The organism is Granulicella tundricola MP5ACTX9 (assembly GCF_000178975.2).
GTDB lineage: Bacteria > Acidobacteriota > Terriglobia > Terriglobales > Acidobacteriaceae > Edaphobacter > Edaphobacter tundricola.
This window is the reverse complement of sequence record NC_015064.1, coordinates 1718565-1949250: the sequence shown is the minus strand read 5'-3', so window position 1 is coordinate 1949250 and position 230686 is coordinate 1718565. Positions and strand designations below refer to the sequence as shown.

The following is a 230686-nucleotide window of genomic DNA, read 5'->3' as shown; positions in this document are numbered from 1 at the left end:
TCAAGCGCCAGCAGAAGATCTTCTTCCAGATCTCCTGCGCTGGCCATGAAGCTCTACTGGTAGCTGCAGGAATGGCGCTAAAGCCTTCATATGATTGGTTTTTCCCGTACTACCGCGACCGCGCAATCTGCCTCGCACTAGGCAACACAGCAGAAGAACAGCTCCTCCAGGCCGTAGGAGCCGCCGCCGACCCCGCCAGCGGTGGCCGCCAGATGCCCTCGCATTGGTCCAGCAGCAAACTGAACATCGTAACTCCTTCATCCTCAACAGCAACCCAGTGCCTCCACGCCATCGGCTGCGCTGAAGCCGGCCGTTATTTCTCCCAGCATCCCGAGTCCGCCGCCAAGGTCGACGGCGACTACCGCGAGTTCAAGAACGTAAAATTCCACGGCGACGAAGTCGTCTACGTCTCCATCGGCGAAGGCTCCACCAGCCAGGGCGAGTTCTGGGAGTCGCTTAACACCGCCTCCAACGGCAAGCTCCCCGTCGTCTATGTTGTTGAAGACAATGGCTATGCCATCTCCACGCCGGTCGAGGCCAACACCCCCGGCGGCAACATCTCGCGCCTGATCGCCAACTTCCCCAACTTCCACTTCGCGGAGATCGACGGCACCGACCCCATCGCCTGCTACAACGCAATGACTGAGGCAGTCGCCTACTGCCGCGCCGGCCACGGCCCTGCGCTGGTCCACGGCCACGTCGTCCGCCCGTACTCCCACTCCCTCAGTGACGACGAGCGCCTCTACCGTTCCCAGGCTGAACTCCAGGCAGACGCCCTGCGCGACCCCATCTCCCGCATGCAGGTCTGGCTCATGCGCGAAGGCATCCTCGACGCCGACGGCATCAACGCCCTCGAGCGCAAGGTCGATCTCGAAGTCCAGCAGGCCGCCGACGTCGCAGTCGCCGCCGCCCTCCCCACCGTCGACTCGATCCTCAAACACCAGTACTCCGAAGACCTGAGCTGCACGGACGCCCGCTTCGCCACCGAGCCCGCGCCCAGTGACGACCCCACCGAGCGCACCATGGCCGACCTCATCAACACCTGCCTCCGCGACGAGATGCGCCGCGATCAGCGCATCGTGGTCTTTGGCGAGGACGTAGCCGACGCCACCCGCGCCGAAGCCCTCCTCGATCCCAAGGTCAAGGGCAAGGGCGGCGTCTTCAAGCTCACCGCCGGCCTCCAGGTCGAGTTCGGCTCGGACCGCGTCTGGAACTCCCCGCTCGCTGAGGCCAATATCGTTGGCCGAGCCATCGGAATGGCCGTCCGCGGCATGAAGCCAGTCGTCGAAATCCAGTTCTTCGACTACATCTGGCCCGCCATGCATCAGATGCGCAATGAACTCGCGCTCATCCGCTGGCGCTCCAACGGCGATTTCTCCTGCCCGCTCGTCATGCGCGTGCCCATCGGCGGCTACCTCACCGGCGGATCCATCTACCATTCGCAATCCGGTGAAAGCATCTTCACCCACACGCCCGGCGTGAGGATCGTCATGCCGTCCAACGCCCTCGACGCCATCGGCCTCCTCCGCACCGCTATCCGCTGCGATGACCCCGTGCTCTTTCTCGAACACAAGCGCCTTTACCGCGAGACCTTCGGGCGGGCCATGTACCCGGGGCCGGAGTTTGCGATTCCCTTCGGCAAAGCCAAAATCGTCCGACCCGGTAAGGATCTGACCGTCATCACCTACGGTGCGGTCATCCCCCGAGCCTTGCAGGCGGCCGTCAAGCTGCATCGTGAGACCGGAATCGACGTCGAACTGATCGACCTCCGCTCGCTCGCCCCCTACGATTGGGAAGCCATCGCCAAGTCCGTCAGGAAGACCAGCAAGGTCATCGTCGCGCACGAGGACATGAAGAGCTGGGGCTACGGCGCGGAGATAGCCGCACGCATCGGGGAAGAACTCTTTGACGACCTCGACGCCCCGGTGCGCCGCGTCGCGGCCATGGATACCTTCGTGGCCTACCAGCCCATTCTTGAGGATGCGATCCTGCCGCAACCTGAGGATCTATATCGGGCCATGGCGGATATGGCGGCTTACTAGCCGCCCCGACTCCCCCTTGAGAAGGCAAGGCCCGCCTGGCTCATTCCTGCCTGGGTCATTCCCGTATGGTTTTTTCGATAGACGCTGACAATTTAATCCCACCCCCACGCCGCCCCGGTGTTATCGTCATCCTGAAATCCAAAGCCAGCCAGCCTGACCACTCACCAGCAGGGGGACACGATGGGAATCTTTGCACCGATCGGGGAGTCGCTTCTCCACGTCGATAAGTCGCTCAATCTCGCCACCTTCAACGGCGGTATCCTCGCCCATGCCGGCACCTATGTCCTCATGACCGCCCCCAGAAGCTCGGACGGCCAATACCACTATCCCGCCACCGGTACCGCAGGCCTCGTCAACGTGCCCATTGAAACCGGCCTCGAACTCTCCCAGCCCATCCTCCCCTCAAGCGGTGGGATAGCCGGAATCTTCGCGCCTCGCCCCAAGACCCCCGATGGCAAAGACATCTATATCGTCGGCGTCTTCTTCACACCCCCGATCTCGAAACCACCGAGCCAACCTACCCACCACTAGACGGCCGTTCCCATTTCGGGAACTCAAAGTCGAAAATCTTCACCGTCCCGCCCCCAAACACCCTCAAAAACACCAGCAAATCCGCGTGTCAAGCCCCCAGGCTCTCCAAACTCCCCGCAAACCTAACATTCCAAGCTACTTAGCCCCAAAAAATAACTGGGGTATTCACCCACCCGGATCCGGTACAATTTAACTACACTCAAAGAAACCAAAATCACCCGACTCATCACACCTAACCCCTGTGAAGAGAGGACTTTACAGGCACCATCCCCTGTAGACAGCGACCTCCCGCACCAAGTCCAGACCTAACTTCAATCGAATGAAGACTTTGGATACTTTGACCGGGGGGTGGGGGGCACCCCTAAAGCAGCGAAAGCAGATCCGCAGGCTCCGGACGAACCCGTGGATCGGCATGAGCCTCCGCGAACCGCACCAGCCCATCCTGACCGATCAGGTAGAGCGCCGGCAGCGGCAGCCGCCACGACTCCTCGCTGGCCGTGTCGTAGTTCAGCCCCGCATTCGCAAAAGGAATATTCACCAAAATAGACCGGTAGTAGTTCCGTGCCGGAACCGGAACGGTATAAGCAATCCCGAACCGCTCCGCCACCTCGCACCCGGGATCAGCCAGCACCGGAAAACTAAGTCCATGCTGCTGCACAGCAAAGTCGTTCTGCCGCTTCGTCTGCGGCGAGACAGCCACCAGGATCGCCCCACGATCCCGAACCTCAGGATAGAGTTCCCGCCAGGTCTCCAACTCCGTCACACAGTAAGGGTCCCACCGCCCCCGGAAGAACTTCAAAACCACCGGCCCCAGGGCCAACAGATCCTCAGACTTGACGAGCTTCCCAGTACTGGCATCCGTCAACGCGAACGAGGGAGCCACCGCCCCCACCTCCAGGATCGAATCCTCAATCCCAGTCGCAAAAAGCTCCGCAGCCGCCTGCTCCGACACGGCCAGCCGGTCCGCCTGCACCAGCTGCCGTGTCCGAGCCGTAATTACATCGAGTTGATCCTGAAGAGACATCACTCCCTCCATCCTACTTGTTCGCCCGATACCTCTCAATCAGGCTCGTCGTAGAAGAGTCATGCCCCTTCGGCCCATCCGCACCCTCAATCTCCCCCAGGATGCGAGTCGCCAGCACCTTACCCAGCTCCACCCCCCACTGATCAAACGAATCAATCCCCCACACAACACCCTGCGTAAACACAGCATGCTCATAAAGCGCGACGAGCTTACCCAGAACAGCAGGCGTAAGCTGATCCGCCAGGATCGTGTTGGAAGGCCGATTCCCCTCGAACACCTTGTGCGGCACCAGCTCAGCAGCAACACCTTCAGCCTTCACCTGCTCCGCAGTCTTGCCGAACGCCAGCGCCTCAGCCTGCGCGAACACGTTCGCCATCAGCATGTCATGGTGCCGTCCCAGCGGATTGAGCCCCTTGTAGAACCCGATGAAGTCACACGGAATCAACCGTGTCCCCTGGTGGATCAGCTGGTAGAACGAGTGCTGCCCATTCGTCCCCGGCTCTCCCCAGTAGATAGGCCCCGTCTCCGTCTCCACATGCTCGCCACTCAGCGTGACATGCTTTCCGTTCGACTCCATCGTCAACTGCTGCAGATAAGCCGGAAACCGCTTCAGATACTGCTCATACGGCAGAACCGCCATCGTCTGCGCGTCGAAGAAGTCCGTATACCAGACCGTCAGGAGCCCCATCAGCACCGGCAGATTCTTCTCCAGCGGTGTTGTCCGGAAGTGGACGTCCATGTCATGGAACCCACCCAGCATAGCCATGAAGTTATCCGGCCCAATCGCAATCATCGTCGAGAGTCCAATCGCCGAATCCATTGAGTACCGTCCACCCACCCAGTCCCAGAACCCAAACATATTCGCCGTGTCGATGCCGAACTTCCCAACCTCTTTCGCATTGGTCGAAATCGCGACGAAGTGCTTCGCCACAGCCGAATCATCCTTCAAAGAATCGAGTGCCCAGTCCCGAGCCGAATGAGCGTTCGTCATCGTCTCCAGCGTCGTAAACGTCTTCGATGCCACCAGGAACAACGTCTCGTCAGCCTCGAGATCCTGTACAGCCTCAGCAAAATCCGTGCCATCTACGTTCGAGACAAAACGGAACGTCAGATCTCGTTGGCTGTAATGTTTGAGCGCCTCGTAGGCCATCACCGGCCCAAGATCAGACCCACCGATCCCAATGTTCACAATGTTCTTGATCTTCTTACCGGTATGTCCCTTCCACTCGCCGCTGCGGATCTTATCCGCAAATCCCGACATCTTCTCCAGCACCTCATGCACCGCTGGAACGACATCCTCACCATCCACCACAATCGACTCGCTCTTCGGCGCACGCAGCGCAACATGCAGCACAGCCCGATTCTCCGTGATGTTGATCTTCTCGCCCGTGAACATGGCCTCGGTCCGCGCCTTCAGCCCGGACTCCTCCGCAAGCTGCACCAGCAGCTTCAGCGTCTCGTCATTCACGCGGTTCTTCGAGTAATCCAGAAAGATTCCACCGGCCTCAGCCGTATACCGCTCCCCGCGTGAGCCATCTTCCGCGAATAGCTCGCTCATGTGCTTCTTGCCAATCTCCGCATGATGCTTCTTCAACGCCTGCCAGGCCGAACGCTGTCCCAACGGTGACACGTCTGTCTTGATCGCCATTCCTAAATCTCCTTTTTCGAACTCTTCAGAACTAACACTCTAGTTGATTCGGATGCCGATTACATGACTCCCACATTTCATCTCTAACCCCGCCATTCGCCATCGCATGTTGCAACGCACATGTCCGTGCGTTTATCGTAGTAATAGTCCGTCTATCGCACACGGCCATTGGTGGCCGCGTAACCGACGGAGGAGGATTGAACCAATGCCACTCTCGTCCCGCCTTGCACCACCCCCCGCTCTCGGAAAAGATGCCCCCGCCGCCCCTCCCGCAGCGCCCCGCCCCACCCCAGCCTCCAGCCTGGACATCTACCAGGGCGATCCAAACTTCATGACCTCGCTCGCACGCGGTCTCATCGTCATCCAGGCCTTCACCCAGCAGAGCCCCCAGATGACCATCTCGCAGCTCTCGGTCAAAACCGGCCTCTCTCGCGCCGCCGTCCGTCGCTGCCTCTACACCCTCACCAAGCTCGGTTTCGCGGGCGCAGAAGACGGCCAGCGCTACTCCCTCCGTCCGCGCATGCTCTCGCTCTCCCATACCTACACCACCTCATCCACCCTCTCCACCTCCGCCCAGCCTGTCTTAGAGCGCATGTCTTCCACCTTCCGCGAGTCCTTCTCAGTTGCCACGCTCGACGGTGACGACATCGTCTACATTGCCCGCACCCAGGTCGCCAGCCGAGTCATGGCCGTAGACCTACACATCGGATCCCGCCTCCCTGCCTACTGCACCTCCATGGGCCGCGTCCTGCTGGCGTATCTCCCCCCGGACCAGCTTGAGCAATACCTCGCCCGCGTCGATCTCATCCCCCACACCACCCGCACCATCACCACCGTCGACAAGCTCCGTCTCGCTCTCCGCAGCGTCCGCCGCCTCGGCTACGCTCTCGTCGACCAGGAGCTCGAAGTAGGCCTCCGTTCCCTCGCGGTCCCCGTTTACGCCCCCAATGGCCGAGTCGTCGCTACCGTCAATCTCTCCGGCAACGCCCCCCGCCTCCCCGTCTTTGACATGCAGACCCACTTCCTCACGCCCCTTCGCAACGCGGCCACTGAAATAGGTTCCTTCCTGAGATAAGCCTCAGCGTTCCACAGGGCAGGTAACCCAATTTCATCTCTCATCCGTCCATAGATGGTGTAACGTTCTCAGCAACGATGCTCCACGCAAATGCTTGGATACAATAAACTTTTGACTCGGCAGCCTCTGGCCGCGTTCCACTTGGTAAGCAATTGCTAACCTGATTCCTTCATGAGTTCATCCATCGACCCGAGCACCTTTCCCAACGCGACTACCGCCGCCGATTCGATCACTGCAACCTCGTCCCCCAGGCGTCTTCTTCACTATTGCCTTACCGTAGTCCTCATTCCCATCCTTGCCATTCCGGCATTCATCCAGCTTGGCCGCTCCAACTTCTTCCTCCACCATGGAGCCAGTGTCTGGGTCCGCTCCAACGACGCCATCTTCGACATCCATGACCGTGACTGTGACGTCCTCGTCTACGGCGACTCCACAGCCATGACCGGCATCGATCCTGAGGTCGTCGAAAACCACACGGGCTTCCGCACCTGCAACATCGCCGTCACAAACGCCGTCCTCGCCGTCACCAATAACCTGACGCTCAATCACTATCTCGCCCAGAACGGCAAACCCCGCGTCCTCCTCGTGCAACTCTCCCCGGACGACTTCCAGTCCGAGAATCACGCTTGGCACCAGACCATCTACGCGGAAGGCCTGCTCGAGCTCCTCCGCCACGGGACCCCTCAGCAGGCCCGCGACGTCCTCCTCTCGCACCCGCAGGAATCCATCGCCTTCGCTGGGTACGCCATAGGCTTCACCGCCTGGTACGCCATCAAGGACGCATGGTTCCACACCACACATCTCCGTCCTGATGAGGATTCAGTCACCGTTCGCAACGGCTTCTTCACCCCGCCCAGCCCAGCCCGTAAGAGCTGCGAACCCGCGATGTCCCTTATCTCCAACGATCCAGCCCAGGCCGCCTTCTCCCGCAACCTCGTCGCCGACTACCGCGAAGGCTACGCCCGCAACGCTGGTGTAGTCCTTGTCAACGTAGCCCCAATTCCTTCTTGCGATGAAAACCTAGCCGCCTACTCCGCCCAGCTCGATGGTGTCACCAGCAACTCGCTCCTGCCGCTCCCCATAGGCCTCTTCAATGATGGCCGCCACTACACCGCCCGTGGTTCAGAGGTCGTCTCCACCCTTATCGCCGGGGAACTCAACACGGTAGCCAACCGCAATCCATCCATTGACGATCGCGTTCCGCCCACGCATATGGTCGCCTTCCTCCGCCGAGTCCACCTCCGTCTACACCGCACTCCCCGCAAGTCAACCCCGAAGTTCAGTTCCCCCGGTTACGACGTCCTCATCTTCCCCCCGGACGTAGCCCCCTTTGAAATCACCCCAACCCTCCCCTCTGAAGACGGAACACTCTCCATCCCAGGCCTGATCTAACCCCGCGCCATCGTCCCATCCCACCCGACCCACCTCCACAGAGAGCACCCGGGCCTCTCCCACAAGACCAGCACATGCTCTTCAACTCACTCAAATTCATCTTCGTCTTTCTGCCGATCACCATGCTCGGCTTCCATCTCCTCGGACGATACGGCCGACGCCCCGTCATCGCGTGGCTCGCCCTTGCCTCGGTCGTCTTCTACGCCGCCTGGAACCCCATCTTCGTTCTCTTCCTTCTCGGCTCCATCCTCATCAACTATCTCGCCGCTCGCATCATCTCCGCGGCACCGGAGGATTCCACCCGCCGCAAGCAGTTACTCGCCGCCGGCATAAGCCTCAACCTTCTCGCCCTCTTCTACTTCAAGTACCTCTATAAATCCGTTCTTCTCCTCAACACGTTCCACCTCACCCACATCGCTCCCCACCCCATCCTTCTGCCTCTTGGAATCTCATTCTTCACCTTCACCCAGATCTCCTACCTCGTCGATCTCGCCCAGGGCCAGGCCGAGCGCCAGGACTTCCTCTCTTATCTCCTTTTCGTCACTTTCTTCCCTCATCTCATCGCCGGCCCAATTCTTCACCACAAGGAGATGATGCCGCAGTTCGGCAAGATCCTCCCGGAAGACCAGGCAGCGAACTTGGATGAAGCTCTCACCCCCGTCCCCCCATCCCGCCAATTCTCCCTCAAAGCAGCCGACGTCTCCCTCGGCCTTACCTGGTTTCTCATGGGACTGGCAAAAAAGGTCCTCATCGCAGACCAGCTCTCCCCCACCGCCGACCTCGCCTTCTCCCACTTCGGCTCCCTCACCGCCACCTCCGCATGGACCGGCCTCATCGTCTACTCCATGCAGCTTTACTTCGATTTCTCCGGCTACTCCGACATGGCCCTGGGCCTCGCCCGCATCTTCTCCATCCGCTTCCCCCTCAACTTCGACTCCCCCTACAAAGCCACCAGCGTCACCGAGTACTGGCAGCGCTGGCATATGACCCTCACCCGCTACATTACCCTCTACCTCTACAACCCGCTTCTCCTTGGCGTGCAGCGCCGTCGTTCCGCCACTGGCAAGAAGATCTCCCGCAAGGCCCTCACCACACCAGCCGGTTTCACCTCGATGGTCGCCTACCCCACCCTCGTCACCATGCTCCTTACCGGCCTCTGGCACGGGGCCGGTCTGCAGTTCGTCATCTTCGGCCTCATCCACGGCATCTACCTCATCGCCAACCAGGCCTGGCGACACTTCCGCCAGCGCATCCACAACGCTCCCGCCCCACCCGAGCCCAAAAGCATACAACGTCTCGCCATGATGATCGGCGTCTATCTCCAGGTAGCCTTCGCCCTCATCTTCTTCCGGTCGGAGTCCATGCACGCAGCCATCACCTTCCTGCACGATCTAGCCGGAGCCCACGGCACAGGCTCCCTCGGCAGTCTGCTTGAAGGCACTCTCGCCTTTGCCCTCTTCCCCGTCGTCTGGTTCATGCCCAACACCCAGCAGATACTAGGCCAGGAGTCCTCAGCCCCCAGCCTCGGAACCACACCAACCATCCTCCGGGACCCCGCCCCGCGCTTCTTCCCCACCCTCCGCTGGTCTCCCACCATCCCTTGGGCCGTCGTCATGGCAATCCTCTTCTTCGCCGTCCTCGTAGTCCTGAACCCGAAGGCCACCTTCCTCTACTTCCAGTTCTGATTTGTTTGTCATTCTCAACGGGAATCTGATGTTGCTGTTCGGATTAGAGGGGCGCTTCGACACGTGATCGAGGACCTACAAACAGCCGGGCTTTCCTCCACGAACACTATCCCATCCCAGCCAGGGGCTGGAATTTCTCCCGCATCCCCTCCGCTGCCTCCGCCACGCCAGAACGCTGCACGCACCAATACAAACCCCATCGGCCGGGGAATCACGAACCAGCGATTGATAGCCTCGTGATTTTGAGGCCATCGCTTGTCCGGAAGTGGACACTGCTGTTCAGCCCCGAACAGCCGCACGTATCGGTTATCGGTGAATTGCTGGTGTTTTGTTCGATTGTGGTTTGGCCGCCTGCGTGCATCCTTGCTCTACGATGGATATCTCACGACCAGACCTGAAACGCCAGAAACGTCGCCGTAACTTTCTCTACGCCGCCTCTTTTATCGCGGTGATCGCCGTTGTTGGTTTCCTGATCCTTCGATTGAAGCCTGCGATTCCGACGGTCGACGGTCCGGTATGGACTGATGTGGTCAAGCGCGGGGCCTTGCTCCGACAGGTGCGCGGACCCGGCACGCTGGTTCCCCGTGAGGACCGCATCCGGTTGATCCCGGCCGAGACTGAGGCGACGGTGATCCGCATCCGAGTACTGCCGGGCGCAAAGGTCGAACCGGACACGATCCTGATGGACCTGGTGGACCCGGAGGTGCAGCAGGAGATGCTGGATGCCGGACTGCAACTGAAGGCAGCTGAGGCGGACCTGTTGAACGTAAAGGCTCGGCTGCGCAGCGATCTGATGACGCAGCAGGCAGGTGCGGCGACGGTCTCCGCGGATCAGAAGCAGGCAGCGCTGCAATCGCAGACGGACAAGAGTCTCTATGACCTGGGCGTGATCAGTGGATTGACATACTCGGCCTCCAAGGGCAAGGCAGATGAGCTGAGTCAACGCAACGATATCGAGCATCAACGCTACGACCTGAACGAAAAAGCGATTGCGACGCAGGTGGCAGTGCAGCAGACCAAGGTGGCGCAGGCGCAGGCCATGCTGGGGCTGCGGCAGAAGCAGCAGGCTGCGCTGAGCGTACGTGCGGGCATTGCCGGCGTTCTGGTCGATCTTCCACATCAGGTAGGAGAGCATGTGGCGATTGGGACGACGCTTGCGAAGGTCGTGCAGCCAGACCAGTTGAAGGCTTCCCTGAAGATTCCGGAGACACAGGCGCGGGATATCCAGATCGGTCAGCCATCCGAGATCGATACGCATAACGGCGTGATCCTGGGCAAGGTGATGCGAATTGATCCGGCGGTACAGAACGGAACGGTCACCGTTGACGTAGAACTGGCTGGCGCTCTGCCGCAGGGCGCCCGGCCTGACCTGTCCGTGGACGGAACGATCGACCTGGACCGGTTGAGCGATGTGCTCTATATCGGACGGCCGGCTGTGGGCAATGAGAACTCGACGATCTCCCTGTTCCGTGTCGATGCGGACGGAAAGACGGCGACGCGGGTCTCGGTGAAGGTAGGCCGGGCTTCCGTGAACAGCATGGAGGTGTTGTCCGGGCTGAATGCGGGCGACTCCGTCATCCTCTCCGACATGTCCAAGTGGGACTCAACCGACCGCGTAAGACTTCAGTAGTCAAAAGGCAAGCAAAAGGAGCTTTATCCGTGTCTGAATCTCTGATCAATATCAATGGCTTGACGAAGGTCTTCTACACCGACGAGATTGAGACCCATGCGCTCTCCGGCATTCATCTTGGCATCGCTCGAGGCGAATATGTGGCGATGTCCGGGCCGTCCGGCTGCGGCAAGTCCACACTCCTTTCCATCCTCGGTCTGCTCGATACCCCAACCGGCGGTGAGTACACGCTGAACGGCAAGCAGGTGGCGAACCTGAGCTTTGCCGAGCGGTCGCGGATTCGCAACCAGGAGATCGGCTTCATCTTTCAGAGCTTCAACCTGATCGGCGACCTAACGGTATTCGAAAACGTCGAGCTGCCGCTAACCTACCGCGCAGGCATGGCCGGCTCCGAGCGTAAGGATCGTGTCTCCAAGGCGCTGGAGCGTGTGGGCATGGCGCACCGGATGCGGCATTATCCGGCGCAGCTCTCCGGTGGACAGCAGCAGCGTGTAGCCGTGGCGCGTGCGCTGGCGGGCTCACCCTCCATCCTGCTGGCCGACGAGCCGACCGGAAACCTGGATAGTAAGAACGGTGAGGCCGTGATGACGCTGCTGGCGGAGCTTCACGCGGAAGGCTCAACCATCTGCATGGTGACGCACGATAACCGGTTTGCGGCTCATGCGCAGCGGCAGATTCACCTCTTCGACGGCAAGGTTGTGGCAGAGGGTGAGTTGGCTCACCTGCTCGCCGATCCGATTCAGAATCCCTCCACGATCAGCCGCGTTACAGGAGCGTAGTCATGCTGCCCTTTGCCTCCGATCTTCGATTTGCCATCCGTCAACTGCGTCGTTCCCCGGGCTTCTCCCTGCTTGCGATCGTCACGATGGCGCTGGCAATCGGAGTTTCGACGGCAGTGTTCAGCGTGCTGGATGCGATGGTGGTGCGTCCCCTGCCGTACAAGAATCCGGACTCGATTGTGGTGCTGCGGACCTGGTCACCGCAGGGCTATGGACAGCCGGCCTCATGGCTGCAGTACCTGGACTGGAGACGTGAGAACAAGACCCTCAGCGCGCTGGCCGGGTATGGCATGGATTCCATCAACATGGAGTCCGGGCAGAGTGCGACGCCAGTGCGTGCCGTGTCTGGGACGGATAACTTCTTCGACGTCTTTGGCGTTCAGCCAATGCTGGGACGGACGTTCCGCACGGGCGAGGATAAGGCAGGACACAACGATGTTGTGGTGCTGTCGTACGAGCTCTGGAAACAGACGTTTGGAGCGGACAGAAACATCGTGGGGTCAAAGATCCGGCTGGATGGCACGCCAACCGAGGTGATCGGGGTGATGCCGGCAGGCTTCCGTTATCCCCTTTCCGTGAGCAACGCGCTATATCGTCCGTTTCATCTTCCGGCCACGCGGATTGCGACACGCGGACAACACTTTCTGCCGACGATCGGCCGCCTGAAGGATGGCGTGACGATGTCGCAGGCGGAAGCCGATATGGGCCAGGTATTTCAGAACCTGGGCAGGCTTTATCCGGATGAGGCCGGACGCCGGGTCCATCTGCTCTCCGAGTCCGAAGCCAGCTTGGGCAAGACGGGCGGCCCTCTGCGCGTGCTGGTGCTTTCCGTGTTCGGCGTGCTGATCATTGGGTGCGTGAACATTGCGGGTCTGCTGCTGGTCCGGGGCGTGAGGCGGCAGCGTGAGTTCGCGTTACGGTCTGCAATTGGGGCTGGACGCGGGCGCATCGTGCGGCAGTTACTGACTGAGTCCGCGGTGCTTTCGTTGGCCGGTGCCGCGGGCGGCGTGTTGCTGGCCGCAGGGATGCTGCAGGTGATGCGTCAGCTTCTGATCAGTTCCCTCTCTCGTGGTGCGGATGTGGAGTTGAACCTGCCCGTGCTGGCGGCAGCGGTGGTGATAGCACTTGTGACAGGGCTGACAGCGGGAACGCTTCCGGCGCTGCAGTTCTCACGCCTGGCACCTGCGATGGCGCTGCGCTCAGGCGGGGCTGCAGGGTCGAGCCTGGGGCAGAATCGTCTGAGGTTCACATTGATCGCGGTGCAGATAGCCATTGCGATGGGTCTGCTGGTCTGCTCCGGGCTGCTGCTGCGGAACCTGCATGACATGCGTTCGACGTCACTGGGCTTCTCCCCGGACAAGCTGCTCACCGAAGAGGTGACCCTGACGGCCGCAAACTACGTTGGCCGCGATATGGTGACGAGCTTCTACAACCCTCTGCTGGAGCGGGTGAGAGCGCTGCCGGGCGTGGCGGGCGCAGGCATGATCAACCTCCTGCCGATCCAGGAATCCGGCTCCAACGGAGACATGCACATCGTGGGCAAGCCACCACTGGCTCCGAACCAGGAGATGCTGGCAGAGATCCGGAGTATCTCGCCGGGCGCGCTGGAGGCGATCGGCGCGCACCTGATCAAGGGCCGCACAATCAGCGGATCGGTCGATCACGCGGGTGCGCCGATCAACGTGACGGTCAACGAAGCCTTTGTCCACAAGTTCTTTTCACCCGGCGAAGAGGCTGTAGGGCGGCAGATCGATTGGGGAAACGACAAGATCACGATCGTTGGAGTGATGTCGAATCTGCGCCAAGACCTTGGACAGCCTTCAATGGCGGAGATGGATCTTCCCGCCGCACAGATTCCCGCGGAGTACGCGTCAAGCGAGCTTCTCCACATGACGCTGGTGGTGCAGGTTGCAAACGGCGACCCCGCCTCAGTCTCAAACGCACTCCGCGAGGCGATGCACCAGATCGATCCTTCAGTACCTTTCCGAGCGCCGTTGACGATGAACCAGGTTGTGGCTGAGACCCTGACATTCGAGCGGCTGGAGTCATGGTTGTTCGGAATCTTCGCCGTGCTGGCCCTGACGCTTTCACTAGTCGGAATCTACGGCATGGTTCATCACGAGGTCGAACTTCAGACGCGCGACATCGGCATCCGCATGGCGTTGGGCTCATCGAGAACGCGGGTCGTACGCCAGATCCTGACGCGGGTCACGCTGCTGCTGACGGCGGGACTTGGCTGTGGATGGCTACTGACGCTTGCGATGCAGCGGACAATCAGTTCCGTCGTGGAGCTGCATGCGACGCAAAACGCTAGCCTGTTGGGCGGTCTCACCCTTGTGCTTGCTTTCTTCGGCGTTGCGGCAGGTCTTCTGCCGGCTCGGCGCGCCGCCTCCATCTCTCCCACCGAAGCGCTTCGCGCTGAGTAGACAGCTTTCCAGAGGAATCATATGCAGACTGCTCTACAAGACCTACGTTTTGCATTTCGGCAGCTTCGCCGCACCCCCGGCTTCGCCATCACGGCGATTCTTACGCTGGCCCTTGGGATTGGCGCGAACACGGCTATCTTTTCCTTGCTGGATCAGGCGCTGCTGCGGTCTCTGCCGGTGAGCGACGCGGGAAAACTGGTTGTGCTTCAAGGCACGAAAAGTCCCTGGAACGGCGGCACCAGTGACTCGGGCGGTGATACTGACGCTTATTTTTCCTATCCCATGTACAAGGACCTGAGAGACCAGAACCAGGTTTTCTCCGGCTTGATCGGGACGTCTCCGGCAAATGCTGCTTTCCGGCACGATAACGATACGCACTCCATCGATGCGGAGATGGTGACGGGAAATTATTTCACCGTGCTGGGCGTTCAACCCTTCCTGGGACGGATGTTTACGCAGACCGATGATGGAGCCGTGAATGCGAATCCGCTGGTGGTGGTGAGCTACGACTTCTGGCGAAATCAATTGGCTTCGGACACCCACATCATCGGGTCTTCTGTGTCTCTGAACGACCATCCTTTTCAGGTCATCGGGGTGGCGGCTCCGAGCTTTCACAGTGCGGTATGGGGACAGACTCCCGCGGTCTTTGTGCCCATGGCGATGATCGGCCAGATGACAACCCATTCCGGTGGTCTGGACGACCACAAGTACCGCTGGATGAACATCCTGGGCCGGATGAAGCCAGGATTTTCGGCAGCACAGGCAGCGTCCGGCGTGGCTCCTTTGTGGCACTCGCTACGAGCAGAGGAGTTGAAGAATCTGGGTACGGTGACGCCGCGCTTCATCGCGGGATTCCTGACCAAGAGCCGGCTGCTGGTGTTGCCGGGAGCACGGGGTTTTTCCTACAAGCGTCCTAATCTGGAGACGCCGTTTCTGGCCGTAATGGCGATGGCCGTGTTGGTGCTACTGATCTCCGCAGTCAACGTGGCTAGCCTTTTGCTGGTGCGGTCCGCGAGCCGCATCAAAGAGTTTTCTCTGCGGGCCGCGCTGGGTGCACGGATCGGCCGCATCGTGACACAACTGCTGATGGAAGGGCTGCTCATCGGAATTGGTGGCGGTGCAATCGGTCTGCTGCTTGCGCCGATCGCTTTGCGTGTGCTGGTGAACCAGTTGGCTGACCCCGACTCCGGGACCCCGTTCTCCGCAGGCATCGATGGTCGAGTGCTGCTGTTCAACTTCGGTGTGGCAGTTCTGGTCTCCCTGATCTTCTCGCTGGCTCCGGCTCTGCAGCTACGGCATCTGAATTTGACGTCCACTCTGCGCGAGTCCAGTTCGACCGGCTCCGGTTCCCTGCTGAGCCTGCGGCGTCTGGTGGTATGCCTGCAGATTGGTCTGAGCGTTATTCTGCTGGTGGCCTCTGGGCTGTTTCTTCGCACGATGCAGAGTCTGCGTTCCGTGGAAGTGGGCTTCAATACGGCACATCTCTTCACATTTGAGACCAATTTGTCCCAGGCTGGATACGCCGCGGAGGCCAGGCCGGCACTCAATCAGCGCATCATGGCCTCCCTGCAAGCGATCCCTGGAGTTACGGGAGTTGCCGCGACTGATGATCCGGAGCTGACGGGCAATCACAATATGAACAGCGCCGGGGTGGCGGGCTATCAGCCACCGCCGGATGACTCGTTCAGCATCGAAGATCCTACGATCAGCGCCGATTACCTGAACGTCATGCAAGTTCCCCTGCTTGCGGGCCGGATCTTCAACGAACAGGATACTGTGGATCATCCCAAGGTGGCGGTGGTGAATCAAGCCTTCGCCAAGCATTTCTGTGGGTCGGTCGAGGCCTGCGTCGGACGCCAGATGGCGATGACCGATGGCTTCGGAAGTACACCCAAGATGGACACAACGATCGTAGGTGTGGTTCGCGACGCAAAACATGGCGGCATGCGCGAGGATGTGACCGCCACCTGCTACCGCCCGCTGCATCAATCCCCCAGGTCCGCCGATCTGTACTTCTATCTGCGATACAACGGCAGTTCCTCGGACGTCCTGTCCGCTGTCAGGAGCACGATGCGTCAGATCGATCCGGGGCTGGCGTTGAGCAGCGTGCGAACGATGGACGAACAGATCGATCAGAACCTCTCGAACGAACGTATGATCGCGCTCCTGGCGACCTCCTTCGGCTGCCTGGCTACACTGCTGGCGGGAGTGGGTCTCTACGGCGTGCTTGCCTACTCTACGGCGCAGCGGACGCGTGAGATCGGCATCCGCATGGCGCTGGGTTCTACGCGGCTTGCAGTCTCCCGCTTGGTACTGACGGATGTTCTGAAGCTGGCGGCTTTGGGCGTGGTGGTGGCGATTCCGGTTGCCATGGCGTTGAGCAGCCTGATCCGCACGCAGCTCTATGGCGTCTCCCCCGCTGATCCTTTGATCCTCGGCACGGTTGTCGGGCTCATCGCGCTGGTGGCCTTGCTCGCTGCGACGATTCCCGCACGGCGCGCGGCTTCGATTGAACCAACTTCAGCGCTTCGCACCGAGTAAGGAGACCCATGATCCAACTGAGTCATCTCGACCGCACGTACAAAGCCGGGCACAGTGAGCTGTTCGTGCTGCGCAACATCAATCTGACGATTGAGCTCGGCGAGTTCGTCACGATCATGGGGCCATCCGGCGCGGGCAAATCCACGCTGCTGAACGTGCTCGCCATGCTGGACGATCAGTGGCGCGGAGAGTTTCTGTTTGAGGACGCGGCGGTGCATACAATGAACCGCAAACAGCGTGCGGAGCTTGCGCGGCGGCGCATCGGTATGGTCTTCCAGAGCTATCACCTGCTGGAAGATCTCACAGTGGCGGAGAACATTGATCTTCCGCTGTCGTACAAGGACATGCATCGCGCCGAGCGGCAAGCGTTGGTGGCGGATACGCTGGACCGCTTCAGCATCGTAGGCAAGAAGGATCTCTATCCATCGCAGCTATCCGGCGGCCAGCAACAGCTTGTGGGCATTGCGCGTGCGGTGATCCACAAGCCGGCGTTGCTGGTAGCGGATGAGCCCACAGGCAATCTCCACTCCGCGCAGGCCGCGGAGATCATGGATCTGTTCAAGCAGTTGAACCGGGAGGGTACGACGGTGATCCAGGTCACACATTCCGACCTCAATGCCACGTATGGATCACGCACTCTCGAGCTTCGCGATGGATGGCTGACTCGCGATACCGCACACCCCGATCTGCAGCGCAGCCAGAATGGAACCCAGGCCCGATGAACTTTGAACGCACGTCTTCCTCGCTTCTTTTGAGCGCACTCTTGCTCACCCAGACCTCTGCCCTTGTGGCCCAGCAGGCGGCGCAGGTCTTGCCTGCCGCTCCGACGGTGTCGCTGGATATTCCTCACTCGCATAATCCCATCGAGACGTATCGCGCCGCGCATGTGCCTGCACCGGATCTGGCGAACTCCGCGCGCATCGATACGCTGGTTCACGATGGCGTGCTGGAGTTATCCCTGCGCGATGCGATTGCGCTGGCGCTCGAGAACAATCTTGATCTTGCGATTGCACGCTACAACATCCCCATCGCCAAGGCCGACGTACTGCGCACCAAGGCCGGCGGAACGTTCCTCGGAGTCAATACGGGTGTGGTGCAGAATACGCCCGGCGGAGGCTTCGGCGGCTTCGGATCAGGCTCCAACGGCGCAGGCGCTGGAGGAACCTCAGGCGGCGCGGGCGGCGCGGGTGCGGGCGCTTCCGGATTGGTGCAATCCACGCTGGGTACAGGCTCGTTGGTGTCTTCCTATGACCCCAACGTCTCCGGCACCATCAGCTATCAGAACAGCACGACGCCGCTTTCCAGCGAGGTCATCTACGGTGTGCCCACGCTGCACCAGGGCGACTTCTCCGGCACCGTCAACTACACGCAGGCGTTTGCAACCGGCACCAGCATCGCCGTTGGATTCAACTCAGATCGCTTGACCTCAAACAGTCCGTTCACCTCGCTTACGCCTGAGCTCGATGGCTCATTCCAGGCACTAGTCCGGCAGCATCTTCTGTCGGGCTTTGGGCTCGGACCCAACCTGCGCTACCTTCGCATCGCGCGAAACAACCAGAAGATCTCCGATCAGGCTTTCGAGTTGCAGGTAGTCTCCACCGTCACGCAGATCGCGAACATCTACTGGGACCTGGTAGCCGCATATGAAGACGAGCAGGTGAAGTCGCATTCGCTGGACTTTGCCAGGCAGACGCTCGACAAAGGCCACAAACAGCTTGACCTGCAGGCCATCCCTGCGCTCGATGTGCTGAAGGATGAGGCTGAAGTCGCCAACCGCGAACAGGATCTGACGATCGCGCGCTCGCAACTACAGTTTCAATCGCTGCTGATCAAGAATGCGCTGACAAAAAACCTGGACGACCCGATTCTGGAGGCGATGCCGGTCCGACCCACCGATCTTGCCACCGTAGACCTGAAGGCCGCACCTGCACCCGCCGCTGCGACGGACGACCTGGTAGAGCAGGCACTCAACCGCCGCATTGAGATCAACGAATCGAACATCGATCTGCAGAACCGCAAGATCAGCCGCGACGCGCTGCGCAACTCGCTGCTGCCGCAGGTGGACCTGGTGGGATACTACGGCGGCACAGGACTGGGCGGTGTCGATAATCCCTTGACTAACACGCCATCTACCGCGCCCGGCGGCTACGGTGGCACCTTTAAGAACACGTTCAACAACTCTGCGCCGAACTACTACGTCGGGGTCAATGTGAACGTGCCGATACGCAACCGTGTGGCCAAGTCAGACCAGGTCCGGTCTGAACTTGAGTCTCGCCAGGCCGAGGTGCGCCTACAGCAGCAGCGCAAGCAGATCCGCATTGAGGTCCGCAACGCACAGTACTCGCTGGATCAAAGTCTTGCGCGTGTCACCTCTGCGATGAAGGCTCGCGATCTTTCCGAGCGGCTGTTTACCATCTCCGGCAAGGAGCAGGAACTCGGCGCAGGCTCCGCATTGCAGACGCTTGCGGCACGCCGTGACCTGGCGACGGCCGAGTCCGCACTGGTGGCGGCGCTCACCGCATACCAGAAGGCCAAGGTAGAGTTGGATCGTGCGACGGGGCAGACGCTCACGGCGAACACGATTTCGATAGAATCAGCAAGGAGCGGCACGCAACCTGCCTCAACCACCACGAAACCCTGATTGTGACCATACCCTCAAAGCCCAACCCGCGCTGCCGTCTTCTGATCGCCGACGACCAGCCTCACATCCTCGACGCGCTCGACCTGCTGCTGCGCCCCGAGGGCTATGAGTTGGTCACCGCGCAGACGCCGGCAGAGGCCTTGCTGCGCCTCGCTGAGTCTGAGTTCGATGGTCTGCTGATCGACTTGAACTACACGCGCGATACGACCTCCGGACAGGAAGGGCTGGACCTGATCGCCGCCATCCGGCAGAGCGAGGCGCACCTGCCGGTGATCGTCATGACCGCCTGGGCCAACGTCGATCTGGCAGTGGAAGCGATGCGCCGCGGCGCGAGCGACTTCGTGCAAAAGCCGTGGGATAACCAGCGCCTGCTGAGCGTCGTCCGCACTCAGACTGAGTTCTTTCAGCTGCAACGCCGTGCCCAGAGGCTTGAAGCGGAGAACAGCCTGCTGCGCGCGGAGGGCGCGCCCAACTTCATCGCCACCGCGGCCGCCATGCACCCAGTGGTCGAGTTGATGGCTCGTATCGGCCCCTCGGACGCAAACGTTCTGATTACCGGCGAGCATGGCACAGGCAAAGAGGTGGTGGCGCAGACGCTGCATCGCCTGTCCCATCGTGCCAGCCAATCCCTGATCGCAGTCAACACCGGTGCGCTCTCCGATGGCACCTTCGAGTCCGAGCTATTCGGACACGTCAAAGGCGCATTCACGGACGCGCGCGCCGACCGCATCGGCCGCTTTGAACTGGCGTCCGGCGGCACATTATTTCTGGATGAGATTGCCAACATCCCTACCCGCCAGCAGGCCAAGCTGCTGCGCGTGCTGGAGACCGGCGAGCTGGAGCGCGTGGGCTCCTCCACGACGCGCAAGGTGGACGTACGCATGCTCTCCGCCACCAACGCCGACCTGCATGCGGCCGCAATCGACGGCTCGTTCCGCGAAGACCTGCTCTTTCGCCTGAACACCGTCGAGATTCGTCTGCCTTCGTTGCGGGAGCGCCGTGAGGATATCCCGTTGCTTGCCGCACACTTTCTCAACCGCTATGCCGCGCGCTATCGACGCCAACTCTCCGGCTTTGAGCCCGCCGCGTTGAACGTCATGCTGAACTATGGCTGGCCGGGCAACGTGCGTGAGTTGGATCACATGATGGAGCGTGCCGTCCTCATGGCGCGGGGGACGCAGCTCAGCGTATCGGATCTCGGCATTCAGGCTCATGCGGTGCGCTCTTCCCTGCAGACCCTGGACGATCTAAGCCTGGAGACGGTGGAAGCCCTGCTGATCCGCAAGGCGCTCACCCGCACCAACGGCAACGTCAGCCACGCCGCGGAGGCGCTGGGCCTCAGCCGCGGAGCGCTCTATCGCCGCATGGAAAAGTACAATCTATAGCCGTGCCCACGCCCGAGCCAATCCGACTTCCACTGGCCAGTAACAGTCCGCGATTTCCGTTTGAGCGCAGGCTTCGCCTCTGGTTAGGCGGTCTCGCCCTGCCCATGCTGGCCTTTGCCGGTCTCTGGACGTACACCCTGGACCCGTCTCCGGTCATGGTTGGCGTGGTCGTTCTCACACTGGGTACGGTCTGGGGTCTGGCCATCTCCGTCTTCTTCAACCAGCTGGTGCGGCCCTTGCAAACACTCGCGAACGTCGTCTCCGCTCTCCGCGAGGACGACTACAGCTTCCGCGCTCGCGGTGCCCTGCGCAACGACGCCCTCGGCGACCTGGCGCTCGAGATCAACGCACTGGCCGCCACCTTGCAGCAGCAGCGTTCCGCGGCGCTCGATGCCCTCACCCTGGTCGAACGCGTCCTCTCTTCCATGCAGTCGCCAGTGCTCGCCTTCGACGAAGCAGGCACCTTGAAGCTGCTCAATGCCGCAGCTCGCAGCGCGTTTGCGATCACGGAGCGGAACCCCATCGGACGAACCGCCCTCGAACTCAACCTGGAGTCGCTGCTCGATATCCCCGACCAGGGCCTTTACCCACCCGCCGATCCATCCGGCAACATCAACTTCGTCCAGGGCGCCGTTCGCTGGTCGGTTCGGCGTGCGGTCTTCCGCCTTCATGGCCTCCCCAATACTCTCTTTGTACTCTCGGATGTTGGCGCGGTGTTGCGTGAGGAAGAGCGCACAGCATGGCAGCGGCTCATCCGCGTGTTGAGCCATGAAATCAACAACTCACTGACCCCCATCCAGTCGATCGCAGGCAGCCTGAGGCATCGCATGATGCGATCCGATGCCGCTGCCGTCGACCCCGCCGACCTCCTGCGCGGCCTGGGCGTGATTGAAGACCGCTCCGCATCATTGAACCGGTTCCTCCAGGCGTATCAACGTCTCACCCGCCTGCCCGCGCCTACGCTGCAGAGAGCAGATCTCGCGCAACTCATCGTCCAGGTTGTACATCTGGAGACCAGGCTCAAGCCGCACGTTGAACCCGGTCCCGCAGTTCATCTGTTGTGCGACCCCGATCAGATCCAGCAGGCCCTCATCAACCTCCTGCAGAACGCCGCCGACGCAGCCCTCAGCCAGGACTCGGCTGCACGTCCTGACGCGTCCCCCGCAGTGCAGATCACCTGGACTGTCCACCAGGAGCAGCTCTCCATCTTCATTGAAGACAACGGCCCCGGCATCACCAATCCCGGCAACCTCTTTGTGCCCTTCTACACCACCAAGGCCAAAGGCACGGGCATCGGCCTGGTTCTAGCACAGCAGATCGCCACCGCTCATCACGGCTCCGTGACCTTGCACTCCGCGCGCAGCGGGACCGGCTGCGTGGCGCAGTTGAACCTTCCCCTCTGATACAAGCTCCTTGGTAGACTGGCAGCATCATGATGAACTCTTCCCGGGCTCACCGCGGCCTTCGTCTTCAGCTCCTGACCTGCACCTCGACTGCAATCCTCAGCCTGGTTCCGATATGGGCGCAGAGCCTGCCCGGCAACCTTCCGTCCCCTGCATTCGTGCAGGGCTTCGACAAGCTCTATAAGACCCGGGGCTTCCGTGCCCGTACGCCAGCAGAGAGTCGTTGGCTGGATGGCGGAGAACGATACACGGTGCTTGAGACTCCAGCCCCGGACGCCAAATCGCTTGAGCTGGTCGCCTATGAGACCGCCACCGGCAAACGCAGCGTGCTCGTCACAGAGAAGCAACTCACGCCAGAGGGGGCCACCGCGCCGATTCAGGTAGAGGACTACGCCTGGTCCGCGGACAAGCAGTCGCTTCTCTTCTTCACGAACTCCAAAAAGGTCTGGCGGCAGAACACGCGCGGCGACTACTGGGTCCTCAACCTGCAGGGCAGCAAGCTGACCAAACTTGGCGGCACCGCCGCGCCCAGTACGCTCATGTTCACGCAGTTCTCACCGGACGCCCGCTCCGTGGGTTACGTCCGTGAGAACAACATCTACGTCCAGGACCTTGCAACTGGAACCATCCGCCAGCTCACCACCGATGGATCAGCCGACATCATCAACGGCACATCAGACTGGGTGAACGAAGAAGAACTCGATATCCGCGAGGCCTTCCGCTGGAGCCCGGACTCGCGCTCCATCGCATACTGGCAGTTCGATCAATCCGGCGTGAGTGACTACACACTCATCAACGACACGGCCGCCAACTATCCGCAGCTCTTCCACTACAAGTATCCGCTGGTCGGTACGACGAACGCCTCCGTGCGTGCGGGCGTAGTCTCTGTGGACGGCGGAGCCACACACTGGATGAAGCTGCCCGGAGACTACCGCAACCACTACATCCCACGGCTGGACTGGGCCGACAACTCGCAGCAAGTCGCCGTCGAGTACCTCAATCGTCAGCAGAACGACGACCTCATCTTCCTGGCCGACGCCGCAACCGGCGAAGCGAAGCCCCTCTTCGAAGATAAGGACGACGCATACCTGGACGTCGACATGTCCGCCAAGATCATGAGCCACTTCGTCTGGCTGCCCGCCTCACACGCAAACACAAAGGAAAAGCCGGACCTCTTATGGCTCAGTGAGCGCGATGGCTGGCGGCACGCCTACCGTGTCTCCCGCCAGACCGGAAAGCTGGAGCTCCTGACGAACTTTCCCGCCGACGTCATCGAGCCCGTCTCGGTCGATGAGCAGCACGGCTTCTTCTACTTCACTGCCTCACCCTCAGATCCCATCCGTGCGTATCTGTACCGCTCCCGTCTGGACGGCAAGGGAGTCCCGGAGCGCGTAACCCCAGCAGCGGACGCAGGCACCAATCATTACGACATCTCGGAGAATGGCACTTACGCCATCCACATGCGGCAGAGCTCCACGGTAGCTCCGCGCTTTGACCTGGTGCGCCTGCCGGAACATATGGTGGTTCGCACGCTGGAAGAGAACGCGGATCTCGCCGCCAAGGTCAAGGACACTATGTCCGCGCCAAAAGAGTTCTCAGAGACAGATATCGGCGGTGGCGTCACGCTCAGCACCTACATGATCAAGCCGCTCAACTTCGATCCGTCAAAGAAGTATCCGGTACTGGTCCAGATCTACGGCGAGCCCGCCGGCACCACCGTGGACGATACCTGGGATCAGTTCAGCGCGCTCTTCCTGCAGCTCATCGCACGCGATGGCTACATCGTCCTCAGCTTTGACAACCAGGGCACACCCGCACCCCGCGGACGTGCATGGCGCAAGGCTGGTTACGGAGCCATCGGTGTGCTCTCCACGCAGCAGCAGGCAGACGCTATCCGTTCGTTTGCCAAGACGCACCCGTTCGTCGATACCTCCCGCATGGCCATGTGGGGCTGGAGCGGCGGCGGCACCAACACGCTCAACATGATGTTCCGCAACCCCGGCCTGTACAGCACCGGCATCTCCGTCGCCCCGGTCCCGGACCAGACCCGCTACGACACCATCTACCAGGAGCGCTACATGGGCCTTCCAACCGAGAACGCCAAGGGTTACCATGACGGCTCCGCCATCAACTTCGCCCAGGGCCTCACCGGCAACCTCCTGCTGGTCCATGGATCGGGCGATGACAACGTCCACTTCCAGGGGTCGGAGCTGCTCGTCAACAAGCTGATCCAGCTCGGCAAAAACTTTGACTTCATGGACTATCCCAACCGCACCCACGCCATCAATGAGGGTCAGGGCACCACGGTCCACGTCTACCGCCTCATCGCCCGATACCTCGAAGAGCACGTCCCCGCTGGAGCCCGCCCGCAGCAGCCCTGATCCCTCACCGCGTCAGTCTTGACTGCCGCCGGCCCGCAGAACAGCCTTCACCTTTCAGGTGTAGGCTATCTCTGAAGATTGGCCGGCGGCTGCAAGCAACGGGCATCAGGCAAAGGGAAGAACGACACCACATGGCACAGTACGTACTTTCGCTCGACCAGGGAACGACCAGCTCCCGCGCAATGCTCTTCGATCACGATGGCAAGATCGCAGGCATGGCCCAGCATGAGTTTGCACAGCACTTCCCCAAAACGGGCTGGGTCGAGCACGACCCCATGGACATCCTGACGACGCAATTGAGTGCCGCAGTAGAGGTCCTGGCACGCGCCCACGTCCGTCCCCGTGACGTCGTCGCCCTGGGCATCGCAAACCAGCGCGAGACCACCATCGTCTGGGAGCGGGAGAGCGGCAAGCCCGTCTATAACGCCATCGTCTGGCAGGACCGCAGGACAGCGGACTTCTGCGCGAAGCTCCATGACGAAGGTCATGAAGAGACCTTCCGCAACAAGACCGGCCTGCTCATCGACCCCTACTTCTCCAGCACCAAGATCTCCTGGATCTTGGACAACGTAGACGGTGCACGCGCGCTCGCAGAACAGGGCAAGCTCGCCTTCGGAACCGTGGATAGCTGGCTCATCTGGAACCTCACCAGCGGCAAGCGCCACATCACGGACCGCACCAACGCCTCGCGCACGCTGCTCTACAACATCGTCGAAGATAGATGGGATGCGGACCTGCTGAAGCTGCTCCGCGTCCCTGAGAGCATGATGCCGGAGGTCGTCTGGTCCAGTGAGAAAGTGGGTCGCGTCACCACCACCCTCGGTCTGGGCGACGTAGAGATCGCAGGCATCGCAGGCGATCAGCAATCAGCCCTCTTCGGTCAGCTCTGCGTGAATCCCGGCGACGCCAAGAACACCTACGGCACCGGTTGCTTCCTGCTCCAGAACATCGGTGACACCTTCACCCTCTCCAAAGAGCGGCTGATCACGACGCTCACCTGCACCACGAACAAGAAACTCCAGTACGCGCTTGAAGGCAGCGTCTTTGTTGGCGGAGCGGTCGTGCAATGGCTGCGTGACAAGATGGAGTTCTTTGAGAAGTCGCCTGACGTGGAGAAGATCGCCGCCTCCGTTGACAGCTCCAACAACGTCGTCCTCGTCCCCGCCTTCACCGGCCTCGGCGCACCGCATTGGGACCCCTACGCGGGCGGAATGATCATCGGTCTGCAACGCAGCACGGAGATCGGCCACATCGCGCGTGCGGCGCTTGAGAGCATCGCCTTCCAGGTCACGGATGTCCTCCACGCCATGCAGGCCGATACCAGCGTCGGCCTCACGACCATGCGTGCGGATGGAGGCGCAGCCGCCAACGACATGCTCATGCAATTTCAATCTGACCTCCTCGGTATCCCGGTCGAGCGGCCCGCCATCCTTGAGACCACCGCGCAGGGTGCCGCTTATCTCGCCGGCCTCGCCACCGGCTTCTGGAACGATGTAGAAGAGATCGCAAAGACACGCCCCGAAGGGCAGCTCTTCATCCCCCGGATGGACCCCGCTATAGCCAGGAAGCGTTACCTCAAATGGCAGGATGCCGTGAACCGTTCGAAGGGCTGGAACAAGGAGACCGCATGAACCGCGAAGAGATGATCGAACGCGTCAAGGCCCGCACCACCCCATGGGACATCGTCATCATCGGCGGCGGAGCAGTCGGCGCAGGCGTGGCAGTGGATGCCGCGTCGCGTGGCCTGGACGTGCTGCTCGTGGAGCGTGAAGACTTCGGCAAAGGCACCTCCAGCCGCGCGACAAAGCTGGTCCACGGCGGCGTCCGTTACCTCGAACAAGGCAACGTCTCGCTGGTCATGGAAGCCCTCAAGGAACGCGGTCTGCTCCTGCAGAACGCTCCCCATCTCGTTCACGATCTCCCCTTCGTCGTGCCCAACTACTCCTGGTGGGAGGCACCGTTCTACGGCATCGGCATGAAGATCTACGATCTCCTCGCCGGCAAGTACGGCTTCGGCAAATCGCGCGTCCTCTCGCTCGCCGAAACCCTCGAACGCCTCCCCACCATCCAGCAGGAAGGCCTGCGCGGCGGCGTCCTTTATCACGATGGCCAGTTCGACGACACCCGTCTCCTCACCCACCTCATCGTCACCGCCGTCGATCACGGCGCCACAGTCCTCAACTACGCATCCGCAGTCGAGATGCTCAAAGACTCCCAGGACTTCCTCAACGCGGTCATCATCGAAGATCGCGAATCCGGCAATCGCCACACCGTGGGCGCAAAGGTCGTCGTCAACGCCACCGGCATCTTCACGGACGATACCCGCCGCCTCGCCAACCTCGTCGCGGAGCCCATGGTCAGCCCCAGCCAGGGCATCCACCTCGTCTTCGATCGTTCCTTCCTCGCCGGCGACAGCGCCATCATGGTCCCCCACACCAGCGATGGCCGCGTCCTCTTCGCCATCCCGTGGCACGACCGCACCCTCGTCGGTACCACGGACACCCCCATCGATAAGCCTTCCTACGAGCCACACGCTCTCGAAGAAGAGATCGCCTTCGTACTCGATACAGCCGCCCAATATCTCAGCCGCCCGCCCACGCGCGAGGATGTTCTCAGCATCTACGTCGGCATCCGTCCCCTCGTCAAAGCCGCCGGCTCGGACAACAGCAAGACCTCCGCCCTCTCCCGCGATCACACCATCCAGATCGACGCCTCAGGCCTCATCACCATCGTCGGCGGCAAATGGACCACCTACCGCCACATGGCAGAGGACTGCGTCAACCACGCCATCACCCTGGGCGATCTCCCGGACACCCCCTGCGTCACCTTCAACCTGCACATCCACGGCTATGACCAGAACGCCAGCCGCCTCGGCTCCCTGGCCGTTTACGGCACAGACGCAGCCGCCATCCAGCAACTCATCGCCGCACAGCCGGAACTCGGTCAGCTTCTCCACCCGGACCTGCCTTACATCGCCGCGGAGATCGTCTGGGCTGCACGCCATGAGATGTCGCGTTCGCTTGACGACGCCCTAGCCCGCCGCACCCGCGCACTTCTGCTCAACGCCCGCGCCACCATCGCCATCGCCCCCAAAGTCGCACACCTTCTCGCCATCGAACTGAAGCGAGACGCCACATGGGAGCAAGCCCAGGTCGAGACTTTCACGAAACTAGCAACTCAGTACGTCCTTCAGCCCGCATCAGCAGCGACGGTGCAGCCATGATCCGCGGCCCCCTGCTCGGCGAGTTCATGGGCACCTTCATCATGATGCTGCTCGGCGATGGCGTCGTAGCCGGCGTCCTGCTCAAACGCACCAAAGCCGAAGGCTCCGGCTGGATGGCCATCACCACCGCCTGGGGCTTCGCAGTGCTGTGCGGCATCTTCACCGCAAACCTCTTCGGCAGTCCGGACGCGCACCTCAACCCGGCCATCACGTTGGCCTTAGCCGTCCAGACCGGAAGCTTCGCCAGGTTCCTCCCGTACCTCCTGGCGCAGGTCTCTGGGGCCTTCGTCGCAGCAGTCGTTGTGTGGCTCTTCTACCTCCCACACTGGAAGATCACAGAGGATCAGTCCGCGAAGCTCGGTGTCTTCTGCACCGCACCGGCCATCCGTTCGTATGGCTCCAACCTCTTCAGCGAAATCGTAGCCACCTTCGTCCTGGTCTTGGTCGTCGGCTCCATCAGCTCAAAGCTGGTCCTCAGCACCGGGGCAGCAGCCGGTCTCAGCCCATTCCTGGTCGGCTGCCTCGTCTGGGCTTTGGGCCTGTCGCTGGGCGCAACCACCGGCTACGCCATCAACCCCGCCCGCGACTTCGGCCCACGCCTCGCACACGCTGTCCTCCCCATAGCTGGCAAGGGCCACTCAGACTGGGCCTACTCCTGGGTCCCCGTCCTCGGCCCACTCCTTGGCGCGAGCCTCGCCGGCGGAGTCCTGCGTCTGATCGGCGCCTGACGAGACAGGGTCTAGCCCTTATCAACTACAGCTCAATCCGAGCCCCAAGCGCAACAAGTTGCTGACGGTTTTTCCGCAACCTCGTTTCAGCGGATTGCATGTCCGACAGAATCCGTTCACGACGTGTTGCCGCGTGAAAGTCATGCAACTCAATCGTCCGCAGCAGCTCCGTTTCGCGCTGCTGCAGTGCCTCCAGCGCCCTTTCATCATCAAGGATGAGCTGACGCAGCACCCGGACTTCACTCGATTCATTCATCTCAAATCCTTCAAGCAGTTCGCGGGGGCCGCCTTAGCAGCAGCGCAGCCCCGGGTCACAAACGTCCACTCACCTCTACGCGTTGGGCAAGGCATACGGCTGCGGCTTGCGAGTCTCAGTCGTCCACCGGAACGTGGTGTACTCCTCGAGATCAGACTCCCCGCCAATCCTCGTCGGATTGCCGGACTGATGCGTACCGCCAAACGGCGCACGAGCATCCTCCATCACCGTCTGATCGTTGACATGAACCATCCCCGCGTCGATTCGAGCACCAACCGCCCTGGCATGATCAAGCTCGCCAAACACTGCAGACGAAAGACCGTAGCCGGTCCCATTCGCGATCGCCAGCGCCTCATCCTCAGACTTGTACGAGACGATCGTCGCCACCGGCCCAAAGATTTCTTCCTTGAACGCAGCGCTATCCTTCGGCACATACTTCAGCACGGTCGGGCGAAAGTAGAGTCCATCACGCGTTCCGCCTTCGATCAATTCAGCGCCCGCGGCAACGGTCTCCTTCACAATTCGTTCAACGTTAGCCGCCTGCTTCTCATTGATCAGCGGCCCCAGTGCAACCTGCTCCTTCCAAGGATCGCCAACCTTCAACTCCCGTCCAAGTTCAGCGACGCGCTCCGCGTAGCGATCCACCAGCGACTCATGCACCAGGTGCAGTCCAATCGTCATACAGATCTGTCCCTGATGAAGGAACGTGCCGAAGGCTCCAGCCCGCGCCGCAAGTTCAAGATCCGCATCCGCAAGCACGATGAACGGATTCTTCCCTCCCAGTTCCAGCGAGACCCGTTTCAGCGCCGCACCGGCCGCCGCGCCAATCTTCTTGCCAACGCTCGTCGACCCCGTGAACGCGACCATCTTCACATGATCGTTCTCCGTAAGGACCGACCCCGCAGGGCCTTCGCCGGGCAGCACGTACAGCACGCCTTCAGGCAGACCCGCCTCTTCAAAGAGACGGGCAATCAGAATGCCGCCACTCACAGCCGTATTCAGGCTTGGCTTCAGCACCACGGTGTTCCCGGTCGCCAACGCCGCCGACACGCTCCGCAATCCAAGAATCAGCGGAAAGTTGAACGGCCCAATCACTCCCACAACCCCCAGCGGAACACGGTCGTAGTAGCTGATCATGTGCTCGTCCTCTGAGACGATCGTCCGCGTCGGCTTACGTCCGTAAGCGGCGGAGTTCTCAAAGTGCGCAACCGTCAATTGAACCTCAAACCCCGCCTTGAACTTCGTCGATCCCGACTCTCGCACCAGCCAGTAAACCGCCTCGTCTGTATGCTCGGCCAGAAGCTGCCCCGCACGCTTCACAATCGCCGCACGCTTCTCCGCTGGGGTAGCCGCCCAACCCGCAGCCGCTGCCGCCGCCGCATCACACGCCCGATGAACATCCTCCGCGCTCGCCACGCCGACCTTCGCCAGCACCTCACCGGTCGCCTTATCCGTCACTTCAGCCAAACCGCCGCTCCCGGTAATCCAGCCGCCAGAGAGCATCTTCCCATCCCATACAGCGGTATCCATCAAAACAGTCTTCTCTAAAAGTGCAGACATAATATTTCTCCTTTACAGTCCCATATCGTAGAGTGGGTCTCTTCCTCTGAAACGATGAAAACGCCTCGTAATAACTGCAGCTTCTACTGCCATCCGCCGCTGCATTAGCTCGCCCCGCCAACTGCGCGGTTTCAGTGGCCCTCAATATATAGATTCTTGAGACAGCAACTTTCCAATACTGTTTGCAGGAGGTTTTCATAGTTTTATGTGATGGCAGCACAAAGACCGCAACCCAAAGCCTTGCCAGACGCTATCAACCATGCGGCTCTTGATGCGTTTTACCCGAACACTGCAACCTCCCGCACCAAATCAGAGAAGGCGAGCCAAAGACGTAACCGCGCAAGTACACTCAGGAGCAGAACCCACACAGCGCTGGCAGACGCCCACCATTCGAATGCTCAAACACCATCAAGAGCCGACAACCCGGAGTTCACAGACCTAATGAGCGGACTCCACGAACTGACCTACTGGGGACTCCTCTTCGCAGTCTTCGCCCGCCAGCTCTGCCTACCCATTCCAGCGCCCCTCTTCCTCATGACCGCCGGTGCGCTGGCCGCCCACGGGCGTCTGCATCTGAGCCTCGTGCTGCTCGTCAGCGTTCTCGGCTGTCTCGCCGGCGATGGAGTCTGGTTCTGGTGCGGAAGACGTTGGGGACACCGCGTCACGAAGCTCGTCTGCCGCCTCACCAGTGACCCCGCCGGCTCCTCGCTCAGAGCCAGAAAGCTCTTTGAACGATGGGGATTCGGCTTGATCGTCGCCGCCAAATTCGTGCCCGGACTTGACGGAGTTACCCCTCCCCTGGCCGCGGCGGAAGGCACCTCCGTCAAGCAGTTCATGCTCGCCGACGCTCTCGGTGCCCTTCTCTGGTCGCTCTTCTACACCGTCCTCGGATACCTCTTCGCAGACGAGCTCCAACGAGCGGCACATCTCGCTCGCGGCTTCGGATCAATCCTCCTCGTCGTCCTCGGCGTCCCTCTCTTCGTCTAGATCGTCTGGAGAGCCTGGACCATCATCTCCATGATTCGAGAGCTCAGATTCCGCAGGATCACACCGGAACTCCTTCACCAGAAAATTCAACGCGGAGAGAAGGTAGCGGTGATCGACCTCCTGGGCTTTGAGGGGCACGACGGAGCCGAGTTAGGAATACCGGGCTCCGTCCGCATAAGCGCTGCAAGGCTCAAGAACGGGCCGTTACTTGCTGTTCCCAAAGACGTCGAAATCGTTCTCTATTGCAGCTCCCATCAACAGATCCTGAGCGCCCGCGTAGCCCTGGGGCTCAAGCGCCGCGGAGTCCGCGCGGTGTCAGTCCTTGAAGGCGGCCTGGACGCCTGGCGTCACCTCGGCTTCGAACTCTCGAACGACTTCGGCGTCCCCGAAGACATCGCCGCACGTCTCGGCATCGAGTTCCTGACAAAGCGTGTTTAAAACTCCTCGTACTCAGCCGGATCCTGATTCGCAAGCCTGCCATTCGGCCGATTCAGCGAGCCAATCTGATCCATCGCCGTTACATCCAGCTCGAAATCGAAGAGGCTAAGGTTCTCCCTCTGTCGTTCATCGCTGCTTGCCTTCGGAATCGGAATCACGCCAAGCTGATGATGCCACCGCAGGACGATCTGACCGGGAGATCGCTTGAGCTTAGCCGCGATCTTTGTCACCACTTCGTTCTTGAGCAGATCGTTCGCACGTCCCAGCGGGCTCCAGGCCTCCGTCGCGATGCCATGCGCTCGATCGTAAGCAACCTGTGTTGGCTGCGAGAAGTAAGGGTGCATCTCAATCTGGTTGACGCTGGGCAGCACATGCGTCTCCTGTTCAAGACGGTCGAGGTGCTCCGGCAGAAAGTTGCAGACGCCCACAGACCGCACCAGACCACGCTTCTTGACCTCGAGGAGCGCTTGCCACGCTTCCACATACAGGCCTTGCTTCGGATTGGGCCAATGAATGAGGTAGAGATCGAAGTACTCAAGCTGAGCCCGGAAGAGAGACTCTTCTACCGTACGTAGCGCTTCCCTATACTTCTGGTGCCGGCCCGGGAGCTTTGAAGTCACTCTAAGCTCGGAACGTGGAATACCGGCCTGGCGTATCGCCTCTCCAACAGCCCCCTCATTCTCATAATTGAAAGCAGAATCGAGCAGTCGATAGCCGTTGCGGATCGCGCCGACCATCGTCTTCACGCCCTCGTTGCCATTGAGTTGATAGGTGCCAAATCCCACCTCGGGTAACGTAAGCGCATCATTCAAAGTGCGCTCTGGAACGATAAGAGTATCCATCTAATCTCCTCAATTCTGTGGCATCAAGCCGTGAACCACGCGGCTTCTCAATGTCCGGGGAGGCTGATCCTCCCCTCGCCTTTTGATTCGCAAGAGAGCGGTCGGGATCGATACAATTCGTGTGTGGTTTACATTGAAAACTTTGATGGTCGCTTCCGTTCGTAGGAGCTGCGTGGGCGATGCGCGCCTCCGCTCCTGGAGCGATCGCACCGGCCGCTGGAACAGCTTATCTCCGGCATAGCGTCCCTTAAGTTAAGGCACAGCACCGGAAGGCTCAGTCGACTCCGGACCCGGATCGGCAAAAGTCCTTACCACACCCACAGGTCTTCAATGGACGGCGCCCCGGTCTTACCGTCGATAACATTGACCTTGATCACCATCTCAAGATTACCGCTGCTGAGTTTCTTGCCGATTCGCTTGCTCACCTGCTCCATATAGAGCGGACTCGTGGCGAACTGGGCAGCGCCCTCCGTTCCGTTTCTGCCAAGTCCCGCGAGTAAGAAGACGACATTTCCCGTTCGGGCATCGCGGAATCGTGCAATGAGCGCATAGTCGTCGGTGCTCGCGTACGGCTGGGACTTATCGCGGGTCCACTGGCGGCCGGGATGATCACGATCGACAATCCCTTCAAACGGCTCTGGCGGAAGCTGGAAGCGAAGTGTCTCCACCAGTCGCATCGTCCAGGGGTTGTTGTAGCCGCCCAGCAGAATCACCGGACGTTCCCTGAGATCACCCAGCGGCGTAGGCGCGGAGGCTTGAATCTGGTACCTGGTATTGAGCCGTTCCAGCAGACCGCCAACCCGTGCAATCGCGGAGGCCAGTTGCATCGACACAAAGGGATACTGAATGTCTTTGCCTGCGGTCATCGTGCCGGAGAAGTGATTTCCGTCAAAGACATTCCCGCCGACACAGAGCAGCGCAGTGCTCGGCTCCTGCCGGACTGGCCCCCAGAACTGATCGACAGCATTGGACGAGACGGGCCCGAACTTCCAGAGAGATGCAACGCCCAGTGAGGCGAGCAGCACGAAGATCACGATCAGCCAAAGCATCCGTGGCGAGCCGTGAGACGGCGAGATTGTAACGACGTCTGATTGCACCGTCGCGACCGTGGCCACAGCCGGCGAATTTTGCTCATCGATGAGGAGCAAACCGGTTCGACCTGGGTCAGTCTCCGGCTCGTGCTCTTTGAGGAACTCAGGAACATAACTTCCAACCGGAAGCGAGATGTGGATCCCGTGAGTGGAATCATGCTGATGGTAATAGAGTGAAAGCCGTTTGCGAACCTCACCTGCCGTATAGCGGACGACGGTATCGGCGTTGGTGTCATAGTCAACCGACCGCTGGAAGACCTCGATGCCGAGGGTGCGCTCCTTGAGCAGATGAGCCCTGCCCTCCAGCGCCCGTTCGACGATATAGCGCAGCAGCGCTGGATAGCGCTTGCTGTTTGAGAAATGAGGGCTCGCCAGGATGCAATCCAGCTCAAGGATGATTGCTCTACGGTCATGCTGTGTTTCCGGGCTCCAGGCCTCTAAGATCGTCTTCATCACACTCTTCTGAGTCGTTCGCGATGATACTGATAAGGAACGGCGCGAGCAAGGGACGTTTGTCACAAGTGAGAGGCCGCTGCTAAACTGCTGAAAGCAAATAGCTTTCCGCGACGCCCCAGAACAAACCGTAAGTCACTTGCTAATAAGCACCCTCAGCGTCGAGTGTTGGCAGGCTCGTAAGACGCGACCGATTCGAAGGCCAGAATTCAAGACCAGAGAGATCCGTCCAGCCCTTCCGGCTCGAGCGCCACACTCTTTGGAGGCAGCACCCGTGAAAGTAGATCAAGTCGTCCGCCGTCCGTTTCACCCAGCCAAGCGGGTGATGAGGGCATCACTCGCAGGAACCGCCCTCGCCCTCGCAGCATGCTCGACCCTGCCAGGTTCTTTTTCAAATGGGGGATCGGCCTATGCGCAGAACACCAATGCCACCATCCGCGGCCAGGTGCTCGATCCCTCAGGAGCGCTCGTTCCCAGCGCGACGATCCTCATCGTCAACCAGGACACCGGCGTCACAGTCTTCTCCGGCCAGAGTGACTCGTCGGGAACCTTCGTCGCGCCCCAGGTCATCCCAGGACCCTATCGCATCACGGTCAGCGCCCCGGGGCTCAAGCAGTCGGTCACGGAGAACCTCATCGCCACCGTGGCCCAGGTCACCTCAGTCAATGTCAACCTTGAGCTCGGCCAGACCACCGAGACCGTCACCGTTCAGTCCAAGGGACAGGAACTGGATCGCAGCACCTCTGACATCTCCACGCTGATCTCTCCCGCTGAAGTCCAGAACATTCCTCTTCAGGGCCGAGCCGTCGAAAATCTCCTCGCCTTTATCCCCGGCGTGGCCCACGGCGGCGCGGGCGACACCCCCAACACCTCACAGCTCTCCATCAACGGAAGCCGGACGCTGAATACTGAGGTTCTGCTCAACGGTGTCTCCACCATCATCGCCTCCACCGGATCGCCGCTCTCCCTGCCTTCTTCGGATGGGGTTGACTCCTTCCGCGCCATTACCACCAACGCTCCGGCCGAGTACGGTCGCACCTCTGGCGCCGTCATCTCCGTCAACACCATCTCCGGCACCAACACCTATCATGGCAATCTCTACTTCCTTGCCAAGAACGAGGCGTTTGACGCCAACACCTACTTCCACAAAGAGACCATCAATGCCACGACCGGCGCGATAACCCCCCGCAGCCGAGATCGCTTCTTCCAGGCCGGCGGCTCTTTCGGTGGTCCTGTCCGTATCCCGCATCTTTATAACGGTCGCGATAAAACCTTCTTCTTCGTCAACTTTGACCGCACGATTCAGCCCAGCTCAACGCTGGTAACGGCCACCGTCCCCACCGCAGCACAGCGCACCGGCAATCTCTCCAACGCACTCGCCACGACGGACGCCAACGGCAACAAGCGCACCCCGCAGACTATCTATCAGCCCAACGGCACTGCCTCCCTGCCCTTCACCAACGGTCAGGTCACCGGAATCGATCCAGCGGCCGCCAAGATTCTCGCTCTGCTTCCACTGCCAAACACCATCGGCACGTATGACCCAGCCAACAATCGCTACACCAGCAACTGGACTTCCCTCCAGAACCTCACCCAGCACACCAACAAGATCGTTGTCCGCGTCGATGAGGCCGTTACCCCGAAGGACCGTCTCAGCTTCAACGTCTATCGCTACACGACCCAGCAACCCCAGCAGGTCACCTACAACAGCAAGCTGCTGAACACCACCTGGGACTGCACCTGTAACAACGCCTGGCTGCCCTCGGTCGACTACACCCGCACCTTCACCCCCACCCTGGTGATGGACCTCAACATGGGCTTCTTCCGTAATGTGGTTCTGCGCAACCCTCCAGGAACCGGCCTTGGAGCGGCTTCGCTGCTCGGCATTGCTTCCCTGCCACTCGATCAGACCCCGGAACTCACCAATCCCGGCATCAGCAACATCGGCGCAGACACCAACACCAACCAGATCAACATCACCAACACCTTCACCCCCTTCGGCACGGTCACCAAGACGTTCGGACCTCACACGTTCCGGATCGGCGGCTCGCTCCGGAAGAACGAGTTCAACTCCTACAATCCCGCTTCGAGCCCGGAAGGCTCCATTGCGTTTGACGGTTCCATCACCAATCACGGCGCATCCGGCAACGCCAACACCGGCATCGCGGACTTCCTGCTCGGCAAAATCAAGACAGGAAGCTATGAGCAGCCTCAACCGGAGACCGGCCGTCGCAACTATAACTACGGACTCTTCTTCCAGGATGACTGGCGCGTAACCACCAGGCTCACGCTCAACCTCGGTATCCGCTATGAGTACGAGTCTCCGCTCGTGATCGCCAACAATATCTATAGCCGCATCGATCCCGCGACGGGAACCCTGCTCGTAGCTGGCCAGAACGCCTCCCGTTCTCTCAACATCGGCACACCGAAGGCAGATCTCTCCCCACGCATCGGCCTCGCCTATAGCCTTGATTCAAAGACCGTCATTCGCGCCGCCTTTGGAACCTTTTACAGCACAATCTTCCAGAACCTGGGTGGCCAGCTTGCTTATCCGGGTTTCGACAATACCATCAGCTACAACAACCTTGGAACCGCAGTCGCTCAGCCCTTCTCGCTCTCGCAGGGGCTTCCGCTCGCAGCGCCGGCTAACCTCTCAAACCCCGGGCTCGCACTCGCAAACGCCTCCGCCGCGAATCCTTACACGGTCGCAATCTCCTTCAACAACCAGCAGCACATGTCACTGGTCCAGCAATGGAACCTGGGATTCCAGCGCCAGCTTCCGCTCGCTCTGACCCTGGAGGTCAACTACGTTGGCAACCATGGACTTCACCTGCCGTACGTGGCTGGCGAGAATCAGGTTCCGCTCGCAGCGGTCCCGGCCGTAACCCTGGCCAACACCAGTCTTGCAACGCAGAATTCACTGCAGTTCCCGCAGTTCAAATCCTTCAGCACCACCAATAACATCGGCGGCTCTAACTACAACGCACTCCAGATCACCGTTCACCGCGAATTCAACAAGCGCCTCGCCGTGATCTCCAACTACAGCTACGCTAAAGCGGAAGATGATGCGAGCAGCATCTACAACTTCTCCGCGCCAAACGGCACGGCCAACTCTCAATACCCCGTGGACAATGGTGCCCGCATCAAGGACTTCACCGTAAGCAATATCGACGTGAAGCATATCTTGAACATCGGTGTGATCTACACGACGCCGGGTCCGTGGTGGCTGCGTAACTTCCATATCTCACCTGTCTTTTTCGGCCATACCGGCCTTCCCATCAACATCACTCAAAGCAACGAAATTCCCGGAGCGTCGCAGCGTCCAAATGGCAATCCGCAACTGCTGAAACTAGCTAACCCTGTTGCCAATGGCGCTGCGTTGCAATACTTCGATTCCGCAACCGACCCGAACTTCCCTCTCACCGCCTCCGGACCGGTCTACAACACGATCAACGGGGTTCGCACCCAGATCGTCGCCACCGGCTTCGGCAACGTAGGCCGCGACTCGAATCGTGCGCCAGGTGAAGTTGATTTCGACGCCTCGATCTCAAAGGATTTCAAGCTCTACAAGAGACTTGGCTTTCAGTTCCGCGTCGACGCCTTCAACGTCATCAATCACACCAACTTCGGCGCACCTAGCGGATCTCTCTCCGTAACAGAGGTGGGAACTGCGCCCACCTTCGCAACCTCATCCGGCTTCGGCAAGATCACCAGCACACAACCCAACCGCACGCTGCAACTCTCGTCCCGTCTGTACTTCTAAACTGCATAGCAATCGTCCAGAGCAAGTGAGCGACTCACGTATAAGTGAGCCGCTCACTTGCTTCAGGAACAAACGCCGAAGGGGTTCAAAACTGTGGGCCACGAAACCCCACAGCTTGAAGAATCACACAGGTGAACTAGTCGTGGCGATAGAACGGGATGTCGAGCGTCCTCAAGTAGGAATGCATGCCCGCATCCTGAATCGGCATGAAGTAGGCGTCAGCACCGGACTCATTGATGAGTTCATGCCAGTAGCCTGCAGCGAACCGCACCCATACTGGCGACACTCACGACATCCGTTTCAGGTATGAAGTTGGGACGCTCCGAGCGTGTTCTAGCGTAAAAACTGCAGATTTAGCTTAACTGTCCCATCCCAGCCGAACTCACGTATGCGGAGGCAAATCTTTGGGCAGATCTGGTGAAGCCTCTTCACCCTCATCGGCTGCCAGGCGGGTGGCTTCAGCTTGGACAGTGCGGCAGCGTCAAAGGTGGACTCGTGTTGTTGGAGATCCGGTGGCTTCCAATGACTGATAAAGGTTTGTCATTGGCCATCGCTTACCTCAAGGGGAGTAAGACGGTGACGATGAGCGGGTGGATAACTCTATAGCTGCTCTGTATGCAGCCTGACGATGGAACATGCTACAATGCCGCTGCAGCGGCACCACGACCACAATCAGAATGCGGTGATCGCAATATCATTGCCTGTCGGGCTAGACGACAAAGGCGACCTCAAGGGTCGCCGTAAGTCATTGATTTTGGTAGCGTTATCGAGGCTCGAACTCGAACTCTTCGCCTTGAGAGGGCGACGTGTTAACCAGTTACACCATAACGCCATATTGGTCTTGCGATGTCCCAGTAGGAAACCAAAGCCTCAACCACTGCAACTTCTCAAGTATAACAAACCTCGCCCAACCTGCCAACCCCACAAAAGACGATCCAATAAATCGTTCAAATACAACGACTTGCAATTATTTTTCCAAAATACACCAGCAAAATCACGTGTCAAGCCCCTGAAACTCGAAAAAATCGCGCAAGTCCATTAGATACAACACTTAGCGACGAAAAATAAATGGCGTATTCACCCCCGCCAACTTGGTAAAATAGAGGTATTAGGAAAAGCTCAGGACGAACCATAGTCGTGAGTCCTATAAAGTCTTCTAAATGAATGCTTTGCGGGGCATTCTTAATGAAATCAAGACTTTACGGCCATCGAAATCGGATGTCCAGACCTAAGTCCTTTCCCATGAAGACTTTACATGCTTTCATGGGGAGGGGGGGTACTAGATTCCGAGCTTCTTGACCTCGTCGTTATAGTACTTCCGGTAAAGAATGTCCCACTCCTGCGAGCCTTCGACGATGATCTTCCGCTGCGACGCAATCTTCAACCGCGCCCCGGCGTCCAGCTTCATCTCATCCGCCAGCAGCTTCGTCAGGATCTTCCGAGCCTCCTGCCGGATCGTATTCCGATCCTCCAGGAAGTCGCACTCCGGAATCCCAGCCAGTGAGTCGGCAACCGTATGCGCCAGCTTGTTCAGTTTATCGGCCGTAATTCTCATAGCACCGCCTTGTACTTGCGGGCCAGTTCGTTCTTGACCTTCTTGAACATCTCCGGATAACTTGCGCCAGTCTTCCGCATGTCCTCCTGAAAAGCTTCGAGGATCACCCGAACCTCATCATTGATGCGGTCTTCGAGCGCAAGCTCTTCAATCATGCTGTTCGTCACGCGCTCATTGAGAACGCCAACCTTATCAGAATGAATCATCTTCTCGGAGACGAGATGTTTCACCGTCTGGCGAGCCAGGTAACCGACATAGTCCTTGGAAAAAATCATGGGCTTAGACCCAAAGTATAGCACTCCAAAAAGAGGTAAACCCTTTGCACCCAAACCCCCACAATCTGAGACAATCAGACACGATGCCACTTGATAACCTCGTTTCCCTCAAAGATGATATGGTCGCCTTCATCGCCGGTCACGGCATGCGGCGGCTCCCCGGATACATCACAGAAGAAGTCCCCACCGTACTCTTCGAAGAAGAAAATCCAGACGGCTGGAAGGACTTCGTCGAGCACGCCAAGGCAGCCGGCTCCCCCTTCGTGACCATGAGCGAGGTCACCCTCGAAAAGTCAGACGTCGCCATCCTCCTTGAGCAGCTCAAGGAGCACATCTTCCCCATCTCCAAGTCCCGCGGTGAAGATGAAGAGGCAGACCTCGACGACGCCGAGGCCCTCATCAAGCACGTAGGCAAAACCGGCTACCTCCAGCTCGGCTTCGCCCACCAGGGCGTCATGTTCCTCTTTGAGACCAGCACCGAGTGGTACGACCGTTTCCAGGACCTCATGGAAGCCGCCACCGACCTAGGCGGCATGGTCGTAGACGACCAGGAAGACTAACTTGCCCGCACCAAAACGCTGGGTCGTGACGCCCCCCGTCTCAGCCGCAACAGCCGCTTTACGCTCCCAACTCGACTGCCCCGAGCCAATCGCATCACTCCTGGCCAGCAGAGGCATCACCGACCCAAAACCATTCCTGGACCCGTCCCTGGACGATCTCCTCGACCCCCTGACGCTCCTCGGCATGACCGCCGCCGTAGCCCGCATAGAACAAGCCGTCCGCCAGGGCGAAAAGATCCTCATCTACGGCGACTACGACGTAGACGGCACAGTAGCCACCGTCCTCCTCAAAACCGCGATAGAACGTACCGCCGCACCCGGCAAGCCCGCACAAGTCACCTATCACGTCCCTCACCGCATCCGCGAAGGCTACGGCATGCAGACCAACGTCCTCGGCCTCGCCGCCAACTCCGGCATCACCCTGGTCATCTCGGTCGACACCGGCATCCGAGCCTTCGCCGCCGCCGCCGAAGCCCGCGCCCTCGGCCTGGACCTCATCGTCACCGACCACCACCTCCCTGACGGAGCCGCCGGCATCCCCGACGCCCTCGCCGTCATCAACCCCGCCCAACCCGGGTGCCCCTACCTCAACAAAAATCTCTGCGGAGCAGCAGTAGCCTTCAAGCTCGCGCAAGCCCTCCTGCAGAACGCCGCCCAAACCCCAGACCAGCAACTCCGCCTGAAGCAGACCATCATCCCATCCTTCCTCAAGCTGGTCGCCATCGCCACCATCGCGGACTCGGTCTCGCTCACCGGCGAGAATCGCGCCATCGCCTGGCTCGGCCTCCGCGAGCTCGCCAACCCCATCCAGCCCGGCCTCCGAGCCCTCATGCAAGTCGCCAAGCTCCCCCTCGACCGCCCCCCCACCGCCACAGAAGTAGGCTTCCGCCTGGCACCAAGAATTAACGCCGCCGGCCGCATGGACGTAGCCAGCGACGTAGTCGAGCTCTTCCTCACCCGCGACTCCCACATCGCCCGAGAACTCGCGCAGAAGTTAGACGACCTCAACCAGGACCGCCGAGCCACAGAAGCCGCCGCCCTCGAAGCCATAGAGATGCAGCTCCTCACCATGACCAGCCCCGAAGGCCTCTACGCCCCGGAGGTCATCGTCCTCAGCCATCCCGAGTGGCACCGCGGCGTCCTCGGCATCCTCGCCTCCCGCGTCGTCGACCGCACCGGTCGCCCTGCCCTCGTCATGACCGAGTCCGATGGCGACGCCCACGGCTCCGGCCGTTCCATCGCCGGCTTCCACCTCCTCGACGCCCTCACCGCCATACACGACATAGACGCCACCCTCTTCACCCGCTTCGGAGGCCACGCCCACGCTGTAGGCTTCTCCCTCCCCACCACCCGGCTCCCCCTCCTCCGCGATCGAATCAAGCTCCACTCCACATCCCTGTTAATTCAGGAGATGCTCATCCCGGAGATCGTCTGTGATCTAGAGTTGATGCAAGCCGATCTCACGCCCGATCTCTGCCAATGGATTGACCGCTGCGCCCCCTTCGGCAACGCCGCCCCGGAACCTGTCTTCCTCACCCGCAACCTCATCCTCTCCGCTCCCATCCGCATCATCAAGGAGCGCCACATCTGCATCCCGCTCGTCTCGGCTACAGGCAATTCCCTCAGTGCCATGGGCTGGAGCCGTTCCAGCACCCCTGACTGGCCCACCCGCTGCGCCGCATTCGATCTCCGCCCCGGCTCCGCCATAGACGCCGTCTTCCGTCTCCGAGAGAACAAGCACCCCCAGTATGGCGGTGTTGAACTCGAGCTCATCGACCTCGCTCCAGCCCAGTCCCCACTCAATTCACCCACATACAAATAAGTCGCGTCGTCTGGCACCTTCGGCAACTCTTATATACTGACCTCTCTAGACAATGGCTAACTCAGGGCAAACTCGTTCCACGACTATTCTTCTTTGGATCGGTGGCCTCGTCGGAGCCATCCTGATCATCTTTGGCATCCGCGCCCTCACCCGCGAGAAGATTCCGGTGCGCGTCACCACCGCCTCTCTCCAGCCGCTGATCAGCACCGTTCCCACCACCGGCAAGGTCGAGCCCATCCATGAGTACCAGGCCCACGCACCCGGCCCCGGCGTCATCCAGAAGATCTACGTTGAGGTCAACCAGCACATCAAGGCCGGCACCCTCCTCATGCGCATGAACGACGCCGATGCCATCGCCCGCCTCGCCAGTGCCCAGTCCACCCTCTCCGGTGCCCAGCTTAACCAGCAGGTCATCGGCTCCGGCGGCACCCTGGAAGAGCGCACCCACTTTAACCAGGACATAGCCGCAGCTCAGACTGAGCAGCGCAACGCCCAGAACGATCTCGCCACGGAGCAGAAGCTGCAGCAGCAGGGCGCAGCCTCCGCCGGCGAGGTCCTTCGCGCCCAGCAGCGCCTCCAGACCGCCAACACCGCCCTCGCCAATGCCCAGTCCCACACAGCCAGCCGATTTGACTCAGGCGATCAGCGTGGTGCCGCAGCCCGTCTCAACGATGCAAAGAACAATCTCACCGCAGCCCAGGCAGGAGTCGCCGCCGTAGACATCCGCTCGCCCATCGACGGCACCGTCTACTCCATTCCCTTCTCCGCTTACGACTTTGTACCCTCCGGCGCGGACGATCTCCTCGACGTAGCCGACCTTACCAAGCTTCAGGTTCGCGCTTACTTTGACGAGCCCGTCATCGGCCAGCTTGCCCAGGGACAGCCCGTCAAGATCGTCTGGGATGCACGGCCCAACGTCGCCTGGCACGGTCACATCCTGCGTGCTCCCACTACCGTCAGCAGCTACGGCACCCGCAGCGTGGGTGAGGCCATCATCACCGTGGACGACGCCAAGGGCGACCTGCTCCCGAACGTCAACGTGACCGTCACCGTGACCGTCTCTGAGCTTCCCGACGCCCTCAGCATCCCCCGGGAAGCCCTCCACACAGAAGGTGCCAACAACTACGTCTATCGCATCGTCAACGGCCATCTCACTCAGACGCCCGTCAAAGTCGGTGCCGTCAATCTGACGCGTGTTCAGATCACCAGCGGGCTCGACAAGAATGAAACGGTCGTACTCGGCCCTGTCATGAGTAGCCAGGAACTGGTCGATGGCCTTCAGGTGATTCAGGTCAAATGAGGGCGACCCGCACACTCTCACAGCGCAACCGCCCGGGAACGAAGCCAACCAGCCCGGCCCGTTTGACCTGCCTTCTCATCGCCGGTCTTTCGGTCCCCGCCTTCCATCAGGCTGAAGCTCAGCTCTCCCTCTCCACGGCCGTCGATCTCGCCTTGACGAATAACCCCCGCGTCAAGGCAGCCGAGTCCGATTCCGCCAAGGCCGCAGCCGCGCTCGCGGCCACGCATGATATCTACGTGCCATCCCTCAACGCCGGCGCAGGCTTGGGCGAGTCCTACGGCTACAGCCCCAATCCTCCCACGCTCTTCACCTTCAGCGCGCAGTCGCTCGTCTATAACGCAGCGCAGTTCTCCTACATTCGCTCCGCTCATTCCGGGCTGGAGGCGTCCAATCTCGCTCTCCAGGATGTTCGTGAGGCCGTCGCGGAAGACGCCGCGCTGACCTTCGTCGCACTCGATCACGATCAGCAGCGTGAAGCCGTCCTCCGCCAGCAGGCCGAGTACTCCATGAAGCTCGTCAGCATCGTCCTTGCCCGCGTCGACGCAGGCAAGGACACCGCCATCGACCTGACCCAGGCCAGGCTCACCGGCGCCCAGTTCCGCCTCGCCCTGCACCGCGCCCAGGACGATACGGAGAATGATCGCACCCATCTCCAGCGCATCATGGGCGTACCCGTGACCACCGTCACCGCAGAGGGCGGCTTCCCCACCACTCCCTTGCCCACGGATTCCAACTCGCTCCCCGGTGGAGCTCCCAACGCAGGCGTTGCCGCGGCTTTCTTCACCGCCCGCGCCAAGCAGCAGCAGGCTTTTGGCGATGCTCGCTTCCTCTACCGACCCCAGTTCTCCCTCATCGTCGAGTACAACCGCTACGCCACCTTCACCAACTCGTTTCAACAACTGCAAAGCAACAATAAGAATGCCATCAACGCCAATGAGGAAGTCATCGGCGTTCAGATAACCCTTCCCCTTTTCGACCGCTACAGAAAAGACAAAGCTCGTGAGAGCGCAGCCGATGCGCGGCACTCCCTGCACGAAGCCGAAAACGCCCAGATCACCGTCCTCGACGCCCAGACCAAGCTCAACCACACCATCTTGGAGCTTCAGGATCGAGCCGAAGTCGCCAGCCTTGAGCAGCAGCTTGCCCAGCAACAGCTTGATGTCCTGCAGCTTCAACTCAACTCCACCACCCCGGGCGCAGCCCCACAGATGACCCCCAAGGACGAGCAGAACTCGCGCATCTCGGAGCGGGAGAAGTATCTCGGGGTCATCGATACATCCTTCCAGCTTCACCAGGCTGAAATCTCGCTTATGCGTCAGACCGGACGACTGGAACAATGGCTCCGCCGGTCCTCGCTCACCACAAGCCCTGCCCCTTCGTCTCCTCTACAGCCCAATCCGTAGACAGTTTCGTCGCATTCCTTCCGCGGGCGAGTATCTGCCCGGATAACCGCATGCCCGGCAATCCCGCCGCCTAAAATGTTACTGAATGGTAAGATTGAACAAACCGATGAACAAGCCTCTGAAGACCCTGCTCCTCAATCCGCCGTCCTTTGAGAACTTTGACGGAGGCGCCAGCTCACGTTGGCCCGCCGTTCGTGAGATCGAGTCCTACTGGTACCCCGTCTGGCTCGCCTATCCCGCAGGCCTCCTCGAAGGTTCCCGCCTCCTCGACGCTCCGCCGCACCACGTCAGCGCCGACGAGACCATTGAGATCGCCAAGAGCTACGAGTTCCTCGTCCTGTTCACCTCAACGGTAGGCTGGGCCGGCGATCACGCCCTCGCTCAGGCCATCAAGAAGGCGAACCCCACCATCAAGATCGCCTTCGTAGGCCCACCCGTCACCACGGACCCCTACCGCGCACTGAACGAGTGCTCCGCCATCGACTTCGTCTGCCGCCGCGAGTTCGACTTTACCGTAGTCGAGTTCGCCAACCACAAGCCGATCAATGAAATCCTCGGCCTCACCTACCGCAATCCGGAAGGCGGCTTCTTCGATAACCCGGACCGCCCGCAGGTAGAAAAGCTCGATAAGCCCGACATGCCCTGGGCCACCGAGATCTACGCCCGCGACATGGACGTCACCAAGTACAACGTCCCGTTCCTGCTCCACCCCTACGTCTCGCTCTACAGCACCCGCGGCTGCCCGGCCCAATGCACCTTCTGCCTCTGGCCCCAGACCCTCTCCGGCCACGCCTGGCGCAAGCGCTCCACGGACGACGTAGCCGCTGAAATGGCCAACGCCAAGAAGCTCTTCCCCCACGTCAAAGAGTTCTTCTTCGACGACGACACCTTCAATATCCAGAAAGAGCGCACCATTGAGCTCTGCGCCAAGCTCAAGCCGCTCAACATCACCTGGTCCTGCACCTCGCGCGTCACCACCCATCGCGAGACCCTCAAGGCCATGAAGGAAGCCGGCTGCCGCCTCCTTATCGTAGGCTTCGAGTCCGGCGACCCTCAGATCCTCAAGAACATCAAAAAGGGTGCCACCGTCGAGCGCGCACGCGAGTTCGTCAAGGACTGCCACGACCTCGGCCTCATCATCCACGCCGACTTCATCCTCGGCCTCCCCGGTGAGACCAAGCAGTCCATTCGCAACACCATCGACTTCGCCAAATCCCTCGACTGCGAGACCATCCAGGTCTCCATCGCCCACGCTTATCCGGGCACGGAGTTCTATGAGTTCGCCGAAAAGAACGGCTTCATCACCAATCACAAGATGGACGACGATGCCGGCCACCAGATGGCACACATCGAGTACCCCGGCCTCCCCGTCGAGTACGTCATGGAGATGGTCCACAAGTTCTACGACGAATACTACTTCCGCCCCAAGGCAGCCTTCCGCGTCGTATGGAAGGCCATCGTCAACCGCGACGTGCCCCGTCTCTACGTCGAAGCCAAGTCCTTCATGAAGCTTCGTTCGCAGCGCAACAAGGCCTCGCGCAAGATGAAGGAAGAGAACGCACTCAAGGCCCAGGAATCAGTCAGCATGAACGCATAAGCTGGCTCCCTGCACCACCAAACGGCCAGCACGCATCCAACGTGCTGGCCGTTTACTTTCACCTAAACCTTTTCATCAACGCAAATGTCATTCTGCGCGAAGCGGAGAATCTCCGTAGTTGCCTTTGCTGTTGTTTGTTTTACGCCGTCATCCTGACCCTGCAAGGGGAAGGACCCCCGTATTTGTACTTGCCGTTGCCTCCAAATTCCATGACCCACAGACTCACATCCCAGCAATACCTCACCCTCCTCGCGGTCGTCCTCACCGCCTCCTTCGGTGACGCCCTACTCTCAAGAGGCATGGCCCAAATCGGCCAGGTTGATCTCCACCATCTCCCACTCCTCTTCCACGCCCTCGCGAACCTCAACGTCATCGCCGGAATCTTCCTCCTCATCGGCTTCTTCGCCTCGTACATGACCGCCCTCTCCTGGGCCGACCTCACCTTCGTCATGCCCGCCACCGCCTTCGGCAACGTCGTCATCGCCCTCATTAGCCGCTTCATCCTGCACGAGCATCTTTCGCTCTCACGCTGGGTCGGCATCCTTCTCCTCACCTCTGCCGTAGGTTTCGTCGCCAACCGCCCCGCCCGCACCGACCTCGCCACCGCCCCCGGGGTCGCCCTCTAGTGCACCACGCCACCTCACCCCTCATCACCTGGACCTGCATCGCCTTCGTCGCAGCCCTCGCCATTGCCGGCGAGGTCCTCATCGCAGCAGCCATGCGCAACATCGGCGACCTCGACCTCATCCGCGCCCACTCCGGCATCCCCGGAGCCGCACGCAAGGTCCTCGCCAACCCCACCTTCCTCGCCGGCGCATTCTGCATGGCGCTCAACTTCTTCGCCATGCTTTACACCCTCTCCAAGGTCGATCTCTCGCTAGCCGCCCCCGGCATAGCCAGCTTCAACTACGTAGGCAACGCCATAGCCGCCCGCCTCTTCCTTAAGGAAGACGTAGACCGCCGCCGCTGGCTCGCCGTCCTCTTCGTAGCCGTAGGCGTCTACCTCCTCGCCCGCTAACGATATTCGTTTTTTTGTCATTCCGCAGCGAAGCGAAGGAACCTGCAGTTGTCTTGCCCAGCCCCGGCAACAACCGGGTGCCCCATGTCTCGATTCTGAGACATGGGTTCTACACCTCTCCTGGACAACGTGTGCCCCATCCTCATCGCAGCCTTACCGCGATTAGGTTGGGCCTCGTTTGCGGAAGCAAACGACGTTCTTGCCTTTTGCAAAACTATTCAGCTCTCCCTAAACAAACCCCAAATTAGCCGTAGAGAACGACCCAATATTCGGAAAGATCGAGCTCATCTGAGCATTACTAACCCCAAACCAGCTAGCCAGCGTAGCCGCATACTGCACACTAGCCGTAGTCGGAACCCATCGCCCATTCGACCCCGAATCATCCGGCCCCGCAAGCGCAAGCGTCGGGAAAGTCCCATACATCTTGCCGCCCTTCACCGCCCCACCCAGCACCATATGGTGCGCTCCCCACGCATGATCGGACCCCGTATTCGAGTTCGGCTGGAACGTCCGGCTGAAGTCCGACATCGTAAACGTCGTCACATTATTAGCCACATTCAGCTCCTGCGTAGCCGCATAGAACGCAGCCAGCGCCGGACTGATCTGCGCCAGCAGGTTCCCCTGCAGCGTGATCTGATCCGAGTGCGTATCGAAGTTCCCCACACCCGCAAAGAAGATCTGCCTCGAGACCCCCAGCGAAGCCTGCACCTGGATGATCTGTGCAATCTGCTTCAACTGGGCCGCCAGTCCATTGTTCGCCGGAAACACCGTCTTCAGCGCATTCACGGACTGCACCGCATCGGACAGCGTCTTCGCATAGGTATAAGCGTTTGACGTAATCGAGTTATCCGCCTGCACCAAGCTCAACCCAGAGCTGAAACTCACCAGCTGCTGCGCCGTCATCTGCTGCGCCGCACACTCCGTCGTCCCCTCGGAGCAGCTCGCACCACCCAGGTTCCCCGGGCTCACCGACACCGGCGTACTATTCGCCCCATTGCAGAACAGCGTATCCCCCGCGACGGACGTAATCATCGGAATCTTCCCATTCGGGTTGTACTGCGTCGAGATCGTATCCGCGATCCGCCCCGCCCACCCGGAAGGTGTAGCCCCGGACTGCGCCGCATTCTGCCACTCCAACTGCTGATCAGTATGCGAAAAAAGATTCGTCGGCACAGTAGCACCAGCCGCCAGATACTCCGCCCGAGTCGTCGGCTGAATCAGCGTCCCCACGTTCGTCACCAGCGCCGCATTGTTGGAGTTGAACAGCGTCTGGATATCCGGCAGATTCGGATTCAGCGCATACAAACCATTCGATCCCAGCGGAAGCAGCCCCGACTGCGCCAGAGCCAGCGGCCCACGCACCGTCGCATAGTTCGCATAGCCCTTCGTATCGTTCGGAATCAGCAGATTATTCGCGTCATTCCCGCCGTATAGAAACACGCAAACCAGCGCCTTATAGTCGGTCGCACTCTGCGCCAGCGAGTTCAGCATCCCAAAAGGCCTCAACCCCGCCGCATTTCCCGCCGCCGCCAGTGATGCGTACTTGATAAAACTCCGCCGATTCGTAGCCATAACACTCTCCCTGAAACCCCGCCGTTACCTTGAAACTCGTCGTTACCCTAAAGCCCGTCGTTACCCCGAAAGCCCGTCATTCTGAGCGAAGCTCAGAACCTCTGTATTGGTCCTTGCCGTTGCCTGTCCTCGCCGTTGCCTGTCCTTGCTCTTGCTGCCTCACCACTGCTCCATACTGCCTTTACACTGCCCCACCACTGCCCTAATGCATCACCTTGTACCCCGAACTGGTAATCACCAGATAAGTCGCCACTCTTACCCGCTGCGGAATATTCGTCAACGTCATCACATGGTTCACAATCGCCGTCCGCATATTGGTCGGCATCTGCCCATGCATGAAGATCGTCCCCAGAGCGTCTACAAGATTGCCGCTATCGGTCGCCGCATTCCCCGTCTTCGAAGCCATGATCCCCAGCGCACTCGTCGCGCTCAGATCCACCGTGAAGCCGCTGATCCCGTTGTAGACCAGGCTGTTCGCCAGCGTCAGCCTCAACACCGCGCTCGCCGTATTCTCCAAAGAGAACTCCGGCGCATTCACCGTCGTCCCCGGAATCACATAGCTCGGCGGAAAGAAGTTGAACACACTCCCCGCCGCATACGGCTTCTCGCTCAGGTTCCCCGAGTAGTTGCTCAGCGTCGCATAGTACCCATTCGGGTCCGTGTTCGAGTACCCCAGCCCACGCATCACATTCGCCAGATAGAGCACCGGCTCCCTCAGATGCCCGCCCTCGGCAGCCGTATTCGTATCCCCTGCACGAGCCTCCGGGTCCATCAAAATCGCATAAACCACAGCCTTCAAATCCCCGCGAACCCCGCTCCCGTTATCCGCGAACACCGTCGCGACCCGCTTCACATAAGCCCCGCTCGGATTGCTTGCCACCAGATGCTGAATCAACTGCTTGCACACAAACGGACCGACGTTCTTATGTGCAAATAGATTCGCCAACGCTCCATCCAGGTCCTGCTCGGCCGTCTGGTTCGCAGGCAGAGTCGTCCCATTCAGCAGCACCTTCGCCGTCACGTCATGCGCGCTCTCCACCGCCGCCATCGGCATATCGAAGTTCGCCGTCCCATTCGGATACTTTGTCGGCGAGCCACCCGTTGCAGTCGCATACGTCCATCCCGTATAAGCCCGCGCAAACGCCTGCACCTGCGCCTGCGTATACGCCGGAATCATGTTGCCGGAGCCATCCAGTGTCGCCGTCCCATCCTCATTCAGTTCGTTGATCCCGATCGTGAACAACTGCATGTTCTCGCGCGAGTAGTTCTCATTCGCAATCTGCCCATTGCCCGGCTTATAGCTGTTCAGCATGTTCAGGTACGCGCCCATCCCGGTCGAAAGAGTGACATCCTTCATCACGGTCGAGAAGTTCCCAAACGCATCCTTCGTCAGCAGGTTTTGATACGGCGTGATCGTGTACCCATTCACGGAGTTGGAAGAGATCACAAACATCTCCGCCAGCGCGAACGCCACACGCTCCCGCAACTGATCCTGCCCCGTCAACGCCGCCTGCCACCACTCGCTCTGCGCACAGTTTGCCGGAACGTTCGTGCAGGTCGCCGGCTGCGGATTTGGTACATCCGCCAGCACCGTCGCCGGAGTCGCAAACTGCTCCGTCAGATACCCATCCAGCCCCACCGTCTGCACATGCTGGATATCCGCCAGCGTCGGCCCAAACGTAGCCTGATCCAGCAGCCGAGACGCAGCCGCCACCGGCACCTTCACCACTGAGATCGCCACTTGGGATACGGTAGAAGCCGCCGCCCCCGGATCGGGATTCCAGACGTCCACAGCCAAACTCGCCGCTGTCGTAGCCGCCACACTCGCCTGCAGCTCCGTGCTGGACACCGCCGTAGTCGTCACAGAAGCTCCACCCACCTGGATCTGCGCCCCACTCACAAACGATGTACCCTTCACATCGATCATCACCGTAGAAGCGGTCCCCGTCTGCGTAGCCGCCGCCGCCGTCACCACCGGCACCGGATTCCACACAGCCTCACTCAAAGTCCCAACCGCGGAAGCCGAAGCCGCACTCACCGCACTGATCGTCACCGTATTCGGACTCGGCAGCGTCGCCGGAGCCGTATAAGTCCCCGTCGACGTGATCATTCCATTCGCGCTCGACCCACCCGTCGTCCCATTGACCTGCCAGGTCACCGACAAATTGTTCGTATTCGCCACCGTAGCCGCGAACTGCGTCGTCCCGCCCAGCCGAGTACTCGCCCCGCCCGTCACCGCAACCGTCGGCGATAAGACCGGCCCACCACCAGTCGACCCACTATTGCCGCTCCCACTGCATCCCCCCAGCAGCATCGCCGAGCCCAAACCCATCGCACCGATCCTCAAACTCCGCCGACCATCGATCATGCGTATCCTCCGCCAGACCCCGGCTTCCCCCGCGCACACCAATCCCGCAGGCGATATCGAACCGATTGAGCCAGACTATACTCCCCCTCAAACGCAACAATCCCCAACAAGTTGCATCTTCCTGAAACTTTATTTCAAGCACTTCGTCTAATGCCATTGCCTGTCACCACACGCAATCACACCATCACCTAACGCATCCGCCGTCGCCTACCGCCCGCGCTCCCGTACACCTCCCTCCCGCACCCCACAAACGCGCCGTCATTCTGCGCGGAGCGCAGAACCTCCGTAGTTGTTTTAATAGCGCCGACACCCTCGCCCATCCCCAGGCCTTGGCTTTCGCTGTAGCTTTGGCTCTTGCTCTAGCAAACCCCAACCTTATCCCGCTCGTATCCGTCTTTTCCCCGTTACGCCTTGCTCTACCCCGCCTCTACCCCCACGACAAAGCCGGTCGGCTAGTACTCAAACACTCATCAACCCACCCAAATCCAAAAATCAGCCTTGATCGCTTTTATCAATCCTTATCAACTCAATCTGTTCGCCAAGGATGAGCGAGACCAGCAGACGCAATCCTGTTTTGATCCGTCTTTCCCCCTTTATCCGTGGTAAGCCCTTCGCCTACGCCCGAGACAAAGCCGGCCGGCTAGTACTAAGCCACTTCATCAACCCACCCGCAGCCAACTCCGGCGACATATACCGCAGCAACTCCCCCCGCAGAGCCCCCGCAGCCAGCCTTCCACTCCGCACCGCCCCTTCCATCGTCGAAGGCCACTCCGTCCGCGTCCAATCCCCCGCCAGATAAAGCCCCGGCCATTCCGTCCTCTGCTCCGGCCGAAATTTATCCAACCCCGGAGTAACAGAAAACGTAGCCCGAGCCTCCTTCAGCACCCCACTCTTCAGCAGCCTAGCCCCCCGCACAGCAGGAAAGAAAATCTCCAACTCCCGCAGCGCGCTCGAGAGGATCTCCTCCCGCCCCATCCCCAGCTCCGCCCATGAAGCACTGATCGTCAACTCCAGATAGCACCCCTCCGTCCACCCGCGTATCCGCGACTTCGCAAACACCCACTGAATCCGAGTATCCAGCAGCACCGCATGATCCAGCCCCGTCACATCCCGGTCATACCAAAGATGAACAGTCGTAATCGGAGCCGAAACAAACGGCCCATCCGCCATCCCCGGCACCAGCTTCCGAGCCTCCTTAAAATTCGTCGCCACCACCACCGCATAGGCCTCGACCTCGACCTCCCCACCCTTTACCACCCACCCACCGTCAACTTGCAAAAGCTCCTCCACCGAGGCCTTCACAAACTCCACTCCCAACTCCTCAGCCTTCCTCCTGATCGGCGCAAGAAACTCCGTCAGCGGCACCTTCGGAATCCCCAGCCGTCCCCCCTCCGCCGACTTCAAAAAAGTCTCATGAAACACCTTCCCCGCATACTTCGTCGAGCACTGCTCAAACCCATCATTCAGCGCCCCCACCACCACCGGCTCCCAAAAATGCCGCTTAGCCCGCTCCGTCTGGCCGGTCCTCACCAGCCACGTAGCAAAGCTCTCCTCATCCCCCTCCGGATACCCCCGCAGAAACTCCATCAGCCCCCGCGCGATCCCCACCTTATCCTTCACCCCCAACATAGGAGCCCGCAAAAAACTCAAAGTCTGGTGGCTCGGCGCAGGCAAAATCCCCGGCTTCATTACACTCTTGTTCCCATTCGTCTCCAGAAAAGTAAGCTCGTCATACCACCGAATCAGCTCTCCGGACCCGCACCAGTCACAAAGATCCACCAGATTCGTACAGCACCCCAGCAGCACATGCTGCGAGTCCAGCACCTCCCCCAGCGCCGGATGCTCATACGAATAAACCCGTCCCCCAACCTCCGGCCGCCGCTCGATCACCGCAACCGAAGCCCCATCCTCAGCCAGAGCCGTAGCCGCCGCCAACCCCGCCAGCCCCGCCCCAACCACCACCACATCAGGCTTCATATCCGGTTCCGAGCAGCCATCCCCGCCCCCCGCACCAGAGCCATCATCTTCTCCCCCGTAGGCACGCTCACCCGCTTGGAAAACACATCCCCATGCCGCGCATCGATCTTCTGCAGCAGCCGGCTATAGATCTCCACCAGCACCCAAAGCGCAGCCCGGCTGTCCTTATCGATCAGCGGCAGCAACTCTCTCGCCGAAGCATAGTACTCCCACGCCTGCACCGAAAGCGCCGAGATCATAGCCCGGTCATTCGGCCTCATCTCCCTCCCCCCAGCCAGCGCGACCACATCCCCATTGCTCACCTGGAACTCGCCCAGCAGCGACTGCGGCAGATACACCCGCCCCCGTTCCACATCCTCCTTCACATCCCTAAGGATGTTCGTCAACTGAAACGCCACCCCGGTCCGCTCCGCCAGCAACTCCGCACGAGCATCGCGATACCCAAAGATCTTGATACAAACCAGCCCCACCACCGAAGCCACCAGATAGCAGTACCGGTAAAGATCCTCAAACGTCTCGTACCCTTCGAGCCCATCCCCCAGCTTCACCGCTCCACCCGCGGCCCCCTGCCCTTCTTCGAGATCCATACTGGTCCCCCGCACCAGGTCCTCCAGCAGCTCATCCCCAATCCCAAACCGCCGCTGCGCATCCCCCAGCGCCACAAACACCGGATCGTCACCAGCCCCCGTCTCCCGCACCAGCCGCCAGGCCGCCAGCCACTCCGCCATCACCACCCGCCGCTGCGCCACCGGCATCGTCTCATCGTCAGCGATATCATCCGCCCGCCGCATAAACGCATACACCGCGCACATCGCATCGCTCTTCGCCTTCGGCAGCACGCGGAACGACCAGTAAAAGTTCTTCGCTTCCCGCTTCGCCACGCCCCGGCAAAACGCATAAGCCTCAGCTACATTTGCAGCGATCATCCGCGCGTCCCCGCCCCAAACACCGCACCCGCCAGCTTCCCGGCCAGCGCCCCACCCAGCAGCTTCATCTTCGTCATCTTGCTCACAGAAGGCCGAGCCCGCAGCACGTCATACCCCTGCGCCACGATCCCCCCCAGCGCAGCCTCGCCGCCCTTTACAAACAGCTTCAGCGTCACACCAAGCTCACGATCCACCGTCCCACTCACCGCTCCACCCTGCTTCAGCATCTCTCCCGCATACCCCGCCAGATAAGTCATCATCGCCGCAAACTCCGGCGTAAACCGCCGCTCCGCGATCAGGCAATCCACCACCCCAAACCGCTGCATCTCTGCGATCGGCAGATACCTCCGCCCGCGCTCCCAATCCTCCACCACATCCTGCCAGAAATTGATCAGTTGCAGCGCCGTACAAACCTTGTCTGACAGCAGCGCCCGTTCCTCATCGTGATAGCCCGAAACCCAAAGCACCAGCCGCCCCACCGGATTCGCGCTCAGCTTCGAGTAGCCCAGCAGCCCTTCCATCGACTCATAATGCGTCATCAACTGATCCTGCAGAAACGCATGGATCAGATCCGCAAACAACTGCTTCGGCACCTGCGTCTCATCGATCGTCTTCCGCAGCGCCACGAACACCGGATGCACGCTCCGCTCCGGAGCCTCATAGCACTCATCCAGCATCTGCTCCCAAGTCGTCAACAGCCGCGTTGCCGTGTCCTTATCCGCAACCTCATCCCCCAGGTCATCGGCCGTCCGGCTGAACGCATAGATGCTCTCAAAGTATGGCCTGATCCGCTTCGGCAGAAACCACGTAGCCACATGAAAGTTCTCATAATGACTCGTAGCCAGATGCCTGCACCAGGCCTGCGCCTCTTCAAGCGTTGGCCGCACCGCAGGCATCGCATACTCCGCAGGAGCCCCCGTCAGATCGAACACCGTCGCCTCCATCAAGCAGCCTCCCCACGCGACACCGGATACACCGCAGTCTTGATATCCATCCCCACCCCACCCCGCACCATCATCCGTTCGAACACCGCCGGAACCTCACCCAGCCCCACCGCCCCCGTAATGTACTCCGCGCACTTGAACCGCCCGCTTGAAACCAGCTCGAACGCCGTCCTGCAAGTCGCCGGCGTATGGTGAAAACTAGCCTTCAGCGTGATATCCCCATAGTGCAGCCGGTTTGTGTCGAGCGCCACCACCGTCCCCGTAGGCGGCCCGCCAAAGAAGTTCACCACCCCACCCTTCCTCACCATCTCGACAGCCCACTCCCACGTCTCCGGCACGGCCACGGCCTCAATCACGATATCCGCCCCACGCCCCGCAGGCGTCAGTGCCCGCACCGCCTCCACCACATCCACCGCCTCATCGATCCGTACCACCTGCCGAGCACCAAACAACTTCGCCGCCTCCACCTGGTCCTCGCGCTTCACCACCGCAATCACGTCCACCCCGGCAAGCTCCGCCGCATGCATGAACATCAGCCCAATCGGCCCTGCCCCAATCACCACCATGCTGTCGCCCGCCCGAGCCCCACTCTCCTCCAGCCCCCGAACCACGCAAGCCAGCGGCTCCGTCAACGCTGCATAGTCCAGCCTCACACCCTCCGGCACCCGCAGCGTATTCTTCTCCACAATCCGAGCCGGAATCCGTATGTACTCCGCGTAAGCCCCGTTGTTGAACAGCAGGTCCTCACAAAGATTCTGCTGCCCCTTCAAACAAAAAAAACACTCATCGCACGGAGCCGAGTTCATCGGCACCACCCGCTCCCCCACCTCAAACCACTGCACCCCGTCCCCAATCTCCGTCACCACCCCGGCAACCTCGTGCCCAAACAGCATCGGAGGAGTCCCCATCGCCGCATGATAGCCCCGCTTGTAGACCTTCAGGTCCGTCCCACACGTCAGCGCCGCACCCACCCGCACCACAATCTCGCCCGGCCCAGCCACCGGCACCGCAACCTCTTCCAGCCGCAAATCTTCCTTGCCGTAAAGCACGGCCGCCTTCATCATCTGACTCATCTCTTCTATCTTCTCATTTCCTTTTCGCCCGACACACAGCGACGCTTTGAAAGGGCGGGACTTTAGTCCCGCCGCATCGACCCACCACAAAATCCGGCTTTAGCCGCTGAGGGAGTTCCGCCTCTTGGACTTCCCGCCATTCCTGCTCTGAACGGACCTCATCTCAAGACACGCTTTGAAAGGGCGGGACTTTAGTCCCGCCGCATCCGCCCCACCACAAATCCGGCTTTAGCCGCTGAGGGAGTTCAGCCCAAACCCTCCCCGAGCCAAACCCAGCCGTTTCTGCATCTGATAAAGTGAGCCTACCTACAGATGCCCTTTGGATCACCAGAAAGCTTCCTCAAAGACAAGGTCACCGCCATCCAGGACTACTCCCTCCTGGCCGGCCGCGGTGTCGCCAACCTCTTCTCCCCACCCGTCTACTGGGACGACATATTCACCCAGATGGACTCCATCGGCGTCGGCTCCCTGCCCATCGTCGTCCTCACCGGATTCTTCACCGGCTGCGTCCTCGCCCTGCAGTCCGCCACCGCGCTCAAGCAGTTCGGCTCCATCTCCCTCACCGGCTCCCTCGTCGCCCTCTCCATGGTCAAGGAGCTAGGCCCCGTCTTGACCGGTCTCATGGTCTCCGGCCGCAACGCCTCCGGCATGGCCTCAGAGCTAGGCTCCATGATGGTCACAGAGCAGATCGACGCCATGCGCGCCCTCGGCACAGACCCCATCCGCAAGCTCGTCACCCCTCGCATCATCGCCACCGTCGTCATGCTCTTCTTCCTGACGATCCTCTCGGACGCCGTAGGCATCGCCGGCGGGGCACTCGTCTCCGTCACCATCCTCGGCCTCAACCTAAGCTCGTATCTCCACACCTCCTACCAGTCCCTCCTCTATGGAGACGTAGTCCAGGGCCTCACCAAACCCCTCTTCTCCGCCTTCATCATCGCCACCGTAGGCTGCTTCTTCGGCCTCAAAACCAAGGGCGGAACCCAGGGCGTAGGCAAAGCCACCACCCAAGCCGTCGTCTATTCCTCCGTCTTCATCATCGTCGTAGACTTCCTCGTCAGCCGCCTTATGATCGGCCTCTTCGGTAGGTAGTTTTATTTTTCATCCCCGAAGCGTATCTGCTTCTGTCGTTGCCGTTGCCGTTCGGATTAGAGGGGGGCTTTAGCCCCCCGTCAAGCGCTTCAAATAAGAAGGGGCTTTAGCCCCGGGCTCTCCCTAAACCATGCCCCCAACTCTCCCCAACCCGGCCCCCGAAAACGCCCCCGACACCACCCCCATCGTCGCCTTCCACGACGTCTCCATCGCCTTCGACTCCGACCGCCCCATCCTCAACAAGATCTCCTTCGAGGTCGCCCGCGGCCAGACCCTCATCATCCTCGGCCCCGCAGGCTGCGGAAAGTCCGTCCTCGTGAAGCTCGTCGACGGCCTCATGAAGCCCGACTCAGGCTCCATTAAGGTCTTCGGCGAAGAACTCACCACCATGCGCGAGCGCGACGTCTACACCCTCCGCAAGCGCATCGGCATGGTCTTCCAGGAGTCCGCCCTCTTCGACTCCATGAACGTGGAAGACAACGTAGCCTACCGTTTCAACGAAGCCGGCATGGACCCCTCAGAGTCCCACAAGAAGGTGGAAGAGGTCCTCAACTTCGTAGAGCTCCCCAAGGCCATCTCCAAGTTCCCCTCCGAGCTCTCCGGGGGCATGCGCCGCCGCGTCTCCATCGCCCGCGCCATCATCACCAACCCCGACCTCATCCTCTACGACTCCCCCACCGGCGGACTAGACCCCATCACCAGCACCACCATCGTCGAGCTCGTCATCAAGCAGCGCGACGTCTCCCACACCACCTCCCTCCTCATCACCCACCGCCTCCAGGACGCCTTCACCCTCGCCACCCATCGCTGGAACGTGAACGACAACAAGATGGAACCCATCCCCAGGAACGAGATGGACAACGGCATCGACGACAGCACCCAGTTCCTCGTCCTCAACGAGGGCACCGTCGTCTACCACGGCAACACCCAAGGCCTCGTCCACTCCGAAGACCCCTGGCTCAAGGACTACCTCTCCTAAGGAAGAAAACCGGGTGCCCCATGTCGCGCCTCAGAGACATGGGTTCCACAACCTCCCCATACCTCAAGCTTGGTAAAATAGAGGGGTAGAGCAAATCTCAGGACGAACCACCGTCGTGAGCGCCGATTGCTTCGACTGAAAACTCAAACTGTTCAACGTAGCCGTTGCCTGTTCTAAGCTCGCAGCTGGAAGCTCATAGCTGACAGCTGGAAGAAAGCCGCATCTCTACGATCGACCGCAGCCTCAAAAGAAAGTCCGAACCTAACTCCTTTCCCTTGAAGACTTTGAATCAAAACAGGGGAAGGGGCGTACCCGGCTACCGTTTCCCCTTCACCCACTCCGAGTAAGGAATCCTCGGTTGATGCAGAAACGAGCCCTCGGTCCGAACATACGACCCCAGCCCGTTCATCCGTCCAATCGCATGCAACTCCTCAGCCTTGATGTAGGGGCCAGCCGGATCGACAAACTGATCCTCCACATACATCGCCACCACCCGGCCAAGAATGATCCGCGACCGCCCAATCTGAAGCGTCGTATGCTCCACGCACTCCAGCGCCGCATGAGCCGACTTGATGCGCGGCACACTCACCACGGAGGACTCCGCCGTCTCCAGCCCCGCCATCTCGATCTCGCTCACCTCCGCGGGAAAGTCCGTGGCACAGATGTTCATCTGCCGGAGCAGGTCCTCGGTGGTCACATTCACCACGAACTCCCCCGTCCGCCGGATATTCCGAGCCGTATCCTTAGGCGCCGGGTCCCCCGCCGGCCGGTCCGCCACGCCTAAAGCCACAATCGGCGGATCGATCGAAAGGTAGTTGTAAGCACTGAACGGCGCAGCATTGATGCCGCCATCCTCATTCCGGCTCGTCACCAGCGCGATAGGCCGGGGTGCCACCAGCCCGATCAGCAGGTTATAAATCTTCTTCTTGTCCGTAGTCGCAACATCGAAAACCATTCCTTAACCCTACAGCAGCACCTTCTCGATTGCCGCCAGCACCGTCGGCCATGCCTTACTCTCCGGATCGCACACGTCGAAGTGGTCCGCCCCCGGAATCATCTGCACCGCAACCGCCTCACCCATCTTCCGCCCCCGCTCCGCCCACCGCACCGGCAACTGCGGCGGAATCTGGTCGTCCTCGGTCCCCTGCAACAGCATCTGGGGCACGTTCAGCGGCAGCAGGTCCCCCGGGTTCCCAGCCCGGTACCGCTCCGGCACCTCCCCCTGCCCCCCACCCATAAACGAAATCACCTCATCCTTGTCATGAGCAAAGGTGAACCACCCCGCCAGATCGATGGTCATCCGCAGATCCACTGCCCCCGCCAGCCCCACCACACCCTTCATCCCCAAACCCCGCCCCGCCACCGGACTCCCCACCGGCACATGCGGCCGGCCGGCCAGCCAGTAGGCCAGGTGCCCCCCTGCCGAGTGCCCCGCCACCACCACCCGCCCAAGGTCCAGCGGATAGGTCATCGCAAGTTCAGTCAGATGATCGAAGCCGAGGGCTACGTCCTGGAATGTGCCGGGCCACCCCCCGCCCACATCCCCAACTCGCCGGTACTCCAGAGACCAGGTGGCGATGCCACGGGACTTGAGGGCGGCACAGAGGTGCCCCCCGTACTCCAGGTCATACGCCGCCTTCCACCAGCCGCCGTGGAGGAAGACCACTACTGGGGCAGGGTGTGTGGTGGGGAGGCGGAGGTCGCCGAACTGGAGGGGGTGGGGGCCGTAGGGGATGCGGTGGTCGGCTGGCGGAGGTTTGCGGTCCAGCAGCGAGATGGGCACGTTACGGTTTTTTGGGGTCGGGGGGGAGGGTGATGATGACCTCGCCGGGGCGGGTGTAGTGGAGCTCCTCCCGGGCCTGGTGCTCGATGGCGTTGGGGTCGGACTGGAGACGGTCTACGTGGCCCTGGAGGCGGTCGTTGTCGCGGTTGAGGTCGTTGAGCTGGCGGTCCAGGGAGATGGTCTCCTGACGCTTCTGCTCATAGACCGTCAGGCCGTTGTGGCCGAAGACGACGTGGTAGCCGACGGCTACGGCGAGACCGGCCGCAGCAAACGTGGCAACGCGGCGGCGCTGATTGAACAGGCTGGTGGCGAGTGAGCCGATGCCTTTGCCGCGAGCTTTTTTGAAGAGTGCCATCTCAAGACTTAGTAAAGCGGGTGGAGGTGGCGTCGTCAAGTGGTGATGGTGCGATGTACCAACTTGCATATCCCCTGAACAGGGCAGGGCAGGGCAAAGTAAAGCGGCGTCCAGAGCTGGGCTCGTGGACGCCGTATGGCACAGATATTTGGTGGACGCGGTAGGAATCGAACCTACAACCAGTCGATTAAGAGTCGAATGCTCTGCCAGTTGAGCTACGCGTCCGGTGAGAATGGGTTGTTATGTTCCCACAAGGTGAACTGCAAACTCGTCTCACGAAGCACGGTTCCGCTCAACCATCACTCAGTAAGAATAGCACGAATCAGCCGATAAAATCGACCTTCGATTCGATTGGAATGATGCCGCGTTCGTAGCCCATGCCAAGGATGCGGCGGATGGCCTCGCGGCCGTCCTCCCCCATGTCGATGGTGCGGTCGTTGACATACATTCCGACGTAGCGGCTGGCGAGATTGGGATCGAGATCGCGCGCGAACTGCATGGCGTAGCTCAAGGCTGCCTCACGGTTATCGAGGGCGTGCTGAATCGAATCGCGCACCGCGTGAGCCGTTGACAGCATGACCTCCGGGCCGAGCGAGCGGCGGATTGCGTTGCCGCCCAGGGGCAGGGGGAGACCGGTCAGGTCGCGCCACCACTGGCCGAGGTCGAGGATCTTGACCAGGCCGTCGTGGGCGTAGGTGAGTTGGCCCTCGTGGATGAGGAGGCCGGCGTCGTACTCGCCTGCTACGACTGCTGGGATGATCTTGTCGAAGTCGACTACGGCTGTTTCGATCTCAGGGCAGAAGAGCTTGAGGGTCAGAAACGCGCTGGTGAGGGTGCCGGGGATCGCGATCCGCAGCTTCTTCACCTGATCAATCGTGTATTTCTTTGTGGACACCAGCATGGGGCCATAGCCTTCGCCGAAGCTGGAGCCGGTCGCCATCAATGCGTAGTTCTCCTGCATGTACGGGTAGGCGTGAAAGCTGATGGCGGTGACGTCGTAGATCGCTTCCTTGATGGCCTTGTGGTTCAGGGTCTCGATATCGGTGAGGTTGTGGGTGAACTTGAAGCCGGGGACCCGCACCTTCTGGGTGGCGAGGCCGTAGAACATGAAGGCATCGTCGGAGTCGGGGCTATGGGCAACGTGGATCTCTTGAATCGTGGGAAGAGCAACAGACATGGAGAAACAATCCTTCTTGTACTTGGTTAAGCCTTGCGCCAGCGTGCGATGGCGCTATAGATTCCAGCGGCTGCGGCGACCTTGATCACCTCACCGGGCAGAAAGGGAGCGGCACCCAGCTTGAATGCCATTGCAGCGTTGAGATGCAGGAGCGAAGCGAGCCAGGAGACGCCGCAGGCGATCACGAGTGCGGTCCCAGCGACGCTGCCAACAATTCCGGCCACATACTTTGAGCCGCGCAGGCTGATGGCCTTGGCGAGATAACCTGCCACTGCCGCGGCGACGGGGTAGGCGAAGAGGTAGCCTGCGTTGGGACCCATGAGATGCGCCATGCCGGCCGGTCCGCCGGGGTTGAAGACGGGCATGCCCATCGCTCCCTCGCAGAGGTAGAGGACCATTGCGGCGAAGGCGGTGGAGGGTCCGAGGCAGAGGCCGACGAGGATGACGGCCATGTTGCCCAAGGTCAGGGGTACAGGTGTGAACCAGAGGGGCACGGAGACATGTGCGCAGATGGCGACGAAGACCGATCCGGCTACGGCAAGGATGGCCTTATCGACCAGGGTTGCGTTACGTGGAACGAAGCTGACCGGAGCGGCGGCCTGGATCGGATGAGCAGTCTGCATGACAGGTCCTTTCAAGTGTGAGCGGTGAAGCAGTCAGGCGCTACGCCGGACGGGTGGTACGTGATTCGTGGCCGACTTTGTGGCCGGGGTGGAGATCGATCTGATCTCCTCGGGCAGAGCCGGGTCGCTCTCGATGGGGGCAGTCCGGCGTACATGCCGGGTCATGGCATAGACGGCCCATAGCAAGGCAAGAAACGAGACGACCGAGAGTGCGAAGAGTATTTTCATCCTGCGTGGGAACAGCAGTCTAAGGATAGCAAGGGCGGCAGCGTTTGTCCGCTACGCTTGTGGTGGCCCCTGGCCAAGCTTGAGGGTTCGGCTGCCGCAGCGGCGTCCTTCAGTGTGGATGTGGCGGCATTGATAGCGTGCGGGTTCTTCGATTGCCTGAGTTTGTGTGGTCATTCGCTGTGGCTCCCCACCCCGGTGAAAGTATGTAAAGTCTTGTGAACAGACGGGTTAGGTCTGGACATGGCTTTCTTCCAGCCGCTGGCTATGAGCTTTCAGCTGCCATCTCAAAACAGGCAACGGCGTACGTTGATCAGTTTGAATCTCGAGTTTCAGTTGTGAGTGAAGGCGAAGACGGGCTCACGACGGTGGTTCGTCCTGAGATTTTGTCTACTCTGTTAAGAGTACCAACGTGGCGAGGGTAAATACGCCATTTATTTTTGGCTTGTAAGTGGCTTGGGATGAGTTAGTTATGTAGTTTTTTGGGCGCCAGGGGGCTTGACACGCGGATTTACGGGTGTTTTTCGTAAAAATAGTTGTAAGTTGTTGTGAGGAATACGGTTAGGCAATCAGGGTTGGAGGACGGGTTTGGGCGTGGGAGTGGGGCGGGCCTTCTTCTGGGCGGCCTTGTTGCGGAGGGCGGCGTAGTTGACTGAGGGCCAGTGGCGGAGGGGGAGCCATTTGGAGAACTTGAGCTCTGCGTTGACGAACTGGCCGCAGAGCGCACAGGGGTGCTCCTTCCATTGGGCTCGGTCGGCGTTGTCGTGGAGGAGTTGCTGAATCTCCGGGCTGAACTCACCGGGACATTGTTTGACTGGTGCAGGCATGAATCATCCTTGAGGCCTTCACTTCTCTCCCCTTCTCGTAAGGGGGGTGATCCGACCGTATTCTCTTTCCATCTTATGATGCACAGAAAGAGGGGCACGGTGGGTTGCGTGGAGGACAAAGGGGCGAATCAGGCTTCCCTGGAAACCCACGTCCCGGAATCGGAACATGGGGCACCCGGATTTGTGGAAGGATCAGGTGGTGGAGTTGGGGATAAGGCGGGCTACGGTGAGGTCTCCGGCGATCTGGAGGAAGATGTCGGAGAGTTCGACCATGACCTGGGCGGCGGTACAGACGCTGCCGGAGCCGGATTGCTTGAAGTCCGAGAAGAAGTAGTAGGAAGCAGAGGCCATCTGAGCCATCTCATTGCAGGGGAGGACATTGGGGTAGAGGCCTGGGATCTTTCCTTGTCCGCTCTGGTCTGAGGCGCAGCCTGCGGATGGGGAGCCGTAGGCAACGGTGTAGACACGAGTTCCCTGGGATGTTGCGAAGTTTGCGGCGGTTATGGCCTGGCCACACTCTCCGTTCCAGGAGGGGTAGAGGCCGCTGGATGTGCCTGCCAATGTTGAAGCACCTGGGGTAGCCGATACAGAGGCAGTGGTGCTCATGACGGGGTAGCCATTGTTGGTCTGAGGCGCGGTGGCGTTTCCATCTCCAATGATGATCATGACGTTCTGGGAGTCCGGGAATAAGGTTTGCTCGTGAATCAGCGAGGACTGAGCGGCGTAGATGGTGGATGGGTAGTAGGTTCCATATTGCCCGGAGGTGGCCTGAAAGTTGGATTGAGAGGCCGATGTCGCGGGGTAGATTCCCGTGCATCCGGAGAAGCCCCCGACGGCTTTCGTGAGATTGGAGGCCTGGTTCAAGCTTGTGGAAGTATCGCCGACGCGGTAGTCGCTTTGAAAGTCGAGAACCCGGTAGGTTGAACTGCTTGGGGCGTAGGTGCCGGCACCGGGGATGGGGAAGGTGTAGACGGTGTTGGCTGGGGTGTTGCTGGAGCAGTCATAGTCCGAGCTGACAGTGGAGGTGACCATCTGGGGGAAGGTGAAGATGCCGACGCGGACGACGGAGTTGGTGGCCTGGCCGCTGGTGACGGAGCAGGTGGTGACGCTGGTTCCGCAGGGATCGAGCTGATTGAGGAGGATCTGGACGCCCTGGAGGGTGCAGAGCATCTGGCTGTTTCCGCAGTCGGAGTCATACGAGATTTCAGAGTAGGTGGTATCGAGGACGAGAGCGACGTTGTACGGGCGGGAGGAGGCACCGCCTTTTGCCGCGGTGGAGGTAGCGCTGATGGTCATGCTGGAGCGACCGATGATGCGTGCGAAGTAGAGCGGGACGACGGCCTGCTGCATGACCTGGATGGAGTTATAGGAAAGCGGGCCGACGCACGAGATGCCCTGGGTCTGCATGGTGGAGAGGCACTTGAGGATGGGGTAGCCGGAGACCATGGTGATGTTGGTCATGTTCTTGTAGACATTGGCTGCGCCGGTCGTGGAGCTGTAGGCCGTGGCCTTGGCATAGACGGCGGCGGCAGTCGTGGCGGTGGGGATGATCTCAGCACCGGCAAGGGCGGCGGCGTCGGAGGAGGCCTGGAGCTCACGCTGGCAGAGATAGATGTGTCCTACGTCCACGACAAGGCCGATCATGGCGGTGATGACGAACATCATGAGACCGGCGATGGGGAGGACCTGTCCGCGCTGGTCGCGGAGGAAGAGGCAGAAGAGCTTGTTGAGGCGATTCATTGGATCTGCTCCAGCTCCTGGTCGCTGAGGTTAAAGCCGGGTGAGATGACGTCGCCGACGAGGGCGAGCTTGGCGGGGTAGGTGACGAGGACGATGGCTTCACTGCCGAGGACCATGTTGTTTACGCCGGCGGGGCAGGAGGTGGTCGAGAGGTATTGCGTGCCGTTGAGGCTGAAGGAGAAGGTGAGATTGCTGTGGGTGAGGGTGGGGGCGGAGTTATAGAAGGTGCTGATGAAGAGGGCGCAGGGGTCAGTAGTCTGGCCTCGGCTGATCATCATCTGGCGTGCGGAGAACTGGGTGGCTTCCGTGAGGGTGATGAAGTTGAAGAGAACGATGCCGAGGTAGAGAACGCCGGTGACGACGAGCATGAACATGGGGAGGGTAAGTGCGAACTCGACGAGGGAGGAACCGTCTTCTGCGGTGAAGGCACGCGCGGAGTGTGGGGTGTTCGAAATGGGTGCTCCGTGATCTGGGGCGCGATGGTGGTTCGGGGTCATGCTTCTGTAACCTCAACGGCTGGATGCGTCCGGAGCTTTAGCATGTGGGAGACGCGGAGTGGCTAAAGGGTTCCGGGAGTGGGCCGATGTTCCAAAGGGTACTCGTCTGGTGGGGGAGCAGATATTCCCCAAAGGTGGAGTACGAGGGGACTTTGGTTGGGAGATGACAGGGGTACGACGAAAGTGCAATGGGCGGGGTGGGGTGGGGTGCGTAGGCTGGGGTACGGAGTTCGACTATGGAGCAGAAGACAGCGGCGGGGAAGCGGAAGGCAGTGGCGGGACGAGTTACGGGTGAGGATGGGCAGGCGGCGCTGGAGCTCGCGCTGGTGCTGCCGATGCTGCTGCTGCTGGTGACCGGGATGTGTACGTACGGGCTCTCGCTGCGGAGCTACATGGTGCTGACGGATGCGACGAACGAGGCGGCTCGGCAGCTGGCGGTGAGCCGGGGGCAGACGGTGGATCCGTGCTGGACAGCTGCGTACTCGATCATCAACGCGGCGCCGAGTCTGAATACGAACTACATGACGCTGACGATTTCGTTGAATGGGAATACGTATACGGGGCCGAACTGCTCGAGTGCGAGTACGTACTCCGGGGCTGCGGGCAACCTGACGATCAATACGCCGGCCGTGGTGACGCTGAATTATTCGCTTTGCAGCTTTGCGATGTTTGGAAGGCCGACTACGGCTTGTACGCTGACGGCTACTACGACCGAGCTGGTCCAGTAAAACCGAAAGCGAATCACGGAGGCACGGAGAAAAAGAGAGAACACAGAGGGGTTCTGTGTTCTCTCTTTTTGCTGCTTCTGTGTGATTTGCTTGGGGTTATTCGCTGTAGTTGAGGGATTCGATTCCGAGGAATTCGGCGGACTGGCCCAGCTGCTCTTCGATGCGGAGGAGCTGGTTGTATTTGGCGATGCGGTCTGTGCGGGAGGCGCTGCCGGTTTTGATCTGGCCGGCTCCGGTGCCTACGGCGAGGTCCGCGATGAAGGTATCTTCGGTCTCGCCGGAGCGGTGGCTGATGATCGAGGTGAAGCCGAAGCGGCGGCCGAGCTCGATGGCGTCCAGGGTTTCAGAGATGGTGCCGATCTGGTTGACCTTGATGAGGATGGAGTTGCCGCACTTCTGCTCGATACCCTGGCGGAGACGCTGGGTGTTGGTGACGAAGAGGTCGTCGCCTACGAGCTGGATGTTTCCGCCGATCTGCTCGGTGAGGTACTGCCAGCCGGTCCAGTCGTCTTCTGCGAGGCCGTCTTCGATGCTGACGATGGGGTATTGGCGAGCCCAGTCGATCCAGAAGTCTGCCATCTGGTGGGAGTCACGCTCTGACTTGTCTGACTTCTTGAAGACGTACTTCCCTGTCTCCTTGTTGTAGAACTCTGAGCTTGCGGGATCGAGGGCGATGGCGATGTCTTCGCCTGGCGTAAGGCCTAGTTTTTCGATCGCTTCCAGGATGAGCTCGATGGCTTCTGCGTTGGACTTGAGGTTGGGGGCGAAGCCTCCCTCATCGCCTACGGCGGTGCTGTAGCCCTTCTTCTTGAGAACGGACTTGAGGGTGTGGAAGACCTCGGTGCCCTGGCGGAGGGCGTCCGAGAAGGTCTCTGCGCCTACGGGCATGATCATGAACTCCTGGAAGTCCACGTTGGAGTCTGCGTGGGAGCCGCCGTTGAGGATGTTCATCATGGGCGTGGGGAGGAGGCAGGCGTTGACGCCGCCGAGGTAGCGGTAGAGCGGGAGCTTGAGGGCTGCGGAGGAGGCTCGGCAGGCGGCCATGGAGACGGCGAGGATGGCGTTGGCGCCGAGGCGGGATTTGTTTTCCGTGCCGTCGATGGCGATCATGGTGGCATCGAGGAGGCGCTGGTTGGTAGCGTCCATGCCGATGAGCTCGGGCGAGAGGATGGACTCTACGTTATCAACGGCGGAGAGGACGCCTTTGCCGAGGTAGTGGGATTCGTCGCCGTCACGGAGCTCTACGGCCTCATGCTCACCGGTGGAGGCACCGGAGGGGACGGCGGCGCGGCCCATGGCACCGCCGGAGAGGAGGACGTCAGCTTCTACAGTGGGGTTTCCGCGGGAGTCGAGGATTTCGCGGGCGGTGATGGAGACGATGTCGGTCATGTTTTCCTTTGAGTCTGAATAGGTGGATGCCGCGACGATGCGGTGGCGGAGACGGTCGTTGAGCTTTGGGCGACGGTCGACCGGGATGGGTGCGGAGCCTGGTGTGGCTCCGGCGATGGTGTTGACTAGCTCTATGGGCGGCGGTTTCACTTGGGCGATTCTAGCAAAGTGAGATTGTGAACGGATGAAAGGAAAGGCGTAACGCGGATAGGAGAGAGGAAGACGGATCAGAACGGATGAGTGGGTGGTGTTGGCTTGGGGGATTCCTTGTAGGGGATTTGGGTGGCTATGGGGCAACTTGGGCTCTAGGCTGGCGAGTAGTGGTTCGTGAGTTTTCCGGGCCGTGGAGATCATGATGAAGACGACTGGGTTGGGTTTGGCGGCGGTGCTGGTGTGTGCGGCGGCTCCATTGTTTGGGCAGATGCAGGGTGTGAGCAAGCCGGAGCAGGTTCCGGTGACGACGAGCTCTGAAGGGATCTCGCAGCCGGTGGTGTATGAGGGTGGGGCGCTGCCTTCCGTGGTGATGACGCCTGCGAAGGCTCCCACTGAGCCAATGCTCAAGGTTCGGACGGAGCCTGCGCTCGAAGCGAGGGCTGAACTGAAGGCCGATGAGCACACGAATGTGACCGAGAAGGACGATGCGGTGGCGATCCGGGCGATGGATCGCCGGCCTTTGACGGGTGCGCTGCCTGATCCGGATGCGGGGATCGTAACGCGGGTGGAGGGTCCATCCAACCAGCTTCCGCTGGGAACGCTGTTCAAGGTTCGGATGCATGAGGGATTGACGACGACGGGGACGATTGCCGGGCAGGAGTTCCATGCGGATCTGCTGGAGCCGGTGGAGCGGGATGGGCGGGTGCTGATTCCGGCTGGCTCGATTATGTTTGGACGGGTGACGGATGTGCATGGAGGGCGGCGGATCTCGGGTTCGGCTTCGATCCATCTGCAGCCGCTGAGCGTGACGCTGCCGGATGGAACGAAGTACATGATCAAGGGACAGGTGATCGACACGTCTCTTTATAACGAGACGAAGGTTGATCATGAAGGCACGATCCTGCGCAAGGATCATGTGGGTAAGACGTTGACTGCCATGTCTCTGACGACGGGTGCCGGTGCCGCTGCGGGTGCGGTGTTTGGCGGCGGGGTTGGTGCGCTGGTTGGGGCTGGGATTGGGGCTGGCGTGAGTACGGCCTGGTGGTTGAAGCAGGATCGGCAGACGGAGCTGCCGGTGGATACGAAGATTACGTTTGCGCTGACGACTCCGCTGACTGTGGGTGGGGTTTAAGGACAAAGATTACGGGAATAAAAAGGGATAAAAGCGATCAAGACTGATTTTGATTTGTGGAGGGCTCCTCTTTCGGTGGGAGCCCTTTTGTTTGTGGGGATTGTTTTGTTAGAGGCTGATTGTTTTGGAGCTGTTTGGTGGTCTGATTTTTAGTCGCGGAGTTGGGCCAGGAGGCGGCGCCAGTTTTTCTGGTTTTTGCGGAAGGACTTTTTCAGGTCTTCGAGGATTCTTTCGAAGTCTCCGTGGCCGCCTAGTTTGCGCCAGGCGGGGTTGATGGAGAACCAGGGGTAGTTCTCGTTACCGAGATAGATGGCGCGGCGGAGCCAGTGGAGGGCTTCGGACTCGTCGCCTTCAAGGGCGAAGTAGGTTGCGAGGCGGTAGGCCATCTCGGAGTCGGCTTCCGCGGCGCTCAGGGTCTCGTCGACGATGAAGGTGGCGGCTTTTTCGCGGTCGCCCAACTGCACGTAGCAAAGGGCGATGGTGGGGTAGACGATGCGGAGGGACTTCTCTTCGCTGGTCACCTTTTCGAGGGTCTCGATGGCCTTGGCCAGGTCTCCGGTGCGCATCTGCTGGTAGCCGAGGGAGATGCGGAGGAGAGGCTGCTTGGGTTCGAGGGTTAGGCCTTTTTCCAACTCGTCGGCGGCTAGTTCGAGTTGATTTTGATATTGGAAGACTCGGGCGCGGTTGTTGTAGATGAGGGCGGCGTTCGAGGGGTTGAGGCGGAGGGCAGTGTTGAACTGCTCGAGGGCTTCTTCGTACATGCCGTCGATGCGTAGGGTCTGGCCGGCTACGAGGTGGACGTTCCAGTCGTTGCCGGCGGACTGGAGGAGGTTCTCGATGCCGTGACGGGCGGATTCCTTTTCGCCTCGGCTGAGGAGCATGTAGACGCGGTAGAGGTTGGACTCGACCGAGCCGGGGTCAAGCTGGAGGGCTTTATCGAAGGCGCGGCGAGCTTCCAGGACATGCATCTGGCCGCCGAGGCCGTGGGAGGCGTACTGGAGGTGCGTGATGCCGAGGCCGGACCAGCCGGGGGCAAAGTCGACGTCCTGGGTGGTGACGGACTCGAAGAGCTCGCGGGCGCGGTCCAGGTCTTCCCTGCTGCCGGTGCGGGACATGAAGGAGCTGAGGACGGCTCGGGCCTGGAGGTAGTCCTCCGAGTTGTCCTGGGAGAGGGATGAGGGCTGGGCGGCGTGATGGCTGGTGGTGAGGCCGCCGATGCCCTGGAGGGTGGAGAAGACTTCGTTGGAGATCTCGGTCTGGACGGCGACGAGGTCAAAGCTGGCGACGCTGATGCTGCCGCCGGTGCGGACGGATTGGCCGTTGACGTCGAGGAGCTGCCAGTTGAGGTCGAAGCCCTGGTCCGAGCGGAGGAAGTTGCCGGCGAGGACGTAGTGGACGAGGAGCTTGCGGCCTATCGCCAAGGGATCAAGCTGATGCGTTGGGATGGTTGCTAGTGAAGACGAGGGGCGGACGATGAGGGAAGGCATGCGCGCGAGGCGGGCGGCGAGGGCGTCGGCCAGGGCGTACCCGTAGAGGGGCGAAGGCTGGGACTCGTTCTGCTTGCTGGAGGTGCCGAAGTTGATGAAGGGCAGGACGACGAGGGTGTTTTGCTTCGCGGTGGTGGCGGTGGGGCCGGACTCGCGGAAACGCTCCGCCAGCATGGAGAGGATGCCGGTGGTGCGCTTTTCTTCTTCCGGGGTTTCAACCGCCGGGGGGCGTTGGGAGGGGAGGAGGGTGACGGATTCGCCGGGGGGACCTACGGTATCGAGCTGGTGGGCCATCATGATGGTCTTGAGGGCTTCTCGGAGGTCCGCTGCGGAGGCGAAACGGGCGCTGGGCTGCTTTTCCAGGCAGCGGAGGATGACGGACTGGAGCTCGATGGGGATGTTGCGGTTGATCTCGCGCGGGGGGGTAGGGTCTGCGAACTGGATGGCGCGGATGGACTGGAACTCCGGTGCGTCCGGGCGATGGAAGGGGTGGCGGCCGGTGACGAGCTCGTACAGGATGAGGCCGAGGGCGAAGAGGTCCGACTGGACGGAGGACTGGCCGGTGACGAACTGCTCCGGCGCCATGTACGCGATGGTGCCGCCGCGTGCGGTGTAAGTGGCTCCGGGGGGTGGGACGGGGCGACGGCCGGCGGTGCCGGAGTTACCGCTGGGATCGAACTCGGTCTCGTCGAGATTGAGGCGGCGGGCGAGGCCGAAGTCGAGGATCTTGATGAGGCCGCCTTCGGTCAGCATGACGTTGGCGGGCTTGAGGTCGCGATGGAAGATGCCGAGGGAGTGCGCGGCGGCTAGACCGTCCGCAATCTGAATGCCGGCGGAGAGGACGAGCTGGAGGTTGGCGGGGCCGGCGGCTATGAGCTTGTCGAGCGCCTGGCCGGGGATGTACTGCATGACGATGTAGGCTTCGGCACCGTCGCCGGACTCTGCGGGGACTTCGCCGACCTCATAGATGGCGCAGACGTTGGGGTGATCGATGGCGGAGGCCAGGCGTGCCTCACGGAGCTGGGTGGTGCGAACCTGCTCGGCGGTGAGCGCGCCGCGCTTGAGGAGCTTGAGGACGACGGGGCGCTGGAGCAGCGTGTCGGTGGCGAGGAAGACGACTCCGGAGCCGCCTGCTCCGATCTTGCGGACGAACTCGTAATGGCTGATGATGCGGCGCTTCATAGTCCATTATCGCAAGGGTTGGGTTGTGGAACGATTAACGGTGTTTCTTGGTCATGTGACGGGGCCGTTTTGGGACTCGCTAGGTGGCTTCAATATCGAGCGAAAATTGCTGGTTGCTGCGGATACCGGCAGCGTCCAGGAGCGAACGCATGGACTGGGCGGTGCGGCCCTGGGGTCCAAGGACGCGGGCGAGATCGTCGGCGGCGACCTGGAGGAGGAAAGTGATGCCCTCTGCGCGACGCATGATGCTGACGCGGACGTCATCCTTGCGCTCCGCGAGAGAGCGGGCGATGGTGCTGACGAGAATCTCCATGTGCCAGAGGAGCGTGGGGGTGGCGGGTGGGAGGATGGGCGCGGGGGCGGATTGGGGGGCGTCTGATGTGGATTCGGCAGGCGGGCAGGCGAGGTCGGCGATGCGGTTAACCTCGCGCTCTGCGACGACGAGGAAGCGCTGGACCTCCGTGAGGTCGTCGGTGGAGCGGGCGAGGCGGAGGATCGTGGCGATGGAGGCCAGGGGGGCTTCGATTTTGGGGGCGAGGGCGACTTTGGGTGGTTGCGCGGCGGCCGTCATGCGCGTCTCGGCCAGGGCGGCCTCTGCGATCTTGCGGCGGGTGATATCGATGCTGATGCCGGAGAAGCGGGTGGGAGAGCCGTCCTCTGCATAGAAACAGCGGCCCTTGGCCTGGACCCAGCGGACGGAGCCGTCGGGCGGGAGAAGACGGTAGTCCGCGAGGACCTCGGTAAAGTTCTGGATGGCATACCAGAGGGCGTCGTCGAGCGGCACGCGGTCGTCCGGGTGGACCTTTTCGAAGTATTCGGTTCTGGGGATGCCGAGCCTGGCGCGCTGGGGATCCTGGCCGTAAAAGAGAGCGAAGTCCTGCTCCGCGTGGATGATGTCCGAGGGAATGTGCCAGTCCCAGATGCCGATGCAATCGCTGGCGGAGAGCGCGAGGCGGAGGCGCTCGTCACTTTGGACGAGTGCGTTGAACGATGCGACGGTGGCGGTGGTGTCGCGTGCGGTGTTGAAGATTCCAGCGACGGTCTGCTGATGGTGGATGGGGGCGATCGCGTAGGACCAGAAGACGTCGCGGAGGGTTCCGTCGCGATCGACGGGAATGAGGAGGTCATTACCGGAGATAGACTCGCCTGTCCGGCGGACGCTGCTGTACAGCGATTCGATCTGGGGCCAGAGGGGTTTCCAGACGATGGGGGCAGATTGGCCGAGGTAGGTGTGGCCTTCAGGTCCGAGGAGCTCTGCGTACGCGTCGTTGAAGACCATGTGCATCTCCGGACCCCAGTGGACGACTGCCGGAATGGGGAAGGACAGGGCGAGATTGACGTGGGCGAGGAGGGGCTCAGGCCATTGCTCGATGCGGCCGAGGGGCGTGGCGGACCAGTTCCAGGTGCGGACGGCGTCGGCCATGCGGCCGCGTGCCATGATCAGCGCCTGGACTGCCGGGGAAGCGGATTGCGAATGCGTCGGGACCGCGAAGGCTGATTGAGGTGTCATTTGTTTTCATGCTGCTCGGAACGGGGAGAGGAGTTCAAGCGAATTTCAATGAAAGGTGACACCTGATATCTCAGATTCCCATTTCGGGATTTGAATTTCTCAGTATGTGCTTAAGAAGACACTCGATTTTCGCCGGTCGGTGGTTTATTCCACGATGCCGCGGCCACGGCTGCGAAGGTTAGTGGCGGGGTTTGGTGGTGGCGTCGCGCTCCCAGGGGCGAGGGGTGACGGGGTCGTCCTGCCACTTCTGGCGGCGGCCGACGAGGAACATGACGAGGCCGAAGACAGCCATCAGGGCTCCCCAGGTGAGGTTCAGATTGACGCCCATGGATGGCGCATAGAGGGCTGCGTCGTGACGGGTGACGAAGCCGTAGAGGGCCATGATTCCGCCGGTGATGAGGAAGATGAGGCCGAGAGGGATGCGGATGTCGAGACCCATGTGAGGCTCCAGTGTGAGGCAGCATAGCGCTGTCAAAAGCAGTGAAAGGCGTTGGTAGTATGGTGCCATGCCGGTGGTGTTCCGAGAGCGTGGGTTTACGTTTTTCTTCTATTCCAATAAAGGGAATCCTCCTTAACCGGTGCATATTCATATTCGGCAGGGTGAGAACGAAGCGAAGTTCTGGCTGCGTCCAAACGTTTTGCTGGCCTACAATGACGGGTTATGACGCACGGACGCAGCGGGAGTTGATGGAACTTCTGCTTTGGCGGCGCGAGTTGATCGAGAGGGCATGGAGTGAATTCTTTAGTTAAGGCAATGCTGGTTCGTTTCGATGCCGACAGTATGTGGATTGAGCTAAGCGACGGACGAACCTTGGGCGTGCCGCTAGCTTGGTTTCCTCGTTTGCTGCAGGCTACTCCGGAGCAGCGGGAGGGTGTAGCAATCAGCAGCCGGGGTCTCCATTGGGAGGGCCTGGATGAAGATATTTCTATTGCCGGGCTGCTGGCTGGGTATAGGGACCAGACAGCCGTGGCTTAGTCAGACTGTAAAGGTCAGGCGAAGATGAGGTTGAGGACGACCAGCATGGCGAGCACGGCGGCGCCGAGGGTGGCGGGCTTCTGGTACCAGGTGAGGTGGGTCTCGATGGGCTTGGGTGTGAGGGAGTAGACGAGGCCTACGAGTTCGGCCTCGCGGCGTGGCTCGGTGATCAGCGAGACGGCTGCGGTGACGATGAGATTGACCGAGAAGGCGAAGATGGCGGTCCAGAAGTTTTGCGCCATGTCCGACGGGTAGGTATGGACCAGGTGCAGCCAGGCCCCGTGGATCCCGGGGGTGGCGTCGGCTGGGAGGGTGAGGCCGTGATGTAAAAGCGCCGCGCCCGTTCCCGCTAATAGCCCGGTGAAGGCGGCGTGGCCGGTGGTTCGTTTCCAGAACATGCCGAGTAAGAACGTGGCGAAGAGGGGCGCGTTGACCAACGAGAAGATCAGCTGGAGGGCGTCCATGATGTTGTTGAAGCTGGTGGCGAGGTAGGCTGCTCCGATGGAGAGCAGCACGCCCCCGATGGTGGCCATGCGGCCCATCCAGAGATAGTGCTCGTCCGTGCCGCGCTTGTTGATGTAGGCCTGGTAGATGTCGTAGGTCCAGACGGTGTTGAAGGCGGTGACGTTGCCGGCCATGCCGGACATGAAGCTTGCCAACAACGCCGTCAGGCCCAGGCCGAGGATGCCTGTGGGGAAGAAGCGCAGCAGCATGACGGGGATGGCGAGATCGTAGTTGTAGACGGGAGTTCCATCGGCGGAGAGCATGGGCTGGCCGGTGACGGGGTTCAGCTTTTCCGGGATGATGCCGTGGGGATGGGCCTCGTCGAGCGGCAGGGATGAGTGGTGAGTGGTGGGTGATTGGTAAGACGGGGCCGGAGTAGAGGCCATGTGGCTGGTGACCGTTACGGCGATGAGGCCGGGGAGGATGACCAGGAAGGGGAAGAACATCTTGGGGATGGCGGCGATGAGGGGGACGCGGCGAGCAGAGACCTCTGAGTCGGCGGCCATGGCGCGCTGGATGACGAGGAAGTCTGTACACCAGTAGCCGAAGGAGAGGACGAAGCCGAGGCCCATGGCTAATCCAACCCATTCGACTCCAAGACTATTTGTAGACGCGTGCGCCATGCCGCGCCAGGAGTGCGTCATGGTGGCGGGGAGAGTCTGCTTGATTCCCTGCCAGCCGCCTACGTTGCGTAGGCCGATCCAGACGAGGGGCGCGAAGCCCGCGACGATGAGGAAGAACTGCAGGACCTCGTTATAAATGGCGCTGGTGAGGCCGCCGAGGAAGATGTAGCCGAGGACGATGAGGCCCGAGAGGATGACGGAGACGTGGAAGATGTACTGGTCCGGGATGATGCCATGGAAGAGGCCGAGGGTCTGGATGAGCAGGGCCATGGCATACATGCTGATGCCGGACGAGATGACGGTCATGAAGGCGAAGGAGATGGCGTTGAGGGCACGGGTCTTCTCGTCGAAGCGCATGCGGAGGTACTCCGGCACGCTGCGGGCCTTTGAGCCGTAGTAGAACGGCATCATGAAGATGCCGACGAAGACCATGGCCGGGATCGCGCCGATCCAGTAGAAGTGGCTGGTGATGATGCCGTACTTGGCACCGGAGGCACCCATGCCGATGACCTCCTGGGCTCCGAGGTTGGCGGAGATGAAGGCGAGTCCGCAGACCCAGGCGGGGATTGCTCGGCCGGCGAGGAAGAAGTCGTTTGAGGTGCGCATGTAGCGCTTGAGGGCGAAGCCGATGCCGAGGACGAAGCTGAAGTAGACGAGCATGATGAGCCAGTCGACTGGGGAAAGATGGGCTGCCTGGGGGATCATGAGGTCCTTGGTTGCTTTGCGCGTTGTAAGCGGATGCCGCTAGGATTGAGGTGAAGCGATTTTCCTGTGAGTTTCTGAGAGAACTTTACCGGTTTTGGGAAGTTTGGTCCATGAAGCGGAAGAAATTACATTTTTGGGCAGGCAACCAGATGACCGGACGCGGTTAACCGGCATCTACAGAGGTTAGACCACACAAAGAACGCCTGAGCCACCGTGTGCGACTGGCAGGAGAAGTAACGGCATGGATTTGAACGGAACAGAACGGGTTGAAGAGGCAAAGGCAGACGAGACGGCTATTTTGCTGATCGACGACAATGCAGTGCAGGCAGCGACCCGGCAGACGATCCTGAAGCGTGCCGGATATTTTGTGATTGCGGCGTTGAATCCGGTGAGAGCGCTGGAGCAGTTCCAGGCCAATGACTTCCCTGCCGAGATTAAACTGGTGATTACGGATCACCTGATGCCGGGGATGACGGGATCAGAGTTTGTGGGGGAGTTGCGCAAGAGCCATCCGGTTTTGCCGGTGCTGGTGATCAGCGGGCTTGAAGAGGCGGAAGAACAGTACGTGGGGATGAATGTCATGTTCCGCCGGAAGCCTCTGCTGCCGGATCACCTGTTGGCGAGCGTTCACTCGCTCGTGCGGGTTTAATCCATTCGATTGAGGCTGGCGTCATCCTTTAGGTTAGCGGCGTTCGGTAAACGGCGATTGGATGGCCTGTATGGGGGATTGCTGCGAGAATAGAGGTTGAGGTTTTCCCGCTCCGATGACCCCGCACCCTATGCCCGAGTTCGGCAGCTTCTGTTTGTTGCTGGCGCTGATGCTTTGTATCTATACGTTTGTCGCAGGCGCGATTGCGCTGTGGCGGTCTCGTGCGCAGGCGACTGGAAGCGCAGGTCTGGCAGTGAGCAGCAAGCTGCAGGAGACCTCGCGGCGGGCTGGGATTTCGAGTTTTGTGGCAGTGGGATGCGCGGCGTTCGCGCTGATCTGGGCGGCGTTTACGAACGACTACTCGGTCAGCTATGTCATGCACCATACGAACCGGGAGCTGAGTTCGGTTTACAAGTTTTCAGCGCTTTGGAGTGGGCAGGAAGGCTCCCTGCTGCTTTGGACAATGCTGCTGGCGAGCTATGGGTTTGTGCTGCGGGTGCGGCATAAGGTCGACGTTCGGCTGAGCGCTTTTGCGAGTGTGATTCTGGCTGCGGTGCAGGTGTTCTTTCTGACGCTGCTGAACTTTGCGGCACCACCGTTTGCGATCGAGCCGGGGCCCTTGGCTCTGGATGGGTTTGGGCTGAATCCGCTGCTGCAGTATCCGGAGATGGTGATCCATCCTCCGATGCTTTACCTCGGCTATGTGGGTTTCACGGTCCCTTTCGCCTTTGCGCTGGGTGCGCTGATGATGCGGTATCCGGGTGAGAAGTGGATTCACATCACGCGCCGGTGGACGATGGTGACGTGGATGTTCCTGACCTGCGGGATCTTCCTGGGGGCGCACTGGGCTTATAGCGTGCTGGGTTGGGGCGGGTACTGGGGTTGGGACCCGGTTGAGAACGCTTCGTTGATGCCCTGGCTTACGGGCACTGCTTTCCTCCATTCCGTGATGATGCAGGAGAAGCGCGGCATGATGAAGAGCTGGAACGTGTGGCTGATCTTCAGCACCTTCCTGCTTACGCTGCTGGGGACCCTGCTGACTCGTGCGGGGCTGGTGAGCAGTGTTCATGCCTTTGCGCAGAGCTCGATTGGGTACTGGTTTACGAGCTTCATGGCGATCGTGCTGGCGGTGTGCCTGTTCACGTACTTTATGCAGCGGGATCATCTGAAGAGCGAGAATCGGCTGGAATCGCTGGTGAGCCGGGAGTCGAGCTTTCTGTTCAACAACATGATTCTGCTGGTGGCTTGCCTGACGGTGCTGGTGGGAACGCTGTTCCCGGTGCTGAGCGAGTATGTGGAAGGCACGAAGACCACGATGGGCGCGCCGTACTACAACCGGGTCAACATTCCGATTGGGCTGTTTCTGCTGCTGCTGACCGGGATTGGGCCGTTGCTGGCCTGGCGTTCGACTTCGCTGCGTTCGATCCGGCGGAACTTTATCCTGCCGGGGATTGCGTTTGGCGTGAGCCTGGTGGGGCTGATGATCGGCGGGATCAGACCGTGGTCGGCGGGGGATGACTGGCAGGCGCAGACGTTCAGCCTGCTGGCGTTCTCGCTGGCGGCAGGGGTTGTGACGGCGATTCTGTCTGAGTTCCTGCGCGGTGCGAATGTGGTCCGGGTGCAGAACGGAACGAACCTGGTGATGGCTGCGGCGACGCTGATGCGGCGGAATACGCGTCGGTATGGCGGGTATCTGGTTCACTTCGGGATCGTGGTGATGTTCATCGGGATTGCGGGTGGGGCGTTCAACCAGTCGCGTGAGAAGGAGATGGGGTTTGGGGACTCGGTCTCGATTGGGCCTTACAAGCTGACGTGCCAGAGCTACACGCAGGACTCGAATGCGAACTACGACACGGATTTTGCGCTGCTGGATGTGACGCGGGGCGGGAAGGCTGTGACGCAGCTTGCGCCGGAGCTGAGGTTCTATCATGCAAGCCAGACGACCTCGACCGTGGTGGCGCTGCACTCGACTGCGATCTCTGACCTGTATGTCATCTTCATGGGGCGGAATCCGGATACCAGCCGTCCAATCATCAAGGTGTTTCTGAACCCCTTGATTGCGTGGATCTGGATTGGAGTGCTGATCGTGGTGGCTGGAACTTTGTTTGCGCTGGCGCCTAGCGCTGTGGCTCGGCGACGTGAGACGGCGACGGCTGCGGTGCCGGTTGGGGCGGAGGTGGCTCGTGTTTGAAGTGCAACGACAACCGCAACGGACTATGGGGATAAAAAAGGATAAGAACGATCAAGGCGGATCTAAGGCGACTGCTTTTTCTTGTTTTTCACGGCGGGTTTGGTCTGGGGCTTTGGTTTGCTTGCTGGCGGTGGTGATGTTGGGGGCTGCGCCTTCGAGTGATCCTTCGGCTCGGTTTGGGCGGATTGGGCACAACATGATGTGCGTGTGCGGGTGTGGGCAGGTGCTGCTTGAGTGCAACCATGTTGGGTGCCCGGACTCTTCGCGGATGATTGGAGAGTTGCGGGATCAGTTGGCAGGGCCGAATGGGACGGGCGCGGACTCGCTGGTGCTGAACTGGTTTGTGGGGAAGTATGGGGCGACCGTGCTGGCTGCTCCGATTCGTGGTGGATTCGATAATGTCGCTTGGGCGATTCCGGTCGCTATGTTTTTGATTGCGACTGTGGGTACTGGATTTCTGGTGAGGGCCTGGTCGCAGAAGCGGAGTGGGGTTGTAATGGCGGGTGGCGGCGCTTCTCTGCCGGTGGATGATGCGCTGCGCGAACGGATACGGCGGGAGACGGAGTTCTGATGAGTTTGATTGCTGGAGTGGTGCTGTCGCTGATGTGCTTTGCGTTTATCTTCTGGCCGGAGCGGAATCCGTTTGTACAGGCGGATAAGACTCGGGTGGATTATCTGAGGGAGCGCAGGGATGCGATCTACGAAAACCTGCGCGACCTGAACTTCGAGTACCTGGCTGGGAAGTATCCGGAGGACGACTACGCGGAGCAGCGGGCGGGTCTTGAGGATGAGGCGGCTAAGGTGATTGGGGAGATGGAAGGGCTCGAGGCGCGCGGGATGCGGCGGGGCCGGTAAACGGTCAGCAGTTCTCTGTGGTCAGTGCTCAGTAAGTGCTTGCTCGCGGTAGACTTGATGGGTGAGTCTTCGATCGAATTTCCTGCGTAAATTGGCGTTTTGTGGCGTTGCCTTGGCGATGCTGGGTGGTGTGGCGTTTGCGGCTCCGGTGACGGGTGTGGTGACGAACCGGACTACGGGTAAGCCGTCAGGCGGCGACGACGTGGTGCTGCTGCGGCTGGCGCAGGGGATGCAGGAGCTGGCTCGGGCCAAGACCGACAGCAAGGGACGGTTCTCGATCGAGGTGCCGAACGACGGGCTGCACCTGCTGCGCGTGACGCATGACAAGGCGAACTACTTCAAGCCGATTCAGCCGGGGACGCAGTCGGTTGAGATGGATGTCTATACGGCGGCGGCGCAGGTGGATGGCGTGACGCTGGATGCGGACGTGATGCGGCTGCAGACGGATGCGAGCGGCGGCGGGCTGAAGGTTGTCGAACACTTTTTTGTGAAGAACGAGTCGTCGCCGGCGAAGACGCTGATGAGCGAGCATCCGTTTGAGCTGTATCTGCCGGCGGGTGCGACGGTGGAAGGCGCGGCGGCGAAGGCTCCGGGTGGCATGGCGGTGCAGAGCCCGCTGGTGCCGGAGGGAGAGCCGAACAAGTACACGATGATCTTCCCGATCAGGCCGGGGGAGAGCGAGTTCCAGGTCTCGTACAAGATTGCGTATAAGGACAGCTTCACGTTCAAGCCGAGGCCGGTGATGGCGACGGATACGATCGCGATCATGATGCCGAAGAGCATGACGTTTACGGCCGGCAAGGGCACACCTTACAGCGCGGTGACGGAGGAGTTGGGGGCACAGACGTATGTGGCCCGGAACGCGCAGCCATCGCAGCCGCTGGACTTTACGGTGAGCGGCATCGGCGAACTGCCAAGGGATACGGCGGCTGGCGCTGCGGGTGGTCCAACTGCTGGTGGGCCGGGAGCCTCCGATGCGGGCGCGGCTGGACCGGGTGGCGATCCTCAGACTCCGGGCGAGGCGAGCCAGCAGATGCGTGGGGATACGAAGCCGGGTAAGGGTATCGGGAATCCGCTGGATTCTGATGGCAACCTGGAGCCTTGGGCCAAGTACAAGTGGTGGATTATTGGCGGGCTGGCGCTGGTGTTTGCGGCGGGTGCGGGGATCATGCTGCGGACCCCCACTGCTCCGGTGGTTGCCGGGGCTGGCTATGTGCCGGCGGGGCCGGGTGGGTTGCTGCAGGTGCTGCGGGATGAGATGTTTGCTGTGGAGACAGACCGTCTTGAGGGCCGGCTGAGTGAGGCTCAGTATGGGGAGCTGAAGGCTGCGCTGGATGTGGTGCTGAAGCGGGCGCTGGCTCGGAGTGGCAAGGCTGCGGAGACGGTGCAGGTGGTCCCGGAGTGATGAACCAGGCGCTGCGGCTGGGACAACTCATCGCAATGGTGATCTGGGTGGGCGGACTGATCTTCTTTGCGTTCGTGCTGGCCCCGACGGCGTTCTCCGTGTTGCCTACAGTATCGCTGGCGGGATCGATCGTAGGGGCAGCGCTGCGGGAACTGCATGTGCTGGGGCTGATCTGCGGTGCGCTGTTCCTGGCTGTGACCGGGGTCATGTTCTCGCAGGCACCGATGAAGGTGCGTGGGCGCTACGAGATGGAGTTTCTGCTGGCCGGGGTGATGGTGCTGGCTACCGCTTACCTGCAGTGGAATGTTCTGCCTGCAATGGAGGTGGATCGTGGGCGCGCGAACGGGGATATCAGCTCCGTCAGCGTGGATCATCCGGCGCGCGTGCACTTTGACCGGCTGCATAAGCGGTCGGAGCGGGTGGAGGGTTTCGTGCTGCTGTGCGGGCTGGGCGTGGTGTTTCTGATGTCGCGTGAGCTGGGCGGGACGGAGAACAAGGCCGCGTAACTCAGCTTCTCTTATTGCAGATTGAGCGTGACCGTGGCGGTGTGCTGGAGGGTGGCTCCGGTGACGGCCGTGGCTGTGCCGGTGACGGTGATCGTGTAGGTCCGGGTGGGGACTGAGGTTGCGGCGGAAAGGTTGGTTCGGTCTCCGCAGGCTGTGGTGGTGGCGAGGAGCAGGGTGGCTAGGATCGCTGGGATGAGCGTATGGATGCGGCGTCTGCGCAGCAACAGGAGTGGCATGGCAATCGCTAAAAGTACGACGGTCCTGGGTGGGAAGAGTGGGGTGAGGTGCGCGAGCTTGGGCGTCTGGATGGTGAGGATGAAGGCGTTGATGGAGCCGCCGGGAGGCAGATAAGCCGGGTTGAAGCTTGCGGTGGCGCCGGTGGGGAGACCGGAGGCGGAGAGTTGGATGGGGCTCGACAGAGTGCCGTTGACGGGTGTGGTGGCGAAGGAGAAGGCGGCGGCGGTGCCAGAGGGGACGGTGAGGGTGGTCTGACCGGTGGCGGCGAGGGTGAAGTCGGCTACGGCGGTGGGGGCGATGGTGATGACGGTGGGGGTGGAGGTGGCGGGGAGGAAGTCTGGGTTGCCGGGGTAGGTGGCGGTGAGGGTGTGGCCGCCGGCGGTGAGGGATGGGGTGAGGGTGGCGTCGCCTGTGGGGGTGAGGGTGGCGGTGGCGATGGGGGTTTGGCCGTCGAGGAGTGAGACTGTTCCTGTCGGGGTGCCGGTGGTTGTGGTGGCGGCGTGGATGGCGAAGGATGTGGCGGTGGGTGAGGTAAGGGTGAGGGTGGCGGGGGCCTTGGTGATGGTGACGGCGGCGGGTGCGGTGGCGAGGGTGTAGTTCCCTGCTCCGCTGCCGGTGAGAGTAGCCGTGATGGGATAGGCCGAGGGGTTTGAGATGGGTGTGGCTTGGGTCGAATAGGTGATGGTGACTTTGTTGGCGTCTTGAGGCAAGACGCCGGTGTAAGTGCCGGTGAGGGTTGGGATGGGTTGGCCGTAGAGGAGGTTGATGGGGATTGGGGTGGCGATGAGCTGGGCGGGTGCGATGGTGAGGGCGAGGGTCGTGGATTGGGCTGCGGCGTGGGTGGTGTCGCCGGAGTAGGTGGCGTCGATGTGGTGGGTGCCGGTGTTGAAGGCGGCGGTGCTCATGGTGGCGGAGTTGGCGCTGAGCGGGACGGTGGAGAGGGTTTGGGGGAGTGAGCCCGAGGTCTCGAAGAAGGTGATGGGGCCGGTGGCGGGGCTTGCGGCCAGGGTGGCGAGGACGGAGCCGGTGCCATAGGCCATGGTGGATGGGGCGGTGAGGAGGAGGGTGCTGGACTGGGTGAGGCCCAGGCCGGCGATGGTATGGATGACGGCAGCGGTATCGATTTGGCGGATGCGCTGGTTGGCGGTATCGGTGAGGGTGGGGAGGGTGGCGGGCGAGAGAGCGATGGCGCGGGGGGTGTCGAGTGAGGCGGTGGTAGCGGGGGTGGAGTCGCCCGCGTAGGTCTGGGTGCCGTCGCCGGCAAGGGTGGTGATGAGGCCGGTGACGGCATCGATGCGGCGGATGCGGTGGTTGGCGGAGTCTGCGATGAGGAGGTTGCCGGAGGGGTCGAGGGTGATGCCTCGGGGGAGGTACAGGGTGGCGGATGTGGCGGCTATGTTGTCCGAGGTGAATGCGGGGGTGCCGTTGCCGGCTATGGTGGTGATGATGTGGGTGACGGCGTCGATGCGGCGGATGCGGTGGTTGTGGGTGTCGGCCAGGTAGAGGTTGTTGGAGGCGTCGAGGGCGAGGCCGGTGGGGGTGTCGATCTGGGCGGCGAGGGCTGGGCCTGCGTCGCCGGAGAAGCCCTGGGTGCCGGTTCCGGCGAGGGTGGTGATGAGGTGCGTGGTGGCGTCGACGCGGCGGATGATGTGGTTTCTGGTGTCTGCGATGTAGAGGTTCTGGGAGGAGTCAAGGGCTATGGCGGTGGGGGTGTCGAGTTGGGCTTTGGTGGCGAGGGTGCCGTCCGGGCTGCGGCCGGGGGTGCCGGTGCCGGCGACGGTGGTGATGATCTGGGTTGCGGCGTCGATTCGGCGGATAGCGTGGTTGTGAGTGTCGGCCAGGTAGAGATCGCCTGTGGGGGTGATTGCGAGGGCGGTGGGGGAGTCGAGTAAGGCCTGGGTGGGGAGGGTGCCGTCGCCTGCGTAGCCCTGGGTTCCGGTTCCGGCGACTATGGTCAGGGCTCCCGAAGGCGAGACGCGCAGGATGAGGTGGGCGGCGGTTTCGGCGAGGTAGAGATTGCCCTGCGCGTCATAGACGAGGCCGGAGGGCAAGAGGATGGGGACGGTGGTGGCTTGGGTCGTTTGTGCCTGCGACGGGAGCAGCAGAACGACGAGCGCCATGAGGAGGCACAGGCTTCGGCGCGTTGGGTGAGTGGTGCTCGGAGTCCCCATGGGCGGTTGCACTTGGTTGCGGTGAACCGATTATAGGGGTGAGGGGCAGGTGCGTCGCGCCATAATCGCCGTTGAAGACCTCAAAGGCGATCATGGCGCTTCACTTCAGACGAACTACCGGTGGTAATAACCGGTGTCATAGCCGTGCAGGTAGGAGTTGCGGAAGGCGTTCTGGTAAGGGCCGAAGGGTCCGAGGCCGGGGTCGTAGCCGGGGGTCTCGTGGTAGGCGCGGGTGCGGCGGGGCTCAAAGCGATAGCCGCTGCCGGAGTCTCGCGCACCGTCCTGTGCGCCCATCTGGAAGCCATTGCGACCGGCGAGATCGAAGAGCGCATTGCTGGGGGCGTAGGCCGGAGGCGGTGCGTAGTAGGCGTGGTCGTGACAGCCGGCGACGAGAAGAAGCGACGCAAAGGCGGGGAGGAGCAGGAGACGTTTCATGTTGAGCCCTTTCTCTGGACTGCGCTGCGGTTGCGGCAGGCAGCTTCGGTAGATTGAACGCAGGTTATGCGTAGAGGTTGCGGAGCTTTTTTGTGCGTGCTGGCGTATGAGCGGCATAACTGCTTTATGGTGGTTGCTGGCGACGGACCTCCAGAAGCGTGATTTGGGCGTCTTACGGAAGGTGAGTCGATAAAATTTCAGGAGAACGTGATGACGAAGAGTGTCTGGATGCATGGAAGTGTGGGGCTGAAGTTTGCTGCAGTATGTCTGCTGAGCGGGACGATGATGATGGAGGTGGGCTGCACGAAGAAGGCTCCGGCACCGGTGGGGATCCGGAACCTGGATGGGTCGATTACGAATCCTGACGGCTCGATTACCTACCCTGCGGGCGTGACGCCTCCGGCTTCCAGCGGTGTGGCTCCGGCTCCAAACCAGGCCGTGACCGTGCCGCCTGGGACGGTGCCGACTCCCGCACCCGCTCCCGCTTCTCAACAGCCTGCGCCTGCAGCGATGACGCCTGGCCCCGCCATGACGGCTGGCCCTGCGATGGCGATGACTCCTGAGGCTCCTCCGCCTCCAGTGCGGTTGACGGTTCCTGCGGGAACGCCCGTTACGGTTCGGCTCAACGGCGGGCTGGCGGCGAGCCGGAACGAGGTTGGGGACCGTTGGAACGGCGTGCTGGAGAGGCCGCTGGTGTATCACGGGCAGACGGTGTTTGCTTCCGGAACGCCCGTTTCGGGTGAGGTGGTTGCGGCCAAAGGTAAGGGCCGGTTCAAGGGTGCGGGCGATCTTGGAATCGAACTCACAGCCATCGGGCGCGATCACGTCTCGTCCAGCGAGTACGAGAAGGTGAGCCCGGGACGCGGGAAGCGGACAGCTGGCTTTATCGGCGGCGGCGGAGGACTTGGCGCGATCATCGGCGGCCTGGCAGGCGGTGGCAAGGGCGCGTTGATCGGCGGCCTGGCGGGTGCGGGCGCAGGTACGGCGGCTGGCGCTTATACGGGCAATCGCGATGTGGTGATTGCTTCGGAGTCGGTCATTACCTTCCGGCTGCGGAGTTCGCTGACTCGGTAGAGGAAGATCAAGACAGGATTTGGCGGCTGCGGGCTCGATGGATTGAGCTTGCAGCCGTTTTATCTGTGTAGGGCGGTACACTTAGCAGATGCGGTTTACACCTGAATTTATGTTGTCGGCGACGAACGAGGCGCACTTCCCTGTTGAGGCGAAGACATATAACGCGCCTGAGATCGCTTTTCTGGGCCGGTCCAATGTGGGCAAGAGCTCGCTGATCAATGCGCTGCTGGGGTCCAAGCAGGCTCATACCTCCTCCACGCCGGGACGGACGCGGGCGATCAACTTCTTTGCGCTGCATGAGGGGTCGGGCGATAAGAAGAAGATTCGCCCAAGCATGATCTTTGCCGATCTGCCGGGGTATGGGTATGCCAAGATCTCGCGGTCGATCTCCGCGGAGTGGCCTTCGTTTATCGAGCCCTATCTGGCTGAGCGGGAGACGCTGGCGCTGGCGGTTTGCCTGGTGGATACGAATATTCCTCCGCAGCCGAACGACTCGCAGTTGATCGAGTTCTTCAAGGCGATGCTGAAGCCTTACCTGGTGGTGGGGACCAAGTCGGATAGGATTTCTGGGAATGTGCTGGCGAAGTCGCTGGCTGCGCTGAAGAAGGCGCATGGAGTGAGCGAGATTCTGCCGGTTTCGACGAAGACCGAGGCCGGGACGAAAGAGCTTTGGAGCCGGTTGCAGAGTGTAATGGAGTAGGCCGAGTTCAGTGCAAACACAAAGGCCCGAGGATGTTCCCTCGGGCCTTTCTGTTTTGAGCAGCGAGGATTAGTCGCCGTAGTAGTCGAGGCCGAGGTGGGTGATGAGGTCCTGGCCCATGATGTGGCGGAGGGTGTTCTTCAGCTTCATGGACTGGATGAAGAGATCGTGCTCCGGGTAGACGCCGGGGGCGGTGTCAGGGTCCTTGAAGTAGAAGCTGAGCCACTCCTGGATGCCGATTCCCTTCAGCTTCTCCGAGCGGGCGGCGAGGTCCATGAAGAGGACCAGGTCGAGCGCCAGCGGAGCGGCAAGGATGGAGTCGCGGCAGAGGAAGTCAACCTTGATCTGCATCGGGTAGCCGAGCCAACCGAAGATATCGATGTTATCCCAACCCTCTTTATTATCACCACGGGGCGGGTAATAGTTGATGCGAACCTTGTGGTAAAGATCCTTGTACAGGTCAGGGTGAAGCTCAGGCTGGAAGATGTGTTCCAATACGCCGAGCTTCGAGACTTCCTTGGTCTTGAAGGATTCGGGATCGTCGAGGACTTCGCCGTCGCGGTTGCCGAGGATGTTCGTCGAATACCAGCCCGCTACGCCGAGCATGCGGGTCTTGAAGGCAGGCGCGAGAACCGTCTTGATGAAGGTCTGGCCGGTCTTGAAGTCCTTGCCGCAGATGGGTGCGTTCATCTTCTTCGAGAGCTCCTGCAGGGCAGGAATGTCGACGGTGAGGTTGGGTGCGCCGTTGGCGAAGGGAATGCCTTCCTTGAGGGCGGCCCAGGCGTACATCATCGAGGGGGAGATGCCGGGGTCGTTGTCGACGAGACCCTTCTCGAAGGCTTCGAGGGTCTGGTGGACGGCGGTCTGCTCGAGATAGATCTCGGTGGAGCCGCACCAGATCATGATCTGGCGATCGGTCTTGGTCTTGAACTCGGCGATGTCGTTGCGGATCTGGTTGGCGAGATCGCACTTGTTCTTGCCGACTTTGATCTTCTGGCCCGTGAGGCGCTTGACGTAGTGCTGGTCGAAGACGGCGGGCATGGGCTCGATGGACTCGAGGAAGGGACGGATCTCTTCAAGCTGGTCGCGGTCGAGCACCTGTGCGGTCTTGGCTGCGTCGTAGAGGTTGCCGCCGAAGATATCCCAGCCGGTGAAGACCAGGTCTTCCAGCGGGCAGAGGCCGGCAAAGTCCTTGATGAGCGGGGAGTTGTTGTCCGTGCGCTTGCCGAGGCGGATGGTTCCCATCTGCGTCAGGGAGCCGATGGGCTTGGCGAGACCGCGGCGGATGGCTTCGACGCCTGCGATGAGGGTGGTGGCGACGGCTCCCATGCCGGGAATCATGACGCCAAGTTTTCCAGTGTGAGGCTTGATGCTGGCCGCTTCAGTGTTCGCGGCGGGGGTGTTAGACATGCGGGCAAGACCCTTCTTCCAATGCGATTTTCCGGTTGATGCGGAACGGTTAAGTATCGCTTATTGGGGATGGTGGGTGCAAACATGGTGTGGTAATTGTGCGGGTATCGAAAAGTACGCTGGTTACGCGGTGCGGATGCGGTTCTTCCAGTGGGAGGCGACGAACCAGATGATTCCGACCAGCAGGAAGGCTTCCACGCCCAGATGAAAGCGGTGGAAGGCCGATTTGAAGGCCGGATTGGTCTCAAACTGCCGGCCCAGCTTCATCCCGATGTACGCCAGCGCGTAGCACCAGGGCCACGAGCCGATGAAGGTATAGAGGTGGAAGCGGAACTGGTTCATCTTCGCCACGCCCGCGGGGAAGGCGATGAACGTGCGAACGATGGGGAGCATCCGTCCGATCAATACGGCCATAGAGCCGAAACGCACGAAGAAGCCGTCGACGAGGTCCAGGTCATGATGGCTGAGCAGGACGTAGCTGCCGTATTTTTCGACCATCGGGCGTCCGCCTTTGGCACCGGCCCAGTATGCGGGAATCGAGCCTAGGTTGGAGGCGAAGGAGGCCAGCGTCGCCAGGATGATGAGGTCCATCTGAGAGTGGGCCAGGGCGTACCCGGCGAAGGGCATGATGACCTCAGACGGGATGGGAACGCAGGCCGATTGGAGAGCCATGAGCAGGACTACGCTGGCGTAGCCGCCGGCGGCGATGGCGGCAATCAGGAGGGCAATGATTTTTTCAGACATGCTGGTGCAGTATAGCTGCTGCGATAGCGTCGAATGATTGTTAGGCTATTGAAAAGACGATATCGAGGATACAGAGGATACAGCGGTTATGGCAGATTTCATCCCTCCCAAGAATGAAGTACCGGAGCGCAGAGTGACAGAGAAAGCAATTGCATCGGCGTCGGGCGAGCGCCCGGCTTATCGGCCTGAAGGTGCGGGTGTTGAGCCGGTGGCTCGTCCGGCCAGTCCGTATGGCGCGCACAAGGAAGGGCCTCCTGCCAAGCGGCAGATCGTCTGCTTCAGCTTCTACAAAGTTCAACCGAAGTGGCGTCGGCTCCCGGCCCATGAAAAGCAGGCGCATAAGGATGCGTTTGTTGAAGTGCTCAACCGGTGGAACAAGCCGGGTGAGTTTCTTTCGCTGACCTACTCCACCGTGGGCACACGGGGCGATGTGGATATGTGCGTTTGGTCCATCGGCTATGCGATCGATGAGCTGAACCAGATGCGCAGTGAGCTGATGAGCACGCCGCTGGGCGGGTATCTCGACTCTCCGCATAACTTCCTGGCGATGACGAAGCGGTCGCAGTACCAGATCGATCGTCCGGACGAGAGTGAAGGCGAAGGCCGCGGCGCGATCCGGCCCGGCGGGCAGAAGTACATTTTCATCTATCCGTTCTGGAAGACACGTCCGTGGTATCTGCTGAGCGCGACGGAGCGGAAGCGGTTGATGGATGAGCATATCCGCATCGGCCTGATGTATCCGCGCGTGAAGCTGAATACGACGTACTCGTTCGGGATCGACGACCAGGAGTTTGTGGTAGCGTTCGAGACCAACTTCCCGGAGGACTTTCTTGACCTTGTGCAGCAGCTTCGGGAGACTGAGATCTCGCTCTACACGCTGGAGGACACGCCGATCTTCAGCTGCGTGAGATTGCAGCCGATGGAGATGCTCAACCGCCTTGGGTAAGGAAGACTTACCACGGATCAAAAGGTAAAGACGGATAACGGCAGGATAGTGCGAATGCCTTCAGTAAAGAAGACTGTTGCTAAAAAGTCGGCGGCTAAGGGGCTGGTTCCACCTCAGAGGTTGAGTGGGGCCAGCCGTAAGGCTGCGATTGAAGGTGTGCCAGCGGAGAAGGCGCACGAGATTGCGAGCTCTGAGCCGGTGTTTCCAAAGTTGAAGAATGGCCGGACGGCCAAGCCGCTGGCTCAGGATCGGGTGGCGGCGATTCTAGATGGGCTGCGGAAGACGTATCCGGGGGTGGTTTGTGCGTTGACGCATCGGAATGCGTTTGAGCTGACCATTGCAACGATCCTTTCCGCGCAGACGACCGATGTTGGTGTGAATAAGGCCACACCGGAGCTGTTCAAGATGTATCCGACGCCGAAGAAGCTGGCTGAGGCACCAACCTTGGAAGTCGAACGGCTGATCAAGACGACGGGGTTCTATCGAGCCAAGGCTAAGAACATCCAGGGGGCGGCGAGGGTGCTGGTGGAGCGCTTTGGCGGCGAGGTGCCGAAGACGATTGCGGAGATGATCGAGCTGCCGGGGGTCGCGCGGAAGACGGCGAATGTGGTGCTGGGAAGCTGGTATGGGATCGCGTCAGGCGTAGTGGTGGATACGCATGTGCTGCGGCTCTCTCGGCGGCTGGAGCTGACCAAGAACGACGATCCGGTCAAGGTGGAACAGGATCTGATCAAGGTGATTCCGCAGGATCGGTGGATCCAGTTCAGCCATGAGTTGATTCATCATGGGCGGCAGGTTTGTATCGCGCGTAAGCCTCGGTGTGTGGATTGTTCGCTGGAGCGGGTTTGCAACTCGACGGATAAGACCTGGTCTTCTCACTGAGTCCAGAGCAAGGCGTAACGCGGATAAAGAGGATAACGACGGATAAGAGCTGCTTCTTTTTGCTAGTTGATGAAAAGCTGGGTCAGGGCTTCTACCAGGGATGGGATGGTGGAGTCTTTGGCTTCTATCGTGGGGGTCAAATTCAGGTCTCGCATGGCTTGCGAGGTGATCGGACCTATCGAGGCGAGGGTGGTGCCGTGCGGGATCAGCAGGGCTGCGGATTCCATGAGGGTGGCGAGGTTGCGGGCGGTGCTGGCGCTGGTGAAGGTGATGGCGTCCAGGGGTTCTGCTTGATTGCTGAAGGCGTACTTCAGGGCTTCGATGGAGGCCGGCGGGACGATGGTGCGGTAGGCTTCGGCGATGGTGAGGTGGGCTCCAGCGGCCATGAGGGTCTGGGTAAGATGGTCGCGAGCTTCGGCTGCTCGAACTAAGATCATGCGGGCGTTGGGGGCATGGGGGAGCAGCGCTTCGGCGAAGGACTCGGCTACGTACCGCGCGGGAATGAGGTCTACTGCCTGGGCTAGACCGGTTCCCTGCACTGCTCGTGCGGTGGCGGGGCCGATGGCGGCGATGCGGCGAGCCTGGGCCGGGAGGTTCAGGGTGCGGGCGCGCTGGACGTAAGCCTCTACCGCATTGGCGCTGGTGAAGAGGAGCCAGTCGTAGGTCTGGATGGTTTGGATGGCTTGATCGAGGGGCTGCCAGAAGGTTGGCGGGGCCAACTCGATGGTGGGGATGAGGATGGGGATAGCGCCTCGTTCGGCGAGGAGGGTGGCAAGCGTAGAGGCCTGGCCGGCTGCGCGAGTAATGAGGATGCGGCGGTCTTGAAGAGGTGCGGGCACGAAGTCGATTCTAGTTGGGGATCAAGTAAGTGTTGTGCTTTCAGGGATAGACCGTCAGGAAGCAGGTGACCCCTCCTGCAGTCGCACGTTGCGTTGAGCAAAGGTTTCGGCGGGATCAGCCTTGGGACCGGGCCGACAATGTCGCTTGCAGCACATTACAATGTTCACAGCTGAACTTGATCCGGAAGCTCAGGTCATGGAGACGGCGAGACCGAACTTTTGACTCCCGGCCTGTTGGCTGAAGAGCTGAAATCAGGTCCATCGGTGTGTAAAAGCATGACTTATGCCTGGCGAGGGGGAGACCCTTCGGTAAGCGCTTTGAACGATACACGCTGAAAGTGTGAGCTCACTTGAACGACAGGCAATTTGAAAACCTCCCGTACCTCGTCGTCAGCGCGACTCTCATCGCAACCCTCCTGATCTTGCAGAGGCGACTTCCTCGACTCGCGATCAATAGCTGGATCTTCGCTCTTGGCTTCACTGTCATCTCAGAGATCTCCGGGTACTTCATTGAGATTTCGGCTGGCTGGCATATCGCGATGCATACCGTCAGGCTGTGCTCCGATCTCCTGGCCGGGGTTGCGTTTCTTTTTTTCACCGGGCGCAAGCTCTCTGCGACATCCGACCATGACTTCAAGCTTCTCTGGAATGCGGTTCCTTTTTTTGCTCTCGAACTGATCTTTGGGCTGGAGGTCTTTACGCCCTGGCCCTATGTCCTCTGCGCCGCCGCAGGAGCAGTCATCAGCGTGGCTGTTGCCGTTTTACGGAAGCGAAGCTCGATCATCCCGGTGGCACAGGTCATTTTATGGTTCGCCATTGCAACCTTCGCCGTCCTCGGCAACTATCGTGCTTCAGCCTACTGGGGACTTGGCGGCGTCTTTGCGGCGGCCGGTCTTCATCTCTGGTATCGGCTTCCTCGCAACACCATCGGACGCGTGGCCCTCGTCCTGAGCCTTTTTGTCTGGTCTGCTTCCTTTTTCACACATTCCTATGTTTTCCCCCACCCTAAATTACGGATGATGGCGGAGAACATCTGGAGCATTCAGAAGTTCATTGTGAGCGTCAGCATGCTGCTTATTCTGCTGGAAAGTGAAGCCAGAGAAAATGAAGCGCTGGCCATGAGAGATCAACTGACAGGCCTTGCGAACCGGCGCTTGATGGAGCTAAGACTGACATCGGCGATCTCAACTGGACATACCTCCATCCTGCTGTTGGATCTCAACGGATTTAAACAGATCAATGACACCCACGGACATCTCGCCGGGGATGAACTGCTGCAGCAGATCGCGGAGAGGCTCACTCAATGTGTGACCGAAGAAGAGACGCTTGCGCGGTTAGGTGGCGATGAGTTCCTGATTATCTCTAACCGTGACATCCTTACCCTCAACGGCTCAGTCCAGGAGGCTCTTTCCAAGCCTATTCTCCTGGGCCGGAACCTCACCATCGTGGTGAATGCGAGCATTGGCACCGCCATCTTCCCACTCGATGCCCAGGGGTCATCCGGCGCTGAAGCCATCACAAATCTGCTGCGCGTCGCAGACAATCAGCTCTATGCGCGAAAGCAAGCGCACACCGTTGAGGAAGCCACGGTCACCAATCCAAGAAGGCTCTACCGGCAAGGTCTCTAGAGCGACGCGGTCCTCGACAAGAGGTCATTGAGTAGGCGCGAAGGGCGACTGCGACGGCTTCGGATGAGCCAGTCGCGAGTTGAGACCATCCGACATGGATTGCAAATTCCTGCTTGACATCCGCGATAAATCCACTACCCTTTGGTTGTGGATCAATTGGGCACAGCATTTGCGGCTTTGTCAGACCCGACCCGCCGGGCCATGATCGAACGGCTCTCACAGGGGCCTGCCTCGGTGCATGGGTTGACGGAGCCGTTTGCACTGTCGCAGCAGATGATTTCAAAACATATCGCCTACCTGGTTCGCGCGCGGCTCGTCGTCAAGACGAAGCGTGGGCGGGAGAGTGTGTGCACGCTTCGGCCGGAGGCGATCAAGACGGTCAGCGAGTGGGCGATGAACTATCGCCGATTCTGGGAAGAGAGTTTCGACAAGTTGGATGTGGTTCTCAATCAAATGAAGAAAGAGGAGGCAGGACATGACACAAAAGACAGGAAGTGAAGTAGAGCGGATGACGGTGACACGGATCTTTGACGCGCCACGCGAGCTGGTTTGGAAAGCCTGGACCGACCCGAAGTACGTGATGCAGTGGTGGGGACCGAAGGAGTTTACCTGCCCGGTCTGCAAAATGGATTTTCGCGTGGGCGGGAAGTTTCTCTACGGCATGAAGTCGCCGGATGGGCAGACGTTCTGGAATGCAGGGGAATACCACGAGATTATTCCGTTCGAGAAAATTGCTTCGTCCATGTACTTTGCCGACTCCGAGGGCAACAAGGTCGAGGCCGCGGACTTGGGGATCGAGCATGAGGCCATCGAAGGTGCGTACGACGTGACCCTCTTTGAGGATCTTGGCGATGGGCGGACGAAGCTGACCTTCATCGGCAATGAGCCCGCGGAGAGCGCAAAGGATAGCGGTCAACTCGAGGGCTGGAACCAGATCCTCGATAAGGTGGCTGAGATCGTTGCGGAGTTGGTGGACGCGAAGTAACAGCCTGATGTGATGTTCGCTGTATGAGCCAGGGGTGGCCTGTCGGATGGGCGGCCCTTGGCTCACCTTTTTGCTCGACGCGGGACGATAGGCGCAGGAGCCTGCATCCTGTAACCTTGAGGGGAGGGTCTTTAGAATGAACAAGTTTTCCGCTCTCCTCCTCGCAACACCCCTGCTCCTCAGCGGCTACGCTGCAGCCTCTGAGCCCGGCAGCTTCAACAAGACACTGACGGTCTCCGGCCCCGTAAAGCTCGACGTCAAGAGCGGCCCCGGAGGAATCAAGATCTCCGTCGGCTCGTCCGATACCGTGGTCGTCCATGCCGTCATCCGCTCTGTCCTCGGACGCTTCGATCCCGGCCTTGCCGACGCCAACATCCGCGCCCTCGAACAGAATCCGCCCATCGAGCAGCACGGCAACGACATCCGCATCGGCTACGTCGCAGACCAGGCCATCCTCAAGGGCGTCACCGTCACCTACGACATCGAGACCCCCCGCCAAACGCAGGTCAACGCCTCAGCCGACGCAGGCGGTATCCGCATCGACGGCGTGCAGGGCCCGGTCGAAACCACCAACGACGCCGGCCACACAGAAGTCTCTGGCATCCAGGCCGCCCTGAAGATGACCGCACGCGCCGGCGGTCTCGTCGTCCAGGATGCGGGCAACGATGTCTCCATTACCAACCAGTCAGGCGGCATTCTCATGCACGGCGTCCACGGCAGCGTCACCGCCGAGACCACCAACGGACGCATCGAAATCAGCGACGTCACAGGCGACGTACACTCAGCCACCCGCTCCGCCAGCATCCGCCTCGACGGCATCAAGGGCGGGGTCAACGCGCGCAATCTCTCAGGCAGCATTGAGTCCTTCCAGTCCGGCAGCTCCGTCAACGCCGAGACCTCCTCCGGCTCCATCCGCATCTCCCAGTCGCAGCCCGCGCCCATCCGTGCCCTCTCCAGCTCCGGCGCCATCCACGTCGAGCTCGCCAGCGGCGGCGGCTATGACCTGGACGCTCAGTCGATCAAAGGAAAGATCTCCGGCAAAGCAACAGAAGCCTTCGCAAAGACCAAAGATCAGAAAGACCAGCGCAGCTTCAAGGGCAGGATCGGTTCCGGCGGTCCACTCGTCGATCTCGATACAAAGTCATCGAAGATCGAAATCGACTGAGGCAGGAAGTGGGCTAAGCTGGATCGAACACGGCATGGGCAGTGCGCCATCCAGGCAAGAGGCCGGAGAATAGAGTTCGATGACAATCCTTTCAAGAATCAGAGACTGGAAGGATCAAGGCAACATCTCGCCTGATCAGGAAGCTCTCCTGACGAACCTCGCCCTTGAACAGCCCTTCTCCCTCTCGCTTGAACTCAACGTCCTCCTCTACGCCGGCGTCCTCGCCTTCGTCGCCGGCCTCGGCTGGACGATCTCCACGTGGTCCCAGCAGCTTGGCACGCTCGCCATCCTCACCGCTCTCACTCTCATCCTTGCTGCATCCCTCTGGTTCTGCTTCGCCCGAGTCCCCACCTGGTCGCCCGCAGAGACCTCCGCCTCCAGCCCGTTTGTCGATTACGTCCTCTACCTCGCCTGCCTCGTCTGGTCCCTGGAACTCGCATACGTCGAGCAGCGTTTCCATCTCCTCTCCGGACAATGGGACTTGTATCTTCTCCTCACCGCCGCCCTCTTCTTCGCTCTTGCCTACCGTTTCGACAACCGCTTCGTCCTCTCGCTGGCCTTGTCCGGATTCGCCGGATGGTTCGGGCTCGCCCTCTCCCACGGACCATTAGAAGACTTGGAAGGACGCCTCCGTCCCTACGCCCTCCTCTACTGCCTTATCGTCGGCGCAGGCACAGTTCTGCTTCAGCACTTCAAGCTCAAACCGCACTTCTTCGGAACCTATCTCAACCTCGTAGCCAACGTACTCTTCTGGACCACACTCTCCGGAGTCTTCGAGCACGAAAACTACGGGCTGTGGGTGATCGGTCTGCTTGCCACCTGCGGCGCATCCCTCGCATGGGGACTGAACCGCCGCCAATTCGTCTTCGTCGCGTACGCCGCCGTCTACGGCTACATCGGCATCAGTTCGCTCATCATCCGCAACTCCAACGACGCCATCTTCATCCTCGGATACTTCGTCGTCACCGCAATCGCAATGCTCGTTATGCTGGTCAAGATCTCACAACACTTCTGGAGGACTACATGAGAATCTACTCAGCAGCCAGCCAGGAAAACCTCCGCACCCGCGACCTCCTTAAAGAATGGGTCGCCGAAGGCCTCCTCACCCACGACCAGCGCGAACTCTTCAATCAGGATCTCGTCCCTGACCTCAGCACCACCAATCTCTTCCTGAGAATAGTCCTCTTCTTCTTCACCCTGATCGGCATCGCTGCCATCGCCGGGCTATTCGACGTCGCCTTCCTCTCGCACGCCTCCGGACAACTCGCCGGTGTCATCTTCCTCTTCTTCGCCAGCGCCTGCTATGCCGCAGCCGAGACCGCCGTCTCCCAGGCCCGCTTCTACCGCCACGGCATCGAGGAGGCACTCGCCGTCTCGTCCATCTATCTCCTCTTTCTGGGATTGGACCTGGCCCTCAATCCACGTTCAGTCAAGTCGCACCCCTTCGAGTTCCTCATCCCCGCCACCTGCGCCATCCTCGCCCTCTGGATCTGGCACCGCTTCAATCTCTGGTATACCTTCCCCGCCGCGATGATTCTCGTCTCACTCCTACCCGCCTATTGGACCTCCTCCTCCATCGCGCGACCCGTCATCACGGCCGTCTTTTACATCGGCGCTCTCATCGCCGTTGCAGTCATCCGCCGCCGCCACCGCCTGAGCTATCTCAACTCCACCTATTCCCTCGCCGAAGCCTTCCTCTGGCTCGGCATTTACATCGCCCTCAATCTCCAGCTTTCGGCAACGAACCTGCTCATGCCCTGGTCCCGCATGCCCACTCGCCTTACCCAAGAACCCGCGAGCTCCTTCTACTGGATCACCTGGGTCCTCATCTGGTGCCTGCCGCCCATCATCCTCGCGCGCGGCATCCGCCAGAAAGATCGCTTCGTCATGGAGGCCGGCGCCCTCACCCTCCTCCTAACCTTCATCACCAACAAGCCATACCTCGGCTGGACCCGCCACACCTGGGACCCCATGTTGCTCGGTATCGTCCTTACCGCCGCCTCCTACTACCTGCGCCGCTGGCTTGCGCAAGGCCCCGATGGAATCCGTCACGGCTTCACCGCCTCCAACCTCTCAGCCCGGGACAAGCGCCATATCAACACCGGCTCCGCCTTGTTAGGCTTCGTCACCCCCCAGTCCCTCACCCCCGCCCCGCAACATCACAACCCTGATCTGAAGTCGGGCGACGGAGCCTCCGGCGGCGCAGGAGCCAGCCGCGAGTTTTAACCCATAACCCCAATCGTCCTCAACCAGACCTCTACCAACTCCGGCCAATGCGTGATCGGCAGCTTCGTCCGCCGCAGCCCAAACGCATGCCCACCCTGCGCATACAGGTGCATCTCCACCGGAACCCCGGCCTTCATCAACGCAATATAGTAAGTCAGCGACTGCTTCACCCCATCCACATGGTCATCCTCCGCCTGCACCAGAAACGTGGGCGGCGTCTTTGCCGTAACCGGAACCTCCGGGTTCAGCTCGAACTCCCTCGTCGTATGCTCCGTCATGTGCCCCGGATAAACCGCCACCGCAAAGTCCGGGCGGCAGCTCAGCTTGTCGGCCGCATCCACCGGCGCATACGCCCGCCTCTCAAAGTGCGTGCTGATATTGGCGACCATATGTCCACCCGCCGAAAACCCCATCACCCCAACCTTGTGCGGATCGATATGCCACTCGGCGGCATGAAGCCGCACCAACCCCATCGTCCTCTGTGCATCCTGCAAAGCCGTCTGCGCCTTCGGACGAATATTGCAATGGCAATCGTTGTGATACGCCGGCCCGGAGTCCGGAACCCTGTACTTCAACACCACGCACGTGATCCCACGCGAGGTCAGCCAGTCACAGACCTCCGTCCCCTCCAGGTCGATCGCCAGGACCGAATACCCGCCGCCCGGAAACACCACCACCGCCGCTCCCGTATTCCCGCTCTTCGGCGAGTACACCGTCATCGTCGGCCGCGAAACCTGCTCCACCGAAAGCCACTGCCGCCCCGCCACCTGATCCTTGGGATCACTGGCAGTCTTCAGAACCTCAGCCCCCGTCTCCGCCCGGGCGTCCGGCACCGCCCCCGGCCAGATCGCCATCTGCACATGCCCCGCCAAAGGCTGCCACACACCCTGCGCCGCCCCCGGCATCCCACCCCAGGCCGCCACCCAGATCACCAGCACAACCAGCCTCTTCCACATCGCACACCCCATTCTCAAGCTCTACCAACCTGAGCCGAGTCTGGGATCATCCCCCGTGGATTACTGCGCCCCCCACCCCGCGAACCCACTCGATTAACCGGTGCTAGGGCCTGGCCGCCAGAGCGAAAAACTTTGTGGTGTAAACGTGGTGAGTATGTGGTGATTTGTGGTGCGTTACGGCTTAAAAACGATCTTCATCGAACCAGGCTCAGGATTCGACGCAAGCCGCACCGCCTCCGCGCAATCCTCCAGCCCAAACCGGTGCGAGATCAGCTTCGTCAGATCCAGAGACCCATCCCTAAACCCTTGAAAAACAAGCTCAACGCCCTCATCCTGGATCGCCACGCTGGCCGAATAGGACCCCATCAGCGTCTTCTCATCCATGCAAACCGCCGTAGGATCATAGGCCGCAGTCCCATGTTGCGTGCTTGCAAACAGCATCACCCGACCACCCGCCCGAACTGCATCCATCGCCTGTGTTATCAACGAGTCAGCCCCCACAGCTACAAGCACTACATCCACACCTCTACTTGAAGTCGCTTTTTTCGCCTCCGCAACCACATCTCCCCGCGCATCGATCGGTCGATCCAGCCCAAATCCCGCCGCCACCTTGTGCCTCTCAGCATACAAATCCGAAGTCAAAACCGTAGCCCCGGTCCGCTTCGCCAGCGCCGCCAGGATCACCCCGATCGACCCCTGCCCAATCACCAGCACCGTGTCGTCCGCCTCTAAGTTCAACATTCTAATAGCCTTATAGCAGGTGTTCACCGGCTCGATAAACGCCGCCTGCTCAAACGGAATGTCATCCGGCACCTTCACCAGCCCCTTAGCCACAATCCAATCCATCACCCGGATATACTCCGCGAACCCCCCACCCGCAGCCTCAAAACCCGCCGTAGTCCCCACCTTCTTATAGGTCTCACACTGCGCAAAAGTCTGCTTTTTACAGTAAAAACAAACCCCACAAGGAATATGATGAAACGCCATCACCCGTTCCCCGATGCTAAACCCTTTGACATCAACACCAATCGCCGCAATCGTACCCGCCATCTCATGCCCGAACACCCGCGGAGCCGCATGAGACCCGGTATGAATCTTCTTCAGATCCGTCCCACACACCCCACACGTATCGATCCGGACCAGCACCTCCCCGGCCCCAATCTCGGGCACAGGAATCTCCTCGCAAACCACCATATCCACATCCCGATAAACCGCTGCCTTCATCATCCCAGCCATACAAACCCTTTCTTTACAACTGTTTAAGCGCCTCAGTCAACCCAAGCAAAGCCAACTGACTCCCGGAGCCAAGCTTCATCGCATGACGCCAGCTAGCCGGCCGAACAGCCGTATGCAGCGCAAAAGCCCCTGTTCGAAAATGCCCATGAACCGTAGCAAACCGGCTCAGCGAGCTCAACTCAAAATCATGCGCATCGGAAACCGCCTTGATCGCCCGAAACGGCAGCCCATGCATCACCGCCATCCGAGCCACGGTCGCCGCCTCCATATCCACCAAACCCGCCCCATACGTTGCAAACAAACGCTCTTTCTCCCTCACCCCAGCAATCGCATGGCTCGTCACCAGCACCCCACAATCCCCCCCGCACTCCGTCTCAAACCTCTCTCCGGACGCGGAATCCACCACCGTCCGAGCCTCCATCACCCGCCCCACCGCCAGCCCCGGATCGCACCCCCCCGCCAGTCCAGCGCTCACCAGCACAGAAATCTCCCCAGCCCCAAGCGCCGCCTGCACCGCCATTCCCGCCCGCACCGCGCCCATGCCAGCGCAAACCACCACCGCCCCCGGCAGCCGATACACATACACTCCCGCCCGCTTCTGCGCCGGATCAGGCTGCACCCCCCGCACAAACGCCCTCACCTCCCGGGGCAAAGCTGCAATAATCGCTGGAATTCCCACTAAACCGCACGCCCCACGTCTGCCTTCAGCGCCGGCGCATACCCATTCGCCAGAAACCATTCCACCGCCGCCCGCATCGCCCCATACACCGGCACCACCTTGAATCCAAGCTCACGCTCCGCCTTGGCCGAGCTCGCAAACATCATCTTCTTTCCCATCCGCACCGCCTCAACCGTAGCTCTGGGCTCCTTCCCAAGCAGGCGCCCCGTAAAGTTCTCGTCGAAGAACGCAAACGCCATCGCCACCGCATGAGGCACCTTGATCGTCGGCGAAGGCAGCCCCGTAATCGTAGAAAGCCGATCCAGAATCTGCTTCAGCGTCAGGTTCTCCCCACCCAGGATGTACCTCTCCCCCGGCGTCCCCCGCTCCAGTGCCACCACATGCATCCGAGCCACCTCACCCACATCCACCAGGTTCAGCCCCGTATCTACATAAGCCGGAAACTTGCGGTTCAGAAAGTCCACCAGAATCCCGCCCGTAGGCGTAGGCTTCCGATCCCCCGGCCCAATCGGCGTCGTCGGATTCAGAATCATCACATGCTGCCCCGCCTTCGCCGCCGCAATCGCCTCCAGCTCCGCCAGGTATTTGGACCGCTTGTAAACCCCAATCATCGCCTCAACGGACACCGGCGTAGCCTCATCCACAATCGTCCCATCGGTCAGAAAGCCCATCGTCGCAACGGAGGAGGTATAAACCACCTTCGGCACCCCCACCTCGCGAGCCACCCTTAGCAGCTCCCGCGTCCCCCCCACATTCGCCGCCATCATCTCTTCAGGATCACGCACCCAAAGCCGATAATCCGCCGCCACATGCACCAGCGCATCGCACCCCGTCAGCGCAACTCGCAGCCCCTCAACCTGCCGCAGATCCCCAACCACGGTCTCCGCCTCAAGCCCTTCAATCCCGGCCAGATTGCTGGATGAGCGAGTCAGCAGACGCAGAGAAGCACCCTGCGCCGCATACGCCCGCGCGACATGAGCCCCCACAAACCCCGTCGCACCAGTGATAAAAACCTTCATCGACACTAAGCCTTTACCCGCTAGGCCCTAGTCCCTAGGCCCTAGTCCCTGCTTCAATCCAGCTTCTCCGGCTCAATCTGGATATTCTTCTCGCCCGCAGCCTTCTTCTCCCAGTACTTCTTCACCCAGGCCTCAAAGGTCTTGCCCGCAGCCGGATCGCGATCGGAGAACTTCAACGCAGCAATATCGACATACGCCACATTGACCTTCGTCTTATCGCTCACCGGAATAATCCGCGCAAACGAATCAGACAGCGAGTTCCCCGTCCGCCGATCAAACAGATAACCCTCAACCACCGAGCCATCCTTCTTCGTCACCGTGACGTTGCCACGGTAGTCGAACGCCTTCTCCAGCGCCTCGCGAACCTCGGTATCGGACGCAAGCTCCGGAACCCAGCCTTCGAGCTGCTCCCGCTCACGCCCCGCCGCATGATCCAAATCGTCTGGCGACAGATGCGCCAACTGCTCAATCTTCGCTGCTTCCTGCTGATCCGTTGCCATATAGAACTAGTCTCCTGAAACGCTCTGCAGCTCGGAAGCCTGTGCTGCAGTCTGTGCCGAGCCAATCTGTACCAGCGGACCATGCTGCGCCGGCTTCCAGTCATTCAGAATCCGTGAAGCGCCGTCATCCTTATAGCTGGAGAACATCGCCTTCGCCGTCTGCAGCAGACCCTTGATCGATCCGAACGTGTAGTTCACACCGCTCGCCTCATAGCCCGAATGCACCATGCAGTTCGCGCAGCGCGGATTCCCGGACTCGGTCCCGTAGTTCTCCCACTCCACCGTCTCCATCAGCTCCTTGAAGCTGTCGGCGTAGCCATCCTGCAGCAGATAGCAAGGCTTCTGCCAGCCGAAGATCGAGAACGTCGGCATTCCCCACGGCGTGCAGGTCAGATCCTTCTTGCCCATCAGAAACTCCATGAACATGGGCGAGGCATTGAAGCGCCAGCTCTTCTTCCGGTTGGAAAGAATCGCACGGAACATCTTGCGAGACTTCGCACGCCCCAGGAAGTGATTCTGATCCGGAGCCTTGTCATACGTGTACCCGGGCGAGACCATCATGCTCTCCACGCCCGCAACCATCAACTCGTCAAAGTGAGCCCGCACGCTGTTCGGGTCCGCGCCGTCGAACAGCGTCGTATTCGTCGTAACGCGGAACCCCGCCTCAACCGCCACCCGAACACCTTCCATCGCGATATCGTATCCACCCTCACGGCAGACCGAGAAGTCATGATGCTCGCGCTGTCCATCCATATGCACCGAGAAGGAAAGATACTTGCTCGGCTTGAACAGGTGCAGCTTCTCCTTCAGCAGAAGCGCATTCGTGCACATGTAGACATACTTCTTCCGAGCCACCAGCCCGGCCACAATCTCCGGCATCTGCGGATGCAGCAACGGCTCGCCGCCCGGAATCGCCACCATCGGCGTACCGCACTCGTCCACCGCGCGGAAGCAGTCTTCCGGGCTAAGCTCAGCCTTCAGAATATGCGCCGGATACTGGATCTTGCCGCAGCCCGCACACGCCAGGTTGCAGCGAAACAGCGGCTCCAGCATCAGCACCAGCGGATACTTCTTGCGGCCGGCAAACTTCTGCTTCAACACATACGTCGCGACGGTCCAAGCCTGCGAGATAGGAACTGCCATACTGAACTCTCCTTCAAAACTCTTACTGCCACGCCAACTAGGCCGCGGCTGATTCCCGTTCCATCGCCTGCTTGTACGTCGTCAACGCAAGCAGAGGAAAATACTGCTTATACAGGTGATAACCCAGATAAAACACTGTAGGGAACCCTGTCCCCGTGTAATGGCTCTCGCCGTTACGGCCCGCAGCCAACTCATCCCAGCTACCGTCTTCGTGCTGCCGATCGATCAACCAACGCACACCCTTAGCCACCGAATCCGACCGCGTATCGTTCGCCGCGAGGAGCCCTAACAAAGCCCATGCCGTCTGCGAAGGCGTCGAAGGCCCGGTGCCCTTCAAACTCGGATTGTCATACGTCCCGCACGTCTCGCCCCAGCCGCCGTCGGAGTTCTGCACCATCCTGATCCACTCCGCAGCCTGCTGCACCGCAGGCTCATACGGGTCGTACTCCATCGACTGCAGACCGCGCAGCACCAGGAACGTTCCATACAGATAGTTCACACCCCAGCGGCCAAACCAGCATCCGTCCGGCTCCTGCTCTCGCAGAATGAACTGAACCGCCTTCTCAATCCGCGGATCTCGCCGCGTATATCCGTAGCCGGCCAGCATCTCCAGGATGCGCCCCGTGATATCCACGCTCGGCGGATCGATCATCGCATTGTGATCCGCAAACGGAATCGACTCGAAGATCTTCTTCGTGTTGTCCTTGTCGAACGACGCCCATCCGCCGTTCTTGCACTGCATCGCAAACACCCATTCGATCGCACGCTGCGCCGTCTCATGCTGATAACGCTCACGCGGATTATCGACAGCCTTCAGCGCCAGCAACACCTCGCCCGTGTCGTCCACATCCGGCTGATGATCGTTGTTGAAGAAGAAGCACCAGCAGCTTGCATCGACATTCTTCACCGTGTGCGACCAGTCGCCCTTGTAGCGGATCTCCTTCGAAAGCAGCCAGTCCGCCGCCTTCACCAACCGCTCGTCGTTACGCGGCAACCCACAGTCACCCAGGGTAGAAAGCACCTGAGCCGTATCCCACACCGGAGAGAAGCAAGGCTGCATCCGGAACGTAGGAGTCGGATAGTCCGGCGTACCTTCAGGGCAATCGATCCCCAGCCGTTCAAACTCATCCATCGCCCGGATCACCTGCGGGTCATCAGCCGAGTAGCCCAGGCAGCGCAAAGCCACAATCGCATTCAGCATCGCCGGATAGATCGCCCCGAGCCCGTCCGAACGCTCAAAGTGATCCAGCATCCAACGCTCGGCCTTCTTCAAGGCAATCGACCGCAGCGGCCGAATGTGAACCCGTTCTGCAAGATGAGCCACACGATCCAGAAACAGAAAGACATTCCGCCACGAAAGCGGATGCTTCTTATCCCAACGCAGCCTCAGGTTCGCCCCGGCGCGTCCACCCACAAACAGCTCGTCGATCCCCTGCTCCGGCGTCAGCTTCTTGAACGGCTTCTTCGCATAGATGATCGAAAGCGGAACCAGGATCGCACGCGACCACGCGCTGATCTCATAGATATTGAAGTAGAACCAGTCCGGAAACAGAACGATCTCCGGCGGCACAGCCGGCACGGCATCGTAGTCATACTGCCCCAGACCGCAGAGGTAGATCTTCGTAAACGTGTTGCACTCCACCACCCCACCCAGCCGCAGCACGCACTCCCGAGCCTTCACCATCACCGGATGATCGGCCGTATAACCCATCAGCTTCAGCGCCAGATAAGCCTTCACCCCATAGTTCACATTGGAAGGCCCACCCGGATACAAACTCCATCCGCCATCGTCGTTCTGGTGCCGCAGAATCTCGTTCAGCGCGCGAGAGAGTCGCCCCGGATCGCCCGTCCCCAGCAGCGTATGGACAAAGATATAGTCGGACTCCAGCATCGAGTCCGCTTCCAGCTCCCCACACCAGTACCCGTCCGGATGCTGCAGTCCCAGCAGCCACTCCGCGGAGCGTTTGATACCATTCGCAATAACTTCCAGCCCAAGGTCAATCCGGCCGAAGCGCGGCTGTTTTGTGGCCTCCGGATTGATTGGTGTTGCTGCACTCATCGATTTCAAAACTCTCTGCACCTCATCGAGGTGGTCGTAAACCAAGCTATCCAGACCTACTGAACCACGGCCGGCTTCGGAGCCGAGGCAATCGCCTGAACGATCTCAGGCGGCAGACCAAACCGCACATTCTCCGGCATCACCTCAACCTCATCCACGTCGCCAAAGCCCTGCGCCTGCAGATACTCCACAACATCCTTCACCAGCACCTCAGGAGCCGAAGCACCCGCAGTCACCGCAACCGTCTTCACGCCATTCAGCCACTCCGGCTGAATCGCGTCGGCGGAATCGATCAGGTAAGAGTTCGTATCCAGATTCTTAGAAACCTCAACCAGCCGGTTCGAGTTTGAGCTGTTCCGCGACCCCACCACCAGCACCAGGTCCGCACCATGCGCCACGTTCTTCACCGCCACCTGGCGATTCTCCGTCGCATAGCAAATATCCTGCGCATGCGGCCCAACGATGTTCGGGAACTTCACCTTCAGCGCCTCGATCATGTACCGCGCCTCATCCAGAGACAGCGTCGTCTGCGTCAGGTAGGCCACCTTATCCGGGTCCGGCACTACCAGCGCCTCAACCTCCTCCAGCGTCGAGACCACCTGCGTCACATCCGGAGCCTCACCCTGCGTGCCCTCGACCTCTTCATGGTCGCGATGCCCCACCAGCACCAGCGAATACCCCTGCTTGGCGAACTTGATCGCCTCCACATGCACCTTTGTCACCAGCGGACAGGTCGCGTCCACAACCTTCAGACCACGAGCCTTGGCCGCCTCACGCACAGCAGGAGAAACCCCGTGCGCCGAATAAATCACACGCGCGCCCTCAGGCACCTCATCCAGTTCATTGACGAAGATCGCACCCTTGGTAGCCAGGTCGTTCACAACATAGCTGTTATGGACGATCTCCTTACGGACATAGATCGGCGCACCAAACGCTTCCAGCGCAATCTGCACAATGTCGATCGCGCGTACGACGCCGGCGCAAAATCCACGCGGCTTCAGGAGAAGAACTCGTTTGGTCACAGGCGCCTGATCGGCACCCTGGTCGTTGCTAACGTGGTCAAGAGTAGAGGCAGTCACGCCTCCCAGTATAACGCTTCCGTAACAAACAAGGACAGAGGATGAACCATTTACGGTGCATCCTCTGTCCCTATGAAACTTGTTCAAAAGTGAACCTTTTAGCGCCCTCCGGCATCGCCAGAGACCAAATCCAGCCCCTAAATGTGTCCGCTGCAACCAGAATGCGGGCAATCGCACCCCAGCGTCGTCTTCCCAACCGAATCCTCGCAGAACGGCGAGCAGTACTTCGAGCCCTCAGCGGCCATACAGCTACACGTCTCGTGCGCACATTTCTTCGTCTCAGACATTGTGTTCCTCCAGGGATTCACGTTCGTCTGTTGGGATGCCGACACACCACCCCGAGATGTCACCGCCCCATCAGCGGCTCGCGTCGATCAAACTCTGCGCATGCTTCAGACTCGTCTCCGTCAGCTTCGCCCCACTCAGCATCCTCGCCACCTCGTTCACGCGTTCCACATCCTCCATCTGCCGGATGTTCGTCTGCGTCCGCCCCCCAACCTCTTTCTTCTCAATCACAAAGTGCAGATCCCCAAACGCCGCAATCTGCGGCAGATGCGTAATACACAGCACCTGCTGCGTCCGGGAGAGCATCTTCAGCTTCTGCCCCACCGCCTCCGCGGCCCGCCCGCCAATCCCAATATCGATCTCGTCGAACACCAGCGTCCGCGGCAGCGCCGTCTTCCGCTTACTCCCCCGCCCCGCGACACCCTCCTCCACCGTCACCTTCAGCGCCAGCATCACGCGAGACATCTCGCCGCCCGAAGCAATCTCCTCCAGCGGCTTCAGCGGCTCGCCCGCATTCGTCGCAATCAGATACCGAACCTCATCCCAGCCCCCCGCGCCCCAATGCACCCGCTCCTCATTCGCCAGCACCTGGATGGAAAACCTCACACTCATCGCCAGGTCATTAATCTGCTTCTCCGCCAGCCGTTCCAGCTTCGCCGCAGCCTCACCCCGCACCCGCGTCAACTCTCCCGCAGCCGCACAATAACTCTCCGCCTGCTTCGCCTCCACCACCCTCAACTCCGCCAGCAGCGCGTCACGATTCTCCACCTCCGCCAAAGACCGAGCCGAACTCTCCCCAAATGCGATCACCTCCGCCAGCGTCTTGCCATACTTCCGTTTCAGCCGGTCCAGCACCGCCAGCCGATCCTCAATCTCCGCCAGCCGCTCCGGCCCGCTCTGCACATTCTCCGCAAAGTCCCTCACCGTCGCACTCAAATCTTCGACCGTAGCCTTCGCCGCCGCCAACTGCCCCGCCGCCTCCACAAATCGCGCGTCATACCGGGCCAACTCCTCCACCAGCTTCAAAGCCGCACCCAGCTTCGTCTCCGCAGAGTCCTCAGATTCATACAGCAGCTCATGCGCATTCATAGCGGCTGTATACAGCTTCTCCGCATTCGCCAGCACCCGCTTCTCGCCTTCGAGCTCCGCATCCTCACTCTCACCCGCAATCCCCGCGTCAGAGATCTCCATACTCTGAAACCGCCAGAGATCCGCCATCCGCAGCCGGTCCTGCTCAGCCGAGTTCATCTCCTCCAGCTTCGCCACAGTCCCCCGCCAGGCCGAATACGCCTTCCCCACCTCTTCCAGCGAGCAGCCCGCAAACCGATCCAGCAAGATCCGCTGCTGCGCCTGATCGAAAGCCCCCAGCGTCTCCCCCTGCGCATGCACCAGCGCCAGCTCCGGAGCCAGCAGCCTCAGCACCCCCACGGTCGCCGGCTGATTATTGATGAACACCCTGCCCTTGCCGCTAACCACAATCTCCCGCCGCAGCAGAATCCCTTCACTCTCGCTGTCGGCATCGATCCCATTCGCTTCGAGCACCGCAATCGCCCCCGGCGTAGCCTCGAACACGCACCCCACGACAGCCTTTTCAGCCCCATGCCGTATAAAGTCAGCCGAAGCCTTGCCACCCAGCAGCAGCGCCAGCGCATCGATCAGGATCGACTTTCCCGCCCCCGTCTCACCCGTCAAAAGATTCAGCCCCCGGCCAAACCGCGCCGCAGCCCGATCGATGACCGCATAGTTCTCCGCACGCAACTCCAGCAACATACCTTCGCTTCGCCTCACCTTCGCTGCGCAAAGCGTAGCACGTCAGCCACCGTCTTCTCTTCAACCTTGAAAAACATCTGAGGTCATCCCGACCGAAGGCCGCGCATCTGCCGCCGTAGCGGAGGGACCCCCGAATTGGCACTTGCTCTTGCCGTTGTTTGTTTAAGTTCGTCATTCTGAGCGAAGCTCAGAACCTCTGTAGCTGCTTTTGCGGTTGCTTTTGCCCTTGCCGTTGTTTGTTTTAAGTTCGTCATTCTGAGCGAAGCTCAGAACCTCCGTATTGGCTTTGGCCGTTGCACTTGCCGTTGCTCTTCCCTCGGATCGTTCCTGCGCGCCCGCACCCCGGGGTATCTCCCCCGCTTCCCCCAAATCACCAACTCCCCCCTCACACCGTCTCACCCTAGATACACTGATCCATAGAATTACAGAAGAACAACAGATCAAACTATGACCCTCCTCACTCTCCTCCAGACCGCCGCCTCAGATCTAGCCGCCCCCGCACCCATCACCCCCGCCCACACCAGCGCACTCGGCGACATGCTCCACAACTCCGGCCCCGTTGCCATGACGGTGCTCATCGTCCTCGGCCTCGCCAGTCTCCTCTCCTGGACCGTCATGATCTCCAAATGGCGCAGCTTCGGCGCCGCCAACACCCAGTCCAAGCGCTTCCTCCGAGCCTTCCGCAAATCCGGCCGCCTCTCTGAAATCTCCGCCGTAGCCGAGCAGTTCCGCCCCTCACCCCTCGTCGCAGTCTTCACAGAGATCAACGACGAGTACTACCGCCAGACCAACGGACGCGGCCTCCCCAAGAATCCCAACGGCCTCGAGCGCGCCGCGGCGACGGCGTCAAGCGAAGCGCTGACAGTAATGGAAGAGCGCGTCACCTGGCTCGCCACCATCGCCAACATCGCCCCCTTCATCGGTCTCTTCGGCACCGTCATGGGCATCATCGACGCCTTCCACGGCCTCGGCGCAAGCGGCACCGCCACCCTCCGCGCCGTCGCCCCCGGCATCTCGGAGGCCCTCATCACCACCGCCGCCGGCATCGTCGTAGCCGTCCCCGCGGTAGTCGGTTACAACCACCTCACCTCCCAGCTACGCGACTTCGCCGCACGCACCGACGACTTCGGCCGCGAGCTCCTCAACGCCATCGAGAACGCCGCAGCCTTCCAGCCCATGAACCCAGGCGCGCCTGAAGAGCGCCGGAGGCAACAGTAACCCATGGCCTTCTCAGCCCGCGGAGCCGGAGGCAAGACCCGCACCCAGACCGCCATGGCGGACATCAACATCACGCCCCTCGTGGACGTGGTCCTCGTCCTGCTGCTCATCTTCATGCTCACCGCCCCGGTCCTGCAATCGGGCATTGAAGTCGCCATCCCCCACACCCGCGCCACCTCCACCATGACGGACGAGCGAGTCGTCATCACCATCGATAAAGACCAGAACGTCTTCCTCCAGGACAAACCCATCAACGTAGCCGACCTCGGCACCCGCCTCAAGGTCAACGAAAAGGACCCCAGCACCAAAACCGTCTACGTCCGCGCCGACGAACGTGTCCCCTTCGGAGCCTTCGCCACCGTCATGGAATCCGTAAAATCCGCCGGCATCACCAACATCAGCATCGTCACCCAACCCTACGAAAAGTAACCTCGTCTACCGTTCGTCATTTTGTTTGTCATTCCCGAAGGGAATCTGCTGTTGCACTTGCCGTTGCCGTTCGGATTAGAGGGGGGCTTCAGCCCCCCGTCAAAGGCAAAGAAGAAACCGGGCTTCAGCCCCGGGCCTTCTCTCCCAAGCCCAAACCGCCACCCCTGAGAACTGAGAACTAACCACCACCCACTAACCACCGCCCCATGCCCACCGACCACCTCCCAACCCGTCCCGACACCACCCCCGAGGAAAAGAAGCCCCGCGAAGGCGGCTTCGCCCTCGCGCTCGGCGTCCACGCCGGCATCATCGCCCTCGTCATCGGCTACGCCTACCTCCGCCCGTCCACCAAGCGCTGGGGCGACGAAAGCCCCATCGCCGGCTCCATCCAGGCCAGCATGGTCACCGCCCTCCCGCTCCCCCCCCGTCCCAAGCCCATCGAAGAGTCCGTCCTAGCCACGGAAAAGCCCAGCATAGCCCCCACCCCACCACCCCCAACCCCCATCCCCCCCAAGGCCAAGGCCGAGCCCGTAAAACCCAAGGCCGAGCCACCCCCAAAGCCCAAAGAAGTCCTCATCCCGACCAAAGCCACGCCTCCAAAGCCGACCCCCAAGGTCGCTGAGCGCGAGACCCCCGAGCCGCCCCGTCGCGCTCCCGCCACCCCACCGCCCCCAACCCCCAAAGCCACCACCGGCGAGACCAGCGCCACCGCCATCCCCCAATCCACCACCCAGCTCAAGAACGGCACCTCCGCCATCACGGTTGAGGAGCGCAGCTTCGGCAACCGCTACGCCTACTACATCCGCCTCATCAGCCAGAAGGTTAATGAGCAGTGGCTCCAGCAACAACAGCAGGTAGACGCCCGCTCCTCCAACGGCAAGCGCGCCACCATCACCTTCACCATCAACCGCGACGGCACCCCCACCGAAGCCCGCGTCAACACCCGCAGCGGCTCCTCCTCCCTTGACGCCGCCGCCCTCCGAGCCATCCAGAGCGTAGACGGCTTCGGCCCCCTACCCCAGGGCGACCACATCTCCGTAGACTTCTCCTTCGACTTCCACGCCCAATAGCCTTCAAGGGGCACGGCTCGCTTTGAAGGGCGGGGCTTCAGCCCCGCCGCTCAAGTCCAAAAGAGAATCCGGGCCGTGGGCTGTAACAACAAAAATCTTCGCCCATCCCGCACATCGACCATCTCACTCAAAACAAGAGGTCATCCCGACCGGAGGCGCGCTTTTGCGCCGGAATGGAGGGACCCCCGAATTTGTCTTTGCTTGTTTTTTGCCGTTGTTCGTTTTACGTCGTCATTCTGAGCGAAGCTCAGAACCTCCGTATTAGTCTTTGTCGTTGCTATTGTGTGTTCACACCCGTCCGCACATCCCCAGATCGGTATGCGTAGTCTGAAGGGCACCACTAGCTTTGAAAGGGCGGGGCTTTAGCCCCGCCGCTCAAGTCCAAAAGAGAATCCGGGCCGTGGGCTGTTTTTGTGATAAATTTCCCCAACGATGAAGAAATATCTCTGGTTTGCGGTGGCGATTCTTTTGCTGTCGGGTATCGTAACCGTCCATCACGAGAATGATTCTCAATATGCCAAATCCATAAACATAGAAGAGACAAAGCAACCGCGAGCCAAACCTGGCGCTCCAGATGCTAAAGAAAACGTCGAAGAGACCGAACACGATTCGTCACTTTGGGCATTCGGTTATCTGGTGTTTGGATGGCCAAGCGGGATAGGGGTAATTGGCCTGTTCGTGACAATGGTAGCTATCGCTGAACAAAGCTATTTCACGCGTGTATCTGCTGAAGCTGCTCTTCTTAACGTTCAATCCGTCATAAACGCGGAAAGAGCTATTTTACTTTTCAAGGCAGAAATGGATGAGAGCGGCGAAATGCTCACTTTGAAAATCGTCAATTATGGACGGGTTCCGGCGCGAAAGATAGAGATCAGCAAACCTATCTACGCCACCATGAGGTTGGCTGATCTTACTGCCATGCCTCCCGATTATGGAAATGACCTTGAGGGTATTCAGGAGTGGTTAGCTCCTAACGAGGCTTGGATTGTCGCAAAGATAGCTCCCAAGTGGACCAGAATGGAGAGGTTTTACGATGCTACGAAGAAAAATCTTCAGATGACAGACGTCGACCATATCACTTATGGACAGGTCACATATTTTGACGGAATATCTCCAAAACGTCGGCACAGTCGATATTGCATCGCAATGGACGATGATCCTTATGAACCGATTTCCGTAGTGGGTAACGAGGCCTACTTGGAATGCACATAGCACTGGTAACAGAAGCGAAATTCGGACACTACCAACTCCAGACCTGAACTGCCTCGTTTAGAGCCTTGCACACCTAATTTCACCAGCCCTCCACCCCCCAAAATCCCCCCAAAGCGGTATTGCCCTAGATACCCTCGAATGTCACTCCCGCTGTCTTCCCACCCCCCTTTCCGTCTACCATAGAGACGAATGCAAACCAAGCCTCATCTCCGCCTCTTCGCAGCCGCCCTCCTCGTCCTCCTCACCGCCACCCTTCACGCCCAGGGCGACATCAAGCTGGAGCTCTCCGGTAGCGGCGCGGATCGCATCCGCCTCGCCACCGCCAACTTCAAGTCCGGCACGCTCGACCCTAAAAACGACGCCCTCCGCCACACCTTCGACACCGTCCTCTACGACGATCTCCACAACGCCGGCATCTTCGACATGGTCTCCAAGTCCATGGCTCCGCAGGCCACCCCCGGCTCACCCACAGAGATCAATCTCCCCCAATGGTCCGGTGCCCCGGTCAACGCCTCCATGGTCGCCTTTGGAGCCCTCGGAGTCACCGGCACCCGCCTGGCCGTCAACGGCTTCCTCTTCGACGTAAAAAACACCCAGTTCCCCCAGGTCCTCGCCAAGCAATACGGTGAGGAAGCCAGCGAAGACGCAGCCCGCCAGATCGCCCATCGCTTCGCGGACGAGATCATCCTGCGCCTCTCCGGCGGCACCAACGGCATCGCCGAAACCAAGATCTACTTCGTCCATCTCGACGGCGGCAACAAGGAGATCTGGGAGATGGACTACGACGGCTCCAACCAGCATCCCGTCACCTCCCTCGGCAGCGTCTCCGTCTCCCCCCGCGTCTCCCCGGACAACACCCGCCTCGCCTTCTCGTCTCTCGGCAAGGACGGCTTCCAGATCAAGATGTTCTCGCTCCTGCTCAACCGCATGGTCTCCTTCCCGGCAGGCGGCGGAGGCACCAACGTCTCCCCGGCCTGGTCGTCTGACGGCAAGCAACTTGCCTTCTCCTCCTCCCGCACCGGAGACAACGAGATCTACATCGCAGACGCCAACGGAGGCTCCAGCCGCCGCATCACCAGCTTCGCCGGCCCTGACGTCTCGCCCGTCTTCAACCCCCGCAGCGGAGCCCAGATCGCCTGGATCAGCGGCCGCTCCGGCCTCCCCCAGCTCTACACCATGGAAACCGACGGCTCCGGCGTCACCCGCCTCACCGACGGCGGCTACGCCACCTCGCCCTCTTGGTCCCCCAACGGCCAGTTCCTCGCCTTCGCCTGGAACCGCAAGTACGGCCCCGGCGCACCCGGCGGCCAGGACATCTACGTCATGGAGATCGCCAGCAAGCGCTGGATTCAGCTCACCCATGACATGGGTCCATGCGACTTCCCCTCCTGGTCCCCCGATGGCCGCCACATCGTCTTCGCCAACTCACCCAACGGCCGCGCCAGCAGCTCAAAGATCTTCACCATGCTGGCTGACGGAACCGATCGTCACGCCCTCACCGGCGCAGGCTCTGACATGCCCAACTGGAGCTGGAAATGACCTCACTTCTTACACTGAACAAGCACAACACGGAGCCTAAAACCTTGAACTTCTCCAAGCATTCCGCCCTTCGCACCCTGACCCTTCTCGCCATCGCCGGGACAAGCCTCTCGCTGGTCACCGGATGCCATAAGAAGAACAGCGGCATCGATCCCAGCAGCCTCGGACCCACCAACACCACCGACAACACCCCCATCCCCGCACCCACCGCCACCATCACCGCCGACCCCCTCGCCATCGACCTCGGCCAGACCGTCGTCCTCAACTGGCGCACCATGAACGCCTCCAGCGTCTCCATCGACGGCATCGGCCAGGTCAACGTCAACGGAACCCAGACCGTCTCCCCGTCGAACTCCACCAACTTCCACCTCGTCGCCAAGGGTGACGGCGGCACCACCGAAGCCAACGTCCGCGTCACCGTCCGCACCTCCAGCGTGCCCGTAGGCGGCACCACCAGCGGCCTTGACGCAGCAGCCAACGGCGGCAACGTCACCGACGCAGCCTTCCACGCCGCAGTCCAGGACGTCTTCTTCGACTACGACAGCATCGAGCTTCGCCCTGACGGACAGACCGCCGCCGTCCAGGCCGCAACCTACATGTCCCAGCACCCCAACCTGCACATCCTCGTCGGCGGTTACTGCGATGAGCGTGGTTCGGCGGAGTACAACCTCGCCCTCGGTGAGAACCGCGCCAACGCCGCCAAGACCGCATTGGTCAACGCCGGTGTAGCTGCAAACCGTATCCGCACCATCAGCTACGGCAAGGAAAAGCAGTTCTGCACCGAAGCCAACGAAGCCTGCTGGCAGCAGAACCGCCGCGCCCAGTTCAGCATCGACAGGTAGTCCGCGAACCAAACCTGAACTAACCAAACAAGGCCCGTGTGCCCCACCCTCTCGCAGCTTCATCGCGATAGGGTGGGAAGTATCCCCTCACCCGGTTCCTCAGAAAGCAGAGTTCAAGCCATGCGAAACCTCCGCCTGACCCTGGTCTGTATGACCGCCCTCTTCACCATCGCCCCCGCCTTCGCGCAGAGCAAAGACACCATCCGCCTCCAGACCCAGATTCAGGAGGTCCAGGACTCCGTCGCCCGCCTCCAGCAGTCCAACGACGAGCGCATGGGCGTCCTCAAAGACCTCGTCCAGCAGTCCGCAGACAGCGTCAACCGTCTCTCCGTCAACGTAGATGCCCTCCAGAAGCAGCTCGCCGCGCAGCAGAACGCACAGGGCGGCAAGACCGACCAGGTCTCCGGTCAGGTCCAGGGCATCAACGACTCCATCGACGAGATCAAGGCCCGCATGGTCCGCCTTGAAAAGATCCTCAACGACGTCCAGAGCCAGCAGCAGACCATCGGCGCAGCCCTCCAGAACAACGCACCGGCCTCCGGCTCTCCCGCCCCCTCCCAGCCTGACGCCCAACCCCAGCCTCAGCCTTACATCCCCCCCACCTCGGCCCTGCCTCCCACCACCACACGCGGCGGCAAGCCCAGCGCCGCCATCCCCCAGGCAGCCGACGGCCCCACAGCCCAGGAGCTCTACAAGTCCGCCTACGGCGACTACATGGCCGCCAAGTACCCCGTAGCCTCCTCCGAGTTCGGCGACATCATCAAGGCCTACCCCAACGACACCCTCGCCGGCAACGCCTACTACTACCTCGGCGAGATCGACTACCGCGCCGGCAAGTACGCAACCGCCGCCCGCAGCTACGACCGCGTCCTCGAGCAGTTCCCCGACAACAATAAGATCCCCGCCGCCTACCTCCACAAGGGCCAGGCCCTCATAGAGCTCAAGCAGACCGACGCCGGCGTCCGCGAACTCCGCGCCCTCATCCAGCGCTTCCCCAGCTCCCCGGAAGCCACCCAGGCCCGCGCCAAACTAAACGCCCTCGGAGTCCCCGCCCGCCCCCGCACCTAACCCCACAACAAGTCATTGCCGTTGCCGTTGCCGTTGCTCTTGCTGTTACCGTTGCCGTTGCTCTTGCTGTTACCGTTGCCGTTGCCGTTGCCGTTGCCGTTGCCGTTGCCGTTGCCGTTGCCGTTCGGATTAGAGGGGGGCTTCAGCCCCCCGTCAAGGGCCCAGAAAAACGCGGGCTTTAGCCCCGGGCCCTTGCACTTGTCTCTACCAAACCCGTCAATCCCCAACACCTTCTCTTTTGTCCTAAATCCCCTATCCCAACCCCCAAATCCAGCGTTGAAAGCGCGGCCTATACCAACCCACGGCGCAAGCCCTGGGTCACAATCGCAAAGCTCCCAAGGGCTGAAAGCTCGGCATATGCCCTTTTTCTCGCCAACACCTCAAAATCCACAAATCCCAACTAATTCCGCATCCCCCCCAACATCTCCTCCAACTCACCGCGCTTCTCCCCCGTAAGCCCAAGAAGCGGCAGCCGCACCCGCCCCCCAAAATACCCATTCCAATCTGCCCCATACTTACTCCAGGCCACCCCACCAAACCCCTCCATCCGCCCCGCAACCTCCAGCACCCGCTCCTGCTTCACCCGAGCCAACTCCGGGTCCTGATCCTTCCAAGCCTGAAAGACCTCACAACAAGCCTGCGGAGCCGCCGCCCCCAGCCGAGGCACCGCCCCCACAGCCCCATTCTCCCAAGCCCCCAGCATCCCAGCAGTCTTGCCGGCGAGCACCTGGAACCCAACCTTCTTCCTACGGGTCTTGATCGCCGGCCCCGCCGCAACAGTAAGCGCAGTCCCACCCCCCAAGCTGGCCGCCGAAACAAAATCCCCACTCGCCCCCTTCCGCGACATCCGCCCCGTAGCCGCCGCAAAAACGGTCGTAACCTCAACCTCCCGGCTCACCCCGGTAGTCACTGCCCCAATCTCCCCCACCCGATCACTATCATCGATAACCCCAATCACCTGCGGATGCCCCGCAAGCTCCCCAATCAACTCCGTCCCCAACTCCCGCCCATCACGGCTCACCAGCACCACCGGCAACGGAGACCGATCCGCCACAGCCTGAAAGTAAGTCACAACCTCCAGCCTCATCCCACCGTCCTGAGCAAACGCAGGCCCTCCCAGCGACACAGCATCATACCCCGCAGCAGCAGCAGCCTCCACCAGCGCCAGCGTCGCAAATACACTCTCCCGCCCCACCCCCGCGATCATCACCTTCTCCTTCGCCGCCGCCGCAATCGCCGTTCCCAGCACCTCGCAAGCCTCATGGTCGGTCAGCCCATCGGCCTCCCCATTCGCCCCCAGGATATGCATCCCCGCAGCCGGCGTCCGGCTATAGCGATCCACGTTATATTCCAGCTTCGGCAGGTACAACCGTCCCTCAGGACGGAACGGCGTCGTCAACGGCAGAAAGATTCCTTCAAGCAGCATCTTCCTATTCTAAGAGCCAGCGAGTACCCTCATCCTGCACGCCGGAACGAAACCCAAAACGAATTCTCCCCGGCTCCCTCCGTAACCACTCAGGACCACCCGCGCCAAACCCAGATTCACACCGAAGAAAGACATACAAAAATCCACCCGGATACCGTATAAACAAAGCCATGATCGATGAATTTGAATACTCGCACGGCAAGTCCGCAGGAGACCTCGGACGCGAGTCCATGTGGTTTGCCGCACACGCCCTGGTCGCCGTCCTCGTCCTCGCCACCGTCGTCTTCATCATCTCCCTCACCGGCCCCAGCATCGAGGCCAGCGGCCCCAAGATCCTCGGCACCGCCCTCGCGCTCCTGATGCCCATGGTCGTCGGCTTCATCATGATGAAGGTCGAACCCAACCCCATCGCCAAGTACGTCTGGATCGCCGGCCTGGTCTTCTTCTCCATCATCTGCGTCTGGGTCCTCGACCTCCCCACCGGCAACGGTCTCTGCGAAAAATGCGGCGCCGCCGAGAAGCTCTACCGCACCTTCTTCGACATCAGCAACGGCTCCGGCCTCATGGGCGGCGACGGACTCCTCGTCGGCACCTGGATTCCCCTCTCCATGATCGGCTACGCCATCGGCGCCAAACTAGCCCTCGACGAATAACCCGCAACAATCGGGTGCCCCATCCTCAGACAACGGTTTCATCGTTGGATAGGGTGGGGTATCGTTTGCGCTAGCAAACGACCGTCTCACCATGTTTCCCAAAACCCCGTTTATACCAACAAACCACAACCTCCGTGTGCCCCATCCTCACCGACGGTCCTATCGTCGGTGAGGGTGGGCATCGTTTGCGGAAGCAAACGACCGTTCTCCTCCACACTTCCCAAAACCCCGTTTTCTTGAACGAAGCCTATAGCGCTATCTGCGTTCGCCGCAGCATGTCCCAGCCGCAATCATCTCTTTCACACTCCCCGGCGTGACACCAAGAACACGTCCAAGGATTAGGACAAACGCGATCCCATGCCCTTCGTCCCAGGAGGCTCCTTCGATTAGAACGGGAAGAGCTTGCTGCCGCAGCGCCCTTAAAAGCGCAGGATTTTCCTTTTCCGTGATCCGACTCAGCAAAGCGCTCGCTTTATTGCGATCTGTCCACTTCCCCGAGTACAACAACGCTATCAAAGGATTTGGATCAATCTCGAACGGTGTGGCGTCCTGGGCAGCAGCTAGAACCGCCAGCGCCCGCACGGCGTTGTTCCGTGTGCCGCCATCTGCATCCAGAATCGCCCGTTCCAAAGCGCTCACCTGCGTTGACGATCGCTGGACATACCCCAGCAAGGCCGCCGCCACCTGCCGCTGTTTGACATTTGAGGCGTGTTCGAGCACCCTCGTGATCTCTGCCTCTCGGCCGACGGCATAGGCACGCATCTTCAGGTTGATCGCATGGGATGCAGGATCATTCAAAAGCGTGTAACCCTGCGAATCATCTTCGCCGTTTCGCCCCGCAGCCATCGCTAGCCCGAGGGCTGTCATCTCCGCATCGTAGAGCGCAAGCGCCTCAGGTGCTACGTGGTCGGCACCTGTGGGAGGAACATTTGACGGCAGCGTTCGAGACGTTGTTCCCGCAAGGCCGACATAGAAAGTCACCTTCTTGGCTTCATCGCAGCAGACTTCGCTGATATCGGTTGGCGGCTTGCCTGTCACGTGGGTCACAGCAGCCGCTGCTTCATCTTCATCGAACGTTGCATAGCTGAAGTTGTCTCCCGCGTGTAACGGCAAGAGCGCACGTAACTTGGACAGGTCCACACCGCCGTAGCCGAAGTAGTAAACCCCGCCCACTTTCAACACCATGTGTTCCATATCTTGCTGTGCCAAACCTGAGCCAGCACCCATCATTGCGAAGGCGCAGAAGAGGAAACTTTTCAGAAGCATACCGGGGATTCTACAGCGCCAAAACAATCGGTTCTTCTTGAACGAAGATAGGAGCCGTCAACTCCCTCAAAGTCTCGTCTTCGGCAATCACGCCCGGCTTGGCAGTCCGACCGGGTCGAAGTTGCTCAAAACGCCGTTCCAAGGCGCAACGCTGTACTTAGTCGATGCGGGGTTCAGTGACGACAAGGTCGGCTTGGCTAAGGAAGAGGGTTGTCTAGCAACTCTAGAAGCAGGCTGCGAGCGTACTCGCGAAGTTTGGCCTCTGTTTGTAGACCAACAGCTTTCTGATCATCGAGTGACCCGACATCCTGAATTGCTTTGGCATAGTTTGATTGGATCCAGATCAGCTCAAAGTCTTTAGAATATTCAAGTGGGTCCCGCCGCTCTGACAGGATCCTGCTCGCAAGTTGCCGTGCTACTCGGATCGACGCTTCTTCAAGCGGAATGTTCTTGAGGCCAGCTTCTCCCATAAAGCCAGGCATCTGCTGATCTACTTCCCACCCCGAAGGTCTGATCATCGCTGCGACCCTCCGGATGCAAGGACCATCAAAACCTGCCTCCAGCGCGTCCCAAGCCAGAGCGGGCATCTCCTCTGGGTGGATCGTACCGAGCTTCATTTGTGCTTCGATTAATTGAGGGTCGAAAGCCACATTGTGAGAATACACCTACGCCACTCGTTCACCTTCGCCGTGTGGCCCCCCAGCGAAAAGTTCAGATGACGGAGCAATCGTCGAGGTTCCCGCAAAGTCGTCGTTTTCGGCAATGACGACTTTTTGGGCCGTCTGAGGCGCTCGAAGTTGCCGACAACCCCGTTTTGCGGCAGGTCCGGTCTAGATCCCCTGCAAAAGGCGATAAGAGACCTGAATGGATGTGAGGATCTGGATAAGCAAGACTCCCATTCCCACCAGTGCGATGCGTCGTTGCTGTTGAGAGAAGATCCCCCGTGTAAAGACAATCACTTCATAGGCTGAGCCGAGGACTAACAGCACAAACCACTCTGCAAGCACTCCGGCGAAAGGGTCGATCCCAATGTCAGGTGAAGGCCCCACCATCTTTAGTCGAAGCATCCACACGACGTAGGAGAGCCAGAAAGCTAGATTGCAATAGCCGATAAGAATCAATGCTCTTTTTGGTTGATTCAACCCACCTCGCAACGAGGCGAAGACGATGAGTAGCACCCCAACGAGGAGAGAAGTATCGGCGAGAAGATGCAATCGTGATGGATACAAGCCGGGAACGCTTCCAAGGATCAACCCTGCGACGAGAACTCTTGCGGAGCTTTTAGGCACCCCACGATCATAACGACTCGGAACTGCTCGGATTGATAAAGTGTGCAAACGTTCGAGTCACCCTGAAAGTCGTTGTTTTCGGTAATCACGGCCTCCAGGTTCGTGGTGACTTTGTGGTGCCTGTATGGTGTTCTTGTGGTCATTTGCGGTGCAGTTCTCACCACAAAGCCGCACTCCTTTGCCCGGAAAACCCAAAGAAAAAGGTAGAAAAACCGAAGCAAAGCCTAAAACTCACCACAAATCCCCACAAACACCCAAAAAATGGTCGATTGGTCCGGCCAGCATGAACGCTCTGATCAAAACTGGCCAGACCTGAAGCCCCACAAAGACGACTCAGCCTACTTCAAAGCCTGAGCCGTCTCCATCACCCGACACGCATGCAACTCCTGCAAGGCCACCACACTCAACTCCCCGGACTGCAACGACTGAATCCCTTCAGCCGCAGCCCTGGCCGCAGCCAGCGTCGTGATCGTAGGAATCCTCGCCAGCACCGCAGCCCGCCGAATCGCCTTCTCGTCGAAGAACGTATCCTGCCCGCGCGGCGTGTTGATGATCATCTGAATCCGGTCGCCCTTGATCAAGTCGACGACATTCGGCCGCCCTTCCTTCACCTTGAACACCCGCTCCGGCTGCAGCCCAGCCTCTTCGAGCACCGCCGCAGTCCCATGCGTCGCCACCAGGTGGAACCCCATCTCCACAAACTGTCGTGCCAGCTTCACCGCGCCATCCTTGTCATGGTCGTTGACGCTCAGGAACACCGTCCCCTGCATCGGCAGCACCTGGCCCGCGGCAATCTGCGCCTTCGCAAACGCCTCGCCAAAGTTATCCGCCACGCCCATCACCTCACCGGTCGACTTCATCTCCGGCCCAAGCACCGTATCCACGCCCGGGAACTTGCCCCAAGGGAACACAGGCGACTTCACAAAGTAGTGCGACCCCGTCCCCAGATCCTGACCGCTCGCCACATACTCCGGCAGCAACTCCTTCAGCTTCCGCCCCACCATGATACGGCTTGCAATCTTAGCCAGCGGCACGCCTGTAGCCTTCGAAACATAAGGCACCGTGCGCGACGCACGAGGATTCACCTCGATCACAAACACCTTGCCACGCTGAATCGCAAACTGGATATTCACCAGCCCGATCACATCCAGCGCCTTCGCCAGCGCCCGCGTGTACGTCCGAATCGTCTCCTTGACCTCATCCGTCAAATCGACCGAAGGCAGCACACAAGAAGAGTCGCCCGAGTGAATCCCAGCCTCTTCGATATGCTGCATGATCCCCGCAATGACCACATCGTCGCCATCGCAAAGCGCGTCCACATCACACTCCGTCGCATCCTCCAGGAAGTGGTCGATCAGCACCGGCCGCTCCTGCGAGTATTCGATCGCCGTGCTCATGTACTTGATCACCGCCTCATCGTCATATGCGATCACCATCGCCCGTCCGCCCAGCACATAGCTGGGCCTGACCAGCACCGGGTACCCCACGCGATTCGCGCCCGCCACAGCCTCGGCAACACTGGTAGCCAGCGCACCCTCAGGCTGAGGGATCTCCAACTCTTCAATCAGCTTGCCGAACCGTTTCCGGTCCTCAGCCAGGTCGATCGACTCCGGCGAAGTCCCAATGATCGGCACGCCGGCCTTCTTCAGCGGCAGCGAAAGGTTCAGCGGAGTCTGCCCGCCAAACTGCACGATCATCCCGATCTCCGCACCGCTCTGCGCCTCATGCTCATAAACCCCAAGCACGTCCTCCAGCGTCAGCGGCTCAAAGTAAAGCCGATCGGAGGTGTCGTAGTCCGTCGAAACCGTCTCCGGATTGCAGTTGACCATGATGGTCTCGTAGCCATCCTCACGCAGCGCAAACGCCGCATGGCAGCAGCAGTAGTCGAACTCGATCCCCTGCCCGATCCGGTTCGGCCCACTGCCCAGAATCAGAATCTTCTTCTTCCCCGTCGGCGCCGCCTCGTCCTCTTCGTCGTAGCAGCTATACAGGTACGGCGTGAAGCTCTCGAACTCGCCCGCACACGTATCCACCATCTTGTACACCGGCATCACGTTCAGCTTCTTGCGCAGCGCCCGAACAGCCGCCGTACCCTCCGCGCCCGTCAGCCCCCAACCCGCAGCCAGCCGCTCATCGGAGATCCCCATCCGCTTCGCCGCACGCAGCTCCTCAGCCGTCACAGTCTCCATCGTCGCAGACCCGATAGCCTTGATCTCATCCGTGATCTGCTTCATCTGGTGCAGGAACCACGGGTCCATCCCCGTCATGCGTGAGACCTCACGCACCGTCATCCCACGCTCAAACGCATACCGCACGTAGCTCAAACGCTCCGGATGCGGCGTAACCAGCCTCTGCGTCAAACGCCTCGGCTCAATGTCATCCGCCGTAGCCTTCTTGCCCGTCTCCAGCGACCGAACCGCCTTCATCATCGCTTCCTTGAAGGTCCGCCCAATCGCCATGACCTCGCCGACAGACTTCATCTGAACGGACAGGTTCTCGTCCGCACCGGGAAACTTCTCGAACTGCCACTTGGGAATCTTGACGACGACATAGTCGATGGTGGGTTCGAAACAAGCGGGCGTGGCCTTGGTAATGTCGTTCTGCAACTCATCCAGCGTGTAGCCAACCGCAAGGCGGGCAGCGATCTTCGCAATCGGAAATCCAGTAGCCTTTGAAGCTAGAGCAGAAGACCGCGACACACGCGGATTCATCTCGATCACGGTCATGCGGCCGTTCTGCGGATTGACCGCGAACTGCACGTTGCTGCCGCCGGTCTCGACGCCGATCTCACGGATCACCGCAATCGCCGCATCGCGCATCGCCTGATACTCGCGGTCGGTCAGCGTCTGCGCCGGAGCCACGGTAATCGAGTCGCCCGTATGCACGCCCATGGGGTCAAAGTTTTCAATCGAGCAGATGATGATGACGTTATCTTTGAGGTCGCGTACGACCTCGAGCTCGTACTCCTTCCAGCCCAGAACGCTCTCTTCGATCAAGCACTCGGAGACCGGCGAGAGATCGATGCCGCGGGAGAGAATCTCAGTCATCTCCTGGCGGTTATAGGCGATGCCGCCGCCACTTCCGCCCAGCGTAAAGCTCGGCCGAATCACCGCCGGAAACCCGATCTTCCCCGCAAACGCCAGACCATCGCTGACATTGTTCACAAGCTGCGACTTCGGCATATCCAGCCCGATCTTGTTCATCGCATCCTTGAACAGAAGCCGGTCCTCAGCCTTCTTGATTGCCTCCAGCTTCGCCCCAATCAGCTCCACGCCGTACTTCTCGAGCACGCCGGAATCCGCCAGATCCACCGCCAGATTCAGCGCCGTCTGCCCACCCACCGTAGGCAGCACCGCAAACACCCCCTTCTTCCCGGACGCCGCGAGCATCTCCACTTCAACCCGCAGAATCTCCTCAACATAAGTCGTCGTCAGAGGCTCAATATAAGTCCGATCCGCCACCTCAGGATCAGTCATGATCGAAGCCGGGTTAGAGTTCACCAGCACGACCTCATAGCCCTCAGCCTTCAGAGCCTTACAAGCCTGTGTCCCCGAGTAATCGAACTCAGCCGACTGCCCAATCACAATCGGCCCAGAGCCGATCACCAAAATCTTCGCAATATCATTCCTACGCGGCATCTTCTTAGCTTTCCTTACGTTCTAGCGGCGCGACATCCATCCCGCCATCCATGTTGTTGCCGTTGCTTTGGCTGCTGCTGTTGCTTCGTCCGTTGCTTTTGCTTTGGCTGCTGCTGTTGCTTTGTCCGTTGCTTTGAAAGGGCAGGGCTTTAGCCCCGCCGTCAAGGCCCACCACAAAACCGGGCTTTAGCCCCCGAGGGAGTTCATCCAACTCAAATCTCCCCGAAGCCGAGCAATATAAATACTCCTCTGCCCTACTCACAATTCCGGCCTTCACCGCATTCCGCTCGATGTACTGAATATGCACGTCACAATCCGCCACATCTCGAATCCGATGATCGGAAAAACCCGCAACCCACACATCGCCATTCCATCCCAGCTCTTTCTTAGCCCGAAACGAAAACCCGCCCTTGATGAACTGAACCGCTCGTTCAAGGCTATCTCTGGGTGTAAGCAAAGCATGGAAATGATCAGGCATCACGGTAAACGCATGAAGCGCAAACCGATCAGGCCTATAAGAAAGCAAGCTAGCGGTAAACAAATCAGCCCACCGCTCATTCCGAAAAAAGCATTGTCGTCCAGCCGAATTCGAAGTCACGAAGTAGGTTTGCCCGTTATTCGTGGCTACCTCGCGCGTCGGTCTCATCGGCTCCCTCGGGGGCTGAAGCCCCATTCTCTTCATACAAATTGGCGCGGCTGAAGCCGCGCCCTTTCAAAGCCTTACTTCTTCCACTCTTCCATCATCTTCCGAAAATCCCTGAAAAGATAATGCGAGTCATGCGGCCCCGGGCTAGCCTCCGGGTGATACTGCACGCTGAACATCGGATCGGTCTTATGCCGCAGTCCAGCCAGCGTCTGATCGTTCAGGTTCGTATGCGTCTTCTCCACATCGCTCGGCAGACTCTCAGGATCGACGTTGTAGTTATGGTTCTGCGCCGTGATCTCCACCTTCCCCGTCCGGTGATTCAGAATCGGATGGTTCCCGCCGTGATGCCCAAACTTCAGCTTGTAGGTCTTGCCCCCAAGCGCCAGCCCAAAGATCTGGTGCCCAAGACAGATCCCAAACAGCGGAGCCTGTCCTTTCAGCTTCTGCACATTCTCAATCGCATAGTCCAGAGGCTCCGGATCGCCCGGCCCGTTCGAGAAGAAAATCCCATCCGGCTTCAACGCCATGACATCCTCAGCAGACGTCCGAGCAGGCACCACAGTCACGCGGCAACCCTCACGCGTCAGCATCCGCAGAATGTTGTCCTTGATCCCAAAGTCATACGCGACCACATGCATCTCGTCGCTATCCTTGGCGGAGTCCTCAGCCGGCAGCCACTTGTCGCCAGTCTGATTCTTAGGCTCCGTCGAAGACCACTCATAGATAACCTTCGTCGTCACAACCGAAGCCAGATCGTTCCCATCCATCTTGCGGATCGCCTTGGCCTTCGCCACCAGCGCCGCCTCATCCAGGCTCTCGCCGCTGGCAATCACGCCGCGCATCACACCGTTGGCCCGCAGATGTCGCACCACGGCCCGCGTATCCACCTCGCCGATCACCGGAATCCCATTCCGCTCCAGATACTCATCGGCAACTTCGGTCGACCGCCAGTTCGAGCTCATCGGCGAAAACTCCCGCACAATCAGCCCTTCGATCATCGGCTTCGCACTCTCCGCATCATGCGGAGTAGTCCCATAGTTCCCAATGTGAGGATTCGTCAGAACGACAATCTGACCCGCATAAGAAGGATCGGTAAAGATCTCCTGGTAGCCGGTCAACGAGGTATTGAACACCACCTCACCGGAGCATTCGGTCGCGGCCCCGTATCCTTTACCGCGAAAGATGCGCCCGTCTTCGAGCGCCAGCACAGCCTGCATTGCATCTCCTGCTTTTTGGCGTAGATTCAATCAATTCTATCAGGCTGAAACCTCTCATTCTCATTACAACCACGCAAAGAAAAACCCGGCACTTGGCCGGGTTTCGCTCTCGCTTGCAGACCGCAGTCTAGCGATGGTGATAGTGATGATGACGGCGGTGGTGGTGGTACTCAGCGCTGGCCGGGATAACGGAACCGGCAAGCACAACCAGACCAAATACAGCGAGCAAAAGATTGCGTAGCTTCATATCTTTCTCCTCCAACGATCCACCGTGCAGCCGTCCGCACGGTTGGGCCATTCGCAGCATATAGGGTGTGACACACAATCAGTGCAAAGAGTTTCTTTCCCCAACCATTCTCATGTGGAAATCATTCAAATCGCAATCCGGCTTCAGGAAATGTCCACCAGCACATCGTCCCCTTCAACCTTCAGCGGAAACACATCCACCCGTTCCTTCTCCGGATAGTCCGCAATCCCTGTCCTCACATCGAACGCCCACGAGTGCCACGGACACACCACCGCGTTTCCCTCCATCCACCCCTGCCCCAGCGGCCCCCGCCGATGCGGACACCAGTTATCCACCGCACAAAGCTCCCCACCCGTCTTCGCCACGCAGATCGAAACCCCCTCGACCTCCGCCTCCATCACCTTGCCTTCTTCCGGCCCCTCACCCACCCCAAACAATCGAACCCACTGCGCCATAAGCACCTCACCTCCATCTTAAACGACCTCACTCTGCTACCCTCGCAGAGGAACCAGATGGCAAACCCTAAGCAGAAGAAGCACGTCCCCACCCCTCGTCAATACCCTCCGCGACCCCCCGCAGGCCCACCAGAAGTCGTCAATCCTATCTGGCTCCTCAAAGCCGTCGGCATCACCATCGCCGCCGCACTCATCTGCGCCTATCTCACCCTCTGCCTCCTCGTCTATCAGGGCCAATGGCAGCTCGTCCTCCACCCTACCGTCTCCACCGAGGCCCTTACCCTCCCCGACGCCACCACCATCCGCTTCGGCGCAGCCGAAACCGGCCAGCCAGCCCTCTCCGGCCTCTACCTTCCCGCCTCAACCCCCTCAGACCGCACCATCCTCTACCTCCCCGACGCCACCGGCAGCCTCGCCGCCAACGCCGCCACCCTCACCCAGCTCCACACCCTCCCCCTCAATCTCTTCGCCTTCGACTACCGCGGCTTCGGCGCCAGCGCCCGCACCCAGCACCCCACCGAGCTGCGCATGACCGAAGATGCCGAGTCCGCACTCGACTACCTCATCAACACCCGCCACATCCGCCCCCAGACCATCGTCCCCTACGGCGTCGGCCTCGGCGCATCCCTCGCCGCCACCCTTGCCGCCCGCCACCCCGAGCTCCCCGCCGTTATCCTCGAATCCGCCGTCCCCGACGTCCTAACCCAGGCCCGCGCCGACTCCCGCGCCGGCCTCGTCCCCCTCTCCCTTCTCTTCCACGAGCAATTCCTCATCGCCCCCACCCTCTCCACCCTCACCACCCCCAAGCTCCTCCTCACCACCGGCCCCAGCCCCATCACCCCCCACGCAACCCCGGAAACCCTCTACCGCAATGCCCACGCCCCCAGCCGCACCACCCACCTCATCTCCCCCCAGGACCCTCAGTTCCCCACCGTCATCCAACGTTTCCTTGACGAATACCTCCACTAAATTCGCGCAGGAAATCGCTTAGAATCAACCCAAATGACCCGCCAGCTCAACCGACTCCAACCCTGGGGCATCTGCCTCCTCCGCATCGTCCTCGGCGTCGCCATGACCTACCACGGCTACCAGCACCTCATCCCACCCGGCGGCCTCCACCGCTCCAACCCCCTCGGCGGATTCGACTACTTCAACCACTTCGTCGTCTCCCTCGGCCTCCCCTACTGGCTCGGCTACGTCTCCGTCTGCACAGAGTTCCTCGGCGGCCTCTGCCTCGTCCTCGGCTTCCTTACCCGATCCGCCGCCTTCATGGTCGCCGGCAACATGCTCGTAGCCCTCATCAAGGTCAACCTCCACCACGGCTACGCCGGCTCCGAGTACACCCTCGCCCTCATCGCCATGGCCCTCCTCCTCGTCCTCACCGGCTCCGGCACCCTCGCCCTCGATCGCCGCTTAGGCCTCTCCTAACTGGTTTCTCACTGCCCCACCACTACCTCACCACTAACGCCACACTGCATTTCACTGTCTTAAAGAAGTGAAGGCGCCCGATATTCAGGGCGCCTTACATATAGGTAGGGAGTGGTGTTGCAGATAGGGGAAACCGAACCGAGGGAACTGAAAGTTCGGCGCTTGCTACATTCATTAAGACGCGGAACCCGCGAAAAAGTTGTTCCGTAAATGAAGAATAAGGGTACTATCCCAAAGTCGTCTCTACAACCAACGCACCAGTACTGAAACCAAGCGGGTTACACAAAATTCAGGAACCCTGAAGGATCAAGCTGTGCACCCGGAAACACCGTCTCCAGCTTCCGCGCACCCAAAGTCTTATAAGCAGCCTCGCCCAGCACCCGGCGGAAATCCGTCGTCACCGCCAGGTCCCTGCCCTCATTCAACTGAGCGTTATCCAGCCCCGGCCACTTTCCATACACCTTCCCACCCTTCACCGTACCGCCCAGCACGAACATCGCATTCGCATGTCCGTGGTCGGTCCCGCCCGTCCCATTCTGCTTCGCCGTCCGGCCGAACTCGCTCATCGTCACCAGCGTAATGTTCTCCGCGCCGTCGCCCATATCCTTCCAGAACGCCGCAATCCCATTCGCAAACTCGGTCAGCCGATTCGCCAACTGCCCCGTAGCCGCCCCCTGGTTCTGGTGCGTATCCCATCCCCCGATATCTGAAAACGCAGCCTCTACCCCAAGGTTCGCCTTCATCAACTGCGCAATCTGCTTCAGCGAGTTCCCAAACGGAGTATTCGGATACGTCACCCCCGCCGCCGGCTGATAGTGCGCCGGATCGGCAGCCTTCAGCATCTTCACCGCCTCAAACGTCTCCTGCCCCGTCCCATGCAGCACCGCGTCGGAGCTCTCGTCATACATCGCCTGAAACGCATTCGAAATCGCCGAAGTGGTCGGACCTTTCCCGCCCACAGAAAAATCCGCCAGATTACTCACCGCAATCGCCGGCATCTTCCCCTGCAGCGTCCGCGGCACCTGTGTCCCCAGCGCCACCGCCCGAAACGCCGAAGGCGCACCCGCCGGCACCGGCCCAGCCAGCAGCGCCCGATTCAACCAGCCATCCTGGGTCGACTTCACCCCAGGAGTCCCCGACTCCATAAAATCCTGCGCATCAAAGTGCGACCGCGTCGTATCCGTCGACCCCGCCGCATGAATCACCGCCAGATGTCCCTGGTCATACAGCGGTTTGAAGGCCGCCATCGCCGGATGCAACCCAAAGAACCCATTCAGGTCCAGCACATCCTTCTGCTGAATCGCGATCGTAGGCCGCATCGCATAGTAGTTCTTCTCTTGATAAGGCACGACAATGTTCAGTCCATCCGCAGCCCCACGCTGAAACAGAACCACCAGCCTCTTGTTCGAGGCCGCCGCCGTAGTAGCCTCCGCCATCACGCTCCGCAGCAGAAACCCCGGAATCACAGAGGTCCCAATCAGCGCCAGCGCCCCACCTTTCATAAACCCTCGCCGAGTAGCCCCACCCGCCAACCCGCGCCGCGCGACATCCCGCCCCTGCATATCGCAACCCCAGTCGCTCCGGTCCATCAGTGTCTGCCGAATGTTCGCCATGTCAGATAACCCCTACTCAGTAAAACTCTACGCCTACAACAAAGTTGCTCATCTTACGTCGTCATTCTGAGCGAAGCTCAGAACCTCCGTATTGGTCGTTGCCGTTGCTCTTGCTCTTGTCTTTGTCTGTCCTATCAGTCTCGATCGCTCTTATCAATCTTGATCAACTCAGTCTGTTCGCCATGAAGCGGCACCTTCCCTCCTACCGCCGCTGAAACTCCGGAGACCCCAACAAAAGCCCAGCCATCACCGCAGCCTGAGCATCATCCGGAGATCCACCCCCAGCCATCACCCTCAAGCCCTTCCCCGCACCTTTCTTCCCCCCGCCACTCAAATCAAACTGAGCCGCAGCCTGATCCGCAATCCCCCCATCCTTGGATTGACTCAGCACCGCCGCCCGAGTCTTCTCACTTACCGCAAACCCCAGCAGTATCCCCTCCAGCCGCCGTTCCTTGGCATCCGCCTCGTAGGAAACATTCTGAACACCCCCCAGCAGCCGCCCCCACTCCGTCCGAGCCCCAGGCATCCGGTCATCCGTCAGCACCAGCGCAAAGTTCATCCGGCTCACCAACGCCCCCGTGCTCACCCAACCATCCTTCATCCAGCTATACCCATTCGGCGTCTGCATCCCGTACAGCGGCATCCCCAGCTTATCCAGCGCCTTCACCAGCGGCTGCGCGTTATTCACCTCAACCCCACCCGCCCTCACCGCAGAAACCACAAACTCCAACGGCGTCTTCACCTTCGCCCGCTCCACATCTGGAGCCCAGAACTCCGGCGCATCGAACATCGTCCGCAGCACCGTCTTGATATCCCCATGGCTCGCCAGAAAGCTAGTCGTCATCCGGTCGATCAGCGCCTGCGGAGGCGCATCGCTCACAAACCGAACCGCCAGCTTGGTCGAAATAAACCGAGCCGTAGCCGGGCTCGTCGCCAGCATATGCAGCACCTCGAGCCCTTCCTTCTCGCCCCCTTCCTTGATCGTCTGCCCCATCACCACCTTCGCGCCCGGCTCATGCCGCCGCCCGTCGAACACGAACCCACCCGCCCCATCCTCCGCCTGTCCATACGGCTTATCAATCGTCCACCCCGTAAACACCTTCGCCACCTGCGTCACATCCGCCTGCGAATACCCGCCCCCCACACCCAGCGTATGCAGTTCCATCAACTCGCGCCCGTAGTTCTCGTTCAGCCCAGCACTGGCATTCTTCGCAATCGGCCCATTCGGACGCATCTGCTGAATCCGCTTGATCCTCGCCGCCGCCTGCGAGTCCGGCCCCGTGCTCCGCCAGTTGTCCAGATACATCAGCATCGCCGGACTCTTCGCCGTCGCCACCAACAGGTCTTCAAAGCTCCCCAGCGCATGTGGCCGAATCGTCTCCCGCTCATACGTCGGAATCAGATAAGGCTCCTGCTGGTTCTTCCGCAGATACACATTAAAGTGGTTCAGCCAGAAGTCCGTCATCACCGCTTCGAGCTGACGGTCGCTATAAATATCCCGCTCCAGCCGGCTCTCCATGCTCTCCAGCGCCACCATCCGCACCGCACCCGGCAGAGCCTGCAACGTCTCCTTCTGCACCGGCGTCAACCCATCCACCAACTGCAAAAGCTCCCTCGGCTTCATCCCTCGCCGCAGACTCACCAGGTCGCCCGCCGGCAACGCCAGCAGACTGTCATACCGTTGCGCCGGAGGCTGATTGACGATCGCCATCACCGCCTCATGGCTCATCCCACCCGCAACCGGCCCATCCATCATCGGCTCCGCAGCCGAAACCTCATTCGCAGCCAGCGGCTTGTCTCCCGCAGTCTGCCCCGGGGCCAACTGCCCCGCAGCCATCATTCCATCCGCATCCACCGGCTCAGCCGCCGCCTGCTTCAGAGTCTCTTTCCCCGCCTTCTGTGCCTTCTGCATCTTGTAAAACGCAACCTCATCCGTCGCAATCACCCGAGCCGTAGGATCGCTCGGCAGCGCCCTCCGTCCAGCCTCCATCGCCCGAATCGCCTGCGGCCCCGGATACCGGCTCATCAACTCCCCCACCGAAAGCCCCATCGCCGGAAACTGCGCCAGCCTGGCATCGAGCGCCGAATCATCGATCTTCCCCGGCTCAAGCTGCAGGTCGAACCACCGTTTCAACCCCATCGCCTTCACCGCCGTCACATCCCCCGGCCTCGGCCCAAACGTAAACCGGTTCAGCGCATGAAGCACCCGCGCGTCCCCCCGCAACTCCGTCCCAGCCGGAACCGCCGCCACCAAAGGCTCCCCCGCTAGCAACCCACAGAGCGAAACCGCTAACGTCATCCGGCCAAGTGCTTTCAAATCAACAGTCATGGGAAAGGCTCCTACCAGAACAAACCCTACTATCACCCAAAGTTGCGCCCAACGCGCTTTTGTTTTGCCACTCCCCGACGCCCGCACGGAGCCGCACGGAAATTCCACCCACCCATCCGTCATAATCAAAGAAGCAATGACCCCCCCCCACACCACTCCCCTCCGCGTAGTAGCCATAGGCGGCGGCACCGGCCTCTCCACCCTCCTCCGCGGCCTCAAGCGATACGTAGCCGCCCCCATCGGCACCGCACCCCCGAATAACCAAGACCCCGCCTGCAAAGACCTCCCCTGCCTCATCCGGGATCTCGCCGCCGTCGTCACCGTCACCGACGATGGAGGCTCCTCAGGCCGTCTTCGCGAAGACTTCAAGATGCTTCCCCCCGGCGACGTGCGCAACTGCATGGTCGCCCTCTCGGAAGACGAGCACCTCCTCTCCAAGCTCTTCCAGTTCCGCTTCGCCCAGGGCGACCTCCAGGGCCACTCCTTCGGCAACCTCTTCCTCGCCGCCCTCTCCCACATCACGGGCGACTTCGCCCAGGCCGTCCAGATGTCCTCCCAGATCCTCGCCACGCGAGGCGTCATCTACCCCGCCACCAACACCGACGTCACTCTCTCCGCCCGCATGGACGACGGCACCATCGTCAACGGTGAAACCAACATCACCGCCAGCCAGCGCCGCATCGTAGAGCTCACCCTCTCGCCCGCAGACGCCCAGCCCCTCCCTGAAGCCATCGAAGCCATCCGCAACGCAGACCTCATCACCCTCGGCCCCGGCTCCCTCTACACCAGCCTCATCACCAACCTCCTGGTCAAAGGCATCCCGGAAGCCCTCGCCGCCTCCAAAGCCACCCGAGTCTACGTCTGCAATCTCATGACCCAGGCCAACGAGTCCATCGGCCTCACCGCATCCGAGCACATCGAAAAGATCCTCCAGCACGCCGGCGGGCACCCCATCTTCGACTACGCCCTCATCAACACCGCCCCCATCAGCCCCACCCTCTTGGCCCAATACGCCCGCGAAGGCCAGCAACCCATAGAGCCCGACCTCGCCCGCATCCGTTCCTTAGGCGTGGAACCCATCACCGGCCCCTTCGTCCACGAAGGCGATGTCCTTCGCCACGACTACGACAAAGTCACCGACTCCCTCCTCAAACTAGCCCTGTAGTTGTACTTCCTGCCTCATCACTACTCCACCACTGCCTGCAAACTGCCGTTATACTGCCATCATGTCCTTCACCGAAAGCTATACCTGCGATATCTGCGGCGACAAAAAAGGCACCAGCGGCCAGTGGTTCCTGGCCTGGCAGGACTGCCTGCCCCTCGTCCGCACTGAAGGCACCCAACCCCTCATCAAGCTCACCCGCTGGGAGCAGGAGCATGCTCATGAAGAGAGTGTCATCCACCTCTGCGGCAACCGCTGCGCCGGAACCCTCATGGAGCGCTGGATGACCGAGCAGCACGAGCAACCCACAGCCTCCTGCGCCTAAAGCCGCGACGAAACTGGGTTCCCCATGTCCGAATTCTCGGACGTGGGTTTCCAGAGATCTCTAAGCCCCAATCGTCACCAACCCCGGCTCCTCTACGGTCCTTTTCAACTGCCCACAAGCCGCATAAATATCCCTACCCCGCGGCCGCCGGGTAAACGCTGGAACCCCACCCACCACCAGCATCTTGTGAAAAGCATCCGCAGCCTCCTGTGAGGGCTGCTCATAAGCCACCCCCGGCCCAGGATTCCACACAATCAGATTTACCTTGGCCTGCATCCCCTTCAGCAAGGCAAGCACCTCCCGGGCATGCTCCGGCTGATCGTTCACCCCACCCAGCAGCACATACTCAAACGTCACATACTCCTGCCGCCGCAGCGGAACCGACTTCACCGCATCCAGCAGCGCCTCGATATCCCATTTCCGCGTAATCGGCATGATGCTCTCCCGCACCACATCGTTCGAGGCATTCAAACTCAGCGCCAGATTCGGCCTGATCGGCTCCAGCGCAAACCGCCGTATCGCCGGCTCGATCCCGCTCGTAGAGACCGTCATCCGTGAAGCCGGAATTCCCATCTCGTTCACCAGCAGCCGTACCGCATCCATGAACGAGTCGTAGTTCAAAAACGGCTCACCCATCCCCATAAACACCAGATTGATCCGGTCCTTGCCAATCACAATTCCCTGCCGGTTCAGCACCGCAGTCACCTGCCCTGCGATCTCCCCCGCAGTCAGATTCCGCCGCATCCCCAGCTTCGCCGTCAAACAGAACTGGCAATTCACCGCACATCCCACTTGGCTGGAAACACAGATCGTAGCCCGTTTATACCCCGGACCTTCATCCCCTTCTTGAAGTTCCGCCCCATCCCCACCCGGCATCCAGACCGTCTCGACCGTCTCCCCATCCGCCAGCCTCACCAGGTACCGCTCCGTCCCATCCACAGACTTAGCCGTCTGCGCCAACTCCGGCAGCCCAACCACCCAACCCTCCGCAGCCAGCCTCTCCCGCACAGCGATCGGCAGCGTCGTAATCTCCTCCACCGCCCCAACCCGCTGCTTGTAAAGCCCGTCAATTAACTGTTTAGCCCGAAACGGACGCTCCCCCATATCTTCAACCAGCGCCCGAAGCTCCGCCCCACTCAACCCAAACAACGCCCCGCCATTGCCTAAACCTGTCATCACATACCAGTCTACCGCCTCAAGCTGGCAGCTCATAGCTGGAAGCTGGCGGCTGGAAGAAAACCCCGCCCGAACCCGCAAGCCACCATATGAAACAATAAGGAGTTCAAGGAGAAGCATGTCCGCAACCCAGTCCGCCGAGCACCCCCGCACCCACGCCCCCCGCAACATCCGCAAGACCATCCTCCCCAACGGCATGCTCGTCCTCACCGAGTCCATGGCGCACATGCGTTCCATCTCCATGGGCGCCTGGATCAAACAAGGCTCCCGCGACGAGTCCGCCCCGGAAAACGGCATCTCACACTTCGTCGAGCACATGGTCTTCAAGGGCACCCCCACCCGCTCCGCACAGGACATCGCCCGTGAAGTCGATTCAATCGGCGGCAACCTCGACGCCTTCACCGGCAAGGAAACCGTCTGCTTCAACATCAAGGTCCTCGACGAAAACCTCCCGCCCGCCATGGACGTCCTCTCAGACCTGGTCCTGAATCCAAAATTCTCCCCTGAAGATCTGGAGCGCGAGCAAGGCGTCATCCTTGAAGAGATCAAGATGGACGAAGACTCCCCCGACTCCGTCGTCCACGAGGTCTTCACCCAGAACTTCTGGAAGAATCACCCCCTCGGCCGCCCCATCCTCGGCACCGTCAAGACCGTCTCCAGCTTCAACCAGCAGACCGTCATCGACCACCACAAACACCGCTTCACCCCAGCCAACATCGTCTTCTCCGCCGCCGGCCACCTTGAGCATGACGCCTTCGTAGAACGAGTCGAGCGCGCCTTCGGCCATCTCCCCGCCGCCCCGCCATCCCCCCAGATCGACCAGCACCCCACCATCACCCCCCACATCACCCTCAAGAAGAAAAAGTCTTTGGAGCAGGTCCAGCTCTGCCTCGGCATGCCCGCCCCGCCCGTCCAGAGCACAGACCGCTTCGCCCTCTACATCCTCAACACCATCCTCGGCGGCGGCATGAGCTCGCGCCTCTTCCAGTCCGTTCGCGAAGAGCAAGGCCTCGCCTACAGCATCTTCTCCGAGCTCAGCCCCTTCCGCGACACCGGCTCCCTCTCCATCTACGCCGGCGTCTCCCTTGATAAAACCGAAAAGACCCTCCAGCTCACCCTCTCCGAGCTCCGCCGCCTCAAAGAAGAAATCGTCCCGGACGCCGAGCTCAAGCGCGCCAAAGACCAGATGAAGTCCAACATCGTCCTCGGCCTCGAAAGCTCGTCCAGCCGCATGTCCAACCTCGCACGCCAGCAGATGTACTTCAGCCGCTTCTTCACGGTAGAAGACATCGTCCAGGAGATCGACGCCGTCAACCCCGCCGACCTCCAGCGCATCGCCAACGACCTCTTCCGCCCCGAGCTCCTCGCCCTCACCCTGCTAGGCAACCTCGGCCCCATGAAAGTATCCCGCGCCGACCTCGCCTGCTGACCGCCCCCATAGCGGGTCATTCTGAGCGAAGCGAAGAACCTCCGTAGTGGCCTTTGCCGTTGCCGTCGCTTGTTTTGGTCTGTCATTCTGCGCGAAGCGGAGAATCTCCGTAGTTGCCGTTGCCTGTTCTTAGCCGCGCAACCCCTTTCCCTCCGCCATACGTCTTTAACCCATCACCCAACACCTGATAAAGTCTTGTTGGAAGATCAAGCAAGCTCAGAGGACCCATGAACTCCAAAAAGATCCGCTCCGCGCTCCAGGGAAACCATGAAGAAGGCTTCACTCTCATCGAGCTCCTCATCGTCATGTCCGTCATGCTCATCCTCATGACCCTCGCCATCCCCCAGCTCCTCAAGCTCCGCAAGACCGCCGCAGAAACCTCCGCCATCGCCTCCGTGAAGGCCATCGGACAGGCCGAGCTGTCTTACAACTCCGCCTATCCCCAGAATGGCTTCTCCTGCTCCCTCGCCTCCATGGGCGGCGTCCCCGGCTCCGGCGCGCCCTCTGCCCAGGCCGCACAGATCCTCGACCCCACCCTCGCAGCCGGCCAGAAGCAGGGCTATACCTTCAACATCACCAACTGCACCAAGGTCACCGTCAACAATCAGGACATGTTCACCGGCTACGAGATCACCGCCGTCCCCACCTCCATCGGGCGTTCCGGCGACCGAGGCTTCTGTATGGATGAAAACAACATCATGAAGACCGACGCAGCCGGCGGCACCAACTGCACCACCACCCTGCAGTAAGAAACGCGAAGCGTCCAGCACCGTGCGAAGCACCGCCCGTCCGGCGTTAGGACGCATTTGCACTTGAAACGGTACCTTACCTTGCAATCTCAAATCACCCTCAGCCTTGCATTGATGCTCGCCGCATCAGCGGCAGCCCAATCCCCGCAAGATGCCCTGCTCCAAAAAGTAGACGACCACTACAACCACCTTGCCAGCCTCCGCGCCCGTTACCGCGAGCACTACACCGGCATGGGCATGGACCGCTCCGAGTCAGGCACCCTCCTGCTCAAGAAGCCCGGCCGCATGGCTTGGCACTACGACGTCCCCGCCGGCAAGCTCTTCGTCTTCGACGGCAAATTCGCCTGGTTCTACACCCCCGGCGACCCCCAGGCCCAGAAGATCCCCGCCAAGCAGATGGACGACCTGCACACCCCCCTCCGCTTCCTGCTAGGCCACACCCAACTAAAAAAAGAGCTCGACCAGATCAAAGTCACACCCGTAGGCACTGAGTTCCGAATCACCGGCATCCCCAAAGGCATGCAGCAGCGCATCCATCAACTCGGGCTGCAAGTCACCCCCGAAGGCCTGATCACCGCCATGCAGGTAGAAGAGATCGACGGAGCCAAGACCGAGTTCACCTTCACCGAAATGAAGGAAAACATCCCCGCCACCAACGCCGACTTCCAGTTCACCCCACCCCCGGGAGTCACCATCATCACCGGTGCCCCCCCCATCTAATCCGCTACATCCGTCACCCTGACCCTGTAAGGGTAAGAAACCCCGTATTGGCTGTTGCTGTTGCTGTTCGGATTAGAGGGGGGCTTTAGCCCCCCGTCAACCGTCGCCGCGAACAAGGGGCTTTAGCCCCGGGCCGTCGCAGCTAAGGCACCAACTTCCCCGTCTCCCCCACATCCACCTTCCCCCCGGTAACCGCAGCCGCCAGATACTTAATCCCAAACACCAGCTTCGAACTAGAAGCCTCCCAATACTGCGCCTCGCTCACCGTCACCTTGATCACCGTAACTTCGGGATCATCCTCCCCCTCCGGAAACCAGGCCTTGAACATCGGATTCCAAAGCTCATGAATCTTGGCTTTGTCATGGCTGACCGAAGCCTTACCCTTCGCCGTCACATAATTGTGATTGGAAGGGTCCGAGTAGATCAGCCCCACATGCTGATCCTGCTGAATCTCCCCAACCTTCCCTGAATCCCCTCGCGTCAAGAAGTAAACCGTCCCATCGAACTCCGTCGCCTGCGTCGCCATCGGCCGGCTGTCGAACGACCCATCGCTCCCCGCCGTAACCATCATGCAGATCCGCACATCCTTGATCAGTTCGCCGATCTTCTTCACCGCATCCTGCCCACTCAGATCATGTGTCTCACTCGTAGCGCTCATGTGACCCTCCGAACACCTCTGATGCCCGCCCTCATCCCGCGGGTCGCCCAGCACCTCTCATCTCGCCCTATCGCTCCTATCCCGCCCTTATCGTTCTTATCCTCGTTACGCCTTGCTTTGTCTCTGGGGCTTCCTTCATCCGCTAAACTGAAAAAGATGACCGCCACCCACCTCTCCACAGAAGCCTTCGAGTCCTCCATCACCCACATCGCCCCTCGCACCGCCGTCTTCGATTGCGACGGCACCCTCTGGTCCGGGGACGCAGGCTCCTCCTTCATGGTCTGGACCATCGAAACCGGTCTCCTTTCAACCGAAGCCGTCAACTGGCTTAACGACCGTTACCAGGGTTACAAAGCCGGCCAGGTCTCAGAGCTCGCCATCTGCGGCGAAATGGTCCAAGTCTACCGCGGCATCCCCGAAGCCACCATGCGCGCAGCAGCAGCTGAGTTCTTCAGCACCCGCATCGAACCCAACATCTTCCCAGAGCTGGCCCGCGTCATCGCCAACCTCCAGGCCACCGGAACTGACATCTGGGCCGTCTCCTCCACCAACGACTGGGTCATCGAGGAAGGTGTCCGCCGCTTCAACATCCCCGCCAACCGCGTCCTCTCCGCCCGCGTCGCCATCGAAAACGGCATCGTCACCGACAAGGTCCTCGACGTCCCAACCGATCAGGGCAAGGTCGACTCCCTCCGCCGCGCTGGCATCCTCACACCCGACGCCGTCTTCGGCAACTCCGTCCACGACGCCGCCATGCTCGCCATCGCCCGCCAGGCCTACCCCGTCAACCCCACCCCCGCCCTCATCGATCGCAGCGCCGCAGAGGGCTGGCCTGTTTACTTCCCGGCATCGGTCCGCCCTATCTAATCCAATAACCCGCCGTGCGCGTCTAAACTGAGCAGATGAAAGAACCCATTCGCAAGCTCGATGCAAACGGTGCTTTCAATCCCCCGCGGCCCACGCGCCTCGTCGTCGCGGCCCTCATCCTGCGTGACCTCCCGACTTTGGGCCTCCCCGCCAACGCCCGCGAGGTCCTCATCTGCCAGCGCAAGCCAGACCAGCCCATGAGCCTCAAGTGGGAGTTCCCCGGCGGCAAGATTGAAAACGGTGAAACCAGCGAGCAGGCCCTCGCACGCGAGCTCGAAGAAGAACTAGGCATCACCGCCACTATCGGCCGCCAGGTCGCCCGTGTCCGCCACAAGTACCGCAACGGCGGAGCCATCGACCTCCAGTTCTTCCTCGTAGACGCCTTCACCGGCGCGCTGGAAAACCGCATCTTCAACGACGTCCGCTGGTCCCCCCTCGCCGCCCTCCCCACTTACGACTTCCTCGCCGCCGACCTCGGTCTCATCAAAGACCTTTCCGAAGGAAAGCTCCTCTAACAGAAAGCAAACCGCAGAGAACACAGAGCAAACAAAGAGAACACAGAAAATCTCTGTGCCCTCTCTCTTCCTCCGTGCCCTCTGTGATTCGCTTTAGCTACCCACTAATCACCGTCTTCAAACTATTGAACACCATCACCGCAGAAAGCCCAATCACGATAATCGCGGTCGCCCAGGCCACCACATTCAGCCAAACCGTATTCGTATACTTCCCCATCAGCTCATGCTTGTTGATCAACCGCAGCATGAAGATCAGCACCACCGGCAGCAGCAATCCATTTAGCACCTGGGAGAGAATCGCCACCTTCAGCATCGGGAAGTTCGGAATCAGCACCACCGCCGCACCCAGCGCGATCAGCAGCGTATAGAACCAGTAAAAGAACGGCGCTTCCTTGAACGTCTTATCCAGCCCGCTCTCGAACCCCATCCCCTCACATACCGTATACGCGGTCGAAAGCGGCAGGATCGAAGCCGCGAACAGCGAAGCATTGAACAGCCCGGCAGCAAACAAAATAAACGCATAGTCCCCAGCCAGAGGCTTCATCGCCTGAGCTGCTACGGAAGCATCCGGAATGTCCTTGATCCCATGCGTAAACAGCGTAGCCGCGCAAGCCACCACGATGAACCACGCCACCACATCCGTAAAGATCGACCCCACAATCACATCCAGCCGTGAAGCCTTGTATTGCTTCACGCTGACGCCCTTCTCCACAATCGACGACTGCAGATAAAACTGCATCCACGGCGTAATCGTCGTCCCGATCACCGCCACCGTCGTATACACATAGCTTTTATCGCCCCACACATTGCGTGGCGGCAGCTTCACCGTCTCCACCAGCGCCGCATGCCAGTTCGGCTCGCTCAGCACGCCCGCAATGATGTAAGCGATATAGAACACACTCGCAATCAGGAAGATCTTCTCGACCTTCTTGTAGTCGCCCTTCACCACCAGCGCCCACACCAGCACCGCGCACACCGGCACGCTCACGTACTTGCTCAGGTGAAACAAACTCATACTCCCGGCAATGCCGGAGAACTCAGTGATCACATTGGTGAAGTTCACCACCACCAGCAGCATCAGGACGACAAAGGTCATCCGCAGCCCAAACTCCTCACGGATCAGGTCGCTTAGCCCCTTGCCCGTGACCACGCCCATCCGCGCGCACATCTCCTGCACCACGATCAGCGCCAGCGTGATCGGGATCATCGTCCAAAGCAGCGTGTACCCATACGCCGCCCCAGCCTGCGAGTAGGTAAAGATCCCACCCGCATCGTTGTCCACGTTTGCCGTAATGAATCCCGGCCCCAGCACCGCCAGGAAAAGAATGATCCGAACCCGCCAGCTCTTCCAGAAGGCCATCAGTCAGCCCTCCCAAAGATGCAACCGGCACAAACCGCACAGAGCAGCCCACCGTCTTTTTGCTCCATACGCATCATCCTGAGTCCCCACCACAAGGCTAACCCAAAACCCTGCCCCTCACCCCACCAACCCGCCACCCTGAACCTAACCCTCAACTCATCGTCAGTGCTTCATCCTCAACCACCCAATCACATGCTCCGCCCGGATCACACCCACCAGCTTCTTATCCTCATCCAGCACCGGCAGACTCCGCAGGTTGTACTTGTCGAACAGCTCCGCCACCTTACGCCCGTTCTCCGCCTCACCCGTGCTCACCACATGTTCCTCGGCAATCTCCTTCAACCCGCCGCTCTTCGTCACCATCAGCCGAGCCATCGGCACCTGCCCCACCAGCCGCTCTTCGTCTACCAGAAAGATCTCCGTCACCGTCTCCAGGTCGCCGTCGAACTCCTCCAGCGCCTTCACGGCATCATCCAAACTCCCATCCACCCCCACCGCCACAAAGTCAGTCGTCATCAACCCGGCGGCAGAGTCCGGCGCATGCTCCAGCAGCTCTTCGACATCGTGCCGCTCCTTCTCGCCCATCTCCTCCAAAATCGCGTCAGACCGTTCTTCGGACAACTCCGCCAGCAGATCCGCCGCCGCCCCCGGGTCCATCTCTTCGATAATCCCCGCCGCCGTCTCCGAGTCCAGAGACTCGATCAGCGACTTCTGCGTCTTCAGCTCGACCTCTTCCAGCGCCTCAGCAGCAACCTCCTCGTCCAGGCTTGAGAACAAAGCCTGCCCTTCTGCCGGCGCAAGCTCTTCCAGAATGTCCGCCAGGTCGGAAGGATGCATCTTCGAGAGCCGATCCTGCTCGATCTTCAGCCTTACCCGCCGAGCCGGATCCCGATCGATCAGATCCACAAAATCCCAGGGAATCACCCGAGCCCCCGCCCTGCTCGCCAGCGCCTCCACCGCATCCTGCGGCAGCCCCTTCAGCAGCCTCCGCACCGCCCCCCTAATCCCAACCTCAACCTCAGCAATCCGCAGCGAAAGCGCGCAATCCCCATCGCCCGCCTCCCAGACCATATCCACATCGTTCACCCGAACGACCTTGTGCCCATGCACATCGATAATCTGCTGATCCAGCAGATCACGCTCCAGCAGCAGGTATTTATCCGTATCGTCCAGCACCACCGCCGTCGGAGCCCCATCCGCGACCTGCAACTTCCCCGCATCGTTCCAGCACAGCGAGCTCACCCGCACCATCGCCGGCGCAACCTTCCTGCTCTCCCCGCTCCGCCGCACCACCAGCGATTCCACCCGGCACGCGTCCACCGTAGGCGCCACCGCAAACTCCGTGACATGGCCCATCAGCCGCCCGCTCGCATCCGCGATCGCCACGCCCATCAGCGCAGAAACACTCGTCCGTTGATTTGCCTGCCTGTTCACAAAGCCATCCGCCTTCTCGAATCCTACCCCACCCACCCAAAAAGAAAAGCCGCCGCAGTCAGCGGCGGCTCATCTTCAGCAACAGCCCTTACTTCCCGAAGTCCACCTTGGGAGCCACGGCATTTGAAGCATCGCCCTTGAAGTACTCGTTCCGGTAGTGGAACCCGGCGAATCCCGCAAAGAAGCTGTTCGGAAACTGCTGCACATAGACGTTGTAGTCGCGCAGCGTCTGGTCGTACCGCCGCCGCTCGATCGAGATTCTGTTCTCCGTCCCCGCCAGTTCATCCGTCAACGTCCGGAACTGCTCGCTCGACTTCAGATTCGGATAAGCCTCCTGCAGCCGAAGCAGCGGGCTGATCGCCACATCCAGCTTCTGGTTCGCCTGGATGCTGCTTGCACGATCCGTAGCGCCCAGAACACCCGCACGAGCGTTCGCAATGTTCGTCAGGACCGTCGTCTCCTCGCTCACGTACCCCTTCACCGAGGCCACAAGATTCGGAATCAGATCCATCCGGCGCTGCTGCTGCACGTTCACCTGCGCATAAGCGGCATCGACGTCTTCATTCTTCTGCACCAGCGCATTCTTGGTGCTGATGTAGCTGCCCGCGCCAAAGATCAGCACCAGCACAATCGCGCCCACCAGACCCAATGCAACCCATAAACCCTTCATCGTTCCTCCAGTTCCTTCAAAAGCTCATCCGGCTAAACTCTACCACTCTCATACATACGAACCGTTTCCCTGATCCGTTCCACCTCAGAAGTCCCTCGAAGCCCCGCCCCCGCCCGAAGACCCACCACCCATCCCGCCAAACCCGCCGCCCCGGTCATCATCCCGCCCGCCGCCACCACCACCCCCGCCTGTAAACATGGAAAGCAGCATCCACGCCCAGCCGATATTCCCCGTACTCACCAGGATGATCAGCACCAGCACAAACAGCCCAACCACAATCAACTGCCCGAATCCGCCCCGCTGCCTCTGCCCGCTACCCTCTCGACGATAGTGATGCACGGTCCCGGTCAGTGTCACATGCGCATCGGCGGCAATCACATCCGCCAGCCCCTGCGTCCCCGTCAGCAAAGCCTGATCGTAGTCCCCGGCCGTCGCGGAAGGCACCGCCGTATCCAGGATTCGCCCCACCCTTGCGTCCGGCAGAATTCCCTCAAGCCCGTACCCAACCTCCACCTTCATCTTGTGCGGATTCAGCACCAGCAGGTAGATCAGGCTGCGATCCTCGCCCTTCTTGCCCAGCTTCCACTTCTCTTCAAGCTTCGCCGCAAAATCATCGACGTCCTCATCATCTTCAAGCGTCTTGATCGTCACCACCGCGACGTCCGCATTGGCCTTCTGGTGCAACTGCACACAAAGGTCTTCAAGGTTCTGCTTCGTCCCCGGACTCAATACCCCGGCAAAGTCATTCACATAGGAGGTAGGCAGCGGAAGGTCGGCAACCTTCTCCGCACGCACCACTCCCGCCGCCGGAAGCAGCAGGAGCAACAACACCAGAAAGCGTGGCAAACGAAGCGTCATCACAACCAAGTCTACGCCGCACAGCCCTTACAAGTTCCCTTAGCTGGCTGGCTCAGGCTTCGGCATCCTCGGAACCTCCACCCCATTCGCCACCCCCAGCTTGTAAGCCGCTACCAGGTGGTCATGGATTACCTTCGACCCACTCGTAGCGGCATCCTTCAAAGCCGGGTCCGTGGCCGTAGCCGACTCCTGCCGAAACTCGTGCAGGTCCATCCGATGATCCTTGATCATCGCCCCCAGATACTCTTTATCGAAATCCGTCCCGGAAAGAGCCTTCAGCTTCTCGAACTCCGCCTGATCCTCTTTATTCATCTTCTTCGGTGTCATCACGCCCAGTGACTGCGCGATCGGCTTCATCGTCACATCCAGGCTCGCATGGTCGTCCAGCATCTTCTGCGCGAACTGCTTCACCTCGTCGTTGCTGGTCTTGCTCAACGCCAGCTTCGCAAGCTCCTCTTCAGCCGTCCCGCCCTCCGCAGCCTTCCGCAAGAAGATCTTGTCCTTCATCGTCTGCGGATCGGTTCGCGCAGCCGTCGACTCCTGCTCCATCCCTGACTGCTGCGCATGACTCGCCGCCTGTTGTCCCGGGGTCGGCATCTGGGCATTGCTCGCATAAGCCGAGTTACCGCTCGGATCGATCTGCCCCAACGCCATCGGGGCAGTCATCAAAAGACCGCCGCTCAGAATAAAGCCGTAGTAAAGATTGCGTCCCATACGTCACTCTCCGCAAATCAAATCGGCTGCCATTGTAAGCGCATTAGAACACGCCCGTCCCACAATTCATCCCACTCTGTCGCTGTATCCTTAACCCTGGAGCCGAAAACCAGAATGTCCGATCACGCAGCCCTGCAGCCCCCCGTAGCCCGCCGCCAGCCCATCCCCACCACCCTCCACGGCCAGACCCTCCACGACGACTACGCCTGGATGCGCGACAAATCCTCGCCAGAGGTCATCGCCCACCTCACCGCAGAGAACGCCTGGACCGCCGCAAACATGGCTCCCACCGAGCCCCTCCAGAAGACCCTCTACGCAGAGATGCTCTCCCACATCCAGGAGACAGACGAGTCCGTCCCCTACCCCAGCAACGGTTGGTTCTACTTCACCCGCACCCTCGAAGGCAGCCAGTACCCCATCCACTGCCGCCGCCAGACCTTCGACGCCACCACGCCCGAGCACATCCTCCTCGACGTCAACAAGCTAGCCGAAGGCCAGGCCTTCATGGCCGTGGGCGGTCTCAGCATCAGCCCGGACAACAAGCTCATCGCCTACTCTACAGACAACACCGGCTTCCGCCAGTACACCCTCCACATCCGTGACCTCTCCACCAACGAAGACCTCCCCGACACCGCCCTCCGCGCAGGCTCCTTCACCTGGGCCGCCGACTCCAGCACACTCTTCTACACCACCGAAGACGAGCAGACCAAGCGCCACGACAAGCTCTTCCGCCACACCGTCGGTTCCACCGAACGCGATCCCCTCATCCACGAGGAAACAGACGAACGCTTCAACCTCGGCGTAGGCCGCACCAGCGACCGCAAGTACATCATGGTCGAAGCCGGCAGCCACACCACCTCCGAGTACCGCTTCTTCCCCTCCGCAGACCCCACCGCTCCCCTCACCCTCATAGCCCCCCGCCAGGACGACCAGGAGTACTACCCCGACCACCGCGACGGCCTCTTCTACATCCGCACCAACGACACCACCCGCAACTTCCGCATCGTCACCACCCCCGTAGCCACCCCGGACCGCACCAATTGGACCGAGTTCTACACCGCCGCCCCCAATATCCCCATAGAAGACTTCGACCTCTTCCAATCCTTCTGCGTCATCACCGAACGCAAATCCGGCCTCCCCACCTTGGACGTCTACGACCTGACGACCACCCTAACCAACCGCCGCGAAATCACCTTCCCCGAGCCCACCTACACCGCCGGCTCCCACGTCAACGCAGAGTTTGACACCCGCGTCTTCCGCTACTCCTACACCTCCCTCGTAGCCCCCGCCTCGGTCTACTCCTACGACATCGCCACGAACACCTCCACCCTCCTCAAGCAGCAAGCAGTCCCCGGCGGCTTCGACCCCGCCAACTACGCCTCGGAGCGCCTCTGGGTCCCAGCAACCGACGGCGTGCAAATCCCCGTCTCCCTCGTCTACCGCCGCGACCAGTTCGCCAAAGACGCCACCAACCCCCTCTACGTCTATGGTTACGGCTCCTACGGCTACTCCCTCCCCGTAGGCTTCTCCTCCACCCGCCTAAGCCTCCTCGACCGCGGCCTCGTCCTCGCCTACGCCCACATCCGCGGCGGCGGTGAACTGGGCGACACCTGGCACGACGCCGGCAAGATGATGGTGAAGCGCAACACCTTCACCGACTTCATCGCCGTCACAGAAGCCTTAGTCCAGCAAAAATACGGCTCACCAAAAAGAGTCGCCATAGAAGGCGGCAGCGCCGGCGGCCTCCTCATGGGTGCCGTCCTCAACGCCCGCCCGGACCTCTTCCGAGCCGTCCTCTCCCACGTCCCCTTCGTCGACGTCATGAACACCATGCTCGATGCCACCCTCCCCCTCACCGTCGCCGAGTACGAAGAGTGGGGCAATCCCAACGAGCCCGAGGCCTTCGCCTACATGCTCACCTACAGCCCCTACGAAAACCTCGACGCCCTGGCCGGGAAACCCCTCCCCAGCATCCTCGTCAAGACCAGCCTCAACGACTCCCAGGTCATGTACTGGGAGCCCGCCAAGTACGTAGCCAAGCTCCGCACCCTCAAACAAGACGCCCCCCCGCTCCTCCTCCACATCAACATGGAGGCCGGACACGGAGGAGCCAGCGGCCGTTACGACTACCTCAAAGAAGTAGCCTTCGACTACGCCTTCCTCCTACGCGAACTGGCGGTCTAGGCTCTAGGCCCTGTTCTTAGTACCTCGGCACCGTGGGATCGATCGCCCTAGACCAGTAATCGATCCCACCCGCCAGCGACTGAGCCTGCTCGAACCCCTCCCGCCTGAGCCACATCGTCACCGAAAGCGATCTCGCCCCATGGTGGCACATCACCACAATCGGCTGGTCCGGGTCCAACTCCGCATGCGCCCGCGAAGGAATATCCCCCATTGGAATATTCACGGACCCCGCCAGCGACGCAGTCTCTATCTCCCACGGCTCACGCACGTCTAAAAGAACGGGCGCCCCGGCGGTACCGGCGGTCTGTTGGCGGAGGGCTTGAAACGCATCAGGGGTGATCTCAGGATCGGTCATAGCTTCCAGAATACTAGCCAGCCGCTCCCAGTTCAGAATCTGGTTCCTCCCCATCTTGTTTCAACACTCTTCCATCTCCGCTCGTTTTTTTGCATCACACTGAATACGCATTGGTGTATCTGTTCGCAGCTCCATTGCCCTGAACGAGAAAGGTGTACGAGTTTGCAGGAGAAAGTACTGATTGTCGAAGATGAGATCCACGCACGCACCGGCCTCGCCGAGCTCGTCGCCTCATGGGGTTACCGCACGGAGTGTGCCGCAGACGGGGCAGAAGGCCTGGACATGGTCACCCGCTGGTCCCCTGCCATCGTTGTCACAGATCTCAAGATGCCCCGCATGGATGGCATGGAACTCCTCAACCGCATTTCGGAGCGCCCCGAACGCATTCGCGTCGTCATGCTCACCGCCCAAGGCTCAATCGAGTCCGCAGTCGAAGCCATGCGCATGGGCGCATACGACTACCTCCCCAAGCCCGTGGAGCCCGCCCGCCTCAAGGCCATCCTCCAGAGCGCCAGCCGCCAGGTGGAAGCCGATGAAGACGTCGAAACTCCCATCCGCGTCGCCAAAAGCGAAAACACCCTTGGCGACATGGTCGGCACCTCGCCCGAAATGAAGGCCGTCTTCAAGCTCATTGAGCGCGTAGCCCCGTCGAACGTCAGCGTCCTCGTCACCGGAGAGAGCGGCACCGGCAAAGAGCTCGTTGCACGCGCCCTCCACGATCTCAGCGGCCGGCGCAACAAGGCCTTCGTCGCCGTCAACTGCGCCGCCATCCCGGAGACCCTCATTGAAAGCGAGATCTTCGGCCACGAAAAAGGCGCCTTCACCGGAGCCCTCGAGCGCCGCGCCGGCTGCTTTGAGCTGGCCGAAGAAGGCACCCTCCTCCTGGACGAGATCGGCGAGATGCCCGCCGCAACCCAGGCCAAGCTCCTCCGCGTCCTGGAAGATCGCAAGCTTCGCCGTCTCGGCTCCAAGACAGAAACCCCCGTCGACGTCCGCGTAGTAGCCGCAACCAACAAGGACCCGGAACGCGCCGTCTCCGCAGGCGAGCTGCGCGGCGATCTCTACTACCGCCTCAACGTCTTCAACATTCAGATGCCCCCCCTCCGCGCCCACGTCAGCGACGTCCCCATCATCGCGGAAAAGATGATCGCGGACATGAATGAGCGCCACGGCTGCTCCGTCACCGGCGCGTCGGAAGAACTCATGTCCCGCCTCCTCAACTACAAGTGGCCCGGCAACGTTCGCGAGCTTCGCAACACCATTGAACGCGCCGTCATCCTCGCCGGCAAAGGACTCATCGGCGTCGAGCATCTCCCGCCCCACTTCGGCGAAGCCGGCTTCGCCCCCAAGGCCTCCGGCGCACCCGCCGCCCAGGGTCCTGCCCTCAGCGATACCGCAGTCCACGTAGAAGTCGGCACCACGGTCGACGAAGCCGAGCGCCAGCTTATTCTCAAGACCCTCACCTCCACGCACAACAACAAGACCCGCGCCGCGGAGATCCTCGGAGTCAGCACCAAGACCCTCCAGAACAAGCTCAAGGAGTACGCGGCTGCCGGCCTCGAATAAAAAGAAACAAGCAGGAATGCACGTCGCCCGGCGTTATCCTCTGAAAGCTATGGGCAAACAGACTGAGAGCGGACGATGCGCCTGAAGACCAAGCTCGTGCTTGCCGCGACAGGCTCAGCCTTCGTCATCGTCATCGTCCTCTCCGCCCTCTTCCTGGGAGAGTTGCTCCGTCAGCGCATCGCACAGACCGCCTCCGCCAACGACGTCATGGCCCGTCAGGTCCTGCTCATGACCCGCCAGGCCGTTGAGGTCGGCCTGGTCGTTCACCCGCCTGAGAACCTCTCAAACGAAGCTCTCCAGAATGCCGTTGCGGAAGCCCTACAAAGCCACGACCCTCTCAACGACACCATGAGTTCTTTCGTGCGTTACAGTCCTGCCGTGCAGGAGGTCAGCGTGACGGATGCCAACGGCCTCACCCTGGTCAGCACGGACCCCACCATGGTCAACCAGCACATCGCGTCGCGCATCGCCTTTGAGCGTGTACGGGACGGCAACCTTCCCTATCAATGGAGAGAGGTCTTCGGCAAGCCGCGCGTGCTGGACGTCTCCCTGCCGCTCCAGCGCAACAACAAACCCTTTCTCATCGTCCACATCGGCATCCGCTCCTCCTTCCTCAAGGACAACTACGCCCCCTGGCTCTGGGACGCTCTCATCTTCGCCCTCGTAGCAGGCGGCGGTTCCATGGTTGCAGCCGCGCTCCTCGCCAGCGTCGCCGTCCGTCCTATTGAAGAGATCAGCCGCCGCCTGGAGCGCCTCACCCTCTCCAATGACAGCATCGCCGCCGGCATGGAACTTGGCGGCGGCAGACCCGTCGTCGGAGCACTCCCGGGCAGCGTTCCCGACGCAAAAACAGACGCCGTCGTGCGTGTCACCAACACCATCGATCGCCTCGGCCAACAACTCCGCACCACGGAAGCCGGCTACACCGACCTCCGCGCCAACTTCAACCACGTGCTCGACACTCTCCGCGAGGGCGTCATCCTCTTCACGGCGGAGGGCCGCGCCGCCATGGTCTCGGACGCCGTGGCCCAGTTCCTACGAACCCCGGACCCCGCTGGCCAGATCGTCATTCCCCACGGTGCCATGATGGGAAAGAGGCTGGAAGAGATCTTTCTTCCCACCACAGCCCTCGGTCAGGCAGTACGATCAGCCTTCGAGCAGGATGGTAAGGTCACTGGCCAGCGCGTCCGCCTCGAAGACGGCCGCGAGGTAGAGATCAGCCTTGATCGCATCGACGCAGGCCGTGGGAAGGAACACATGGGCACCCTCCTGACCCTTCGTGACGCTGGATCAGCCAAGCAGTTGGAGCAGGAACTTGACGTCTCTCGCCGCCTCGCCGCCATCGGCCGCCTCACCGCAGGCGTAGGCCATGAGGTCAAGAACCCCGTCAACGCCATGGTCGTGCACCTTGAACTCCTCCGCGCCAAGCTTGAGGCCGCCGGACAAGGCCGTGGATTCCTCCAGGGAGCACAGCGCCACGTCGACATCCTCGCCAGTGAGATGGAACGCCTCGACCGCGTCGTCCAGACCCTCGCCGACTTCACCCGTCCCATGGAGCTGCACCTCAGCGAGATCGATCTCCGTGAGGTCGTCGAGCGCGTCGTCGATCTCACTGGAGCGGAGATGGCAGAGCATAACGTTGAAGTCCGCTGCGCCCTGGAGCCCGCCGTCATGGTTCGCGCCGATGGTGAAATGCTCCGCCAGGCCATGCTCAACCTCATGCTCAACGCCATGCAGGCCATGGAGCAGGGCGGTATTCTCCGCGTCGGCGTCCGCCGCGACGGCGATACAGCCCTCCTCGTCGTAGCCGATGAGGGCCCCGGCATCCCCCCGGAGTTGATGCCGCGAATCTTTGAGCTCTACTTCACTACCAAGCCCAAGGGCAGTGGAATAGGGCTAGCCATGACCTACCGCATCATCCAGATGCACGGCGGTGCAATGGAAGTAACGTCCGAAGTTGGTGCAGGTGCAGCGTTTACGATGAGACTTCCTCTGATTCTGAGTGACAATAGAACAGGCTCGCGTTTGATGGCGGGGAGGGCAAGTTGATGTCTGTGGGTCGTGATCTCAGGTTGCTGACAATGTCGCTGCTTTGCCTTGTGGATACGGGTTGCGTCTTCCACCACAAGACACGCATCGTCCTGCCTGCAGCGCCACCCACCCAGGTTCCCTTGGCCAGCGCTCCGGAACCCGCTAAACCACCCGTAGTTGCCCAGGTTCCCCTCATCCCAACTCCCGTCACAACCGTCAAGCTGCCGGAAAAGAAGAAGCCGAAGAAAAAGAAACCGGTCATCCCCACGGCTGCCCCCACCCAGATCGCGTCCTCCGGCGTACCCACACCGGAGGCCCGTGATGTCATCGGAGCCCTCACCGCCGGCGGTGACGCCACGCCAGAGAAGAAGCTGAGAGCCGCAGACATGATCGGCGACCTGGAAAAGCGCCTCAGCGGACTAGCCCCCACCATCCAGGACAAGCAGAAGGACGCCATAGCCCGCGTCCGTTACTTCCAGCACGAAGCCCGCACCGCCCTCGACTCAGGCGACGCCGACGGAGCCGTCACCCTCGCCACCAAAGCCAAGCTCCTCCTCGACGACCTCTCCAAGTAGCCGCACTTGCTGTCGGATTAGAGGGGGCCTTCAGGCCCCCGTCAAAGCATCCAAAACATGGGGCTTCAGCTCCGGGCTGCTGCCGTTGCTTGTTCTTCGCATCGTCAGCCACCTTAAAGCGCCCGAGGATGCGACTCCTCATAAACCCTCTGCACCTGCCCCACCGTCAACTGCGTATACCGCTGCGTCGTCGATAACCGCTCATGCCCCAGCATCTCCTGGATCGCCCTAAGATCCGCCCCATCCTCAAGCATATGCGTCCCAAAAGCATGACGCAGCGTATGCGGATGAACATCCGCCGCCAGCCCCCGGCTCTGCGCGATCGCCTTCACAATCCGCCCCACACTCCGCGTAGTCAACCTGCAAGTCCCCCTCATCCGGGCATTCATCAACAGCGCCCCATCCCCAATCAACCCACCCTTCCCCGCAGCCGCCAACCTCTCCGCACGCTGCGGCATATAGGCTCTCACCGCAGCAGCAGCCTCATCCCCCAGAGGCACCAGCCGTTCCTTCTTACCTTTACCTCGAACCAGCACCGCATCGTTCGCCCACTGCACATTCCCCATATCCAACCCACAGAGCTCAGAGTTCCGAATCCCGCACCCATACAACAGCTCAAAGATCACCCGATCCCGCTCCGGCCACGTCCCCCCATCAGCACTTTCCAGCGAATCCATCACCCGGTTCACCTCCTCCGCACTCGGCACCCGCGGCAGATGCTGCGCCCGCTTCGGCGTCGACACCAGCAGCGCCGGATTCTGCTCCACCTTCCCTTCCTTCGCCAGCCACTTGAACCAGCTCCGCACACTCGCCAGCGCCCGCGCCATGCTGCTCTTCTCCAGCCCCCGAGCGTAAAGCACGCTCAAATACCCCCGTATATGCAGGTGTTCGACAGCCCCAATCCCCCGCTCCCCCATCTCCCCCGCCAGGTAAGCCGCAAAGTCCTTTACCTCCCGCGTATAAGCCCGAACAGTATGCTCGCTCGCCCCACGCTCATTCCGCAGCATAGCCAGAAACCCATCCGCCAAAACCTCATACTCGTTCATACTGCCACTCCCATTCGCCGCTTCGCACGAGGATGATGCAACCGGTGCACCTCCTTCAAATGCCCCAGAGCGACATGCGTATACACCTGCGTCGTAGCGATATCCGCATGACCCAGAAAAGTCTGCACGCTCCTCAAATCCGCCCCATGCTCGACCATATGCGTCGCACAGCTATGCCGCAGCTTATGCGGACTCGCATCCCCATTCTCCGAGCACCCTCTCACCATCTCCCAAACCCACTGCCTCGTCAGCGCCCTCCCCCGAACACTCAAGAACATCTCCCGCCGCATCCCCGCCCCAGCCCCCCGCGCAAGCCCCGGCCGCCCCCGATCCAGATAGATCGCCAGCGCATCACAAGCCTGCCGCCCCAACGGCACAATCCTCTCCTTATCGCCCTTCCCCCTCACCTGCGCCCTCTGATCTTCGAGCCGAACATCCTCCACCCGCAGCGCACATATCTCCCCCACCCGCAGCCCGCCCGCATAAAGCAACTCCAAAATCGCATGATCCCTCAACGCGATCCCATCCGCATCCGCCGCCCTTGCCGCGACCCCGGTCCGTTCCAACATCCCCACCACTTCACTCTCCGCCATACTCTTCGGCAATATCTTCCAAACCGAGGGCGAAGCCACATTCAACGTAGGATCATGCCGCACCCGCTTATCCATCAGCAGCCACTTATAAAACCCCTTCAACCCACTCAGCTTCCTCGCCACACTCCGGCTCTCCACGGCATGCCCCCGCAACTGCCCCAGAAACTCCCCCACATCCTGCTGCGTCGCCCCCACCAGCAACCCATCCCGCTTCTCCAGAAACTCCGCAAACTGCAGCAAATCCCGCCCATAAGCCTCGCAGCTATTAGGCCGCAGCCCCCGCTCCACCCGCAGATAAACCCCATACTCGGACAGCAACCGCCCGTTCCCCGTACCCATGTCCATAGACCCTCATTATCAGACCCACCCACCCCCGCCCCCACACCCAACCCAAACCCCGCACCAACCTAAGCACGCACCACCCCCGCCACTTCCCATCAACCCGAACCGTCATTCTGAGCGAAGCTCAGAACCTCCGTATTGGCCGTTGACGTTGCCAGTTCTTCCCCTGCCGTCCCGAAGCCACAACCCGCTCGCTAGGCCCTGTTCCCTAGGCTCTAGGCCCTAGGCCCTGTTCCCTAGGCCCTGTTCCCAGAGCCGCTATACTGTCTAAGCCATGTTTGAAAACCTCTCAGAAAAACTCCAGCGTTCCTTCAAGACTCTCCGCGGCCAGGGCACCATCACAGAAGAGAACATCTCCGACGCCATGCGCGAGATCCGCCTAGCCCTCCTTGAAAGTGACGTGAACTTAGAAGTCGTCAAAGATCTCGTCGAGCACATCCGCGTCAAGGCCATGGGCACCCAGGTCACCACCGCCCTCAGCCCCTCCGAGCAGATCGTCAAAATCGTCCACGACGAGCTCGTCACCCTCCTCGGCAAAGACATAGCCAAGTTCCGCACCGCCAGCCAGCCTCCATCGGTCGTCCTCATGGCCGGCCTCCAGGGCTCTGGCAAAACCACGACCTCCGCCAAACTAGCCCAATGGCTCAAAAAGGGCGGCCACCGCCCCATGCTCGTCTCCGTCGACGTCTACCGCCCCGCCGCCCGCGCCCAGCTAGCCGTAGTCGCCAAATCCACCGGAGTAAACCTCTACGAAGGCAAGCTCGACGAGTCTGTCCAGAACGGCACCCCAGAAGTCCTCCGCCTCGCCAAGGAAGCAAAAAAGGAAGCCGCCAACTTCGGCTGCGACATCCTCATCGTCGACACCGCAGGCCGTCTCGGCATCGACGCCGTCCTCATGGACGAAATGGCAGAGTTAAAGAAGCTCCTGAACCCCAGCGAAATCCTCTTCGTAGCCGACGCCATGACCGGCCAGGACGCCGTCAACTCCGCCAAGGCCTTCAACGATCTCCTCACCATCACCGGCGCCATCCTCACAAAGATGGACGGCGACGCACGCGGCGGTGCCGCCCTCTCCATCCGCCAGGTCACCGGCGCGCCCATCAAGTTCCTCGGCACCGGTGAAAAGCCGGACGCCTTCGAGCCCTTCCACCCCGACCGCATCGTCTCCCGCATCATGGGTCACGGCGACATCGCCACCCTCCTCGAGCGCGCCGAATCCACCCTCGACAAGGGCAAGGCCGAAGCCTTCGCCAAGAAGGCCCTCGGCGGCCAGGGCTTCACCCTGGAAGACTTCCGCGAGCAGCTCCGCCAGATCAAAAAAATGGGCTCCATGAAGTCCATCCTCAAGATGCTCCCCTCCGTCGGCCCCTTCGCCGGCATGGCTCAGGCCGCGGAAAACGTCGACGAATCCCAGTTCACCCGCGTCGAATCCATCATCAACTCCATGACCAACAAGGAGCGCCAGAACGCCGACCTCATCAACGGCAGCCGTCGCAAGCGCATCGCCGCCGGCTCCGGCGTCACGGTCGCGGAGGTCAACAACCTCCTACGCCAATACGCCCAGATGTCGAAGATGTTCAAAACCATGGGCGGAGGAATGGGCGGTGGCATGAAAGCCCAGCAACGCCTCATGAGCCAAATGCAACAACAAAAACAACGCTTCGGAAGATAAGCATTCAATGCGATAATTGCGCTTCACTCTCCCGCAAGTAAAGCAGGCTGGCATTGACTCATCTCAATGATTATCTGGAATCAAATTCTGTTCGCACACTTCTCGCCATTATCGCCATACTTGTTTCGATCGGACTCTTTTGGCTAAATAAAAAGAAGAAGACCCTCTCATACGAGATCTTGAGAAATGACAGATTATTCAAACTAAACCTAAATCTCGAAAACCGGATTCAAATTACAGTAGATGGCAGCCCAGCTGAAGATATCAGGCTAGTGATCGTCGACATCCAAAACACCGGTAATGAGCCAATAAAAAGAGATGAATTCGACATGCCACTTCGCTTTAATTTTGGGAACGGAGCCGAGATTGTAGCTGCCAGGGTATTAAGCACAAAGCCTGCCGATTTGGGTGCTCTGATCGAAACGGGTAAAACAGATGTGACTCTCCAGCCATTGCTATTGAACAAAGGCGATGGCTTATCGGTAGAAATTTTGGTCACGGGGCAGTCGCGTCCATCTCCCACTCTGCCCGTATTGTCGGCATATCGCAAATAAAAACTTCCATTAGCGGGAAAAGGCGTGGCAGCCTCCTAGGGCAAATTTTTGTAGCAGCCATCGCGGCCGTGTTAGGTGCGCTGAGTTCAGTAACCTATGCTTTCTCTCACGTTGTAAAAAAATTCCAGACAATCGATGGGAGTCCTATCGCCTTTGTAGCATTCATGGCATTTGCGGCATTCCTTATCGCTCAGACTGTAGCTGTAGTCAGGTCCAGAAAATAGATGAGCGAACCACAATCAAATCCAACCAAGCTACCCTTTGGGTGCCCCACGTCTCGCTTCTGAGACGTGGGTTTCCACTACCTTCCGTTCCTTCCTACCCGAAGTCCATTCAGACTGAATCTCCACCGTCCCTCGCTCACCCGTAAGGTAGTGCCGCCAACTGGACCACTCCCAATCCCCCGGTTCCGTCACCAATCCCCGAACCACCGGGTTCCGATGGATATATCGAAGCTTCTCCACCCTCTTATCACTCGTATAAACATTGAAGTCGTAGTACCGCTTATGCCAGAAGCGCACCCGCCCCATCTGCACCGAAACAGAAAGCTTGAGCGCCTGCAAAGCCGTCGCCAGCTTCACCTCCTTCGGTTCGTTCATGAGTAAATGCACATGCTCCGGCATGACGACATACCCGGCCACCACAAACTCATACCGCAACCGCATCGTCTCCAGAGACCGCTCGAACAGCGCATACGCGTCATTCTCACGCAGCAAAGGCTTCCGTTCATAACAACTGAACGTCACAAAGTGAAAGTCCCGGTTCTCCTGATACCGCACCAAACCCCGCGTCATCCCGCCATCCTAACGCTTGTCCTCTCAAACCCAAACCAGAAATTATCCGTGCCCCATTCATCGCAGCCTCACCGCGATGAGTGGGTTCCAGCCACAAATCCCAACCCACCCCCCCTCCGAATCCCAATCCCAATCCCACCCGCCTAAACAAAAAGGGCCAAAGGCCCGACAACATATTTAGCCTAGGCCGAAGGCCCAGGTAAGCCCCACCCCAACCCCAGAGGGCTGAAAGCCCGATACATAACTTCCCCCACTCAAACCCAGCCCGAGATCGTAACCTAATCCCATGGGCCTCGACACCGTAGAAATCATCCTCCGCACCGAAGAGACCTTCGCCATCGACCTCCCCGACAGCGACTGCGCCCAGGTCCGCACCGTAGGCGATCTCTACCGCCTCGTCCTCGAAAAACTCTCCCTCCCCTACCAACCCGCCACCGAAACCGAAGCCATCCCCACCGCCCACAACCGCTCCCGCCTCCGAACCGTCACCCCCTTCGACTTCACCACCCCGGACGTCTGGCTCACCCTCAAAGCCCTCATCATCGACCAACTCCAAGTCAAAGACTCAGAAGTCCACGAACAAGCCACCTTCATCCACGACCTAGGCTGCGACTAACCACAAATCCGTGCCCATTCATCGCAGCCTCCCCGCGATGATCGAGTCTCACCCGCAAATCCCAACCCACCCCACCCAAAACCCCACCCCAATCCCACCCACCAAAACAAAAAGGGCCAAAGGCCCGACAACATAACAGCCTGGGCCGAAGGCCTAGGTAACTCCCACCCCAACCCCAGAGGGCTGAAAGCCCGACACATAACTCTCCCGACCCCAACCCGCTCAAACCGCCCACGCCCCCCGAACCACCCTTCCCTACCCGCACCCCCTCTGCTACCCTACGCACACCATGATCCAACTCGACCTCCAGCCCGGACTCGAAGCCCAGCTAACCGCAAAAGCCCAGAACCTCGGCCTCTCTACAGTCAAGTACGTCGAGCAGATCGTACTGAGCAAAAACGAGGAAGACGACCACCTCCAGGAAGGCTTGGACGACATCGCCACCGGTCGCACCCGCCCAGCCCGTGAAGTCTTCGCCGAGCTTCACGCCCGCTATGACATACACGGTTAGGCTCTCCCCACCCCACCCCATTCAAACCGATCGCCCCACGCGCGAACCGCCTTCCCTCCCCCATCCCCCTCTGTTACCCTACCGACCATGATCTAAACAGGAGGCACCATGGGAGTGTACGCACCAATCCTCAGCTCAATGTACGAGATCGACAAGGACGGAAACCTCAGGGACCCCAAGGGGGCCGAGTACTTCCCCCGCGGCAGCTTCACCTTCTACACCGCCCCGACCCCGCCCAATGGCACCCCAGCCCACTACCCCACCACCGGCTTCGCAGGCCTCATCGAGATCCAGATCGTCCCCGGCCTGCAAGTCTTCAACCCTGTAATTCCCGGACTACCTAATACAACCGTCCTGTCACCCCGGGAACTGAACAACGCAGGCGTGGCAATGTTCGTAGTCGGCGTCTTCTACACTCCACCCAAGAAGCCCGCCCAGCCACCCCATCATTAGACCTCTGTTCCCATTCCGGGAATCACTAATCAAAAATCTTCACCCAAAGGCCCCAAAACATCGTCAAAAACACCAGCAAATTCGCATGTCAAGCCCCCGCTCGTCCAAAAACCTCCGTAACCTCAACAATCCAAACCACTTAGCCACAAAAAATAGTTGGGGTTTTTACCCCGTCCAATCCGGTACAATTTAACTACTCCCAAAAGAAACAAAACACCCTCGAGCGATCCGCCTAAATCCTGTGAATGAAATACTTTACAGGCATCACCCCTTATAAACAGGGACCTCCCGCATCAAGTCCAGACCTAACTTCAATCGAATGAAGACTTTGGGTACTTTGACCGGGGGTGGGGTATACCCAAAAAGCAGCGCCCCAGCCCGCAGGCGGTTTACACTGCATGGGTGATGAGATCAGCTCTACTCCCCTTCTCTTTCGTGCTGGCTGCGGCTTGTGTTTCGATGGCGCAGGCTCAGGCGGACACCTCGCCCAATACCATCTATGTCCACGCAAACATCCTCACCGGCGCACATCTGCGTGGAAATGACCCTTCCGGTGTCCCAGCACGAGCGACGGCCCTGGCGGTGACGAATGCGAGTGTCGTCGCGGTGGGCGGGGACGAGGAGTTGCTGCGGCTGAAGGGGCCGCATACACAGGTCGTCGACCTGGACGGCGCGTTCGTGATGCCGGGGTTCAACGACGCACATACGCACATGGCTTCGGGCGGGCAGCAGAGGCTGTCCGTGGACCTCGATGCAACGCCTTCTCTGGCCGATATGCTGGAGCGGATCAAGGCCTATACGGCTTCCGCCAAGCCCGGCCAGTGGATCCAGGGCGCGGGTTGGGACCATACCCTCTGGGCGAACAAGACGCTACCCTCCCGGCAGGATCTGGATACGGTGACGGGCGGGCATCCGGCCGTGTTCTACCGGACGGACGGCCATATCGTGGTGGCGAACTCGGCTGCGCTGCTGGCGGCGGGGATTTCAAGCGCCACGACCGCTCCGCAGGGGAGCAAGATTGATCGGGATAAGGACGGGGTGCCGACCGGGATCGTGCGCGAGTCTCCGGCGATTGCGATGATTATGGCGAAGGTGCCGCCGCCAGACCCGGATGTGCGGCGAAAGGCGCTGGAGGTGGCGATTGCCGACGCGCTGGCGCATGGGGTGACGTCGGTGCAGGACTTCTCCGACTGGGACGACTGGCTGGTGCTGGAGTCGATGGAGCATACGGGCAAGCTGAACCTGCGGGTGTCGGAGTGGATGGACTTCAATCTGCCGCTGTCGACGCTGAAGCGGCGGCGGGCGACGCACGATGCGAACGATCCTCTGCTGCACCTGGGACAGTTGAAGGCGTTCATGGATGGATCTTTAGGGTCTCGGACGGCGGCGCTGCGCGAAGGGTATGCGGATGATCCGAACAACTCCGGACTGTCTCGGTATGAGCAGGATAAGGTGAACAATATGGCCGCGGAACGGGCGGCGGCGGGGTTCCAGCTTGGGTTCCATGCGATCGGCGATGAGGCAAACGACGTCGCGCTGAATGCGTTTGAGGCGGCCGAGCAGGTTGGCGTGCCGGCGGATGCGAAGGCACAGATGGCTCATCCGGATTCGGATGTGTCCGAGGGTGCGCCAGCGGAGTACACGGGCAAGGATATGCGGTTCCGGGTGGAACATGCGCAGGTGGTGCTGCCGGAGGACTTTGAGCGGTTCCATACGCTGGGGGTGGTGGCTTCGATGCAGCCTTCTCACCTGCTGACGGATATGAAGTGGGCCGGGGACAGGCTGGGACCGGAGCGGAGCAAGGATGCGTATGCGTGGCGCTCGATGCTGGATCATCATGTGCCGCTGGCGTTTGGGACGGACTATCCGGTGGAATCGATCAGCCCGTTTCGGGGGCTTTATTCGGCTGTGACTCGGGCGAACGAGGGGCGCACGATGACGTTCCACACGGAGCAGAGGCTGACGATTCAGGAGGCGATCTATGCGTATACGCAGGGGTCGGCCTATGCGGAGTTCCGGGAGACGCGGAAGGGGCGGCTGGAGGCGGGATACCTGGCTGACTTTGTGGTGCTGGACCATGACCTGACGAAAGCTACGCCGGATGAGATTCTGCGGACGAAGGTGCTGCGGACCGTGGTCGGGGGACGGATGGTATTTCAGGCTGGCAACCAGGTGATGCCGAGCGGGCGCAAGGCTGCTCTTGACGCCGAATGAGGGTTCTGAAGCCGGCGACTCTGGCCAGGGTTCTGCTGCTGGGGACAGTGCTGGTTTGGGGTGGGTCGTTTGTGGTGGTGAAGGCGGCGCTAGGGGATGCTTCCCCGCTGCTGTTCAACCTGATCCGTATGTCGCTGGCTGCGGTGGTGCTGGCGGGTGTTAACTGGCGGGAGTTGCATGGGGTCACCAGGGCGCAGGTGCGGGCTGGGGCTTTGGCGGGACTGTTTCTGGCGCTGGGGTACCAGTTTCAGACGTTTGGGCTGGTGCGGACTACCGCGGCAAAGTCTGCGTTTATCACCGGGCTGGTGGTGGTGTTTGTGCCTCTACTGACGCTCGTGCCGAGGTTTCGGCCTGCGGGGATGCGGGCTCCGGGATGGACGGCGGGGGTTGGGGCTTGTCTGGCGTTTGGCGGGCTGCTGCTGGTGACGACTCCGGCGGGGACCGCTGCGAAGGATATCTTTGGAACGATTGGGCTTGGCGATCTGCTGACGCTGGTGTGTGCTCTGGCGTTTGCGGGGCACCTGCTGATCCTGGCCAGGGTGTCCAAGGGGATGGGCGCGGGGTTGCTGGGGACGCTGCAGATTGCGGATGCGGCGGGGGTGATGCTGGTGACGCTGCCACTGGAGCCGGTGCATTTTTTTCACCTGACGGGACGGCTGGTGGTAGCGCTGGGGGTGACGAGTGTGCTGGCGACGGCGGCAGCGTTCACCATCCAGAGCTACGCGCAGCAGCATCTGCCAGCGACGCAGACTGCGGTGATCCTGACGCTGGAGCCTGTGTTTGCCTGGCTGACGTCGATGGTGGTGCTGGGTGAGCGGTTGAGCGGGCGGTCAATGGCTGGGGCGGGTTTGATCTTGATTTCGATTGCTCTGATCGAACTTTTGCCGGGCACGATTCACTCGACGGAGATCCCGGGCTGACCGATGGCTACACCTTTCTTCCGGGAATGGCGTCTAACCTGATGTTGCGTCTGCGATGGCGCGGGTGGAGTTATGCCGTGAAGGCGGTCGCCCAGATAAACTAATAAACTAAGTCGCAGGGCTGGCTGTTGGTCCGCGCAAACGCTTTGTTCGAAACGAGGTCACACGCAGAATGGAATCGCCGATGAATCAAGGAACACCGAAGCAGGATTTCTTCACCAAGGTTCGCGCTCATCGCCTGACCACGACGTTTACGCTGTTGACGACGCTGACGGTCGGCGTGATGGCCGGGTCTGTCATGACTCGGGATGTGAGCGGCAAAGAGCAGCAGAAGGTGGATAGCTCGGATGCGCGTCCGATTGTGATTCCGAACCCGGTTACGCTCTCGAACGGCTTCTCGCAGATTGTGAAGCAGGTTGGGCCGGCGGTGGTGAACATCAATACGGAATCGCTGCCGAAGCAGGCTTTGAAGAAGCCGGGGCGGGGCCTGCAGCGTCCGATGCCGAACCCGCATGGCGATCAGGATGGCCAGGGTGGCAACCAGGGCGATATGCAGGACTTCTTCAACAAGTTCTTCGGCGGCCAGAATCCGGGCGGCGGCGGTGGGGATGACGACGATGCGGGCGGCGGCGAACGTCGTGCGCTGGGTTCGGGCTATATCGTCGATCCTCGTGGGTACATCATCACGAACAATCACGTCGTCGACAAGGCCGACAAGATATTTGTGAAGCTGGCGGGCGACTCCGACAGCGCGGACCCTGGATATGCGGCGCGAGTGATCGGCGTAGATACTGAGACGGATATTGCGGTGATCAAGATCGATGCGAAGGAGCCGCTGCCTACGGTTGGGCTGGGCAACTCGGATGGCGCGCAGGTGGGCGACTGGGTCCTGGCGATTGGAAGCCCGTTTGGGCTTTCGCAGACTGTTTCGGCGGGTATCGTTTCGGCGAAGAACCGCTCGATCGACGAGCGCGATGCGCAGGGACTTTCCAAGCAGTTCCAGCGGTTTATCCAGACGGATGCGGCGATCAACCCGGGCAACTCGGGTGGTCCGCTGGTGGATATGGGCGGCAAGGTCATCGGGATGAATACGGCGATCTATACGCAGTCGGCAGGCTCTGAGGGCGTTGGATTTGCGATGCCTTCAAACATCGTGGCGAAGGTATACAACGACCTGATCAGCCCGGAGCATAAGGTCATTCGCGGCTCGATCGGCATTCAGTTCCAGGCTGCGCAGTCGTCTGCAGTGAACCGGGTTTATGGATTTACGAGCGGCGGCGTGATCGTGGGTTCTGTGACGAAGGGCGGCGGCGCAGAAAAGGCCGGGCTCAAGCCGGGCGACATTCTTGTGTCGATCGACGGACGTCAGATCAAGGACGGCGATGACCTGGTGGCGGATATTTCGGCTCGCAAGGTCGGAACCAATGTTCAGATCGGCTACCTGCGGGACAGCAAGCCTGAGAAGCATACGGCTTCTGTGACGATCGGCGACCGGGCTAAGGTCTATGCGGCGCTTGCAGGCGCGGGCACTGAAGATGAGAGCGCACCGGAGGAGTCCGATGCCGGGCAGACGAAGCTGGGCATCACCGTGACGGCACTGCCGGCGCCGGTTGCACAGAAGCTGGGCATCCAGGGCGGCGTGACGGTAAGCAATGTGACGCCGGGGTCGTTTGCGGATGAGATCGGACTGGCCAAGGGCACGTTGATCGTCGAGATCAACAAGCAGCCTGTGGTGGATGACGCGAGCTATCGCGCTGTCGTATCACGGTTGAAGACTGGGGACGATGTGGTGTTCGTAGTGCGTGATCCGCGTGCGAGCAGAAGCAGCGGCAACAGCTTCCTGGGCGGTACGCTGCGGTAGGTTGGTTATAACGGCTGAAAGGCTGAGGGCTCCTGATCTCGTTGGTTGAGAACAGGAGCCCTTGGTATTTGTGGTCATGTGCGAGACGGCAGGTTCCTCCGCTCCGCTGCGGGACGACAAACCAGGAAGACTTTACTTGCTGGCTGCGCGGGCTTCTTTGAGGAGGGGTTGGTTGGCGTCGGCGTCCTTCCAGAGGACGAGGAAGCGGCGGTAGGCGTCGGCGCTGTTGTTCTTGTCCCCGGTCTCGGCGAAAGCGCGGGCTACGCCAACCTCGGCGACCGGGTAGACGTTGCTGCCGATGGTGAACGTGATGCCGCGGTGCGAGAGGACAGTCTGGTAGTCGACGATGCCGACTTGGGTCAGCTTGAGTGCTATGTGGGCGCGGCCGCGGAGGTAAGGGGTGAGGGAGATGAGGTCGTACTGGCGTGCGCCAGTGAGATCGGACAGTGCCGTGGCGGGATCACCGGCCTCAAGATGCAATGCGGCGTTGAGGTCCGCGAGCATGTAGCCATTGACGTCTGTGCTCTGCGGATAACGGCGATGGAGTTCATCGCGGGCGTGGACGGCGGCCTCCGGAAGACGGCAGAGTGCGGCGGCCATGCCGCTGTTGAAGAGGGCTACCATCCCCTGGGGCTTCTCTGCCGCTTCATGGGTAAGAATGGCGACGTTGGCGCAGTCATTGATGAGTGCACGATCCAGGGCACCCTGGGCAAGGAGGTACGCGGCCCCGGACTCCAGTCCCTTGATTTGCTGGGCAGCAGCAGCGCTGGTGCGCCAGAGGGCGAGACCTTCCTCCATGCGACCGGAGTTGTCCATGTAGAGGCCGAAGGTCCAGTCGGAGCGTTGGCCGGGTTTCTTGGAGGTGAAGTCCGCGATGGCCTTCTGGACAATATCGGGCCGGCCTTCCAGATAGCCTGCGCTGATGGAACCTCCTACGCGCGAGAGGCCAAAGTGATGCACTTGTTCTTCGAGCTGAAGCGCGGCGTCATAGCGATCCAGACCGAGCAGCGCGGTCTCCGCCTGGATGTAGGCGTCGAGGTTGTAGGGGTTCTCGGCATAGCCGCGCTGGGCGGTTTGAAGGGCTTCCGCGAGTCGGCCCTGGAGGCGCAGGACGCGGGCAAGGTCGGCGAGTGCTTCGGGATCGTGGGGACGCTCGCTGAGGAAATGCCGGATGACGTTCGTGGCCTGGACGAGATCGCCAGTGGTGGCGACTTCATTCTCGTACTGGGCGAAGGCGCGGGTGCGCTCGCTGGAGTTGGCGGAGGAGGCCTGGGCAAGGCGCGCGGCATCCGCTGCCGCTACCTCTGCGCGCTGTTTGCGGTACAGAACGACGAGGCGGAGCTGCGCCTGCACGAAGCCGGGCTGAAGCGCGACCGCCTGCTGGTAGAAGCCGAGCGCCTCAGCGGGACGACCGGCGATGGCGGCGTCTTCGCCCAGGGTGTAGGCATGGAGCGCGGCCATATCGGCGGTACCCTCACGTGCCAACGGGACGTGGGATTGGGCGATGGAGTCAGCCTCTTCTCCGGCGTTGGCGCGGATATCATCCGAGAGACGGTCAACGGTGGCAGCGATCTCTCCGAGATTCGCGGCGCGGTCCTCCACACTGGCGAGCTGATCGTTGTTGGTGGAGCTGAGGAGGCTAAGGCGGATCGTATAGGGTGCACCGTCGCCTTCGATCGTGCCCTTCAGGTAAGCCTTGGCGCCAATCTTTTCCGCGACGGAGCGGGCCTGCACCGGATTGAGGCCGTTGACGGATTCGATCCCGAGCTGATGGAGGGCGGCGCGATAGGTATCGGTGCTCGCAATCCGGAGGAAGGGCGATTGCACGAGATCGATCTGGAGCGCCTGAGCCAGGGTGCCATCGAGTGTCTTGTTGCCAGTCTTGTTGGTGATATCGGTGACGACGATGAGGTCGCGGTCTGTGAGGAGGGTTGAACCGAAGCGGCCGCGGTTGAAGTGGAAGAACAGTCCCCCGACCGTCGTCAGCGCGACGATGGCTGCGGCGGTAAGGCGCATGCGGCGAAGACGGCGGGTATGGCGGCGTGCCTCAAGAGTGTTGCGATAGCTGTCTCCGTTGAGGTGCAGTGCGACCTCGTCTACCTCTTCCTCTTCTTCAGGGTATCGATCTGCGGACGGGGTGGGAGGACGCGAGGCCGAGGAAAGACGGGATGACTCGGACGCGTCCGGGATCGCCGGCGAAGACTCTGTGGAGGGTGGGGCGGCGATGGGATCGGGGGTGAGATTTGCGGGGCCGAAGAGCTCGTCATTGTCGGGATGGTAGCGCTCCCGGGTGACGGAGGCGAGGGAGCTGAGGCTTTCTGGGATAGGAGTCGAGCCTGAGGAGGAGACACCTTCGCGCGGTCTCTCCGGAGGCCTGAGCGAGATGGGACGAAGGGTCTGGGCGTCCGTGGAGGAGGGGGATGAGGAGCGAGAAGGACTTGAGCCCGAGGGATCGCGTGCGATTTCAAATTGTGAGTCCGAACTACGGCGGCGCATGGGACGCTTGGGCCGAGCGATGGGATCGGTGGCACGGACGAGCGGGACGGTGGCGACGGCCTTGCGGAGCCAGTTGGTAGCGGGCTTGTCCGTCAGGCGGGCGAGTGCTTCTTCCAGCTCACCTGCTGTCTGGAAGCGGGCGGTGCGCTCTTTGGCCATGAGCTTGAGGATGATGCGCTCGAGGTCACGGGGGATGGCGTCGTTCCAGTCTCGAACCGGCTCCGGCGGATGATTGAGTAGCTGTACGAAGACGAGGGCACTGGTGACGCCTTGGAACGGGATCTGGCGGGTCGCCATCTCGTAGAGCACGACGCCGAGGGAGAAGAGATCGGAACGAAGGTCGAGTGTCTCTCCCCTGGCCTGCTCAGGCGACATATAGGCCAGGGTGCCGACGGTGGCGCCAGTGGCGGTGATATCGGACATGCGATCCCGGACGCCGCGAGGTCCATCAATCTTGGCGAGGCCGAAGTCGAGGACCTTGGCCTGAATTTTGCGGGTTGGCTTATCTCCCCCCATATCGACGAGGAAGATATTGGCCGGTTTGATATCGCGGTGGACGATGCCTTTGGCATGCGCGGCGGCGAGCGCCTCTGCGACCTCGCGGGCGATGAGAACAAGCTCATCAACCTGGATGGTACTGCGCCGGATGCGGTCTTTGAGGGTCTCGCCGTGGAGCAGTTCCATGACAAGATAGGGGTCGCCATCCTGCTCGCCGATATCGAAGATGGTGCAGATGTTGGGGTGGTTGAGAGCGGAGGCTGCGCGGGCTTCGCGGAGGAAGCGATCGTGCATGCCGGGCATGGCGAACTCTGAATGGAGCAGCTTGAGTGCGACCTCTCGCTGGAGGCGTGCGTCCCAGGCGCGATAGACGTGGCCCATGCCTCCGCCGCCAAGCCGCGCCTGGATCTCATAAGGCCCGAATCTCCGGCCAATCTCCGGAATCATGCTTTCCGCAGCCCTTTCCTTGCGCAGGTGACTTGATGTTTACGATTCAGCTCGCGCATCGACGACACAACCTATGCGGCGATCATACTCTGTCAATCGCAGCTTCGAGGGAGTCGATGGGGGGAGCATCCAGTGGGGTAACGGTTACTCGGCCTGCGTCTCCGGAATGAGATTGAGGGAGGGGCCGATTGCTATACTTCAGCCTTGAAGGAATCGGAAAAGAGGCCAGGCAAGTGAAGACCATACTCCGCAGCGGGCAGACCCTGCTCTTCGACGCGGACGATACGTTGTGGGAGAACAATATTTACTTCGAACGGGCGATCGCTTCGTTCATCTCCTACCTGGATCATCGCGTGCATACGATGGACGAGGTTCGTGAGCATCTGAATCGGACCGAGCGGGCGACGATCGCGGCGCATGGCTATGGGTTGAAGAGCTTTCGCAAGTCGCTGGTGACTTGTTTCGAACAGTTGACGGCAGCGCGGGTGACGCCGGAACAGCACGAGCGGATCGTCTCGTTTGCGAACTCGATCAACGAGCAGGAGATCGAGCTGCTGCCGGGCGTGCAGGCGACGCTTGCGAATCTGCAGGGGCGGCATCGGCTGCTGCTGGTGACCAAGGGCGATCACGATGAGCAGATCGATAAGCTGAAGCGCTCCGGCCTGGAGAGCTACTTTTCCGGTACAGAGGTGCTGGCGGAGAAGCATGAATCGGCCTACCGCGCACTGGCGGAGCGGCATGGCTGCGAGGCGGAGACGACGTGGATGATCGGCAACAGTCCCAAGTCCGATGTGAATCCGGCACTGGCCGCAGGGCTGAATGCAATCTTCATTCCGCATGACTTTACGTGGGTGCTGGAGCATGAGGTGGTGAACCGGCCCGGCGCTCACCAGAGCCTGCTGGAACTGGGGACTTTCGAGGAGATACTGGAGCACTTCTAGGCGAATGGCCGGGTGATTCCCTGCCGCGTAAGTTGTGCAAATCCGGTGTGCCCACAGGCCTTCCGCGGATGCTATACTTATCTTCGGATTGCACGTCACACTCGAACTTTTTCCGACTCTGTTGGAAGCCTGGTTCGAGCCTCATGCGGAGGTGGCGAAATTGGCAGACGCACTAGCTTGAGGTGCTAGCGCCGCAAGGCATAGGGGTTCAAGTCCCCTCCTCCGCACCAATCCTCACTTCAGAAACAAAGCGAAAGGCCAGCCCTAATCGGCTGGCCTTTTCGTTTGGTGCCGCGTGTCTTATTGCGTCGAGAGACCGGTGTGCGGCTGTCTGCGGAAGGTGGGGGTCTTCCTCATGACCAGCAGGAAATAGCCTGCGACGATGATGAGCGCCAGGCCGAAGCTGGCGACGGCCGTAGTAACGCCGATGAAGGGGATGAGCTTACCGAGGACCAGTGCGCCGAGCGGGATTCCGGCGCGGAAGGCTAGGTTATAGACGCTCATAACCCTGCCACGCATGGAATCGACCACGATGACCTGGACGAGCGACAGCATCAGCGACGCTGAGGCCATGACGGCCATACCGGCGAGGAAGATGAGCGCACAGGAGAGTGGGAACGAACGGGAGATCGAGAAGGCGGAGGTTGCGCTGCCGAGAACGATCAGGGCAAGCACGGCCAGACGTCCCTGGCCTTTAAATTTCTCCATCGCCGCGACCATCAGGGCTCCGCAGATGGAGCCGGCGCCGGAGAAGATCAACAGCAGCTCATAGGTTCCGGGGCCGCGGTGAAAGACCGTCCGCACAATGACGGGGAGAAAGCCGGTCAGCGAAAAGCCGAAGAGCGTCGTGCAGAACGCGAGCACGACCAGAGGGGTCAAGCCTTCGCGCTCCCGGATGAAGGTGATGCCTTCCTTCATGCTCTTCATGACGGAGATCTGGGTCTTGGGCGCGGTGAAATGGACCTTGATGAGCAGAAGCGAGAGGATGACGGCGACATAGGAGACCCCATTCAAGGCGAAGCACCAGGTCGCGCCGAAGACGGTGTAGGCGAGTCCGCCGAGGGTTGGTCCGATGATGCGCGCCAGGTTGAACTGGATGGAGTTCATAGAGATGGCGTTGGCCAGATCCTCTTGCGCGACCAGGGTGGGGAGCAGGGCTGAATAAGCCGGGCCTCCGAAGGACTGGCCGACGCCCACCAGGAAGGAAAGCGTAAGGATATGCCAGACATGCACCGTGTGGGTGGCGAAGAGCGTGGCCAGCACAAATGCGCAGACCATCTGAATGTACTGCGAGGAGAGCAGCATCTTCTTTCGATCGAGGCGGTCTGCAAAGACACCGCCGAAGAGCGAGAAGAGCATGATGGGGAGCTGGCCGAGAAAGAGATCCAGGCCCAGGTAAAAGGGGTCCTTGGTGAGGTCATAGACCAGCCAGCTCTGGGCAAACTGCTGGACGAAGGTGCCGATGGTGGAGACGCAGGCACCCAGCCACATGATGCGGAAATCGCGATATCGGAAGGCTCTGAAGATACGTTTTAAGAATGGCTGGCTGTCGGACACGCGATTGGGGGGCTCCCTCTCGATCATATGTCGAAAACGGGTGCAGGCACGGAACGGGAGCAATTGAGGGCCGCTCCAGCTCGCATTTCAACGGATTAAAATCAGGGAAAGCATGAGAGGATTTCCTTATGAGTGATTTCATTCCCAAAGCAGGTGCCATCAAGGTAGGCGGGCTTGGCCGGCAGGCGCAGAAGCTGCAGGCGGCGCGTGAGAAGGCAGCGAACGTCAAGAGTGGCTCGAAGGCCGTTCCCGGTGCCTCCGTGGCTTCGTTCAAGGCAAAGGATTCGTTTGCCAACACCAAGAAAACAACGTTTCAGCGCAAAGCTGTCTAAGACAGATTGCGCATGGAGCGATCAAGAGGCCGGTCTGAATCAGATCGGCCTCTTTAGTTTTGCGTGGCGTAAGTCTTGCTGGAACTATAGTTAGGTCGAGAGCAGTAGCCCGAAAGAGTGTTGTCGTCCGGTGCCGGGCGCGTTAGGCTAACGTGTATCGGAAACAGATGTTTGGCTCTCTCATGTTTTTGCAGGAGCGTCACCGTTGTGCGGAGACGGACTCCTCCTCGCTGCATCTTGTAGTTCATTGGTGATCCTGTTTTGATGCTCGGCTCGATGGCTCAACACGATCCTCATGACTCCTCACTCCTTCGAGGAGCGTGCGCGGTAGCGGCGCGCGGGGCGGCGGCTGGACTCGCACTTCCCTTTCTGCTTCTGACCCTCTCGACTCCGGCACTCTCAGCGCAGGCCCCTTGCGCCGGTACGGCTCCTTCACCGGCTGCTGCCGCCGACTGTACCGCGCGGAACACTCCGGTGGCCACGGTCGCGCCGCTGGACCCGAACCATACGTACTCACTGACCGAGCTGATCGACCTGGCGGAGCACAACAACCCGCGCACCCGCATTGCGTGGGAGCAGGCCAAGCAGCGGGCCAACGCGCTGGGCGTTGAGAAGAGCGCATACTTTCCCCTGCTTGTCTTCCAGGCCATCGGCGGCGACCAGCGCACGATCAGTCCGTTTCCAAAGTCGCTGGAGCCACAGGGCTTCAACATGGTTGAGATCCCGATCATCCAGCCGGGGCTGAACCTGCAGTATCTGCTCTTCGACTTCGGCACCCGTTCGGCCCGCGTGGATGCGGCGCTGGCGGACAAGATTGTGGGTGGCGCGAACTTCGTGCAGGCCAACCAGGAGGTGGCGTTCCGGGTGGCGACGGCGTACTACCGGCTCCTCACCGCGCAGGAACGGCTGCAGGCCACGCGCGAGACGTTGAAGACCGGGCAGACGACGCAGGATGCCGCCGAGGCGCAGCTCGCCAATGGGCGCAGTACCATTCCTGACGTGCTGAATGCGAAGGCGGAGACCTCGCAGGATGTCTTCGATATGGAGTCCGCGGATGGCGACGAGAAGATCGCTCGCGTTGAGTTGGTCGAGCAGGTGGGTGCAGAGCCTACGCCAAACATCAACATCGACGCGATGAGCAAGGCACCGCTGCCCGAAACACTGACGGTATCCATTGAGGAACTGATCGAACGTGCGGTGGCTGGGCGGCCGGATCTTGCCGCGCAGGCGGCGGAGATACGGGCGGCGGAGGATCGGATCAAGGTCGCCAAAGGCGCGTACAAGCCGCGCATCACCCTGACCGCAAGCGGCGCCCAGACCTCTATCTGGCCCACGGCGGACTATGGCGCGCTGGGCCGGGCGAGCGAGCCCACCTGGTCGGCGATCCTTGGCGTGGAGTGGAGAGTCTTCGACGGTGGCGCGCGGCGTAACCTGCTGGAGTCGGCGCAGTCACAGAAGCGGCAGGCCCAGGACGAGTACACGGAACGGCACGACCGTGCGACGCGTGAGGTCTGGACCGCGTACATCGCCTTCCGCACCGCGCTCAAGAAGCAGCAGGCTGCGGTCGCGCTGATGGAGGCGGCGAACGAGTCGTATGGCGCGTCACTGGAGGCTTACAAGTATGGGGTCAAGAACCTCATCGACGTGGTGACCGCAGAGCGCCAGCTTGCACAGGCTCGGCTGTCCGGTGTTTCAGCCCGCTCTCAACTCTTTCTAGAGGCCGTGGACCTGGAGTTCGTAACCGGGAACCTGCTGCGCAGCCTACCGCCCGCAACCAAACTTGAACCAAAGGACGGTGCCGCAAAATGAAACCCATACGGCACAGCCAAGCTGCCTTTACCGGACTCTGCCTGCTGCTGACGGGCTGCGGTCATGCACCCAACATCGACATCATCGGCAGCTTCTTTCCGGTCTGGATGCTTTGCCTTGCGATCGCGATTGCGCTGTCGTTCGTGGTCCGGGTTTTCCTGGTGCGCCTCAAGATGGAGAGCGAGGTGGGCCCGCTGGCCCTCTTCTATCCCTGCAGCGTTATCTTCTTCACCAGCCTTATGTGGCTGATTTTCTTTCGGTAGGAGTGAGCCATGCCTCAGACAGACCAGACTGGAACTCTTCCGCCAGCCACACCGCCTGTACCAGCAGAAAGGCCGCATGCGCTTGCGGGACGCATCCTCGGCATCGGTATGGCTGTGGCCGCGCTGGTGACGCTGGGGCTCGTGGTCGCTCAGACCGATCTTCATCCGCGCACGGATGACGCGAGCGTTCGCGCCAACTACATTGAGATTGCGCCCGAGGTAAGCGGCCGGCTGGTCGATCTGCCGATCCGGGACAACGAGTACATCAAGCAGGGCGATCCGCTGTTTCTCATCGACCCGCGGCCTTACGAGTACGCGCTCAAGCAGGCACTCTCCGACCAGGACGACCTGGAGCAGCAGATCATCGATGCGCGCCGGCACATTGCCGCACAGGCCAGCGCCGCGCAGGCTGCACGTGCGACGCTCGTCAGTTCGCAGACCGGTATCCAGACCGCGGGCAGCACGGTGGATGTTGCCTCCGCGACGGTCTCACGCGCGAAGGCTAGCGTCGAGGCAGCGGATGCGCAGCTCAAGCTGGCCACCAACAATCTCCATCGCATTGAGCCGCTGCTCAAGAAGCAGTACGTCACGGTGGAGCAGATCGACCAGGCCAACACCACGGTTCGCGTGGCGCAGGGCAGCTACGATGAAGCCGTCGCCGCATTGAATGTAGCGCAGGCGCAGCAGCAGCAGGCGAGCCATCGCAAGGTGGAGGCGTCCGCGCAGGCGAACGAGTCCGAGGCCCGGCTGGGGCAGGCGATTCATGCGATCGATACCGTCGATACGCTGGTGTCGCAGCGGCCATCCAAGGCTGCGAAGGTCGATAGTGCGCGGCTCGATCTGGAGCGCACCAAGGTGGTCGCGCCGTTCAACGCATATGTCACCAACATGAACATCTCGCAGGGCGCGTATGCACGGCCCGGGCAGGCGATGTTCACGCTGATCGATACGCGCACCTGGTACGTGATCGCCAACTATCGCGAGTCGAAGCTGAAGAACATCCACCTCAACGATCATGTGGATGTGTTCGTGATGGGCCATCCGGACCGGCGCTTCAATGGCATCGTGGAGAGCATCGGATACGGTGTTTTTCCTGAGGATGGCGCGGTTGCCGGGGGGCTGCCCAACATCGATCGCACGTTGAACTGGGTTCACCTTTCTTCGCGCTTTCCGGTGCGGATTCGGGTGAACGATCCGGACCCTGAGCTGTTCCGCATCGGTGCCACGGCTGTAACGGTCGTGCGCTGATGCCGGTGAGCGCCCTGCCGCGGACGCCTGCCGCAGGCCTGCTCCTGCCGAGGCCCACCTGGGCCCAGGCGCTGCTGCAGGACCTTCAACCCGTACCAGGCCGGCTCCACAGCACACTGCGCATCGTGCTGGCCTCGGTGATCGCGCTGCTGCTGCTGGAGACACTGCAGATGCCGTTCATCTCGCTGGGTCTCTACTTCATGTTTCTGGTGGGCCGAGACAGCCCCGCCATCTCCTTCCGCACCAGCTTTATCTCCCTGCTACAGATCTGCTTCATCATCTTTCTGGAGCTCTCGGTCGTCATCGTCTTCGACAACGATCCGATGGCCCGGCTGCTGAGCGTGGTGATCGTCACCTTCATCTCCGCGATGATCCTGGTGGCGACGAACTATCCTGCGCTCGGCCCCAGCGGCGGCCTGATCTTCTGCACGGTCATCTCGCTGTGGGAGTTGCATGCGCCGGCGGATCGCCTGGTGAAGACGTCGCTTTACCTCATCGGGACATTCACGATCTCGCTGGGATGCGCGGTGGCGGTGGAGTATATCTTTGCTGTCCGCAATCCGGCGGATCAGCTCCAGGAGCAGCGGCGCATTCGCTATCACGCGCTTGCGGAGATGTTCCAGGCGTTCGCGGATGGGGCACCGTTGGCGAAGCGCTTTGAAGCTGCCACTCAGGTCTCGCGGCTGGCCAGCGCCGGCCAGAGCGGCATGATTCAGCTCTACAACGACATTGTGGAGCGCAATCTGGACACCGGCGCACTGCCCATCGCGGCGAGGCCCCGGATCACAATGCTGGCGCAGTTGATGGACATCTCGGCGGCCTTCGGATTGCAAAGTTACGCGGTGGACGACCCCGAACTGCGTGAACGGTGCGCCCGTCTGGCGGAGGATTGCCATGAGATTGCTCCAAGCTTCTTCCGGCTTCCCCAAAAAGATCTGGCGAGGCGTGAGTTTGAAACCGGAAGCCTGCTGGGCCGTGTGGAGAACATGATCCACACCATCATGACCATGCCAATGAGCGGACCTGAGGTCAACAACCGCGAGCTTGTTTCGCTGCCGTCGCACAAGGTGCCGTTCTTCATTCCGGGTGCAGTGCGGAGTCCGGACTCAGTCGCCTTCGCGCTGAAGATCAGCATGTGCGCCACCTTCTGCTACATCCTCTACCATGCGCTCCACTGGCCCGGCATCTCCACCTGTGTGACGACCGTGCTGGTCACCGGACTCAGCAGCACTGGCGCGATCAAGCAGAAGCTGATCTTTCGCGTCTTTGGCGCAATCATCGGTGGACTGATTCTTGGGATTGGCTCAACCTCCCTGCTCTTCCCGCATATGGATTCGATCACGTCCCTGGTGGTGCTGACCGCGTGTGTCTCCTTCATCGCCGCGTGGGTCGCGGCTGGACCCAAGTTCAACTACATCGGGCTGCAGATCGCGTTCGCCTTCTTCAGCGTGGCCTTCACCGGCTTCAGCGCGCCCACCGAGCTGGCACCCGCACGCGACCGGTTCATGGGAATCCTCATCGCGCTGGCCCTGATGGCCTTCGTCTTCGACCTGCTCTGGCCGGTCCGGACCGTGACCGTCATGCGGCGTAACCTGGCTTCCGTATTGCGGCTTGGGGTGGACCTGTTGGAGACGCTGAACTCCACCCAGCATCGCGCTGACGCGCTGCGCCACGGAGATGTACTCCGCGATCAGGTAGGCAAGACGCTGACCGGATTGCGCAGCGCAAACGGCTCCGTGGCCTATGAGTTTGGAGCTGAGCTGGAACAACATATCCAGTCCGGCGACACGATTATGGCAGCCGCAGTAACTGCCGTTGCTCTCTTCTGGAATCAGCTTGCGGTGTTGCATGAGGGTTCAGACCACAGCCTGTTCACCGATCCCGGGCTCCGAGCCTTAAGGCATCATCTTGCGAACAACATGACCGCCATGGCCGAGGCTGTTGTGGAGAAGAAAGCCATCCGCATCGAGGACGTCAGACAACTGCTGGAGCCGGGGTTGTTGGCAGACAGCCGTCACAGCGAGTACGCCCGCAATACCGTGGCTCGGTATGAAGAGCTTGAAGCCCTGACCGCGAACCTCAGCCTGCAGATTTAGTCCGCGCATCCTTTACGCGGCGGAGTCATCGATCGTACAAATCTCAAACTCCCGCTTCTGGAGTGCCATGCGGAGCTGTTGATTTCTCATGAGGAGATGGCAGACCAGATCCTGCATCGATCCCATCAGGAACAAAAGCTCCGCCTTGGTGCGCGGCGTTCCGAGGTTGTCTTGCTTTGCTGACGGATGTGCGTTGTTCATCGCTTGCCTTTCGATGATTCGGGATCAACAGGCCGGGGGCGCAAACTCAGTTGTAGACTCATGCCGTGCCAGTTGCACGTAGCTACTCGCATGGGTGGCGCGTGACCGCACCGAGCGCTCGCGGCGCCAACGCCCGGGACTGGTCCCGACGATCGCGCCAAAGGTTCTGCTGAATGCCGCCTGATCGGAGAAGCCAGACCGCAGCGCAACCTCAGGCAGTGGGTCGATGCCATGCGAGAGCATCGCCTTGGCTCGCTCCACGCGCTGCAGCAGCAGGTAACGATGGACCGAATGCCCAAAGGATTTCTTGAACGAGCGCGTCATCTGGCTGACCGAAAGCTTGCATTCGCTCGCAATCTTCACCAGCGGCAGAGCCGTGCCGAGATCCTGATGCAGAAGCTGAAGCACGCGGCGCTTCTGCCAGGGTGCAAGACCGCCCTGCAGCAGCTCAACCGTCTGGCCAGCGCTGTAAGTCTTGAGGACGTAGCCGCAGAAGGTTCGTTGAAAGCTGTCCAGCACGACATCGCAACAGTCTGCCGGCCGATCCAGAAACGGCAGGATCATCTGCGTTAGTTGCCGGATCACGGGATCGGCGACCTGATCGACCATGCGGAGCATACCGATCCTGGGCATGCCGGACTCATCCGCCAGCGCATTCAGGGTCGTCCGGGGGAGATGGTAGATGACGCGGTCCGACCCCGAAGGCACATGCAACTCTGCCTGAAGGCTCAGGTCAAGGATGGCGAGACCGCCTGCGGGCGTCTGTGCTCCAGGCATCGGAGCCAGATCGACCAGCAGCAGAAACGCCTGTTCAGACGTCAGCCTCATCACCCGGTCTGGCGAGCCCGGCTCGGAGGTGAGCCGCGTGATCGCTATCTGGTGTCTGGCCAGCGACGGAACCAGCAGAACCCGCTCCTTCCGAATCCGGAACGCCCCTGCGATCCGCTCCTTGTAGTCCCTTCGTTGATCTGCGCGTTCCATCATGATCGGCATCCCATCCTTCGACGGCTTTTGAAGCCTGAATCGGTGAACCGGGCGGCAACTCCCGGTGAGTGATCGGTTCTCTCGTGATGGACTAACCTTACGGATCGCCGCCTTTCCCGGATAGGCCACAAAGAGCCATTTCGGAACCCTCTTTCGAGGCATCCGCGCGGCTTCCCTTGGGAGAAAGGATGCGGAGGAAAGGCGAAACCAGTGGTAAACTAGTGTGCAGGTTAAGGTATCGGTCAGCTCTGCGGGTCTGACCATCCTCCCGTTTCGCAGTCCTCATCTCGCATCAAGGAAGCAGCCCGGACCACCATGAGTTTTCTGCTTTATCTGCTCGTCGCTCTCCATGTCATCGTCAGCCTGTTCCTGATCGGCGTCGTCCTGCTCCAGACCGGCAAGTCCGCCGACCTCGCCGGCGCGTTCGGCGGCCAGGGTTCACAGACCGCCTTCGGTCCCCGCGGCGCAGCCAACGTCCTGACCAAGCTGACCGCGTACTCGACTGTGATCTTCATGATCCTGTCCTTCAGCCTGACCATCATGTTCTCGCGCACCTCCAGCCGCGACCACTCGGTCCTGTCCGGAACGCCGACGCAGCAGAGCGCACCCGCCTCTAAGAAATAAGCTCTACAGCCGTTCCACACGATGCGCAGGCCCTTCGGTCTGCGCATTTGCTTTTGCCGTTACCGCCCAGGAGAAGTAATGATTCACGAGATTCTCGCCGTTGGTCCGCTACGCTGCAACTGCTCGATCCTGGGCGACGAGATCTCGCGTGAGGCGATCGTGGTCGATCCTGGTGACGACATCAGCCGCATCATGGCGCTCGTCGCCAAACACAACCTCACCGTCAAGCAGATCCTGATCACCCACGCGCACATCGATCACATCGCTGGAGCGCAGGAGTTGAAGCGACTCACCGGCGCGCCCATCCTCTACAACCAGCGCGACCTCCCTCTCGTCGCCATGATGGACGTGCAGGCCGGATGGGTCGGGATGAAGACTCCGGAGGTTGCCGCGCCGGATCAGGATCTTGCGGATGGATACGTCTTCTCCATCGCGGGGCTGAACGGGATCGCACACCACACGCCAGGTCATACGGAGGGCAGCGTCTGCCTGCACCTGCCGGAGCAGACATTGCTGCTTGCCGGAGACACCTTGTTTCAGGGCTCAATCGGCCGCACGGACCTGCCCGGTGGCGATCTGAAGACCCTGCTGCGATCCGTCCACAACAAGCTCCTGACATTGCCGGATGAGACCCTTGTCATCCCCGGACATGGCGACTCGACCACCATCGGCGAAGAGCGCGAATCGAACCCGTTTCTGCAAACCTAATTGTTTGTGGGGCTTGAAAGAGATCGCTCATCCAGAGCTTCCTCCCACCGCACCTCATGTTAACGAATTAGATTCACACCAACGGGCGAGCCTCAGCACGCCTTCCGCGAACTCAGTCACCGGCCCAATCAGGATGACGACGATCTGGTTCTTACCCGGCAGCGCGTAGAACGAGCCGGGATGGACGATCACCCCGGCCTCCTGCACCAGCGCATCAATCCGTCCCTCCGCCACGACCGGCAGCCGCAGAACTGCGCTCCAGCCCGCCTGAACCGGCAGGGCCTCCAGGCCGGCAGCAGCCAAAGCCGCAAGGTTCGTCTGCGTACGGGCGACGATCTGCGGCACAATCGATTCCCTGCTCGCCAGCCAGGTCGGCAGCGCGTGCTGGGCCGGTGCGTTCATGGAGAGGAAGGTGTCGGCGATAACCTCCAGCCGTCCGAACGCCTCCGCAACCAACTCCCCCGGCCCCTGGCAGGCGAGCCATCCGACCTTCATCTGCGGCAGCGCCGAGATCTTGCTCAGGCCGCTCAGCACGAAGGTCAGGGCGGGATGCGGCCCGGTGGCGAAGCTCTCCACCGGCTCACCCAGGCTGTAATCCAGAAAGACCTCATCGACGATCAGGGCAAGCCCATGCTCCGCGCAGATCGCCTCCAGTCGTTCACGTTCCGCGCGTCCGGTTGCGTGCCCAGTGGGGTTGTTGGGATGCACCAGCAGAACCGCCCGGGTGCGCGGCCCGATCCTGCGCTCAAGCTCCGCGAAGTCGATCCACCAGCCGTAGTCGTAAAACAGCGGATACGGCTTCAGGTTTACGTCGTCCAGGTCGGCGAGGAAGTCGAAGAGCGGATAGCTCGGCTGCGCGACCAGCACCTCGTCACCGGGATCGCAAAGCAGCCGAAAAAGGAAGCTGTAGGCCTCGCTTGTGCTGGTGGTCAGCAGAATCTGCGCCGGATCGACGAGCGCATTGTTGTCCGCATAGTACTGCGAGACGGCCCGCCGAGCGCTGGTCAGCCCACGCGGGTCAGGGTCGTAGGTCATCGCCGCCGGGTTGGTAAGGGCTCCCAGAATAGCCGCCGAGTCGTACTCAAAGCCGCAGAGCGTGGGGTTCGAGAGCGTGAGATCGATCAGGCTGCGGCCGCTGCTGCGCACCTGGCGGACGGCCTCGGCCAGCGTGCTCTCACCGGTGTCCCAGGCAGTTCGTTTGGAGAAGCGGACGGGCATCTCTCCATGGTAGCGGCTCGCCTAAAATGAGGTTCTATGCAACCTGAAGATCAGAAGAAACCCGTCATTGAAGCCGTCCTGTTCGACTACGGTCTGGTGCTGACCGGACCGCCCGATCCCGCGGCCTGGGCCGAGATGCAGCACCTCCTCGCGCTCGACGAGGCCACCTTCTCCCACGCCTACTGGAAGCACCGCTCGGACTATGACCGGGGTACCCTCAACGGGCGCGGATACTGGAGCGCGATCGGCCAGGATGTCGGCCATGTTCTGGCAGCGCCCCAGATCGACGGACTCATCGCCGCCGATACGGTTCTTTGGACGCAACTCAATCAGCCCATGGTGGATTGGGCGCTGCGCCTGCAGGCCGCCGGCACGCGCACCGGCATCCTCTCCAACCTGGGTGACGAGATGATGCACGGCGTCCTGGCCGCGCTGCCCTGGATGGCCGGCTTCGATCACCTGACCTTCTCTCACCATCTTCTGCTGATCAAGCCGGAGGCTGCCATCTACCAGCACGCGGCGTCGGGTCTCTGCGTGCCTGCGGAACGCATTCTCTTCGTCGATGACCGTGAGGAAAACATTGCCGGAGCCATCGCGGCGGGGATGCAGGCGATCCGCTACGAGACCCAGCCGGCCTTCGAGCAGGCGCTCGCGGCGATGGGTGCTACCGAGTTGTGGACGACCGGCAACTTGAACGTCTAAGCGGTTCACTTGTCCCACTTTGGGACAAGTGCCTTGGTCAAGCGGAAAGTTTCCAAAACAGACCCACCGAATCCGCTCAGGAACGTGGATATTGAGGACAGGCTGCACTCAGAGCAGTACCGCAGCCGACCCTCATGATGAAGAGACTGAAGGCGATCTCCGCAATCGCAGGACTTCTGCTGCTAGCCTCGCCGATGCTTGCCCGCCCGGCTCACGCGCAGGCGAACCAGACCCAGCAGCTTGCCTTCGCAGGTCTTCACGCAACCGGCGCACAGGGCCAGTTCAACGCCATCAAGACAGATTCCGCCGGCAATCTCTACCTGCTACTCGACCAAAAAGACGGTGTCCGCGTCCTCAAGACCGATAACGCAGGCAACGCCATCCTCGCTCAGGCTCTCCTCGGAGCCCAAGGCGACATCGGCCTCGCCATAGCGCTCGACCCCGCAGGCAACGTCTACGTCACAGGGACCACGACCTCCACCACCCTGACCGGCACCGGTGGAGCCGCCATCCCGGCCCGCACGGACGCCTCCACCAACTCCTTCGTCGCCAAGTTCGACCCCAGCCTCAACCCGCTCTTCGTCACCTTCACCGGCGGCAGCAGGATCGCCGCATCGGCCATCGCAGCCACGGCCGACGCCGTCTTCGTCACCGGCAGCCTCTTCTCCGCAACCCTTCCCGTCACCTCCAGTGGCTTCCAGCAAACGCCCGCAACAGGGAGCTTTCAGAACGGCTTCGTCGAACGCTTTTCGTCCGATGGGAGCACCCTCGTCTACGCCACCTACCTCACCGGCACCTCCGGCGACACCACCCCCATAGCCATCGCCGCCGACCCGCTCGACAACGCCTACCTCGCAGGCGCAACCACCGCCTCCGGCTTCCCCACAGCCGCGGCGCTTGTTCCTGCGATGGTCGCAAACCCATCCGGCTTTCTGACCAGACTGGCACCCGCCGGCGACGTTCTCATCTTCTCCACCTTCATCCCGGGCCAGGGACTTAGTTCAGTCGCCCTCGACACCACCGGCCAGACGCTTCTCGTCTCGGGCTCGATCGCGCTCGGCCAGTTCCCGGTCAGCACGCCCACTCAGCCTCTACTTCCGCTGAACTACCAGGTTCTGCTGCGTCTTCCGCTGGACGGCAGCGCAGTACAAAGCTCCACCATCATCGCGCCCGGCCAGCAGTCCTCGCTCGCCCCCGCACCGGACGGCTCGGTCTGGGTCGACGGCACCTTTACCGCGCCCTTACTTCCCTCACCTGCGCTCGCCACCCTGGGCGGCGCGTACGCCGTCCACGTCACGCCCCAGAACATCATCGACCAGACCGCACGCTTCGGCGGCCTGCCCAACGCCAGCGCCACCTACGCCAGCCTGCCCGCCACCATCACCTCCATCGCCATAGACCCCACAGGCTCACCGCTGATCGCAGGCTCCGTCCAGCCCACGGCCAGTTCCGCGCTGCTCGCCACCGAGACCTATGACCTGCCGCTGGTCAACAACCTCACCACGGCTCTGCCCTCCACGATCCGCGCAGCCGAGGTCACCGCCGCCACCTGCAACGGCAGCCTATGCGCCGGCTCAGCAGCCTATCTCGCCAAGCTGAATATCGCCACATCCGCCCCGTCACTGGTCTTCTCAGCCGACGACAGCCCCTGGCTGATCCTGCGCAACCTCGGCTCAGCCCCGGCGACCAACCTGCAACTCACCACCACCGCCGACACCCTCGCAACCAACTGCCCCATTACCCTCAGCCCCGGTGGCGAGTGCGACATGCTTCTCGCCGGAAGCGCAGTCGCAACCATCACTGCGACCGCTTCCAACGCAGCCTCGCAGTCCGTCACAGTGGCCGCCTTCACCGGGCCAACCAGCACGATCGTCTTCGCGCCGAAGGAACTCGACTTCGGCCTTCAGACCTCAGCCAACCCACCCGGCACCCGCACCATCGCCGTCTCAAACCTCGGCACCGCAAACCAGACCTTCACCTCCGCCATCGACAGCTCCGCCAAGACCGCATCCCCCTTCACCGAGCAGGCCAGCGATTGCCCCATCAACGGCGACAACTCCATCAAGCTCCTCGCCGCCGGCGCCACCTGCCACATCACCCTCGCACTCACCGCCTCCACATCCTCCGCAAACGACGGCCTGCTCAGCGCGGACTGGTCCATCGGCTCACGCGACGTCGTCCTCACCGGCTACAGCCAGGCCGCCTCGCTCTCCGTCTCCGCGTCTGAGCTCGACTTCGGCACCCAATACCCCGGTGGCATGCGCCTTCCGCGCTCCGTCCTCCTCTCCAACAGCTCGTCGGTCGCCATCGCGCACGCCACAGCGACTCTTCCCGCAAGCTCCCCGTTCACGGTCACCGATAGCTGCCCAACCACCATCGCGCCCGGAACCGTCTGCGGCATACAGATTGGCTATCTCTCTGCCACCGTGCCTTCAAAGGACACCGCAACCCTCACGCTCGACCAAGGGCTCAGCGTCCTGCTCACCGGCCAGACGCTCGCACAGCCGCCAGCCGGAGGCGGCACAAGCTCCACCCTTGGCGTGAGTCCCAGCTCCGTCACCTTCGCCACCTCGGTCGTGGTCACCGGCGTCTCCGGCAACAACCAGACAGTCTCCGTCATCAACAGCAGCAGCGCAGCCGTCCCCATCACGCTCGCGATCATTGGCGACTTCACCCAAGTCAACAGCTGCGGCACCTCGCTGCCGGGCGGGCAGACCTGTGCCATCGCTATCTCGTTCGTGCCGTCGCAGCCCGGCGTGCGGCAAGGCCTGCTCTCCATCGGCTCCGGCACCGGGATCAATCCCATCTACGTCTCGCTCAGCGGCACCGCGACCGCCATCGTGCCCGTGAGCAACGGCGTGATCGCCTTTGGCAATCAGCCCGTCGGCCAACCCGCCGCGCAGTTCTTCAAGGTCGCCCAGGCCTTCACCAGCCTGAGCGCCACGGCCACCGGCCCGTACAAGCTCGACTTCATCGCAGATCTCGGTTACGGCCCCGGACAGCCGCCTTCCTCGGCCTACACCTCCACAGTCACCGGCGCATGTGCGACCTGCTATCTTGCCGTTCAGTTCCAGCCCACCGCCGCGGGAGCGCAACCAGGCTCGCTCACCCTGTCTTCAAACGCCGCCGGGGTCCCGTACACCTTCAGCCTCACAGGAACCGGCCTACCCCTCACCGGCCTGCTGCTCTCTCCGCTCGCCCAGGACTTCGGCTCCATCCCGGTCCATAACGTCAGCGGAGCCATCTCGTTCACCCTCACCAACCAGAGCGTGAGCGGCGCAAACGTCACCATCCCCACCCCCACCCTCGCCGGCGACTTCGCCCTCAACCCCAACGGTAGCTGCGGGACCAGCCTTGCCCCCACCGCCTCCTGTACCTTCGCCCTCAGCTTCTCCCCCACGGCCACTGGCGCACGGACCGGCTCCCTCACCTTCACCAGCAGCGACGGCACCGTCACCGCCACCCTCACCGGCTACGGACTACCCGATCCCGGCATCGCCATCAACCCGCTCGGCCTCACCTTCAACAACGCCCCCGGCCCCACCGCAACCCAGCAGACCGTCACTCTCACCAATACGGACAGCGTCGCATTGCAGATCGGCACGCCCACGTTCGCCACCTCCAGATTCCAGGCCGCAGACGGCTGTAGCTCCCTGGCCATCGGAGCCAACTGCACGATCGCCATTACCTTCCTGCCCAGCACAGCGCCCGTCCTCGATAGCCTCACCCTCCCCGTCACCCGCGCCGGCTCGACGTCACCCGTCCTCTACAGCGTCGCGCTCAACGGCGCGTATACCGTCTCCACCGCAGCCCTCCAGATCACCCCGTCCCAGACCGACTTCGGCCCCACTGCCATCGCAACACAAGGCCCCATCCGCCAGTTCACCCTCAACAACCTGACCGCCAAATCACTGACCCTCAACCTCATCATCCCCCGCCAGTTCGCGCTCTCCGGCACCCCGTGCCTCACGCTCGCACCCAGTGCAAGCTGCACGATCCAGCTTCAGTTTGACCCGTTGACCAACGCCGACATCACCGGCACCCTCACCGCGCAGGCCACGCCCACCGACGGCTCCGCGCCAAGCCAGGCCATGGCCTATCTCGAAGGCTTCGGCACCAGCCAGGGCGGCACGCTCAGCATCATCGGCGGCCTTCAGACCGGCAGCATCCTCAACTTCGGCCAGGTGACCTCCGGCCAGACGCTCGCACGCACCCTCACCCTCGCAAACACCTCTGCCGCATCCGCCGTAACCATCCGCCGCATCACCAGCGGCCCACCATTCCTCTCGACGACTACCTGCACAACATCACTCGCCGCTGGGCAAAGCTGCTCCGTAACCCTGACCTACGCGCCCTCAAACCAGGTCGCCACCGGCACCGCCTCACCCGCCAGCACCAGCGACTCAGGCCTCCTCACCATAGAGAGCGACGCCTCCTCCAGCCCTGACCTCATCCACGTCATCGGCCAGGCCGGCCCACTCGTGGTCAGCAATCCCTCCGGCACCACGCCACTTGCAACCTACACCCTCTCGCAAAGCTCCTTCGCCTTCGCCCAGGCCCAGATGGGCACCGCAACCGCCAGGCAGGGCGTCACCCTCACTAATACAGGCTCCATCGCCCTGCATGTCCTCTCCGCCACCACCACAGCGGACTTCACCACGCAGAACGGCTGCGCAACGATCCTGCCCGCAGCAACCTGCAGCCTCTCCGTAGCCTTCACCCCACAGACCACCGGCACCCACGTCTCCGCGCTCGATATCGCCACGGATTCCACCACGTCGCTCGAGTTCATCAGCCTCATCGGCACCGCGACCGCCAGCCCCGTCTCGCTCTCACCCACCTCGCTCGACTTCGGCCCGCTGGTCGTAGGTGTCTCCACCACGCTCCCCATCCAGGTCACCAACTCCGGCTCAACCGCCGCCACCATCACCGCTTCCTCCATCACCGGCGATTACACGCAAGCCGGAACCTGCCCGCCCATCGGCTCACCGATCCCCGCAAACTCAAGCTGCACCCTCCAAATCAGGTTCAAGCCCACCCAGACCGGCACCCGCCCCGGCACGCTTTCGCTCACCACCAGTGCCTCCACCATCCCCCTCACAGCATCGCTCACCGGCACCGGCATTCAGTCGCTCCTGACCTCCACTCCCGCCAGCCTGGCCTTCGGGAACGTCACGCTGGGTTCATCCGCCAGCATGACCGTCACCCTCGCCAACATCGGCACCGCACCCGTCACCAACATCACCGCCACCATCAGCGGCGACTACACCGTCACAAAGCCATGCACCGCCGCCTCGCTCGCTCCCAACACTAACTGTCAGATCCAGGTGACCTTCACCCCCACCGCTATCGGTCTGTGGCCCGGCACCCTCACTATCACAAGCTCAGACCACAGCTCACCCCTACTGATCCCCCTGAGCGGCACAGGCATTCAACTTCCATCGTTCACGTTCACCGCGAGCGGAGCAAGCTCAGCCACCGCAACCGTCATCAGCGGCACCCCTGCAACCTACGCTTTGGCCGTGACCCCTATCGCGGGCTTCACCGGCCCTGTGGCCCTGACCTGTGCATCTGTCGTCCCGGGGCTCTACGCGACCTGTTCCATCCAGCCATCGACCCTCACCCTTGCCGGTTCCGCACAAAACTCAACGGTCACGATCAACACCATCACCACCCTGCAAGCTCGCCGGGCACCCCTCCCCAGCAGCACGCTCCTCTGCATCCTGCTACCCGGTCTCATGCTCCTCTGGAGAAAGAACCGCACCCTGCGCCAGCGAGCCACCCTCACGCTCCTCGCCTTGTCCTTCACTGCGTTTGCGATCACCTCAGCAGGATGTGCCGGCGGCGCACCAGCCAGGACCTCAAACGTCCAGTCCACGCCGCCCGGCACCTACCAGTACCAGGTCACTGCGACCTCCACTAGCGGCACCCAGATCACCCAGACCGTCACCCTCAACCTGACGGTCCAGTAACCCGCTTACTTAGTCACACCAGCGCCAACCGTAATCGGAACCTGCTCCACAATCTCGATCCCGAAGCCCTGCAGCGCAGGCACATGCGTCGGCGTATTGGTCAGCAGCTTGATCTTGCGAATCCCAAGATCCGACAATATCTGCCCGCCCAACCCAACCTGCCGCAGCGTCCTCTGCGTGTGATCGTCGCCACGTTCTCGCCCGCGCTGATCCTTCTGGAACACGATCCGATGCGGCTCAACCGTGCGATCCACGCCGAACCCACGCGTCCCGTTATGCAGATAGATCAACGCCCCACGCCCCGCCTCGCCGATCATTCGCAGCGAGCCATCGATCACCTCGCGATTATCCGTCCCCACCAACCCAAACACATCCTCGGCCAGCGAGTGCGTATGCACCCGCACCGGAACCGGCACATCCGCCGTCACGTCGCCCATCACCAGCGCCACATGCGACTCGTTCCCATCCACCTCGTTCTCGTACGCAATCATTCGGAACTCGCCGTACTCGGTCGCCATCACGGACTCCGCCACGCGATGGATATACCGTTCATGCTGCAGCCGGTACCGGATCAGATCCGCCACCGTCACCATCAGCATCTTGTGTTCCTTGCAGAACTCCACCAGGTCGGGCACACGAGCCATGGTGCCGTCCTCGTTCATGATCTCGCAGATGACACCCGCAGAGACCAGCCCCGCCATCCGCGCCAGGTCAACCGAAGCCTCCGTCTGCCCCGCCCGCACCAGCACTCCGCCCTTGCGCGCGCGCAGCGGAAACACATGCCCCGGCCGAGCCAGATCATGCGCGGTAGAGCTCGGATCGATCGCCACCTTGATCGTATGCGCGCGGTCCGCCGCGGAGATGCCCGTCGTCACACCCTCGCGAGCCTCCACGCTCTCCGTAAAGGCCGTCCCAAAGCGCGAGGTATTCTCGCTCGTCATCGGCCCCAGTCGCATGTAGTCCGCGCGTTCCTCGGTCAGCGTCAGGCAGATAAGCCCGCGCCCGAACCGCGCCATGAAGTTGATCGCCTCCGGCGTCACAAACTCGGCCGCCAGCGTCAGATCGCCCTCATTCTCACGATCCTCATCATCGACCACCACCACCATCTGCCCCGCACGAATTGCAGCAACAGCCTCTTCTACTCCAGCGAACAAACTACCGTCATGTGCCATGAAACCCTCTTCTCATCTGTAAGACAAAACGCCAAGACAAAAACGCCGCCCTCATCAGGCGGCGTTTTTCGTTTTCCACATCCGTTACAGGGTCGACTCGATCTCGAATCCCCACGCCTCAAGCAGCGCCTCCGGGATGTACTTCGAGTTCTTGTTCCGCCTCGCCCACTCCCGCAGACGCGTAGACCGGATGTACTGGTCCGGGGTCAGCTTGTACTCTTTGACGACCTGCTCAAAGGAGGTAACGGTCGGCACAACAGGGCCAATCGGCTCCGGCTTGCCCCAGTTCGGATTTCCACGACGCTTCGCCATACGGCTCCTTCAGATAGTAGCTCTCGCCAGATTCAACGCAACGCTCTATCTTACCTCGGTTTTGCCCCAAAAATCAAGCACCGAGGTCGCCGCTTATCGCCGCGTAGCCTCCCCGTAGAACCGCTCCATATCGCCCTTCATCGTCTTCAGCGCATCCACGTTCAGATACACCATGTGCCCAGCCGGATAGTACCCAAACTGAATGTTGCTCGCAATCGCCGGCGGCAGCAGCATGTGGTGCAGATCGTACTCCGTATTGAAGAACGGCGTCGCCAGGTCGAAGTACCCATTCGCGGAAAACACCCGCAGCTTCGGATTCTTCCGCATCGCATCCGCCAGGTCCATCGCGACGTCCGGCACCGGCTGCTCGCCCCGTCCGCCGCCGCCACCCTGCGCCCCGCTCGGCCGATGCTTGAAGTCCCAAGCCGCGCTGACACCAGGCCCGGACAGGTAGTACGGCTCCGTGCTCATGTACTTCAGCTCCCGCTGAATATAGTCATGAAACGCAGCCACATAAGCGCCGCTAATCCCGGTATCGGACGGATCGAAACCCGGATTCTCCCCCGCCGCATCCACGTCATACGCCTCAAACCGAGCGTCATACCGCCCCAGGATCTTGTCGTCATCCCGCAGAAGCTCCTTGCGGAAACGCGTCGGCGCAATCCGCAGCCGAGCCTCCTTGATATACCCCACGCTCAGCCCGGTGAAACCAGCCAGCTTCGTCGCAATCGCGTCGAACTCCGCCGGCGGAAGCGCATCGCCCTCCCGCAGCGCGGCCAGATAAGGTCCGCCCGCAAACTTCCGCGCCTGCTCCACCCAATCCGCAATCGAGCCCGTATGCTTCACCTTGTTGTGCTGCCACGCAATCGCCGCATACGAAGGCACATACCCGATCACCTCCGTGTCATACCCAGCGCTGCGCACGCCATAGTTCAGGATCGTCGAAAGCAGCGTGACACCATTGAACTCGATGCCGTCGTTCTGCAGCGCACTCACCAACCCCGCCGACCGAGTCGTCCCATAGCTCTCCCCAAATAGAAACTTGGGTGAGTTCCACCGCTGGTTCACCGTGATGTAGCGGCTGATGAACTGCTCGAACGCATGAATATCCTGGTCGGTCCCGGCAAAATCCTTTGCCGTCCCCTTACCCACCGCACGCGAGAAGCCGCACAACGGCGCGTCAATGAACACCAAGTCAGACCGATCAATCAAGCTGTACTGATTCGCCACCGTCTCAAACGGCGCTGGGCTCGTCGCCTCCGGGCTCTGCGTGATCACGCGTACCGGCCCAAACGAACCCATATGCAGCCAGATCGTCGCGGCTCCCGGGCCACCGTTATAGAAGAACGTCACCGGCCTGTTCTTTGACTCCACCCCGTCCTGCGTATAGGCCGTATAGAAGATGCTCCCGTTGACCTTGTCCTTCTCGTCGCGGATCAGGATGTTGCCCGCAGTCGCCGTGTAGTGGATCGTCTGGCCGCCACCGGTCCAGTCATGCTTGGTCACGGACGTGGTCTCCGGCGGAATCGGAACGCTCTGCTCTTCCGGCGCGGTAGCCGCCTCGCCCTGGGTCCCACGGCGGCTCGCAGCCGCGCTCTGTGCCGACATCGGCTCTACCACTCCACAAAGCATGGCCGCAGCCGCCACAATCCCAAAACCCAATCCAGAACGCATCGAAACATCTCCTCGAAAGTGAATCAACCATCGGTGTGACTTGAAACGTATGAAACCAAATAGCCATGAAACCGGCCTGTTGACGGCGTCGAACGCCTGCGCCATGCTTCGCTTGTACGAGGCATCCAACGGGGCATCTTTTCACGGAGCCTGCCCGTCTACTCAGTGGTCCAGCAGCAGTCATTGCAAAAGGTATTTCCAAAGCTTACCCCAACATCGAGGCAACATATGAGCTCTTCCCCTTGTACGGATATCGAGATTGACGAAGTCAGCGCCTTGGAAGACGCAGCTACGCAGGAAGCCTCAGGCCCGGAGCTAAGCCGCCGCAGCTTCGTCAAGGCCGCCGGCATCCTCTCCGCCGCCACAGCCACCGGCCTCCCCGGCGTAGCGCTCGCTGCACCCGCATCCCCGGCCACTGCCCAGCCGCAGATGAAGTCCATCACCCTCAAGGTCAACGGCGCATCCCAGAACCTCTCCGTCGACACCCGCACCAGCCTCCTCGACGCCCTCCGCGAGCAACTCGACCTCACCGGCACCAAGAAGGGTTGCGACCATGGCCAGTGCGGAGCCTGCACCGTCCTCGTCGATGGCCGCCGCGTCAACTCCTGCCTCACCCTCGCCGTCGTGGCTGAAGGCGCGGAGATCACCAGCATCGAAGGCCTCGCCAAAGGCGATCAGCTTCACCCCGTACAAGCCTCTTTCCTGGAGCACGATGGCTACCAGTGCGGCTACTGCACCCCCGGCCAGATCTGCTCCGCTGCCGCCGCGTTGAGTGAAGCCCAGAAGGGCGACCTCTCCATCGTCAGCTTCCAGACCGGCAACACCGCCAAGCCAACCATGTCCGACGAGGAGATCCGCGAGCGCATGTCCGGCAACATCTGCCGCTGCGGTGCCTACCCCAACATCGTCGCCGCAGTCCGCGCGGTCGCCCAGCAGCAAGGCGTGAGGTCCTAATGAATCCCTTCAACTACGAACGCGCCACCACCCCGCAGCAAGCCATCCACGCCGGTGCCATGCACGGCGCAAAGTTCCTCGGCGGCGGCACCAACCTCGTCGACCTCATGAAGTATGAGGTTGAGCATCCCACCACGCTCATCGATATCAACCACCTCGACCTCACCCAGGTCACACCCTCCGCAGACGGCGGCGTAGTCATCGGCGCACTCGTCCGCAACTCAGACCTCGCCAACCATAAGCTCATCGTCGAGCAGTATCCACTCCTCTCGCAGGCCCTCCTCAGCGGAGCATCACCACAGCTTCGCAACATGGCCACCACCGGCGGCAACCTCCTCCAGCGCACCCGCTGCTACTACTTCAACGACACCGCCTTCGCCGCCTGCAACAAGCGCGCACCCGGCTCCGGTTGCGCCGCCGTCAAGGGCTACAACCGCATCCACGCCATCCTCGGCCAGACCGACAAGGGCGCAACCAGCCCCGAGACCTGCATCGCCACCAACCCATCCGACATGAACGTAGCCATGGCCGCGCTCGAAGCAACCGTCCAGGTAGAAGGCCCCAAGGGCAAGCGGACGATTCCCTTCCACGACTTCCACCGCCTCGTCGGCACAACGCCTCAGCAAGACACCAACCTCCGTCCCGACGAGCTGATCGTCTCCGTCACCCTCCCCAAAGCCCGCTTCGCAAAGAACTCCCATTACCTCAAAGCCCGCGACCGCAACAGCTACGCCTTCGCCCTGATCTCGGTCGCATGCGGCCTTGAGCTTGAAGGCTCTACGATCAAGTCCGCAGGCCTCGCCCTCGGCGGAGTCGCCCACAAGCCATGGCGTTCGCCCGAGGCCGAAAAAGTCCTGACCGGCAAATCAGCCACCGCAGAGACCTTCAAGCAGGCCGCCGAACTCGCACTCGCCGGAGCCAAAGGCTACGAGCACAACGCCTTCAAGATCGAACTCGCCAAGCAAGGCATTGTGCGCTCCCTCACCCTGGCCGCACAAGGAGTCAACGCATGAGCATTCTCGAAGCAGCACAGGAAGAGACCGCAAAAAAGCCCATCAAGCAGCTTGACCATCGTTACGACGGCATCGCCAAGGTCACCGGTAAAGCCACCTACGCGGGTGACTTCAAAGAGCCCTTCGCCAAGGATGATCTCCTCTACGCCTGGATGGTTCAGTCCACCATCGCCAACGGCACCATCGCCTCCATGGACAGCTCCGCGGCCGAGCACGCACCCGGCGTAGTCGCCGTCATGACGCCCTTCAACTCGCCTAAGATCCCCCAGCCACCCGCGCAACCGCCCGCACGCCGCAACCTGACGATCCTGCAAAACACGGACGTCAAGTACAACGGTCAGCCCATCGCCGTCGTCGTCGCCAAGACCCTCGTCCAGGCACGCCAGGCAGCCACTCTGCTCAAGATTAAATACACCGAGCAGCCCGCCAAGGTCATCTACCAGGACCATCTCGCCGACGCCCGCTGGCCCGGCAACCCCGGCAAAGAGCCCGCCGGCAACACCCGCGGTGACATCGCAGCCGGCTTCGCCAAAGCCACCGTCACCGTCGAAGGCACCTACACCACCCCCATCCAGGTCCACAATCCCATGGAGCCCCACGCCACCATCGCCTGGTGGGAGGGTGAAAAGCTCAACCTCTACGACGCCACCCAATACATCACCGGCGTCAAGATGTCGATCGCCAAGACCCTCAACATCCCGCTTGACTTCGTCCGCGTCCAGTGCCCCTACACCGGCGGCGGCTTCGGCTCCAAGGGCTCTTCCTGGTCGCACATCCCGCTCTGCGCCATGGCCGCCAAGCTCACCGGCAAGCCGGTAAAGCTCGTACTCGACCGCAGCCAGATGTTCGGCCCCGTCGGTGCACGCCCATCCACGGTCAACAAGATCAAGCTAGGCGCAACCGCTGACGGTAAGCTCGTCGCCATGCAGCAGAACGTCATAATGAACGCGGCAGCACTGGAAGACTTCACGGAGCACTCAGCCGGCCCCACCAAGATGCTCTACATGTCCGAGAACAACCAGGTCTCGGAGAAGCTGGTCACCGTCAACCTGGGCGTGTCCACCTTCATGCGCGCGCCCGGCGAAGCCCCCGGCACCGCCGTCCTCGAAATCGCCATGGACGAACTCGCTGAAAAACTCAAGATGGACCCCGTCCAGCTCCGCGTCATCAACCACGCCGACAAGGACCCCAGCCACGACCGCCCCTGGACCTCCAAAAACCTGAAGCAGTGTTACACCCAGGCAGCCGAGCGCTTCGGCTGGTCCAAGCGCAGTGCCACCCCCGCCCAGATGACCGAAGGCAACAACCTCATCGGCTACGGCATGGCGACCGCGACCTACCCCGCCAACCGTTCCGCCGCCATGGCCATTGCGCGCATCCTGCCCAACGGCCGAGCCTTCATCGGCTCCGGCACCCAGGATCTCGGCACCGGCATGTACACCATCATGGCCCAGACCGCAGCCGCCATGCTCGGCCTGGACCCCACCCTGATGGACGTCAAACTAGGCGACTCCACCTTGCCCAAGGCCCCCGTCTCCGGCGGCTCGCAGTCCACCGCCTCCGTCATGCCCGCCGTGCAGGAAGCTGCCATGCAGGCCAAGCTGAAGCTCTTTGACATGGCAGTAAACGACACCGCATCCCCCGTCCACGGCATGAAGACCTCAGACCTGGAAGCCAAGGGCGGCAAGTACTTCGCCAAAGCCGACCCCACCAAGGGCGAGACATTCGTCGCCATCATCGCCCGCAACGGCGGCAAGCCCATCGAAGCTACCGGCTCAGCCGAGCCCTCGGAATCGAAAGACTCCATGACCTCCCAATCCTTCGGAGCCGTCTTCGCAGAGGTCGCCGTCGATAAAGACACCCACATGGTCAAGGTCCGCCGCGTCGTCGCCACCTACGACATCGGCACCCTGCTCAACGACAAGACCGGCCTCAACCAGCTCATGGGCGGCATCGTCTGGGGCGTCTCCTTCGCCACCCATGAAGACGCCCACATCGACCCCAACACAGGCCGCACCGTCAACGAGTCCTTCGCCGAGTACCACGTCCCCGTCAACGCCGACATCGGCACCATCGACGCCACCGTCCTCAACATCCCGGACCTGAAGTTCAACCCACTCGGAGCCCGAGGCATCGGCGAAATCGGCATCACCGGAGCCGCCGCCGCCGTAGCCAACGCCATCTACAACGCCACCGGCAAACGCATCCGCGAGTACCCCATCACGCCAGACAAACTCATGGCATAGATCGCACGAACCAAACTAGGTACAAAGGCCACGCGGTCAACCCTCCGCGTGGCCTTTCCGTTTATCAGGGCAAACAATATGCGAAACTAGCCTAGCGCATGAACCTCTCCACCCTCCTTCACGAGACCTTCGGCTTCCCCGCCTTCCGCGCCAATCAGGAAGCCGTCTGCCGCGCCGCCACCGATGGCCGCGACGTCCTGCTCGTCATGCCCACCGGAGCCGGAAAGTCCCTCTGCTACCAGCTCCCCGCCATCGCACGCGGCGGCACCGGCCTCGTCATCTCCCCGCTCATCGCCCTCATGGACGACCAGGCCTCCAAGCTCACCGCCGCCGGCCTCAAGGTCGCCCGCATTCACTCCGGCCTCTCCCGCGAGGACTCCCGCCAGGCCTGCCGAGACTACCTCGACGGCAAGCTACAGTTCCTCTTCATCGCACCCGAGCGCATGCGCGTCACAGGCTTCCCGGAGATGCTCGCCCGCCGCAAGCCCTCCCTCATCGCCATCGACGAAGCCCACTGCATCAGCGCCTGGGGCCATGACTTCCGCCCAGACTACAGAACTCTCGGCGACTACCTCCCGCAGCTCCGCCCCGCACCCATCATCGCCCTCACCGCCACCGCCACTCCCACCGTCCAGCGCGACATCGTCACCCAGCTCAACCTCCAGCAGCCCGCCCTCTTCATCCACGGCTTCCGCCGCGACAACCTCCACATCGAGGTCATGGAGCTCTCCAAGCCGCAACGCACCGAGTTCATCACCAAGTTCCTCGCCGACCCCACCCGCCGCCCCGCCATCGTCTACGCCCCATCACGCAAGGCCGCAGAAGAACTAGCGGAAAAACTCAACGGCACCTTCAAAGCCGCCGCCTACCACGCAGGCCTGGACCCCGCCACACGCGAGCGCGTCCAGACCCAGTTCCTCTCCGGCAATATGGAGGTCGTCGTCGCCACCATCGCCTTCGGCATGGGCATCGATAAAGCCAACGTCCGCACCGTAGTCCACGCCGCCCTGCCCGCCTCGGTCGAGGCCTACTACCAGGAGATCGGGCGCGCCGGACGTGACGGCGACCCATCCCGCACCATCCTGCTCTACAGCTACGCCGACCGCAAGATGCACGACTTCTTCCTGGAGCGCGACTACCCCGTTGCCACCGATCTCGCACGCGTAGCCCGCGTCCTCAACGAAGACTTCCAATCCCCGGAAGAGCTCCGCCACCGCCTCAAGATGGACGCTGACACCTTCGCCAAGTCCGTCGAAAAACTAGCCGCGCAATCCGCCGCCGCCTACGACATGGGCGGCAACGTCCGAGCCACCGGCAACCACGCCTGGCAGTCCGGCTACGAGCTCCAGGTCCAGCACCGCCGCACCCAGATCGACTCCATCATGCAGTACGCGGAGACCCAACAGTGCCGCATGACAGCCCTCATCCGCCACTTCGGCGACACCGCCGACGGCCACCGACCCTGCGGCCACTGCGACTTCTGCGCCCCCAACGCCACCACCGCCCAGACCTTCGCTGAGCCCTCCGCCCAGGACGACCGCCATCTCCGCACCATCCTCCGCGCCCTGGACTCCAGCAGCAAAGCCACCGGTCGCCTCCACACCGATCTCGCCCTCACCTCCGACCGCAAGCAATTCGACGGCCTCCTCGACGGCCTCGCACGCGCCGGCCTCATCACCCTCTCCGCGGAAACCTTCACCGCAGCCGACGGCAAGGTCATCCCCTACAAGAAAGCCGCCATCACCCACGAAGGCCGCGAACTCTCCTCCTCGGACCCATTAGGCGTAGTCCTCCGCGAACTGAGCGCCGCCCCAACCAAATCCAAGTCCTGCGCCAGCACCCCCGCCAAACGCAAGGCCGAAGAAGAAGCCACCAACTACACGCCCGCCCAGAAAACCCTGGAAGCCGCCCTACGTAACTGGCGCAAGGAAGAAGCCGCCAAGACTGGCAAGCCCGCCTTCATCGTCTTTACAGACGCCAGCCTCCGCGCCCTCGTCCAGCACGCCCCCCAGACCATCCCCCAACTCCTGCAAGTCCCCGGCATAGGCCCGGACAAGGCCGAGCGCTTCGGTCCCGCCCTCTGCGCCATTTGCCGAGGTACAGAGATTCCCGGCGACTACGGCACCCCCGCCCCCAAACCCGCAAAGCGCAAGGCCCCAGACTCGAAACTCGAAACTCGCGACTCGGAACTCTTCAATGCCAAGCCTTCTCCAATCTCGGCACCCAACAGAGAACTGAGAACAGAGAACCCCCAACACCCTCACGCCCCCATCATCCCCCACCCACCCATCCGCGCCGCCATCCCCCCACGCGCCGAGTCTCCCGGCGAGACCCTCACCCCCGACCAGCAAGCCCTTGAGCAGCGCCTCCGCGACTGGCGCAAAGCCGAATCCGAACGCATGGGCCTCCCCCAGTTCTTCGTCCTCGGCACCACCGCCCTGCGCAGCATCGTCCTCCAGCGCCCCAGCACCCTCACCCAGCTCCAGGGCATCCACGGCATAGGCCCGGACAAGCTGGACCGCTTCGGTGCCGACATCCTCGCCGTCTGCAACGCCTGATTCCAGAGAATATGGGTGCCCCATGTCTCGCTTCTGAGACATGGGTTCACAAGGCTTGCGCGGTGCATAGCGACCCCGTACGCTGACTCATACCCATGCCCCCAGAATCCCACCTCCCCGCCGGCAAGACCCTGGACGAGCAAGCCTCCCACTGCTTCGGCTGCAGCCCCATCAACCCCATCGGCCTGCAACTGACCTTCACCCTCACCACCGAAGCAGAAAACATCACCGCCACAGCCACCGTCCAGCTCACCCGCAACCACGAAGGCCCACCGGGCTATCTCCACGGCGGCATCATCGCCACCCTCATGGACGAGGCCATGTCCAAGCTCAACCGCCCCCTAAACCTCATCGCCATGACCCGCAACCTTGAGGTCGATTACCTCCGCCCCTGCCCCATCGAAACCCCACTCACCCTCACCGCCCACCACCTCCACCGGGAAGGCCGCAAACTCTTCCACTCCGCCACCCTCACCCACCCTGACGGCACCGTATTAGCCACTGCAAAAGGCCTCTTCCTCGCCATCGACCCCGCTCTCCTCAACCGCCGTCAACCCTAGTCCTCCGGATCAGCCGTATCCCTGAACTCACTCAGCGCAGGAGGCGGTCCAAACGGCACCCTGGTCGGAGCCTCCTTTCGCACGTTGTGGATCGATCCAAAATAAACCGTGTTCAACCCGAATCGTCCATTCAGGGCATCCAGTGACGAAACCACCTTGCTCCTCGCATTCGGAGCCGTCTCAAACAGCTCTACCGGCGGCTCGCTGGTCAACCCCGTCAGCGCCACCGTCAGATCGGCCGGCCGGTCCGCAGATGGCGAGCTGTTCCAAAGATCGATCATGTGCGCCTGCAAAATATACGGGTCCTGGCAGCTCACCAGGTTGACATGCGCATCGTACGCATACCTCTTCCCCATGTAGCCGACCCGCAGATAGATCGCGCTCGCCCACAGCCCCTGCATCCTCATCTTCCGCGCGGTCGAGTGCATCAGCTTGATCGCCACCGCACGCCCCTGCTCATAGGTGCGGCAGTTCGGCGGCAGAATATGCTGCCGCATCAGGCTCTGAGGCACCTTCGGCGGCGCAGGCTCCAGAAAGTCCTCGCCTCGCAGCCAAAGCCACATCCGATCCCCCCACACGCCTCCCCAGATTCGTTTCATCGCATCACGCGGGAGTGCGCAAAGCTGCTCCATCGTCTGGACTCCCGCACCATGCACCCTGCGCTCCATCCGCCGCCCAATCCCTGGGATGCGATGCAGCTCCAACCCATACAAACTCTGCGGCAACCCCCGCCGCTCCAGCACCGTCAAGCCATCCGGCTTCTGCATCTCCCCTGCAATCTTCGCCAGCAACCGGTTCGGCCCAATCCCAATCGAGCACCGTATCGTCCGCCCCACCCCACGTATCTCCTCCTTCACCGCCTCCGCAATCTCCACCGCCCTCTCCACCTCGCACTCCCGCCCCATCAACCGGCACGCAAACTCATCGCACGACATCGCCTGCTGCACCGGCACACAGCGTTCGATCGCCGCCTTGATCCGGTGGTGATACTCCACATAAAGCCTCGGCCTCGCCAGCACCAACTCAAGCTGTGGACACAACGCCCGAGCCGCGGATACCCGCAACCCCGTCCTGATCCCATACGCCTTAGCCTCATAGCTCACCGCAATGCAGCACGTCGACTCCGCCTGCACCGGCACAATCCCAATCGGCCGCCCCCGCAGCTCCGGCCGTTCCTCTTGCTCCACCGTCGCAAAGTAGGCGTTGATGTCGATAAACATCCAACCGAGTTCATAGCCCGCACGAGCATCCATCCGCTTATTATAAAGCGAACAAAAAGCGAAATATCAACACTACTTAATCAGCCGCTAAACGTGCCCCGTTAGCCGAGCCGCAATCCCCTGCAACCAGGCCGTCTTCCCCAGCACATTCGCAGTCATCGGCACGGAAAATGTCACCAGCGTCCCCACCACCGTCGCATAGTGTGGTCTCCTCCGAGTCCACACATCGAACGCCATCACCGTCACGCAAAGCGCCAGCATCCAGAGCGGAACCGCAAACCCCGGCCAGTGCATCATCAGTTGAAACCGAGTAATCGCCGGAGGCATGATCCCGATCGTCGCCAGCAGCATCAGCCGTTTATGCGCCGCGCCATCCCGCCGCTTCACCACCGCCCACGCCACCATCGCCGCAAACAGCACGATCCCCCAGCAGTTGATCACCAGGAACTCCGCCGGCGTGAAGATCGGCGGCGTATGCCCACGCCTGACGTTCGTGATCGTCACCGCCCACCCCAGCACCACCATCAACCCTGCCAGCACGGCCCCAAACGTCCCCAGCGTCCGATGCCACCGGATCTTCTTCATCGCCACCAGCGCCGTCTGCACCACGTACAGAATCACCCAGCTTGAAAAGATCGCCCCATGCACATGCACCAGCGCACTCGGCAGCGGAGCGAACACCGCCCCCCGATAAAAGTATGTCGGCCCAAACCCCAACACCACAGTCCCCAGAATCGCCAGGGACATCCCAACAAAAAACGGATCATCATACCGCCGCGTAACCACCGGACGAACAACGGGTGCCATGGTAGCCATAGAAACTCCTGAATAAGGATCGAGGCCCAGATCTTGCTATCAAATGAAAGGAATACCGTGACTCTATTCACGCCTCAACCCTCAGTCAAGGTCTTTCGCAAGCGACCACCCCGAAACTGCTAAACTGGACTTCCCAAGCGAAAACACCCGCCAGCACCAAGGAGAATCGAAATGTCCAGCACCCCCACCAGCCTCCGCCTCAAGACCGGCCTCGCCGAGATGCTCAAAGGCGGCGTCATCATGGACGTCATGGACGTCGATCAGGCCATCATCGCCGAAGCCGCCGGCGCAGTCGCCGTCATGGCCCTCGAGCGCGTCCCCGCCATGATCCGCGCCGAAGGCGGCGTCGCCCGCATGTCCCACCCCGGCATGATCAAGGCCATCCAGAAGGCCGTATCGATCCCCGTCATGGCCAAGGTCCGCATCGGCCACTTCGTCGAAGCCCAGATCCTCGAGCACCTCGCAGTCGACTTCATCGACGAATCCGAAGTCCTCACCCCCGCCGACGAGCTCCACCACATCGATAAGCACGCCTTCAAAACCCCCTTCGTCTGCGGCGCCAAGGACCTCGGCGAAGCCCTCCGCCGCATCGCCGAAGGCGCAGCCATGATCCGCACCAAGGGCGAGCCCGGCACCGGCGACGTCATCCACGCCGTCAAGCACATGCGCAAGATCACCTCCGAGATGAAGGCCCTCACCGTCCTCTCCGAGCAGGAACTCTACGCCGCAGCCAAGGAGCTCCGCGCCCCCTACGAGCTCGTCAAGCTCGTCGCCGAAACCGGCCAGCTCCCCGTCCCCAACTTCTCCGCCGGCGGCATCGCCACCCCTGCCGACGCGGCCCTCATGATGCAGCTCGGCGCGCAGACGGTCTTCGTCGGCTCCGGCATCTTCATGAAGGAGGGCAACATCCGCCTGGACGTCTCCCTCGTAGACGGCAAGCCCCTCAACCCCTCCGAGCGCGCCGAAGCCGAATCCCGCGCCAAAGCAATCGTCCGCGCCGCCACCCACTTCGACAACCCCGAGATCCTGGCCGAGGCCTCAGAAGACTGCCTCGGAGCCATGAAGGGTCTCGCCGTAGGCATGATCGCCGAAGAAGACATGATGCAGCACCGCGGCTGGTAACTTCTTTAAGTCGTCATTCTGAGCGAAGCTCAGAACCTCCGTATTTGTCTTTGCTTGTTTTGGGTACCCCATCGTTTCGCAGCACTATCGCGAAAGGGTGGGGTATCGATTTCGCTCAGTAGAAATCGACGCCTTCTTCCCGCCCCCCACCTACCGCTCCAACCCATCCCCAACCACCCGATACCCACTCGGAATCTGAAACCACTTCGGATCAGGCTCATCCCGCTTCAAATCCGTCACATAAATATTCTGAACCGCGGAAGCCCGCGGATCGAACCGCTCGGTCACAAGATTCATCTGAAGATGCGGTGAAAACCAAAGCTCCCGTACCACCGGCTGCACCTTCTCGTTCCCAAACGCACCGACCTTCAACGTCGTGATCTCCCGGCTCCCCACCGCATCTACGCCCTGAACAGCCTTGTGCCCCAGATCCTCACGCACCATCGTTCCATTCCCATTCGGCAGCGGACCGGACGGCATAGGCGCAGGCGACGCCGTCGGCAGATAGAGCCTGCTCCGTTCGCACATCTGCCGCTGCGGATAGCACTGATACCGCTCATGCCGATTCGGATCGTCATACTGCAGCACTGATATCTCCGTCTCCTGCTTATCCCCCTGCGGCGTCAGGTAGCGGCGCTCCTGAAACACCCGCCCAGAGCTATCCCGCGCGACGAAGCGATGATTGAAGATGGACGCCTTACTCCCATCCGGCAGAATCCGAGTCCACTCACTCCGAACCGTAGCCGTGAACGCCGCATTCGGCGTCGGAAAGATGAAGATACTCGACATCGTCTGTTGCGTGCCGCCATCAGGAGCTTGAGCACTCGCACATAAAGCAGGAAGCAAACAGACAGAGAGCAAAAGACCACGCATCCAATCACCTCGATCAAACACAGTCTCCCACAGACCCGGCTTCCCCTGTAGAAAATCTACTCCAGTCTAAATGGGGGACGACACAGTTTTCCGAAAAGACAACTTGCAAGAGGGTTGCGCTTAGTCAACATAACGGCGTTTCTCAGGACTATTCGCGAAGGGGGTACCATTGCTGCACCACCCTTTTGTTTGCAAACAGTCGTGCAAGGTAAGTTAGCGGCGCAATTTATATGGATATTTCAGCCCTGAAATTGACGATTCAGCAGCACATGAGCGACGGTTTGGTGACGATCGTCGGTTCGGGTTTGTCGTGCGCTGAGGGCATTCCAGGCATGGACGCTCTTGCAAGTCACCTTTGCTCCTCGATGCCCTCACTCATGACTGGTCCCCTTGTTGCCGAATGGGCCAAGGTGTCGCCGAACATCACTGCCTATGGCCTTGAAGACGGCCTTACGAAGATCGCACCGTCGACCAACCTCGAAGAGGCGATCCGCTCGGAAGTCGGGCGGGTTGTTTTCGAAGCGGAGGCAGCGATCACTGCGGAAGTGTTCGCCGGCACCAGAACTCTCGGTTTCACACGCCTGTTACCGCATCTTTTGCGGCCGGCCGGGGGAATACAAGTTGTTACGACGAATTACGACCGGCTACTGGAAGTGGCTTCTGAGGAGGCCGGCCTCGGGGTGGACGTCATGTTCACCGGTGTCTTCGCCGGGCGCCTCGATGAGAGGGAGACGCGTCTGAGCTTCTGTCGTGATGTGAAGCTGCACAAAGGAACATCACGCTTCCTTTACGCCGATAGGGTGGTCATCAGCAAACCCCACGGAAGTCTAGACTGGTACGAGCGCAACGGTGAGCCCGTGCGCCATTGCGGGCCGTTGCACAACGTAAGCAGGCTCATTATTCCGCCTGGTCAAAACAAGTATAGGAACGGCTACAGCAGCCCTTTCGATGTTCATCGCGAACGCGGGAATAAAGAGATAGACCGGGCTTCCCGCTTTCTGATCGTGGGATATGGATTTAACGATGGACATCTGGAAACACACCTTACCGAAAGAATCCGCAAAGGGATACCCACTCTCATTTTGGCGCGCACTTTATCCGACAACGCCAAGAAGGTTGTCGGCGCGAACCCAAACGTTATCGCGCTAGAAAGTGCGGTCGTCAGCGGAGTGAAGGCTACACGCGTGTACAGCCAAGGGAGTACGGACATTTTTGGCGGAATGTCGTTGTGGGATCTAGAGCAACTAGTGACGGAGGTTTTTGAATCATGAGTGAAACGGCTCTTGTTTTTGCCGCATCCGACCAAATTGGGCGCGTGGTGTCCGTTGATACGAGCCGTGTGCTCATCAATGTTTCCGACTCGGTTCTGCTGACCAGCATCGGTGTTGGCCAACTCCTCGCAATCAAAGGCACGACGCAACAGGAATTTCTAATCGCGATTACGGAGAAGGTGACGCGTACGCTTGGCCTGGAGTTGTCGCCAGAGGCTGAGACCGGTGATGACGAGTCACTGTCGACGGTCCCCAGGGATCTCATGAGGGCGGCGCTCGTCGGGACATTCAGAAGCGTAGAAGGCGAAAAGAAAAACACGTTCAAGCGTGGTGCAGATAGCTTTCCTCAGATTGATCGGGATTGCTATGTCATCAGCGGCAGCAATCTCCAGCGCTTTATGGGTATCCTTGGTCAAGAGATTCCGGAGGACGAACGTCTGTTGCTGGGTCGGTTTGTCGCTGATCGTTCGGCAGTAGCAATTGCGAACGGCGACAAATTTTTTCAGAGGCACGCTGCAATCCTCGGAAGCACAGGTTCGGGGAAGAGTTGGGCGGTAGCTCTCATCCTTGAGCGCGCATCCAAGCTCAAATTCCCGAACATCATCGTGATGGATATGCACGGCGAATATGCTCCTCTTGCCGATAAAGATAAGGGCGGGTTCGCGAAGCGCTATCGGATCGCCGGCCCAGGAGATCTGGACAAACCGAAAGACGATGTACTATTCCTGCCCTACTGGCTCCTGAACCGGGACGAGATGTTGTCGATGATTTTGGACCGCAGCGATCAAAATGCGCCTAATCAGGCCTCGAGATTCACATCCCACGTACGCCAACTCAAACAAGACTTCTTGGACAGTGTAAAGAAGCTCGAGGTGAAAAAGACGTTCACCGTCGATTCGCCAATTCCATATCAGATGAAAGACCTGCTTAGCCGACTCGGAGCCGATAACACGGCCAAAGGAGTCTCCAGTTCGACCGGCAAGCCGATCACAGGGGATTTAGAGAATAAGCTGACGCGATTCATCTCACGTCTGGAAGCGAAGCTTGAAGATCGCCGATACGGGTTCATGTTCACGCCGTCCATCGACGCTCTGAACTACGACTGGCTGTCACAGCAACTCGTGAAGCTTCTGGGCACGAGCGATGGTGCCGGGATAAAGATCATCGACTTTTCTGAAGTGCCTTCGGACGTTTTGCCCGTGGTGACCGGCACCTTTGCCAGACTGCTCTACGACGTTCAATTCTGGATGAAGGCCGATAGCCGAACGCCCGTCACTATTCTGTGCGATGAAGCCCACCTCTATCTTCCTGTCCGAGAAGACGCAGATGCGGTTCAGCGGCAAGCGTTGGGAGCATTCGAGCGGATTGCAAAAGAGGGCCGGAAGTATGGTTTTTCTCTGCTCGTTGTCAGCCAGCGGCCATCCGATGTCAGCAAGACGATTCTAAGCCAGTGCAACAACTTTCTTTCGCTCCGGCTCACAAATGAGACGGACCAAAATGTCATACGACGCCTGATGCCAGATTCATTGGCTGGACTAACCGACATTCTCCCTTTGCTCGATACCGGCGAAGCGGTTCTTCTCGGCGACGCTGTTTTACTTCCAACTCGGATCCGGCTCGATAAGCCTGTCATCAGGCCAGATAGCTCTACGCGTGACTTCTGGATTGAGTGGTCGACCAAGAAAGCGGATACCGATGCAATCGTCGCAGCTGTTGAATGTATGCGAAGTCAGACGCGACGATTGCCCTAAGGAAACTCTGCACAAGTTCTGCGTCCGCGGCCTGATGGATTAATCTGATGGTTAGGGGTGGATGGCGATGAAGCAGCAGACGTTTGCGTCCCAGTCGATCTTTGAGAAGTATGGGCGGAAGTCTCGGCGGGAGCTGTTTTTGGATGAGATGGAAGTGGTTGTTCCGTGGCCCGAGTTACAGGCTCTGGTCGAACCGCACTACCCGAAGGCCGGCAACGGCCGTCGTCCTGTCGGGCTTGCGATCATGCTTCGGACGTACTTTATGCAACAGTGGTTCAACTTGTCCGACCCCGGCGTCGAAGAGGCGTTTTATGAGTCCTTCACGCTGCGGCGGTTCGCTGGTGTTGACCTGGGCGTGGCTCCGGCACCGGATGAAACGACAGTGCTGCGCTTCCGCCACCTGCTCGAAAAGCATGACCTTGGCGGTGCCATGCTCGACGCGGTGAACCTGCATCTGGCGGCCAGGGGCATCCGCATCGAGACCGGCACGATCGTGGATGCGACCATTATTCATGCGCCTTCTTCGACCAAGAACGAGAAGAAAGAGCGTGATCCGGCGATGCGTCAGACTCGTAAGGGCAAGCAGTGGTACTTCGGACTGAAGGCGCACATCGGCGTTGATGCAAAAGAAGGTCACGTGCACTCAGTGGCAACGTCGGCGGCCAACGTCTCCGACGTACACATGCTGCCGGATCTGCTACATGGGGAGGAGCGCAAGGTGTGGGGCGACGGCGGCTATCAAGGCCAGACCAAGGCCATCCGGCAGGCCGCGCCCAAGGCCCAGGACATGACCTGCAAGCGAACCAGGTTCAAGAACTATGTCGATGAAGCGGCAAAGAAGAAGAATACGACGAAATCAAAAGTAAGAGCGAAAGTAGAACACGTCTTCCGTATCCTGAAGCGCGTCTTCGGCTTCGACAAGGTACGCTACAGAGGCATCGCCAAGAACCATCACCGGCTATGCGCCAACTTCGCCCTCATCAACCTCTACCTCCACCGCAAGCACCTGGCGGGAACCGCCGCCTAGCGCCGGGAGACGGGCTATGAGTCTTCGACTCCGCACAAACCCCAGCCAGAACAAGCAAAGCACGGCCCAACCGCAGAAAAACTTGGCCGCCGACTCAAGTCACACACCGACATCGTCAAATCGGCCGCCTGCGCAGAGGCTCCCTAATGCATTGAGCTGGCTTATCGGACTCGCACATTACTCCTCATAAGTCGGCTTCTCGGTAGTGGAGTTTCTAGTTTTTATAATCAATTACCATCGTCCTAGTCGTCCCGGAGCCCCATGCCCATGAAGCGCACCGCCATCCTCCTCTCAGTCCTCCTGGCCCTCCCCTTCACCGCCCACGCAGACGAAACCTCCCGCAAAGCCAAGGCCCAGGAGATCGTCAACCTCCTCCACATGGACCGCCTCATGAAGCAGATGATGGACGGCATCACCCAGCAGACCAAGGCCATGACCGCCCAGATGGCCGGCGGCACCATCAGCCCCGCCCAGCAGGCCAAGCTCGACGCCTTCCAGAAAAAGGTCTTCACCCTCATCGACGCCCAGATGGGATGGAAGGCCATGGAGCCCACCTATATCGACCTTTACGCCAAGACCTTCACTGAAGCCGAGCTCGACGGCATGGTCAACTTCTACAAATCCCCCGCAGGCATCTCGATGGTCGATAAACTCCCCGGCCTCACCACCCAGGCACAGCAATTGATCGGGCAAAAGATGGTTTCCCTGCAGCCGCAACTCAAGCAGCTCACGGAAGACTTTCAGAAAGACATTGCATCTACAACACCTGCAACGACTAAGCAGCCATAGGGCTTGACACGCCTTGTATAATAGAATCAGAGAAGGAAACAAATCCCGGCCACACCGCCGGGATTTTGCTTTGGCGGTCCATGTGCGCCACTACTCAGACCAAGTCCAGACCTAACTTCAATGTTTCGAAGACTTTAGATACTTTGACGGGGGTAGGGGTACCCACAAGTTGGCACCGGAATCGACACACCTGACAAACCTTAAGATCGGCGTCTTGGCCCTCCAGGGAGCCTACGCGGCCCACGCGGAGGCCGTTATCGCCTTGGGCGCGAAAGCGATCCTCGTCCGCCGCCCGGACCAGCTCGCGGGTCTCGACGGGCTGATCATCCCCGGAGGAGAGTCAACCACCTTCCTCCGCCACCTGGAGCGCGACGGCTTCTTCGCCGCCCTTGACACCTTCGTCCGGGACACCCCCACCTTCGGCACCTGCGCCGGAGCGATACTGTTAGCCAGCCGGGTTGAGAATCCAACCCAGCATTCGCTGGCCGCCATGGACATCACGGTCGAGCGCAACGCCTACGGCCGCCAGAACGACTCCACCATCCGCACCGCCGAGACCACCCTCCCCGGCGGTCCGCTGGAAATGGTCTTCATCCGCGCACCACGCATCTCGCACACCGGCCCGGAGGTCGAAGTCCTCGCCACCCGCGACGACTTCCCCGTCCTCGTCCGCCAGGGCCACCTGCTAGCCGCCACCTTCCACCCCGAACTCAGCCCCGACCACCGGGTCCACCGCCTCTTCCTCACCCTAGCAGCCGAACACAAATCAGCCGCCGTAGAGTCCAACGCCTGATGAAGCTGCTCACCATCCTCCTCGCAGCAGCCACGTTGGCATCAGCCCAGGAAGCGCCGAAGCCCGGCCCATTGGCATGGTCCTTCGCCGAGCTCCTCAGCCGCTCCTCCAACGGCCACTCCCCTACCCAGGACGAGATCGCCGCCGCCGGCCAGGTCACCGCCAACGCAGCCGCCCTCAGGGAGGCCCTCCCCCTCATCCTCAAGGCCCTCGAGAACCCCGACGAGCCCGTCCGAGCCTACGCCCTCACCACCCTGGTATCCCTCGAGGCCCCCGCCGACCCCGCCACCCCCGCGGCCCCGATAGCCTACAAATCCGAGTTCCAAAAGATCCTCACCCCCGCGATCCCGAAGATCGCCGCCCACCTCACCGACGAGTCCCAGGGCGACCGCATCCTCACCGCCGCCATCCTCGGAGGCTTCTCCCCCGACCCACCCGCCTCGATCTACCCACCCCTCTTCGCCTACCTCAAGCGCGACGACGGCGTGGGCACGGTTGGCCAGGCCGTAGTAGAAGACATCCTCCAACTCGGTCCCATCCACGACGACGCAGCAGCCGCCATCATCTCCTACCTCCACCGCCCCGACCAGACCTCCGACTCCCGCTCCAACCTGGTGGAGGCCATAGCCACCCACCCCTTCCAAAGCCAGTCCGTCAACAAAGTTCTCCTCGGCTACCTTGACTCGGACGACCCCAGCCTCCGCGCCCGCCTCATCCTCAGCCTCCCCCAACTCGACCTCGCCCCAGACGTCTTCACCGAGACCAGGGAGCGCGTCACCCAACTCACCGCCAACGATCAGGAGAGCCTGGCGGTCGTGAACGCCGCCAAGTCGGTCGCCACCTGCTGGACAGCCGTCAAGATGGCCTCCGGCTGCCCGGTGTATTGACCGGTGTCCCCCGGCTGGTACCTCCCCCCCAACGCCTCCACCCAGGGTGCCCCCCTGGACAGCCACCTCTCACTCAATCTTTGGATCGCGGTGGCACTCCTCACGCTGGCTCACCTAATCCTCTTCGTCGGTCTGCTCCTCCGTCGCCGCGCTGAAGCCCGCTCCAGCAACCTGATCGAGTACATCCCGCTAACCGCGCTGGCGATCCTCTTCGCCTTCCTCACCCTCCGCGCCGAGCGCCTCTGGGCCGCCACCCGCTACGTCGGCGCGGCCCCTTCCGCCCTCCAGGTGGAAGCCACCGGCATGCAGTTCGCCTGGTACTTCCGTTACCCCGGCAAGGACTACGCCTTCGGCCGCACCCGGCCAGAGTTGGCCGAGCCCGGCAACGGCAACCCCCTGGGCCTGGACCCCACGGACCCCACCGCCAAGGACGACCTGGTCACCTCAGAGTTGGTACTACCCGCTGGCCGGGAGGTGGACCTGCACCTCCACGCCCAGGACGTCATCCACGGCTTCTCGGTTCCTGCCATGCGGGTGAAGCAGAACGCCGTCCCGGGCCAGTCCATCCACATCCACTTCACCCCCTCCGTACCCGGTACGTACGCCATCCTCTGCACCCAACTGTGCGGACTCGGCCACTACCGTATGACCGCCAACCTGAGAGTGTTGCCACCTGAAGAGTTTGCAGCATGGCTTCGTGCCAAAGAAGCGGCGGTGCAGCCATGAAGATCTTCCGCACCGACCATCGGACGATTGGCCTGTCCTATCTCGTTCTGGCCCTGATCGCGGTGGCGATCGGCACGTTTCTTTCCCTGCTGATGCGCGTCCATTTGGTCTGGCCTAACCGTGTTCTGCCGCTGTTTGGACCGATCAAGCCAGAAGACTATCTTGCGCTGGTAACGATCCACGGCACCCTGATGCTCTTCTTCGTTCTGACGACTGCACCCCAGGCTGGCTTTGGCAACCTCATTCTGCCGGCTCAGATCGGAGCACGAAGTATGGCCTTCCCACTGCTGAACGCACTGGGTTTCTGCTTCACGGCAACCGCTCTTCTAACTTTGCTTGCCTCATCGTTTGTTCAGGGCGGGGCCGCCATCTCCGGCTGGACTGCCTACCCGCCGCTTTCGGCTGTAGCGTCGGCCGGGCCTGGACAAGGGTTGGGCATGGATCTTTGGCTCGCCTCGATAGGCCTCTTCGGAATCGGCTCCATCTTCTCCTCGGTCAACACTCTGACGACCATCGTGACTCGACGTTGCGAGGGGATGACGTGGGAGCGGCTGCCACTGACCGTGTGGGCGTGGTTTACTGCCGCGATCCTCTCGGTTATCGCCTTCTCAGTCTTGCTTGCCGCCTTGACTTTACTGTTCATGGATCGTCATGCCGGCACCAGCTTCTTCCTGCCTGCAGGCGATCTGGTCAACGGTACCCTTCATCGCTCAGGCAACGGGTCGCCGCTGCTGTGGCTTCACCTGTTCTGGTTCTTTGGGCACCCGGAGGTCTACATCGCCATCCTTCCCGGGATGGGATTGACCTCGATGCTACTGGCGAACTTTAGTCGGCGGCGGGTCTTTGCCTACCGAACCATGATCACAACCACCCTGCTGATCGGGTTTCTGGGGATTCTTGTCTGGGGGCATCACATGTTTGTGGCCGGGTTGAACCCCTTCGCCGGAACCGCTTTCTCCATCTCAACAATGGCGATTGCCCTGCCTTCAGCGGCGAAGGTGTTGAGTTGGCTGGCCACAACTTGGCAATCCCGTCCGAACTATTCGACGCCAATGCTGTTTTCGCTTGGCTTTGTCTCTTTATTCATTGCCGGTGGGTTGACTGGTCCGATCCTTGCCCAACCGATTCTCGATCAGTATCTGCACAACACATATTTTGTCGTCGCGCACTTCCACCTGATCATGGCGATGGCGGGCATCTTCGGACTCTTCGCCGCAACTTACTATTGGTTTCCCTTGGTCTGTGGACGCTTGATGAACGAACGTCTCGGGCGCTGGCACTTCTGGCTGACGCTTGTGGGGGCGTATGCCACCTTTCTGCCGATGCATCTCGCCGGGCTCATGGGAAATCCCCGCCATTACTCCCAACTAAACGGGATTCAGAACGCCGCAACCACGCTTCTGGCGCGGGCTATGCCGATCCAGAAGCACGTGACCTACGCGGCCGTCTTCCTGATTGCGTCACAGCTGATCTTCCTCTTCAACCTGGCGCGCAGCCTGCGCTGCGGGGCTCCGGCACCGGAGAATCCATGGGGCGCGACCACGCTTGAATGGATTCCCGCTAGTCTTGCATCCAATGCACAAATCTCCGTCCACTGTGGGCCTTGCGAGTATGATGAGCGCGTTGGGAGTCAGAGCTTCCAACCTCAGTGGGCCGAAGCGGCGAAAGCGGAGTAAGCTTTTTACAGGATCGTTCCCACCGAGCGCAAAGTTCAGGAGTCTCCCATGCCAGCAGTCATCACTCCCAACGAAATCGAACGCAAACGGCGGGATCTCGAAGATGGCGACCATGGCGGGGGGCGCCGGCCACCTACGGACAAGCGCACAGGGGGTGGCGGGGACCCGGATAACTGGAACGACCGGCGACGCGGGCGACGGAGTCCAAGGGAGCGACTTGATCGTTACCGGCTTGGGCTGTTCTTCGCGCTTTCGGCCGTCTTCATGTTCTTCGTGGCGATTGTCAGCGTCTTCTTCGTGTCACAAGGCTCAGGACACTTCGACGCAAACGCTCGGTTTATCAATGAGTGGCTGCCTACGGCCATCCCCCCCCTCCTCTGGCTGAATACGCTGGTGCTGGTGCTTAGCTCCATTACCGTGGAGGTGGCCCGGCGGCATATGTTCCGGGAGATGGATGTGATGGATGAGTGGCTGGGGTTGGGAAAGCCTACCTCGCGGCGGGCCATGCCGTGGCTTGTGGCCACCGTCGTATTGGGGTGTGTGTTTCTGGTGGGTCAGGTTGTGGCCTGGCGGCAGCTTGGGGCGGAGCATGTGTTCTATAACTCGAACCCGAGCAGCCACTCGTTTTTTCTGATTACGGGGATTCATGGGTTCCACCTGGTGGTGGGGGTGTTGGCGCTGTTTGCGGCGCTGCTGGGGCTGGGGTTATCTAAGGTGGTTGAGAACCGGCAGATCATGGTGGACTGTGCGGCCTGGTATTGGCACTCGATGGGAATCTTGTGGCTCGGCCTGTTTGCGCTGCTTGCGCTGTTCCAGTGATTCGGTTTTTTGTGGTGCTGATGCTGATGTGCCCCCCCGTGCTTTATGGGCAGGGGTGTAGTCAGTGCCGGGAGGCGGTGGGGCAGACCCCGGCGCGGACGCAGGTTGCGTATCGCCGGGGGATTACGTTCATGATGCTGGCCGGGGCGGGGGTGTTCGCCGGGGCGGTGTTGGCTATGCGGCGGTTCCGGTAGGGGTACCGCGCTTGCGCTCTGCCGCGAGGGCTCTCATATACCACTCAAACTCGTCGAAGAACTTGCCGGATTTTTCGGCCAGCTGCTGGGTGAGGGGTACCCCCTCCGCGCTCAGGGCGTCTCCGGCAGCGGGGACGGGCTGGAGGGTGGGGATAGAGCCCATGCCGACCTCCGCCAGGAGCGAGCGGAGTTGGACGGCGGCGCGGACGCCTCCAAACGGAGTGGCGGAGTAGCAGACGATAGCGGAGGGGCGGTAGAAGTACTCCTCCAGGAAGTAGTCGATGAGGTTGACGAGCGCGGGCGGGGCGCTGTGGTTGTACTCGGCGGTGACGATGGCGAAGCCGTCGGCACGCTGGTAGAGCTCGGCTAGGGGCTGGAGCTTGGCTTTGAGTTCGGCGTGCTCACTACCCTTCTCGTTTTTGACTTCCTTCCACATGCGGTCGAGGAGTGGGAGTTTGAGGGTCATGGGATCGACGAGGACAGCCTCGTGCCCGCGTGACTCGAGCTCTGCGATGACCCACTTTGCGACGCGCTCACCGACCCTGTCTGACCGGACTGAACCTAGAAGAACTGCTACGACCATCTGTTCACCTCAGTCCGCTTGGATGCAGGATGCGGGAGGATCGTTTTCGTTCCAGGAGGTACCCCCCCTTCCCCCTGTTTTGATTCAAAGTATTCAAAAAATGAGAGTTAGGTCCAGACATCAAAAAATTGGTCTCATATTGATCCAACAGAAAAGCCCCGACCGGTTGGGTCGAGGCTTTTTCTCTTCTGCTTCTATTATAGCATTTTCAGCGACCTAATACCCCAACTCTATTTCCTTTGGAATGTAGGACTTAACCCTTTTTGGGGCTTGACACGCGAATTTGGCCCGAAATCTGCGAAAAATAATTTATCTAGCGCTTTTTGCCAGCTTTTATGGGTGTTTTTTTGGCTGGAGCTTTGACCGCTTTGGCCGGAACTTTTTTGACTGGGGCCGACTTTTTGGCTGGTACTGACTTCTTTGCGGGAGGGGCGGCTTTTTTGGGTGTCGCCTTTTTGACGACGGACTGCTTGGCGGGAACGGCCTTTTTGGGTGCAGGCTTGGCGACCGCCTTCACCGCCTTGACCGCCCTGGCGGGCGGGGCGGTCTTGGTTGCGAGTTTCACGGGAGCCTTGACTGGGGTTTTGGCGGCGGTCTTCAAGGCTGTTTTCAAGGCGGTTTTGAGTGCAGCTTTTTTCGCCGGCGGCGGCGGTGCGGGCTTCGACTTCACCGCAGCCACGTTGACCGGAGGAGGAGGAGCCTGCTTTTTGGCGGGGGTTGGAGGGGCGGCTTTGGCGGCTTTAGCCGGTGCCTTCACGGGCGCTGGCTCGTCGGCATCCATGTCCTCGTCGTCATCGCTGTCGGAGTCAGAGCCGGAGTCGTCATCGCTATCCGGGTCTGCGTCCGGCGTGGGATCGTCGTCGTCGTCCGAGTCGGTTACCCGAGCGATTGCGGGCAGATCGAGATCTTCATCCTCCGCGTCATCGACGACCTTGACCTTCTTGGCACGGCCCTTGGGCGCCTTGGCGGCCTTGAGGCGGCGGGTGCTGACGGGCGGCGGAGGTGCGGGGGGCGAGTAAGGCTCGAGGAAGGCCTTCATCTCCTCCGGCGTCTGCAGATGGCCGTCCATGAGCTCGAAGAAGAGCTTTTCCAGGAGTTCCTCATAGATGGGGAGCTCCTTGACGATGCGCATCTCCTGCATGAGCGTGTAAGGGATCTTCTGGCGAACCTGGGGCCATTCGGTGTAAAAGCTCTTGAACTTGGCCTGGAGCTGGCCGCTTTTGGTGGAGAAGGCGGTCCAGAGAACGGACTCAGCAGGAGCCGCGGAGATCATCTTCCAGGAGGTGGAGGGCAGAACGGCGAGCTTGCTGCCAAGCTGTGTGGCGAACTCCTTCGACTCGGCTTCGAGCGCTTCAATCTCGGTGACGAAACCCTTGCGCGGGAAGCTGGCCTTGAGGGTTTCGAGTTCCTTGGGCGTCAGCTTGGCGGTGAGCAAGGGGAAGTTGGCCGCGGCAGGATCAGGGTGGATGCCCTGCATCTGGAGCTGGGTCTGGGTCTCGCGCAGACGTTCCAGCTCTGCGACGTTGACCTTTGCGGCGGTCCAGTAGGGTGCGAGGTGCTTCATCCAGCCTTCGGCTTCAAGACGATTCAGGACGCGGAGCGGATCTTCCTCGTGGACGATCTCTTCCGTCTCATAGCCGCGCGGGAAGTCAGTGAGGGCGGAGATGTAGCCTTCCTGCTGGCCGGTCTCATAACGGGACTGGGTCTTTTCATCCATGGTCCAACCGAGACGTGCCATGTAACGTGCGGCGCGGACCATGCGGATGGGGTCCTCAATGAAGCCGTAGTTGCTGACCAGGCGGAGCTGCCGGTTTTCGATGTCGGCGACGCCGTTGAGCGGGTCCATGAGGAGGCCGTAGGAGCCGTCATTGAGCGACAAAGCCATAGCGTTGGCGGTGAAGTCGCGGCGGCGCAGGTCTTCCAGGATGGTGGCGGGCTTGTGGACGGGTTTTCCGGGTTTGGGAAAGGTGACCGAGAGGGTGCTCCCGATCTCCATGCGAACGCTGCCTGGAAAACGGACGAAGAGGGCTTGTCCGAGGTCGGACTGGCCGACGATGGTTCCACCGGCTTTCTCTATGTCTTTGTTGAGCTTGAGGGCGTTCCCCTGAACGACTACATCCAGATCACGAACGGGGGAGCCACTGGTCAGGTCGCGTACAGCGCCCCCGACGAGGAACAGGGTGAGGCTCTTCGCTTTGGCGAGCTCGCGAACGGCAAGCAAGGCTGCTCGCTGAGCTGCGGACAGACGATTTTCGAGCAGGTAGATATAGTCGGCCATACCTCGACGTACGCTCCAGGAGCCGAGCTCTCGATCGCCGTAACCCGAGGGAAATGATACACTTACAGCGATTCAAGCAGTCCGGCGCAAAGCCCAAATGTAACACAGAAGTGTCATTCTGGCCAGCTTTTTTGCACCTTTTTTGCAGCGTGCGGGGCTGGGTGTGCGAGAATGCCGCCGGGATCAATGGGGCAGTTCCTGAGACCGTTGCACAGATGTTGGTTTGCGCACGGCTCAGCCTGCCTATAATTCTGTGGTGGAAAAGAATCCGGTCTTCACGTATACCGAGCCTGAACTACTGCCGATCCTTGAGGAGCTTCGCCGGCGTGAGCCGATCTTTCATTCGCCAGAGTTCGGGACCTCCGTGGCGGATTTCGAACGATCTACGGCGACTGACTACTGGGAGGTAGGGGCGTCAGGCCGACGGTACAGCCGCGATTTCATTCTGCAAGACCTTTATGGCCAACCTCCGGTCTTTGCGGATTCCTTGGGCTGGAAAAGCTGGGACTACGCCCTCCGCCGGCTTGGCCCTGACACTTACCTCATCACCTATGTGCTTCTGCAGGGAGATCGTCTTACCCGCCGAGCCACAATCTGGCAGAGTGTCCGAGATGGCTGGCGCATTCTCTACCACCAGGGGACTGTCGTCTTAGCTGAAGAGGACGATGTGGTGCCTGCGTAAGACAAGTTCTTGGCGTACGATTTTTGTTTGGTGTGGTGCCCCTAAAGCAGTTAGGGCAAATGCAAAGGCAAATACGGAGGTTCTGAGCGTCGCTCAGAATGACGGTTTTTTGCGATGATGGCTTCTTTGCGATGACGGCTTGATAAGAATGACGACTTTATGGAATGACGGCTTTACAACTTATGGCTAGTTCACGCAAGAAGGTTCTTGTCCGGATGCTCGATCAAACGATCCACGCGGGGTATCTTCCGCTGATGGGGATCGTGAGCGGCATGGAGACCGGTCTGCCTGTGATTGAACTGCTGGACCTATCCGGGAGGCTGGAGACGCTGGCGCTGGACGAGGTGAGGCATGTGGCTTACGTGCGCGACTTCAACCTGGATAATGCCGTGGACCCGGAGAACCTGGTTCGGCGGACGTTTCTGGCTCGGCCACGAACGGAGGGGCTTTGGGTGCGGATTCAGTTTGCCGGGGGCGATGTGCTGGAGGGGTTGGCGGCGCTGGATATTGGGCTGGCGGATGGGTTGCTGGAGGATCGGGGGGTGTATCTGATTCCGCCGGATATAAGGTCCAATACGCAACGGCTGTTTGTGCCCAGGGCTGCGATGACGCAGTTGCAGGTGCTGGGGGTGGTGACGACGCCTTCGAAGCCTGCCCGAGTGGTGAAGGTGGCTGCGGAGTCGATACAGGACGATCTGTTCCCTGCTCTATCGTCTGATTCCGAGGGCTGAGTAGAGTCCACTACAATTTCTGCATGAAGCTTTCTGAGTTGGCTGCAAGCCTGGGCGCTACGTTGCAGGGCGGTGATGGCGAGACCGAGATTACAGGGATCGCCGGGATTGAACAGGCGGGTGCGGGGCAGATTACGTTTGTGGCGAACCAGCGGTACGCGGGGCTGGCGAGGACGACGAAGGCTTCGGCGATTCTGGTTGAGCCGGGGTTTCCTGAGGTTTCGGCGGCTACGCTCAGGCTTAAGGACCCTTATCTTGCGTTTGCGAAGGCGATTGAGCTGTTCTATCAGGCTCCGATTTATGCGGCTTCGATCCATCCTACGGCTGTGATTGCGGCGACCGCGACGATTGGGGCGAGGGCGCATATTGGGGCGTATGTGGTGGTTGAGGATGGGGTGGTGATCGGGGAGGATGCGGTGCTGCATCCGCATGTGGTGGTGTATCCGCATGTGATTATTGGGGACCGATTTACCGCTCATGCTCATGCGATCATCCGGGAGCATTGCCGGGTGGGGGATGACGTGATCTTGCAGAATGGCGTGGTGATTGGCGCGGATGGGTTTGGGTTTGCGCGGAAGCCGAAGGAGGCGGGCGAGCCGGGGTGGTACAAGATTGTGCAGTCGGGGCCGACGGTGATCGAGAGCGATGTGGAGGTGCAGGCGAATGCGTGCGTGGACCGGGCTTCGATTGGGGAGACGAGGGTGATGCGGGGGGCTAAGATCGATAACCTGGTGCAGGTGGGGCATGGGTCGACCGTGGGGGAGAACTCGCTACTTTGTGCTCAGGTGGGGTTGGCTGGGTCGACCGTGATTGGGAAGAATGTGGTGCTGGCGGGGCAGGTTGGGGTTGCGGGGCACTGCACGGTGGGGGATGGGGCGATCGCTACGGCGCAGAGTGGGATTCCGAACGATGTGGCGGCGGGTAAGGTGGTGAGTGGGTATCCGGCGGTGGATAATCGGCAATGGTTGCGGAGTGTGGCTATGTTTAATCGGCTGCCGGAGTTGATGCGGGGGCTCCGGGGGAAGAGCTGATTTGGTGCGCTGGTATCCTTGGGGGATGCGGCTTCTTCGGTTGATCGGTTGTGGTTTGGGGTTGGGGCTGGTTGGGTGTCACTCGGCTTATGTGGATGCGACGCTGGTGAATGGGACGGATAAGCCGCTCAGCCTGGTGGAGTTGGACTATCCGAGTGCGAGCTTTGGGACGCAGACGCTGGCGCCGGGGGGGACGTTTCACTATCGGTTCAAGGTGTTGGGGAGTGGGGCGCTGAAGCTGATCTATACGGATACGAAAGAGAAGGAGATCGATGTCAAGGGCCCTGAGCTGCATGAGGGGGATGAGGGTTCGCTGACCGTGACTGTTGGGGCGGCGGGGACGAGCTGGGATGAGAAGTTGAAGAATCGGAAGTAGTGGGTGTGGGGGACAAACAAAGCAGGAATAGATAACCGCAAGGGCAAAGGCACTACTGAGGTTCTTCGCTTCGCTCAGAATGACGCGGTGTTTGGTGGGCTAGACTTAGGGCTATGGGGCGTGGCTTTTTTATTACTTTTGAAGGGCTGGACGGGTCTGGGAAGACTACGCAGCTGAAGCTGCTGGCGGCGGCGCTGACGGCTGAGGGTAGGACTGTCGTGAGCTTGCGGCAGCCGGGGGGGACGGCGCTGGGGGACCGGATTCGGGGGGTGCTACTGGATTCGAGGAGCGAGGCGGCGCTGGGGACGATTGCGCCGCTGGCGGAGCTGGCGTTGATGTTTGCGGATCGGGCGCAGGCGATTGCGGAGGTGATTCGGCCGGCGCTCGGGGCGGGGGCGGTAGTGCTTTGTGACCGGTATACGGATTCATCCGAGGCTTATCAGGGGGCGGGGCGGGAGCTGGGGAGTGAACGGGTGCTCGCATTGCATGAGACGGTTTGTGAGGGCTTGTGGCCGGAGCTGACGGTGCTGCTGCTGCCGAGTTTGGAGGCTTCGCTGAGGCGTGCGAGGCGGCGGAATACGAGGCATGTGAAGGAGCATGGGACGGATGAGAATCGGTTTGAGCGCGAGGGGGATGCGTTCTATGGGCGGATTCATGAGGCCTATGAACGGATTGCGGAGCGGGAGCCGGGGCGGGTGGTCGCGGTGCGGGATGATGCGCCGGTTGAGGCGATTGCGGGGAAGGTCTGGGAGATCGTAGCGGGGCGGCTGCGATGAAGGGCGAATGGCGGATGCCTCCGGGGCTGAAGCGAAGCTTGCCGTTCTATGCGCATAAGCCTTGGGTGAAGCTGGGCAGCCCGATTTTGTTGTTTGAGTATCTGCATGAAACGTACGGGAATATTGCGCATTACCAGTTCATGGGGACGCCGATCGTGTTCGTCAATGAGCCGGAGTATATCCGCGAGATTCTGGTGAATCAGGCGGGAAGCTTTGTGAAGGAGCGCACGGTCAAGCGGATGAAGATTCTGCTGGGCGAGGGGCTGATCACGTCGGAGGAGCCGTTTCATATGCGGCAGCGGCGGATTGCGGCGCCGGCGTTTCATCGGCAGCGGATCAATGCGTATGCGGATCAGATTGTGGCTTCGGCGGTGACGGCTCGGGAGAGGATTGTTGCGGGGGAGCGGTTCGATATTGCTACGGCGAGCATGGGACTGTCGCTGGAGATTGTGGCTCGGACGCTGTTCGATACGCAGGTGGATGACGACATCCGGCGGATCAACGATGAGGTGAACACGATCATGGATCTGTACAACTTCATCGTGGCGTTCCCGCGGATCGAGATGTTTCTGAAGCTGCCGATTCCAGGGATTACGCGGTTCAGGGGGGCCAAGGCGAGGCTGGATGCGGTGGTGGATCGGCTGATCGAGCAACGGCGGAAGACGGTGGAGACGGAGGCTGACCGGGGGGATCTGCTTTCGATGTTGCTGACGAGCCAGGATGAGCTGCTGGATGCGGATGGCAAGCCAACGGGTGAGTTTGTGCAGATGTCGGACGCGCAGGTGCGGGATGAGGTGCTGACGATCTTCCTGGCGGGCTATGAGACGGTGGCGAATGGGCTGACGTGGACGTGGTATCTGCTGAGCCAGAATCCTGAGGTTGAGGCGAAATTGCATGAGGAGCTGGACCGGGTGCTGGGGGTTGGGGACGCTCGGAGGTTGCCGGTGCTGGGGGACTATGCGGCGCTGCGGTATACGGAGATGGTGTTTGCGGAGTCGATGCGGCTCTATCCACCGGCGTGGGCGATGGGGCGGATGAGTACGAAGGCGGTTGAGCTGGGGCCGTACAGGATTCCGCCGGGGGCGCACTTCTTCTTCAGCCAGTACATGATGAGCCGGACGGAGGAGCATTATCCCGATCCGCTGCGGTTCGATCCGGAGCGGTTCACGGCTGAGGCGAAGGCGGCGCGGGCGAAGTTTACTTACTTCCCTTTTGGGGGCGGATCGCGGCAGTGTATTGGGGAGTCGTTCGCGTGGATGGAAGGGGTGTTTTCGATCGCGACGCTGGCGCAGTGCTGGCGGTTGCGGTATGCGGATGCGACGCCCCCGGAGGTGCAGGCGAAGATTACGCTGAGGCCGCGTGATGCGCTGCATATGGTTGGGGAGCGGCGGGTTTGAGCGCGGACGTGTTGGGCGGTCATTTCCTAAACGCTCTAAGGGCGGAGATCTTTACGAGTCCGCTGGAGAGCGTGGCAACGCTGCTGGGGATTGCGAATATCACGCTGTTGATCCGGCGGAGCATCTGGAACTATCCGGTTGGGATCTGCATGGTTTCGATCTATGCGTATGTGTTCTTTGGGGCGAAGCTGTACTCCGATGTGTTGCTGCAGGTGTTCTTTTTTGTAGTGCAGATTGTGGGCTGGGTAGCGTGGCTCCGGCACCAGGAGCCGGATGGCGAGGTGATCGTCGAGACCTCACGCGCGAGAGATCTGGTGCTGGCTTTGCTGGCTACGGGGCTGGGTGCGGCGCTGCTGGGGTATGCGATGGGGCGGTGGGCTCATGCGGCGTTTCCGTACTGGGATGCGACGGTGGCTTCGGCGAGTGTGATTGCGCAGCTTCTGCTGACTTGGCGGCGGGTTGAGAACTGGGTCTGGTGGATTGGGTCGAACGTGATCTCAATTGTGATCTATGCGCGGAAGGGGTTGTTCCTGACCTCCGGGCTCTATGCGTTCTTTCTGGCGATGGCGGTGATCGGGCTGGTGAGCTGGTTGAAGAGCCTGCGGCGGCAGCGGCTTTATACTCAGAGCTGAGGCCTATGACTTCCTTCCCTGCTACGTTCCCGGCTACATTTACGGACTTTCTGGGTAACTCGCATGCCATTGAAGGGCTGCGGACGGCGATTGCTGCCGGGCGTCTGCCTCACTCGCTGATCCTTGCTGGGCCGCAGGGCGCGGGCAAGTACACGCTGGCGTTGATGCTGGCGATGGCGGTGGAGTGTGAGCGGCAGCCGCGGGAGCTTTGGTCTACGGGGCAATCGCTGGCGAGCTACTGCGGGGTTTGTGCGAACTGTACGCGGATTGCGTCCGCGGCTGATCTGCAGGTTCTGGTGGACAATGCGGTGGCGGCTCGTGAGGATCTGCGGGAGACCGATAAGAAAGAGACCCGGGTGCTGATTCAGCAGCATCCGGATGTGCTGATCGTTCCGCCCGATCCGCCGCAGTTGCTGATCAAGCTGGGGCAGGTGCGGACGGTGATTCAGCGGGCGCAGTATCTGCCTTCTGAAGGGCCGCGCAAGCTGTTTATCTTTACGGCTTCAAACTTTATGAAGGAGGCGGCGAACTCGCTGCTGAAGCTGCTGGAGGAGCCGCCGGACTACGCGCACCTGATCCTGTGCGTGGAGAATATTGGGGAGTTGTTGCCTACGATCCGGTCGCGGTGCGCGGTGGTGAGGCTGGGCGCGCTGCCGATCGAAGAGTTGGAGATGCTGCTGGCGGATCGTCGTCCGGAGTGGCAGCCGAAGCACCGGACGTTGGTGGCAAGGCTGGCGCAGGGGGCGGCTGGTAAGGCGCTGGGGTTCGATCTGGAGGGGTTTACGGCTGCTCGTGCGGATGCTCTGGTGATGCTGCGGGGGGCTGGGGACGATCATTCTGCGTTGTTCAAGATGACCGAGACTTACCGTGCCGGGGCGGACGGGCAGGTGAAGACGTCCATGCTGCTGCGGACGATGGGGTTGCTGCTCGAGGACCTGATGCTGCTGCAGGCGGGGACGCCGGAGCTTGTGCGGAATGTGGATATGCGCGGGGAGCTGGAGCGGATGGCGGCGGCGGTGACGTTTGGGTGGATTGAGGGGGCTTCGCGTGGGCTCGACCAGGTAACGAGCGGGATGCGGCGGAATCTGCTGCGGAATCTTTCGCTGGATGCGTTTGCGGAGCAATTGGCGAATCAGGGGTGAGGGTGTGCCCGGGTGAGGAGAGCTACACTGTCCAGTTTTGAGTTGTCAGTTCTCAGTTGTCAGTAAAGGCCTGGGCTGTGGTGAGTGTTGAGGCGAGGGTTTTCTTCCAGCTTCCAGCTATGAGCCGTGAGCTGCCAGCTTCAGGCTGTGGCGCGTGTAAGAACTGCGAGTTTCTAAGAGTTTAGAGCTGTAAGTTGTAAGCCGTAAGTTTAAGGCTTGGCGGCTTTTTGGAGGCGGTCGCGGATGGCTGCGCCCATGCCTTCGGGGGATGGTAGGGGGCAGATGATGTGGGTGACGTGCTCATCGTCCAGGGCTCTCAGGCCGGAGAAGAGGCGATGAGCCAGGGTTTCCTTGTCGGACCAGGAGCCCCAGCGGAAGATGGACGCGTGTTCCGGGGCGGGCCAGTTGTCCGGGAGCATGAGGCCAAGCTTGTCGTCCACCTGACGGAGGTTTTCGATGAAGAGATCCCAGTTGGCGGCACAGTCTTCGGGGGAGTCAATCAGAAGGACGCGGGCTTTGGGGGCGTAGTGGCGGATGCCTACGCCGGGTGATGGCAGACTCTCGATTGGGGATGAACGCTCTGGCGGGATGTGAAGGTGTGCAGTTCCCTGTCCGAGGAGGTTGTTCAGCATGTCCAGGGTGACGGCTCCGGGGCGGTAGACGATGAGGCCGTCCGGGGTGATCTCGGCTACGGTGGATTCGAGGCCTACGGTGGTGGGGCCTCCGTCGAGGATGGCGTCGATTCGTCCGTCCAGATCAGCGAGGACATGGGCTGCGGTGGTGGGGCTGGTGTGACTGAAGGTATTGGCGCTGGGGGCGGCGATGGGGAGACCGGTCTGGCGGATGAGCTCTAGGGCGACCGGGTGGGCGGGCATGCGGACGCCGACCAGCGGGCGGGAGGCGGTGACGGCATCCGGGATCGCTTGGGTGCGGGGGAGCAGGAGGGTGAGGGGGCCGGGCCAGAAGGCGTCGATGAGGCGTGCGGCGGTTCCCTGCTGGTCTAGTGTGGCGATCTCCGCGAGCATCTGCTGATTGGCGATGTGGACGATGAGGGGGTCCCAGGAGGGGCGCTGTTTGGCTTCGAAGATTTTGGCAACGGCTGTGGGGTCGAGGGCGTTGGCACCCAGACCGTAGACGGTTTCGGTGGGGAAGGCTACGGTGCCGCCGGCGCGGAGGATGGCGGCGGCGCGGAGGATGGCGGCCGGGTTGCGGGCGTCGAGGCGTTCGGTTTGGAACACGGGCTGTGCTGTTTCGGGCAATTGGTTCCTCAAATCCACAGGTTCAAGGATATAACCCTCGTGGGGGAGTGACTTAATGGCGGACGCGAGCCTTATACTTCAGATCATGCAGAGCGCTGAGATTGAGCTCAAGCTTCCCGTCGATGATCTACAAGCACTGCACGACAAACTGGACGAGCTCGGCTTTCAGGTGGATACGCCGAGAACGTTTGAACAGAACACTTTATACGACACTCCGGATCGATCTCTGAAGGCTGGCGGCCAGTTGCTGCGGGTGCGGCAGTACGGGGATAAGTTCGTGGTGACGCATAAACGGCACCCGGACGATGAAGAGCCGGACTCCTTTTACAAGGTTCGGATTGAGACGGAGTCCGAAGTAGCCGATGGGCCGGCGCTGGCGGAGATCTTTACGCGCATTGGGTATGGGCCTACGTTCCGGTATGAGAAGTACAGGACGGAGTACTCGCACCGCGATGCGCCGGGGGCGCACCTGGTGGTGGACGAGACGCCGATCGGCAACTATGCGGAGCTGGAAGGGCCTACGGGTTGGATCGACCGGACGCTGAACGCGCTGGGGGTTGACCCGGGAGTCTGCCTGACGGAGAGCTATGGGAAGCTGTTCCTGGCGTGGAAGAAGAGGACGGGGAGTCCGGTGGAGAACCTTACGTTTGCGGAGATTGCTCCTGTGCTGGTGGGGGCCTAAAGCAGGGCGTAACGCGGATAACAGGAATCAGGACGGATAAGAACGGGCGAGAGCTTCGTTCATGGGTTGCGTGGGTTAGGCCGATAAGGGGCCTATGAGGCTCGAGACGAAGATTGCGATCAGCTCTGGGGCGCTGATCTTTACGATGTTGCTGAGTGCATTTGCGGCCTCGCTGCGGCTGCGCGAGGCGGACCAGGTAACGGTTCGCTTTGGGGCGCGAGGCGGGGTGATTCTGCAGGTCATGAGCCTGCGGAGTCATGTGGGGCGGACGGTCTTTGCGCTGGAATCCGAGATGCTGAATGCGGAGGGTGCGGCATCTCGCAGGGCCGAGGTTGAGCAGTACCAGAAGCTTCGGCGGACGCACTGGGAGAGCGTGGATCGCTCACTGGGGCGGCTGCGGGGTGAGGGCGGTACGGTGGATCTGGGCGGGGTGGGTGAGGGGCTGGGAGCGGCGGTGGCCCGGCTGCCGGAGCTGCGGCGGCTGGAGGAGCAGGCTGAAACGTTGAACGACCGTCAGACTCCAGAGGCGAGGGCGGAGGCGATGGAGCTGCTGGAGAAGCAGATTTTGCCTCTGGAAGAGGATTCGTTCCGGGTGATGACAGGGGTTGCGGAGACTGAGTTGGAGTCGGCGGGCCGGGAGATTGCGCTTCTGCACAAGGTGCATCAGGTGGCTGTATGGACGCTTTGGGGCGCGACGATTCTGGGTGCTCTGCTGGGGGCTACGCTGGCGTTTGTGCTGGGGAAGAATCTGACGCGGTCGATTGGGGACCTGGTGGAACGGGCGAACTCGATTGCCGGCGGCGATCTGACGGGGCTCGAGTTGGAGATGCTGACCAACGACCAGGTTGGGACGATGGCGGAGGCGATGAACCGGATGCAGCGGTCGCTGAGCGGGATTATTGGGACGGTGGCGGATACGGCGGGGTCGCTGACGGGGTCGGCGGCGAGTATGGGCTCGGCGAGCGATCAGATTCATCGGCGGATCGATCAGCAATCGCAGCAGACGCAGCAGGCGGCGACGGCGATGCAGGAGATGTCGGCGTCGATTGCAGAGGTGAGCCGGCATACGCAGAGTGCGGCGGAGACGGCGAGGGCGGCGGCTCAAACGGCGAGGGATGGCGGGGCGATCGTACGGCAGATGCTCGAGTCGATGGGGTCGATTGCGGGAGCGGTGAGCGAGACGGGGGTGACGATAGGGCTGCTGGGTGAGGACTCGAAGAAGATCTCGCAGATTGTGACGGTGATCGATGAAATTGCGAGGAATACGAATCTGCTGGCATTGAATGCGGCAATTGAGGCGGCGCGGGCGGGCGAGCAGGGACGCGGATTTGCAGTGGTGGCGGGCGAGGTGAGGAGGCTGGCGGAATCGACCGCAAAGGCTACGGGTGAGATTGCGGGGATGATCCACGAGGTGCAGGAACGGACGCGGACGGCGGTGGCCAGCATGGAGGCGGGGACAGGAACGGTGCGGGAGGGTGTCGTCACGACGACGCAGGCGGGTGAGGCGCTGGAACGAATTATCGGGATGGCGGAGCAGGTGGACCGGATGATTACGCAAATTGCGATTGCGGCGAGTCAGCAGGCGGCGGCGGCGGATCAATCGAGCGCTTCCCTGGACTTTATCCATACGCTGAGTCACGACAATCTGATGGAGATGGCTACTACGGCGGCGGGGATCGAGAACCTGCGGGGGACGGCTGTGATGCTGGAGAAGCAGGTGGATCGGTTTTTGGTTGCAGTGTAGGAGCAGTGAAAAGGCAGTGATGATTCAGTGGAGATGCAGTAAAGACTGCTGCTTCATCACTGGTTCATCACTGCCTTTTCACGGGCTTTTGCTGTCTTAGAAGATCTGGAAGTTGACTTCTACGTTCATCTCTACGGCTACGGGATGGCCGCCCTTCATCGCGGGTTTGAACTTGTAGTTGCGGACGGCTTCCACGGCCTTTTCGTCGAGGCCGAGGCCGATGCCGCGGAGGACGCGGACGTGCTGGGGTTTGCCGTTGGTGTCGACCTGGAGGTAAACAAGGACGTTGCCGGCGACCTTGGCCTTGCGGGCTTCTTCGGAGAACTCGGGCTCTGGCTGATAGAGGACGACCGGGGCGGACACACTACCGCCGATACGCTCGAGGCCGCCACCGGTATTTCCACCCGATCCGGGTCCGAGACCGTTACCGTTACCCGAGCCGAGGCCGCCGCCACTTCCACCGCCGCCGCTGGTGACGCCGATGATGGGGGAGTTGGGCATGCCGATGGCGGGCGAGTCCACGTGGGCCATCTTGAGGTCCTGCTGGACATTGACGGTGACGGGCACCTGAATCTTAGGCTGCTCAAGCGGGGGTGCCTTGGGCGGATTCAGTACGACCGGCGCGAACTTGGGCGGATTGCCATGGACTACGGGCGTGGGGCCCTTGGAACCGCCGCCTCCGCCCATCTGCACGGCCTTGGGTGGAGCTTTGGGAGGCGGTGGTGGCGGCTCGACGAGTGTGATGTTCTGGACGGCGGGCGGCGCGATGAGACCGGATTTGCGCGCGGCGAACCAGAGAAAGAAGGCGATGATGACGACGTTGACGACGGTGGAGATGGCGGCGGACTTGGGATCGCGCTTGACCTCCATCTCGGTCAGCGAGGCACCGAAGACGGGGCGCTGGGCCACGGGCGGGGCCGGAGGGGCGTAAGCAGCGGACTCCGGGTCGGAGTTGGGGTCGCGGCGATGCTGCAACTGATCTTCTTCGTTCTGGGGGGGCATCTGTACCGTGTCAGCCATAGAACTCCATCGCATTGGCGGCGGGGGAGTAATTCCCTGCTGCTCGCCTCTCTCTTTTATGTACTGCCTCCGGTCTGTTGCCGGATTGATTGCTGGGTGAGGTCTCTGCGTTCTGGCTCGCCCTTGATTTTACTAACTTTTGACCGAACGTGTCCTCTGCATTGGACGCACATTCCTGCGGAAGGGTCTCATGTGGGGGTGCTTTGGCCGGTACCCGCTGGAATGAAGGGCGCGGATACAATAGGAGATTGGCGCGGCACCAACAAAACGTGGGTGCGCGTGGCGAACTATTTACCGAGGATCTGAATGTCTGACGTACCGCAGAAGAAGCCGTTGAAAGCTACCCTGAACCTGCCGGAGACGGCGTTTGCGATGAAGGCGAACCTGCCGCAGAATGAGCCGGCGCGGCTTGAAGCCTGGCAGAAGGCCGGGCTGTATGAGCAGATTCGTACGGCAAGGGCGGGTGCGCCGAAGTTTATCCTGCACGATGGGCCTCCGTATGCCAATGGCGCGATTCACCTGGGTCATGCTCTGAACAAGTGCATCAAGGACTTCGTGGTGAAGACGAAGACGATGGCTGGGTTTGACGCGCCGTATGTTCCGGGATGGGACTGCCATGGGCTGCCGATCGAGATCAAGGTGGACGAGCAGTTGGGGCGGAAGAAGCTCGAGATGCCGGCGCTGAGCGTGCGGCGGGCCTGCCGCGAGTATGCGGAGAAGTACGTCACGCTGCAGAAGAGCCAGTTTGAGCGGATTGGCGTGTTTGGGCGGTGGAACGATCCTTATAAGACGATGTCGTTTGGGTATGAGGCGGCGATCGTGGAAACGTTCTACGAGTTCTTTGAGCAGGGGTTTGTCTACAAGGGACTGAAGCCGGTGTTCTGGTGCATCCACGACCAGACCGCGCTGGCGGAGGCCGAGGTGGAGTATGAGATGCACACCTCGCCTTCGATCTATGTGCGGTACAAGCTGACGAGCGAGGCTTCCGCGATCAGCGAAAAGCTGGCGGGCAAGGATGTCTGGACGATCATCTGGACGACTACGCCCTGGACGATTCCGGCTAGTATGGCGGTCGCTTATAACCCGGAGATGGAGTATGTGGCGGCTCAAGCTACGCTCGCTTCCGGGGAGATCGGGGTTTATGTCGTGGCTGGAACGCTGCTGGAAGCCGTCGCGAAGGCTTGTGGCTTTACGGATGTTGAGGTGCTGGAACGGTTCAATGGCATCAGGATGGAGGGCGCTCAGTTTGCGCATCCATTCTTCGCTCGGACCGTTGTTGGCGTGACTGCGGATTATGTGACTGCAGATCAGGGGACCGGAGCGGTGCATACGTCGCCGGCGCATGGTGTGGATGACTTCTATACCGGTAAGCGGTATGGGATTCCGGATGTGCAGTATGTCGATAATGCGGGGCGGCAGCGGAATCTGCCGCAGCAGGAAGCGTTTGACGGGCTGACTGTTTTTGAATCGAACAAGCCGATCACGGAGTTGCTGCGGGAGAAGGGTGCATTGCTTTCGGGGACCTTCTTCGAGCATAGCTATCCGCATTGCTGGCGGTGCCATAACCCAGTGATCGTGCGGGCGACCGAGCAATGGTTTATCTCGATGGAGACGCCTATGCCTACGGCGGAGGCGGAGATTGCTGCTGCTGAGGAAGTGGATGGTTCTGAACCCACGTCCCAGAAGCGGGACGTGGAGCACCCAGTTGTGGATGGGATGACTACGTTCAGGCAGCGGGCGCTGGATGAGATCAAGCGGGTGGTTTGGGACCCGGCTTGGGGTGAAGAGCGGATCTCGAACATGATCGCAACGCGGCCGGACTGGTGTATCTCTCGCCAGCGAATCTGGGGTGTGCCGATTGCTGTGTTCCTCTGCAACAAGTGCCATGAGCCTCTGAACGATGCTGACGTCAACAAGAGCATCGTCGAGTTGTTCAAGAAGGAGTCCGCGGACGCCTGGTACAAATACTCGGCTGCGGAGCTGTTGCCGGATGGCGTGGCTTGTTCCTGCGGAAATACCGATAAGAACGAGTTCCGCAAGGAGATGGACATCCTTGATGTTTGGTTCGAGTCCGGGGCTTCGTGGCATGCGGTGCTCGATGCGGAGGAGAGTCTGCGGTTTCCGGCTGACCTCTATACCGAGGGCGGCGATCAGCATCGCGGATGGTTCCACTCTTCCCTGCTGACCTCTGTCGCGTTGCGGGGTGTGGCTCCGTACCGGATGGTTGCGACCTCTGGCTGGACGCTTGATGAACAAGGGCGTGCTTTCTCGAAGTCGCTGGGGAACGGTGTCGATCCGGTGGATGTAGCGAAGCGGCTGGGGGCGGAGATTATCCGGCTTTGGGTTGCGTCGGTGGACTTCCGCGAGGATGTGGCGGCGAGCGAGAATCTGATGCAGCGGGTTGGCGATAACTATAGGAAGCTGCGGAATACGCTGAAGTTCCTGTTGGGCAACCTGCATGACTTCGATCCTGCCAAGGATGCGTTACCGTTTGCGGACCTGGAACAGCTCGACCAATACATCCTGGCGCAGACGGCGGAGCTTGTGGCTAAGATCCGCAAGGCCTACGACGAGTTCGAGTTTCACCGGGCGTATCACGCACTGAATGAGTTCGTAAATACGGACCTGTCCGCGCTGTACCTCGACGTGCTGAAGGACCGGCTGTACACGTTTGCGCCGGATCATCCTGAGCGGCGGTCGGCACAGACGGCGCTGTGGCGGATTGCGGAGGCTTTGGTGCGGCTGATCGCACCGATCCTGAGCTTTACGGCGGACGAGGCGTGGGCATTTTTGCCGAAGGTTGAGGGCCGTGAGTCCAGTGTTCACCTGGCGCTGTTCCCTGATCTTTCGGATATCGTTCCGGGAAGCGAGGCGGCGATCGAGCATGACTGGGAGCAGTTGCTGGAGCTTCGGGCGCAGGTGATGGCCAAGCTCGAAGTGCTACGCGCGGCTAAGTCGATCGGCAAGAGCCTGGAGGCGAAGGTGACGTTGACCGTCGTCATCGGTCCGGGACCGAGTCCGCTAAGGCTGCTGGATCAGTACACGACGGCGCTGGCTGAACTGTTCAACGTGTCCGAAGTCGACGTGCTGTTTGTTGAGAGTGCGCTGGAGACGCCGAGCTTCGAGATTGAGGTGCAGCGCTCTGCCGCGCCAAAGTGCGAACGCTGCTGGCGGTATATTCCTGAGGTCGGCGAAGACGACCGCTTCCCGACGGTTTGCCTGCGTTGCGCGGATGCCCTGGAAGCAATCGGGTTTGAGCCTTACCAGATTCCACCGCAGGATGCTGCGGGAGAAGGGGCGAGCCTCTAATGCCGATTACTTTGCTTCCTTCCGTGCCTCGCCGCCGCGATATGCGGCCTTACCTGCTGCTGCTGGCGGTGGTCGTGATCGTGCTGGATCGTTGGTCGAAGATCTGGATCGGAACTCATATTCCGAGTGGCCACTACATTACGGTCATCCCGAACGTCTTCCGGCTCTCGCATGTGTTCAATACGGGCGCGGCGTTCTCGTTATTTGCGGAGCTCTCTCCCGCGATCGTGCGGAACACGCTGATCGGTTTCTCCGTCATCGCTGTACTGGTGGTGCTGGGGATGATCTGGCGGGTTGGGCGGGTGTACTCGCTGACCGGGATTGCGCTGGCGCTGATTCTGGGCGGTGCGATCGGGAACCTGTACGACCGGATCAAGCTGAAGTACGTGGTGGACTTTCTGGAGGTGAAGATCGTTCACTACCACTGGCCGGACTTCAATGTGGCCGATTCCTGCATCGTGATTGGGGCTTGCCTGTTGCTGCTGGAGATCTTTCGGAATCAGCCGGTGGGTTCGGACGAGTAAGGCAAAGGCGTAACGCGGATAAGAAGGATGAAAGACGGATCAAGGCAGGATGTCACCGGGGTGCCGGGGGCGCTTGCCTTGATCAATTTTTATCTCCTTTTATCCGTGAATCCTTCCGGCGTTCTGGGCTGGATTGGCGAACGGATTGAGTTGATAAAGATTGATCAAAGCGATCAAGGCTGATTTTGTCTGCGCAGCTCCCCAACTACATATCCTCATGAGACTTATTTTCTCTTCTGTTTAGCCGTGCTGGTTGGTACTTTTGGGGCATGGATGGAGGTTGAGCCGCTGATTTCATTACGAAAGGGAAAATTTTGCTGTCTATCGAGCAACCTTTTCCTATTGCAAACAAGTTACTAAGACGATACTCTCGTACTCAATTCAGCGTGTCTGGTCTGACCAGAGGCGGATACTGCAATTCGAGGTTGAAAACGTCACCTATGAAGCTTGTTTCCTCCAGCATCCTTAGTTCGATCGTTCTCCTCGCAAGCGTGGCTCCGGCGTTTGCAGCGGCAGCACCCCATATTCGTCGCGGTCCAACCTCACAGCGTGCATTCAAGAGCCGTGCGGTTTCGAAGCCCGTGACGCGGTCTTCTTCCGTGAGCGGCATCAGCGGGGAGCGCGCGACGCAGATCCAGTCTGCACTGATCAAGCAGGGTTACCTGACCGGCACACCCACCGGCACCTGGGATAAGGAAAGCCAGGCTGCGATGGAGAAGATGCAGTCGGATAATGGTTGGCAGACGAAGCTGGTACCTGACTCGCGCGCGATCATCAAGCTGGGCCTGGGACCGAACTCGACCGCGTCCGCTGAGCCTGAGTCAATGGAAGCTCATCCGACGGCTTTGACAGAGAACACCTTCGCAGCGAATCAGTAGACATTTTTGTGGTGAAAGAAGAGGCTCCCTTGATGGGAGCCTCTTTTGTTTGCGGTCGAACTTTAGGCTTACTGGCCGATGACGTAGAGGTGGTCTTCCATGTCAGCGGTGGTGGCGGGCAGACGGCCAGGGCCGCCGAGGGTGGCGCTTTCCAGCCAGAGACGAAGCCAATAGTACAGGTCGAGCCGGAATGCCTTCTCCTCAGCTCTCTGCTCCAGGGGCTGATGCGTCGCTGCAATCACCCGTACATCCACGCGCATTGTTTCGTTGTCACCGACCCGTTGCAGCTCTCCATACTCCAGGAAACGCAGCATCTTGGCCTGTAGCGCCAGCGGCATCTCACCGATCTCATCCAGGAACAGCGTGCCGCCGTTCGCCGCCTCAATGCGTCCCGTCCTTGATTGCACCGCACCTGTAAACGCACCGCGCGTGTGCCCAAACAGCTCCGCCTCCAGCAGCGACTCTGGAATCGCCGCGCAGTTCAGCACTCCAAACGGCTTTCCCGCTCGCGCGCTTAGCCGGTGAACTGCCTTCGCCACGACCTCCTTACCCGTCCCCGTCTCGCCTTCGATCAGCACCGTCGCAGACCGTGGCGCAACCAGCCGGATCATCCTCGCCAGCTCCCGCATCGCTGCCGACTCGCCCACCATATCGGCAATGCCCGCCGCCCTGACCGACGCAGCCGCAGGAGCCTCTGCTGCCATTGGTGCCGCCGCCGGCAGAGGCAGCGTCTTTACCTCCGCCTCCGTCAGCTCCGGATACACCATCTCAGAAGCCACCGAAACCGCTGCAAGCGGCTCAGGGGAGGAAGGTGCCTGCACTGGCAAGCTCACCGGAGCCGGAGATGCTTCATGCGCCTCCCGGATCGCATGCAGCAGCTCGTGCCGGCGCGGACTTCGCCCGGTTGCCGCACCCCCAGTCGGTGCCCCATCCATCCGCAGCACGTCCATCAACGGATAGATCATCCTGAGCTGAGTCATCAGCTCCCCTGCCTCCAGGTCCGGCAGCCACTCGTCAATCAGCAACGCCTCAGGCTTGCCCGTATCGGTGAGCTCCATCGCCTCCGCGCCGCCGCCCGCCTCCAGCACGGTCCAGCGCAATGCGCTCAGAGACCGCCGCAGCCTTCCCCTCAAATCCACATCCGCACTGGCCAAAACCACTGTCCGTGCCCGAACCCCACCCTGCGGACTGCTGCCCGCTACCTGCGATATCAAACTTCCCATGGCCCCCTGCTTTCCCAAGTCAGAAAATGCTGCTAAGACTTCAATTTGTTCTGAAGCAACCGCACCTGATCCACGATGCGCTCGCACTCGGCGAGGCTCTCCTCGATCGCCGCGCCCATGCTCTCCAGGTCCGTATCCATCCGGCCCAGATAAAGCCTGCACTGCAACGCCGAAAGCGGCTGGTACAGATCATGGACGACGATTCGCAGCTCGCCCATCAGTGCCTTCATCCTGTCTTCGAGCCCCGCCCCGCCCGCCTCAGGCGCTGGCACGCGCGCCTAGTCCCAGGCCGAAGACACCGGCCCCGGGACCGCGCAGCGAACCCTGCAGCCCGTCCGGCACCGCCGCGCCCGGCGGCCTGCGCTCCGTGCCCATGGACATCATGTAGCCCTCACCACGCACCGTCTCGATCACCCGGTCAGCACCAATGCCGGACCGCGTTGACCCAAGCTTCTTGCGCAGGTAGTTCACATAGACATCCACTACGTTCGTCCCCGCATCCGGCGACATCTGCCACACCTCCCGCAGCAATTCACTGCGGCTGCACGTTCGTCCCCGTGCCTGCATCAGGAACTCCAGCAGGGCAAACTCCTTGCCCGTCAGCTCAATGGACAGCCCGTCCCGCGTCACCCGCCGATCGATCCGGTTCAGTTCCACGCCCGCATAGCGTAGCGTCTGATCGGCAGAGTGCTGTCGCCGCCGCAGCAGCGCCCTGCACCGCGCATTCAGCTCACTGAAGCTGAACGGCTTCAGCAGGCAATCGTCCGCGCCAAGGTTCAGGCACTTTACCCGGTCAGAGACCTGGTTCCGCCCCGTCAGCACCAACACAGACGTCCCCCCGAAGTGCCCATGCATCTCTTCGAGCACCTGGATTCCGTCCTTCTTCGGCAGGCTCAGGTCCAGCACCATCAGGTCTGGAGCATGCTCCATCGCATGGTCCAGACCCGCCTGGCCGTCGCCAACCAGTTGCACATCATGTCCTTCCAGCTTCAGGCCCTTTTGCAGAAAGATTCCCAAAGCTGCATCGTCCTCTACGATCAGTACCCGCATAATCAATTCCCCTTTTTACTCAAGTTGGTTGCGGCACATCTGGAGAGCACATTGTTCTGACCATCACCCTCAGTTCCGGTCGAGAGGGGCATGGGACTAACTCTCTTCCGCTCCATCAGGACAATCAATGCTTTGTTGAGTTCTGTGAGAGGTCCAATCCCAAATGGGAACCCGTTCCCAAATCAATCCAATTTGGGTCCACTTTTCCTACAACTTTTGCGGTACACCACTTTGATACTTGCAGTTCGCCTTTTATTCGCTACAATTGCGGACATGGCAATCACACGGCGGCAAAAGGAAGTAATCGACTTTCTCTCCGGCTTCACCACGAAGAACGGCTACTCCCCCTCCTACGAGGAGATCGCCTCCGGTCTTGGCCTCAACTCGCTCGCAACCGTCCACAAACACATCACCAACCTGCAGAACAAAGGCCTGCTCCAGCGCGCCCACAATCGTAGCCGGTCCATCGACGTGCTCCCCGCGCGCACCAGTAAAAAGGGCTTTGAGCGCCTGCCGCTGCTCGGCCGCATCGCCGC

General features: G+C 60.9%; 202 protein-coding genes and 3 tRNA genes (2 of these 205 only partly in view). 121 read left to right on the top strand and 84 right to left on the bottom strand.

Annotation, left to right across the window (positions count from 1 at the left end; genetic code table 11):
• Window positions 1-2042, top strand: partial view of an alpha-ketoacid dehydrogenase subunit alpha/beta gene (locus tag ACIX9_RS08385; protein ID WP_013580048.1) — the 3' portion only. The gene continues 136 nt to the left of window position 1, outside the view; only the last 2042 of its 2178 coding nucleotides appear in the window; its start codon lies off the left edge, out of view; its stop codon occupies window positions 2040-2042.
• A 180-nt stretch (window positions 2043-2222) separates the two neighbouring features.
• Complete coding sequence (locus ACIX9_RS08380) at window positions 2223-2573, top strand: hypothetical protein (protein ID WP_013580047.1); 351 nt, start codon at window positions 2223-2225, stop codon at window positions 2571-2573.
• A 361-nt stretch (window positions 2574-2934) separates the two neighbouring features.
• Here ACIX9_RS08380 and ACIX9_RS08375 read toward each other — a convergent pair whose 3' ends face one another.
• Together ACIX9_RS08375 and pgi are read right to left on the bottom strand one after the other, a co-directional pair.
• Window positions 2935-3597: a peroxiredoxin-like family protein gene (locus ACIX9_RS08375; RefSeq protein WP_013580046.1), complete on the bottom strand. Its 663-nt coding sequence runs from the start codon at window positions 3595-3597 to the stop codon at window positions 2935-2937.
• Window positions 3598-3610: 13 nt separating this feature from the next.
• Window positions 3611-5245, bottom strand: a complete 1635-nt coding sequence (gene pgi / locus ACIX9_RS08370; protein ID WP_013580045.1) for a glucose-6-phosphate isomerase — start codon at window positions 5243-5245, stop codon at window positions 3611-3613.
• A 205-nt stretch (window positions 5246-5450) separates the two neighbouring features.
• Between pgi and ACIX9_RS08365 the strand changes: the two genes are divergently transcribed.
• The 15 genes from ACIX9_RS08365 (at window position 5451) to ACIX9_RS08295 (ending at window position 28534) form a co-directional block, all read left to right on the top strand.
• Complete coding sequence (locus ACIX9_RS08365) at window positions 5451-6320, top strand: IclR family transcriptional regulator domain-containing protein (protein WP_013580044.1); 870 nt, start codon at window positions 5451-5453, stop codon at window positions 6318-6320.
• Between the two features lie 171 nt (window positions 6321-6491).
• Window positions 6492-7712, top strand: coding sequence for a hypothetical protein (locus ACIX9_RS08360; protein ID WP_013580043.1), 1221 nt, complete (start codon window positions 6492-6494; stop codon window positions 7710-7712).
• Between the two features lie 74 nt (window positions 7713-7786).
• Complete coding sequence (locus ACIX9_RS08355) at window positions 7787-9397, top strand: MBOAT family O-acyltransferase (protein ID WP_013580042.1); 1611 nt, start codon at window positions 7787-7789, stop codon at window positions 9395-9397.
• Window positions 9398-9770: 373 nt separating this feature from the next.
• Complete coding sequence (locus tag ACIX9_RS08350; RefSeq protein ID WP_013580041.1) at window positions 9771-11027, top strand: efflux RND transporter periplasmic adaptor subunit; 1257 nt, start codon at window positions 9771-9773, stop codon at window positions 11025-11027.
• Between the two features lie 29 nt (window positions 11028-11056).
• Window positions 11057-11806 carry an ABC transporter ATP-binding protein gene (locus ACIX9_RS08345; RefSeq protein ID WP_013580040.1) on the top strand — a complete coding sequence of 250 codons (750 nt, stop codon included), beginning with the start codon at window positions 11057-11059 and terminating at the stop codon, window positions 11804-11806.
• Window positions 11807-11808: 2 nt separating this feature from the next.
• Entirely contained in the window at window positions 11809-14232 is a 2424-nt protein-coding gene (locus tag ACIX9_RS08340) for an ABC transporter permease (RefSeq protein ID WP_013580039.1), read from the top strand.
• A gap of 21 nt (window positions 14233-14253) precedes the next feature.
• Window positions 14254-16773 (top strand): ABC transporter permease, encoded by a 2520-nt coding sequence (locus ACIX9_RS08335; protein ID WP_013580038.1) that lies wholly within the window; start codon window positions 14254-14256, stop codon window positions 16771-16773.
• Window positions 16774-16781: 8 nt separating this feature from the next.
• Window positions 16782-17495, top strand: a complete 714-nt coding sequence (locus ACIX9_RS08330) for an ABC transporter ATP-binding protein (RefSeq protein WP_013580037.1) — start codon at window positions 16782-16784, stop codon at window positions 17493-17495.
• Window positions 17492-19414 (top strand): TolC family protein, encoded by a 1923-nt coding sequence (locus ACIX9_RS08325; protein WP_013580036.1) that lies wholly within the window; start codon window positions 17492-17494, stop codon window positions 19412-19414. Before ACIX9_RS08330 ends, ACIX9_RS08325 begins: the two co-directional genes overlap by 4 nt.
• Before the next feature lie 2 nt (window positions 19415-19416).
• Window positions 19417-20799 (top strand): sigma-54-dependent transcriptional regulator, encoded by a 1383-nt coding sequence (locus tag ACIX9_RS08320; protein WP_013580035.1) that lies wholly within the window; start codon window positions 19417-19419, stop codon window positions 20797-20799.
• Between the two features lie 2 nt (window positions 20800-20801).
• Window positions 20802-22202: a sensor histidine kinase gene (locus ACIX9_RS08315; protein WP_232298824.1), complete on the top strand. Its 1401-nt coding sequence runs from the start codon at window positions 20802-20804 to the stop codon at window positions 22200-22202.
• Window positions 22203-22231: 29 nt separating this feature from the next.
• Window positions 22232-24583, top strand: coding sequence for a S9 family peptidase (locus tag ACIX9_RS08310; RefSeq protein ID WP_013580033.1), 2352 nt, complete (start codon window positions 22232-22234; stop codon window positions 24581-24583).
• Window positions 24584-24714: 131 nt separating this feature from the next.
• Window positions 24715-26214, top strand: a complete 1500-nt coding sequence (gene glpK, locus ACIX9_RS08305) for a glycerol kinase GlpK (RefSeq protein WP_013580032.1) — start codon at window positions 24715-24717, stop codon at window positions 26212-26214.
• Window positions 26211-27806: a glycerol-3-phosphate dehydrogenase/oxidase gene (locus ACIX9_RS08300; RefSeq protein ID WP_013580031.1), complete on the top strand. Its 1596-nt coding sequence runs from the start codon at window positions 26211-26213 to the stop codon at window positions 27804-27806. The genes glpK and ACIX9_RS08300 overlap by 4 nt, the downstream gene beginning before the upstream one ends.
• Complete coding sequence (locus tag ACIX9_RS08295; RefSeq protein WP_013580030.1) at window positions 27803-28534, top strand: MIP/aquaporin family protein; 732 nt, start codon at window positions 27803-27805, stop codon at window positions 28532-28534. Before ACIX9_RS08300 ends, ACIX9_RS08295 begins: the two co-directional genes overlap by 4 nt.
• A 25-nt stretch (window positions 28535-28559) precedes the next feature.
• On the opposite strand, the gene ACIX9_RS08290 is transcribed toward ACIX9_RS08295, so the two are convergent.
• Window positions 28560-28790: a hypothetical protein gene (locus tag ACIX9_RS08290; RefSeq protein ID WP_013580029.1), complete on the bottom strand. Its 231-nt coding sequence runs from the start codon at window positions 28788-28790 to the stop codon at window positions 28560-28562.
• A 75-nt stretch (window positions 28791-28865) separates the two neighbouring features.
• The gene (locus ACIX9_RS08285) at window positions 28866-30350 is read right to left on the bottom strand and encodes an aldehyde dehydrogenase family protein (protein ID WP_013580028.1); all 1485 of its coding nucleotides are present in this window, start codon (window positions 30348-30350) and stop codon (window positions 28866-28868) included.
• 441 nt (window positions 30351-30791) lie between these two features.
• Between ACIX9_RS08285 and ACIX9_RS08280 the strand changes: the two genes are divergently transcribed.
• A complete protein-coding gene (locus ACIX9_RS08280; RefSeq protein WP_041597003.1) occupies window positions 30792-31337 on the top strand; it encodes a DedA family protein in 546 nt (181 codons plus the stop codon).
• A gap of 30 nt (window positions 31338-31367) precedes the next feature.
• Window positions 31368-31775, top strand: a complete 408-nt coding sequence (locus ACIX9_RS08275; RefSeq protein WP_041597002.1) for a rhodanese-like domain-containing protein — start codon at window positions 31368-31370, stop codon at window positions 31773-31775.
• On the opposite strand, the gene ACIX9_RS08270 is transcribed toward ACIX9_RS08275, so the two are convergent.
• On the bottom strand, window positions 31772-32617 hold the full coding sequence (locus tag ACIX9_RS08270) for an aldo/keto reductase (protein ID WP_013580027.1): 846 nt from the start codon (window positions 32615-32617) through the stop codon (window positions 31772-31774). The genes ACIX9_RS08275 and ACIX9_RS08270 overlap by 4 nt on opposite strands.
• 308 nt (window positions 32618-32925) lie before the next feature.
• Window positions 32926-34161: a hypothetical protein gene (locus ACIX9_RS08265; RefSeq protein WP_013580026.1), complete on the bottom strand. Its 1236-nt coding sequence runs from the start codon at window positions 34159-34161 to the stop codon at window positions 32926-32928.
• Window positions 34162-34435: 274 nt separating this feature from the next.
• On the opposite strand from ACIX9_RS08265, the gene ACIX9_RS08260 reads away from it, so the two are divergent.
• The gene (locus tag ACIX9_RS08260; RefSeq protein WP_013580025.1) at window positions 34436-37924 is read left to right on the top strand and encodes a TonB-dependent receptor; all 3489 of its coding nucleotides are present in this window, start codon (window positions 34436-34438) and stop codon (window positions 37922-37924) included.
• A 136-nt stretch (window positions 37925-38060) separates the two neighbouring features.
• Here ACIX9_RS08260 and ACIX9_RS25685 read toward each other — a convergent pair whose 3' ends face one another.
• From ACIX9_RS25685 to ACIX9_RS27345, 4 genes are all read right to left on the bottom strand, one after another.
• Window positions 38061-38210 (bottom strand): cupin domain-containing protein, encoded by a 150-nt coding sequence (locus tag ACIX9_RS25685; RefSeq protein WP_198152180.1) that lies wholly within the window; start codon window positions 38208-38210, stop codon window positions 38061-38063.
• Between the two features lie 469 nt (window positions 38211-38679).
• Window positions 38680-38756: transfer RNA gene (locus ACIX9_RS08255), tRNA-Glu, on the bottom strand.
• Between the two features lie 447 nt (window positions 38757-39203).
• Window positions 39204-39479 (bottom strand): DUF507 family protein, encoded by a 276-nt coding sequence (locus ACIX9_RS27350; protein WP_013580024.1) that lies wholly within the window; start codon window positions 39477-39479, stop codon window positions 39204-39206.
• Window positions 39476-39754, bottom strand: a complete 279-nt coding sequence (locus ACIX9_RS27345; protein ID WP_013580023.1) for a DUF507 family protein — start codon at window positions 39752-39754, stop codon at window positions 39476-39478. Before ACIX9_RS27345 ends, ACIX9_RS27350 begins: the two co-directional genes overlap by 4 nt.
• 83 nt (window positions 39755-39837) lie before the next feature.
• Here ACIX9_RS27345 and ACIX9_RS08240 point away from each other — a divergent pair, with 83 nt between their 5' ends.
• From ACIX9_RS08240 to ACIX9_RS08210, 7 genes are all read left to right on the top strand, one after another.
• Window positions 39838-40314, top strand: a complete 477-nt coding sequence (locus tag ACIX9_RS08240; RefSeq protein ID WP_013580022.1) for a hypothetical protein — start codon at window positions 39838-39840, stop codon at window positions 40312-40314.
• 1 nt (window position 40315) lies between these two features.
• Window positions 40316-42136, top strand: coding sequence for a single-stranded-DNA-specific exonuclease RecJ (gene recJ, locus ACIX9_RS08235; RefSeq protein ID WP_013580021.1), 1821 nt, complete (start codon window positions 40316-40318; stop codon window positions 42134-42136).
• 52 nt (window positions 42137-42188) lie between these two features.
• Window positions 42189-43436, top strand: coding sequence for an efflux RND transporter periplasmic adaptor subunit (locus ACIX9_RS08230; RefSeq protein WP_013580020.1), 1248 nt, complete (start codon window positions 42189-42191; stop codon window positions 43434-43436).
• Window positions 43433-44839, top strand: coding sequence for a TolC family protein (locus ACIX9_RS08225; protein WP_013580019.1), 1407 nt, complete (start codon window positions 43433-43435; stop codon window positions 44837-44839). The genes ACIX9_RS08230 and ACIX9_RS08225 overlap by 4 nt, the downstream gene beginning before the upstream one ends.
• An 85-nt stretch (window positions 44840-44924) precedes the next feature.
• A complete protein-coding gene (gene hpnJ / locus ACIX9_RS08220) occupies window positions 44925-46436 on the top strand; it encodes a hopanoid biosynthesis associated radical SAM protein HpnJ (protein ID WP_232298822.1) in 1512 nt (503 codons plus the stop codon).
• 209 nt (window positions 46437-46645) lie between these two features.
• Window positions 46646-47062, top strand: coding sequence for a transporter (locus ACIX9_RS08215; RefSeq protein ID WP_013580017.1), 417 nt, complete (start codon window positions 46646-46648; stop codon window positions 47060-47062).
• Window positions 47062-47454 carry an EamA family transporter gene (locus tag ACIX9_RS08210; protein ID WP_013580016.1) on the top strand — a complete coding sequence of 131 codons (393 nt, stop codon included), beginning with the start codon at window positions 47062-47064 and terminating at the stop codon, window positions 47452-47454. Before ACIX9_RS08215 ends, ACIX9_RS08210 begins: the two co-directional genes overlap by 1 nt.
• A gap of 228 nt (window positions 47455-47682) precedes the next feature.
• Here ACIX9_RS08210 and ACIX9_RS08205 read toward each other — a convergent pair whose 3' ends face one another.
• The 6 genes from ACIX9_RS08205 to ACIX9_RS08175 all read right to left on the bottom strand — a co-directional run bounded on the left by ACIX9_RS08205 (window position 47683) and on the right by ACIX9_RS08175 (window position 56314).
• On the bottom strand, window positions 47683-49026 hold the full coding sequence (locus ACIX9_RS08205; protein ID WP_013580015.1) for a DUF1501 domain-containing protein: 1344 nt from the start codon (window positions 49024-49026) through the stop codon (window positions 47683-47685).
• A gap of 202 nt (window positions 49027-49228) precedes the next feature.
• Window positions 49229-51394: a DUF1800 domain-containing protein gene (locus ACIX9_RS08200; protein WP_232298821.1), complete on the bottom strand. Its 2166-nt coding sequence runs from the start codon at window positions 51392-51394 to the stop codon at window positions 49229-49231.
• A gap of 615 nt (window positions 51395-52009) precedes the next feature.
• Window positions 52010-53371 (bottom strand): hydroxysqualene dehydroxylase HpnE, encoded by a 1362-nt coding sequence (gene hpnE, locus ACIX9_RS08190; RefSeq protein WP_013580013.1) that lies wholly within the window; start codon window positions 53369-53371, stop codon window positions 52010-52012.
• Window positions 53368-54297, bottom strand: a complete 930-nt coding sequence (locus ACIX9_RS08185) for a phytoene/squalene synthase family protein (RefSeq protein ID WP_013580012.1) — start codon at window positions 54295-54297, stop codon at window positions 53368-53370. The genes hpnE and ACIX9_RS08185 overlap by 4 nt, the downstream gene beginning before the upstream one ends.
• The gene (hpnC, locus tag ACIX9_RS08180; protein WP_013580011.1) at window positions 54294-55241 is read right to left on the bottom strand and encodes a squalene synthase HpnC; all 948 of its coding nucleotides are present in this window, start codon (window positions 55239-55241) and stop codon (window positions 54294-54296) included. Before hpnC ends, ACIX9_RS08185 begins: the two co-directional genes overlap by 4 nt.
• Window positions 55241-56314: a zinc-binding dehydrogenase gene (locus ACIX9_RS08175; protein WP_041597000.1), complete on the bottom strand. Its 1074-nt coding sequence runs from the start codon at window positions 56312-56314 to the stop codon at window positions 55241-55243. The genes hpnC and ACIX9_RS08175 overlap by 1 nt, the downstream gene beginning before the upstream one ends.
• Before the next feature lie 312 nt (window positions 56315-56626).
• Between ACIX9_RS08175 and ACIX9_RS08170 the strand changes: the two genes are divergently transcribed.
• Together ACIX9_RS08170 and ACIX9_RS08165 are read left to right on the top strand one after the other, a co-directional pair.
• Window positions 56627-57406 carry an MlaE family ABC transporter permease gene (locus ACIX9_RS08170; RefSeq protein ID WP_013580009.1) on the top strand — a complete coding sequence of 260 codons (780 nt, stop codon included), beginning with the start codon at window positions 56627-56629 and terminating at the stop codon, window positions 57404-57406.
• Between the two features lie 130 nt (window positions 57407-57536).
• Window positions 57537-58385 (top strand): ABC transporter ATP-binding protein, encoded by an 849-nt coding sequence (locus ACIX9_RS08165; protein WP_013580008.1) that lies wholly within the window; start codon window positions 57537-57539, stop codon window positions 58383-58385.
• A 316-nt stretch (window positions 58386-58701) separates the two neighbouring features.
• Here the strand turns inward: ACIX9_RS08165 and ACIX9_RS08160 are convergent, their stop codons facing one another.
• From ACIX9_RS08160 to ACIX9_RS08120, 9 genes are all read right to left on the bottom strand, one after another.
• The gene (locus tag ACIX9_RS08160) at window positions 58702-59340 is read right to left on the bottom strand and encodes a flavin reductase family protein (RefSeq protein WP_013580007.1); all 639 of its coding nucleotides are present in this window, start codon (window positions 59338-59340) and stop codon (window positions 58702-58704) included.
• Between the two features lie 9 nt (window positions 59341-59349).
• Window positions 59350-60168, bottom strand: a complete 819-nt coding sequence (locus tag ACIX9_RS08155) for an alpha/beta hydrolase (protein WP_013580006.1) — start codon at window positions 60166-60168, stop codon at window positions 59350-59352.
• Window position 60169: 1 nt separating this feature from the next.
• Window positions 60170-60523 (bottom strand): FtsB family cell division protein, encoded by a 354-nt coding sequence (locus ACIX9_RS08150; RefSeq protein WP_013580005.1) that lies wholly within the window; start codon window positions 60521-60523, stop codon window positions 60170-60172.
• 149 nt (window positions 60524-60672) lie between these two features.
• Window positions 60673-60748 (bottom strand) — tRNA-Lys (locus ACIX9_RS08145).
• A gap of 97 nt (window positions 60749-60845) precedes the next feature.
• Window positions 60846-61700 carry a menaquinone biosynthesis family protein gene (locus tag ACIX9_RS08140; RefSeq protein ID WP_013580004.1) on the bottom strand — a complete coding sequence of 285 codons (855 nt, stop codon included), beginning with the start codon at window positions 61698-61700 and terminating at the stop codon, window positions 60846-60848.
• A gap of 26 nt (window positions 61701-61726) precedes the next feature.
• Window positions 61727-62323, bottom strand: a complete 597-nt coding sequence (locus ACIX9_RS08135) for a biotin transporter BioY (RefSeq protein ID WP_013580003.1) — start codon at window positions 62321-62323, stop codon at window positions 61727-61729.
• A gap of 794 nt (window positions 62324-63117) precedes the next feature.
• On the bottom strand, window positions 63118-63375 hold the full coding sequence (locus ACIX9_RS08130) for a hypothetical protein (RefSeq protein WP_013580002.1): 258 nt from the start codon (window positions 63373-63375) through the stop codon (window positions 63118-63120).
• Window positions 63376-63567: 192 nt separating this feature from the next.
• Entirely contained in the window at window positions 63568-65115 is a 1548-nt protein-coding gene (locus ACIX9_RS08125) for a pilus assembly protein TadG-related protein (protein WP_013580001.1), read from the bottom strand.
• Window positions 65112-65612 (bottom strand): TadE/TadG family type IV pilus assembly protein, encoded by a 501-nt coding sequence (locus tag ACIX9_RS08120; RefSeq protein ID WP_013580000.1) that lies wholly within the window; start codon window positions 65610-65612, stop codon window positions 65112-65114. The genes ACIX9_RS08125 and ACIX9_RS08120 overlap by 4 nt, the downstream gene beginning before the upstream one ends.
• Window positions 65613-65848: 236 nt before the next feature.
• On the opposite strand from ACIX9_RS08120, the gene ACIX9_RS23680 reads away from it, so the two are divergent.
• The gene (locus tag ACIX9_RS23680; protein WP_013579999.1) at window positions 65849-66340 is read left to right on the top strand and encodes a TadE/TadG family type IV pilus assembly protein; all 492 of its coding nucleotides are present in this window, start codon (window positions 65849-65851) and stop codon (window positions 66338-66340) included.
• Window positions 66341-66436: 96 nt separating this feature from the next.
• Here the strand turns inward: ACIX9_RS23680 and eno are convergent, their stop codons facing one another.
• Window positions 66437-67879 (bottom strand): phosphopyruvate hydratase, encoded by a 1443-nt coding sequence (gene eno, locus ACIX9_RS08110; RefSeq protein WP_456297994.1) that lies wholly within the window; start codon window positions 67877-67879, stop codon window positions 66437-66439.
• A gap of 202 nt (window positions 67880-68081) precedes the next feature.
• Here eno and ACIX9_RS08105 point away from each other — a divergent pair, with 202 nt between their 5' ends.
• A complete protein-coding gene (locus ACIX9_RS08105; protein ID WP_157477405.1) occupies window positions 68082-69014 on the top strand; it encodes a hypothetical protein in 933 nt (310 codons plus the stop codon).
• 149 nt (window positions 69015-69163) lie between these two features.
• Here ACIX9_RS08105 and ACIX9_RS08100 read toward each other — a convergent pair whose 3' ends face one another.
• From ACIX9_RS08100 to ACIX9_RS08090, 3 genes are all read right to left on the bottom strand, one after another.
• Window positions 69164-71683, bottom strand: coding sequence for a serine/threonine-protein kinase (locus ACIX9_RS08100; protein ID WP_013579996.1), 2520 nt, complete (start codon window positions 71681-71683; stop codon window positions 69164-69166).
• Between the two features lie 79 nt (window positions 71684-71762).
• Window positions 71763-73121 (bottom strand): KH domain-containing protein, encoded by a 1359-nt coding sequence (locus tag ACIX9_RS08095; RefSeq protein ID WP_013579995.1) that lies wholly within the window; start codon window positions 73119-73121, stop codon window positions 71763-71765.
• Between the two features lie 250 nt (window positions 73122-73371).
• Complete coding sequence (locus tag ACIX9_RS08090; RefSeq protein WP_013579994.1) at window positions 73372-73632, bottom strand: hypothetical protein; 261 nt, start codon at window positions 73630-73632, stop codon at window positions 73372-73374.
• A gap of 139 nt (window positions 73633-73771) precedes the next feature.
• Here ACIX9_RS08090 and ACIX9_RS27675 point away from each other — a divergent pair, with 139 nt between their 5' ends.
• Both ACIX9_RS27675 and ACIX9_RS08085 read left to right on the top strand, forming a co-directional pair.
• Window positions 73772-73858: a DUF4160 domain-containing protein gene (locus ACIX9_RS27675; RefSeq protein ID WP_198152214.1), complete on the top strand. Its 87-nt coding sequence runs from the start codon at window positions 73772-73774 to the stop codon at window positions 73856-73858.
• An 89-nt stretch (window positions 73859-73947) separates the two neighbouring features.
• On the top strand, window positions 73948-74169 hold the full coding sequence (locus ACIX9_RS08085) for a DUF2442 domain-containing protein (RefSeq protein WP_013579993.1): 222 nt from the start codon (window positions 73948-73950) through the stop codon (window positions 74167-74169).
• Window positions 74170-74183: 14 nt separating this feature from the next.
• Here the strand turns inward: ACIX9_RS08085 and ACIX9_RS08080 are convergent, their stop codons facing one another.
• On the bottom strand, window positions 74184-76001 hold the full coding sequence (locus tag ACIX9_RS08080) for a sodium:solute symporter family protein (protein WP_013579992.1): 1818 nt from the start codon (window positions 75999-76001) through the stop codon (window positions 74184-74186).
• A gap of 241 nt (window positions 76002-76242) precedes the next feature.
• Here ACIX9_RS08080 and ACIX9_RS08075 point away from each other — a divergent pair, with 241 nt between their 5' ends.
• From ACIX9_RS08075 to ACIX9_RS08050, 6 genes are all read left to right on the top strand, one after another.
• Entirely contained in the window at window positions 76243-76650 is a 408-nt protein-coding gene (locus ACIX9_RS08075; protein ID WP_013579991.1) for a response regulator, read from the top strand.
• A 115-nt stretch (window positions 76651-76765) separates the two neighbouring features.
• Window positions 76766-78841, top strand: coding sequence for a heme lyase CcmF/NrfE family subunit (locus tag ACIX9_RS08070; protein ID WP_013579990.1), 2076 nt, complete (start codon window positions 76766-76768; stop codon window positions 78839-78841).
• Window positions 78842-78953: 112 nt separating this feature from the next.
• Window positions 78954-79412 (top strand): cytochrome c-type biogenesis protein CcmH, encoded by a 459-nt coding sequence (locus ACIX9_RS08065; protein WP_013579989.1) that lies wholly within the window; start codon window positions 78954-78956, stop codon window positions 79410-79412.
• The gene (locus ACIX9_RS08060) at window positions 79412-79696 is read left to right on the top strand and encodes a hypothetical protein (RefSeq protein WP_013579988.1); all 285 of its coding nucleotides are present in this window, start codon (window positions 79412-79414) and stop codon (window positions 79694-79696) included. Before ACIX9_RS08065 ends, ACIX9_RS08060 begins: the two co-directional genes overlap by 1 nt.
• A gap of 61 nt (window positions 79697-79757) precedes the next feature.
• Complete coding sequence (locus tag ACIX9_RS08055) at window positions 79758-81101, top strand: carboxypeptidase regulatory-like domain-containing protein (RefSeq protein ID WP_198152179.1); 1344 nt, start codon at window positions 79758-79760, stop codon at window positions 81099-81101.
• The gene (locus ACIX9_RS08050) at window positions 81101-81607 is read left to right on the top strand and encodes a DUF4149 domain-containing protein (protein ID WP_013579986.1); all 507 of its coding nucleotides are present in this window, start codon (window positions 81101-81103) and stop codon (window positions 81605-81607) included. Before ACIX9_RS08055 ends, ACIX9_RS08050 begins: the two co-directional genes overlap by 1 nt.
• Before the next feature lie 11 nt (window positions 81608-81618).
• On the opposite strand, the gene ACIX9_RS27340 is transcribed toward ACIX9_RS08050, so the two are convergent.
• Together ACIX9_RS27340 and ACIX9_RS23675 are read right to left on the bottom strand one after the other, a co-directional pair.
• Window positions 81619-83964 (bottom strand): Ig-like domain repeat protein, encoded by a 2346-nt coding sequence (locus ACIX9_RS27340; RefSeq protein ID WP_013579985.1) that lies wholly within the window; start codon window positions 83962-83964, stop codon window positions 81619-81621.
• Window positions 83965-84129: 165 nt separating this feature from the next.
• A complete protein-coding gene (locus tag ACIX9_RS23675; RefSeq protein WP_013579984.1) occupies window positions 84130-84450 on the bottom strand; it encodes a hypothetical protein in 321 nt (106 codons plus the stop codon).
• Window positions 84451-84660: 210 nt separating this feature from the next.
• Here ACIX9_RS23675 and ACIX9_RS25680 point away from each other — a divergent pair, with 210 nt between their 5' ends.
• Window positions 84661-85524, top strand: a complete 864-nt coding sequence (locus tag ACIX9_RS25680) for a hypothetical protein (RefSeq protein ID WP_013579983.1) — start codon at window positions 84661-84663, stop codon at window positions 85522-85524.
• Between the two features lie 88 nt (window positions 85525-85612).
• Window positions 85613-86224 carry a ribosome biogenesis GTP-binding protein YihA/YsxC gene (yihA, locus tag ACIX9_RS08030; RefSeq protein ID WP_013579982.1) on the top strand — a complete coding sequence of 204 codons (612 nt, stop codon included), beginning with the start codon at window positions 85613-85615 and terminating at the stop codon, window positions 86222-86224.
• 69 nt (window positions 86225-86293) lie between these two features.
• Here yihA and ACIX9_RS08025 read toward each other — a convergent pair whose 3' ends face one another.
• Together ACIX9_RS08025 and ACIX9_RS08020 are read right to left on the bottom strand one after the other, a co-directional pair.
• Window positions 86294-87634: an inositol-3-phosphate synthase gene (locus tag ACIX9_RS08025; protein WP_013579981.1), complete on the bottom strand. Its 1341-nt coding sequence runs from the start codon at window positions 87632-87634 to the stop codon at window positions 86294-86296.
• A 123-nt stretch (window positions 87635-87757) separates the two neighbouring features.
• Complete coding sequence (locus ACIX9_RS08020) at window positions 87758-88378, bottom strand: DedA family protein (RefSeq protein WP_013579980.1); 621 nt, start codon at window positions 88376-88378, stop codon at window positions 87758-87760.
• 88 nt (window positions 88379-88466) lie between these two features.
• On the opposite strand from ACIX9_RS08020, the gene ACIX9_RS08015 reads away from it, so the two are divergent.
• Entirely contained in the window at window positions 88467-89324 is an 858-nt protein-coding gene (locus ACIX9_RS08015) for a chlorite dismutase family protein (RefSeq protein WP_013579979.1), read from the top strand.
• 54 nt (window positions 89325-89378) lie between these two features.
• Window positions 89379-90206, top strand: coding sequence for an endonuclease III (gene nth, locus ACIX9_RS08010; protein ID WP_013579978.1), 828 nt, complete (start codon window positions 89379-89381; stop codon window positions 90204-90206).
• Between the two features lie 62 nt (window positions 90207-90268).
• Here the strand turns inward: nth and ACIX9_RS08005 are convergent, their stop codons facing one another.
• A complete protein-coding gene (locus tag ACIX9_RS08005) occupies window positions 90269-91045 on the bottom strand; it encodes a uroporphyrinogen-III synthase (protein ID WP_013579977.1) in 777 nt (258 codons plus the stop codon).
• 422 nt (window positions 91046-91467) lie between these two features.
• On the opposite strand from ACIX9_RS08005, the gene ACIX9_RS23665 reads away from it, so the two are divergent.
• The 6 genes from ACIX9_RS23665 to ACIX9_RS07975 all read left to right on the top strand — a co-directional run bounded on the left by ACIX9_RS23665 (window position 91468) and on the right by ACIX9_RS07975 (window position 97049).
• A complete protein-coding gene (locus ACIX9_RS23665) occupies window positions 91468-92673 on the top strand; it encodes a GGDEF domain-containing protein (protein ID WP_157477401.1) in 1206 nt (401 codons plus the stop codon).
• Between the two features lie 147 nt (window positions 92674-92820).
• Complete coding sequence (locus ACIX9_RS07995) at window positions 92821-93171, top strand: ArsR/SmtB family transcription factor (protein WP_232298819.1); 351 nt, start codon at window positions 92821-92823, stop codon at window positions 93169-93171.
• Entirely contained in the window at window positions 93149-93658 is a 510-nt protein-coding gene (locus ACIX9_RS07990) for an SRPBCC family protein (RefSeq protein WP_013579974.1), read from the top strand. Before ACIX9_RS07995 ends, ACIX9_RS07990 begins: the two co-directional genes overlap by 23 nt.
• A 136-nt stretch (window positions 93659-93794) precedes the next feature.
• The gene (locus tag ACIX9_RS07985) at window positions 93795-94823 is read left to right on the top strand and encodes a DUF4097 family beta strand repeat-containing protein (protein WP_013579973.1); all 1029 of its coding nucleotides are present in this window, start codon (window positions 93795-93797) and stop codon (window positions 94821-94823) included.
• Window positions 94824-94902: 79 nt separating this feature from the next.
• Complete coding sequence (locus tag ACIX9_RS07980) at window positions 94903-95850, top strand: DUF2157 domain-containing protein (protein WP_013579972.1); 948 nt, start codon at window positions 94903-94905, stop codon at window positions 95848-95850.
• Window positions 95847-97049 carry a hypothetical protein gene (locus ACIX9_RS07975; RefSeq protein ID WP_013579971.1) on the top strand — a complete coding sequence of 401 codons (1203 nt, stop codon included), beginning with the start codon at window positions 95847-95849 and terminating at the stop codon, window positions 97047-97049. Before ACIX9_RS07980 ends, ACIX9_RS07975 begins: the two co-directional genes overlap by 4 nt.
• Here ACIX9_RS07975 and ACIX9_RS07970 read toward each other — a convergent pair.
• The 9 genes from ACIX9_RS07970 to recN form a co-directional block, all read right to left on the bottom strand.
• Entirely contained in the window at window positions 97046-98005 is a 960-nt protein-coding gene (locus ACIX9_RS07970; protein WP_049789249.1) for an alpha/beta hydrolase, read from the bottom strand. The genes ACIX9_RS07975 and ACIX9_RS07970 overlap by 4 nt on opposite strands.
• 174 nt (window positions 98006-98179) lie before the next feature.
• On the bottom strand, window positions 98180-99241 hold the full coding sequence (locus tag ACIX9_RS07965) for an alcohol dehydrogenase catalytic domain-containing protein (protein ID WP_013579969.1): 1062 nt from the start codon (window positions 99239-99241) through the stop codon (window positions 98180-98182).
• 13 nt (window positions 99242-99254) lie between these two features.
• A complete protein-coding gene (locus ACIX9_RS07960) occupies window positions 99255-99920 on the bottom strand; it encodes a phosphorylase family protein (protein ID WP_232298818.1) in 666 nt (221 codons plus the stop codon).
• Window positions 99920-100939 carry a hopanoid-associated sugar epimerase gene (hpnA, locus tag ACIX9_RS07955; protein WP_013579967.1) on the bottom strand — a complete coding sequence of 340 codons (1020 nt, stop codon included), beginning with the start codon at window positions 100937-100939 and terminating at the stop codon, window positions 99920-99922. Before hpnA ends, ACIX9_RS07960 begins: the two co-directional genes overlap by 1 nt.
• A gap of 53 nt (window positions 100940-100992) precedes the next feature.
• A complete protein-coding gene (locus ACIX9_RS07950) occupies window positions 100993-101439 on the bottom strand; it encodes a hypothetical protein (protein ID WP_013579966.1) in 447 nt (148 codons plus the stop codon).
• 6 nt (window positions 101440-101445) lie between these two features.
• A complete protein-coding gene (gene hpnH, locus ACIX9_RS07945) occupies window positions 101446-102582 on the bottom strand; it encodes an adenosyl-hopene transferase HpnH (RefSeq protein WP_013579965.1) in 1137 nt (378 codons plus the stop codon).
• Window positions 102583-102619: 37 nt separating this feature from the next.
• Entirely contained in the window at window positions 102620-104641 is a 2022-nt protein-coding gene (gene shc / locus ACIX9_RS07940) for a squalene--hopene cyclase (protein ID WP_013579964.1), read from the bottom strand.
• A gap of 56 nt (window positions 104642-104697) precedes the next feature.
• Window positions 104698-105720: a 4-hydroxy-3-methylbut-2-enyl diphosphate reductase gene (locus tag ACIX9_RS07935; RefSeq protein ID WP_013579963.1), complete on the bottom strand. Its 1023-nt coding sequence runs from the start codon at window positions 105718-105720 to the stop codon at window positions 104698-104700.
• A gap of 357 nt (window positions 105721-106077) precedes the next feature.
• Window positions 106078-107775: a DNA repair protein RecN gene (gene recN / locus ACIX9_RS07930; protein ID WP_013579962.1), complete on the bottom strand. Its 1698-nt coding sequence runs from the start codon at window positions 107773-107775 to the stop codon at window positions 106078-106080.
• 447 nt (window positions 107776-108222) lie between these two features.
• On the opposite strand from recN, the gene ACIX9_RS07925 reads away from it, so the two are divergent.
• The 7 genes from ACIX9_RS07925 (at window position 108223) to ACIX9_RS07895 (ending at window position 115153) form a co-directional block, all read left to right on the top strand.
• Window positions 108223-108993 carry a MotA/TolQ/ExbB proton channel family protein gene (locus ACIX9_RS07925; RefSeq protein ID WP_013579961.1) on the top strand — a complete coding sequence of 257 codons (771 nt, stop codon included), beginning with the start codon at window positions 108223-108225 and terminating at the stop codon, window positions 108991-108993.
• 3 nt (window positions 108994-108996) lie between these two features.
• Entirely contained in the window at window positions 108997-109422 is a 426-nt protein-coding gene (locus ACIX9_RS07920; protein ID WP_013579960.1) for an ExbD/TolR family protein, read from the top strand.
• 206 nt (window positions 109423-109628) lie between these two features.
• Window positions 109629-110492, top strand: a complete 864-nt coding sequence (locus tag ACIX9_RS07915) for a TonB family protein (protein WP_013579959.1) — start codon at window positions 109629-109631, stop codon at window positions 110490-110492.
• 432 nt (window positions 110493-110924) lie between these two features.
• Entirely contained in the window at window positions 110925-111704 is a 780-nt protein-coding gene (locus ACIX9_RS07910) for a hypothetical protein (RefSeq protein WP_013579958.1), read from the top strand.
• Window positions 111705-111893: 189 nt separating this feature from the next.
• The gene (locus ACIX9_RS07905; RefSeq protein WP_013579957.1) at window positions 111894-113243 is read left to right on the top strand and encodes a PD40 domain-containing protein; all 1350 of its coding nucleotides are present in this window, start codon (window positions 111894-111896) and stop codon (window positions 113241-113243) included.
• A complete protein-coding gene (locus tag ACIX9_RS07900) occupies window positions 113240-114085 on the top strand; it encodes an OmpA family protein (RefSeq protein WP_013579956.1) in 846 nt (281 codons plus the stop codon). Before ACIX9_RS07905 ends, ACIX9_RS07900 begins: the two co-directional genes overlap by 4 nt.
• 120 nt (window positions 114086-114205) lie before the next feature.
• The gene (locus ACIX9_RS07895; protein WP_013579955.1) at window positions 114206-115153 is read left to right on the top strand and encodes a tetratricopeptide repeat protein; all 948 of its coding nucleotides are present in this window, start codon (window positions 114206-114208) and stop codon (window positions 115151-115153) included.
• Here the strand turns inward: ACIX9_RS07895 and ACIX9_RS07890 are convergent.
• The gene (locus tag ACIX9_RS07890; protein WP_013579954.1) at window positions 115150-115383 is read right to left on the bottom strand and encodes a hypothetical protein; all 234 of its coding nucleotides are present in this window, start codon (window positions 115381-115383) and stop codon (window positions 115150-115152) included. The genes ACIX9_RS07895 and ACIX9_RS07890 overlap by 4 nt on opposite strands.
• A 170-nt stretch (window positions 115384-115553) precedes the next feature.
• A complete protein-coding gene (locus ACIX9_RS07885; protein WP_013579953.1) occupies window positions 115554-116579 on the bottom strand; it encodes a dihydrodipicolinate synthase family protein in 1026 nt (341 codons plus the stop codon).
• 170 nt (window positions 116580-116749) lie between these two features.
• Between ACIX9_RS07885 and ACIX9_RS07880 the strand changes: the two genes are divergently transcribed.
• A complete protein-coding gene (locus ACIX9_RS07880; protein WP_013579952.1) occupies window positions 116750-117232 on the top strand; it encodes a hypothetical protein in 483 nt (160 codons plus the stop codon).
• Between the two features lie 255 nt (window positions 117233-117487).
• Here ACIX9_RS07880 and ACIX9_RS07875 read toward each other — a convergent pair whose 3' ends face one another.
• The 3 genes from ACIX9_RS07875 to ACIX9_RS07865 form a co-directional block, all read right to left on the bottom strand.
• Window positions 117488-118498, bottom strand: a complete 1011-nt coding sequence (locus tag ACIX9_RS07875) for a hypothetical protein (RefSeq protein WP_013579951.1) — start codon at window positions 118496-118498, stop codon at window positions 117488-117490.
• Between the two features lie 197 nt (window positions 118499-118695).
• Complete coding sequence (locus ACIX9_RS07870; protein WP_157477389.1) at window positions 118696-119148, bottom strand: hypothetical protein; 453 nt, start codon at window positions 119146-119148, stop codon at window positions 118696-118698.
• 180 nt (window positions 119149-119328) lie between these two features.
• Window positions 119329-119787 (bottom strand): hypothetical protein, encoded by a 459-nt coding sequence (locus tag ACIX9_RS07865; RefSeq protein WP_232298817.1) that lies wholly within the window; start codon window positions 119785-119787, stop codon window positions 119329-119331.
• A 124-nt stretch (window positions 119788-119911) separates the two neighbouring features.
• On the opposite strand from ACIX9_RS07865, the gene ACIX9_RS26360 reads away from it, so the two are divergent.
• Window positions 119912-120103, top strand: coding sequence for a hypothetical protein (locus ACIX9_RS26360; protein ID WP_198152178.1), 192 nt, complete (start codon window positions 119912-119914; stop codon window positions 120101-120103).
• A gap of 22 nt (window positions 120104-120125) precedes the next feature.
• Here ACIX9_RS26360 and carB read toward each other — a convergent pair whose 3' ends face one another.
• The 4 genes from carB to ACIX9_RS07845 form a co-directional block, all read right to left on the bottom strand.
• A complete protein-coding gene (gene carB, locus ACIX9_RS07860) occupies window positions 120126-123425 on the bottom strand; it encodes a carbamoyl-phosphate synthase large subunit (protein ID WP_013579948.1) in 3300 nt (1099 codons plus the stop codon).
• 4 nt (window positions 123426-123429) lie between these two features.
• The gene (locus tag ACIX9_RS07855; RefSeq protein WP_013579947.1) at window positions 123430-124071 is read right to left on the bottom strand and encodes an REP-associated tyrosine transposase; all 642 of its coding nucleotides are present in this window, start codon (window positions 124069-124071) and stop codon (window positions 123430-123432) included.
• A gap of 74 nt (window positions 124072-124145) precedes the next feature.
• Window positions 124146-125288 carry a glutamine-hydrolyzing carbamoyl-phosphate synthase small subunit gene (gene carA, locus ACIX9_RS07850; RefSeq protein ID WP_013579946.1) on the bottom strand — a complete coding sequence of 381 codons (1143 nt, stop codon included), beginning with the start codon at window positions 125286-125288 and terminating at the stop codon, window positions 124146-124148.
• Between the two features lie 390 nt (window positions 125289-125678).
• On the bottom strand, window positions 125679-125990 hold the full coding sequence (locus tag ACIX9_RS07845) for a Rieske (2Fe-2S) protein (protein ID WP_013579944.1): 312 nt from the start codon (window positions 125988-125990) through the stop codon (window positions 125679-125681).
• Window positions 125991-126047: 57 nt separating this feature from the next.
• Here ACIX9_RS07845 and ACIX9_RS07840 point away from each other — a divergent pair, with 57 nt between their 5' ends.
• Both ACIX9_RS07840 and ACIX9_RS07835 read left to right on the top strand, forming a co-directional pair.
• Complete coding sequence (locus tag ACIX9_RS07840; RefSeq protein WP_013579943.1) at window positions 126048-126959, top strand: alpha/beta hydrolase; 912 nt, start codon at window positions 126048-126050, stop codon at window positions 126957-126959.
• A gap of 33 nt (window positions 126960-126992) precedes the next feature.
• Window positions 126993-127418, top strand: coding sequence for a DoxX family protein (locus ACIX9_RS07835; protein WP_013579942.1), 426 nt, complete (start codon window positions 126993-126995; stop codon window positions 127416-127418).
• 278 nt (window positions 127419-127696) lie between these two features.
• Here ACIX9_RS07835 and ACIX9_RS07830 read toward each other — a convergent pair whose 3' ends face one another.
• Window positions 127697-129031 carry a DUF1501 domain-containing protein gene (locus ACIX9_RS07830; RefSeq protein ID WP_013579941.1) on the bottom strand — a complete coding sequence of 445 codons (1335 nt, stop codon included), beginning with the start codon at window positions 129029-129031 and terminating at the stop codon, window positions 127697-127699.
• A 202-nt stretch (window positions 129032-129233) separates the two neighbouring features.
• Window positions 129234-131360, bottom strand: coding sequence for a DUF1800 domain-containing protein (locus tag ACIX9_RS07825; protein ID WP_013579940.1), 2127 nt, complete (start codon window positions 131358-131360; stop codon window positions 129234-129236).
• A gap of 136 nt (window positions 131361-131496) precedes the next feature.
• Here ACIX9_RS07825 and ACIX9_RS07820 point away from each other — a divergent pair, with 136 nt between their 5' ends.
• Together ACIX9_RS07820 and ACIX9_RS07815 are read left to right on the top strand one after the other, a co-directional pair.
• Window positions 131497-132525, top strand: coding sequence for a gluconeogenesis factor YvcK family protein (locus ACIX9_RS07820; RefSeq protein ID WP_013579939.1), 1029 nt, complete (start codon window positions 131497-131499; stop codon window positions 132523-132525).
• A gap of 61 nt (window positions 132526-132586) precedes the next feature.
• On the top strand, window positions 132587-132847 hold the full coding sequence (locus tag ACIX9_RS07815) for a hypothetical protein (RefSeq protein WP_013579938.1): 261 nt from the start codon (window positions 132587-132589) through the stop codon (window positions 132845-132847).
• A 60-nt stretch (window positions 132848-132907) separates the two neighbouring features.
• Here the strand turns inward: ACIX9_RS07815 and rlmN are convergent, their stop codons facing one another.
• Entirely contained in the window at window positions 132908-134023 is a 1116-nt protein-coding gene (gene rlmN, locus ACIX9_RS07810) for a 23S rRNA (adenine(2503)-C(2))-methyltransferase RlmN (RefSeq protein ID WP_157477872.1), read from the bottom strand.
• Between the two features lie 118 nt (window positions 134024-134141).
• Here rlmN and ACIX9_RS07805 point away from each other — a divergent pair, with 118 nt between their 5' ends.
• From ACIX9_RS07805 to lolA, 3 genes are all read left to right on the top strand, one after another.
• Window positions 134142-135452 carry a M16 family metallopeptidase gene (locus ACIX9_RS07805; protein ID WP_013579936.1) on the top strand — a complete coding sequence of 437 codons (1311 nt, stop codon included), beginning with the start codon at window positions 134142-134144 and terminating at the stop codon, window positions 135450-135452.
• A 227-nt stretch (window positions 135453-135679) separates the two neighbouring features.
• A complete protein-coding gene (locus ACIX9_RS07800) occupies window positions 135680-136201 on the top strand; it encodes a prepilin-type N-terminal cleavage/methylation domain-containing protein (protein WP_013579935.1) in 522 nt (173 codons plus the stop codon).
• A 114-nt stretch (window positions 136202-136315) separates the two neighbouring features.
• Window positions 136316-136921: an outer membrane lipoprotein chaperone LolA gene (gene lolA / locus ACIX9_RS07795; RefSeq protein ID WP_049789247.1), complete on the top strand. Its 606-nt coding sequence runs from the start codon at window positions 136316-136318 to the stop codon at window positions 136919-136921.
• 142 nt (window positions 136922-137063) lie between these two features.
• Here lolA and ACIX9_RS07790 read toward each other — a convergent pair whose 3' ends face one another.
• Window positions 137064-137579 (bottom strand): pyridoxamine 5'-phosphate oxidase family protein, encoded by a 516-nt coding sequence (locus ACIX9_RS07790; protein WP_013579933.1) that lies wholly within the window; start codon window positions 137577-137579, stop codon window positions 137064-137066.
• Between the two features lie 156 nt (window positions 137580-137735).
• Here ACIX9_RS07790 and ACIX9_RS07785 point away from each other — a divergent pair, with 156 nt between their 5' ends.
• On the top strand, window positions 137736-138446 hold the full coding sequence (locus ACIX9_RS07785; protein WP_013579932.1) for an HAD family hydrolase: 711 nt from the start codon (window positions 137736-137738) through the stop codon (window positions 138444-138446).
• A 35-nt stretch (window positions 138447-138481) separates the two neighbouring features.
• On the top strand, window positions 138482-138961 hold the full coding sequence (locus ACIX9_RS07780) for a (deoxy)nucleoside triphosphate pyrophosphohydrolase (protein WP_013579931.1): 480 nt from the start codon (window positions 138482-138484) through the stop codon (window positions 138959-138961).
• Between the two features lie 97 nt (window positions 138962-139058).
• On the opposite strand, the gene ACIX9_RS07775 is transcribed toward ACIX9_RS07780, so the two are convergent.
• The 5 genes from ACIX9_RS07775 to ACIX9_RS23660 all read right to left on the bottom strand — a co-directional run bounded on the left by ACIX9_RS07775 (window position 139059) and on the right by ACIX9_RS23660 (window position 143997).
• Window positions 139059-140321 carry an Nramp family divalent metal transporter gene (locus ACIX9_RS07775; RefSeq protein WP_013579930.1) on the bottom strand — a complete coding sequence of 421 codons (1263 nt, stop codon included), beginning with the start codon at window positions 140319-140321 and terminating at the stop codon, window positions 139059-139061.
• Between the two features lie 162 nt (window positions 140322-140483).
• Window positions 140484-141755: a magnesium transporter MgtE N-terminal domain-containing protein gene (locus ACIX9_RS07770; RefSeq protein WP_013579929.1), complete on the bottom strand. Its 1272-nt coding sequence runs from the start codon at window positions 141753-141755 to the stop codon at window positions 140484-140486.
• 88 nt (window positions 141756-141843) lie between these two features.
• A complete protein-coding gene (locus ACIX9_RS07765) occupies window positions 141844-142425 on the bottom strand; it encodes a LemA family protein (RefSeq protein ID WP_013579928.1) in 582 nt (193 codons plus the stop codon).
• Window positions 142426-142509: 84 nt separating this feature from the next.
• On the bottom strand, window positions 142510-143283 hold the full coding sequence (locus ACIX9_RS07760; RefSeq protein WP_013579927.1) for a TPM domain-containing protein: 774 nt from the start codon (window positions 143281-143283) through the stop codon (window positions 142510-142512).
• Window positions 143284-143322: 39 nt separating this feature from the next.
• Window positions 143323-143997, bottom strand: a complete 675-nt coding sequence (locus tag ACIX9_RS23660; protein ID WP_013579926.1) for a DUF4142 domain-containing protein — start codon at window positions 143995-143997, stop codon at window positions 143323-143325.
• A 114-nt stretch (window positions 143998-144111) separates the two neighbouring features.
• On the opposite strand from ACIX9_RS23660, the gene ACIX9_RS07750 reads away from it, so the two are divergent.
• Window positions 144112-146181 carry a S9 family peptidase gene (locus tag ACIX9_RS07750; protein WP_013579925.1) on the top strand — a complete coding sequence of 690 codons (2070 nt, stop codon included), beginning with the start codon at window positions 144112-144114 and terminating at the stop codon, window positions 146179-146181.
• Window positions 146182-146197: 16 nt separating this feature from the next.
• Here the strand turns inward: ACIX9_RS07750 and ACIX9_RS07745 are convergent, their stop codons facing one another.
• Entirely contained in the window at window positions 146198-146590 is a 393-nt protein-coding gene (locus tag ACIX9_RS07745; RefSeq protein WP_013579924.1) for a rhodanese-like domain-containing protein, read from the bottom strand.
• A 108-nt stretch (window positions 146591-146698) separates the two neighbouring features.
• Between ACIX9_RS07745 and ACIX9_RS07740 the strand changes: the two genes are divergently transcribed.
• From ACIX9_RS07740 to ACIX9_RS07730, 3 genes are all read left to right on the top strand, one after another.
• The gene (locus ACIX9_RS07740) at window positions 146699-148102 is read left to right on the top strand and encodes a sigma-54-dependent transcriptional regulator (protein WP_013579923.1); all 1404 of its coding nucleotides are present in this window, start codon (window positions 146699-146701) and stop codon (window positions 148100-148102) included.
• A gap of 75 nt (window positions 148103-148177) precedes the next feature.
• A complete protein-coding gene (locus ACIX9_RS07735) occupies window positions 148178-150151 on the top strand; it encodes a sensor histidine kinase (protein ID WP_013579922.1) in 1974 nt (657 codons plus the stop codon).
• A 32-nt stretch (window positions 150152-150183) separates the two neighbouring features.
• The gene (locus tag ACIX9_RS07730; RefSeq protein ID WP_041596990.1) at window positions 150184-150708 is read left to right on the top strand and encodes a hypothetical protein; all 525 of its coding nucleotides are present in this window, start codon (window positions 150184-150186) and stop codon (window positions 150706-150708) included.
• A gap of 113 nt (window positions 150709-150821) precedes the next feature.
• Here the strand turns inward: ACIX9_RS07730 and ACIX9_RS07725 are convergent, their stop codons facing one another.
• The gene (locus ACIX9_RS07725; protein ID WP_013579920.1) at window positions 150822-151754 is read right to left on the bottom strand and encodes a tyrosine-type recombinase/integrase; all 933 of its coding nucleotides are present in this window, start codon (window positions 151752-151754) and stop codon (window positions 150822-150824) included.
• A complete protein-coding gene (locus ACIX9_RS07720; RefSeq protein WP_013579919.1) occupies window positions 151751-152686 on the bottom strand; it encodes a tyrosine recombinase in 936 nt (311 codons plus the stop codon). Before ACIX9_RS07720 ends, ACIX9_RS07725 begins: the two co-directional genes overlap by 4 nt.
• A gap of 277 nt (window positions 152687-152963) precedes the next feature.
• Between ACIX9_RS07720 and ffh the strand changes: the two genes are divergently transcribed.
• Entirely contained in the window at window positions 152964-154361 is a 1398-nt protein-coding gene (ffh, locus tag ACIX9_RS07715) for a signal recognition particle protein (protein WP_013579918.1), read from the top strand.
• Between the two features lie 53 nt (window positions 154362-154414).
• Complete coding sequence (locus ACIX9_RS07710; protein ID WP_013579917.1) at window positions 154415-154915, top strand: hypothetical protein; 501 nt, start codon at window positions 154415-154417, stop codon at window positions 154913-154915.
• Between the two features lie 254 nt (window positions 154916-155169).
• Here ACIX9_RS07710 and ACIX9_RS07705 read toward each other — a convergent pair whose 3' ends face one another.
• The gene (locus tag ACIX9_RS07705) at window positions 155170-155709 is read right to left on the bottom strand and encodes an REP-associated tyrosine transposase (RefSeq protein ID WP_013579916.1); all 540 of its coding nucleotides are present in this window, start codon (window positions 155707-155709) and stop codon (window positions 155170-155172) included.
• Window positions 155710-155995: 286 nt separating this feature from the next.
• Between ACIX9_RS07705 and ACIX9_RS07700 the strand changes: the two genes are divergently transcribed.
• The 6 genes from ACIX9_RS07700 to ACIX9_RS07675 all read left to right on the top strand — a co-directional run bounded on the left by ACIX9_RS07700 (window position 155996) and on the right by ACIX9_RS07675 (window position 162284).
• Entirely contained in the window at window positions 155996-156325 is a 330-nt protein-coding gene (locus ACIX9_RS07700; protein WP_013579915.1) for an acyl carrier protein, read from the top strand.
• Between the two features lie 289 nt (window positions 156326-156614).
• Complete coding sequence (locus tag ACIX9_RS07695) at window positions 156615-156836, top strand: hypothetical protein (protein ID WP_013579914.1); 222 nt, start codon at window positions 156615-156617, stop codon at window positions 156834-156836.
• Between the two features lie 108 nt (window positions 156837-156944).
• Window positions 156945-157289 carry a hypothetical protein gene (locus tag ACIX9_RS07690; RefSeq protein ID WP_013579913.1) on the top strand — a complete coding sequence of 115 codons (345 nt, stop codon included), beginning with the start codon at window positions 156945-156947 and terminating at the stop codon, window positions 157287-157289.
• Between the two features lie 405 nt (window positions 157290-157694).
• Window positions 157695-159503 carry an amidohydrolase gene (locus tag ACIX9_RS07685; RefSeq protein WP_157477384.1) on the top strand — a complete coding sequence of 603 codons (1809 nt, stop codon included), beginning with the start codon at window positions 157695-157697 and terminating at the stop codon, window positions 159501-159503.
• The gene (locus tag ACIX9_RS07680) at window positions 159500-160423 is read left to right on the top strand and encodes a DMT family transporter (RefSeq protein ID WP_013579911.1); all 924 of its coding nucleotides are present in this window, start codon (window positions 159500-159502) and stop codon (window positions 160421-160423) included. The genes ACIX9_RS07685 and ACIX9_RS07680 overlap by 4 nt, the downstream gene beginning before the upstream one ends.
• Before the next feature lie 172 nt (window positions 160424-160595).
• A complete protein-coding gene (locus ACIX9_RS07675; RefSeq protein ID WP_013579910.1) occupies window positions 160596-162284 on the top strand; it encodes a trypsin-like peptidase domain-containing protein in 1689 nt (562 codons plus the stop codon).
• 132 nt (window positions 162285-162416) lie between these two features.
• Here ACIX9_RS07675 and ACIX9_RS23655 read toward each other — a convergent pair whose 3' ends face one another.
• Complete coding sequence (locus tag ACIX9_RS23655; RefSeq protein ID WP_013579909.1) at window positions 162417-165725, bottom strand: protein kinase domain-containing protein; 3309 nt, start codon at window positions 165723-165725, stop codon at window positions 162417-162419.
• A 233-nt stretch (window positions 165726-165958) separates the two neighbouring features.
• Between ACIX9_RS23655 and ACIX9_RS07665 the strand changes: the two genes are divergently transcribed.
• Together ACIX9_RS07665 and ACIX9_RS07660 are read left to right on the top strand one after the other, a co-directional pair.
• A complete protein-coding gene (locus ACIX9_RS07665) occupies window positions 165959-166666 on the top strand; it encodes an HAD family hydrolase (RefSeq protein ID WP_013579908.1) in 708 nt (235 codons plus the stop codon).
• A gap of 145 nt (window positions 166667-166811) precedes the next feature.
• Window positions 166812-166896, top strand: a tRNA-Leu gene (locus ACIX9_RS07660).
• A gap of 70 nt (window positions 166897-166966) precedes the next feature.
• Here the strand turns inward: ACIX9_RS07660 and ACIX9_RS07655 are convergent.
• Complete coding sequence (locus ACIX9_RS07655) at window positions 166967-168250, bottom strand: MFS transporter (RefSeq protein ID WP_013579907.1); 1284 nt, start codon at window positions 168248-168250, stop codon at window positions 166967-166969.
• A gap of 101 nt (window positions 168251-168351) precedes the next feature.
• Here ACIX9_RS07655 and ACIX9_RS07650 point away from each other — a divergent pair, with 101 nt between their 5' ends.
• The 5 genes from ACIX9_RS07650 (at window position 168352) to ACIX9_RS07630 (ending at window position 173971) form a co-directional block, all read left to right on the top strand.
• Window positions 168352-168555 (top strand): hypothetical protein, encoded by a 204-nt coding sequence (locus ACIX9_RS07650; protein WP_013579906.1) that lies wholly within the window; start codon window positions 168352-168354, stop codon window positions 168553-168555.
• 264 nt (window positions 168556-168819) lie between these two features.
• The gene (locus tag ACIX9_RS07645) at window positions 168820-170364 is read left to right on the top strand and encodes a TolC family protein (protein WP_013579904.1); all 1545 of its coding nucleotides are present in this window, start codon (window positions 168820-168822) and stop codon (window positions 170362-170364) included.
• Window positions 170361-170627 (top strand): YtcA family lipoprotein, encoded by a 267-nt coding sequence (locus ACIX9_RS07640; protein ID WP_013579903.1) that lies wholly within the window; start codon window positions 170361-170363, stop codon window positions 170625-170627. Before ACIX9_RS07645 ends, ACIX9_RS07640 begins: the two co-directional genes overlap by 4 nt.
• A gap of 9 nt (window positions 170628-170636) precedes the next feature.
• Window positions 170637-171875: an efflux RND transporter periplasmic adaptor subunit gene (locus ACIX9_RS07635; protein WP_013579902.1), complete on the top strand. Its 1239-nt coding sequence runs from the start codon at window positions 170637-170639 to the stop codon at window positions 171873-171875.
• Entirely contained in the window at window positions 171875-173971 is a 2097-nt protein-coding gene (locus ACIX9_RS07630; protein ID WP_013579901.1) for an FUSC family protein, read from the top strand. Before ACIX9_RS07635 ends, ACIX9_RS07630 begins: the two co-directional genes overlap by 1 nt.
• Before the next feature lie 12 nt (window positions 173972-173983).
• On the opposite strand, the gene ACIX9_RS07625 is transcribed toward ACIX9_RS07630, so the two are convergent.
• Both ACIX9_RS07625 and ACIX9_RS07620 read right to left on the bottom strand, forming a co-directional pair.
• The gene (locus ACIX9_RS07625) at window positions 173984-174172 is read right to left on the bottom strand and encodes a hypothetical protein (protein ID WP_013579900.1); all 189 of its coding nucleotides are present in this window, start codon (window positions 174170-174172) and stop codon (window positions 173984-173986) included.
• A 24-nt stretch (window positions 174173-174196) separates the two neighbouring features.
• Window positions 174197-175156 (bottom strand): helix-turn-helix domain-containing protein, encoded by a 960-nt coding sequence (locus ACIX9_RS07620; protein ID WP_157477380.1) that lies wholly within the window; start codon window positions 175154-175156, stop codon window positions 174197-174199.
• Window positions 175157-175471: 315 nt separating this feature from the next.
• Here ACIX9_RS07620 and secG point away from each other — a divergent pair, with 315 nt between their 5' ends.
• Both secG and ACIX9_RS07610 read left to right on the top strand, forming a co-directional pair.
• Entirely contained in the window at window positions 175472-175780 is a 309-nt protein-coding gene (gene secG / locus ACIX9_RS07615) for a preprotein translocase subunit SecG (protein WP_013579898.1), read from the top strand.
• Between the two features lie 78 nt (window positions 175781-175858).
• Complete coding sequence (locus ACIX9_RS07610; RefSeq protein ID WP_013579897.1) at window positions 175859-176488, top strand: MBL fold metallo-hydrolase; 630 nt, start codon at window positions 175859-175861, stop codon at window positions 176486-176488.
• Window positions 176489-176542: 54 nt separating this feature from the next.
• On the opposite strand, the gene ACIX9_RS07605 is transcribed toward ACIX9_RS07610, so the two are convergent.
• A complete protein-coding gene (locus ACIX9_RS07605) occupies window positions 176543-177706 on the bottom strand; it encodes a pyridoxal phosphate-dependent aminotransferase (protein WP_013579896.1) in 1164 nt (387 codons plus the stop codon).
• Between the two features lie 36 nt (window positions 177707-177742).
• Here ACIX9_RS07605 and ACIX9_RS07600 point away from each other — a divergent pair, with 36 nt between their 5' ends.
• The gene (locus ACIX9_RS07600; protein ID WP_013579895.1) at window positions 177743-178408 is read left to right on the top strand and encodes an HAD family hydrolase; all 666 of its coding nucleotides are present in this window, start codon (window positions 177743-177745) and stop codon (window positions 178406-178408) included.
• Between the two features lie 134 nt (window positions 178409-178542).
• Window positions 178543-184380, top strand: a complete 5838-nt coding sequence (locus ACIX9_RS07595) for a beta strand repeat-containing protein (protein ID WP_013579894.1) — start codon at window positions 178543-178545, stop codon at window positions 184378-184380.
• A 5-nt stretch (window positions 184381-184385) separates the two neighbouring features.
• Here the strand turns inward: ACIX9_RS07595 and ribB are convergent, their stop codons facing one another.
• From ribB to ACIX9_RS07580, 3 genes are all read right to left on the bottom strand, one after another.
• A complete protein-coding gene (gene ribB, locus ACIX9_RS07590) occupies window positions 184386-185552 on the bottom strand; it encodes a 3,4-dihydroxy-2-butanone-4-phosphate synthase (protein WP_013579893.1) in 1167 nt (388 codons plus the stop codon).
• 84 nt (window positions 185553-185636) lie between these two features.
• Window positions 185637-185864 (bottom strand): hypothetical protein, encoded by a 228-nt coding sequence (locus ACIX9_RS07585; RefSeq protein WP_013579892.1) that lies wholly within the window; start codon window positions 185862-185864, stop codon window positions 185637-185639.
• 93 nt (window positions 185865-185957) lie between these two features.
• Window positions 185958-187538 (bottom strand): S10 family peptidase, encoded by a 1581-nt coding sequence (locus ACIX9_RS07580; protein ID WP_013579891.1) that lies wholly within the window; start codon window positions 187536-187538, stop codon window positions 185958-185960.
• 228 nt (window positions 187539-187766) lie between these two features.
• Here ACIX9_RS07580 and ACIX9_RS07575 point away from each other — a divergent pair, with 228 nt between their 5' ends.
• The 5 genes from ACIX9_RS07575 to ACIX9_RS07555 all read left to right on the top strand — a co-directional run bounded on the left by ACIX9_RS07575 (window position 187767) and on the right by ACIX9_RS07555 (window position 194869).
• Window positions 187767-188492, top strand: a complete 726-nt coding sequence (locus ACIX9_RS07575; protein ID WP_013579890.1) for a 2Fe-2S iron-sulfur cluster-binding protein — start codon at window positions 187767-187769, stop codon at window positions 188490-188492.
• Window positions 188492-189505 (top strand): FAD binding domain-containing protein, encoded by a 1014-nt coding sequence (locus ACIX9_RS07570; RefSeq protein ID WP_013579889.1) that lies wholly within the window; start codon window positions 188492-188494, stop codon window positions 189503-189505. Before ACIX9_RS07575 ends, ACIX9_RS07570 begins: the two co-directional genes overlap by 1 nt.
• Complete coding sequence (locus ACIX9_RS07565; RefSeq protein ID WP_013579888.1) at window positions 189502-191751, top strand: xanthine dehydrogenase family protein molybdopterin-binding subunit; 2250 nt, start codon at window positions 189502-189504, stop codon at window positions 191749-191751. Before ACIX9_RS07570 ends, ACIX9_RS07565 begins: the two co-directional genes overlap by 4 nt.
• 98 nt (window positions 191752-191849) lie before the next feature.
• Window positions 191850-194309, top strand: a complete 2460-nt coding sequence (locus ACIX9_RS07560; RefSeq protein ID WP_013579887.1) for a RecQ family ATP-dependent DNA helicase — start codon at window positions 191850-191852, stop codon at window positions 194307-194309.
• Between the two features lie 95 nt (window positions 194310-194404).
• Window positions 194405-194869: a PaaI family thioesterase gene (locus ACIX9_RS07555; RefSeq protein WP_013579886.1), complete on the top strand. Its 465-nt coding sequence runs from the start codon at window positions 194405-194407 to the stop codon at window positions 194867-194869.
• Here the strand turns inward: ACIX9_RS07555 and ACIX9_RS07550 are convergent.
• Both ACIX9_RS07550 and ACIX9_RS23650 read right to left on the bottom strand, forming a co-directional pair.
• The gene (locus ACIX9_RS07550) at window positions 194866-196122 is read right to left on the bottom strand and encodes a DNA polymerase Y family protein (RefSeq protein WP_013579885.1); all 1257 of its coding nucleotides are present in this window, start codon (window positions 196120-196122) and stop codon (window positions 194866-194868) included. The two genes, ACIX9_RS07555 and ACIX9_RS07550, sit on opposite strands and share 4 nt — an antisense overlap.
• Window positions 196123-196176: 54 nt before the next feature.
• Complete coding sequence (locus ACIX9_RS23650) at window positions 196177-196905, bottom strand: hypothetical protein (RefSeq protein WP_013579884.1); 729 nt, start codon at window positions 196903-196905, stop codon at window positions 196177-196179.
• A gap of 171 nt (window positions 196906-197076) precedes the next feature.
• Here ACIX9_RS23650 and pdxS point away from each other — a divergent pair, with 171 nt between their 5' ends.
• Window positions 197077-198027 (top strand): pyridoxal 5'-phosphate synthase lyase subunit PdxS, encoded by a 951-nt coding sequence (gene pdxS, locus ACIX9_RS07540; RefSeq protein ID WP_013579883.1) that lies wholly within the window; start codon window positions 197077-197079, stop codon window positions 198025-198027.
• 150 nt (window positions 198028-198177) lie between these two features.
• Here the strand turns inward: pdxS and ACIX9_RS07535 are convergent, their stop codons facing one another.
• A complete protein-coding gene (locus ACIX9_RS07535) occupies window positions 198178-198816 on the bottom strand; it encodes a hypothetical protein (RefSeq protein ID WP_013579882.1) in 639 nt (212 codons plus the stop codon).
• A 314-nt stretch (window positions 198817-199130) separates the two neighbouring features.
• On the opposite strand from ACIX9_RS07535, the gene ACIX9_RS07530 reads away from it, so the two are divergent.
• From ACIX9_RS07530 to ACIX9_RS07485, 10 genes are all read left to right on the top strand, one after another.
• Complete coding sequence (locus ACIX9_RS07530) at window positions 199131-200171, top strand: SIR2 family protein (RefSeq protein WP_013579881.1); 1041 nt, start codon at window positions 199131-199133, stop codon at window positions 200169-200171.
• Entirely contained in the window at window positions 200168-201922 is a 1755-nt protein-coding gene (locus ACIX9_RS07525) for an ATP-binding protein (RefSeq protein WP_013579880.1), read from the top strand. Before ACIX9_RS07530 ends, ACIX9_RS07525 begins: the two co-directional genes overlap by 4 nt.
• Before the next feature lie 67 nt (window positions 201923-201989).
• Window positions 201990-202949 (top strand): IS5 family transposase, encoded by a 960-nt coding sequence (locus ACIX9_RS07520; RefSeq protein WP_041597230.1) that lies wholly within the window; start codon window positions 201990-201992, stop codon window positions 202947-202949.
• Between the two features lie 261 nt (window positions 202950-203210).
• Window positions 203211-203738, top strand: coding sequence for a DUF2059 domain-containing protein (locus ACIX9_RS07515; protein WP_041596987.1), 528 nt, complete (start codon window positions 203211-203213; stop codon window positions 203736-203738).
• A gap of 169 nt (window positions 203739-203907) precedes the next feature.
• Window positions 203908-204531, top strand: coding sequence for a pyridoxal 5'-phosphate synthase glutaminase subunit PdxT (gene pdxT / locus ACIX9_RS07510; protein WP_013579878.1), 624 nt, complete (start codon window positions 203908-203910; stop codon window positions 204529-204531).
• Window positions 204531-205418 (top strand): hypothetical protein, encoded by an 888-nt coding sequence (locus tag ACIX9_RS07505; RefSeq protein ID WP_013579877.1) that lies wholly within the window; start codon window positions 204531-204533, stop codon window positions 205416-205418. Before pdxT ends, ACIX9_RS07505 begins: the two co-directional genes overlap by 1 nt.
• Before the next feature lie 3 nt (window positions 205419-205421).
• Window positions 205422-206144 carry a cytochrome c oxidase subunit II gene (locus tag ACIX9_RS07500; protein WP_013579876.1) on the top strand — a complete coding sequence of 241 codons (723 nt, stop codon included), beginning with the start codon at window positions 205422-205424 and terminating at the stop codon, window positions 206142-206144.
• Complete coding sequence (locus ACIX9_RS07495; protein ID WP_013579875.1) at window positions 206141-207820, top strand: cytochrome c oxidase subunit I; 1680 nt, start codon at window positions 206141-206143, stop codon at window positions 207818-207820. The genes ACIX9_RS07500 and ACIX9_RS07495 overlap by 4 nt, the downstream gene beginning before the upstream one ends.
• A gap of 48 nt (window positions 207821-207868) precedes the next feature.
• A complete protein-coding gene (locus ACIX9_RS07490) occupies window positions 207869-208639 on the top strand; it encodes a cytochrome c oxidase subunit 3 (protein WP_013579874.1) in 771 nt (256 codons plus the stop codon).
• Window positions 208636-208833, top strand: coding sequence for a hypothetical protein (locus ACIX9_RS07485; RefSeq protein ID WP_013579873.1), 198 nt, complete (start codon window positions 208636-208638; stop codon window positions 208831-208833). The genes ACIX9_RS07490 and ACIX9_RS07485 overlap by 4 nt, the downstream gene beginning before the upstream one ends.
• On the opposite strand, the gene ACIX9_RS07480 is transcribed toward ACIX9_RS07485, so the two are convergent.
• Both ACIX9_RS07480 and ACIX9_RS07475 read right to left on the bottom strand, forming a co-directional pair.
• Window positions 208814-209416 carry an NADPH-dependent FMN reductase gene (locus tag ACIX9_RS07480; protein WP_013579872.1) on the bottom strand — a complete coding sequence of 201 codons (603 nt, stop codon included), beginning with the start codon at window positions 209414-209416 and terminating at the stop codon, window positions 208814-208816. The two genes, ACIX9_RS07485 and ACIX9_RS07480, sit on opposite strands and share 20 nt — an antisense overlap.
• A gap of 313 nt (window positions 209417-209729) precedes the next feature.
• Entirely contained in the window at window positions 209730-211694 is a 1965-nt protein-coding gene (locus ACIX9_RS07475) for a tRNA nucleotidyltransferase/poly(A) polymerase family protein (RefSeq protein ID WP_013579871.1), read from the bottom strand.
• Between the two features lie 256 nt (window positions 211695-211950).
• Here ACIX9_RS07475 and ACIX9_RS07470 point away from each other — a divergent pair, with 256 nt between their 5' ends.
• The 8 genes from ACIX9_RS07470 to ACIX9_RS07435 all read left to right on the top strand — a co-directional run bounded on the left by ACIX9_RS07470 (window position 211951) and on the right by ACIX9_RS07435 (window position 218461).
• Window positions 211951-212376: a nuclear transport factor 2 family protein gene (locus ACIX9_RS07470; RefSeq protein WP_041597526.1), complete on the top strand. Its 426-nt coding sequence runs from the start codon at window positions 211951-211953 to the stop codon at window positions 212374-212376.
• 164 nt (window positions 212377-212540) lie between these two features.
• Window positions 212541-213107 carry a DUF6982 domain-containing protein gene (locus ACIX9_RS07465; RefSeq protein WP_408609723.1) on the top strand — a complete coding sequence of 189 codons (567 nt, stop codon included), beginning with the start codon at window positions 212541-212543 and terminating at the stop codon, window positions 213105-213107.
• 23 nt (window positions 213108-213130) lie between these two features.
• On the top strand, window positions 213131-214138 hold the full coding sequence (gene lpxD / locus ACIX9_RS07460; RefSeq protein WP_013579868.1) for a UDP-3-O-(3-hydroxymyristoyl)glucosamine N-acyltransferase: 1008 nt from the start codon (window positions 213131-213133) through the stop codon (window positions 214136-214138).
• A 25-nt stretch (window positions 214139-214163) separates the two neighbouring features.
• Window positions 214164-214514 (top strand): hypothetical protein, encoded by a 351-nt coding sequence (locus ACIX9_RS07455; RefSeq protein WP_013579867.1) that lies wholly within the window; start codon window positions 214164-214166, stop codon window positions 214512-214514.
• Between the two features lie 113 nt (window positions 214515-214627).
• Window positions 214628-215290: a dTMP kinase gene (gene tmk / locus ACIX9_RS07450; RefSeq protein WP_013579866.1), complete on the top strand. Its 663-nt coding sequence runs from the start codon at window positions 214628-214630 to the stop codon at window positions 215288-215290.
• Window positions 215287-216687, top strand: a complete 1401-nt coding sequence (locus ACIX9_RS07445; RefSeq protein ID WP_013579865.1) for a cytochrome P450 — start codon at window positions 215287-215289, stop codon at window positions 216685-216687. The genes tmk and ACIX9_RS07445 overlap by 4 nt, the downstream gene beginning before the upstream one ends.
• A complete protein-coding gene (pnuC, locus tag ACIX9_RS07440; protein WP_013579864.1) occupies window positions 216684-217319 on the top strand; it encodes a nicotinamide riboside transporter PnuC in 636 nt (211 codons plus the stop codon). Before ACIX9_RS07445 ends, pnuC begins: the two co-directional genes overlap by 4 nt.
• 5 nt (window positions 217320-217324) lie before the next feature.
• A complete protein-coding gene (locus tag ACIX9_RS07435; protein ID WP_013579863.1) occupies window positions 217325-218461 on the top strand; it encodes a DNA polymerase III subunit in 1137 nt (378 codons plus the stop codon).
• A 209-nt stretch (window positions 218462-218670) separates the two neighbouring features.
• Here the strand turns inward: ACIX9_RS07435 and ACIX9_RS07430 are convergent, their stop codons facing one another.
• A complete protein-coding gene (locus tag ACIX9_RS07430; protein ID WP_013579862.1) occupies window positions 218671-219720 on the bottom strand; it encodes an L-threonylcarbamoyladenylate synthase in 1050 nt (349 codons plus the stop codon).
• A gap of 85 nt (window positions 219721-219805) precedes the next feature.
• Between ACIX9_RS07430 and ACIX9_RS07425 the strand changes: the two genes are divergently transcribed.
• Both ACIX9_RS07425 and ACIX9_RS23645 read left to right on the top strand, forming a co-directional pair.
• Window positions 219806-220402 (top strand): class IV adenylate cyclase, encoded by a 597-nt coding sequence (locus tag ACIX9_RS07425; protein WP_041597524.1) that lies wholly within the window; start codon window positions 219806-219808, stop codon window positions 220400-220402.
• A gap of 94 nt (window positions 220403-220496) precedes the next feature.
• Window positions 220497-222146, top strand: a complete 1650-nt coding sequence (locus ACIX9_RS23645) for a methyl-accepting chemotaxis protein (RefSeq protein WP_013579860.1) — start codon at window positions 220497-220499, stop codon at window positions 222144-222146.
• Window positions 222147-222242: 96 nt separating this feature from the next.
• Here ACIX9_RS23645 and ACIX9_RS07415 read toward each other — a convergent pair whose 3' ends face one another.
• Complete coding sequence (locus ACIX9_RS07415) at window positions 222243-223166, bottom strand: energy transducer TonB (protein WP_013579859.1); 924 nt, start codon at window positions 223164-223166, stop codon at window positions 222243-222245.
• A 306-nt stretch (window positions 223167-223472) separates the two neighbouring features.
• On the opposite strand from ACIX9_RS07415, the gene ileS reads away from it, so the two are divergent.
• The 4 genes from ileS (at window position 223473) to ACIX9_RS07400 (ending at window position 227877) form a co-directional block, all read left to right on the top strand.
• Entirely contained in the window at window positions 223473-226475 is a 3003-nt protein-coding gene (gene ileS, locus ACIX9_RS07410) for an isoleucine--tRNA ligase (RefSeq protein WP_013579858.1), read from the top strand.
• Window positions 226475-226999: a signal peptidase II gene (lspA, locus tag ACIX9_RS07405; RefSeq protein WP_013579857.1), complete on the top strand. Its 525-nt coding sequence runs from the start codon at window positions 226475-226477 to the stop codon at window positions 226997-226999. The genes ileS and lspA overlap by 1 nt, the downstream gene beginning before the upstream one ends.
• 27 nt (window positions 227000-227026) lie before the next feature.
• Window positions 227027-227182 (top strand): hypothetical protein, encoded by a 156-nt coding sequence (locus ACIX9_RS25675; RefSeq protein WP_013579856.1) that lies wholly within the window; start codon window positions 227027-227029, stop codon window positions 227180-227182.
• Between the two features lie 257 nt (window positions 227183-227439).
• Window positions 227440-227877 (top strand): peptidoglycan-binding domain-containing protein, encoded by a 438-nt coding sequence (locus ACIX9_RS07400; RefSeq protein WP_013579855.1) that lies wholly within the window; start codon window positions 227440-227442, stop codon window positions 227875-227877.
• Window positions 227878-227945: 68 nt separating this feature from the next.
• Here the strand turns inward: ACIX9_RS07400 and ACIX9_RS07395 are convergent, their stop codons facing one another.
• The 3 genes from ACIX9_RS07395 to ACIX9_RS07385 are packed head-to-tail and all read right to left on the bottom strand — an operon-like array spanning window position 227946 to window position 230150.
• The gene (locus ACIX9_RS07395) at window positions 227946-229100 is read right to left on the bottom strand and encodes a sigma 54-interacting transcriptional regulator (protein WP_013579854.1); all 1155 of its coding nucleotides are present in this window, start codon (window positions 229098-229100) and stop codon (window positions 227946-227948) included.
• 32 nt (window positions 229101-229132) lie between these two features.
• Window positions 229133-229372 carry a hypothetical protein gene (locus ACIX9_RS07390; RefSeq protein WP_198152177.1) on the bottom strand — a complete coding sequence of 80 codons (240 nt, stop codon included), beginning with the start codon at window positions 229370-229372 and terminating at the stop codon, window positions 229133-229135.
• The gene (locus ACIX9_RS07385; RefSeq protein ID WP_013579852.1) at window positions 229359-230150 is read right to left on the bottom strand and encodes a response regulator transcription factor; all 792 of its coding nucleotides are present in this window, start codon (window positions 230148-230150) and stop codon (window positions 229359-229361) included. The genes ACIX9_RS07390 and ACIX9_RS07385 overlap by 14 nt, the downstream gene beginning before the upstream one ends.
• Window positions 230151-230423: 273 nt before the next feature.
• Between ACIX9_RS07385 and lexA the strand changes: the two genes are divergently transcribed.
• On the top strand, window positions 230424-230686 hold the 5' end (the start) of the coding sequence (gene lexA, locus ACIX9_RS07380) for a transcriptional repressor LexA (RefSeq protein WP_013579851.1). Its footprint extends 343 nt past the window's final position; the window shows 263 of its 606 coding nt (coding positions 1-263); its start codon is at window positions 230424-230426; its stop codon lies off the right edge, out of view.

Excerpts from the sequence above, each read along its gene's own strand:
- ACIX9_RS08380 (WP_013580047.1), top strand. The coding sequence starts at position 2,223 with ATGGGAATCTTTGCACCGATCGGGGAGTCGCTTCTCCACGTCGATAAG.
- ACIX9_RS08375 (WP_013580046.1), bottom strand. The coding sequence starts at position 3,597 with ATGTCTCTTCAGGATCAACTCGATGTAATTACGGCTCGGACACGGCAG.
- pgi (WP_013580045.1), bottom strand. The coding sequence starts at position 5,245 with ATGGCGATCAAGACAGACGTGTCACCGTTGGGACAGCGTTCGGCCTGG.
- ACIX9_RS08365 (WP_013580044.1), top strand. The coding sequence starts at position 5,451 with ATGCCACTCTCGTCCCGCCTTGCACCACCCCCCGCTCTCGGAAAAGAT.
- ACIX9_RS08360 (WP_013580043.1), top strand. The coding sequence starts at position 6,492 with ATGAGTTCATCCATCGACCCGAGCACCTTTCCCAACGCGACTACCGCC.
- ACIX9_RS08355 (WP_013580042.1), top strand. The coding sequence starts at position 7,787 with ATGCTCTTCAACTCACTCAAATTCATCTTCGTCTTTCTGCCGATCACC.
- ACIX9_RS08350 (WP_013580041.1), top strand. The coding sequence starts at position 9,771 with ATGGATATCTCACGACCAGACCTGAAACGCCAGAAACGTCGCCGTAAC.
- ACIX9_RS08340 (WP_013580039.1), top strand. The coding sequence starts at position 11,809 with ATGCTGCCCTTTGCCTCCGATCTTCGATTTGCCATCCGTCAACTGCGT.
- ACIX9_RS08335 (WP_013580038.1), top strand. The coding sequence starts at position 14,254 with ATGCAGACTGCTCTACAAGACCTACGTTTTGCATTTCGGCAGCTTCGC.
- ACIX9_RS08330 (WP_013580037.1), top strand. The coding sequence starts at position 16,782 with ATGATCCAACTGAGTCATCTCGACCGCACGTACAAAGCCGGGCACAGT.
- ACIX9_RS08325 (WP_013580036.1), top strand. The coding sequence starts at position 17,492 with ATGAACTTTGAACGCACGTCTTCCTCGCTTCTTTTGAGCGCACTCTTG.
- ACIX9_RS08310 (WP_013580033.1), top strand. The coding sequence starts at position 22,232 with ATGATGAACTCTTCCCGGGCTCACCGCGGCCTTCGTCTTCAGCTCCTG.
- glpK (WP_013580032.1), top strand. The coding sequence starts at position 24,715 with ATGGCACAGTACGTACTTTCGCTCGACCAGGGAACGACCAGCTCCCGC.
- ACIX9_RS08300 (WP_013580031.1), top strand. The coding sequence starts at position 26,211 with ATGAACCGCGAAGAGATGATCGAACGCGTCAAGGCCCGCACCACCCCA.
- ACIX9_RS08295 (WP_013580030.1), top strand. The coding sequence starts at position 27,803 with ATGATCCGCGGCCCCCTGCTCGGCGAGTTCATGGGCACCTTCATCATG.
- ACIX9_RS08290 (WP_013580029.1), bottom strand. The coding sequence starts at position 28,790 with ATGAATGAATCGAGTGAAGTCCGGGTGCTGCGTCAGCTCATCCTTGAT.
- ACIX9_RS08285 (WP_013580028.1), bottom strand. The coding sequence starts at position 30,350 with ATGTCTGCACTTTTAGAGAAGACTGTTTTGATGGATACCGCTGTATGG.
- ACIX9_RS08280 (WP_041597003.1), top strand. The coding sequence starts at position 30,792 with ATGAGCGGACTCCACGAACTGACCTACTGGGGACTCCTCTTCGCAGTC.
- ACIX9_RS08275 (WP_041597002.1), top strand. The coding sequence starts at position 31,368 with ATGATTCGAGAGCTCAGATTCCGCAGGATCACACCGGAACTCCTTCAC.
- ACIX9_RS08270 (WP_013580027.1), bottom strand. The coding sequence starts at position 32,617 with ATGGATACTCTTATCGTTCCAGAGCGCACTTTGAATGATGCGCTTACG.
- ACIX9_RS08265 (WP_013580026.1), bottom strand. The coding sequence starts at position 34,161 with ATGAAGACGATCTTAGAGGCCTGGAGCCCGGAAACACAGCATGACCGT.
- ACIX9_RS27350 (WP_013580024.1), bottom strand. The coding sequence starts at position 39,479 with ATGAGAATTACGGCCGATAAACTGAACAAGCTGGCGCATACGGTTGCC.
- ACIX9_RS27345 (WP_013580023.1), bottom strand. The coding sequence starts at position 39,754 with ATGATTTTTTCCAAGGACTATGTCGGTTACCTGGCTCGCCAGACGGTG.
- ACIX9_RS08240 (WP_013580022.1), top strand. The coding sequence starts at position 39,838 with ATGCCACTTGATAACCTCGTTTCCCTCAAAGATGATATGGTCGCCTTC.
- ACIX9_RS08230 (WP_013580020.1), top strand. The coding sequence starts at position 42,189 with ATGGCTAACTCAGGGCAAACTCGTTCCACGACTATTCTTCTTTGGATC.
- ACIX9_RS08225 (WP_013580019.1), top strand. The coding sequence starts at position 43,433 with ATGAGGGCGACCCGCACACTCTCACAGCGCAACCGCCCGGGAACGAAG.
- hpnJ (WP_232298822.1), top strand. The coding sequence starts at position 44,925 with ATGGTAAGATTGAACAAACCGATGAACAAGCCTCTGAAGACCCTGCTC.
- ACIX9_RS08215 (WP_013580017.1), top strand. The coding sequence starts at position 46,646 with ATGACCCACAGACTCACATCCCAGCAATACCTCACCCTCCTCGCGGTC.
- ACIX9_RS08205 (WP_013580015.1), bottom strand. The coding sequence starts at position 49,026 with ATGGCTACGAATCGGCGGAGTTTTATCAAGTACGCATCACTGGCGGCG.
- ACIX9_RS08200 (WP_232298821.1), bottom strand. The coding sequence starts at position 51,394 with ATGATCGATGGTCGGCGGAGTTTGAGGATCGGTGCGATGGGTTTGGGC.
- hpnE (WP_013580013.1), bottom strand. The coding sequence starts at position 53,371 with ATGAAGCCTGATGTGGTGGTGGTTGGGGCGGGGCTGGCGGGGTTGGCG.
- ACIX9_RS08185 (WP_013580012.1), bottom strand. The coding sequence starts at position 54,297 with ATGATCGCTGCAAATGTAGCTGAGGCTTATGCGTTTTGCCGGGGCGTG.
- hpnC (WP_013580011.1), bottom strand. The coding sequence starts at position 55,241 with ATGGAGGCGACGGTGTTCGATCTGACGGGGGCTCCTGCGGAGTATGCG.
- ACIX9_RS08175 (WP_041597000.1), bottom strand. The coding sequence starts at position 56,314 with ATGAGTCAGATGATGAAGGCGGCCGTGCTTTACGGCAAGGAAGATTTG.
- ACIX9_RS08170 (WP_013580009.1), top strand. The coding sequence starts at position 56,627 with ATGCCCTTTGGATCACCAGAAAGCTTCCTCAAAGACAAGGTCACCGCC.
- ACIX9_RS08165 (WP_013580008.1), top strand. The coding sequence starts at position 57,537 with ATGCCCCCAACTCTCCCCAACCCGGCCCCCGAAAACGCCCCCGACACC.
- ACIX9_RS08160 (WP_013580007.1), bottom strand. The coding sequence starts at position 59,340 with ATGGTTTTCGATGTTGCGACTACGGACAAGAAGAAGATTTATAACCTG.
- ACIX9_RS08150 (WP_013580005.1), bottom strand. The coding sequence starts at position 60,523 with ATGGCACTCTTCAAAAAAGCTCGCGGCAAAGGCATCGGCTCACTCGCC.
- ACIX9_RS08140 (WP_013580004.1), bottom strand. The coding sequence starts at position 61,700 with ATGTCTGTTGCTCTTCCCACGATTCAAGAGATCCACGTTGCCCATAGC.
- ACIX9_RS08135 (WP_013580003.1), bottom strand. The coding sequence starts at position 62,323 with ATGCAGACTGCTCATCCGATCCAGGCCGCCGCTCCGGTCAGCTTCGTT.
- ACIX9_RS08130 (WP_013580002.1), bottom strand. The coding sequence starts at position 63,375 with ATGCCTGCACCAGTCAAACAATGTCCCGGTGAGTTCAGCCCGGAGATT.
- ACIX9_RS08125 (WP_013580001.1), bottom strand. The coding sequence starts at position 65,115 with ATGAATCGCCTCAACAAGCTCTTCTGCCTCTTCCTCCGCGACCAGCGC.
- ACIX9_RS08120 (WP_013580000.1), bottom strand. The coding sequence starts at position 65,612 with ATGACCCCGAACCACCATCGCGCCCCAGATCACGGAGCACCCATTTCG.
- ACIX9_RS23680 (WP_013579999.1), top strand. The coding sequence starts at position 65,849 with ATGGAGCAGAAGACAGCGGCGGGGAAGCGGAAGGCAGTGGCGGGACGA.
- ACIX9_RS08105 (WP_157477405.1), top strand. The coding sequence starts at position 68,082 with ATGATGAAGACGACTGGGTTGGGTTTGGCGGCGGTGCTGGTGTGTGCG.
- ACIX9_RS08100 (WP_013579996.1), bottom strand. The coding sequence starts at position 71,683 with ATGAAGCGCCGCATCATCAGCCATTACGAGTTCGTCCGCAAGATCGGA.
- ACIX9_RS08095 (WP_013579995.1), bottom strand. The coding sequence starts at position 73,121 with ATGGCACGCGGCCGCATGGCCGACGCCGTCCGCACCTGGAACTGGTCC.
- ACIX9_RS08090 (WP_013579994.1), bottom strand. The coding sequence starts at position 73,632 with ATGGGTCTCGACATCCGCATCCCTCTCGGCCTCATCTTCCTCATCACC.
- ACIX9_RS08085 (WP_013579993.1), top strand. The coding sequence starts at position 73,948 with ATGCTGGTTCGTTTCGATGCCGACAGTATGTGGATTGAGCTAAGCGAC.
- ACIX9_RS08080 (WP_013579992.1), bottom strand. The coding sequence starts at position 76,001 with ATGATCCCCCAGGCAGCCCATCTTTCCCCAGTCGACTGGCTCATCATG.
- ACIX9_RS08075 (WP_013579991.1), top strand. The coding sequence starts at position 76,243 with ATGGATTTGAACGGAACAGAACGGGTTGAAGAGGCAAAGGCAGACGAG.
- ACIX9_RS08070 (WP_013579990.1), top strand. The coding sequence starts at position 76,766 with ATGACCCCGCACCCTATGCCCGAGTTCGGCAGCTTCTGTTTGTTGCTG.
- ACIX9_RS08060 (WP_013579988.1), top strand. The coding sequence starts at position 79,412 with ATGAGTTTGATTGCTGGAGTGGTGCTGTCGCTGATGTGCTTTGCGTTT.
- ACIX9_RS08050 (WP_013579986.1), top strand. The coding sequence starts at position 81,101 with ATGAACCAGGCGCTGCGGCTGGGACAACTCATCGCAATGGTGATCTGG.
- ACIX9_RS27340 (WP_013579985.1), bottom strand. The coding sequence starts at position 83,964 with ATGGCGCTCGTCGTTCTGCTGCTCCCGTCGCAGGCACAAACGACCCAA.
- ACIX9_RS23675 (WP_013579984.1), bottom strand. The coding sequence starts at position 84,450 with ATGAAACGTCTCCTGCTCCTCCCCGCCTTTGCGTCGCTTCTTCTCGTC.
- ACIX9_RS25680 (WP_013579983.1), top strand. The coding sequence starts at position 84,661 with ATGACGAAGAGTGTCTGGATGCATGGAAGTGTGGGGCTGAAGTTTGCT.
- yihA (WP_013579982.1), top strand. The coding sequence starts at position 85,613 with ATGCGGTTTACACCTGAATTTATGTTGTCGGCGACGAACGAGGCGCAC.
- ACIX9_RS08025 (WP_013579981.1), bottom strand. The coding sequence starts at position 87,634 with ATGTCTAACACCCCCGCCGCGAACACTGAAGCGGCCAGCATCAAGCCT.
- ACIX9_RS08020 (WP_013579980.1), bottom strand. The coding sequence starts at position 88,378 with ATGTCTGAAAAAATCATTGCCCTCCTGATTGCCGCCATCGCCGCCGGC.
- ACIX9_RS08015 (WP_013579979.1), top strand. The coding sequence starts at position 88,467 with ATGGCAGATTTCATCCCTCCCAAGAATGAAGTACCGGAGCGCAGAGTG.
- nth (WP_013579978.1), top strand. The coding sequence starts at position 89,379 with ATGCCTTCAGTAAAGAAGACTGTTGCTAAAAAGTCGGCGGCTAAGGGG.
- ACIX9_RS07990 (WP_013579974.1), top strand. The coding sequence starts at position 93,149 with ATGACACAAAAGACAGGAAGTGAAGTAGAGCGGATGACGGTGACACGG.
- ACIX9_RS07985 (WP_013579973.1), top strand. The coding sequence starts at position 93,795 with ATGAACAAGTTTTCCGCTCTCCTCCTCGCAACACCCCTGCTCCTCAGC.
- ACIX9_RS07980 (WP_013579972.1), top strand. The coding sequence starts at position 94,903 with ATGACAATCCTTTCAAGAATCAGAGACTGGAAGGATCAAGGCAACATC.
- ACIX9_RS07975 (WP_013579971.1), top strand. The coding sequence starts at position 95,847 with ATGAGAATCTACTCAGCAGCCAGCCAGGAAAACCTCCGCACCCGCGAC.
- ACIX9_RS07970 (WP_049789249.1), bottom strand. The coding sequence starts at position 98,005 with ATGTGGAAGAGGCTGGTTGTGCTGGTGATCTGGGTGGCGGCCTGGGGT.
- ACIX9_RS07965 (WP_013579969.1), bottom strand. The coding sequence starts at position 99,241 with ATGGCTGGGATGATGAAGGCAGCGGTTTATCGGGATGTGGATATGGTG.
- hpnA (WP_013579967.1), bottom strand. The coding sequence starts at position 100,939 with ATGAAGGTTTTTATCACTGGTGCGACGGGGTTTGTGGGGGCTCATGTC.
- ACIX9_RS07950 (WP_013579966.1), bottom strand. The coding sequence starts at position 101,439 with ATGGCAACGGATCAGCAGGAAGCAGCGAAGATTGAGCAGTTGGCGCAT.
- hpnH (WP_013579965.1), bottom strand. The coding sequence starts at position 102,582 with ATGGCAGTTCCTATCTCGCAGGCTTGGACCGTCGCGACGTATGTGTTG.
- shc (WP_013579964.1), bottom strand. The coding sequence starts at position 104,641 with ATGAGTGCAGCAACACCAATCAATCCGGAGGCCACAAAACAGCCGCGC.
- recN (WP_013579962.1), bottom strand. The coding sequence starts at position 107,775 with ATGTTGCTGGAGTTGCGTGCGGAGAACTATGCGGTCATCGATCGGGCT.
- ACIX9_RS07925 (WP_013579961.1), top strand. The coding sequence starts at position 108,223 with ATGACCCTCCTCACTCTCCTCCAGACCGCCGCCTCAGATCTAGCCGCC.
- ACIX9_RS07920 (WP_013579960.1), top strand. The coding sequence starts at position 108,997 with ATGGCCTTCTCAGCCCGCGGAGCCGGAGGCAAGACCCGCACCCAGACC.
- ACIX9_RS07915 (WP_013579959.1), top strand. The coding sequence starts at position 109,629 with ATGCCCACCGACCACCTCCCAACCCGTCCCGACACCACCCCCGAGGAA.
- ACIX9_RS07910 (WP_013579958.1), top strand. The coding sequence starts at position 110,925 with ATGAAGAAATATCTCTGGTTTGCGGTGGCGATTCTTTTGCTGTCGGGT.
- ACIX9_RS07905 (WP_013579957.1), top strand. The coding sequence starts at position 111,894 with ATGCAAACCAAGCCTCATCTCCGCCTCTTCGCAGCCGCCCTCCTCGTC.
- ACIX9_RS07900 (WP_013579956.1), top strand. The coding sequence starts at position 113,240 with ATGACCTCACTTCTTACACTGAACAAGCACAACACGGAGCCTAAAACC.
- ACIX9_RS07895 (WP_013579955.1), top strand. The coding sequence starts at position 114,206 with ATGCGAAACCTCCGCCTGACCCTGGTCTGTATGACCGCCCTCTTCACC.
- ACIX9_RS07885 (WP_013579953.1), bottom strand. The coding sequence starts at position 116,579 with ATGCTGCTTGAAGGAATCTTTCTGCCGTTGACGACGCCGTTCCGTCCT.
- ACIX9_RS07880 (WP_013579952.1), top strand. The coding sequence starts at position 116,750 with ATGATCGATGAATTTGAATACTCGCACGGCAAGTCCGCAGGAGACCTC.
- ACIX9_RS07875 (WP_013579951.1), bottom strand. The coding sequence starts at position 118,498 with ATGCTTCTGAAAAGTTTCCTCTTCTGCGCCTTCGCAATGATGGGTGCT.
- ACIX9_RS26360 (WP_198152178.1), top strand. The coding sequence starts at position 119,912 with ATGGTGTTCTTGTGGTCATTTGCGGTGCAGTTCTCACCACAAAGCCGC.
- carB (WP_013579948.1), bottom strand. The coding sequence starts at position 123,425 with ATGCCGCGTAGGAATGATATTGCGAAGATTTTGGTGATCGGCTCTGGG.
- ACIX9_RS07855 (WP_013579947.1), bottom strand. The coding sequence starts at position 124,071 with ATGAGACCGACGCGCGAGGTAGCCACGAATAACGGGCAAACCTACTTC.
- carA (WP_013579946.1), bottom strand. The coding sequence starts at position 125,288 with ATGCAGGCTGTGCTGGCGCTCGAAGACGGGCGCATCTTTCGCGGTAAA.
- ACIX9_RS07845 (WP_013579944.1), bottom strand. The coding sequence starts at position 125,990 with ATGGCGCAGTGGGTTCGATTGTTTGGGGTGGGTGAGGGGCCGGAAGAA.
- ACIX9_RS07840 (WP_013579943.1), top strand. The coding sequence starts at position 126,048 with ATGGCAAACCCTAAGCAGAAGAAGCACGTCCCCACCCCTCGTCAATAC.
- ACIX9_RS07835 (WP_013579942.1), top strand. The coding sequence starts at position 126,993 with ATGACCCGCCAGCTCAACCGACTCCAACCCTGGGGCATCTGCCTCCTC.
- ACIX9_RS07830 (WP_013579941.1), bottom strand. The coding sequence starts at position 129,031 with ATGGCGAACATTCGGCAGACACTGATGGACCGGAGCGACTGGGGTTGC.
- ACIX9_RS07825 (WP_013579940.1), bottom strand. The coding sequence starts at position 131,360 with ATGACTGTTGATTTGAAAGCACTTGGCCGGATGACGTTAGCGGTTTCG.
- ACIX9_RS07820 (WP_013579939.1), top strand. The coding sequence starts at position 131,497 with ATGACCCCCCCCCACACCACTCCCCTCCGCGTAGTAGCCATAGGCGGC.
- ACIX9_RS07815 (WP_013579938.1), top strand. The coding sequence starts at position 132,587 with ATGTCCTTCACCGAAAGCTATACCTGCGATATCTGCGGCGACAAAAAA.
- rlmN (WP_157477872.1), bottom strand. The coding sequence starts at position 134,023 with ATGACAGGTTTAGGCAATGGCGGGGCGTTGTTTGGGTTGAGTGGGGCG.
- ACIX9_RS07805 (WP_013579936.1), top strand. The coding sequence starts at position 134,142 with ATGTCCGCAACCCAGTCCGCCGAGCACCCCCGCACCCACGCCCCCCGC.
- ACIX9_RS07800 (WP_013579935.1), top strand. The coding sequence starts at position 135,680 with ATGAACTCCAAAAAGATCCGCTCCGCGCTCCAGGGAAACCATGAAGAA.
- lolA (WP_049789247.1), top strand. The coding sequence starts at position 136,316 with ATGCTCGCCGCATCAGCGGCAGCCCAATCCCCGCAAGATGCCCTGCTC.
- ACIX9_RS07790 (WP_013579933.1), bottom strand. The coding sequence starts at position 137,579 with ATGAGCGCTACGAGTGAGACACATGATCTGAGTGGGCAGGATGCGGTG.
- ACIX9_RS07785 (WP_013579932.1), top strand. The coding sequence starts at position 137,736 with ATGACCGCCACCCACCTCTCCACAGAAGCCTTCGAGTCCTCCATCACC.
- ACIX9_RS07780 (WP_013579931.1), top strand. The coding sequence starts at position 138,482 with ATGAAAGAACCCATTCGCAAGCTCGATGCAAACGGTGCTTTCAATCCC.
- ACIX9_RS07775 (WP_013579930.1), bottom strand. The coding sequence starts at position 140,321 with ATGGCCTTCTGGAAGAGCTGGCGGGTTCGGATCATTCTTTTCCTGGCG.
- ACIX9_RS07765 (WP_013579928.1), bottom strand. The coding sequence starts at position 142,425 with ATGAAGGGTTTATGGGTTGCATTGGGTCTGGTGGGCGCGATTGTGCTG.
- ACIX9_RS07760 (WP_013579927.1), bottom strand. The coding sequence starts at position 143,283 with ATGACGCTTCGTTTGCCACGCTTTCTGGTGTTGTTGCTCCTGCTGCTT.
- ACIX9_RS23660 (WP_013579926.1), bottom strand. The coding sequence starts at position 143,997 with ATGGGACGCAATCTTTACTACGGCTTTATTCTGAGCGGCGGTCTTTTG.
- ACIX9_RS07750 (WP_013579925.1), top strand. The coding sequence starts at position 144,112 with ATGTCCGATCACGCAGCCCTGCAGCCCCCCGTAGCCCGCCGCCAGCCC.
- ACIX9_RS07745 (WP_013579924.1), bottom strand. The coding sequence starts at position 146,590 with ATGGGGAGGAACCAGATTCTGAACTGGGAGCGGCTGGCTAGTATTCTG.
- ACIX9_RS07735 (WP_013579922.1), top strand. The coding sequence starts at position 148,178 with ATGCGCCTGAAGACCAAGCTCGTGCTTGCCGCGACAGGCTCAGCCTTC.
- ACIX9_RS07730 (WP_041596990.1), top strand. The coding sequence starts at position 150,184 with ATGTCGCTGCTTTGCCTTGTGGATACGGGTTGCGTCTTCCACCACAAG.
- ACIX9_RS07725 (WP_013579920.1), bottom strand. The coding sequence starts at position 151,754 with ATGAACGAGTATGAGGTTTTGGCGGATGGGTTTCTGGCTATGCTGCGG.
- ACIX9_RS07720 (WP_013579919.1), bottom strand. The coding sequence starts at position 152,686 with ATGGGTACGGGGAACGGGCGGTTGCTGTCCGAGTATGGGGTTTATCTG.
- ffh (WP_013579918.1), top strand. The coding sequence starts at position 152,964 with ATGTTTGAAAACCTCTCAGAAAAACTCCAGCGTTCCTTCAAGACTCTC.
- ACIX9_RS07705 (WP_013579916.1), bottom strand. The coding sequence starts at position 155,709 with ATGACGCGGGGTTTGGTGCGGTATCAGGAGAACCGGGACTTTCACTTT.
- ACIX9_RS07700 (WP_013579915.1), top strand. The coding sequence starts at position 155,996 with ATGGGCCTCGACACCGTAGAAATCATCCTCCGCACCGAAGAGACCTTC.
- ACIX9_RS07695 (WP_013579914.1), top strand. The coding sequence starts at position 156,615 with ATGATCCAACTCGACCTCCAGCCCGGACTCGAAGCCCAGCTAACCGCA.
- ACIX9_RS07690 (WP_013579913.1), top strand. The coding sequence starts at position 156,945 with ATGGGAGTGTACGCACCAATCCTCAGCTCAATGTACGAGATCGACAAG.
- ACIX9_RS07685 (WP_157477384.1), top strand. The coding sequence starts at position 157,695 with ATGAGATCAGCTCTACTCCCCTTCTCTTTCGTGCTGGCTGCGGCTTGT.
- ACIX9_RS07680 (WP_013579911.1), top strand. The coding sequence starts at position 159,500 with ATGAGGGTTCTGAAGCCGGCGACTCTGGCCAGGGTTCTGCTGCTGGGG.
- ACIX9_RS07675 (WP_013579910.1), top strand. The coding sequence starts at position 160,596 with ATGGAATCGCCGATGAATCAAGGAACACCGAAGCAGGATTTCTTCACC.
- ACIX9_RS23655 (WP_013579909.1), bottom strand. The coding sequence starts at position 165,725 with ATGATTCCGGAGATTGGCCGGAGATTCGGGCCTTATGAGATCCAGGCG.
- ACIX9_RS07655 (WP_013579907.1), bottom strand. The coding sequence starts at position 168,250 with ATGATCGAGAGGGAGCCCCCCAATCGCGTGTCCGACAGCCAGCCATTC.
- ACIX9_RS07650 (WP_013579906.1), top strand. The coding sequence starts at position 168,352 with ATGAGTGATTTCATTCCCAAAGCAGGTGCCATCAAGGTAGGCGGGCTT.
- ACIX9_RS07645 (WP_013579904.1), top strand. The coding sequence starts at position 168,820 with ATGCTCGGCTCGATGGCTCAACACGATCCTCATGACTCCTCACTCCTT.
- ACIX9_RS07640 (WP_013579903.1), top strand. The coding sequence starts at position 170,361 with ATGAAACCCATACGGCACAGCCAAGCTGCCTTTACCGGACTCTGCCTG.
- ACIX9_RS07635 (WP_013579902.1), top strand. The coding sequence starts at position 170,637 with ATGCCTCAGACAGACCAGACTGGAACTCTTCCGCCAGCCACACCGCCT.
- ACIX9_RS07630 (WP_013579901.1), top strand. The coding sequence starts at position 171,875 with ATGCCGGTGAGCGCCCTGCCGCGGACGCCTGCCGCAGGCCTGCTCCTG.
- ACIX9_RS07625 (WP_013579900.1), bottom strand. The coding sequence starts at position 174,172 with ATGAACAACGCACATCCGTCAGCAAAGCAAGACAACCTCGGAACGCCG.
- ACIX9_RS07620 (WP_157477380.1), bottom strand. The coding sequence starts at position 175,156 with ATGATGGAACGCGCAGATCAACGAAGGGACTACAAGGAGCGGATCGCA.
- secG (WP_013579898.1), top strand. The coding sequence starts at position 175,472 with ATGAGTTTTCTGCTTTATCTGCTCGTCGCTCTCCATGTCATCGTCAGC.
- ACIX9_RS07610 (WP_013579897.1), top strand. The coding sequence starts at position 175,859 with ATGATTCACGAGATTCTCGCCGTTGGTCCGCTACGCTGCAACTGCTCG.
- ACIX9_RS07605 (WP_013579896.1), bottom strand. The coding sequence starts at position 177,706 with ATGCCCGTCCGCTTCTCCAAACGAACTGCCTGGGACACCGGTGAGAGC.
- ACIX9_RS07600 (WP_013579895.1), top strand. The coding sequence starts at position 177,743 with ATGCAACCTGAAGATCAGAAGAAACCCGTCATTGAAGCCGTCCTGTTC.
- ACIX9_RS07595 (WP_013579894.1), top strand. The coding sequence starts at position 178,543 with ATGATGAAGAGACTGAAGGCGATCTCCGCAATCGCAGGACTTCTGCTG.
- ribB (WP_013579893.1), bottom strand. The coding sequence starts at position 185,552 with ATGGCACATGACGGTAGTTTGTTCGCTGGAGTAGAAGAGGCTGTTGCT.
- ACIX9_RS07585 (WP_013579892.1), bottom strand. The coding sequence starts at position 185,864 with ATGGCGAAGCGTCGTGGAAATCCGAACTGGGGCAAGCCGGAGCCGATT.
- ACIX9_RS07580 (WP_013579891.1), bottom strand. The coding sequence starts at position 187,538 with ATGCGTTCTGGATTGGGTTTTGGGATTGTGGCGGCTGCGGCCATGCTT.
- ACIX9_RS07575 (WP_013579890.1), top strand. The coding sequence starts at position 187,767 with ATGAGCTCTTCCCCTTGTACGGATATCGAGATTGACGAAGTCAGCGCC.
- ACIX9_RS07570 (WP_013579889.1), top strand. The coding sequence starts at position 188,492 with ATGAATCCCTTCAACTACGAACGCGCCACCACCCCGCAGCAAGCCATC.
- ACIX9_RS07565 (WP_013579888.1), top strand. The coding sequence starts at position 189,502 with ATGAGCATTCTCGAAGCAGCACAGGAAGAGACCGCAAAAAAGCCCATC.
- ACIX9_RS07560 (WP_013579887.1), top strand. The coding sequence starts at position 191,850 with ATGAACCTCTCCACCCTCCTTCACGAGACCTTCGGCTTCCCCGCCTTC.
- ACIX9_RS07555 (WP_013579886.1), top strand. The coding sequence starts at position 194,405 with ATGCCCCCAGAATCCCACCTCCCCGCCGGCAAGACCCTGGACGAGCAA.
- ACIX9_RS07550 (WP_013579885.1), bottom strand. The coding sequence starts at position 196,122 with ATGGATGCTCGTGCGGGCTATGAACTCGGTTGGATGTTTATCGACATC.
- ACIX9_RS23650 (WP_013579884.1), bottom strand. The coding sequence starts at position 196,905 with ATGGCTACCATGGCACCCGTTGTTCGTCCGGTGGTTACGCGGCGGTAT.
- pdxS (WP_013579883.1), top strand. The coding sequence starts at position 197,077 with ATGTCCAGCACCCCCACCAGCCTCCGCCTCAAGACCGGCCTCGCCGAG.
- ACIX9_RS07535 (WP_013579882.1), bottom strand. The coding sequence starts at position 198,816 with ATGTCGAGTATCTTCATCTTTCCGACGCCGAATGCGGCGTTCACGGCT.
- ACIX9_RS07530 (WP_013579881.1), top strand. The coding sequence starts at position 199,131 with ATGGATATTTCAGCCCTGAAATTGACGATTCAGCAGCACATGAGCGAC.
- ACIX9_RS07525 (WP_013579880.1), top strand. The coding sequence starts at position 200,168 with ATGAGTGAAACGGCTCTTGTTTTTGCCGCATCCGACCAAATTGGGCGC.
- ACIX9_RS07520 (WP_041597230.1), top strand. The coding sequence starts at position 201,990 with ATGAAGCAGCAGACGTTTGCGTCCCAGTCGATCTTTGAGAAGTATGGG.
- ACIX9_RS07515 (WP_041596987.1), top strand. The coding sequence starts at position 203,211 with ATGCCCATGAAGCGCACCGCCATCCTCCTCTCAGTCCTCCTGGCCCTC.
- ACIX9_RS07505 (WP_013579877.1), top strand. The coding sequence starts at position 204,531 with ATGAAGCTGCTCACCATCCTCCTCGCAGCAGCCACGTTGGCATCAGCC.
- ACIX9_RS07495 (WP_013579875.1), top strand. The coding sequence starts at position 206,141 with ATGAAGATCTTCCGCACCGACCATCGGACGATTGGCCTGTCCTATCTC.
- ACIX9_RS07490 (WP_013579874.1), top strand. The coding sequence starts at position 207,869 with ATGCCAGCAGTCATCACTCCCAACGAAATCGAACGCAAACGGCGGGAT.
- ACIX9_RS07480 (WP_013579872.1), bottom strand. The coding sequence starts at position 209,416 with ATGGTCGTAGCAGTTCTTCTAGGTTCAGTCCGGTCAGACAGGGTCGGT.
- ACIX9_RS07475 (WP_013579871.1), bottom strand. The coding sequence starts at position 211,694 with ATGGCCGACTATATCTACCTGCTCGAAAATCGTCTGTCCGCAGCTCAG.
- ACIX9_RS07465 (WP_408609723.1), top strand. The coding sequence starts at position 212,541 with ATGACGGCTTTACAACTTATGGCTAGTTCACGCAAGAAGGTTCTTGTC.
- lpxD (WP_013579868.1), top strand. The coding sequence starts at position 213,131 with ATGAAGCTTTCTGAGTTGGCTGCAAGCCTGGGCGCTACGTTGCAGGGC.
- ACIX9_RS07455 (WP_013579867.1), top strand. The coding sequence starts at position 214,164 with ATGCGGCTTCTTCGGTTGATCGGTTGTGGTTTGGGGTTGGGGCTGGTT.
- tmk (WP_013579866.1), top strand. The coding sequence starts at position 214,628 with ATGGGGCGTGGCTTTTTTATTACTTTTGAAGGGCTGGACGGGTCTGGG.
- ACIX9_RS07445 (WP_013579865.1), top strand. The coding sequence starts at position 215,287 with ATGAAGGGCGAATGGCGGATGCCTCCGGGGCTGAAGCGAAGCTTGCCG.
- ACIX9_RS07435 (WP_013579863.1), top strand. The coding sequence starts at position 217,325 with ATGACTTCCTTCCCTGCTACGTTCCCGGCTACATTTACGGACTTTCTG.
- ACIX9_RS07425 (WP_041597524.1), top strand. The coding sequence starts at position 219,806 with ATGCAGAGCGCTGAGATTGAGCTCAAGCTTCCCGTCGATGATCTACAA.
- ACIX9_RS23645 (WP_013579860.1), top strand. The coding sequence starts at position 220,497 with ATGAGGCTCGAGACGAAGATTGCGATCAGCTCTGGGGCGCTGATCTTT.
- ACIX9_RS07415 (WP_013579859.1), bottom strand. The coding sequence starts at position 223,166 with ATGGCTGACACGGTACAGATGCCCCCCCAGAACGAAGAAGATCAGTTG.
- ileS (WP_013579858.1), top strand. The coding sequence starts at position 223,473 with ATGTCTGACGTACCGCAGAAGAAGCCGTTGAAAGCTACCCTGAACCTG.
- lspA (WP_013579857.1), top strand. The coding sequence starts at position 226,475 with ATGCCGATTACTTTGCTTCCTTCCGTGCCTCGCCGCCGCGATATGCGG.
- ACIX9_RS25675 (WP_013579856.1), top strand. The coding sequence starts at position 227,027 with ATGAAAGACGGATCAAGGCAGGATGTCACCGGGGTGCCGGGGGCGCTT.
- ACIX9_RS07400 (WP_013579855.1), top strand. The coding sequence starts at position 227,440 with ATGAAGCTTGTTTCCTCCAGCATCCTTAGTTCGATCGTTCTCCTCGCA.
- ACIX9_RS07395 (WP_013579854.1), bottom strand. The coding sequence starts at position 229,100 with ATGGGAAGTTTGATATCGCAGGTAGCGGGCAGCAGTCCGCAGGGTGGG.
- ACIX9_RS07385 (WP_013579852.1), bottom strand. The coding sequence starts at position 230,150 with ATGCGGGTACTGATCGTAGAGGACGATGCAGCTTTGGGAATCTTTCTG.